The following is a 225,304-nucleotide window of genomic DNA, read 5'->3' on the forward strand; positions in this document are numbered from 1 at the left end:
CCATCCATACGAAGTCAGGGGCCAGCGGTTCGAGTTCGATGCGGCGACACGGGATGGGGACCGCATTACTCTGATCGAAACGAAGGGAAAGATGCTGACGCGGCAGTCGCGCTCCGGCGACATGTTCGCCTTCTTTCGCGATTACGCTGATAGCTTCCTTCGAATGCTCTCCCAGCTCGTGCGCCACGAGATCAATCTGAGGGCTGGCGACACACCGCTGACCAAGCCGGGCGAGCTTGTCGACGACTTCCAGCCGGTGAAGGTCGCCGTATCGCCGCTGAGCTATGGACCCGTGAGTGATAAGGCGCTGTCGAATGCCGTCGTTCGCTCACTGGTTGGCGCGAAGCTGACGGTGGTGGTGCCGGACAAAGAGAATGAACGGATCATCGCCGACTTCAACAGGCGGTCTGCAAAAATCCTGGATGACATTGCCAGCGTAGCGCCGAAGGAGGACGGGCTTGTTAAGCTTTTCCCTTATCTCATCGACGTGTTTTGGTTGGACCTCGGCCAGCTTCTGTATGTTCTCGGCCGAGCCAACACCGTCTGGGACGCGTTCCGGCCGCTGAAGCACATTACGTTCGGCTCTCGAGACTTCTGGACAGAGCTTGCCCATGCCGAACGCGGCGGGCTGACCACCGGCAAATGGCGACCGGTTAGGTGACCCGCATCATCTAGCGAACGCCAGTCGGCCTAGCATGTCAAACGGCGCACAGTATTGCCCCCCGATCGGCGTCCAATCTTGACCCCTTGATGTGTTGAGACGGTGAGGAGGCGGCACGGCGGAGCTGGTTTGGGTTGCGCAGCCGCGCCGGCTCCGGGTCGCCGGCGGCGCGTGGCTCAGAGCCTGTTCTTGAAGCGCCAGCTCTCGTTGCCGGTCTCGACGATGTCACAGTGATGGGTCGGCCGGTCGAGGAGCGCGGTGGTCATCTTGGCATCGCCGAAGACGGAGGGCCACTCGCCGAAGGCGAGGTTGGTGGTGACGATGACGGAGCTCTGTTCGTAGAGCCGGCTGATCAGGTGGAACAGCAACTGGCCGCCGGATTGGGCGAAGGGTAGATAGCCGAGTTCGTCGAGGACGATGAAGTCCATGCGCGAGAGATAGTCGGCCATGCGGCCCTGGCGGCCGGCGCGGGCCTCGGCCTCGAGTTTGTTGACGAGATCGACGACGTTGAAGAAGCGCCCTCGCGCACCGGCACGGATGCAGGCGCGGGCGATCGCGATGGCGCGATGGGCCAGCCATCCGGATATCGGCGCGATCAATGCGACCGCCGAAGGCCAGACCATCCTGCAAAATCCCGCTTGGGTCACGCTGATGTTGGTGCGTGCCTTGTTGCGCGGCCTGTGTTGTTCGCTGGCTCACTCGTCAGCCGGTTGCTCCGGCGGCGGCAGCACCCATCCGTCGGACTGCAGGAAGGTCAGAACGTCCTCATATTTGTCGGTACGGCGCATGCGACGAATGAATTGGTAGAATCGATTCCGTGCGTCATGCGTCGGCCGATCGGCAACGGCCGCGTTGCGGAGCACGCTGAGCAACAGGGTATCGGTCTCTGCTGCATCCCAGTTCTGCCCGTTGTCGATGACGGCATCGAGCAGCTGGTCGAGCTGCCGGCTGCCGAGGCGGCCGGCGAACGGCGTGATGAGGTCGCCGAAGTTCGCTTCGGACCCACGCCAGCTACCAGACCCCTGATACTCTTCAATTGCCCGGGGCCAAAGGTCGGCGAGCGGCTGAGAGGCAATGGCGGCGGCCAAGTGCTCTCGATTGAGGCCGGCTATGAGGGGCAACAGCGGGGCGCGGAATTGCGCGACAGTCACGCCCGCCAGGATGCGATAGTCAGTGAGTGCCGCTGGGTCGGCATTATCAATGGTCTGCTGCAGGGCGGTCCGCGTCGGCTCCTGAAGTCGTGGCCAGAAATCCGGGAAAGCGGCGATGAAGGCGATGGCGCGAGGGCGGTTTGCCGGTTCGAGATTGTCGATCAGCCTGATGATTGCCAGGGAGACATCCGGCCAGGCGTCAGCGGCGCGTTCGCGCAGGGCGACCAGCGAGGGAATGATCTTGCGATGCAGCGGTTCCCATTGCGCCGGCACACCCTTGAGGAGGGATTTTGCGAGCACCGTGCCGAAATTGCGCACGTTCTGGGTACGGACGCGCGCAAGGTAGCGCTGCTCGACGTAGTCGAGGATGCGTTCGTAGGCCGTCGGAAAACCTGTCGATTGCACGTCGACGTCATAGAGGTCGAAGATCGCCTTGCCCTGTAGAGGTTCCTGCGACAGCACGAGATCGACCGCGTTGACGAGGTGAAGCCGCACCAGCTCCGGGGAAGGTTGGAACAGATCGGCCTCGGCGGAGAAGGCCGGATGGGCGCAGAGGTGCCGGTCTTCGCGAAGGCGCTCCAGATGCGTTCGGGCGATACGATTGACGACTTGCGTGTTGGCCGTCGCGTCTTCGAGGATGCCTCCTTCAAGCTGAAGCAGCTTGGCGATGTCGCCTGAGACGGTCGCATTGTCCCACGATTGAAGAAAAGCGGTCGCGGCCGCGTCGCCCATGGCGCTCAGCTCGCGGTACTTGGCGATCAGATCATAGACGAGGGCGACCCATGCTGAGGTAAGCGCGCCACGCAACGCGCCCGCCTTGTAGGCTTTCACCGCGTCCAGAAAGTACACCTTCGACTGGGGATGCCGAATTCGGGTGAGCAGTATGTCGAGATCTACGAATCCAGTGTCCACGGTTCTCTATCCAGGCAGCGCAATGTAAGGATGCAATGTTACCTTGCCTCATATGCTGCGAAAAATCCCGCATCTTCACCTTGGAGGTTGGAACATATCGCGGCGACCATGGGTGGGGAATGCGTTCTGGCGTTCAGCGACGCGTGTAGCGGCTCTGCGGCAGATACGGCCGCGAACCTCAGATCAGGTTGTGAGCGCAACCTCCCCTGGCGCGGCATGTCGGACGAACATGTACGCAGCGGCTTCGACGTGGAAAAAGTACCGCAACCTGACGATCATGAGAGCGGAAAAATCGATGTCACGCTCGCCGTGGACCAGACTCTGCATCGACATGATGTCCTCTTGGCTCGGCCGAACCGGAAAGCTGGGATGGGAATGCCATTCGCCGAGGTAGTTGAAGCGTTTGAAGTCAGACCCGGTCTTTTGGAAGAAGCTTTCGAGAGCTTCTGCGTGATGTTCAGGGCTGCGCACGAAATGCGCTGCCGTCCCCGTCTTGTCATCAACCGAGAAGTCGACGATCCGAAAATGGTCCGGTGCGACCTGCTCACCCATGAGGATGCCGCCGATTTCGCGCCGGCCGGCGCGTCTCAAGCATGTGCGAAGTCGCGCCCGCTGGTTACTTGGAAGACTGATCGTGACCATCAAACGCCGTGGGCATGAGTTCGCGCAGCAGGGCAAGGCTCTCTACGACAGAAGCGGGGTCCTGTTCGACCTTCCAGGGCTCGGAGCCGGCGAGTTCGATCGGCCACGTCTCGAAGGGCTGGGAGAAAATCCAGGCCGTGCGCAGGCCGATGGCATAGGCTGCCACGGGAAAAGTACTGTCCTCTGGGCGCGTGAGCACGTCCGTCGCCAAGCGTGCCAAATGTCCTGCGATGATGGCGACTTCTGCATCGTCGGCCACAAGCGGGCCGCCGCTCTCGGCGGGCGCTGCGTAAGGTGCCGAAAAGCCAGCGAGCGGGGCGTGGACGCCGTGCGCATTGCACCAGGCGTTGATCTGATTGCGGGCCGTCTGAGGCTCCGGCTCATGGCCTGATCGAACGCGCGCCACCAGCCCGCCGATGCCGCCGGCGAAGACCTCGCCCCAGACGAACGGCTTCAGGCTTTCCTTCGCAACCGCGGCGCAGAAGTTGAAGCAATGCGCGTCGGCGGTGGCGTCGATGATGACGTCACAGGCCCGCAACGCCGACATCACCGAGTCCGTCGAATCGGCGCTTTCTTGGCCGCCTAGCGCGACACGTCGCACCGTGACATCGATTGTTCCTGCAATCTCGATGATGCGGCTGCGGACCGCGTCGACCTTGTGAACGCCTGCCGCTGCAGCGCCGAGCTCGTTGCGTACGAGGTTCGCCGCGAACATGACGTCGTCATCGACAAGCGTAAACTTGAGCACGCCGGCGCGCGCCAGCATCGCGGCGACCTTGGAGCCAAGCGAGCCACACCCGACAATACCAACGCTTTTATCGGGAAGGACGGCATACTCGTCCGGGAGCCGGCTGCCGGCAGCGACCTTCAGTATCCGCGAGCGACCGAAGCAGCGCTTCTGACTGCCGTCATAGGCATAGAAATGCGCAATCTCGGTCTCCGACACCAGCACCAGGTCCATCTCGCCGGTAGCGGCGAGCGCCTGTTCGCGGAGGGGCGCGAAGCCGAGATCGCCGAGCAGGTTTGCGATGCTCTCCTGCGCCGCCGCTGGCATCGCCGTTCCCTGCGGCAGTCGGATGGCGTGGCCCCGCTTCGTGGTTTCGCGAATGCCGGCAGGCCATGCACGCGCATTGGCGACGCCATCGATCTCGGCGACCGTCACGGTGAAGGTTTCCGCGTAGTACTTCTCCGCAATACCGATCTCGATGGCCTGACCGGATTCGATCGCCTTCAGGCGCTCTTCGGTCGGCGGCGTCAGCAGGAAGCGGAAGTATGAGCCGCGGACGCTTTGGCCGAGAGAAACAGCGTGCGCCGACGGCAGTTCGGGACCATCGACATCGCGCTCACCGGCGATCAGACGACGCGCGCTTTCGATCATCATCGCCCCAGTGATCGTTGCCTCCCAGTTGTCGGCGCGATATTCGAGGCAAAGATTTCCGCCGGCACCATACTGGTGACTCGAGAGGCGGCTGCCATCTCGGGGGACGACGATGGGTGGGGCGTTGGGATGGAATTCCGCATAGGTCATCGTGAGCGGAATGCTGCCACCGTCGTGTTCGATCTCGAAGTCGGCGGCGAACGCAGCGCCGGCCGAAAGATACCAGCGCACGCCTCGTAGCCAGCTCACGCGCTCCGCGAGATCAGCGACGCTCTGGCGCTCAGATCGCGCTCGTGCCGGGTTCTCGAGCCACCAGATCATTCCGCGCCGCCGAACCCCTGGGGCTTGGTCGGAACACGGCTTCTGTCCGGAAAGGAGAGACCCGCGCTGGGCGGCGCCACCGATGCAGTTTTCAGCAGCGGGGATCGTGCTGGCGGCGGGCGGCGGCGTGCCGCGCGATCGGCAAGCGAACCGCCGACGCCGCGTCCGACCGTCTCGGTGATCACGGTCCTGTCACTCGAACGGGCTGCCTCGGCAAATTCCGTCCTGGCCTTCTGCAGCCATTCGGCAAAGGCGGTCGCTCGCTCGGGATGCTCGGCCCATTTGTCGGCGAAGTTTTCGAGCGGATCGGTGGGATTCGGGATCCAGTATCGGTTGTCATGCCACAGGATATGCCTGTCCATTCCCGCGAGAATGGCCGCCAGCGCTTCGCCGATCGTCTCTTCGCCGTTATAGGCGTGCGCCGCGAGCGTGGTGATGATCACCGAGATCGGTCGGTCTTCCTTGCGATTCTCAAAGGTATGATCCCGGTGGCGCTTCAGGATCATGACCGCGGCCTGAAGAGGCGTGCGTACTTTGTAGTCTGGAATATCCTCGACGCTTGCCTTCACGCTCTCGGCGAGCATGCGCTTGCGCCGTTCGAGAGCGGCCGCCATCCGGCTCTTGAACCACTCACAATACCCCTTCGGGTTCGAGCGCGGCCAGTCGTCCGTAACGGCTGTGTAGGTTGGCCCCTCGTTGTCGGTTATGGCGATGGCGGTTGTGGTCCAGCGGGCGTCAAGGCCGCGGGTTTCCAGGAGGATGCGGGCGCTTTGGCCATTTGGAAGCGCGGGCACCACATCCATGTGAAACTGAGCGCCATCGGCATAGTCCAGAACCCAGCAGCGCCGTCCTTCGCGAAGCGGCTTATTCATGCTCTGCGCCTTGCGATAGGCTTCGATCTCCGCGCCGAGCAGAGTCTTGAGCTGCTGCTGCGTCAGCGAGGTCTTGCCTAGCTTCTGAAGTTCGCAAACCGAATCGACGTCGTACTCCTCGGCAGCGTTCGAAGGTCGGATGGTCGTGCCGAGGCGAAAAGACCCCTGCACGTAGACCTTCGGGCCGTACTGCCTGACGCTCGATGCGTCGCGGTGCAGCCAATCTCCCAGCGACTTGTAGCTCCCCTCGGCCTGCTCGTACCGGCTGATCGGGACGCTCAGTTCTTCGGCAAGATCTTCGAGAAACTCCTCGCTCTCGCGGGTACGCGTCTGCTTGTCCACCATCGGCCCCCCAAGTGAAGCCCAGGCGCCGCATGTGGCTTGTCGATATGCGCGGTTGAGCTTTGAGTATAAAACGTGAACACTATACCGAGCTCTCTCGGAACTTCACCATGGCAAAAACACAAATCCCAAACAAAATTCAGGTCGCTCTTTGGGCGAAGGCCGCCGGGCACTGCGAGTACCGCGGCTGCAACGAGGATCTGATCGGCGACCTCATCGCAGGCCGCGAGGATGGGAAGTTCGGCTTTATTGCCCACATCGTCGCCGACAGCGCCGATGGTCCACGCGGCGATGTGATTCGGTCGCCGTTGCTCGCGAAGGACCTAAGCAATCTTATGCTGCTTTGTGCGAAGCACCATAAGGGCGTGGACGTCGATTATCTCGCGGATCATCCCGAGGCTGTCCTTATTGAGATGAAGGCGGAGCACGAGGACCGTATCGCCATCGTCACGGGTATGGCGCAGGAGCGGGCTGCTCACGTGCTCCGGTTCGCTGCAGACATCGGACAAAGACACGCCCTCGTTTCGACGCGGTCAATTTTCATGGCAATGCCGCCAGACAGGCATCCTGCGGAGGGGCGAACGATCGATATCGAGCTGGTCGGATGTGACTATTTCGATCATGAAACAAATTATTGGACTGTCCAGCAGGACAACCTGAGGCGCGTTTTCGCTCGCAAGGTGAAAGAGCGGATTGAGCAGAAGGAGATCAGACAGCTCAGCGTCTTTGCTTTAGCACCGCAGCCGCTGCTCATCGAGCTCGGGCATCTATTGGGTGATATTGTCCCGGTCACGGTTCATCAGCGATATCGCGAGCCGGCGACGTGGCGTTGGCAAGCTGAACAGCCGGCGATTACGTTTCAGGTCGGAGAGTATTCTGGTCCGCCAGATGCGCCTGTCGCGCTCAAGCTGGCGCTCAGCGCAACGATCACGGACGATCGGATCCGGGCGGTGCTGGGGGACAATGTCGCAATTTGGTCTCTCACAGCCGAAAATCCGCACAACGATATCATGCGGCGCCCCGAAGACCTGGTCGAGTTCAAGCGTCACCTTCGGCGGTTGTTCGATCGGATCAAGGCTGTCCACGGTGAGAAAGCGACGATCAACGTTTTTCCGGCAGTGCCGAACTCGGCGGCCGTGGAGGTGGGAAGAGCGCTGATGCCGAAGGCTGACCTTCCGCTCCTTATTTATGATCAGAACCGCTCTGTAGGCGGCTTCATTCCGACGTTGACGATAATCAACGGCCGAAGGTCCATCAGCAGCAACACGCGCTAGCGATGGGCGACGCTAGACCTTGGCAGTGAGCTGTGATCGGGACATCTCAGAAGTGGGTTCGACGCCCGGCTAGATGGGCGATAACGTCGACAAGCCCGGTCACAGTTTGCAGCTTCTCGATTGGCCGGGCATTGAGGAACTTGTTGGGGCTGGCGAGCCAGCTTGCCGCGAGCTCGTCGTCGCCGCCCACAATTGCATCGAGCGAGCAAAACAAGCGCACGAAAAGAACGGCAAGCTCGAAGGGCTTCGTGCCGGGCTCAAGTCTAAATCCGCCGCGCCTGATGCGCGCGACTGTGGCCTCGTCGAGACCGATGATCGCGGCAAAGGCTCCCGCAGGAATCTTGAGCTGATCAGCAGCCCGAATGGCAGCTTCGGTGATGACCGCGCTCTCGCTGGAGACTGGCAGCATCACGCAAAGTCTCTCGTGGCGGCCTGCAATACTTCTTCGACGCTCCCTTGCTTGAGACGGTCGAGAGGCGTGCCTCCGATGCTCTCCTTAGGCAATACAAGCCAGCGCCAGGCAACCCGTGGATTGCGGACGATCTTCGTCACCTCCGCGATTCCATCGACCGGCCGGCCATCGACGAACTGTGCGAGGGGAAACATGGGCTTTCCAGCGCCATTCCGAATGCTGATGACGGCGCCGCGCTCCTGCCAGTCATCCAGTTTGGAGCGCTCCACGCCGGTCCTTGCTTGCAGTTCAATCGCTTCGGCGACGGCCCCTGCCCAGTCCTCAAGAGGAATGGCAACTGCGTAAGCGTTTAAGCGCCGTTGCCCTTCTTCGAGGGTGAGCGGCTCTCCCAAACCCTCGCCATAGCTGATCTCAACGGGCTTTTGCACGGGCGCCTCCGCTAGAGGGATCTGAGAACGCCAGTCCAACAACGTGCCTAAATCGATCTGCGCGCAGCGTGCCAGGCGGATTCTCGCTAACGGGTTCCATCAGGCCGCCCGCACAGAAGTCAATTCCGAAGCTCATGACGTCGGACATTCCGAGCTTGGGTGAAGAGCTGCAGCAATTCCGCGTTCTGCTTTCGAAGCTGTGCAAGTTCGGCCTCCAACTGGCCGATTTTTGAACTGTCCGGCTGTCCCATCGGTAGATTCTCCAAGCCGATCCACCGTACCAAAAAGTCGACGATGGGATGATAGCCGTAGAGAGTGACCTTAGCTTCCGTTCGATTGGTTCGGCTGTTGCCGCGCTTGAACTTTGGTGACTGACCTTGGGCCGCGCACCAGCCGTCGAAAATTTCCTGCCAACTATCGCGGCTTGCAAGCTCTCCGAACACGTCAACGACAAGGAGAGATTTGACCCGGTCGCTGTCGATTTGCACCCACTCGATTTCAAACCTGAGTTTGGGAAAGCCGCGCGCTGCTGCAGGAAAGCGTTTCATCAAAATTCGCCTACTACCCCAACGCGCTTAAGTTCAATGCGACGGTTCATAACCTCAATGTGCGTTATAACGCAACGCGATATACTGCGTCGCGATAAACAGCTCGCCGCCCATAAATGCGGTGATGGATATTCGACAGGTGATCGCCGTAAATGCGCGAGCCGCGAGGCTTGCCAAGGGTTTCACCCAGGCGCAGGTGGCGCAGCGATTGGGCGTTGACCGGGCACATGTGAGCGCGCTCGAAATGGGACAAAGGAACCCGACCGCGACCAGTCTTTGGCAAATCTCTCAGGCGCTGGACGTCACCGTCCGCGAGCTCGTCGACGAAAGGAACGTCGAAGGAGCTGCGGCGCCATCGACACACCCATCCTGATCAGTCGACCTGGTTGGCGATCGCTCGCAAGTCGCGCGTCGCATCCGCACATCGTAGCATCCGGGCGAGCTGTTCGCGTTGACGGCGGTTGATTTCAATCGCCTTCGTTCGCGCGACAAAGACACTTTCCGCCGTCGCGATGGTTTCGCTCACACGGAGGAGACCCGGACGGCGGCGGCGATTGTCAACCAGCGGTAAAATCAAGGTTCAACCGAAGGCCCTTCTCGACGAGTTCGCTCAACAGCTCCACGACACGCGGCCCAAACTCGTCTCGGTTCTTGATGTCGCGGAAGATCGGCTTCCATGACGCTCGAGGCGAGTTTGCCTCCTGTGATTGCCTCGCCCTCCAGATATTGAGCGCGATCTCCTTTACGCGGCCGACATCGATCGTTTCCCCGAAGATGACCCCGCCCCGAGGACGCCCCTCGGAAACCGCAGTTAAATGGTCGACGCCGACAGCACCGGCGAATGCGCGGATGTAGAGGTTGTCCAAGGTCGCATCGCCATAGTCGCGGACAAGCCTGTAGAGGCGGCGGTTATGCTTCAACGCGAAACGGCTTCCAAGAACCGCGCGGGTCGCCTCAATTCCTACGATGCGAGGGGTGCTCGGATCTTCAGCTATTCCGAGGACCAACAGCGCCGCTGGCTCGTCCTGATGCAAGAGCCGGCCGAACGTTCTCAATGCATTTGCGATGGCGTCGGTAGGCGTGCCTAGGTCTGTCAAAATCTTGTGAAGAAATTCTAGTCGAGCTTCAGGCCCCGTGCTGAACATCACGTATTGTAGGATCGTGTTGCGAACCACTTGATCCGTTGCGTCGAAGTACAACGCCATTGCCAGAGCTTGCCTCTCGACGTGGTTCTTGATGCCCCGATTTAGGGAGTCCATCGCCCACATGGCCTGATCGCTCCAGTACGCGCGCTTGATCCTCGCGTACTCGATCCCAAGCTCCGGCAAGCGCTGGGTGAGGTTCTCTCGCCTCTGCGGTTGTGGCCCGAACACCGACCGATCCAGCTCGGCGGAGGCCAGGATCGTCGTCTCGTCCCAAGCGACGTTGCGGCCCGTCGTGCCGCGAAGATCCGACCCAGTGAAGTCGCAACCGCGCAAGTCGCAATCGGAGAAATCCACGCCGGAGAAGTCGCCGTGCTTTAGATCCGCCTTGCGATCGAGCCCCAGAAGTTCGATCAGCTGGATGAAGTTGTCGCCCTGCGCCTTCTCGACGGCTTCCAATCGCTTGATATCGTCATTGGTCAGCAGGTCGCCAAACGGACCACCCCTATTCATTCGAGATTTCCTGCTCGGAGATGATCAGCTTCTCGCCGGCATCGGTCGATCCCTCGCCGATTTTCTTCGACAGGAAGGCCTTGATTACCTGCGTCTTGTTCCGGTTGAAGGGATCGAGCGTCCGCTTCTCCGCGACGAAATCAAGGTCGCGCTTTAGGACATATCCTCGGATACGGACTGCCGACCTATTGGCACCCTTGCTCCGCTGGAGCTGGCAGAGGACCTCGTTGTCCGTGACATACGTGGCCTCTTCGAGATGCTGATCTTGCTCGATCGAAGCTATCACCCATCGATCCCCGCCGATGGCTTTCACGTATCCCCGCTCTACCTTGGTCTTCACGGTCGTTTGTAGCTTGGCTTTGGCGTCGATACCGGCCGCCGCCTTCGCTCCGATCGATCCGCCGGGGCGTCCGGACGCACTCAACGTAACGCCTGCGCTTGCACCGGCCGAGGCTGAGCTGTTCTTCTCGGTCACCAGTTTCGTGTCTTCAACGTAACCCGCCTTCACCGGCTCACCGAGGCGGTTCCCAGGCCTTATCTCATAGCCGTCGAGTTCGAGTTGGAGATAGACACGCCGCGCGGTGATCATCCCGACGGGGCTATCCAGTTCCGGTCGCCCGATGCGCACCTCGGACCGGACATTAAAGGTTTCCGCGTCATCGGACGTGACACGAGATCTAAGGTCGAGAAGGTCGACCACGGTGTTGACGGGACGCTCGGTCATGATCGTCACATTCTCGCTGCGATGATTACGAGGAGGATCACAACTGCCGGCATCCCCCAGGCCCAGGTTTGCGCCAGTCTCTCGCTGGCACGCGTGCCGGAGAGCATGATACTGGCCAGCGGGCTTTCAGGAGGTGCTGAAGGCGCCGGTTTTTGGGAGGTGTCCGGCTTGTCGTCCTCGGGAATCGAGGTGTCGATCTTATCGAGCGGAGCGTCGCTCCAATGCAGCCCGTCGATCTTGGCGCTGGAGCCAGCCGTCGAACCATATTTGTCGGCGAGCATGTGCCATTCTGTGCTTCCGGAATAGGGAAACGGGTCCCGTCGCGACCAGAGCTCAGTCTTTAGGACGATGCTCATATCGACGATGCGCCCGGCGTCGTATGCCTTAACGAGTTCGTCGGCGACCGACATCGGAACATAGCATTCCAAATACCACTGATCGGCGCTGTTCGTTTCCCAAGATCCTGCGATGAAGCCGACATGAGCCGTCCAAGCGAGATAGTCGTCCTTCACCTCTGGAACGCCGTTTACGCCGCGAACTGAGAAGCTCACACGTCGCGTCGTATCCGGCATCCCGACGATACTGAGGCGATCTTCGGTGATCGCAAGGCCCGCAATCCTACTGTCAGACCGCGCCTTACGGTCGTCGACGCTGTTGTAGGTTCGCTTGCATAAATTTGAAATTTTGAAGCACAGCGACTTAAACTGCCCCTGCTGAAGCTCCAATTCCTTACCGTCGAGGACTATCTTCCCGCCCCTTACCTCGATGTCGACCTTCGGTCGATCGTCGTATTTTCCCATTTCCATCCCCTGCCAATCACAAGCTAGGGCTCCAGACGCCAACTCGCAACTTGACTCATGCCTCGCTAATGTTCCTATTTTGTTCTATCAATGGACGCTAGTCAGATGCACATGTCGCCTGCCGTCCTGGACCGCCGATCTACCTCCCGGTCTACCTGAAGGCGATGCGGGCGGGCTTTCCGTCGCCGGCGGACGACTACTTGGACGCCCCGATCGATTTGTCGCGCGCGCTGATCCAGGATGCCCCGGCGACCTTCATCATGACGGTTGCCGGCGACAGCGCCATCGATGTTAGCATCTTCGATGGCTCCGCGCCCGAGGAAGAGGCCGGAAGCGAGATGCAGCAAATGCTGTGAACATCCGACCGATTCAATCAGCAACTATCCTTGCTTCACGGCAAATTCTCGCCGAGCTTTGTCTTCAGAATGCGGGGGTAGAGATGTCAATGAAATCGCGCGAGGCCCTTCTTACTGTCGATTTTGGAGGGAACGGCGGAACGAGAGTTTTCAGGACGCCGAAGGACATTCGGTCATTCATCGATGAGCAGAATGGGACCGCCTACACGACAGCTCTGCGTTCTACTTTTGGTGGTGCCACGATCCAATACTTCGACGGAGCTCGGGCCGCACTGGATCGATTTGACCGTGGCGAGGTAGATATCGAGTTCGTCAGGGCAGCGTTCATAAGCGCATTCTCAGACTCAACGACTACGCAATTTTTGCCGTTGATGGATTCCCCTGATGGCCACTACCTCCAGGCGGTCCAAGAAAAATATGGTCAGGGAGTGATGCTCGGAGCGGTGGCCCATATGTTTGGCCCGCTCACAGCCGCCGGTGATAGTCCTGACATCCGGATGGGAATACTTTTGGGACAAGCTCGCCAGCTGGGTCTCCACGGAATCGATGTCAGTCAATTCAAGAGGTCATTCGCAACCGTACAGAAGCAAGCCACTCGTGAGCATGGGCATTTTGAGCAGAGCTCGGCAGCACTGTTGGCTGATGCGGAGGACCGAAATTCTAAGCTGAGACTTCGCGCGGCCAAGCTGTTCACTCGGATGGCTAGGAGGCGGCTCAAGGTCGCACGCCAACTAGAAAATGAAAAGAGCGAAGCAATTGCCCAATTGCAGAAAACCGAGCAGACGTATCGAACGCAGCTCGGCTTGCAGGCGCCCGTTGAGTACTGGAAAGAAAAATCGGTCAAGCACGCTACGAATAGCGTAAAGCTCAGGGAGTTGGTCGCAATTTACGCCGCGTGTTCGGTCGCTGTCGCGATCATCGTCTTACTGCTCACAGCGGAGGCCGTACGATCGCAGACGCAGTTTAGCCCGTCCACCATTGCCTACGGCGCGCTTGGCTTGCTTGTAACGACCGTTGCGCTATGGGGCGGGAGGATTTTGGTTAGGCTGTATATGAGCGAACATCACCTCGCGATCGATGCGGAAGAGCGTGCGACGATGGTGCATACATTCCTCGCACTGCAGTTGGGGGGACAGGTCGAGGCCAAGGACCTTCAGCTCATTTTGGGACCCATCTTCCGGCCCTCTGCGGATGGCATTGTGAAAGATGATGGAGCGCCCGACATCGGGGTTGCCTCTCTGCTCTCAAAGGCTGCTTCCAAGTGAGTTTCTGGCGTCGATTGAGCGATAGTCTCAACGCAGCGTGGAAGCGCGCTAAACCTTTGCTGAATCGTACGAAATTCTATGCTCTGTGGCTCCCAGCCATGATTGCATTCAAGGTGCGGGAGCGTCGCGCCTTCAATGAAATTTCGCCCACCATCTGGCTCTCTTCGGCCGAACTCATCCAAAAAGATCTGGAACTATACGATGAAGTAGAAGGTCATAAACTAGACAAATCGTTCCTCGACGATCTCGTGAAAACTAGAACAGATCTCCAGGACAAGATTGCCAAGAGACTCGTATTATCATTTGGCGTGTTTGTTTTTTTGCTATCAAATTTTCTATCGGTAAAAATCGATTTTAAAGTTGGCGGATTTGACTTCAAATATGGCCCTGCAGTTGCGGACGGATTGCTGCTCATGACCAATGTGTTAGCCGTTCATACGCTGATGATGCAGAATAGCCTACATATCATGGATTCCGCGATTAGAACTATAATTCAAAAATCTGTTCCTCCGGAGTTACATCAATTTTATCACGCAAGGATATTTAATAGAGAACATTATCCATCGTACGTGCCTTACAATCTTCCGCACATCACATATAAGCCGGTCAATACGTTCATCGGAAAATACACCGCGATCGCATTTATATTTATGCTGATCGGGAGCAGTTTAATATATTTATTTCTGAATCTATGGATGATATTTGATCTTATCACTAATCCGAAATTGGGATGGATAAGCATATCTATAGGATCGTATATATTAGTAACTGGAATAATCGCGTTGTGTTATATGATAACAACAAGATTTAAGTTGCCGTATACGGATTATACGGTCAATCATGAGCTAGAATTGCTTGAGCAAATTGACCCAGATAAGCGAGATGTTCGCAGGGCGGAGATATACGAGAAGATAATTGCTCTCAGACGCGATATGGTTAAGCGAGGCTATATCAAGGAAATCTGAATGCGCGGATGCCTATATTGAACTGGTCAACTAAATTAGCGCGGGTCACGTGAGTGGGATCCGTTGAAGCCGGTCGGCAAAAGCTAGCATCTGGATAGAGGCGAGCGCGTCGGCGGATGTATTATAAAAATGAGGACGGCAGGAAGAACGGCGACGGCGCATCCCGTCCGAAGAGCGTCTTCTTGCGATGCGTCTCCCAGCGGCCGTACCGGCTCTTCAGGCCGTCGCCAACGGTCTGCCTAAGGCGATCGAATTGCGAACCAGTCGGCGCGTATTGTTCGCGCCAAGCTCCAAACCGTCCATCGACGATCTTTCCGAAGAGAACCTTCGCGCGCCAGAAATCCTCCGCTCCGGTGGACGCGGCGAGCTGCGCAAACCAGTGGCGCGACCATCGATTGCGGTCGTAGGCGTCGCGGGCCGCCCGGCAGGCATCCCCAATCAGGCCGTGCGAGCCCTCGAAACGGGACAGTATCTCCGAGTTGAACGAGTCCAGGTCGGAGAAGCCCGCTACCATGACACCCCTCGCGACGTGGGCCGGTTCGCCGCCTGTTATCCGCCGGTCGACATAGCGCCGAAGCGTGTCCTGCTTGCCGTTCAGCAGCGCGGCGAGAACCTCGGTCGCCAGCTCCTGGTCCGTCCGCGCATGGTCCAGTCGAAGGGAGCGGATGTCGTCCAACTCGATCCCATCATGCGCGGCCCAGATGGCCATGGCGTCAAGGCCGACGCCGGCGCGCCCGAATGCGACCCTGACGATCGGCCGACTGGGCTTGATCTTCGCTAGAAGGACCCGGGTGCTCTCTGGCCGCGTTCCGCTGAGCGCATGGGCGAGCAGCAGGGCCAGATTGTGAACCGCCGGCAGCTGCTTCTCCGGGAGCGACGATAGGAGCTCATACCATCGGTCGGCCATTTCGGGCGCGCTGGCGACGATCGCCGCGAAATCTTTGAGGGCGAGGTGATCGAGCACGATGTGCGCTTGCGCCGTGGTCAGGCTGTCCCTGAAGGCTAGGAATGCGTCGTAGTTTCGCCGGTGACGCTCCTGGAACACCGCGTCGGTTTCGGCAAACCTTCGCATCGACGAGGAGAGATCGTTGCCGGGCGGATCGCGATCGCTGACACTGAAGCGGAGCGGATGGGTCCAGTCGCCGATCGGAGCGTGCAGCTCGATGTCCGGGGCGACGAGCTCACTGTCCAGCCCGGCAGCGCGCTGGATCGAGACGTCGATCCGCCTGGCGATCGCACGAACGACGTCTCCGCCAAGAATCCTGGCGGCGTGCCCGTAGAGTCTGGGCGAGATGCGCTCAACGATGTCCAGCCCGTCGGCGTGCCCAAGCTTTGCGGCCTGGATGAGCGCCGCCGAACCGTACCAGGCCTCAAACCCGTTCTCCGCCTTGGCGCCCGCCGCATTCCAGCCGCTCTCCGCGACGGCGCGCAGCATCCGGCCGTCGTCGCCCTTCGCGATGATGCCGAACGCACGCGTCCGCAGGCGTTCGACCTCCGAGGTGACCAGGGAAATCAGGTAGTCGCGGATGTCCTTCGAAAGGGGCGCATCCGTTTCCTTGGCGATCTCAAGGAGGACGTACTGCCTGTGCACGTCGCCGGTGGCCCGTGCCTCGGCCAGCCTCCGCCGGAAGACGTCCTGATCGACGACCTTCATTGCCTGCAGGTTGTCCAGGAGGATCTCCTGGTCGGGTCCGATTTCGAGTAGGATATCGGCCTGTTCCTCACCTGTCAGGGAAGAGAACGCGAGAAGGAGAAGATATTGGGTCGTGATCCATTCGTCCTGCTTCGAGAGGCCTTCCAGGTCGCCGGCGGCTCGCGCGCCACGCCATTTCGCGATCAGGGCCTCGGCCTGTGTGCGCGACAGCAGCGCGGCGTGATCACGCAACAGCAACACACCCTGTCGGAGGGGAAATCCCTTGCGGCCCAGCACGTGGTCGGCCATTTCGATGTGCTTGGCCGCAGCGGTCGCTGAGCGAAAGCGAGCCATGCCCGGGCGCGCGTCGTTCAGGAACTGGTCTTCCGTCGACAGGCCCATGCTAAGTCGGAGCTTGGCGACATCTATCGCACTATAGTTCCGCGCGGTCGCCTCGATGTTGTCCGGCTCCGTCGAGTCGGGATCACAGGGATCGGTCGCGCAGTAGTCCTCGATCCTCCGCCAGCCGGGGAACCGTTCCTGGTCCCGGGTAAGCGCTTCTACCAAGGCATACGCCTCCTCCGCATCGGCAGGATTGCCGGTCGAACGAAGCGCCGCCACGAGTGCCCATTGCCCGACCCTGGACACCTGGGGGCAGCGCAGGGGCGCCGCAACACTCAAGAGGGCGGCTCTTGCATCACCCCAGTCGACCAGGTTGAGACTGACTAGGTCGATGCACTCCTTGTAGGGCGAGCCATAGTCGGAGTTCAGCGCCTGCCCGAAACACCAGTCCAGGATGGCTTCGGCATGCGGAGCCAGTTGTCTGCCAGCCAGCATGAACATGGCCAGCTTTGACAGGGCGCTCACRCTGTCCTCGACGATGATCAGCCTGCCGAGGATCTGCCGCTCGGCCTCGGAAAGCTCGTCGATCCGACGGTCGATTTCAGCCCGCTTCTTGGCCCGCTCCGGTCCCTGTTCGGCGCCGGCACGCAAGCTCACATCTGGCGTGACCGAATGAACCGAGAGCCAGCTGGCGGCCTCCGCCGCCACGGTCACTCCAGCGCGCTCGCTGCCGGCTGCATCCATCAACGCTCCTTGGACCCAGTCGAAATTCGGCTGATGGCCTCCGGCGAGACAGAGCCGACGCGCGGCAAGAAGGAAGCCGGGCGGGCGCTCCTTCGCAAGCGAGCAGAATGCCGGGAACCTGGACTGGTCGGGGTTCTGAAGGTTGGCGAAGCCCACCACGAGGGAAGCGGCCACCTCCGCGTCGTAATGGTCGTCCAGCCAGGAGACGGCGTTCAGCGCCGCGAATATCACATTCGCTGTGTCATCGAGCGCCGCGACCGGTTCCAGGAGCTCGGCCAGGGTTTCGTCGAGGTCGCGATGGTTCCGCCTTGCCCAGCGGAGCCGATCAACCACGGAAAGGCCGAGGGCGAGCGTAAGCCCGTGTTCCCTCAGCTCGTACTTGTGCGGGTCGCCGTCGACCTCACGGAAGAAGCGACCGTCGACGACCGCGGACAAGTCCGTGTCAAACACGTAGAGGTCGTCCACTTGCAGGGCACGGGCCCGATCCAGGATCGCACGGGCATGCACCTGGAGTTGCCTTGCGAAGTCCAGGGCCGAATAAGGCGCCAGCGCCTCCTGCTCGCTGGTCCGAATGTGTTCGAACAGCAAACGGCTTACGCTGACCTCGGTCAGCGACGAGACCGCTCCCTTGTCCAGAAGCTGGAGCGCGATGCCCAGCAGCCGCGGATTTCGCAGGGTCCCTGCGACCGTCGGATGCAGCGAAGTGGGTTCGATCTTGCGGTCGCGCAGTATCTCGTCGCGTTCCGGACTGGACCACTCGGGCACTTGCACCGTGCTTGTCTGGATCGTGAGCCGGCCACGGACGCGGTCGCGGAAGAACGGCGTGCGTGAGGAAACCAACAGGGAACCGCCGATCTCATCCAGTAGCAATGACATGCTCTCGATGATCCTGCCCCAATCGACGCCAGGCCTTTGATTGATGCCGTCGATCAGGACCACCAGTCGAGGGCGGTTCAATTCAACGTGTCTGGGCCAGCCCGCCAGCCTCCTCGCCCACCGCCTTGTGTTGGGATCGTTCGCCTCGTCGCCGGTCTGCTCGATGAGCTTGGCGATGAGAAGCGGTTTCGCGTCGAACGGCGCCGAACTCTGGGTGAAGGCGTCGGCTGTCATCACCACGAACAACGGCTTGCTGGCGAGACCGCTCCAGGCCTGCGCCACCAGCCAGGATTTGCCGCATCCTTCGTCACCCAGCACGAACGTCGTCTTGCCGTCGGCGGGTTGGCTCAGGCACGGCGCCAGGCTCTCCACGAGCCCGCTGCGAGGCAACAACTTAGGCACGCCGTCTCCTAGGGGCGACAGCGCCTGTCCGAGCCTCAGCCGAGCCCGCCGTCGGTCGGAGAAGACGGCCATGAGCCATTCCGCGTTCGCCTTTCCCGCCATCCTGGCAGCCATCGCGGGGCCATCCAGCGAAGCGCGCAAGCGGGCTGCCTCAAGCGCGAAATCTGTGGCGTCTCGGATGGCCCCCAAGGCCCCGATCGCCTGAACAGCAGCACCGTCTTCGATATGGGCCAGCAGGAACTGTTCGACGCATTCCCCGGACATCGCCAGCGCGAGCGCGAGTTCCGGCAAGCGCGTCTCCGACCAGTCCAGGATGACGACGATCATCCCCTTACTGGCAGCATCGGTGCGTAGATCGTCGGCCAGCTGGGTGGAGACCAGCGTCGTGGCTCCCAGGACCCACACAAGGTCAGGGGCGTCGTTGTTTCTCCCCAGATCCGCAATCTTCGAGAGGACTTCGATTCGTGGAATGCTGTCCGAATAGAGCTTCCCCTCGAACGCGACAACATCACCTTTGCCGGCGGTCTTCCCATCGATGCCGCGTTGGGTGCCGCTCGACGCAAGGCGAAAGGGCACGCCAAGGATATCATGCAGCGCCAAGGCGATGAGGCCCTCGAAACCCGTCTGCCCGGTGGGCTTCAGGGTCAGCAGCGCCGCTCTCAATGCGTTCAGATGGGTCGTCAGTGTCGGGTCCACTCGCCGACCATATCATCGCAACGGCACCATGCATGGACATCGTGGGGGTTGTGCACGGGAGAAGCCGGACAGGCTGAGGGCAGGCTTGTGCACATCCTCCGCGCACAATTGACAGCGGCTCCCCGCTCGTGATGTTCTTTTTTTGTTCACGGCGGGAGGCCGCCATGGCAAGCATCACATATTACGTCGCGCTGCCCATTTTGGCGAGCGAGGACGGCGACCTCTATGCCCGCGAGGGCATCGAGGCACAGAGCGAGCAGGAGGCCCGCAGTCGCGCCTCAGCGCTGGCGCAGGGCCACGCCGGCGCGGTAGCCTTCTCGCGCTCTGGCGATCCGTCCACGGGTGAATTTGATCCCGCCGTCGTTCTGGCCAGCTATGGCGCGCTGCCTGCGGATATCGCCGACATGGTGGGCGGACAATCGTGAGCGCGCAGCAGAAGCCGGAGCCAACGGAAGACGCTCTGGCCGTTGCCGAGGAGGAGATCGACGGGGTGCTTTACGAAGCCAAAGGCGATCCGCGGGAGGCAATCCGCAATCTGCTCCGCGACCTTGCCGTCATGGCGATGGATGCCGACGCAGCCACCTCGCGCGGCTTCCTGCAAGGCCGTTTCTCAGCAGGTCGGCGCCGGCCTCCGTTCATCGAGGACGTGTGACGGACGCCATGGTCTACCGGAAAGGCGAGCTATCGAAAGGCGCGCTCAACGCCAACTGGCCTCACCACGGTCACTCGCGCCACCGAACGGGCAATCCTGGTGGGTTGCAAAGACACCCTGGAAACGGCTGTAGCGGTGGATGGAGCCGCCCGTCGTCGCTTGACTGGCTTACGTCGCTAAAGGCCTTTCTGGACAATCCTTGCGAGCTGCAAGGGACAAATCCATTAAATGACTTTGGACTGACACACACAGTGGACAAATTTTACCGCACAGAACCGTTCTAGGGCCCATTCCGATCAGCTTGCACCGCAAGCCGATCGCTAAAGCCGTCTCTTTCCAAGTGAGAGCGGATTCACCGATCAGGTTGATTCAACCTGATCGGTGAATCCGCTCCAGGTCGGCGCGCGACAGAATTCGAGCGTCCGATGACGCCATTCTCTTGCATATCCCGGAGGCTGGCCGAGAGCCTCCCGCTCAGCGGGGCTGTTCTCGCGTCGAGCGGGCGCTTCGCCGTCGTCAGCGATGGCGCCAATGCGGCGGACGCCTGCGTTGGCGGCGCTGCCGCGGCGGCTGTCCGTGCTGCCGCTGGCGATTGTAGTATAGTTGCGGCCGCTGGCTGAAGGCGACATCGGCCTCATCCAGCGCGCGCGCCATCTCTTCCCCGATGGGCTGATCGTCCCCCGCCGGGGCAGCTGTTGCGCTGGTCGCGGCGCCCATCGCGGCGCATCCGAACCCTCCAAGAATGCAGGAGAGCAATGATCTCCTGCTGATCGTCGAGGCGATGCGCATGAGATTCCCTTAAGGCAGGCGTTTCTGCATTTGGCGCAGTGCAACTCCGCGCCTCCACCGACACGCATCGGGATGATCCGCCGATCGCGCGCGGCGACACGATTTCAACCGCGCCGGCGGAAGGCCGCGCGGCTGAAATCGCTGAACCTGAAGGCCCTATCAGGGGCAGCGCGCTTCGAAGGTGCGTCCGTAGCGGTCTTGGTAGATGCAGTTGTTCGGGGTGGTCGCACGTCCGATCACGGCGCCCGTCACACCGCCGACGGCGGCACCGATCGCCGCGCCGCGACCGCCGCCCGCAATGCCGCCGATCACGGCGCCAGTGCCGGCGCCGATGAGCCCGCCACCCAGCGTCCGCTGATCGGCCGAGTTGGTATTGCAGCCCGCAAGCGCCAAGCCAATGGCAAGTACGGCAAACTTCCAACGCATCGTTTTTCTCCTTCAGAAGCGCCAGATCAACGGCACGATGAAAACTGCGACGATGAAGAACCAGATCAGGAGCGGCAGCCCGAGTTTCCAGTAGTCGCTGAAGACGTAGCCGCCCGGGCCCATCACCATCAGATTGGTCGGAGTGGCGATGGGCGTCAGGAAGGCCCCGGCTGCAGCGACGGCGGTGCTCATCAGCACCGGCCGAGGCGAAATGCCCATGCTTGCCGCGGCGGCGACGCCGATCGGGATCACGATGAGCGCCGTCGCGGTGTTGCTGATGAGCTGGCCCAGGACCGCGGTCAGCACGAACAGCCCCGCGAGCAGCGCTGTCGGCCCGGCATCGCCGACCAGGGCGACCAGATGGTCGGCCATCATCTTCGCTGCGCCCGTCTCGATCATCGCGGTCGAGAGCGGCATCATCGCGCCCACCAGGATCACGGTGGTCCAGCTGATCGCGCGGTAGGACTGTTCGACGGTCATGATACCGCAGAGAACGATGGCGCCGGCTGCGAGCAGGCCCGCCACGGCGGAGGGAACGACGCCCGTCGCGAGCATCAGCACCATTGCGAACAGGATGATGATCGCCTGCTTGGCGCCCGGTCCCATCGGGACGGCCTGGCGCCGCACCAGTTCCGGCGAGCTGACGACGAGGACGTCGGGATCGTCGAGATGCGTATCGAGCGCCTTCCAGGTGCCCTGCAGCAGCATGGTGTCGCCGGCTTGCAGCACGACGCCCGCGGCCTTGGCCGCGCCGCCGCTCGGATCCTCGCCCGCACCACGCTGGACGGCGAGGATGATCAGGTCGCCGCTCTCGGTGACCATGCCCGGAAATACGGTCTGGCCAATCAGGCCGGAGCGTGGCGGGATCACGACCTCGGCCAAGCCCGAGCGGCGGTTGAACAGGGTCTCTTCGCTATCGCTCGCGCGTTCCTCGCGGAAGGCGAGATGCATCTGCGCCGCGAAACTGGCAGCGGCTTCGGCATCGCCGCGCAGCAGCAGATGGTCGCCCTCCGCGATCGTCGTGCGGCGCAGCGGCCCGGCGGTATCGCCGTCCTGGATCGCCACGAGCTGGAGACCCGGCCATTCGTCCAGCGCAACCGCGCTGGACGGCGCCCCGACATAGGGGCAGGTGGTGCGAACGCGCAGCTGGTGGATGCCGCTCGCCAGGCCGTACTGCTCGACCAGCGTCTTGGCGTGACGGCTGAAATCGGCCGGCATCGTCGCGCCGTTGCGCTGGGGCAGCAGGCGCTCGCCGAACAGGATGATGATCGCCATGGTGCCGGCCAGAAGCGGAACGCCGGCCAGCGCGAACTCGAAGAAGCCGAAGCCGCCCACGCCGGCGTCAAGCCCGGCCTCGGAAACCAGCACGTTCACCGGCGTTCCCGTCAGGGCGAGCATGGAGCCGGCATGGCCGGCGAAGACCAGCGGCATCAGGAGCTGCGAGGAGTTGCGCTTGAGCCTGACGGCGATGACGACCACGACCGGCAGCAGCGCTGCGACCGCACCGTTGAGGCTGATCAGCGCGACCAGAAGCGCCACCAGCCCCATCATCAGCAGCAGAAGCCGCGTCCGGCTTTCCTCGCCCGCGCCCTTGATCAGGAGCTGGCCCGCCCAGGCGGTGACGCCCGTGACCTCGAGGCCGGAGCTGACCACGAAGAGCGAGGCGATGAAGATGACGGCCGGGTCGCCGAAGCCGCTGAGCGCCTGCGGCAGGGTCAGCACGCCGGTCGCCCACAGGCCGAGCGCCGTGCCTATCGCGACGAGCACGACAGGCACCTTGTTCGTGATGAACAGGACGACGGCTATCGCGATGATGATGCCGGTATAGGCGATCGGACTCACGCATCAGCTCCTTGTGGGTCCCGCTCGATCGCAGACCCGTTTGAAGGGTCTCAGTCTTCGAGCGTCGCCATCAGGATGCCGAGGCGGCAGCCCTTTTCGTACTCGGCCAGATTCACATATTCCTTGATCGTATGGATCTCGGCCTGGCCGGCCCCGATCGTGATCGTCGGGACGCCGTGCTTGTCGAGCCAGTTCGCATCGAGGCCGCCATTCGAGAACAGGTAGTTCGGCTCGATCCCGAGCATGCCGAGAGCCTTGGCCGCGCGCTTCACCACCGGCGAATCTTTGGCAAGCTCGAAGGGCGGATAGGCCGGCTTGTGGGTGAAGGTCACCTTCGCCGTTTCGCCGCCATCGTCCTTGACCTCGGCCTGCGCCTTGGCGAAAGCGGCCTTGAAGGCCTCTGCGATCTTGGTCGCGAAGGCCGCCTCGGGGCTGCGCGCCTCGCCGCGGATATAGGCGTAGTCGGTGACGACGTTGGTCGCGTCGCCGGCGGCGACCGTGCCGCCCTTGCCGCCGAAGATGCCGACATTGCTGGTGCCGCGGCCGTCCGGCTTGACGATCTTGCCGAACCAGCCTTCGCGGCGGGCCTCAGCAATGGCGATGGAGCCGACGAGAGTCGCCGAGATGCCCTTCTCGGGGGCAACGCCGGCATGGGACGCCTTGCCGGTGATCTCGACTTCCCAGTTCTCCTGGCCGACAGCGCCGATCAGCAGCTCGGAGGCGAGCTGGCCGTCGACGTTGATGCACATCGCGGCGCCGCCGAGATCCTTCGGGTTAAGCTCGCGCGCGCCATGCAGGCCGCTTTCCTCACGCACCGTGAACAGCAGCGTGATCGGCGGGTGGGGCAACTTATTCTTGATCAGCGTCTCCGCGAGCACGACGAGCAGCGCCACGCCGGTGCGGGCATCGCCGCCGAGCGCCGTGGTGCCGTCGGAGACGATGCGGTCCCCCTCGCGCTTCGGCTTGGCGCCGGCGCAGAGCGGCACGGTGTCGAGATGGGTCGAGAACAGCAGCCGCGGGCCGGCCTTGGTGCCGGGCAGGTCGACGATGAGGTTGCCCGTCTCGGTCGGCAGCGGGATGCGCTTGTTGGCATCGTCGAAACGGATGGCCGAGGCAGGGACGCCGACGGCCTTCAGCGCGTCGCTGACGGCGGCGCCGATATTGGCTTCCTTGCCGGTGACGCCCTCGACCGAGAGGAAGCGCATGAGATGCGCGATGGCGGCTTCGACGTCGAGCGGAATGGAGGGTGTCGTCATGATCTGCATCCGAACGGGTTGGATTGGCGACGGGAGGGTCGTGGGAAACTCACAGGCCCCAGGGCAGGCCGAGCATCTTCCAGACGGCGAAGAGCGCGGTCCACAGCACGAACATCCACACGACATAGGGCAGCATCAGCGAGACCACCGTGCCGACGCCGGCATTCCGGTCGTATCTCTGGATGAAGCCGACCACGAGGGCGAAATAGGCGTTGAGCGGGGTGATCGCGTTCATCGGCGAATCACCGATGCGATAGGCCGCGAGCACGGCTTCCGGCTCGACGCCGAGCTTCATCAGCAAGGGCACGAAGACGGGAGCGAAGATCGCCCATTTCGCGATCGCGCCCGTCAGCAGGAGGTCGATGATCGCGACCACCACGATGAAGCCGAGCAACAGCGGCAGGGCGCCGATATTGGCGGCCTGGAGCGCTCCCGAAAGGCTCAGCGCCATGACCGTGCCGATATTGGTGTAGGTGAAGTAGGCGACGAACTGGCTGAGCACGAAGAACAGGAAGATCGTGCCGCCCATGCTTTTGATCGATTTCTCGATCGCGGCGATGACCTCCGACAGCGTCTTCAGCGTGCCGGCACCGATGCCGTAGGTCCAGCCGGTGACCAGGAACATCAGCATGATCAGCGCGATCAGGCCGTTCATAAAGGGCGAGTTGCCGATCAGCTCGCCGGTCGTCGGGTTGCGCAGGGGCGCGCCCGCGGGGAGCGTCAGAAGACAGAACACCGCGATCAGCGCCAGCAGGCCGAACCCGGCGAAGCGCAGGCCGCGCGACTCCGCCTCGGACAGCACGGCGCCTTGTTCGGTGACCGTTCCCTCGGCCGCCAGCTTCGGATCGTAGGTGCCGAGGCGCGGCGAAATCATCTTGTCGGTGATGAACGCGATGATCACGGTCAGGAACAGCACCGAGGCGATCGAGAACCAGAGATTGGAGGCGAGGCCGATCGTGCGGTTGGGGTCGACGAGGCGGGCGGCATCGTTGGTGAACTCGACCAGAACCGCATCGAGCGGCTTGATCAGCATGTTGACGGTGAAGGCGCCGGCGACCGCCGCGAAGCCCAGCGCCAAGCCTGCGACCGGATGGCGCCCGACCGCGAGATAGGCGATGCCGGCAAGCGGGATCAGCACGAGATAGCCCGCATCGGCCGCGATGCTGGCGATGATGCCGACGAAGGCCAGGATATAGGTCAGCGCCCAGTGCGGCGAGACGATCACCAGTTTGCGGATCAGGGCGGTGACGAGCCCGGATTCCTCGGCGACGCCGGCACCGATCATCGCGACGATCATGAGGCCCACCGCGGTGAAGCTCATGAAGTTCGGGATCAGCGACGAATACATGAATCGGATGCCATCGATCGTCAGCAGGCTCTGGATCGCCGTGCTCGCCGTCTCGATCTTGTGCGTGTCGGGATTGATCCGCTCGAAGGTGACGGCGGTGCCGAAGAGTCCGAGCACGGCCGACAGCACGATGACGATGCCGATGAGGATCAGGAAGATGACGACGGGGTGAGGAACCATGTTCCCCACCTTCTCGACAGTGTCGAGGAACCTCTGCATGGTCGTCTTCGGCGCAGCGGCGTCGGTCGTCATCGCTCTTATCCCCCTTGAGCCAAAGTCTTAGGCGCCAGATCTGCGGCAGGCGCGCACGACCTGATGATCCAGGCGCCGACAAGACTCCGAGTCTCGAACGCGAACCATAAATCCGGGTACGGGGAGGGCATCGGCAGAGAATCCCAAACTTTGGGCCTCCTGTCCCAAAGTTGAATCCGTCATAGCTGCGGGACTCGCTTGCGCTTGCCGTCGGCGGAGCGGTTTCCTACGGTCTGCTGCGCATGCGAAGTGCCGCCTACCGGTAACGGACAGAGTCGAAGTGATGCCAGCTCGAGGCAAAGAGAATGGCTGCGCAAGCCGGGCTGGGGCCTGCTTCGCGGCGAACGACAAGCTTCGGTGCGGGCGCTGCTCGCGCATCGGCCGGATCGTTCTGTCCCGCCTTGCGCTTCTGGCATTCGCCGTCGGTCTCGGCGCTTGCGCTTCGACGCCGCAAGGCCTGCTGCAGCCTGTCGCTGCGATTCCCGGAACCGACAAGGTCAACATGCTGGCGGCGACGACGCGCGCGCCTTCGCCCGATCCCGGCATTCTCTTCAGCGGCGAGCGGGGCGAGGGGGTTTCGTTCAGCAACATCGTCGTCTCGATCCCGCGCGAGCGCGAGGTCGGCACGATCCAGCTGCCGCGTTCGGTTCCCGGCAACCCGGCCACGGATTTCGTGGTGACCGCCTCGACGCCGCTGCCGAAAGCCAAGCTCGCCGACTGGTTCCGGTCGACGAGCGGGCGGTCGAAGCGCGTCTTCGTCTTCGTCCACGGGTTCAACACGCCTTTCGACCGTGCGGTCTTCCGCTTCGCGCAGCTGGCGCACGACGCCGATGCCGATGCCGCGCCGGTGCTGTTCTCCTGGCCGTCGCGCGGCTATCTGCTCGACTACAGCCGCGATTTCGACAACGCTTCCTATTCGCGCTCGGATCTGGCGGATCTGCTGGAGGTGGCGGCCGCGGCCCCGTCTGTACGGGAAATCGTGATCCTGGCCCATTCGATGGGGAGCTGGCCGGCAGTCGAAGCGGTCAGGCAGATCGCGCTGAAGGACGGCGGCGTCCCGCGCAAGATCAGCAATCTCATCCTGGCGTCGCCCGACCTCGATGTCGGAGTCTTCCGGCGCCAGATCGAGGACATGGGCTCGAAACGGCCCCAAATCACCCTGTTCACGGCTCAGCATGACCGGGCCCTGCAGCTCTCGCGCTTCATTTCGCGCGGCGCGACCCGGCTCGGCGGCATCGATCCGACGCAGGAAGAGTATCGCAGCCAGTTCGCCGGGTTGTCCGGGATCACCGTGATCGACCTGTCGGCAGTCAATGCCGGGGACAGGATCAACCATGATCTGTTTGCGGCCAGCCCGGATGCCGTTCGCCTGATCGGCGGCAGGCTGCTTCAGGGGCAGGTGATCACCGATTTCGACGTTCCCACCCCCCTGGCTGCGGCGGGGGCGCTCGGTTCCGCGGCAACCCTTCTGGTCACGGCCCCGATCAGGGTGTTCGATGCCGCAGCGGCGCCCTAGGGTTGACGCGCTATGTTCGGGATGTCAATATTTGAATGGTACTTTTAAATTTAAAATTCCGATCAATAAATACTAGTCTTGTCATCATTTATTGATCTCGGTCAATTTCAATGGAACTTGATCGATGGCAGAATTTTAGCCTATTTTTGAAGATCCAGGACGATCGGAGTGTCCGATGCCGGCTTTCTCTCAGGGCGGAGTGAGGACGGACGTCAGCGTATTTGCTGTAGCGCACTTTTGTACGACTGATCTCCAGCCACGAGATCAGTTTGACGCCTGGCGGACTTTGCACTCGAACACCATCGAGCTTTTCCCGACGCGCGAGCCCTCGGCGGGCTTCGCAGCCGAGTTCTCCTCATGGCGCCTGGGCGAACTCGCTCTGACGCGTGTCGTCTACGCGGGAGCGCCGGACAGGCAGTGGCGGCATCGCCCCAGATCCTATCTCGACCATTGGTGCGTGGTGCTGGCGCGAACGCCTGCGGCCGATGGCCGGCTCCATGAGGAGCTGAGCTTCCGCTCCCTTGCTCTGCCCTTCGAGGGGAGGGCTCAGGACAGCGAGGTCATCACCCTCTACCTCCCGCGCGACCAGTCCGCTGCCGACGAGCAGCGCCTGGACTGGGCCCACGACCTGGCCGTCAGCCAGGATTTCGCCCCCCTGCTCATCGGCTATCTCGACAGCCTGGTGCGACAGCTGCCTCACGTCACGCCCGAGCATGCCGCGAGCCTCGAGATGCCGACAAGGGCGCTCGTCGCCGCCTGCATCATCCCGCAATCGGTCTATCACGAGGCCGCAAGGGCGCCTCTGGGCTCGGTCCTCATCGACCGGGCGCGCAGCGTCGTGCGCCAGAACATGGCCTCACCGGAGTTCGGTCCCGACCGGCTGGCCCGCCTGCTCGCAATGTCCCGCTCGAAACTCTACCGGCTCTTTGAGAACAGCGGCGGGGTGGCCCATTTCATCAACAGGGAACGCCTGCGCAAGGCGCATCTCCGCTTGAGCTCGCAGCGCGAAACCCTTTCCGTCCACGCCATCGGAAACGAGGTCGGATTTGTCGATCACTCGACCTTCAGCCGGGCTTTCCGGCGGGAGTTCGGCTACAGCCCGACCGAGGCGCGAGAGCGCGGGATCCTGCGCTCCCTCGCCGATGAAGGGGACGAGCCGGCCCAAGGGTGAACGATGCGGCTTGGATCACGCGCGAGAACGCGGCTTTTCGGCCGGTGGGGCTCTGTTTCCGCTGCTCGGCCGGTGCGCAGGGCGGGCCTGGCGGCAGATGTGCCCACCGGACGGCTTTCGTTCCTCTATGCATTTCTGTTCTTCGAGCTCGGGGTCAATCTCCCGTTCTTCCCGCTTTGGCTGCAGGCGCAGTCTCTCGACGCCGATGCGATCGGCGTCGTTCTGGCGGCGCCGCTGCTGATACGGATCATCGCGAATCCGACGGTCGGGGCTCTCGCCGACCGGAGCGGACGCATCTCGGCGACGCTTGCGATCTGCGCAGTGCTGGTTGCGGCCGGAACCGGGCTTCTGACTGTCGCGCGCGGCTTCTGGCCGATCCTCGCCGTCGTCATCGCCATTGCTCTGGCGCAGGGGCCTTTGATCGCACTGGCCGATGCGATGACACTCGGCCGTCTTGCCGAGACACCGCGGGCGGAGCTGACATATGGGCGCATACGCCTGTGGGGATCGCTCGGCTTCGCTGCCGCCAATCTCGCGGCCGGCTGGTCGCTCGAATGGTTTTCGACCTCCTCGGTCGTCGCATTGCTGCTGCTGTCGTCCATCCTCACCGCCGCCGCGGCGGCAAGCTGCATGGCCCCCGAAACAAGCACCTCTCGGGATGCAGAAGGCGGCGAGGCACCGACGGCACGCCCGCTGCTGCTCGTCGGCGTAATAGCCGGCGCGGCATTGGTGCAGGCGAGCCACGCGGCGTTCTACGGCTTCGGCACGCTGCATTGGCAGGCAACCGGCGTTTCCGGACCGGCGATGGGTGGGCTCTGGGCGCTCGGCGTCCTGTCCGAAGTCGTCTTGTTCTCGTTCCTGGGCTACCGCATGAACGGTGCCTCGAGTGCTGCCGGCCTGCTGGTCGTCGCATCCGTCGCTGCGACCCTGCGCTGGGCAGCGATGTCGCAGGATCCGGGCATTTCCACGCTGATGTTTCTCCAATTGACGCATGGGGTGAGTTTCGGCGCCACGCATCTCGCCAGCATCTTTCTGCTCGCGAGGCTGGCGCCGGGCAGGATGCAGGCGCGCGCGCAGACCTGGCTCGCTGGCGGCTGGGCCGGCGCCATGGCCGTCCTGACGACGCTTTGCGGCCGGCTTTACGAGACGTGGGGAGAGCAGATCTACCTCGTCATGGCCGCGGTTGCCGCGGTTGGGCTGTCCCTGCTCTTGCCGGTCGCCCTCGGCCTGCGTCGTGTAGCGGCGCGGGAACCGTTGGGCTTGACCTAGCGGGAGAGCGACCCGTCCCAACAATGGGATGAGTAGCCCAGAGTTGGGATTCTGAGCTAATCCGCGCCCCCTCGGCTGTTGCTAGCGTCCGAGCACCGTCCCGAAGAGCTTCGCAGGGCGCAAACGCGCGTGCGGACGCGCAATGCGGCAGCCGTCAGAGGAACAGTTCGATGCAGAGGYGAGGCTTACGGCGTCCGGGTGAACCGACACGGAACCGGGAAGCTGCCGCGGAGCGGGCATGAGACGCAGCGAAGCTTCATCACGCCTCGGCTGCGCTTCGGTCGCGGTGGTCATTGCGCTCGTCGTCGCCTCCTGCAATCGGGAGGAGAAGGCGCCGCCGCCGCCAGTGCGCTTAGTCCGGACCGTAACGGTCGAACCGCCGCGTCAGGCGCCCGATCTCACCTTCACCGGACACATCGAGCCGCAGGACCAGGCTGCACTGGCGTTCCGCATCGGCGGACGCCTGGCGGAGCGGCTGGTCGGCGTCGGCGCGAGCGTCAGGGAGGGAGAGACTGTCGCGCGGCTCGACCCTGAGAACGAGCTCAACGATCTGCGCTCGGCCCAGGCCGCGCTGACCGCGGCCCAGGGCGATCTGCGGAAGGCGGACAACCAGTTCCAGCGCCAGAGCCATCTACTCGAACGCCACATCACCACGCAGGCGGATTTCGAGGCCGCCAACCAGGCGCTCACGGCCGCCCGTGCCCAGGTCAATGCCGCTCAGGCACGGGTTCGCTCCGCGGAGGACGTCGTCGGCTTCACAACGCTGACGGCCGATGCGCCCGGTATCGTCACGCGCGTCGGGGCCGAGCCCTCCGAAGTCGTCACAGCCGGTCGGATGATCGTTCAGCTGGCAAGACGCGACGGACGGGACGCCGTCTTCGAGATCCCGGCGGAACGGGTACGGCAGCTCGCGCCCGGCATGCCGGTGCGGGTCGCGCTGACCGGGGAGGGCGGCGCCGAAGCGGCCGGCCGCGTGCGCGAGATCGCGCCGCAGGCGGACCCGGTGACCCGGACCTTCCGGATCAGGGTCGGACTCACCGATCCGTCGCCGGCCTTCCGGCTCGGGGCAGCCGTCTCGGGCTCGGTCCGTGCCGGCGGGGGCGGGGCCATCACCATCCCGGCGACGGCTCTGACGCAACGCGATCAGGGCCTCGGCGTCTGGGTGGTCGATCCCAAGAACCTGACCGTCTCGCTGCGCAAGCTCGACGTGGCGAGCTCCGACCCTGCCGCCGCGAAGATCTCCAAGGGGTTGGATATAGGCGACATCGTCGTCACCGCCGGTGCCGGACTTCTGCGTGAAGGCCAGCGCGTGCGCCTGATCGGAGCGGAGTCGCGATGAGATTCAACCTGTCGGAATGGGCGCTGAAGAGCCGCTCGGTCGTGATCTATCTCATGATCGTGGCGGTCGCTGCCGGCGTCTTCGCCTTCATCCGGCTCGGCCGCAACGAGGACCCCGCCTTCGTCATCAAGACGATGGTCGTCTCCGCGGTCTGGCCGGGCGCCACCATGGAAGACACGCTGAGCCAGGTGACCGAGCGCCTCGAGCGGCAGCTCGAGGAGACGCCGGGCCTCGACAGCGTGCGCAGCTACACCAAGCCCGGTGTGACGACGATCTTCGTCAACCTCAAGGGCGAAGTGCCCGGGCGCCTGGTCCAGGATACCTGGTACAGGGTGCGCAATCTCGTCGCCGACATGCGGCACACGCTGCCGGCCGGCACGCTCGGGCCGTTCTTCAACGACCGCTTCGGCGACACCTTCGGCATCATCTACGGCTTCACCTCGGACGGCTTCACCAGCCGGGACTTGCGCGATCAAGTCGAGACGATCCGGTCGCGGCTGCTGCTGGTGCCCGACGTCTCGAAGATCGAGATCATCGGCGCGCAGGACGAGCGCATCTTCATCGAGTTCTCGGTCAGGGAACTCGCCAATCTCGGCCTCGATCGTTCGGCGCTGCTCGCGGCGCTGCAGGCGCAGAACGTCGTGCGGCCGGCGGGCGAGGTGCAGACGCAGGACGAGAAGTTCTCGGTGCGCGTCTCCGGCGCCTTCCAATCCGAAGCCGATCTGCTGAACATCAACTTCCCGGCGGGCGACCGCATGGTGCGGCTCGCCGACATCGCGACGATCAGGCGCGGGCAGGCCGATCCGCCGACGCCGATGTTCCGCGTCAACGGGCGCGATGCGATCGGGCTCGGCATCGCCATGCGCGATGGCGGCGACATCCTGGCGCTCGGCAACAACGTCAAGAAGGCGATGGCCGAGGTCACCGCCGGCCTGCCGCTCGGCATCGAGCCCTATCTCGTCGCCGACCAGGCCGTGACCGTCTCGCACGCGATCGACGACTTCATGACGTCGCTCTGGCAGGCGGTCGGCATCATCCTCGTCGTCAGCTTCATCAGCCTTGGCGTGCGGCCGGGCCTCGTCGTGGCGCTCGCGATCCCGCTGACGCTCGCCATCGTCTTCGCCTGCATGCTGGTCGCCGGCATCGACATGCAGCGCATCTCGCTCGGCGCCCTGATCATCGCGCTCGCGCTCCTGGTCGACGACGCCATGACCACGACCGACGCCATGGTCACGCGGCTTGCCGCGGGCGAGGAGAAAATGAAGGCGGCGACCTTCGCCTTCGAGAAATACGCCACCGCGATGCTGGCGGGCACGCTGGTGACGATCGCCGGCTTCGTGCCGATCGGCTTCGCCGCGAGCTCGGCCGGCGAATACACCTTCTCGCTCTTCGCGGTGGTGACGATCGCGCTCGTCGTCTCCTGGTTCGTGGCCGTCCTCTTTGCGCCCGTGCTCGGCGTCGCCATGCTGAAGGCACCCGACGCCTCTGCACAGCAGAAGGAGCCGGGGCGTGTCGAGCGCGGCTTCCGAAGCTTTCTCTCAAGCGCGATCAAGCTGCGCTGGGTGACGATCGCGGTGACGCTCGCGCTGTTCGCCGCCGCCATCCTGGCGCTGCCGCTGGTGCCGCGGCAGTTCTTCCCGGCTTCGGACCGGCCGGAGCTGCTCGTCGACCTCACCCTGCCGCAGAACGCCTCGATCTATGCGAGCGAGGACCTCGTGAACCGCTTCGAGGCCTCGCTGAAGGGCGATCCCGACATCGAGCGCTGGAGCACCTATGTCGGCCGCGGCGCGATCCGCTTCTACCTGCCGCTGAATGCGCAATTGCCGAACGACTTCTTCAGCCAGGCGGTGATCGTCGCCAAGGACGTGGCGGCGCGCGAGCGGCTGCAGAAGAAGCTGGAGTCGCTTCTCGCCAAGGACTTCCCCAACGTGGTCGGGCGCGTCTCGCCGCTCGAGCTCGGCCCGCCGGTCGGCTGGCCGGTCCAGTACCGCGTCAGCGGCCCGGACATCGCCGAAGTCCGCAGCATCGCGATGCGGCTCGCCCAGGTCGTCGCGGCGAACCCCAAGGCCCTCCAGATCAATTTCGACTGGGTCGAGCCCGCCCGCGAACTGCGACTGCGCGTCGATCAGGACGAGGCGCGTCGGCTCGGCCTCAGCTCCGCTGCGGTCGCCGCGATCGTCAACACGGTGGTCTCCGGCACGGTCGTCACGCAGGTGCGCGATTCCATTTATCTCGTCGACGTCGTCGTGCGGGCCCAGGACGCCGACCGCGCCTCGTTGGATACGCTGCGCAGCATGCAGGTCGCGCTGCCGAGCGGCCGCTCTGTGCCGGTATCCCAGTTCGTGAGCTTCAGCTACGGGCTCGACTCGCCGCTGATCTGGCGTCGCGACCGGGTGCCGAACCTGACGGTCTCGGCCGATGTGCCGCCCGGCACCTTGCCGGATGCCGTGGTCAGCGCGCTGCAGCCTTCGGTGGACGCACTCCGGAAGGCGCTGCCGGCCGGGTACGACATCACCGTCGGCGGCACGGTCGAGGAGAGCGCCAAGTCGCAGGCCTCCGTCATCGCCGTGATCCCCGTGATGCTGCTGATCATGTTCACGGTACTGATGGCCCAGCTCAGGAGCTTCAGGCTGTTCGCCATCGTGCTCAGCATCGCCCCGCTCGGGCTGATCGGCGTCGTCGCGGCGCTGCTGCTCTCGGGCAAGCCGCTCGGCTTCGTCGCCCTGCTCGGCATCCTCGCCCTGATCGGCATCATCACCAAGAACGCGGTGATCCTGGTCGGGCAGATCGAGGACGAGCGCGCGGCCGGCAAAGGCGTCGTCGAAGCTGCGGTCGATGCCGCCGGCACACGCTTCCGTCCGATCGTGCTGACCGCGATCTCGACGGTGCTCGGCATGATCCCGATCGCGCCGACCGTGTTCTGGGGGCCGATGGCCTTCGCGATCATGGGTGGCCTGCTGGTCGCGACGGTGCTGACCCTCGTCCTTCTCCCCGTCCTCTACGTCACCGTGTTCGGCGCCGCGAGCGCGCGCAACGGCAAGGCGAGACGGACGGCCAGTGCGGGAGCCTCCCGGTCATGAGCGCGATCATCACGAGGCGGATGCCGGCGAGGGATCTGGGACGGGTTGCTGCCGTCACGCTGCTGGGCGCGGTCCTCGCTTCCTGCGGCAGCGAGAAGGCGCCGCAGGCTGAGGGAAGGCCGGTCGGGGTCGTCACCGTCGAGGCCGGGCAGTTCTCCGACGACATCCAGCTCAGCGGCGAGATCCAGGCGAAGAAGGATGTCGGGCTCGCCTTCCGCATCGGCGGGCGCGTTCTCGAGCGCCCAGTCAATGTCGGCGACAAGGTGAAGGCGGGGCAGCTCATCGCCCGGCTGGAGCCCGCACTCGAACAGAATGCGCTGGCCGCAGCCAAGGCGGCACTGGAAGCGGCGCACGGCGAGGTCGACACGGCGCGCAACACCTTCGAGCGCCAGGAGCGCCTGATGGCGCAGGGCTTCACCACGAGGCCGCGCTTCGACCAGGCACAGCGGGCTCAGGAGACCGCGCAGGCACGGCTCGAGAATGCCGAGGCGCAGCTCGAACTGGCCAGGGATCGGCTCGGCTTCACGGAACTGCGCACGGACGTCGACGGCGTCGTGACGGCGCGGCAGATCGAGCCGGGCGAGGTTGTGCAGCCCGGGCAGGTCGTCGTCCAGATCGCCCGCGACGACGACCGCGACGCGGTGTTCAACGTGCCGGCCGCGGTGCTCGACACCCATCTCAGCGATGCCCGGATCCGCGTTGCGCTCGCGGATGCGCCCGCTGTGACGGCCTATGGCTCGGTGCGCGAGGTCGCGCCGCAGGCCGATCCGGTGACGCGGACCTTCGCGATCAGGGTCGGATTGCGGAACCCGCCGGAAGCGATGCGTCTCGGCTCCACGGTCGTCGGCACCATCGAACTCACCACCGCGGCGATCGTTTCGATCCCGGCGAGCGCGCTGACCCAGCAGGGCCGCTCGCCCGCCGTTTGGATCGTCGATCCCGCCAAGTCGACCGTCTCGCTGCGCAGCGTCGATGTGCTGCGTTTCGATCCGGGCACGGTCATCCTGTCCCAGGGACTGGAGCCCGGCGAAACGATCGTCTCGGCCGGTATCCAGGCGCTGCACCCCGGCCAGCGCGTCAGGCCGTTGCCCGGACAGCGGCCTTCGCAGCGGCAGCAAGCCGCTGCGGCGCTGCCGCCGTGACACGGGCGACAAGAGCTCGCGCGGATACCAAGCCCGAGCGTTTCGGGGTCTGGCCGACAGACCTGACGTTTCCCTGGCAGAGGACATCGATGGAGATCATTCCGGCAGTGGGAGAAGCAGAGAAACTCGGGACCGACCTGCTCGTCCTGGGTGTCTTTCGCGATGGCCCGCTGACAGGGTCGGCGCGGGCTGTGAACGATCGCTGCGCGGGCCGGCTCGCCGGCCTCCTCGACCAGGCCGATCTCGGGGAGGCGGTCGGTGCGACGTGCATGATCGGGCGCCTGCCCGGCATCGCCGCAAAGCGTCTGCTCCTGGTCGGTCTCGGGCGGGCGGAAACCTTTTCGGACAAGGCTTATCGCCAGGCACTTTCCGTCGTGGCCAAAGCCCTCAATGACGACCCCGCGGCGGAGGTGGTCGTAACACTGGCGGAGAACGAAGTTCCGCGCCGGACTCTCAGCTGGCGGATGCAGCAGGCCGGGCGGGCTCTCGCCGATGGCCGTTATGATTTTGGCCTTCCCGACGGCTCCGTTCGGGAAGAGCGGCGCAATATCGTGCTGCTCGTGCCGCAGGCCTTGACCTCCGAACTCGTCCGGGCCCTGCAGCAGGGGGTGGCGATCGGGGAGGGGGTCTCCTTCGCCAAGGAACTCGGAAACCTGCCGCCCGATTTATGCACGCCGGCCTTCATCGCGCAGACAGTGGAGGCGATGGCGAGCCAGTTCGGCTTCGGCGTCCAGGTGCTGGGTCGGCACGACTTCGAAGAACATGGATTGGCCGCCTTTCTGGCGGGCGAGGAGGTCGCGGCCGGCGCCTGCAAGCTGATGGTCATCAAAAGCGATCGACGCATGGCAGCGGGCCGCCCCATCGTCCTGATCGGCGACGGCATCGCGGCTTTCGAGGCGCTTCCTGAACATGAGCAGCATCTGCACCGGGCCCCGATCCGCGACATGCGCGGCATCGGCGGTGTTTTGGGTGCGATGCGCGCCGTCGAGCGTCTCGGCCTCGCCTTGAATGTCGTGGGCCTGATCGTGACCAGCCAGGGCGAATTTCCCCAAGGCGCCGGGCGACAGACAGCCATGTCGGCGGCTGGCCTCGGGCATTTCCCACCGGAAGCGTCGCTGTTGGGGGACGTGCTCGGCTATGCCGCGCATTTCTCGCCGAGTTGCGTCATCGACGTCGCCGCTCTGACGCGCGCCTGCGTCCTCGCATTGGGCAGCCACACCAGTGGCCTGTTCGCCAATGATCAGGCGCTGGCGTCGGAATTGGTGAAGTGCGGCGGAAATTCCGGAGACCGCGTCTGGCAGCTCCCCTTGTGGGACGACGATCCGGCGTCCTCTCCGGGCGGCGAGGCAGATCTGGCCGATGGCCCGCCCGATGCGATCGCCGCGGCGTCGAACCTGGCGCGATTCGCCACCGCCTATCCCTGGGCGCATCTGGACATTTCCGGCACGGCCTCGACCGCCGGCCGCACGCGCCGGGCGACCGGGCGCCCGGTCCCGTTGCTGGCCGAATTCCTCATCGGCCGGGCGCGGACGGTCCCGGGCCAGCCGATCTTTACCCCCCGCCCCAAAACGGAGCTGCACTCATGAGCGATCTCGTCTTCATCGCCTTTCCGACCGAACAGAAGGCCGAGGAGGTCCGCCAGAAGGTCCTCTCGCTTCAGCGCGAATACCTGATCGAGCTCGGCGACGCCGTCGTCGTCGTCAAGGACGAAAAAGGCCACGTCAAACTCAACCAGATGATCAACCTGACCGCCACGGGGGCGGCTTCCGGGGCACTCTGGGGCACGCTGATCGGCTTCATCTTCCTGTCGCCGCTGCTCGGCACCGCGATCGGCGCTGCCTCGGGCGCGCTGGGCGGCAAGTTCAGCGACATCGGCATCAACGACCAGTTCATGAAAGATGCCGCCTCGGCTCTGCAGCCGAACACTGCGGGCCTCTTCCTGCTCATCCGCAAGATGACGACGGACAAGGTTCTGGCCGATCTCAAGGGAGCCGGCGGCACGTTGATCAGCACCTCCTTCGACGAGACGAAGGAGGCCCAGCTGCGCGAAGCCCTTTCCGCCGCCGCGGACACGCAAGCGGCGGCGACGTGACCCTGGACTGGAGCCTGGGGGCGGAGGCCGCCGTCTGGGCGGAATCGACCGCGCGGCTCGACAATTTCCGGCCTCTGCTTCGGGCGGAGGAGGAGATCGTCGCCAGGCTCCAGTCCGGCAATTTCGACAGGCTGGGGGACGGCGTTCTGCCCACGGAGCCGGACCCGGCTCGGCTGGTGCGCGCCACCTTCCTGCGTTTCCTGATTCTGGGCGGAGAGGTCGGCTGCCGGCCCCATGAGAAGGGCGTGCTCGTCCGGGGCGCCTGGATCTCGGAGGTGCTCGATCTCGAAGCCTGCCGCGTGTTCCGCGATATCGGCCTGAACGACTGTCATTTCGAGGCGACGCCGATCCTGCGCGCGGCGATCATCAACCGGCTGTTCCTTGACGGCTCGCGGCTGCCGGGGCTTCAGGCGGAGCGGCTCGAAGCGCGCGGGGGGGTCTATCTGCGTGGTGCGGAGGTCGAGGGTGCGGTCAACCTCGACCAGGCCCGCCTCGGCGGGAATCTCCAATGCGATGGCGCAACGATCCGCAACCGTGGAGACTACGCCTTGCTGGGCCGAAGCCTGGAGGCGCGCAACGTGCTCCTGCGCGGCACGACGCTGCGCGGCGGCGTCAACCTGTCCGGCGCCGTCCTGGCCGCCGATCTCGATGCCGCAGGGGCGACCATCCCGGCTTTCGAACGGATGGCGCTCGATGCGAGCGAGATCGCCTGCCATGGCAGCGTCGTCCTGCGGAACACCCGCGTGACCGGCGAGGTGCGGCTGACCGGCTCGGCCATCACCGGCGATCTCGACTGCTCCGGCACCGTCGTCGAAAATGCGGGGCAGACTGCGATCGAGGCGAGCCGTGTCGCGGTCAAGGGCGCCTTCTTCCTGCGGCGCGAAGCGCAGCTGGATGGCACGCTCGCGCTCACCGGCGCCTCGATCGGCACGATCCATGACGAGGCGGCCTGCTGGCCGAAGCCCGGCGACCTGCTCCTCAACCGCTGCCGCTACGGCGCCTTCATCGACGGCCCAGTCGATGCGGAGAGCCGCGTGGACTGGCTGGCGCGCCAGACACCCGAGCGCTGGGGCGAGGATTTCTGGCCGCAGCCCTATGAGCAGCTCGCCTCCGTCTTTCGCGAGATGGGGCATGGCGAGGATGCCAGCTCCGTGCTCGTCATCAAGGAGCGGCTGCAGCGCAGGGCGCGGCGGGCACGGACGGAGAACCCGATATGGCGGGCGGCTCTCTTCGTCGCCGACGGCATTCTCGGGATTACGCTGGGCTATGGCCGCAGGCCGCTTTTCGCCCTCGTCTGGCTCGTCTTCTTCTGGCTCGCGGGCGTCGCGATCTTTGCCTATGCCGAGCGCCAGGGCGCCGTGATGCCCAACAGCGCCGTCGTACTGCGTGCGCCGGAATGGACCTTGTGCGGCATCGAGCAGAGCGAGCAGAGGCCGCTTGTCGCCAGCGGGACGTCGCAAGGGCTGGCGGCGGCTGGCCAGAACCAGCTCGCCTGCTTCCGGCAGCGCTGGGAGGCTTCGAGCTACCCCGCCTTCAGCCCCTGGATGTATTCGCTCGACACGCTGCTGCCCGTGCTGGACATGGGCCAGCGCAGCTTCTGGCGGCCGAATCCGACCAAGCCCGGGGGGCGGGTCGCGATCAACTATTTCTATTTCCAGTCGGTCGTCGGCTGGGCCTTGAGCCTGCTTGCGGTCGCGGGTTTCTCAGGGCTGGTGAAGTCGTCGTGACGCGGCCGGTTCCGCCAACAAGGGTGATGTCGTGAGCAAGGCACCTTCCACTTCCAGCCGCACAGGCGATGAGCGCGAGAGCGCCCCATCGCGCGAGCCGCTCAACATCGATCTCGCCCTGCAGGGCGGCGGCGCGCATGGCGCCTATACCTGGGGCGTGCTGAACCGGATCCTCGAGGAGGACTGGCTGACGATCGAGGCGATCTCGGGCACCTCGGCCGGCGCCATGAACGCGGCGGTCCTCGCCTCCGGCTATGTCAAAGGTGGGCGGGACGGGGCACGCGAGGCGCTGAACGAATTCTGGCGGAAGGTCTCGGAAGCCGCGCGCTTCAGCCCGTTCCAGCGCTCGCCGCTCGACGTGCTGCTTGGCCGCTGGACGCTCGACAGCTCGCCGCTCTTCGTGGCGATGGACATGATGTCCCGCGTCGTCTCGCCCTACAGCCTCAACCCGATGGGCACGAACCCGCTGAGCGACATCCTCGCCGAGGTGATCGACTTCGACGCCATCGCGAAAAGCCCGATCAAGCTGTTCATCAGCGCGACGAACGTCCGGACCGGCCGCAACCGCGTCTTCCGCAATGCCGAGGTCACGCCCGAGGTGCTGCTCGCCTCAGCCTGCCTGCCGACGCTGTTCCAGGCGGTCGAGATCGACGGCGAGAGTTATTGGGACGGCGGCTATTCCGGCAATCCGACCATGACCCCGCTGATCGAGGAGAGCAACGCGAGCGACACGATCCTCGTCCAGATCAACCCGGTCGAGCGGCCGGGCACGCCGCGCACGGCGCGCGACATCCTGAACCGCCTCAACGAGGTCTCCTTCAACGCGGTGCTGCTGAAGGAGCTGCGCATGATGGCGCTCCTGCAGCGCGAGGCGGTGCCTGGCTCGGGTGAGGGCGCCCGCTGGGCGCGCATGCGCATCCACCGCATCGCCAGCGACGCGATGACCGAGCTCGGCTACTCTTCCAAGCTCAATGCCGAATGGGAATTCCTGACGATGCTGCATGACGAGGGCAGGCGCTCGGCCGAGATGTTCTACCGGGCGAATCGCGATGAGATCGGAAAGCGTTCGACGCTCGATCTCGCCGAGTTCACCAAGGGGGTTTGACGGGTGACTTCAAGATCGAGCGTAGCCGGCAAAGCTTCGGATGCAGAATTGGGCGGGCCTATGACGAGTGGCGGTATCTATCAGGCGGCGCAGGTCGTCGTTGCGACGATCCTGGTCGTCGCGGCGCTGTCGATCGCGAGTTCGGTCTTCGCCCCGGTCGCCTTCGCGCTGTTCATCATCGCGTTGGTCTGGCCTCTGCAGAAGACGCTTCAGGGCTTTCTGCCGCGGTTGCTCGCGCTCGCCGTCAGCGTCATCGTGATGACCGTCGCATTCGTTTACATCGGCTCGCTGGTGGTGTCCGCGTTCGGACGCGTCGGGCGCTGGATCGTCAACGACGCCGCCCGCTTCCAGGCCTTCTACGATCAGATCACGCTTTGGCTCGAGGGGCACGGAATCGCGGTGGCGGGAGCATGGTCGGAGGCGTTCAGCGTCGGCTGGATGCTGCGCACCGCGCAGACCGTCACCGGCCGCCTGAACAGCACGATGAGCTTCTGGCTCGTTGTTCTCGTCTACGTCTTTCTCGGGCTGCTGGAGGTCGACGATTTCGGCCGCAAGCTGAAGGGCATGCGCAACCGCGCCGCCGGGGCCTTGCTGCTGCAAGGCAGCATGATGACGGCGGCCAAGATCAGGCGCTACATGCTGGTGCGAACGCTGATGAGCGTGATCACCGGCGTCTTGGTCTGGCTCTTCGCCAGGGCCGTTGGGCTGCAGCTGGCCGAGGAATGGGGCTTCATCGCCTTCTCGCTCAACTACATCCCGTTCCTCGGGCCGCTCGTCGCCACCGTTTTCCCGACCCTGTTCGCGATGACGCAGTTCGGCTCCTGGCAGGCGGTGGTCGCGGTCTTCGCCTGCCTCAACCTGATCCAGTTCGTCGTCGGCAGCTATGTCGAGCCGCGCGTCGCGGGCAGCGCGCTCTCGATCTCGCCGGCGACGGTGCTGTTCTCGGTGTTCTTCTGGAGCTATCTCTGGGGTGTGTTCGGCGCCTTCATCGGCGTGCCCATCACCATCGCCTTCCTCACCTTCTGCGCCCTGCATCCGTCGAGCCTGTGGCTCGCCGAAATCTTCGGCTCGCCGCAGAAGGACGAGAAGGTCCCTGAAGGCTCGCCCGTCACGCCCTGACGGCGGGCTGTGCTGGCTCGATCACGATGCGCTGCGGTTCGAGCAGCGCGATCCCCTCGGGCGCCGCCGCCAGCGTGTGGATGTAGAAGCAGGTCGGCTCCGCATTCGTCGCCTCCATGACCGGAGAAGGCGCGGAGACGATCTTCAGCGCCCCGCAGCGCCCGATCCAGTCGATATGGCGGTGGCCGTGCATCGCGACCATGCGGGCGGCGACGGGCCGCAGCAGCCGCAGGAGGCGGCTGCCGTTGATCAGCGCGGTTCCGATGCGCTCCGAGAAGGCTTTTGCCGGTTTCGGATACTCGATCGGATGGTGATGGAGCGCCAGGATCCAGCGCGCCTGGGGGAACTCACGAGCCACTGCGAGGATCGCCTGCATGTCCTCCTCCGCGACGAGGCCAAGCGCATTGGTGAAGGAGAAATGCGCCTCCGCATTCGAGTTCAGCAGGATGACGCCGAGCCCGTCAGGCTCCGCCGGCGCCAGCACCATCGGGAAGGAATCCGCCCAGATTGCTTCGAGGCCCGCCGATCGGCGCAGGCCGCCCGCATCGGCGAAGGCAGCGATCTTCTCGCGATGCGGCTCGAGGGCAGCGGTGAGGCTCTTGGCGAGCCTGGTCCGGCTCTCGGAGAAGACCTGAACGCGCTCGCCCTGCAGGGCTGCCATAGCCGAGAGGGTCCGCATCTGGCGCAGGTGCTTGCCCGGGCTGCCCGGCAGCTCGAGCCGGGCGGGATTGGCGCGATCGACGATGTTGACGTCGTGATTGCCCGGCAGGATCAGGCAGCGCTCGGCGAGGGCGGGATGGCGCGCGATCGCGTCGAGGAATTCGCCCCACTCGGCGGAGCGCCCGGCATCGGTCATGTCCCCGGTGATGAGCAGCAGGTCGAGCGGCTCGCTCTCGTGGATCTCCGCCAGCCTGGCCAGCACCTGCAGGAAGCGTTCGTTGCCGCGCGGACCGGCGCGTCCGCTTTCGATCCGGAAGCCATAGCGCTCGCCGACGACATGGACGTCGGAAAGATGGGCGACGCGCCATCGGCGCGCTGACGCCGGCACCGTGTCGAAGCCGCCGAGGTCGCGTGGCTGATCCATCAGCCCGTCGGCCATGCCCCAGAGCAGCGACGCCAACGCGAGATAGACCGACATCAGCGCGACGGCATTTGCGAGAGCCGGCACGACGAGCCGCAGCGGGTCGATGAAGTCGGCGAAGCCGCCCGACCAGCGCGTCGCCGGCCAGACCAGGGCGAAGACCGCCCCGGCGACGGCGCAGCCCAGCAAGCCTGCCCCGATCGCGCTGCCTGCCCGCAATCGTGCGCGTTTGTCGGGATCGGTTCCGACGGAACTGAAACTCTCCGCAAGATGCTGCAGTCCTTCGCGGCAGACCGCGTAGCCCGGCTGGACCACCAGAGCGTTCAACGACCAGAAGCTCTTCTCCGCGATGCGGAACAGTGGCCGGAAGCCATACCAGCCGACGATTCCGACAAGTGCGAGCAAAACGAGCGAGCCGATCCCGGCCAGCGCCACCACGCGGCCCGATACCGATGCGAACCACGCCGTCACCACCAGCGGAGCCGCGCCCAGCAGGAGGCTCGGCAGCAAGGCGCCGAGCACCCAGGCGAGCGCGAGCTTGGGCAGGCTGATCTCGCCGAGCAGACTGCCGGCGATCGCGATCAGCGAATGCTTCTTGGTGCTGCTGGCATCATCCTCTGCGTCGCCATTGCGCGGCTCGATGATCATGGACACGACAACCCCGCGGAGCAGAGAGCTGTGATTGGCGAAAACCTTGGCCGATTCATGCGATCCCCGGAGCGCGGCACGGAACGCCATCCTGCTCATATCGGGCCGGCCACGGCCAGCAGCGCCGGCGAGAATGGGACGCGGCGCACAGGAGTGAGACGTCGGGCTGATGTTGCCCGTGGAGGCGGAGGCTACCTTGCCTTGACGGCCCGGCAGGGCACCCACAGAGGCGGGCGGATGGAATGAAGGCGGCGGCCACAGCCGACGACACGCCGCTCTCGGCGCTTTTCACCCGCGGGCTCGGGCTGCTGCTGCTTTGGGTCATCCTGATCGGACCCGCGCCCAAGGATTTGCCCGTCGGGCTCGTCGCCAGCGCAGCGGGGGTCTGGGCCAGTACGGCGCTCTGGCCGGGCGGCGGAAAGCTGTCATGGATGGGCCTCCTCCGTTTCCTGGCCCGTTTCCTGCCGCAATCCGTCTTTGCAGGGCTCGACGTGGCACGGCGCGCCTTTGCCCGTACGCCCGATCTGCAGCCCGGCTTTACGACCTGCCGCTCCACGATCCCGGCCGGCCTGGCGCGAGACTCGGCCTGCGCGGTGATGAGCCTGCAGCCGGGCAAGCTGCCGGTTTTCGCCGAGGCCGACGGAACGCTGCACATCCATTGCCTCGATCTGCGCGAAGCCGTGGCCCGGCAGGTCGCCGACGACGAGGCGGCATTCCGGCGAATCCTCAGGCCGGAGAAGCGCGATGGCTGATTTCCTGACCGCGGCGGCGCTCCTCATCCTGGCGGTGACCGCCGTCGCTCTGTTCCGGGTTCTGCGTTCCGGCATCGTCGCCGAACGCATGATGGCGGTGCAGTTGCTCGGGACAGGCGGAGCGGCGGCCCTCCTGCTGCTGGGGACTGCTTCCGGGTCGGCGGCGACGAGCGATGTCGCGCTGCTGCTCGCGCTGTTTGCGGCCTTCTCCTGCGTCGCCTTCGTGCTTGGCGCGGAGGGGCCGGGCGCCGATCGGGATTCGTCGAAGGAGCGGCCGTGAGCGGCCTCGCCGACATCGTCACCATCATTCTGGTGACTGCGGGAGCGCTGCTTTTTCTGGCCGGCACGCTCGGCCTGCTGCGCTTTCCCGATACGCTCAGCCGCTTGCACGCCATCAGCAAGGCCGACAATCTCGGGCTCGGCTTGATCGTGATCGGCCTGCTGCCGCAAGCGACGAGCGTTTCCGGCGGCGTGAAGCTCATCTGCGTCTGGCTGCTCGCGCAGCTTTCGGCCGCGACGGCGAGCCAGCTGCTCGCCCGTGCCGTCCATCGCGACAGAGCCGAGCCATGACGCTCCTGCTCGATCTCGCGCTCGTCGCCTGGCTCCTGGGGCTCGCGGCCTATGTTGTCGCGCGGCGGGACGAGCGCAGCGCGATCATCGCCTTCCTGGCCTTCGGCCTCCTGCTCGGGCTGGTTTGGGTGCGGCTCGCGGCGCCGGACGTGGCCCTGACCGAGATCGCCATCGGCGGGGGCGGGACGGGCATCCTGCTGCTGCGAGCGGAGGCTGCGCTCCGCGGCCGTGGCAAGCACGAGGAGCCGATGCGGCGCGCCGGAAAGCTCGCCGTGGCTGTGGGCTGCGCCGCCATCTCCACGGGGCTCGCCTTCGCCGTGCTGACCTTGTCCTCTCCCGCTCCGACGCTGGCGCCGGCGGCTTCGGAGGCGCTGGGAACGACGGGGCTGGGCAACCCCGTCACCGCCGTGCTGCTGGCCTATCGCGCGCTCGACACGCTGCTGGAGAAGGTCGTGGTGCTGCTCGCCCTGATCGGGGTCTGGTCGCTGGCGCCGGACGGCGTCTGGGGCGGCGCGCCCGAGGTGAAGCCCGCCGCCGTTCCGGGGCCGCTGGCCTATCTCGCACGCACCCTGCCGCCCTTCGGCGTCGTGATCGGCGTCTACATGTTCTGGGTCGGGGCTGACGCGCCGGGCGGCACCTTCCAGGCCGGGACGGTGCTGGCCGCGATGTGGCTGCTGGTGATGATGGCGGGGCTCTATCCGCCGCCCGATACGGCCCGGCCGCTGCTGCGGCTCGTGCTCACGGGGGGCCCGGCCCTGTTCCTGGCGATCGCGTTTCTCGGTTTCGCCTTTGCAGGCGGCTTCCTCGCTTACCCCGAAGGGCTCGCGAAACCCCTCATCGTGGCGATCGAGGCGGCCCTGACGCTGTCCATCGCAGCCGCGCTCGCCATGCTGGTCGCCGGCCCCGCCCGAAAGGCGCCCGCACGATGACGGCTGCGCTTCAGCCCGGCATTCTGTTCGGCCTATGCGGCGCAGCGCTTGTCGGCATCGGGCTCTTCGCCGTCGTGACTCATCCCGGACTGCTGCGGCGGATCATCGGCTGCAACATTCTGGGGGCGGGCATCTTCCTGGTCTTCGGCGCCGTCGCCCGGCGCGGCGCAGGTGCCGGCCTCGAGGCTGATCCAGTGCCGCAGGCGCTGGTGATCACCGGCATCGTCGTGGCCTTTTCGGCGAGCGCGCTGGCCGTCGCACTGCTGAAGCGGCTCTCCGAACTGAACGTGGGCGAGCGTGCAGGCGCCGAGGCTGCACCCGAGCCACGGAGCGGAACGTGACGCCGCTCGTCCACGCCACCACGCCGGGCGGCTTCCTGCTGGTCCTGGCCGTGATCCTGCCGGTCTGCGCCGTGCTCGCGATCCTCGCCTGCGGGCCCCGCAGCGCGGCGCGGATCGCGATGACGACGTTTGCGGCCGGGCTCGCCGTTGCCATCGCGATCGCCGTCCAGTTGATGTCGAGCGGGGCTGCGCTGTCCTATGTCGTCGGCGCCTGGCAGCCACCGCTTGGCATCGCGCTGCGGGCCGACGGGCTTTCGGGCGCGATGCTCGTGATGACGGCGCTTGTCATCGTCGCCGTAGGGCTTTTCGCGCGAACCCAGCACAAGCTTCATGAGGGCGCGGAAGACGGGCGCGCGCCGACGACCTTCTGGCTGATGCTGCTCGCGCTCTGGAGCGCGTTGAACGCGGTCTTCGTCGGCGAGGACCTGTTCAATCTCTATGTCGCGCTGGAGCTGCTGACTTTCGCGGCGGTGCCGCTCGTCTGCCTCGACGGCCGGGCCGAGACCGTCAAGGCCGCGCTGCGCTACCTGCTGTTCGCGCTGATCGGCTCGTTGCTCTATTTGCTCGGGACCGGGCTGATCTACGGCCAATACGGCACGCTCGACCTGCTCGCGCTGTCGCGCCTCAGCCGACAGGACCCGGCACTTGCGGCGGCGCTGGCGCTGATGATCGTCGGGCTCCTGGCCAAGGCGGCGCTGTTTCCGCTGCATCTGTGGCTGCCCCCCGCTCATGCCGGGGCGCCGGCGCCGGCGAGCGCCGTGCTCTCGGCGCTGGTGATCAAGGCGCCGATCTTCCTGATCCTGCGGCTGGTGCTCGATGTAGCCCCGCCGCAATCGGCCGCTGTTGCGGGCCAATTGCTGGCCGTCCTCGGCGCGGCCTCGATCCTGTTCTGCAGCGTCATGGCGCTCCGGCAGGCGCGGCTCAAGCTGATGATCGCCTACTCGACCGTCGCGCAGATCGGCTATCTCTTCATCGTCTTTCCACTGGCCGCCGGCAGCCCCGAGCTGCCGCCCTGGGGAACGATCGCCTGGACCGGCGGCGCGCTCCAGCTCATCTCGCACGCGCTGGCGAAGGCGGCGATGTTCCTGGCGGCCGGCGCCATTGCCGAGGCCTTCGGCCACGACCGCATCGCCGATCTGCGCGGCTTCGGCCGGGTGCTGCCGTTCAGCGCAGCTGCGTTCGGACTGGCCGGGCTATCGCTGATGGGCATTCCGCCGAGCGGCGGCTTCGTCGCCAAGATCCTGTTGCTGACGGCAGCGGTGACCGAGGGTTATCCATGGCTGGCCGCGACGATTCTGGCCGGCGGCCTTCTCGCCGGCGGCTATGTCTTCCGCGTGATCGACAAGGCACTGGCCGTCCCCGCCGTTCCCATTGCGCCGCTACGCAAGGTGCCGCGACGGCTCGAACTCGCGGCGCTGGCCCTTGCCGTGGCGGCCGTTCTGCTCGGCTTCGTGCCGCTGCGCCCCTTCGGCTTCCTGCAGATCGGCCGTGACGGCCTCGCCGCGGCGTGGGCGCCATGACCGCCACCAGCCTCCTTCTCGCCTCGGCCCTGCTGGTGCCGCTCCTGCTGGCAGCCTGCTGCCTGTCGCCGTGGTTCCGGGCGAGGGCGCTGGCTGCGCTCGCCGTCGCCCCGCTTCCGGCGCTCGCGGCGGCGATCCTCATACCGGAAGGCCGCTTCGCCATTTTCCCCGCGCCGTTCCGGCTGACACTGGTGCTCGACCAGCCGGGCGCGATCCTGCTTGCAGGAGCGGCGCTGCTCTGGAGCGCGGCCGGCGCCTATGCCGCCTCGCAGATGGCCCGCGACCCGGCTGCACCACGCTTCGCCATCTGGTGGCTGCTGACGCTCGGCGGCAGCCTCGGCCTCTTCCTCGTCGGCGATGTCGTGAACTTCTACCTGCTGTTCACGCTGGCGAGCCTCGCGGCCTACGGCCTGATCATCCATGAGCAGAGCGCTCCCGCGCAACGGGCCGGCGTCATCTATGTGGCGCTGGCGCTGCTGGGCGAGGCGTTCCTCCTGATCGCGCTGGTGATGCTGGCGGCTGGCCATCCCGACGCCAACCCGCAGATCCGTGGCGTCGTCGCCGATCTCCAGGCCAATCCGATGCGGGAGGGCATCGTCGCGCTGTTCATCCTCGGTTTCGCGCTGAAGATGGGGCTGGTGCCGCTGCATGTCTGGCTGCCGCTGGCGCATCCGGCGGCGCCGACGCCGGCTTCGGCGGTGCTGAGCGGCGTCGTGGTCAAGGCCGGCGTGATCGGGCTGATCCGCTTCCTGCCCTTCGAGGCGGGAATGCCGCTCCCGGGCACCGTCCTGATCGCGGTCGGCATCGTCACGGCCTATTACGGCGCCATGGTCGGCATCACCCAGCGGCGCGCCAAGACGGTGCTGGCCTATTCCACCGTGAGCCAGATGGGTCTGCTGGCGGTGCTGCTGGGCGTCGGCCTCGACACCGCCGACCCAGCCGCCACCCATCTCACCGCCTATTACGCCGTTCACCACACGCTGGTGAAGGGCGCGCTCTTCCTCGGCATCGGCATCCTGGCGGCAACCGGCGGGCGGCGGCTGAGGCTTGTGCTGCTGCTGACCGCTGTGCTCGCGCTGAGCCTCGGCGGCCTGCCGCTGACCAGCGGCGCGCTGGCCAAGCTCGCGACCAAGCCGATGCTCGGCTATGGCTGGCTCGCCGGCGCGATGACTCTTGCCGCTGCCGGCAGCACCGCACTCATGGTGCATTTCCTGCTGATCGTCCGGCGAGATACGATCGGCAACCCTGCAGGATCACCACCGCTCGGGCAGCTCGTGCCCTGGCTTATCGTTCTCGTCGCCTCGCTCATCGTTCCCTGGTCGCTCTATCCTGCGGTGTCCGGCGAAACCGTCGCCAGCCTGCTCCAGCCGGAAGCACTCTGGAAGGTGACCTGGCCGATGCTGCTCGGCGCGGCGGCGATGCTGTTCGTCGACCGCTTGCCCCGTCGCCTGGGCGCGATTCCCGAGGGAGACATCGTCGTCCTCCTGCAAAAGGGCGGGCCGTTCGTTCGCGGCCTCTCGAACCGCATCGGAGAGATCGATGTCCATCTGAGGCGTTGGCCGGCGGCCGGGCTGGGACTGATCGCTCTTGCCATCCTGCTCGGTGGCGCTTTGATGCTCCGGACCTGACGAAGGCCTGCAGGAGACCGCTGCGTGACACCGATCGAAAGCACTGCCGTCGTCACCGTGGCCGCGATCGTATTGTTCACCTGGAACAGGCTGCCGGTCGTCGTGGTCGCGATCGGGGCGGCGCTGGCACTGTGGGCGACCGGCGTGGTCACGCTCGAGCAGGCCTTCGCCGGCTTCGGGGACCGCGCCGCCCTTTTCGTCGCCAGTCTCTTCATCGTCAGCGCGGCCTTGGAGAAGACCGGCGTCACCGCCTGGGCGGGCCAATATCTGATCGCCAAGGCCGGCAGCGATGGCCAGACGCGCCTACTGATCATCATCATGGTCGCAGCCGGCTGTCTCAGCGCCTTCATCAGTGGCAGCGGAGCGGTCGCAGCCCTCATGCCGGTGGCGGTCATGGCGGCGGTGCGGCTGCGCCAGTCGCCGGCCCAGTTGCTGATGCCGCTCGCCTTCGCCTCCCATGCCGGCTCCAACCTCCTGCTGACCGGGGCGCCCAAGAACATCCTGGTGTCGGAGGCGCTGGAGGATGCCGGCCTGCAGGGCTTCGCCTTTGCCGAATTCGCCTTCGTCGGCCTGCCGCTTCTGGCCGGCACGATCGCGATCATCCTGCTGCTGGGCAAGCGCCTGCTGCCGCAGCAAAGCAGCGCGCGGCTGCCGGCCGATTTCAGCCGGCACGCCCAGACCCTCGTCGAGCATTACGGACTGAGCGACGGCATCTTCCGGCTGCGCGTGCGCTCGACCTCGTCCTACATCGGCGTCGCACCGGGCAATATCGATCTCGGTGCGGATGGGCGGCTCAGCCTGATGGCTGTGCAGGCCGGAGACACGGCAATGCCGCTGCGGGCGCCGGCGGTTTCGGAGGGCGACTACCTCCTCGTGCGCGGCGATGCCGAGGCCGTTGCGACGCTGGCGGCGGACAAGCACCTCGCCCTGCGTGACGATCCTGCTCAAAAAGGACTGTTCAGCCGGCGCTCGGGCCTGGCCGAGGTCGTGATTCCGCCGCGCTCGGCGCTGATCGGCCGCGCTCTCTTTCCGGGCATGGTGACCGACAGCGGCGATCTCGTCGTGCTCGCCGTCCAGCGGGCCGGCGTCGACATTGATCCGGGCGAAACGCTGGCCGCCGGCGACACGCTGCTGCTCGAAGGCAGCTGGGAAGCGCTCGATCTGCATCTCGACGATCCCGACGTGCTCGTCGTCAACTCGCCCGACCTCGTCAGGCGCCAGGCCGTGCCGATGGGGGCTGGCGCCGGCGTCGCGCTGGCGGTGCTGGCCGGCCTCGTCACAATGCTCGCGACGGGCATCCTGCCGCCGGCCGTCGCCGGGCTCCTCGGTGCCGGGGCGCTGATCGGCGCCGGCATCATGAGCGTCGAGCAGGCCTATCGCGCGATCAACTGGACGACGGTGATCCTGATCGCGGCGATGATGCCGCTCTCTACCGCAATGGTGCAGTCGGGTGCGGCCAAGATCGTGGCCGACCATCTCGTGACGCTGACCGGCGGGGCAGGCCCCATCGTCTTTCTCGCCGGCCTCTTCGTGCTGACCGCGAGCCTCGGCCAGGTCATGAGCAACACGGCGACGACGATGCTGGTCATCCCGATCGCCATGGCCGCAGCCGCCGGCATGGGCGTCTCGCCGCGGCCAGTCCTGATGAGCCTGTGCGTCGCCGGCTCCGCCTCGTTCCTGACGCCGATCGCGACCGCGACCAACATGATGGTCATGGGTCCGGGCGGCTACAGCTTCAACAGCTACTGGAAGCTCGGCGCGCCATTGATGCTCTGGTTCTTCGTGATCGCCGTCTTCTACGTCCCGCTGATCTGGCGGTTCTGAAGGGTGGCCTGCGCTCCGGCCTCAGGCCGAGGGCCCTTCAAAGCGCTTCCAACCCCAGAGGCCGACGAGCACGATCAGCGATCCGACGAAGGCAGCGATCACATCCCTGAGCGAAATCGCGATGTTGTCGAGGCCCGGCAGAATCTGGAGCCACCGGAAGAGCAGGCCGCCGACCACGGCGCCCGCCAGACCCACGGCGAGATTCCGCAAGAAGCCGAAGCCGCGCCTGTCCCATCTGATCGCGAGGCCAGCCAAGCCGCCGCCGATCACTCCAATGATGATCCAGACAATCACATGATCGAGCGTCTGCATGTTCCCCCCAAGTCGCGATCGATAGCGGCGGGACGTTCGCTTTGCCCGCCCGCAGAAACAACGCTAGAGCATCTCCGCGTTTATTCGATACGCGGAACTGCTCTTGCTCTTTGTTTTAAAGCATTTTCTTTACGCGAAGCGATACCCGCTGCGCTCGAAAATGCTCTAGAACGAGACCCAGTGGCACCGGCGAATAGGCCGTCCCCATCGATCCCAATGAGTCCGGCAAACCCGCCTGCGGGGGCGATTATGGCGGTGCCAGTGCCGATAGTGATGCCGGCGGTGGACCGGGTGGCCCCTGCGATGCTGGGACCAGTCGATCGGCCTCCCGTCCGGCAGCCTGAGTTCCTGATCCGGCGATGGCGTCGGCTGCCGCGGCGCCGCTTCGGCCTCCCGCGCCGGGAGGGCCAGGGCGGAGCCCGTTGCAAGGGCAAGCAATCCGAACAGAAATGAACGTCGTTCCATGGGATGCGCTCCGGACTGGCTTCGGAAAAAGCAGTCTAGAGGCTGTCATGGGCCATGGGAACGATTTGATGAGGTCGAAGCGGTGGAGATGGGACCGGAAGGTTTGTGTCCTCGCTCCCCTCATTCGCGCAAAATCGCCAGCGTCAAATCACTTCCATGGCCCATAGCAGCCTGTGGAGCGCGCGAAGCCGTGCGGCCAATATCTTCGGTACCTTGCAAGGCGGCTTTCAAACCGTGTCGTTACCGGAACATCTTGGTCAGAATAGCCGCGACATGCTGCAGGGCGACATCCTTCAAGCGTCGCCGGTGCCAGGCGAGATGGAGCGAGAAGCCCGGCACCGGCAGCGGCGGCGGGAACGAAACCAGCCCCTCGAAGGATGACAGCACGCGCGAAGGCAGGAGGACGATCATGTCCGAGCCGTGCAGCAGTGCCTGGACCATCTGGAAATTCGGCACGACGAAGCCGACGCGCCGCGTCAGGCCGCGGCTGGCGAGTTCCGCATCGACGGGAGTGCGCGTATCGCCGCGGCCGGATACGAGAATATGCGGATAGGCCAGCCACGCCGCGAGACCGAACGCGGCTTCGGCCGGGTGACCGCGGCGCATCGCGACGGCATAGTGTTCGACCAGAAGCTCCTCGCGATGGAGGTCATCCTCCGCCGGCGGAAACACGGAAATGGCGATATCGCTGGTGCCCTCGACCAGGGCCGCGCGGGCAGTATCGGCGCCATGCCACGGCTGGATCACGATATCGATCCCCGGTGCCGAACGCTGCAGCTCCTCCTGCAACGGGCCGATCAGGAACACGGCCGGATAGTCGGCCGTGGTGATGCGCAAGGTCAGGCGGATTTCCGCGAGCGGCACCTGCGGCGGCTCGACGAGCTCCGTCACGCCGGCGAGCAGCGATTTCAGCGGGGCGCGCAGTGATTCCGCCTTTGGCGTCAGGAACATCGTTCCCCGGCCACGTTCGAGAAGCTCGTCCCGAAACAGATGGCGGCAACGCTGCAGCGCTGCGGATGTGGCCGGCTGCGACAGCCCGAGCCGATCGGCTGCGCGGCTGACATGCGCCTCGTCCAGAAGCGCGTCGAGAACCACCAGGAGATTGAGATCGAGCGACCTTAAATTCATCGGTTCGATAATGTGATAGATCGATAATCGATTGGAAGAATTTCTTGTTTGACCGCAGGGTCGTCTCGCCACCGCAGGAGACGACCATGACCAAGACGCTCATCCTCCTCTTCCACCGCGACCTCTCCCAGTCCAACGCCAATGCCGCACTGGCTGCGGCAGCCGGCAGGCTGCCCGGCGTCGAGATCGTCGACATGCAGGCGAGCTATCCGGGCGGGATCGAGATCTTCCGCGACGCCGAGCGCGAGGCCGACCGCCTGCTCACGGCCGACCGGATCGTGCTGCAGTTCCCGATCCAGTGGTATTCGACGCCGGCATTGTTGAAGGCCTGGCAGGACGCCGTGCTGACCCGGATGTTCTATCTTGCCTATGAGACGGAAGGGCGGTTGCTCGAAGGAACGCCCCTGATGCTGGCCGCGACCGCAGGCAACGTGCCTGAGGCCTACCGGCCGGGCGGCCGGAACATGTTCCCGATGATCGAGCTGCTCGCCCCGCTGCGCGCCACCGCAAATCGCTGCGGCCTGTTGTGGAGCGAGCCCTTTATCCTCTACCGGGCGGACAAGCTCCCGCAGCACGCGCTTGACGCCGCCGCCATGGACTACGCCATCGCTCTGGAGCGATGGATCGCGGAAACACCCGTGCCCCGCCCGAAAGCCGCCTGAGTCAGGGCCGCGCGACGACGAGGCGCAGCGAGCCTTCGAAATTCGGCTGGCTGCGCAGGAAGCCGTAGCAGGAATCCCAGGCGCCGGATTCGATGTCGCCCCGCAAATGGGCGATCGACGCCGCACTCTCGGCTTCGCTCACGAAGCTCCAGGCGGAGCAGGCCGAGCGTGCACCCGGCTCCAGGAAGAGTTCCGGCCGGCCGTAATACGCCTCGTTGAAGCCATCGCGGCAGGCGAGGGGAATCGGCACCGCGATGATCTCGACATCGCCGCCCAGCACCTTGCCGATATGCCCGAGCGAGGGATAGCGCCGTGCCTCCGTCGCTAGGACGTTGGGGGCGTAGTGGTTGAGCCAGAAGGCTTCCACCAGCTCCGGGTCGCAGGAGAGGATCACGACCGGGCCGCGCGTTACGCGGCGCATCTCGCGCAGGCCCGCATCGAGGTCCTGCCATTGATGCACGGTGAAGGTCGCCATGCTCGCGTCGAAGGATTGGTCGGGGAAGGGCAGTCTCTCGGCCGTCGCATCGATGGCCACGGCAATGCCGGCCGGCCGCTGCGCCCGCATCGAGGCGGAAGGCTCGACCGCCGTGACGTCGCGGTTGCGCGGCTCATAGGAGCCTGCGCCGGCCCCGACATTGAGGATGCGACCGGCCGGGCCGAGCGCGCTCTCGATCAGGGCGGCGATGGCAGGCTCCGGCTGGCGGTAGGCGGCATAGCCCTGGCCGATCCGGCCGTAATCGGCGTCTCCGGCGCTGCCATCGGCGCGGCGCAGGCCGGCCACGGGGTTCAGCTCATTCATCACGCAAGGTCTCCGAAGCGAGGGAACGCCAGAGCGGCAGGATATGGTCTCGAGTCAGCGGGGCGAGCGCGACAGCCGGCGGCTGGCCGGGCTCCAGCCACGCGATCTCCGCAATCTCGGCGGCCGGACGCGGCTTTGCGGGCAAAGCGAGCGTGAAGATCTCCGCCTCGACCGTGAATCCGGGTTCGTTGGCGGCCGGTGCAGTGAAATGACCCTGATAGCGCGGCTCATCGCGGGGAATGGAAAAACCGAGCTCCTCCCGAAGCTCGCGGAGCAACGCGTCCAGCGGCTGCTCGCCGGGCTCGATCTTGCCGCCCGGCTGCATGAAGGCCGTGGTTGCGCGCTTCCTGACAAGAAGCAGGCGCTGGCGTTCGTCGGTCAGCAGAGCGGCCGCGATGCGCAGCCGCCGGATCGTCCCGCTCAAAGGTCGATTCCCTTTCAGATGGCGCGGGGGGAGGATTGCCATGACCCGCCTGCATTCGGAAAGGGCTTTGGCGCCGGCCTGTCGATGGTGGTAGGACAGCCCTCGGACTCAAAGACCTTCAGCGAGACGCAGAGCCATGTTCGAGGCACATCGCATCGACACGACCGACAAGGCCGCATTCTATCGCGAGCTCGCGGCCCAGCTCGAAGCCCTGCTCGCCGGGGAGAGCGACCCGATCGCCAACGCAGCCAACACCTCGGCGCTGCTCTACCAGATGATGCCGGAGTTGAATTGGGCCGGCTTCTATCTGATGCGAGACGGCGAGCTCGTGCTCGGCCCCTTCCAGGGCAAGCCGGCCTGCGTGCGCATACCCGTCGGGAAGGGCGTCTGCGGAACCGCAGTGGTGCGCCGCGCCTCGATGCTGGTCGAGGACGTCCATGCTTTTCCCGGCCATATCGCCTGCGACTCGGCCTCCCGTTCGGAGCTTGTCGTCCCGCTGATCGGCCGTGACGGCGTCATCGGCGTGATCGATCTCGACAGCCCCTCGGTCGCGCGTTTCGACGCCGCCGACCAGGCCGGGATCGAACGCATGGCAGTGATCTATCTCACCGCCTGCGGCGAGGGCGCCGATCTCGCCAAAGCCTCCTGAGCGGCTCCGGTGCCGTCGCTCAGCCTGCGCATCGAGCTCGATCCCGAGGGGCGGATCGGCCCCGGCAAGATCGAATTGCTCGAGCAGATCGCGGCGCAGGGCTCGATCTCGGCCGCGGGCAGGGCGATGGCTATGTCCTACCGGCGGGCCTGGGAGCTGGTCGAGGAGCTGAACACATTGTTCGGCAAGCCGGTGGTCGAGCGCCAGACCGGCGGTCGCAACGGCGGCGGAGCCCGCGTGACCGATCTCGGCCAGGCCTTGATCATGCGCTTCCGGGCTGTCGAGCAGGCCGCCACCGCAGCAGCGAGCGAACACCTCGCCGCGCTTCAGGCCGAGATCGATCGGCCGACGGATTCCTGAAGGGCGAGCCGGCGCACAGCCCTGCATCCATCGAATAACGGCTATGTGGGAATTTCCCGATCGCCTTTGGCGTCGGAAAGGAGACCGCGCACAAGCACAGCTCAAGGCTAGTTAGCCTTGACATGCGGACCCTATTCGAACAGGCGTATCGCATATGCAGAATAGGTGCTGCAAGTCTTTTTTGTAATTTTTCCAATGAGGAAGCAGCGGAGTCTCAGATATTCGGAATGATCTCTTGGGCGCGAGGCCTGTGGCCTTGTGCAAAGAGCGCAAACCGACAGACTCCGAGCCGGCGGCGGCTGGGTAAGCTTACCTCCAGCGAAGACTGGACTTGGTGATGATGCGCGCGTTTCGTCTGGCTCTCGTCGCGGCGGGTCTCTCGGCACTGTCCGGGCTGGCCGTCCAGGCTCAGGGCCAGCCGGCCCAGACTCCGGCCGCGGCCCCGCCTCCCGCCGCTCAAGTTCAGCCGGCCACCCCGACCAACCCGCTGCCTTCGGTTCCGTCACAGTTCGGCATGAACCCGCCGAGCACCGCGCATCCGCCGCTGACGGCGGAGGCTCCATCGGCTCCCGCCGCCGCGCCGGCCGCGACGGCGGTGCTGCCGCACGACCTGTCGCCCTGGGGCATGTTCATGGCGGCGGACATCGTCGTGAAGGCCGTGATGCTCGGCCTCGCCTTCGCCTCGCTGGTGACCTGGACGATCTGGTTCGCCAAGGCGATGGAGCTCGCCGCCGCGAAGGCCGCGGCCGGACGCGCGTTGCGCCGCATCGAGGCGGCGGACAGCCTGAACGCCGCAGCCGGCGCCGCCGCTTCCAAGAACGGCAAGCTGCGCGGCGCCGTCGGCGAGCTTCTCAACGCCGCGCTCTCCGAGACGCGCCGCTCGGCCGATCTCGGTGAGGACGGCATCAAGGAGCGCGTCGCCATCGCGCTTTCCCGGATCGAGGCCCGCGCCGGTCGCTCCATGGCGCGCGGAACGGGGCTGCTCGCGACCATAGGCTCAACGGCCCCCTTCGTCGGCCTGTTCGGCACGGTCTGGGGCATCATGAACTCGTTCATCGGCATCAGCCAGGCGAAGACGACCAACCTCGCGGTCGTGGCGCCGGGCATCGCCGAGGCGCTGCTGGCGACCGCGATCGGCCTCGTCGCGGCGATCCCCGCCGTCATCATCTACAATGTCTTCGCCCGCGCGATCACCGGCTATCGCGCCACCCTGTCGGACGCTTCAGGCGAAATTCTGCGCCATCTCTCGCGCGATCTCGAACGGCGCCAGCGCGCGCTCGCGCCAACCTCGCGCTCGGCCTCCTCGGCATCGGCGGCCGCGTCCGCCTCCGCACCGCTTGTGCCGGCGGAGTGAGCCATGGCCGTTTCCCTCAAGGACCCGCAGGACGGCGATCTCGGCGAAGTCAGCGAGATCAACGTCACGCCCTTCATCGACGTCATCCTGGTGCTGCTGATCATCTTCATGGTGGCCGCGCCGCTCTCCACGGTCGACGTCGCGGTCGATCTGCCGGTGTCGAACGCGCAGCCACAGCCGCGGCCGGATACACCTGTCTTCCTGACCGTGAAGAGCGACCTCTCGCTCGCCCTCGGCAACGACACCGTGCCGCGCGAAACCCTGCAGGCGACGCTCGACCAGCGCACGAACCGGGACCGCGAGCAGCGCGTCTTCCTGCGTGCCGACGGCACCGTCGCCTATCGCGAGCTGATGGATGTGATGAACCTGCTGCGTAACGCCGGTTACCTCAAGATCGCGCTCGTCGGCCTCGAGGACACCGGGCAAGGCGCTGCTGCGGGGACCAAGCCATGAGCCTGGAGCGCCGTTCGCTGTCGCGCTTCGCACCGGCGGCGCTGCGCTGGAGCGTGGCGGCGCTCGTAGTGGCGAGCGCCCATGGCGCGGCCGGCTGGGTCGTGGCCAACTGGCAGCGTGCCGAGGCCGCGATGGGCACGCCGCCCGCCGCCGTCATGATCGAGCTCGCCCCGCTCGCCGTCGCGCCCGAGGCGCCGCAGCGGGATGTCGCGCCGGGGCCGGAGATGGTCGAGGCGCAGCCCGAGCCCGAACCGCCAACACCCGAGCCGGTCGAGCAACCCAAGGAGCCCGAGCCCCCACCGCCGGAGCCTGAACCGGTCGCGATCCCAGAACCCGAGATCAAAATCCCCGAGCTGCCCTCGCTGCCTGACGCCGCCGCCGTGCTGACGCCGCCGCCAAAGGAGCAGCCGAAGCCGCCGGAGGTAAAGCCAAAGCCCAAGCCCAAGCCGAAGGTCGTCGAGCGCCGAAAGCCGCTGGACCCGGACAAGCCGAAGGCCGAGCAGACCACGGCGCCGGTCGCACAGGCGCAGGCCGCTGCGCAAGCAGCCGCTCCTGCCTCGGGCTCCCCGAGCGCTTCGCCGGCCGCCAATGCCAGCTGGCGCGGTTCTCTGATCGCCCATCTCAACCGCTTCAAGCGCTTCCCGAACGGCGCCAGCCCCGGAACCGTCCAGGTCGCCTTCAGCATCGACCGTGGCGGCCGGGTTCTCTCGGCCCGGCTGGTCCGCGGCTCGGGAGACGCCGCACTGGACGACGAGGCGGTCGCGATGATTCGACGGGCGAGCCCGGTGCCGGCACCGCCGGACGGGATTGGCGGCAGCTCGATCGCGCTCGCGGTGCCCGTCCGGTTTTCGCGCTGAGGCAGGTCTGGAACCGGAGGGCCGCATGCGCGTATCACGTGTGCAGCCCGTGCGCAGAGGAGACGCGGCATGAGTATCGGAAAGCTCGTCGCCGGCGCTCTCCTTGCGCTCGCGTGCAGCGGCTGCGTGACGGATGCCGAGCTGCGCGCGGCCGACGAGGCGCGTTGCCACTCTTTCGGTTTCCGGACATCGAGCGAAGGGTTCGCGAACTGCCTGCTGCAGCTCGACCTCAATCGCGCGGCGGATCGGCGCGCTAGTTTCGACCGATACGATGCACCGCCGGGCTGGTACTACGGCGGCCGCTGGTGGTGAGCGCAGGAGCTCTCAGGCAAGAAAAAAGGGCCGCGCCGGAAAGCGCAGCCCAAGTCTAGGGAGGAAACGCCCAAGGAGGGCGACGCAACATCTCTGCTGCGCTGAGCAATAAATAAGTGCGCTACCTCGCTGCCGCAAGAGAAAAAGGGCAGCAGCACTGACTTATTTTTCACCTGTCGTCATGTCTTTGAAATCAAAACATTTTACCGCGATTCAGCGATTGCCGCGCCGCGTTTCTGGGCAGCCCTGCTTCTGCTGCATTGCCGAGAAGCTGTTGACAATCAGTCAGCATGGAATTTCATATGCATTCATATGAATTCCGCTCCTGCCGCGTCTGGCGGCGGGTGGTATCGGCGCGGATCGCGGCCGAAGCGGAGCGAAGGACAGCCTGATGCAGATCGATCGTCGCAGTTTCATCGCCGGCGTCGCCGCCGTCGGAACGCCCGGCCTGGTACGCGCCCAGGGCGCAGGGCCGATCCGCATCGGGGAGATCAACAGCTATACCGCCCAACCGGCCTTCCTGAAACCCTATCGCCAGGCCTGGGAACTGGCGCAGGAGCAGATCAATGCGGCCGGCGGCGTGCTCGGCCGCAAGCTCGAGACGGTCTTCCGCGACGACGCCGGCAAGCCGGAAGACGCAGTGCGCCACGCTGCCGATCTCGCCACCGCCGAGAAGGTCGACATCATCGCCGGCGGCTTCCTCTCCAATGTCGGCCTCGCGCTCGCCGACTATGCCAACCAGAATAAGAGGCTCTATGTCGCCTCCGAGCCGCTGGCCGACGCGCTCGTCTGGTCGAAGGGCAATCGCTACACCTTCCGGCTGCGCCCCTCGACCTACATGCAGGCCGCGATGCTGGTCGAGGAAGCGGCCAAGCTCCCGGCCAAGAAATGGGCGATCGTCGCGCCGAACTACGAATACGGCCAGTCGGCAGTGAAATGGTTCAAGGAATTGCTCCTGAAGGCGCGCCCCGACGTGACCTTCGTCGCCGAGCAGTTCCCCGCGCTCGGCCGCATCGATGCCGGCGCCACCGTCCAGGCGCTGGAAGCCGCCAAGCCCGAGGCGATCTTCAACGTCACCTTCGCGGTCGACCTCGCCAATTTCGTCCGAGCCGGCAATACGCGCGGCCTGTTCGAGGGGCGCGAGGTCGTCTCGATGCTGACCGGCGAGCCGGAATATCTCGACACGCTCGGCGCCGAGACGCCGGAGGGCTGGATCATCACCGGCTATCCGCATGCCGACCTGCAGACGCCGGAGCACGTCAAGTTCCGCGACGCCTACAAGGCGAAGTACAACGACTATCCGCGGCTGGGCTCGGTCGTCGGCTACGAGACGGTGCAGGCCATCGCGGCCGCGCTGGCGAAGGCGGGCTCCACCGACAACGAGAAGCTGGTCGACGCCTTCGAGGGGCTGAAGTTCGGCTCGGCCTTCGGCCCGATCGAATTCCGCAAGATCGACCACCAGTCGACGCTCGGCGCCTATGTCGGCAAGAGCGCGCAAAGGAACGGCAAGGGCGTAATGGTCGACTGGAGCTATCGCGACGGCGCCAAATACCTGCCTGGTGATGACGAGGTCCGCAAGCTGCGCCCGGCCGTCTGAGTTCGGCGGGGCGCCGCGCGTCATGCTCGGGCTTGACCCGAGCATCTCTTGACGCCTGAGGCTCCTGAGCCTCTTTCGGCGGGAGATTCTCGGGTCTACGCTTCGCTTCGCCCGAGAATGACGGAGCGAAGCGCCGGCGCGATTCGGAACTCGCCCCCGTCAAGCCCTCCTCCATCTGAGATCGATCGCCCGCCCGAGACGACATGCTGAATCTCGTCCTTACCCAGACCCTGAACGGCCTGGCCTCGGCGTCGTCGCTGTTCCTGGTCGCGTGCGGGCTGTCGATCATCTTCGGCGTCACGCGCATCGTGAACTTCGCCCATGGCTCGCTCTACATGCTGGGCGGCTATCTGGCCTTCACGCTGGTGACGTATTTCGGCCCGGCCGATGCCTTCGGCTTCTGGGGCGGCGTGGTGTTGGCCATGCTGCTCACAGGCCTCGTCGGCGCGCTGATCGAGGTCACGATACTCAGACGCATCTATCAGGCGCCGGAGCTGTTCCAACTGCTCGCCACCTTCGGTGTCGTGCTGATGCTGCAGGACATCGCGCTGGCGATATGGGGGCCGGAGGACAAGCTCGGTCCGCGCGCGCCCGGCTTCAAAGGTTTCGTCTTCCTGTTCGACGGCCGCTTCCCGAGCTACGATCTGTTCCTGATCGCGGTCGGTCCGGTCGTGCTCGGACTGATCTGGCTCCTGTTCCACCGGACGCGCTGGGGCGTGCTGATCCGGGCCGCGACTGAAGACCGTGAGATGGTCAGCGCGCTCGGCGTCAACCAGCGCCTGCTCTTCACCTCGGTCTTCGCGTTCGGTGCAGCCCTTGCGGGGCTGGGCGGTGCGCTCCAGCTCCCGCGCGAGGCGATCAACCTGCACATGGACCTGTCCATGATCGCGGAGGCTTTCGTCGTGGTCGTGGTCGGCGGGCTGGGCAGCGTGACCGGCGCCTATCTCGCCGCCGTCCTGATCGGGGTGCTCCACGCCTTCGGCATCCTGATCCTGCCCAAGATCACGCTTGTCCTCGTCTTCCTGGTGATGGCGGCGGTTCTCATCGCCCGGCCCCACGGCCTGCTCGGCAGGGCCGCTGCCGAGCCGCGCGGCCATGCCGGCCAGCTCTTCCTGCTGCGCCCGGCCGACGGCGCGGCCAGGGCGTTTGGGGCCGTGGCGCTCGTCCTCCTGGTCCTCGCGCCGCTCCTTGTGCCGGATCATCTCGTCCTGACGCTGACCGATCTGGTGATCTTCGCGGTCTTCGCCGCCTCGCTGCATCTGCTGATGGGGCCCGGCGGCATCATCTCCTTCGGCCATGCCGCCTATTTCGGCCTCGGCGCCTATGGTGCGGCGCTGGCGGTGAAATGGTTGGGCGCATCGATGGAGCCGGCCTTGGTGCTGGCACCGCTGATGGCGGGCGTCGCCGGCGCGATCTTCGGCTGGTTCTGCGTGCGGCTCTCGGGCGTCTACCTGGCCATGCTGACCCTGGCCTTCGCCCAGATCGCCTGGGCCACGGCCTTCCAATGGGTGGATCTGACCGGCGGCGACAACGGCATCCTCGGTGTCTGGCCCTCGGCCTGGGCGGTTTCCAAGACAGCCTTCTATTATCTCGCGCTCGCCATCGCCGTGCTCGTGATCCTGGCGCTCCGCCTCATCATCTTCGCGCCCTTCGGCTATTCCCTGCGCGCCGGCCGCGACAGCCCCTTGCGGGCGGAGGCGATCGGCCTCGATGTCGGGCGCCTGCAATGGGCGGCCTTCGTCATCGCCGCGCTCGCGGCCGGTATCGCAGGGGGGCTTTTCGCCTTCTCGAAAGGCTCGGTCTTCCCGACCTATATGGCGATCCCGCGCTCGGTCGATGCCTTGCTCATGGTACTGCTCGGCGGCGTGCAGACGGTGGCCGGGCCGGTCGTCGGTGCCTTCGCCTATATGGGCTTGAACGAGCAGCTCGCGAAGCTGACGACCTATTGGCGCTTCGCGCTGGGTCTCTCGATCGTGCTCCTGGTCGTGCTGTTCCCGCGCGGCCTCGTCGGCACCTGGCTGTTCTGGCGTGCCCGGCGCGAGAGCGCCGCACCGGAGGCGGCTGCAAGATGAGCGCGCCCGTGCCTGCCGTGCTTGAGGCCCGCGACCTTGCCCGATCCTTCGGCGGCGTGAAGGCGGTCGATGGCGTGTCGTTCTCGGTCGAAGCGGGAAAGCTCGTGGCCCTGATCGGCCCCAACGGCGCCGGCAAGACGACCTGCTTCAACATGTTGAACGGGCAACTCAAGCCCGATCGCGGCGAGATCCTGCTGGAGGGCCGCCCGATTACCGGGCTCGCGCCGCGCAAGGTCTGGCGACTCGGAGTTGGCCGCACCTTCCAGATCACCGCGACCTTCGCCTCGATGACCGTGCGCGAGAACGTCCAGATGGCGCTGATCTCGCATGCCGGCGAGAGCTGGCGCCTTTTCGGCCGCGCCAACCGGCGCCACAGTGAGGCGGCGGACGGGCTGCTCGATCAGGTCGGCATGCGCGAGCAGGCCGAACGCGCCTGCGGCGTGCTGGCCTATGGCGACCTGAAGCGGGTCGAACTCGCCATCGCGCTCGCCAATGCGCCGAAGCTCTTGCTGATGGACGAGCCCACCGCCGGCATGGCGCCGCAGGAGCGGATTGCGCTGATGGCACTGACCGCCGGCATCGCCAGGGAGCGCGGCATCGCTGTGCTGTTCACCGAGCACGACATGGATGTCGTCTTCGCCCATGCCGACCGCGTGCTGGTGCTCGACCGCGGCCGGCTGATCGCGTCCGGGACCAGCGCCGAGGTCCGCAACGACCCGCAGGTCCGTGCCGTCTATCTCGGCTCCGGCGCGACGTCGGGAGGGCACTGATGGCGCCGCTGCTTGAGCTCTCCCGCGTCGAGGCCTGGTATGGCCGCGCCCAGATCCTGCACGGTGTCGGCTTTTCGGTCGGAAGTGGCGAGGTCGTGGCGCTGATGGGCCGCAACGGCGCCGGCAAGTCGACGACGATGAAGACGGTGATGGGGCTGGTGCCGCAGCCGCGCGGCACGATCCGCTTCGAAGGCAAGGAGATCGCCGGCCGCGAGCCCTTCGCCATCGCCCGCCTCGGCGTCGGTTATGTCCCGGAGGATCGTCGCGTCTTCTCGGAGCTGACGGTGATGGAGAACCTCGAAGTCGGGCGCCAGCCGGCGCGAGCGGGCGCTCCGCACTGGACACCCGAGCGGCTGTTCGCGCTCTTCCCCAATCTCGGGCGCATGCGCGACCGGCCGGGCGGCGCGATGTCGGGCGGCGAGCAGCAGATGCTCACCATTGCCCGCACGCTGATGGGCAATCCGCGCCTGCTGCTGCTCGACGAGCCCTCGGAAGGGCTCGCGCCGATCATTGTCGAGGCGATGGCCGAGACGATCCGCGTGTTGAAGGACAAAGGGTTGTCCGTGCTGCTCTCCGAGCAGAACCTGCATTTCGCCGGCAGCGTCGCCGACCGCGCCGTCATCATCGAGAAGGGGCTGATCCGCTTCGACGATACGATGGCGGCGCTCAAGTCCGACGAGGCGGCGCGGAGCCAGTATCTGGCGGTTTGAAGCCGGCGAGCAGGCGCCGCATCAGATCGAGCAAGGGCGCGACTTCCCGATCCTTGATCGGATCGAGGGCGGCGATTGTGATCGCCTTGGCGCGCTCGACATAACCCGGCAATTGCTCGCGCCCGCGTGGACCGAGCTGCACCAGCACGCGCCGCTTGTCGTCGGGATCGTGCAGGCGCTCGACCAGTCCGCGTTCTTCCAGGCGCGTCACCACGCCCCGGATGGTGGCCGGGTCCATCGCGGTCATGCGGCCGAGCTGGTTCTGGGAAATCCGCCCATCGGCGGCAAGCCGGCACAGGACCGCGAATTGCGGCGGCGTCGGCCCGTCCTCGCCCATCATCTGCTGGAACATCGCGACATAGCGCTGCTGCATCTGCCGCAGCAGGAAGCCGAACTGCTCGTCCAGCACATAGCCGGCCAGATCGACGGGTTCGGGAACAGTGGAATCAGCCTGACCGCTGGCCGAGCGGTGATGCCGGCCCAGTCCGCCGTCCGACTCTTCTGCGCGATCCATGGTTGCTCCGGGCGGACGATTCTGCCGGCTGGCAGCAGAGCCCCATTGTCCCGGATCATGTGTGTTCGTTCAATCGGCAAGGCAACGCAGCCACAGCCGTCATGCTCGGGCCTGACCCGAGCATCTCGTGAAGGAAGGGCGCCTCTACCGGCACGAGATTCCCGGGTCGCCGCTGCGCGGCGCCCGAGAATGACGGCGAGGTTCCGTCGCGCTCAGCCCAGCGACATGGTCAGCGGCGGCTTGACCTCGGGCGGCAGCGGCGAGGTGTAGCCCTCCTTGCCGAGGCGGGCCTTGTGGTCGGCCTTGGCGGCTTCCATCAGGGCCGGGTCGCTGAGCACGGCTGCGCCGGTCGCGGCCATCGCCTTGGCGACATGGACCATCGCCTTGTGCGCGGCGGGCGACTTGCCCTGCGCCACCACCTGCCAGGTGTGGAAGGGCGTGCCCATCGCGACGGTCGGCGCATGGGCCTGCACGGTCGGCACCGCCCAGCTGACGTCGCCGATATCGGTCGATCCGATCGCCGGATTGCGCTTGGCATCGCGCGGCACGAGGAAGTCGGCGAGCGGCGTGCCGGTATCCGGCATGCCGATCGTGCGCCAGATCGATGCGATCTCCTGCGGCGAGAGTGTCGCGCGGATCTTCTCGGCATAGGCCTTGTCGGCGTCGTCGAAATGCGGCGCGCCGAGATCTTCCATGACCTTGTGCATGGCTTCCTCAAGCGGCGTATTGGCGACGAGGTCGGAAACGGCGCTGACGATGCGCATCTCCATCTTGGTTTCCGTCATCAGTGCGGCGCCTTCGGCGATCTTCTTCACGCGCTGGACGAGCTCGAGCATGCCGCGCAGGTCTCGGGCGCGGATCGAATAGCGCACGCGGGCATGGGCCTGCACGACGTTCGGCGCGATGCCACCGGTGTCGAGCAGCGCGTAATGCACGCGCGCATCGGACGGCATGTGCTCGCGCATGTAGTTGACGCCGACATTCATCAGCTCGACGGCATCAAGCGCCGAGCGGCCGAGATGCGGCGCGGCGGCGGCATGCGAGGCACGGCCGGTGAAGACGAAATCGGCGCGGGTATTGGCGAGCGCCAGCGCTGGAGCGACCTCCCAGAAGCTCGACGGGTGCCAGCTGATGGCGACATCGGCATCGTCGAAGGCGCCCGCGCGGACCATGAAGGCCTTGGCGGCGCCGCCTTCCTCGGCCGGGCAACCATAGTAGCGCACGCGGCCGGGGATCTTGTTCTCGGCGAGCCACTCCTTCATCGCGACGGCGGCGAGCATCGCGGCCGAGCCGAGCAGGTTATGGCCGCAGCCATGGCCGTGGCCCCCGGTCTCGATTTCCTTGTGCTCGGAAGCCCCGGCTTCCTGCGAGAGGCCGGGCAGGGCGTCGTATTCGCCGAGGAACGCGATGACCGGGCCGCCTTCACCGGCCTCGCCGATCACGGCGGTCGGGATGTCGGCGACGTTCTCGGTGATGCGGAAGCCCTGGTGCTTCAGCTCGGCGACGTGCTCAGCCACCGAGCGCTTCTCGGTGTAGCAAACCTCCGGCATGCCCCAGACCCTGTCGCTCAGCGCGATCAGGCGCTCCTTGTTCGCATCGACATGCCGCCAGAGATCGTTTCGATTGTCCATTGTCGTTCCGCCTAGAGCCCGTTCCGAACGGGGCGCGGGCTCTCTGTCATTTGTTGAGAGACGGATTCACCGGGCAGGTCGCGTTGGCCTGACCGGATCCGGCTCATGTGGGCAGCGGCATATGAGCAATCTCGGCCTGCGGCGTCCAGACCGGAGGCGCATGGCGGAACAGCGTCTCAGGCCTTGGCTTGCACCGGCGAGGCGGCCGCGAAATCGGCCAGGATGGGACAGTCCGGCCGATGGTCGCCATGGCAATGCGTCGCCAGGTGCCGCAGCGTGTCGGCCATCGCCTTGAGCTCGGCCGCCTTTTCCTCGAGCTCGCGCACATGGGCCATGGCGAGGCGCTTCACATCGGCGCTGGCGCGGCTCTTGTCGCGCCAGAGCGTCAGCAGCTCGCGCGTCTCGTCCAGCGAGAAGCCGAGATCGCGGGAGCGGCGCACGAAGCGCAGCGTATGCACGTCCTCATCGGCATAGACCCGGTACTGCGCCGCCGTGCGGGCCGGCGGGGTGATCAGCCCGATGCTCTCGTAGTAGCGGATCATCTTGGCGCTGACGCCGGAGCGGGTTGCGGCTTCGCCGATATTCATCTCAGGCCTCCACCTGAAAGCGCTTCAACCTGAGCGCATTGCTGACGACGCTGACGCTCGACAGGGCCATGGCGAGCCCGGCGAAAACCGGCGAGAGCAGGATGCCGAAGGCCGGGTAGAGTACGCCGGCCGCGACCGGGATCAGCAGGGCATTGTAGCCGAAGGCCCAGGCCAGATTCTGGCGGATATTGGCGATCACGGCCTGCGACAGCGCGATGGCGCGCGGCACGCCCATGACGTCGCCCGACATCAACACGACATCGGCGCTCTCGATGGCGATGTCCGTACCGGTACCGATGGCGATGCCGACATCGGCCTGGGCGAGGGCAGGCGCGTCGTTGATGCCGTCGCCGACGAAGGCGACTTTGGCGCCGCCCTTCTGCAGTGCCTTCACCACCTCGGCCTTGTCGGTCGGCAGCACCTCGGCGCGGACCTCATCGATGCCGAGCTGGCGCGCCACGGCCTCGGCCGTGCGCCGGTCGTCGCCGGTCACCATCGCGACCTTGAGCCCAAGCTTGTGCAGCGCTGCGATGGCGGCGGGCGTGGTCTCCTTCACCGCGTCGGCAACGGCGATGACGGCGGCGATCCGGCCGTCGATCGCGGCATAGAGCGGGGTCTTGCCGCCTTCGGCCAGCGCCTTGGCGCGGGCCGCGAAGGGCGCGGTATCGAGCTTTGCCTCTTCCATCAGCCTGTGGCCGCCGATCGCGACCTTGCGACCTTCGACCGTCGCGGTAACCCCGCGGCCGGGATCGCTGGCGAAATCAGCCGGCTCGGCGAGCGCAAGACCGCGTGCCTTGGCCGCCGCGACGAGCGCCAGCGCCAGTGGATGCTCCGAGCGGTTCTCGGCCGAGCCGACGAGACGCAGCACTTCGTCGGCCGCGAACCCCGAAGCCGGCTCGATATCGGTGAGTTCCGGCTTGCCCTTGGTCAGCGTTCCCGTCTTGTCGAGGGCGACGATCTGGACGTCCTTCAGCGCCTGCAAGGCGTCGCCCTGCCGGAACAGGATGCCGAGCTCGGCGCCCCGGCCGGTGCCGACCATGATCGAGGTCGGGGTGGCCAGACCCATGGCGCAGGGGCAGGCGATGATCAGCAGCGCGACGGCATTGACCAGCGCATGCGACAGGGCCGGGCTCGGCCCGAAGCTCAGCCAGACCAGGAAGGTCGCCAGCGCCAGAGCGATCACGACCGGGACGAACCAGAGGGTGACGCGGTCGACCAGCGCCTGGATCGGCAGCTTGGCGCCCTGAGCGGCCTGCACGGTGCGTACTATCTGGGCCAGCAGCGTGTCGGAACCGACCTTCTGCGCCGTGAAGCGCAGCGCGCCCGAGCCGTTGACGGTGCCGCCGGTGACGGTGCTGCCGGCTTCCTTGCGCACGGGCGCAGGTTCGCCGGTAATCATCGATTCATCGACGAAGGAGGTGCCGTCCGTGACCTCGCCATCGACCGGGACGCGCTCGCCCGGCCTGAGGATGACGACGTCGCCGGGGCGGACGCTCTCGACCGGGATATCGCTCTCGGCGCCGTCGCGCAGCACGCGGGCCGTCTTGGGCTGGAGCGCGATCAGGCTGCGGATGGCTGCGCCGGTGCGGCCCTTGGCGCGGGCCTCGAACCAGCGGCCGAGCAGGATCAGCGTCACGATCACCGCACCGGATTCGAAATAGGTGCCCTCCGTGCCCGCTGGCAGCAGGTTCGGCAGGAAGGTCGCGACCGTCGAATAGAGATAGGCCGCGCCGGTACCGAGCATGACGAGCGAGTTCATGTCGGGCGCAGCCCGCAGCAGCGCCGGAAAGCCCTTGCGCAGGAAGACTAGTCCTGGCCCGAACTGCACGATGGTCGCCAGCACGAAGGAGAAGACGCGGACGTTCCACTCACCGAATGTGCCCGCGAGCCAATGGTGCAGGGCAGGGACCATATGGCCGCCCATCTCGACGACGAGCAACGGGAGGGTCAGCAGGCCGGCCAGGATGACCGAGCGCAGCAGCTTGCCCTGCTCCTCGTCCTTGGCGGCCTGCCGGCGCGTGGCGGCATCGGCATCGGCCGCCGCGACCGGGCTCGCCTCGTAGCCCGCGCCGGCCACGGCCTTCACCAGGGCAGGGACGACGTCGTCGCCGGCGAGCGTCTTCACGCTGGCACGCTCGGTCGCGAGGTTCACGGTCGCCTCGACGACGCCGGGCACGGCGCGCAGGGCCTTCTCGACATGCCCGACGCAGGAGGCGCAGGTCATGCCGGAAACAGACAATTCGATCGTGTTCTCGACCGGCGTGTAGCCGGTCTGCCGGACAGCCGCCTCGATCTGCTTGAGGTCAGTGGCACCCTTGGCGAAGGTGATATGGGCCCGGTCGGTCGCGAGATTGACCGCGACCGCATCGACGCCCGGCACAGCCGCGATGGCGCGCTCGACATGCGCGACGCAACTGGCGCAGGTCATGCCCTCGACGCCCAGATCGAGCGTCTCGAGGTCGTTCCTGTTCCTGTCGATGACCGTCATCGCCGTCTCCTTCATGGTGATGACAAGCCATATGGGGCTTCCCATTATGGGAAGGTCAAGGGGTGATATGATGCCGTTTGAAAGTTCTGAGCGCTGGCTTGGCCGTCATGCTCGGGCTTGACCCGAGCATCTCCTGCAAGAAGAGGCACCAGCGCCTTCTCATCATGAGATTCTCGGGTCTGCGCTTCGCTCCGCCCGAGAATGACGGCGCGGCTCCAGCTGAATTGCGCGTCCGGCTCAGGGCATCTCGACAGAGACGCTCTTGATCACCGCATGGACCGGTTTTCCCTGGACGAGACCGAGCAAGGCGACGGATTTCGCCGTCAGCCGGGCCGCCAGCTTGGCCTCGTCGCAGGCGACGAGCAGATGCACGGTGCTGCCGCCGAAACCGCTCCGCTCGCCGATCTCGGAGACGGCGCCGGGCAGAACATTGAGCGCGCTGACCTCCCCGGGGCGGCCGAGGCTGAGCATGACGTCGCTCGCCAGGATGCGGATCTTGATCCGCTCACCCTGTCGAAGCGTGCCGCGCGCAATCGTCAGCGGCCCGGCCGGTGTCGTGAGCCGCGCCAGCCCGAAGGCTTCCTCGAAGCCGGCGACCTCGGCCGAGAGCAAGGTGCTCGCTTCGGGTGCACCCGGCCGCGCCGCCAGATCGGGCCGGGCGAGGATCTCGGCCGTGGGACCGCAAGCGGCGATGCGCCCGTTCTCGACCATGGCGACTGTCGTGGCAAGGCGCGCGACTTCCGCCAGTGCATGCGAGACATAGACGATGGGGATGCCGCCCTCGTCGCGCAGCCGCTCGATATGCGGCAGGATCTCCGCCTTGCGCGCTTCGTCGAGCGCCGCGAGCGGCTCGTCCATCAGCAGCAGGCGCGGTTGCGCCAGCAAAGCGCGGCCAATGGCGACGCGCTGCTTCTCGCCGCCGGAGAGCGCGCCCGGGCGTCGATGCAGCAGATGGCCGATGCCGAGCAGGTCGAGGACCTTGTCGAGCTCTGCCGGCTTGCGCTGTGCGCGCGGCACGAACCAATGGCCGAACAGCAGGTTCTGCCGGACGGTGAGATGCGGGAAAAGCCGGGCCTCCTGAAAGACGTAGCCGATGCGCCGGCGGTGCTTTGGCAGGAAGATGCCGCGCTCGGTATCGACCAGCGTCTCGCCATCGACACGGACGTGGCCGGCATCCGGGCGGATCAGTCCGCCGATGACATTGACCAGCGAGGTCTTGCCCGAACCCGAACTGCCGAACAGGGCGGTCAGGCGCCCGTCCGAGGTAAAGGCAGCATCGAGTTTGAAGTCGCCGAGCCTATGGCGGACAGCGATGTCGAGAGCGGGCTTCATTCGATGTCGATCCGGCGGCCCACCATGCGCGCCATCAATTCGGACAGGAAGAGCGCCGTGACCGAGATCGCGATCGAGATCAGCGTCAGCCGCATCGCGCCGGCGTCGCCGCCCGGGACCTGGGTGAAGGTGTAGATCGCCGAAGGCAGCGTCTGCGTCTCGCCGGGGATGTTGGAGACGAAGGTGATCGTCGCGCCGAATTCGCCCATCGCCTTGGCGAAGCACAGAATCATGCCGGCGATGATGCCGGGCAGGCAGAGCGGCAGGGTGACGACGAAGAAGACCCAGATCGGGCTGGCGCCAAGCGTGCCGGCGGCGGCTTCCAGCTTGCGGTCGACCGCCTCGATCGAGAGCCGGATGGCCCGGACCATGAGCGGAAAGCCCATCACGCCGCAAGCCAGCGCCGCGCCGGTCCAGCGGAACGAGAGCACGATCCCGAACCAGTCATAGAGGAACTGCCCGATCGGCCCGCGCCGGCCGAAGCCGATGAGCAGCAGATAGCCCGTCACCACCGGCGGCAGGATCAGCGGCATGTGAACGATGGCGTCGAGCAGGGACTTGCCCCAGAAGCGCCCGCGCGCCAGCAGAAGCGCGACGCCAAGCCCGAGCGGCAGGCTCGCGACCATGGCGGTGCTGGCGACGATGAGGCTGAGCCTCACCGCCGTCCATTCTTCCGGGGAGAGCGAAAAAAAGTCGCTCACGAAGAGCTGGCAGCCTTGTTGAGAACCGTGAACCCTTGCTTCTCGAAGACCGGCTTGGCGGCAGGGCTGCGCAGATAGGTCAGGAAGGCCTGCGCGTCGGGATTGGCCGAATCCCTGGTGATGGCGACGGGATAGACGATCGGCGGGTGCGAATCTTCGGGGAAGGTCGCGACGACCTTGACCTGTGGGTCGGCAGCGGCGTCCGTCGCATAGACGATGCCGAGCGGCGCCTCGCCCCGCGAGACCAGCAGCAGCGCGGCACGGACATTGTCGGCCTGCGCGATCTTGTCCTTCACCTTGTCCCAGGCGCCGAGCTTCTCCAGCGCCGCCTTGCCGTATTTGCCGGCCGGGACGGAATCGACATTGCCCATGGCGAGGCGGCCGGCGCCCACGGCACCGGCGACATCGACGCCGGGCTTGAGATCGAGCTTGGCGGTCGAATCCTTGCCGCCGACCAGCACGATGCGGTTGGCGAGCAGGCTGACGCGAGTATCGGGCTTGATCAGGTTCTTGGCTGCCGCATAGTCCATCCAGTCGAGGTCGGCCGAGACGAAAAGATCGGCCGGGGCGCCGTTCTCCAGCTGCTTCGCCAGGGTGTTGCTGGCGGCATAGGAGATCTTCGGAGCGGGCTTTCCGCTCTCCTTGACCCAGTTGGCCGCGGCCTCGTCGAGCGCATTCTTCATGCTGGCGGCGGCGAAGATGACGAGGTCCTTCGTCTGCGCCTGCGCGGCATCGAAGGCGGGGGCAAAGCTCACGGCAAGGGCCAGGCCCATGCCCAGCAGGGTGCGACGCTTCAACATGCTGTTCCTCGCTGTCTTTATCGTTGTATATCGATGGATATAACGATGGTTGCAGCGCGCCCGGAGCCAAGTCAAGGAGCCGCAGCGACCGACTTGCCGCAAGGAGAGGCCCAGCCATGAAGATCAGCGCGCGCAACCAGCTCAAGGGCAAGATCGTCGAGATCACCAAAGGTGCGACGACGGCCCATGTCCGCATCGATATCGGCGGCGCGATCGTGACGTCCTCGATCACCAACGCGGCGGTGGACGATCTCAAGCTGACCGTCGGCAAGGAAGCCTATGCCGTGGTGAAAGCTTCCGACGTGATGATCGCGATCGACTGAGGTTTTTGAACCGCTCGGATCGCGGGAACCGTCATTGCGAGGAGCGGAGCGACGAAGCAATCCAGGGTCCGCAGGGCTGGACGGCTCAACCCAGTCCCCTGGATTGCCTCGCTGCGCCCGCAATGACGGCGAAGCTGATCGAGGGCGGTTCCGGGAGGTCATTTCGGCATGGTCCGCGAGAACGAGATCCGCGAAAAGGAAGTCGCCGTCGCGCCGCCCCAGGCGTCCGATGCCGGCCTCGTCTTCATCGGCACCATCCGCACGCCCTGGACCTCACGGCTGACCTGTCCGCGCCAGGGCAGGGCGGACGGACCGATCTGCCGCATCGAGCTCTTCCCGCCCTGGGACGAAGCTCTTGAGGGCATCGAGCGCTTCGAGCGGCTCGAGGTGCTCTACTGGTTGCATCAGTCGCGCCGCGACCTCATCCGTCAGAGCCCTGCCAACAATGGCGAGACCCACGGCACCTTCGCCCTGCGCACGCCGGTGCGGCCCAACCCGATCGGCACCTCGATCGCGACGCTGGTCGCGCGGGAACGGCGGGTGCTGCTGGTGCGCGGGCTCGACTGCCTCGACGAGACGCCGCTCCTCGACATCAAGCCTGACCGCGCGCTCTTCACCCCGATAGCCCCGCCGCAGCCCGGCGATTTCGAGACCGGTTGAGATGGGACCTGTTCGAGGTGCGGCTGTAACTCCGGGGTTAGGCCAGGCCTGAGCACGGAGCCCATCAATAAGACATTTGCCGTCATGGTCGGGCTTGTCCCGACCATCCACGTCTTTGCTGGCCGAATGTTGCGTTCAAGACGTGGATGCTCGCCACAAGGGCGAGCATGACGATCTGGAACGACGGCCTTTCTACATACCCAGCCAGCGGGTCTACCCGTGCGGGTGCTTGTGGATCGGGTCGACCCAATAGACCTCTTCCGGCCGCTCGACCGGGTCGACGTCGGTGATGTTGACCACCACCGCCTCATTGTCCGAGCGCACCAGCACGCATTGCAGCGGCTCGTCCGGGCTCGCATTGATCTCCTGATGCGGCACGAAGGGCGGGACGTAGATGAAATCGCCCGGCCCCGCCTCGGCGACGAACTCCAGCCGCTCGCCCCAGCGCATCCGCGCCTTGCCGCTCACCACGTAGATCACGCTTTCGAGTTCGCCGTGATGGTGCACGCCCGTCTTGGCATTGGGCTGGATGGCGACGGTGCCGGCCCAGATCTTCTGCGCGCCGACGCGGGCGTGGTTGATCGCGGCCTGCCGGAACATGCCCGGCGTCTGCGCTGTGTTGGGATCGAGCTTGTCGCCGGAGATCACGCGCACGCCGTCATGCTTCCAGCGCGGCTCGTCATGGGAATGGTCGTGTGGATGGTCGTGATCGTGCGGATGGTCATGGCTCATGACGATCTCCCGATAAGAGGATCGCAGCCCTCATCCCGAGGGCTGCGAATGGGATACGCAATCAACCCTTCTTCGCCGGTCCGGTCGCGATCGGCCGGTCGCTGGCGACCCATTCGGCCCAGGAGCCGTCATAGAGCGCGCGCGCCGGCTTGCCGATGGTCTCAAGCGCAGTCGCGAGGATCGCGGCGGTGACGCCCGAGCCGCAGCTCGTGATCAGTGGCTTGTCGAGATCGGCTCCGGCCTCGGCAAAGGCAGCGGCGATCGCGCCGGAATCCTTCAGGCTGCCATCGGCGATCAGCGCGGTTGCGGGCACGTTGAGCGCGCCCGGCATATGGCCGGAGCGGACGCCGGGACGCGGCTCGGGTGCTTCCCCGCGAAAGCGGTCGGCCGGGCGGGCATCGACAACCTGCGTTCCACCGGCAAGCGCCCTGGCGACATCGTCGGCGCTGGCGACGGCGGAATGGTCGAGCCGGGCGGTGAAGCTGCGTGCGGCCCGGGCGCGCGGCGGGCCATGCTCGATCGGCCGGCCTTCGCGCTCCCATTTCGGGAAACCGCCCTCGAGAATGACCACGTCCTTGGCGCCGAAGGTGCGGAAGGTCCAGCGCACGCGCGGGGCCGAGAACAGGCCGAGCCCGTCATAGACGACGATACGCATGCCGTCGCCGATCCCCAAGGCTCCGACGGCCGCCGAGAAGGCCTCCGGCCGCGGCAGCATGTGCGGCAGGTCGGAGTTGATGTCCTTCACCGCGTCGATGTCGAAATGCACGGCGCCTGAAATACGCCGCTCCGCGAATTCGGCATGCGGATCGCGGCCATGCGCCGGCAGATACCAGGAGCCGTCGACCACGATGACGTCGGGCGCGTTCAGGCGCTCGGCGAGCCAGTCGGTCGAAACGAAAACGTCTTCACGGGCCATAGGCGTGTCCTTGGGGATATTCGAGGTTTGCAATCTACTTGAAAAACGCCCGAAGCCCTCATCCTGAGGAGCCGCGAAGCGGTGTCTCGAGGGATGCTCCAGATGGTTCCGGAGCCTCCTGGATCATCCTTCGGGACGCAGCCTCCGGCCGCTCCTCAGGATGAGGGCTGGAATCCACGGACGGCTTCTCAGGCCAGCGCGATGCGCACGCGCCGGTTCTGCTTGCCCTTCTTCTCGATATCGGTGACGGCGACGAGGCCGATCTCCGCCGTGTTGCGGACATGGGTGCCGCCGCAGGGCTGCAAGTCGATATCGCCGATGGCGACAAGCCGGACGCGGCCCGAGCCGCGCGGCGGCTTCACCGACATCGTCTTGACGAGACCCGGGTTGGCGTCGAGCTCCTCGTCGGTGATCCAGCGCTCGGTCACGTCGGCGTTGCGCGCGATGAGCGCGTTGAGCTTCTCGGTCACCTCCGCCTTGTCGAGCCCGCCTTCCGGGATGTCGAAATCGAGTCTCCCGTCGCCATCGCCGATCGAGCCGCCCGTTACGGGGAAGGGCAGCACGACGCTGAGCAGGTGGAGCGCGGTATGTACGCGCATGCGCTTGAAGCGGCGTTCCCAGTCGAGCGCGGCGGTAACGGCCTCGCCCGGCGCCGGCAGAGCCTGGCCTTCGGCGGGAACATGGATGACCCGGCTCTTGTCCTCCGGATCGTAGATCGTGGTGCCGATGGCGATGAGGCCGCCGTCCGCCCGGCGCAGATGTCCGGCGTCGCCCGGCTGGCCTCCGCCGGTCGCATAGAAGATCGTGCGGTCGAGGATGATGCCGCCACGCTCGTTGACGGCTTCCACCGTCGCGGGCGTCTCCTGCAGATAGGCATCCTGGCGGAACAGCAGTTCGGTCGGCATGATCTTGTCGTCTCGCTGGTCGCGCTCGAGGCGCCTTCGCGCCGCAGACTGCACCGATTGCTTCGCCGGTGCCACCTCATTGAAGGGATAGCGGGGATGAATTGGGCCGCGAGGCTTCCGGCGTCGCGATTCGATGCCTAGATGGCGACTCCGATCAACCCGGAGCAGTCATGGTCTTGCCCCGCATGAAACCGCAGGACGGCATCGCCTGGGTCACCGGTGCCAGCTCCGGCATCGGAGCGGCGGTTGCGCTCGAACTGGCGCGGCGCGGCTGGACGGTCGCGGTCACCGCGCGAAGGACGGACGCGCTCGAAGCCGTCGCACGCGAGGCTGAGAGCTTCCCGGGCCGGATCGTCGCCCACGCCGGCGACGTGACCGATGCGCAGGCGATGCAGGGAATCACGGAGGCCATCGAGAGCATTCACGGACCGATCGCACTGGCGTTCCTGAATGCCGGCATCGCATCCGGGCAAGGCGGTCGGATCGATACCGAGACCGTGGAGAAGGTCGTCGCTGTCAATCTGCTGGGCGTCGTGAAAAGCCTCTTTGCCGTGAAGCCGCGCATGGCCGCGCGCGGACGCGGTCAGATTGCGGTCAACGCCTCGCTCGTCGGCTATCGCGGCCTGCCCGGTGCAGCCGCCTACGGGGCCGCCAAGGCGGCCGTGATCTATTTCTGCGAGTCGCTGCACTTCGACTGCAAGGCGGCCGGCATCCGCCTGCAACTGGTCAATCCCGGTTTCGTCGACACGCCGATGACGCGGGGCCGGCGCTTCCCGATGCCGTTCCTGCTGACGGTGGAGGAAGGCGCCCGTCGAATCGTCGACGGCTTCGAGCGCGGCGGCTTCGAAATTACCTTTCCACGCCGCCTCGCCTGGATCCTGAAGGCGGCGCGGCTCTTGCCCTATCCGGCTTATTTCGCGCTGATGGCCCGCTTCGCCGAGCGGAACGACTGAGCCCGGCTTCAGCGGTTGCGGATCCTGGAGAAGGCATCGAGCGCGCGCTGGCGCCCGAAGGCGAGGTCGACGAGCGGGGCAGGGTAGGTCTCGCCGATTCGCACTCCGGCCTCGCGCAGCGCCTTTTCCGAGGCCTTCCACGGCTGGTGGATATCTTTGTCGGAAAGTCCTGCCAGTTCCGGCACCCATTGGCGGACATAGGCACCGCCGCAATCATGGGTTTCGCCCTGCGTGACGGGGTTGAAGATACGGAAGTAGGGCGAGGCGTCGGCGCCCGATCCCGCCACCCATTGCCAGCTCGCAGCATTGCTGGCCGGATCGGCATCGACCAGCGTGTCCCAGAACCAGGCTTCGCCGGCGCGCCAGTCCTGCAGCAGATGCTTGATCAGGAAGGACGCCGTGACCATCCGGATGCGGTTGTGCATCCAGCCGGTTGTCCAGAGTTCGCGCATGCCGGCATCGACCAGCGGGATGCCGGTCTGTCCGCGCTGCCAGCGGCGGAGCGCCTCCTTGTCGGGTTGCCAGGGAAAAGCGTCGAAGCGCTCATCGTAGTTGCGCGTCGCCAGCTGGGGATTGTGGAAGAGCAGGTGGTGGGAAAACTCGCGCCAGCCGATCTCGGAGAGGAACTTCTCCGCATCGCGCTCCGATCCGGCTGCCTCGCCGGTTGCGCGGGCATGATGGAGCGCATGCCAGATCTGGCGCGGCCCGATCTCGCCGAAGCGCAGATGCGGTGAAAGCCGCGAGGTCGATTCGTGGTCTGGCCGGTCGCGACCTTCGGCATAGCCCGCGAGCGCGCCGGCCAGAAAATCGTCGAGTCGCACCGCGGCGCCTTGTTCTCCAGGCGTCCATTCCGCCCGCATGCCCCCGGCCCAGTCGGGCTTGCCGGGCTCAAGCCCGAGATTCGGCAGCGAAACGCTGAGAGCCTCGATCGACTCGGGCAGGGGAAGCGCCTCGATTCGCACCGGCGCCGGAATCGGAGCCGGCGGCCCGCCCTTCTGCCGGGCGGCGCGCCAGTAGGGCGTGAACACCTTCATCGGCTGCCCGGTCGTCGTGGTGACCTGCCATGGCTCGTTCAGGAGATGGCTGTTGAAGCTGCGGACGCTGATTCCGCTCCGCGACAGGTCTTCCTTGAGCTGGCGATCGAGCGTGATCGCCTCCGCTTCGTAGCGGCGATTCCAGGTGACCAGCTCGATTCCGGCCGCTGCCGCGACGCATGGAATCAGCTCGGCCGGATCGCCCTGCATCAGCACGAGCCGGCCGCCCTTCTGCGCCAGAGCTTTGCCGAGCGCGTCGAGCGAACGCGACAGCCACCAGCGCGAAGCGCCGCCGAGCGGCCGGCGAGCGGCGCCGGTGTCGAGAATATAGAGGCATAGGACCGGTCCGGCCTGCGCTGCCGCGGCGAGGGCGTGGTTGTCCGCCAGCCGCAGATCGTTCCTGAACCAGTGCAGGGAGCGCTCAGCCATGATTCCTCATCCGGTCGGGCAGTATCGTGCACGCGCCAACCACGCCCGCACAAACGCGGCGGGAGGCGGATCGGTATCAGGAAGAAGAAGAATTTTTTGGAGGCCTCGCCCGGAATCGAACCGGGGTGCAAGGATTTGCAGTCCTCTGCGTAACCACTCCGCCACGAGGCCTTCCGGCGAAAGCGGCATCGGCCGCCTCAGCGAGAGCGCAATAACCACAAGCCGCAGTCCGCCGCAAGCCGGCATCGCTCCGTCCACAGCGCAGATGACAAATCTGCTTGGTTGGCTCGCAAGGGGCTTGCGCTGCCGGGGGCACCCCGCTATGACCCCGCCACGTTGTTCCCGGATAGCTCAGCGGTAGAGCAATCGACTGTTAATCGATTGGTCGCAGGTTCGAATCCTGCTCCGGGAGCCAGCACCTTCCCCAAAAATCGTTAGCCCGCCCGACAGGCCGCCGCGTTGCTGCGATGCAAGGCGAGCTTGCCTTTTGCGCGCGGGTCGAACACAAAGCAGCCGTGACGGCGCTGAGCCGGCCGGATGGAATCCGCTCTTCGCAGCCGATCCGTTCCGGGCGCCAGCGCAGACGGAGAGTTCAGGGTTATGGAAGGCTTCAGCGGGCTGCGCCGCAACATGGTCGATTGCCAGTTGCGCACCTATGACGTGACCGATCGGGCCGTGCTGGCCGCGGCCGATACGGTTCCGCGCGAGGTGTTCGTCCCGGAGAATTTCGCGCATCTCGCCTATCTCGACCAGTCGATCGCATTGCCGGGCACCGGGCGCGCGCTGATGACGCCGATGGTCATCGCCCGCATGATTCAGCTGCTCGACCTGCAGGCGGGCGAGGATGCGCTCGAATATGGCGGCGGCTCCGGCTACGGGGCGGCGCTGATGGCCCATGTCGGTGCCAAGGTCACGTTGTGGGAGCCCGACTCGGCCGCCCGCACCCTCGCCGAAGGCGCGCTGCGTGCCGCCGGCGCCCAACAGGTCACGATCACCGCCACGCAGCCCGCCAGAGAATCGTTCGACGCGATTCTGGTCAGCGGTGCCTGCGAGACTCAGCCGGAATCGCTTTTCCCCTTGCTGCGAGCCGAGGGACGGCTCGTCGTGGTTGAGGGGGCAGGGCGTTCCGCCCGCGTCAAACTTTATCGAAAATCCTCGGATATCGTCGCCGGCCGCCCGGTCTTCGATGCTGCGGCTCCGGTTCTGTCCGAATTTCGCCGTCCGGAGGCCTTCGTCTTCTAAGCGTTTGCATTTTCGAAAGGAGGGTGTCGCATTTTTGTGGCAGGTTCCGAGGGAAATGCTCCTGGCGGCGCCCATGCGTTGGCTCACGGCGTCGGGCAGGGTATGAAATAGAGAATTATGCCGAGGCTGGGGCGTAGCCTGGGCGCGACTTCAGTGCGCACACGAGGCGTCCAGTGAAAATAAGATACGACAAGATTTCCGGGTTCGGGCTCTCCGCCATCATCGCCTTGGCGATGTCAGGCGGCTGGGCTTTGCCTGCCGCGGCACAGTCCATGGAAGCCGCGCTGGCCCGGGCCTATTCGGGCAATCCGACCCTGAATGCGCAGCGTGCCTCCGTCCGCGCTGTCGACGAGAACGTTCCGCAGGCTCTTTCCGGATATCGTCCCCGCATCCAGGCTTCGGCCGATATCGGCGCGAGCATCCTGGAGACCGACACCCCGGCCGGCAGTACGTCTTCGGGCTTTCATAACCGCACGACGAGCCGGCTCGCGCCGCGCGGCGCCGGCGTTTCGATCACCCAGAACATTTTCGACGCCGGCAAGACCCGCAACTCGGTCGGCCAGTCCGAATCGCAGGTGCTTGGAGCGCGAGCCACCCTCCGCAATACCGAACAGAACGTCCTGCTGGATGGCGCGACGTCCTATATGAACGTGCTGCGCGACACGGCGATTCTCAGCCTGAACCGGAACAACGTCGAGGTTCTCGAGGAGCAGCTGCGCCAGACGCGCGATCGATTTCAGGTCGGCGAGGTGACGCGGACCGACGTTGCCCAGGCCGAGGCGCGGCTGTCGTCCGCCCAGTCGCAGGCGATTCTCGCCGAATCGAACCTCAAGACCTCGGTGGCACGCTTTCGCCAGAATATCGGCATTGAGCCCCGTTCGCTCACGCCCGCCCGCCCGGTCGAGAGCCTCTTGCCGAAGTCACTGCCGCTGGCGCTGACGCACGCTCTCGGCAGCCACCCGGCGATCATCGCGGCGCTGCACGGCGTCGACGCCGCCGAGCTGCAGGTCAAGGTCACGGAAGCGGATCTCTATCCGACCATCGGCGTCACCGGCACGGTCCAGCAGCGCTACGACAGCACGTTCTTCGGCGACAACCGCCTGTCGGCGAGCATCGTCGGCGCGCTGACGATCCCGATCTATGAAGGCGGGCAGGTCTATTCCCGCACCCGGCAGGCCAAGGAAACGGCCGGCCAGCGCCGCATCGAGGTCGACACTCAGCGCGATACGGTTCGCGCGGCGGTCGTCTCCGCCTGGGGCGGGCTGGAAGCGGCCAAGGCCCAGATCATCGCTGCGCAGGCTCAGGTCGAGGCGTCCTCGACTGCGCTTGCCGGCGTTCGCGAAGAGGCCAAGGTCGGCCAGCGAACCACTCTCGACGTCCTGAACGCGCAGCAGGAACTGGTCAGCGCGCGCTCGAGCCTCGTGACGGCGCAGCGTGACCGTGTCGTCGCCTCCTATGCGGTGCTCTCGGCAATCGGCAAGCTGTCCTCCGAGACGCTCAAGCTCAAGGCCCAGTCCTACGAGCCCCGCCAGCACTACGATCAGGTCAAGGGCCTGCTGTGGGGCACACAGACCCCTGACGGCCGCTGAAGCTCTCCGTTGATTGCGGCTGGCCCTGATGCCAGCCGCCAGCTTCGGCGCATTCGCGCAACAGCGCCGATTTCTCCTGTGGGAGAGCCTGTCCTCGCCTTGTCTGCCCTGTAAGTCGTGGAATACTCCGCTCTTGGAGCAGCGTTGATTCCATCGGCGCGCCCGATGTCGAACGGTCAGGCCTTCATGAGCGCGCAAGCCAAGCCCAACGAACCGTCGATGGAGGAAATTCTCGCCTCCATTCGCCGGATCATTTCGGACGATGAGGTGAAACCGGCTGAGTCTGCCGCCGCTCAGGCTCCGGAACCTGAAGCCGCGCCTGCCCCGGCCCCGATAGCGGCTATCGACGATGACGTGCTGGATCTGGGAGCCGAAGCCGCTCTGATCGCGGCTCCGACGCCTGGACCTGCACCCGAACCTGAGCCAGCGCCCCAGAACAGCATCGTCGACGATTCCGACATCGCCTTTGTCGAGGAGCAGCCGGCTGTTGTCGCAGTGGCGCCGCCGCCGCCTCAACCAGAACCCGCTCCGTTCGTCGCCGCGCAGCCCGCTCCCGCCGTCGACATGGCGAGCCTGCTGTCGGATCAGGCCAGCTCGGCCGTGACCAACGCCTTTGGCCAGCTCGCCAGCACGGTGCTCAGCAACAACGCCCGGACGCTGGAAGACCTCGTCAAGGACATGCTGAAGCCGATGCTCAAGAGCTGGCTCGACGACAACCTTCCGACGATGGTCGAGCGTCTGGTCCGGTCCGAGATCGAACGCGTCGCGCGCGGCGGACGGAGCTGACTGCTCCGAGGCCGCCGCGCTATTGAGGCCCGCCGGTGTCGGCGGTTTACGATCAAGCCTTGGTTTGTTGCGAGCTGTCCCGGGCGCCGCGCGCCGGGCGCGCTCCGCGACGCGCGGAGACCGCCGGCCTCGCATGGCGTTGGCGCGGTCGCGCTGGCCGCCCCTCGAATGCGCCGGCTTCCCTGAGGCGTTCGAGCCCGTATCCGGCTACAGCGAGCAGGGTAGCGGGAGCGCCGAGCCGCGACACCAGCATCGTCAGGCCCACTGCGATCGGACGCGGATAGCGCCCGGAAGCGGCCTCGACGGCGAACCATGCCCCGAGGCCATGAACAAAGAGCTTCAGCATCGTTTTTCCTGTTTGGTAGCAGAGCTTTAGAAGGTGACCTTGCGGTGCTCTCCGAGTTCGGGTTTCGAGCCGGTCACAGCCGCCGCGGCCATCTTGACGCTGGTGACGATCTTGCCGGGGCTGTCCCAGAACTCGGCCATGGCGGGCCGCACGCGCAGGATGCGTATGTCGGGATCGTTCTCGTCGTCCCAGAACGCCTTGTTGCTCGGCTCCCACAGGGCACGCACGCGGGCGCGATCGTCGACCACGGTCGCCGTGCCGCTGATCGACAGATAGCGGTGTCCGCTCGTGTCGGAGAAGGCGAGACAGACATTGTCGTTGATCTGGATCTCGTCATCCTTGTGGTGGCGACGATCCGTCAGGAAGTAGATGGTGTCCTCCTCGCGCTTGCCATGGGCGTGCATGGGGCGCGCGCGCAGTTCGTCGCCATTGCCGTCATGGGTCACGAGCATGGCGAATTTGATTGAGTCGATGAGCTCCCAGACGCGATCCTGATCATTGCGGGGCATGCCGGTTTCTCCGTGTTGCAGCTGTCGTGGATGCAACGGATCGCCGCGCGGCAGGTTCCCTCGGTCGTTTAGGTCTTGGCGAGGGAACAATGGCGCCGTCCGCGCGTAGGGAGTGGCGCGACGCGCCGCTAGCGGCGCGTCGCGCTTTCCTTTGTCGTTTTCCGCTTAGGGGGATTTGCTATGGCCAAGCCTGCGACGAAGACCGCGCCGAAAACCTCTGCATCCGCGAAGATCGTCAAATCGAGCAAGATCGATCTGGCCTCGAACACCAAGACGAAGGTCGTCGGCCTGCTCAACGAACGACTCGCCGATGGCATCGACCTGGCGCTGGTCACGAAGCAGGCGCACTGGAATCTGAAGGGGCCGGGCTTCATCGGCGTGCATCTCATGCTGGACGGTTTTCGCGACCAGCTCGACGAGCATGTCGACACGGTCGCGGAGCGGATCGCGCAGCTCGGCGGCATCGCGCTCGGCACCGCGCAGACGACGGCGGCGGCGACGTCGCTCAAGCCCTATCCGACAGAAATCGTGTCGGTTCAGGATCATCTCCACGCACTGATCGAGCGCTATGCCGACACCGGCAACAAGGTTCGCGAAGCGATCGACGCCTGCGCCGAAGCGGGTGACGCCGACTCCGCCGACATCCTGACGGCCTATTCGCGCATGCTCGACAAGTCGCTCTGGTTCCTGCAGTCGAACCTGGGTTGAGCCACTTCGGCGCAAGGCCGGCGGGCGCCTGTCATCGAAAACGTTGACGGGCGCCCCGCGCATGCGCTCTTAAGACGCGAGACCTTTTGGCCTGTGATTTTCCGGCCGGGGCAGGTTCCCCGGCCTTTCTGCGTTCGAGCGAAGCGATGATGGACAAGACTTTCGAGCCGGCAGCCGTCGAGGCCCGGATTAGCAAGGCCTGGGACGAGGCGCAGGCCTTCAAGGCGGGCAGGGGAGCGGCGCCCGGGGCCGAGCCCTACTGCATCGTGATCCCGCCGCCGAACGTCACCGGCTCGCTGCATATGGGCCACGCGCTCAACAACACGCTGCAGGATGTGCTCTGCCGCTTCGAGCGCATGCGCGGCAAGGACGTGCTCTGGCAGCCCGGCACCGACCATGCCGGCATCGCGACGCAGATGGTCGTCGAGCGCAAGCTCGCCGCCGAGAATCGCACCGACCGCCGCACGATGGGCCGCGAGGCCTTCCTCGCCGAGGTCTGGAAGTGGAAGGAGGAGTCCGGCGGGACGATCGTCAATCAGCTCCGCCGTCTCGGCGCGTCCTGTGACTGGTCGCGTGAGCGCTTCACCATGGACGAGGGGCTGTCGGCCGCCGTCCTCAAGGTCTTCGTCGGCCTGCACAAGCAGGGGCTGATCTATCGTGCCAAGCGCCTGGTGAACTGGGACCCCAAGTTCCAGACCGCGATCTCGGATCTCGAGGTCCTGCAGATCGAGAAGACCGGCTCGTTCAAATGGCAGCGCGGCGGCGAAGAGGCCTTCGACGCGGCCAAGCTCGACAAGGTCCTGAGCCGCGATCCGAACGGCCATCTCTACTATTTCAACTACCCGCTCGAAAGCGCGACCTATGACCCGGATGACGCCTCGACCTTCATCACGGTCGCGACGACGCGCCCGGAGACGATGCTGGGCGACACCGGCATTGCCGTTCATCCCGACAACGAGACGATTGGCCATCTAATCGGCCGCAATGCCGTGCTGCCGCTGGTCGGCCGCATCATCCCGATCGTGCCCGACGACTATGCCGACCCGGAGAAGGGCACCGGCGCCGTCAAGATCACCCCGGCGCATGACTTCAACGACTTCGAGGTCGGCAAGCGCCACAAGCTCGACGTCGTCAACATCCTCGATGGCGAGGCGCGCATCCTGCTCGCCGGCAACGAGGATTTCCTGGCTGGCTCCAAGCCGGAAGCCGAGACCCTCGCGCTCGACGGGCTCGACCGTTTCGTCGCGCGCCGCCGCGTCGTCGAAATGATGGCTGAGCGCGGCCTTCTGGCGAAGGTCGAGCCGCATGCCCACACCGTGCCGCATGGCGACCGCTCGGATGTCGTCATCGAGCCCTGGCTGACCGACCAGTGGTATGTCGACGTCAAGCCGCTCGCGCAGCGTTCGATCAAGGCGGTGCAGGACGGACGCACCAAGTTCACACCCGAGAACTGGACCAAGGTCTATTACGACTGGCTGGAGAACATCGAGCCCTGGTGCGTCTCGCGCCAGCTCTGGTGGGGCCATCAGATCCCGGCCTGGTACGGGCCGGACGGGGAGGTCTTCGTCGCCGAGTCGGAAGCCGAGGCGCAGACCCTGGCGATGGCGCATTACGGCGACACCGTCGCACTCACGCGCGACGAGGACGTACTCGACACTTGGTTCTCGTCGGCCCTTTGGCCGTTCTCGACGCTGGGCTGGCCGCAGGAAACGCCGGAGCTCAGGCACTATTACCCGACGGCGACGCTGGTCACCGCCTTCGACATCATCTTCTTCTGGGTCGCCCGGATGATGATGATGGGCCTCAACTTCATGGATGAGGTGCCGTTCAAGGACGTCTACATCCACGCCATCGTTCGCGACGAGAAGGGCGCGAAGATGTCGAAGTCGAAGGGCAACGTCATCGATCCGCTGACGCTCGTCGACAAGTACGGCGCCGACGCGCTGCGCTTCACGCTGTCCGCCATGGCCGCCCAGGGCCGCGACATCAAGCTCGCCACCTCGCGCGTCGAGGGCTATCGCAACTTCGCGACCAAGATCTGGAACGCCGCGCGCTTCGCTGAACTGAACGGCTGCCTGCGCGCTGCCGATTTCGACCCTGCCTCGGTCAAGCAGCCGCTCAACCGGTGGATCCTCAGCGAAGCCGCACAGGCGGCCGAGGAGGTCGCGGCGGGCATACCCAGCTTCAAGTTCAACGAGGCGGCCGGCGCAGCCTACCGCTTCGTCTGGAACCAGTTCTGCGACTGGTATCTGGAGCTTGCCAAGCCGGTGCTGCAGGGCGAGAGCGTCGATGCCGCGGCGAAGGCAGAGACGCAGGCGACGGTCGCTTACGTCATCGACCTGATCTGCCAGCTGCTCCACCCCTTCATGCCGTTCCTGACCGAGGAGCTCTGGGCGCAGAAGGCCGAGGCCGGTGCGCCACGCAAGCTGGCGGCGGGCGACGCCTCGCTGGTCTGCCTCACCCGCTGGCCCGATCTTTCGGCGCTCAAGGATGCGGCGGCGGAGGCCGAGATCGGCTTCGTCGTCGACCTGATCTCGGACATCCGCTCGGTCCGCTCCGAAGTGAACGTCCCGGCCGGCACGCAGGCGCCGCTCGTGCTCGTCAATGCCTCAGTGACGACGCGGGCCACGATCGAAAGCTGGCGGCCGATGATCGAGCGGCTGGCGCGCGTCTCCGACATCGCTTTCGAGGCGGCGGCGCCGGCGCAATCGGCCCAGATCATCGTGCGCGGCGAGGTAGCGGCGCTGCCGCTGGCCGGCCTGATCGATCTCGACGCGGAGCGCACGCGACTGACGAAGGAACTCGCCAAGCTCGATCAGGACATCACGATCGTCGAGAAGAAGCTCGGCAACCCCGATTTCATGGCCCGCGCGCCGGAGGAGATCGTCGAGGAGAACCGCGAACGCAAGGCTGCGGCGGAAGCGCGCAAGCTCAAGATCGCGGAGGCTCTGGCGCGGCTTGCGTGAAGATACGTCATTGCGAGCGCAGCGAAGCAATCCAGGAGACGTAGAGCTCTGCGGCCCCTGGATTGCGTCGTCGCTTCGCTCCTCGCAATGACGCTATGGCCCGCAGCGCGTTCCGGGCATCGCAATCCGGTCACGCCTTTGTCGTCAAATTGACGCTGATCCAAGAGAGGACTGGCATTCTCTCTCGGACCCCGCTTAGATGCGCCCGACGCAAATCCGCCATGCAGAATGCGTGGCGGCAAAAGGACCGGCTGTTCAGAACCCATGCTCAAGCGAGCTTACGACTGGTGCGTTTCATACGCCTCCCATCCTGCTGCCCCCTGGCTACTCTTCGCCATCACCTTCGTTGAGAGCTCGATCAGCCCGCTGCCGCCGCTCCCGCTGCTGATTCCGATGTGCATCGCGCGGCCGGACCGCGCCTGGTTCTACGCCGGCATCTGCTCGCTCGGCGCCGTGCTCGGCGGCTATCTCGGCTACGCCATCGGCGCTCTGCTCTACGAATCGGTCGGCGCCTGGCTGATCGGCATCTACGGCCTGCAGGACAAGGCCGCGCACCTGATCTCTTCTTCGCAGGACTACTGGTTCTGGGTTCTCGTCACCAAGGGCCTGACGCCGATTCCGTTCAAGATCGTCACGATCATGTCGGGCTTCCTGCATTTCGACCTGTGGAAGTTCACCATCGGCATGGTGGTGTCGCGGACCACCTTCTTCCTGATGATCGCCGTGGCCCTGCGCTTCTATGGCGACGACATCCGCATCTTCATCGAGAAGCACCTGCCGATGACGGCGCTCGCGCTCGTCGCCGTCGTCGTGGGCGGCTTCTTCGTCCTTCCCATGGTGCTGTGAGCGGCCGCTGCGTCAGCTGCCGCCCTCGACTTTGTGACATCGACGCAACACACCGATGAGATTGGCGCTCAGCGCCGCCTCGACTGACGCAATCGCCGCGATGCCGCCACAAACGACGCCCAGCAAAACGGGGCGTTAAGTCCCTGAGATATATTCAAATTGGAACTAACGCGCCGGCTCGGGAGCGTTTTCGGGCCAAGAGTGGGTTTCGGGGGTGCCGATTGCTCCCGGCGGGTATGGCGTGGCACATCTTCGCGCCGTGCTGGTCGGGGGACGGGACGAGTGGCGATGGATACGCGTGTGTTCGACAAGTCGAGACTGCCGAGCCGCCATGTGAGCGTTGGCCCGGCCAAGGCCCCGCACCGCTCCTATTATTATGCGATGGGCATGACCGCGAAGCAGATCGCGCAGCCCTTCGTCGGCGTCGCCTCCTGCTGGAACGAGGCGGCCCCCTGCAACATCTCGCTGATGCGTCAGGCCCAGGCCGTGAAGAAGGGCGTGGCTTCCGCCAGCGGCACGCCGCGCGAGTTCTGCACCATCACCGTCACCGACGGCATCGCCATGGGCCACCAGGGCATGAAGTCGTCGCTCGCCTCGCGCGAGGTCATCGCGGACTCGGTCGAGCTGACGATGCGCGGCCATTGCTACGACGCGCTTGTCGGCCTTGCCGGCTGCGACAAGTCTCTGCCCGGCATGATGATGGCGATGGTCCGCCTGAACGTGCCGTCGATCTTCATCTATGGCGGCTCGATCTTGCCCGGCACCTTCAAGGGCCGCCCGGTCACGGTGCAGGACGTCTTCGAGGCCGTCGGCAAGCATTCGGTCGGCGCGATGTCCGACGAGGACCTGCAGGAGCTCGAGGAGGCAGCCTGCCCCTCGGCCGGCTCCTGCGGCGCCCAGTTCACCGCCAACACCATGGCGACCGTCGCCGAGGCGATCGGCCTGGCGCTGCCCTATAGTTGCGGCGCTCCGGCGCCCTACGATGTCCGCGACGCCTTCTGCTACACCGCGGGCGAGATGGTGGTGGAGCTGATCGCGCGGAACATCCGCCCGCGCGACATCGTCACCCGCAAGGCGTTGGAGAACGCCGCGATGGTTGTTGCCGCCACCGGCGGCTCGACCAACGGCGCGCTGCACCTGCCGGCGATCGCGCATGAATGCGGCATCGACTTCGATCTCTTCGAGGTCGCCGAGATCTTCAAGAAGACGCCCTACATCGCCGACCTGAAGCCCGGCGGGAAATACGTCGCCAAGGACATGTTCGAGGTCGGCGGCATCCCGCTGGTGATGAAGAGCCTGCTCGATGCCGGCTATCTCCACGGCGACTGCATGACCGTCACAGGCCGTACCATTGCCGAGAACATGGCCTCGGTGAAGTGGAACGACCAGCAGGACGTCGTTTACCGCGCCGACAAGCCGATCACTGTGACCGGCGGCGTCGTCGGCTTGCAGGGCAACCTCGCTCCCGAAGGCGCCATCGTGAAGATCGCCGGCATGCCTGAGGACAAGCTGGTCTTCACCGGCCCGGCCCGCTGCTTCGACTGCGAGGAGGACGCTTTCAAGGCCGTCACCGAGCGCAGCTACAAGGAAGGCGACGTCCTCGTCATCCGCTACGAGGGGCCGAAGGGCGGCCCTGGCATGCGCGAGATGCTGGCAACAACCGCCGCCCTCTACGGCCAGGGCATGGGCGACAAGGTCGCGCTCATCACCGATGGCCGTTTCTCCGGAGCGACCCGTGGGTTCTGCGTCGGCCATGTCGGCCCGGAGGCCGCCGTCGGTGGCCCGATCGGCCTGATCCGCGATGGCGATATCGTCGAATTGGACGCCATCACAGGAAAGCTCGCAGTCCGCCTTTCTGATGCCGAACTTGAAGAGCGTCGTAAGGGCTGGAAACCGAGGAAAACCGACTACAACTCCGGGGCGCTGTGGAAGTACGCGCAGACGGTTGGCTCCGCCAAAGGCGGCGCAGTCACCCACCCAGGAGGGGCGGCCGAAACCCATTGCTATGCGGATATCTAGCTCGACCATAGCATGCCTGTTCCTGTTCCTGGGTGGCCAGCAGGCCGCCTGGGCTCAGGACTTTGCAGGCGGAAAGCCGGTGCCGCCGCGCTCGATTCCGGGCGCCGCACTGCCGGAGCCGGGCGATTCCGTGTCTGGCGTTCCCGGAGCCGCGGTCGTCGCTCCCGCCCCCGATACGCCGACGGCGCATACGGCGCTGCCGCTCGTGCCCTTCAGCAGCGCGCGCGATGCGTTGCGGGCCTGGATGCGCGATTCCTCGGCCGGCGACAAAGTCGGCGCCGTTCGCGCGCTCGAATACGCCGCCTCCCAGGGGCACCTCACTGCGCAATACAAGCTCGGCCGCATGTATGCCGGAGGCGAGGGCGTTCCGACCAATGACCTCAAGGCCTTCGAGTATTTCTCGAAGATCGCGGACGAGAATGCCGACGCCATTCCGGGCACGGCCGAGGGCCGCATCGTCGGCAGCGCTTTCGTCGCGCTGGGCGGTTATTTCACCGACGGGATCAAGGGCAGCTATGTGAAGCCCAACCCCGACCGGGCCTTCGACATGTTCCACTACGCCGCCTCCTATTTCGGCGACCCGGACGGCCAGTACAACCTTGCCCGTCTCTACATGACCGGGCAGGGCACCGGCCGTGATCCGCGCCAGGCGGCACGCTGGATGAAGCTCGCCGCAGAGAAGGGACATGCGCCGGCGCGTGCCGCTTTCGGCGAGATGCTGCTGCGCGGCGGCGAGGGCGTGCCGCGTCAGCCTGTGCTCGGCCTGATGTGGCTTGCCATGGCCCGCGAGGGTGCCGATCCGGCGCGCGAATCCTGGATCATCGAGCGTCACGCCGCCGCCTTCGCCGCGGCTTCCGCTGCCGATCGCTCGGCAGCGCTGGCCCTCGTCGAGCGCCAGCAAATGGCGAGCTCGCGCAACAGCGGCAACAGCAACAACGGCCAGAACTGAGCGCATCGCCGTCATCCTCGGGCGTAGCGAAGCGCAGACCCGAGAGTCTCACGACGAGAAGCCACTGGTTTCAGAGATGCTCGGGTCAAGCCCGAGCATGGCGGCCTTCTGCTGCCCTCAGTGCAGCTCCACCAACACCGGCACATGGTCCGACGGCTTCTCCCAGCCGCGGACATGCTTGGCGATTCTCACTCCCGCGAGCCTGTCCGCCGCTTGTGGCGAGAGCAGCAGATGGTCGATGCGGATGCCGTTGTTCCGCTGCCAGGCGCCGGCCTGATAATCCCAGAAGGTGTAGAGCCCGCCGGCAGCGGTCGCGCTGCGTACGGCCTCGGTCAGCCCAAGGTTGACGAGGCCCCGGAAGGCCGCGCGCGTCTGCGGCAGGAACAGCGCGTCGCTGACCCAGGCAGCCGGGTCACGGGCATCGCGCGGCTCGGGAATCACATTGTAGTCGCCGGCGAGCACCAGCGGCTCCTCCTGCTCGAGCAGCATCCGGGCATGGGCCGTCAGCCGCTGCATCCAGCCGAGCTTGTAGGGGTACTTCTCGGTGTTGGGCGGGTTGCCGTTCGGCAGGTAGATCGAGGCGACGCGCACCACGCCGTCGCCGAAGGGCAGCACGCCTTCGAGATAGCGCGCCTGCTCGTCGCCATCATCGCCGGGCAGGCCGCGCCGGACATCCTCCAGGCGGGAGCGGCTGAGAATCGCGACGCCGTTGAAGGTCTTCTGGCCGTGTGTCTCGACCCGCCAGCCGGCCGCCTCGATCTCGGCGCGCGGGAAATCGGCATCCACGCATTTGATCTCCTGCAGGCAGAGCGCGTCGGGCTCGGCCTCCTTCAGGAAATCCAGCAGATGGCCGAGACGCTGGCGGACCGAATTGACGTTCCAGGTGGCGATACGCACGAGACGCTCCGAGTTAGGCAGGGCGCAGGATAAGCGGGATCGCCGCCGTCATGGCAAGCCGCTTTCGGCCGCAAACGAAAACTCCCCGCATTGCTGCGGGGAGTGATCATCCGCGACCGGATTGTCGGCCCCTGTCAGGGGCAGGCACGGACCACGCCGCCCTTGGCGATATAGGTGCCGGTTTCCGGGTTGTAGGACCTGAAGCGACGCGAGCAGTAAGCCACGGCATCGACATCCTCGATGCTGTAGCCATAGGCAGGCGCGGGCGCGCCATAGACCGGCGCCGGAGCGGGATAGGCATAAACCGGGGGCGGGGGAGGAGCGGCAAGCGCGCCGGCCGCCAGAGCCCCGCCGATGACGCCAGCCGCGATGCCGGCACCGACCGCCGGGCCTCGGTTGTAGCGGTAATACCCGGGGCCGTAATAGCCGTAGGGGCGCCACTGCACGCTTTGCAGCAGGCCCGCCTCGGCCTTGGCGGATACGACGGCCGCGGTGGCGGGAGCCAGCGGCGCTGCCGAAGCGGGGGCGGCAAGGGCGGCGCAACCGGCGATGGCGGTGGCGACGACAAGCGTCCTGATCATGACGAAACTCCTCTGCTGTCCTGTGCGAGTGGAACTCGGCATGTTCCCCCGGTCGGACTCAACTCTAGCGATCTGTCGATCCGGCGCAAAGACTAGCGTGCAATCTCGGCGCAAATTGGTCGTCACAACATTGTGGCTGTTGGGTGCCAGAGCATCATTTTGCGGGTTGCATCGATGCGTTTTCATCGCCATCTAGCGCCTCACCGCACAAAAAGCTCATCATTCGAAGGATCAGGACCCTACCATGGCCTCTCCCGGCAGCCCGCCTTTCCGACCCGACGCGCCTCGCGCGATGAAGCCGCTGCCGGCGCTCATCTTCAGCTCCCGCTGGCTGCAGCTGCCGCTCTATATCGGCCTCATCGTGGCGCAGTGCGTCTATGTCTTCCTCTTCCTCAAGGAGCTCTGGCATCTCGTCGCCCATGCCTTCGATTTCAGCGAGCAGCAGATCATGCTGGTCGTTCTCGGGCTGATCGACGTGGTGATGATCTCGAATCTGCTGATCATGGTCATCGTCGGCGGCTACGAGACCTTCGTCTCCCGGCTGCGCCTCGAAGGCCATCCCGATCAGCCGGAATGGCTGAGCCACGTGAATGCGAGCATTCTGAAGATCAAGCTGGCGATGGCGATCATCGGCATCTCGTCGATCCATCTGCTCAGGACCTTCATCGAGGCCGGCAACATCGGCATCGCGGGCAGGACCGCGAACTACACCGAGACGGGCGTCCTGCTGCAGACGCTGATCCACGTCGTCTTCATCCTGTCCGCCATCGGCATCGCCTGGGTCGACCGGATGACTGTGGCGAACGGCAAGAGCCATTAGCGACCTGCCGAGAGCAGCGTCGTCATTCTCGGGCGCCGCATGGCGGCGACCCGAGAATCTCAGGACGAGAAGGCGCTGGTTTCCGAGATGCTCGGATCAAGCCCGAGCATGACGCGGCTGCCGAGACCCGCTATTGCCCGCGTCCGGTCCGGGCGGCGAAGCGGATCGCTTCCTCGGCAGCGCGGAACAAGGCCTTCGCCTTGTTGATGCACTCCTCCTGCTCGGAGGCAGGGTTCGAATCGTAGACGATGCCGGCGCCGGCCTGGACATGCATGCGCCCGTCCTTGACGACGGCCGTGCGCAGCACGATGCAGGTGTCCATCTCGCCATTGGCGCCGAAATAGCCGATGCAGCCGCCATAGGCCCCGCGCGCGTCGTGCTCCAGCTCGTCGATGATCTCCATCGCCCGCACCTTCGGCGCGCCGGAGACCGTGCCGGCCGGGAAGCCGGCGATCAGCGCCGAGAGCGCATCGTGACTGGGGTCGATCGTACCCTCGACATTCGAGACGATGTGCATCACCTGGCTGTAGCGCTCGATGAAGAAGGAATCGGTCACCTTGACCGTGCCGATCTGCGCGACGCGGCCGACATCGTTGCGACCGAGATCGAGCAGCATGAGATGCTCGGCACGCTCCTTCGGATCGGCCAGCAATTCCTCGGCCAGTGCCTCGTCCTCGGCTTCCGTGGCGCCGCGGCGGCGCGTGCCGGCGATCGGGCGGATGGTGACGGTGTCGTCGCGCAGCCTGACCAGGATCTCCGGGCTCGAGCAAACGATCTGGAAATCGCTGAAGTCGAGATAGCACAGGAAGGGGGCCGGGTTGATCCGCCGCAACGCGCGATAGAGCGCGAAGGGCGGCAGCGCGAACGGCGCCTCGAAGCGCTGCGACAGCACGACCTGGAAGATGTCGCCGGCGCGGATATACTCCTTCGCCTTGGCGACCATCTCAAAATACTCGGCCTCACTCGTGTTCGAGGTCGTCGCCGGCTCCGGCAGGTTGGCGATGTCGATGTCGGCCTCGACGGGCAGGGCGCCTTCGAGGGCCAGGACAACCGCCTCCAGCCGCTCCTGCGCCCGCTCATAGGCGTGGCGCGCGCCGACGCCCGGCATATGCCGGACCGGAGTCACGACATGGATCTCGTCCCGCACCGAATCGAACACCACCATCAGCGTCGGCCGGGTCAGGATGGCGTCGGGAACGCCCGTGCCCGTATCCTTGGCTTCCGGCAGGCGCTCCATCAGCCGGACCATGTCGTAACCGAGATAGCCGAAGACTCCGGCCGCCATCGGCGGCAGGTCTTCAGCGTCCGGAATGGCGCTCTCATCGAGGAGAGCGCGCAGGCTCTCGAAGGCCGGGCGTGGATCGGTGAGGAAGCTGTCGCCCAGCGCGGTCCGGCAGAGCGAGGCTTCGCCCTTATGGCAGCGCCAGATCAGGTCCGGCTCCAGCCCGATCATCGAATAGCGGCCGCGCACGGCGCCGCCTTCCACCGATTCGAGCAGGAAGGCCGGGCCGGAGGTGGAATGGCGCAGCTTCAGAAAGGCGGCGACCGGTGTTTCGCAGTCGCCGACCAGAACCTGCCGCAGGAGTTGCGGCGCGCCCGTCTCGTAGATCTGCGCGAAGCGCTCGAACTCCAGAAGGGGCTGCATCGTCAATTCTGCGCTCCGCCCGTGGCATTGCGGAAGGCAGCCTCGTTGATGCTGACACCCAGCTCAGCCTGACGCTTGGCGACGTATTGCAGCAGGATGTCCTCGCTGACGCTCGACGAGAGCGCCCGCTCGAAATTGGTAGCTTCCTGCGTGGTGCGGACGTAGGGCGGAACGGTCGCCGAATCGACCTTGAACAGGATGCGCCCGCCATCCGCGCCGGCCGCCGAGCCGCTTTTGCCGGCGGCAGTGCCAAAGATCTGGCTGACGACAGCGGCCGGCAGCTCCGGGCGCTGGTCCTGACGGCCGATATCGGCGGCGGTCTCGATAGTGAGCCCGGCCGAAGCGGCAACCGTGTCGAAGCTCTCGCCCTTGTCGAGCCGCTCGGTCAGCTCACGCGCCTTTGCCGCGAGCTTGGCCGCCGTCTCGTCGGCCCGCCATTGCTTCTCGACCTCGGCCTTGACCTCGTCGAAGCCGCGCTCGCGCGCCGGGTCGATCTTGGTGACGTCGAACCAGACATAGCCCGTTTCGCGCGGCAGGCGGATCGCCTCGTTGTCGACGCCGATATCGGAGCGGAAGATCGCCTGCAGCGTCGCGTCGCCGCCCGGCAATGCCTCCTCCTTCGAGCCGTCGGGCCGGCCGAGCGTGGCGTTCAGCGGGCCGGCGCTGCGCAGCTTCAGGTTGAACTCCTTGGCGATCTCGGCGAGCGGCTTGGCGGCGGCGCGCTGGTCCTCGATCTTGTCGTGCAGCTCGGTGATGTGCCCGGCCGCGCGGCTGGTCGCGATCTCCTGCTTCAGCTCGGCAGCGACCTCCTCGAAGGGGCGCACATGCGCGGTGTCGACCTTCGTCACGCGCAGCAGCACAGTGCCGAAGGCGCTGTTGACCGGCGCGCTGACGCCTTCCTGCTCGAGGGCGAAGGCGGCCTCGCGCACGGCAGCGTCGAAGACCTGATCGCGCGTGAAGGTGCCGAGCGTCAGGTCGTTGAAGGCGACGTTCCGCTCGGTCGCGATCTCGTCGAAGGTCTCGCCGCCGTCGATCTTGGCCTTGGCAGCCTGGGCTTCCTCGACATTCGGGAAAGCGATCTGCTGGATGGTGCGGGTCTCGGCCGTGGTGAAGCGCTGGGCCTTGACCGCCTCGTAGCGCGCCTTGGCCTCCTCATCCGTGACCTTGGCCGGATCGGCGATCGTATCGGCCGAGATCGCGAGGATGTCGGCCGTGCGGTATTCCGGCGCGCGGAAGGCGATCTTGCGGTCGTTGAAGAAGGTCTTGAGCTGGTCCTCGGTCGGCGCTGCGATCTCGCCGGCAGCGCTCGCCGGCATCCGCGCGAAGGTGACGGCGCGCTTCTCGTTGCGCAGGCGGCTGCCAAGCTCCTGCAGGGCAAGCGGGGCGGTGAGGCCACCGGCCAGCATCTCGGAGAGCTGCTGGCGCAGGATGGTCGAGCGCTGAAGCGCAACATAGGTCTGTTCGGTATAGCCGTTCGAGCGCAGCAGCTCGTTGAAGCGCGCCGAAGAGAACTGGCCGGCCGCGTCGCGGAAGACCGGATCGTCGAAGATCAGGTTGCGGATCGTGTCATCCGAGACGGCGAGCCGCATGCTCTGCGCCGTCTGGTCCAGCGTCGCCTCGGTCAGCAGACGGGAGAGCACCTGCCGGTCGAGGCCGAGCGCGCGCGCCATCTCGGGCGAGATCTGGCGGCGCTGCTGGCGGATCAGGTTCTGCAGATCGTTCTGATAGGCCTGGCGCATCTGCTCGAGGCCGATCTCGGTCTTGCCGACCTTCGCCACCTCGTTCCGGCCATAGCCGCGGAAGATGTCGCCGACGCCCCAGATCGCGAAGGCGAGGATAAGGACGCCGAACATGACGCTGACGACGAGCTTGCCGAGAAAACCCTGACTCGCCTTGCGGATGCCCTGCATCATCATGGAAGCTGTCTTTCCCTGTTCCTGTTCGCCGCGCGGGATCGTGGCCGTGCGCGTGTCTGTTTCGGCGCTGCTTATAGGAACCGGCGGCGAAAGCCGCAATCGTCCCGGCTGTTTCCTGTCGCGAGGTCGCATGCGATTGCGGCGGCGGGCGGGCGTTGCTAGAGCGCAGGGACTGAATTTTCGGAGGAAAGACGTGACGCGCAGCATCAGGCCGCTGGTAGCCGGCAACTGGAAGATGAACGGCGTGAAGGCCGATATCGCCATCGCAGCCGAGGTGGCGAAGGGCTACGACACAGCGCTGAAGCAGGCCGTCGATATCGCCATCTGCCCGCCCGCCACCCTGCTGTTCACGACTTCGGCAACCCTGATCGGCGCGCGCATCGCCACCGGCGGGCAGGATTGCAGCACGCAAGGCTCCGGCGCCTTCACGGGTGAGCTTTCGGCCGCAATGCTGGCCGATGCCGGCGCGAGCTTCTGCATCGTCGGCCATTCCGAGCGCCGCACGCTCCATGGCGAGAGCAATGCGACGGTCAAGGCCAAGGCCGAGGCGGCGCAGAAGGCGCTGCTGGTGCCGATCGTCTGCGTCGGCGAGACCAAGGACGAACGCGAGGCCGGCAAGGCGCTCGCCATCGTCAAGAAGCAGCTGCGCGGCTCGATTCCGGAGGGATCGACGGCGGCCACGCTCGTGGTCGCCTATGAGCCGGTCTGGGCCATCGGCACCGGCCTGACGCCGACTGCGGCCGACGTCGCCGAGATGCATGCTGCCATCCGCACCGAGCTTGGCCGCCTCATCGGCAAGGCCGCGGCGGCCGGCGTACGGCTGCTCTATGGCGGCTCGGTCAAGCCTTCCAACGCGGCGGAGCTGATGAACGTCGCCCATGTCGATGGCGCGCTCGTCGGCGGGGCGAGTCTGAAGGCCGAAGAATTCCTGGCGATCGCCCGCGCCTGCAACGGCTGAGCCGGAGCAGGGCGCAGGGCTGATCGGCGGTCACAGAGGGGTGGCGCTGTCGGCGCACGCATGTTATGTGCGCCGCCGAATTCGCCTCGACCTTTCGAGGAGGAGCGGGTGGCCCTTGCCGGCAGCCCGCGCCATATCCATTTCGTGAGACCATGCAGAACGTTCTCATCGTCATCCACCTGATCATCGTCGTCGCGCTCGTCGGCGTCGTGCTGCTGCAGCGCTCGGAGGGTGGCGGCCTCGGCATGGGCAGCGGCGGTGGCGGCGTCGGCGGCTTCATGACCGGCCGCGGCCAGGCCAATGCGCTGACCCGCGCAACGGCGATCCTCGCAGCTCTCTTCTTCCTGACCTCGATCGTGCTGGCCGTGATGGCCAATCGCGGCCGCGTCCAGCGCTCGATCATCGACGGCGCTCCGGCGACGACCGCGCCTGCGACCCCTGGCGCGCCTGCGGCTCCGAGCGCCCCGAATGCCGGCGTGCTCGACCAGCTCCGCCAGATGCAGAACCAAAGCCAGGGCGGCGCACAGCCGCCGACGCCGCCAGCGGCGCCACAACAGTAAGCAGGGCAGGGCCGGGAAACCGGCCCTTCTCTTTTGAGTTGAGAGGGGCCGGGCGACCGGCCTTCTCTTTTGTGGACAAGCGCTCAGGGCAGGTCGGGACTGCACTGAAGGCGCTTAGCGAATCGAACCCGTGGCGATAGAGGTGAACTCCCATGACGCGGTATGTTTTCATCACCGGCGGCGTGGTGTCCTCGCTTGGCAAAGGCCTGGCGGCGGCGGCTCTCGCAGCCCTTCTGCAGGCTCGTGGCTATAAGGTCCGCCTGCGCAAGCTCGACCCCTACCTCAATGTCGATCCGGGCACGATGAGCCCGTATCAGCACGGCGAAGTCTTCGTCACCGACGACGGCGCCGAGACTGATCTCGATCTCGGTCACTACGAGCGTTTCACCGGCCGGCCCTGTAACCGGGGCGACAACATCACCACCGGCCGCATCTACATGGACATCCTGACCAAGGAGCGGCGCGGCGACTATCTCGGTGCGACGATCCAGGTCGTCCCGCATGTCACCAACGCCATCAAGGAATTCGTGCTCACCGGCAACGAGGGCTACGACTTCACGCTGGTCGAGATCGGCGGCACGGTCGGCGACATCGAGAGCCTGCCCTTCCTCGAATCGATCCGTCAGATCAGCCAGCAGCTGCCGCGCGGCCAGTGCATCTTCACGCATCTGACGCTGCTGCCCTACATCCCGACGGCCGGCGAGCTGAAGACCAAGCCGACCCAGCATTCGGTCGCCGAGCTGCGTTCAATCGGCATCCAGCCCGACATCCTGCTCTGCCGCACGGACCGCGAGATTCCGCGCGAGGAGCGCCGCAAGCTCGCCCTGTTCTGCAACGTCCGCGAGACGGCCGTGATCGAGGCTCGCGACGTCGCCTCGATCTACGACGTGCCGCTCTCCTATCACGCGGAGGGGCTCGACAATGAGGTACTCGCCGCCTTCGGCCTCGACGCCTCGACCGAGCCGGACGTCTCGAATTGGAAGCGCATCTCCGAGCGCGTGAAGAACCCCGAGGGCGAGGTCACCATCGCCGTCGTCGGCAAGTACACCGGCATGAAGGACGCCTATAAGTCCCTCATCGAGGCGCTGACGCATGGCGGCATCGCCAACAACGTCAAGGTGAACCTCGACTGGATCGAATCCGAGGTCTTCGAGAAGGAGGACCCCGCGCCCTTCCTCGAGCATGTCCATGGCATCCTCGTGCCGGGCGGCTTCGGCCATCGCGGCGCCGAGGGCAAGATCAAGGCGGCGACCTTCGCCCGGCAGCGCAAGGTGCCGTATTTCGGCATCTGCTTCGGCATGCAGATGGCGGTGATCGAGGCGGCGCGCTCGCTCGCCGGCATCGAAGGCGCCAACTCGACCGAGTTCGGACCGACCACGGAGCCGGTCGTCGGCCTGATGACCGAGTGGATGCGCGGCAACGACCTGGAGCAGCGCGCATCCGGCGGCGATCTCGGCGGCACGATGCGGCTCGGCGCCTACGATTCGAAGCTGGCGGCTGGCTCCAAGATCGCGGATATCTACGGCTCGACCGAGATCTCCGAGCGGCATCGCCACCGCTACGAGGTCAATATGGGCTATCGCGAGCGGCTGGAGGCGAAGGGCATGCGCTTCGCCGGGCTGTCGCCGGACGGTCTGCTGCCCGAGACGGTCGAGTATCCCGACCATCCCTGGTTCATCGGCGTGCAGTACCATCCCGAGCTGAAGTCCCGCCCCTTCGAGCCGCACCCGCTTTTCGCGAGCTTCATAGAGGCGGCGAAGGCCCAGAGCCGGCTGGTCTGATCTGGATCACGCCGCACCTTGATGGAAACCCGGTCATCCCGGCTGGAGCGACGCGCAGAGCCGGGATGGCCGCATTTTCCTGATGGAAATCGCAGGCGCTAGCGATCGAGCTGTACCGCCACCCAAGGGTGACGGTGCTGCTCGAAGACGGCCTTTTGCGGGGCCGGGAATTCGGGATCGGCAAAGGCTCCGACCGCGACCGCGATCATCTCCGGCCTGCGAGACGGTTCCCAGAAGACCGTGCTGCCGCAGACCGGGCAGAAATGATGCAGGACGCGAAAGCCGCTGTCGGCGGGCCGGTCGTAATCGCTATATGTTCCCGAAATGACGATGGCACCCCGTGCAAAAAAGGCCGCGACGCCATAAGGACTGCCTGTTCGCATCTGGCACGCCCGGCAGTGGCAGAGCACGACGATGGCCGGTTCTCCCCGGCACGCGACGCGCAGCTGGCCGCAACTGCAGCGGGCTTTCCTGATCGTCATACGCTTCATCCTCGCCTCGAATGACGTCGACACACTTTTTTGGATATATTTGTGGCGCGCCGCAACCATACATGTATAATAATGCATCAGCACCCGGGGGCGCGGTCAGCATGACGGTCTCGATGGCAGGGCTGCCCGCCTTTCTTCTTTATTTCGTCGTCGGCGCGGCGCTGATTGCCGCCTTCGCCGCGCTCTATCTGCACATGACCCCGCATGATGAGATAGTCTTGATCCGGGATGGCAACCTCTCGGCGGCGGTCGCGCTCGGCGGCAATGTCGTCGGTTTTTCGCTACCGCTGGAGCAGGCGATCGCTCAGGCAAGCAGCATTCCAGACTGCATCCTTTGGGCGGTCGCGGCGATGCTCATCCAGTTCGCAGCCTATGGTGTCGGGCGCCTCTTGATCCCGGAATTGTCTCGGAAGATCGAGCAGGACAGCCTGCCTTCGGCCGTGATGCTTGCAGTGATCGCCGTCGTGTCGGGAACGCTGGCCGCGGCCAGCATGACGGAATGAGGCAGCCATGAAGCGCTCGTCCCAAATCGGACTCGCTGCCGCCGGCGTCCTCCTCGTCGCCACAGTCTGGTCGATGACGGGGGACGAGAGCGAGGAAGACCTCGTCTACAACAGCTTGAGCGACTGCCGGGCCGCCGGACAGCTCAGCGCCGGACAATGCGAGACCGCATTCTCGGAAGCGACTGCCGCACGCCTGAACGACGCGCCGAAGTTCCGCAACCAGAACGAATGCGAGGCGCAATACGGCGCCAATGGCTGCAGCTCGGCCAGCGCAGGCGGAGCGCAGTATTTCATCCCCGCGCTGGCCGGCTTCATGCTCGCGCGTGGCTTCGCCGGTACGCAGGCACAGCCGCTGCTGCCACCCACCACGGCAGCCTGCCCACCCGGCTCGCCCCAGCCGGAATGCCAGCAGGCGCGCAATGGGGGCTCATCATCAGGCTCGTCAGGCGGGACCGGCGGCTCGTCCAGCAGCAGTCGGTCGCGGGCCTATTCGACGACGAACGGGCGCGGCGTCACCGCAGCCTTTGCCGCAGGCGCGCGGGGCGGCAGCGTCGCGACGACGAGCGTCTCGTCGCGGGGCGGCTTCGGCTCGACCGCGCGCTCCTATTCCTCGCATTCCTCGTCCTGAGATGCGCCGCGTCCCCCTCGCACCGCGCCCGGGCTGGACCGAACAGGTCGAGCGGCTGGGCTTCGCCTTCCACACCATCGACGGCGAGACCTATTGGGACGAAACCGCGACCTACGCCTTCACCATCGAGGAGATCGAGCGCGACATCGAGGCCCCGACCGAGGCGATCGAGCAGCTCTGCTTCGCCTTCATCGAGAAGGCGCTGGGGAGCGAAGAAATTCTGACCCGCCTCGCCATTCCGGCCGAGCACTGGGACTATATCCGCAAGAGCTGGCAGCACGGCCAGCGCAACCTCTATGGCCGGCTCGATCTCGCCTATGACGGGCGGGGCCCCGCCAAGCTGCTCGAATACAACGCCGATACGCCGACGGCCCTGTTCGAATCGAGTGTCGTGCAGTGGGACTGGCTAGAGCATGCGATGGCCCGCGGCGCGATCCCGGCTGGCGCCGATCAGTTCAATTCGCTGCATGAACGCCTGATCGCCGCCTTCGCGGCGCTGCGCGAACCTTGGCCCTATCGTCTGCATCTGACCTGTGTTCATGGCAGCGTCGAGGACAAGGGTACGGTCGATTATCTCACCGATTGCGCCGTTCAGGCCGGCCTTGATGTGCGCTTCACCTATATCGAGGAGATCGGCCTGCTCACAGATGGACGCTTCTGCGACGGCGCCAACCAGCCGATCGAGACGCTCTTCAAGCTGTACCCCTGGGAATGGCTGTTCCGGGAGAGCTACGGCGAGGCGCTCGCCGGCTCGCGGTGCCAGTTCATCGAGCCGCCCTGGAAGGCGCTTCTCTCCAACAAGGGGCTGCTCGCCTGCCTCTGGGAGATGGAGCCCGGTCATCCCAACCTGCTGCCGGCCTTCTTCGAGGGCGATCCACGCTGCGCGACCCTGTCGGCCCGCCGCGTGCGCAAGCCGCTCTATTCGCGCGAGGGCGCCAACGTCACGCTGATGGAGCGCGACCAGGTGCTCGACAGCGACGACGGTCCCTATGGTGCGGAGGGGCATATTCTGCAGGATGCGGCGACCAATCTGTTCTCGGCCGACGGCAACTATGCCGTGCTGGGCTCCTGGCTCGTCGCCTCGCAGGCCTGCGGGCTGTGCCTGCGCGAAGACGCCTCGCCGATCACCAAGAACACATCGCGCTTCCTGCCGCACTACATCGAGCCGTAGCCCTCGCCATCATCGCGAGCGCAGCGAAGCAATCCGGGAGGACAGGGTGATAGGCTTCGACCCGGTTCCCATGGATTGCTTCGCTGCGCTCCTCGCAATGACGTTTCAAAACGGGCCGAAAATGCTCTAGCCTTGGGTTCCTGACGCCTGTCGAAAGAGCCTGCCATGCCTGCCACAGCCTCAACGCCCCGCGGCCTCGACCATCTCGTCATCGGCGTGCGCGATCTCGATGCCGCATGGCGCTTCTATGAGAAGCTCGGCTTCCGCGTCGGTACCCGCAACCGCCACCCCTGGGGCACCGAGAACCGAATCGTGCAGTTCCCGGGCTCGTTCCTCGAACTCGTCACCATCGCCGACCAGAACGCGATCCCGCCGCATGGCGAACGCCGCTTCTCCTTCGGCGCCTTCGTTCGCGATGCGCTGGCCGGGCAGGGGGATGGGCTCTCGATGCTGGTGCTGGAAAGCACCAATGCCAAGGCCGACGCGGCCGCGTTCCAGGCTGCCGGAATCGGAGATTTCGAGCCTTTCTTCTTCGAGCGTCAGGGCAAGCGGCCGGACGGCTCCACGGTGCGGGTCGCCTTCGAACTGGCCTTTGCGGCCGATACCCGCGCGCCTGAATGCGGCTTCTTCGTCTGCCAGCAACTCGAGCCGCAGAACTTCTGGAATCCCGAATTCCAGCAGCATCCGAACGGCGCGACAGCGCTGACCTCGGCCGTGATGCTCGCCGTGGAGCCGTCCGTCCACCGCGGCTTCCTGACCACGTTCAGCGGCGGTGCCGAGGTGCTGGAAGGCAACGAGGACTATGTTCTCGCCTTGCCGCGAGGGCGCATCGACGTGCTCGATCCCGAGGCTGCACTGGGCGCCTATCAGGTCGAGCCGGACACGACGCCGGCCCGCTTCCTCGGCTTCTGCGTCGCAGTACCGAGCCTCGATGCCGTGGCCGAGCGCCTGACGGCGGCGGAGATCCCCTTCGTGCAGAACGAGGAACGGCTCTTCGTTCAGGCCGAGGATGCCATGGGCTGCATGATCGCCTTCGAGCAGATCTGAGCATCTGCCGCCAAGCAGCAGCAATCGCTCCGTCATTCCGGGCTTGTCCCGGAATGACGTGACCTCAGCTCTTGGCTTCGACGGGCGGCAGCGACGCCAACAGCCCGATCAGCGCGCGGTCGTGCAGCACGACCATGCGCTCCTTCGGCTTCAGCCAGATCGCCGCATCCTCGACGCTCTCTGCATCGACGAGCTTGGCCTGGGCCACGGCCCGGTCCGGCTCGATCTCGCCGCGCCGGCGCGACTGGCCGTAGGGCAGCATCAGCTCATGGGCGTGGCGCAGCTCGGCATCGGCATGAAGCGCCCTGATGCCATCGGCATCGTCGAAGCCTGCCCTCTCGAACTCGGCCTGCAATTCGTTGGCGCGCAGCGCGATCGTCGGCGGAGCGCCTTCCTCCGGCGTCATCAAAAGCTTGTGCCGCTTGAGCCAGAGGCCGATCGCGAGCTGGCCGGACGCCCAGGACAGCGGAATCGCCAGCACGAGGCCGACGATCGTCGGCGACATCCAGGCGAAGAGCGAGGTCGCGATCATGAAGGCCGACAGGCCGGTCACGATACCCAGCACCGTATGGGTGCGGTGGCGGCGGATGATGTCCTTGAGCGGGATCGAGCCGTCGTCGCGGCGCTGCGGATTCCAGCCGGTGTCGCGTCCGAGCAGAATCTGGAAGACCGAGCCCGACTGGATCAGCATCATGATCGGCGCGAAGAAGGCCGAGAACAGCACTTCGATCAGGGCGGAGACGACCAGGCGGATCGCGCCGCCGCCGGCGCGCCGCAGCTTGTTGTTGAACAGCGTCAGCAGGAGGCCGAACAGCTTCGGCGCCAGCAGGATCGCCATGGTCAGCGCGAACAGGCGCAAGGCGCGTTCGGGGTCGAACCGCGGCCATACCGGGAAGAGCGTGAATTCCTGCGTGAAGTACTCGGGCCTGGCGTAGTTGACCTGCAGCACGATCAGGATACCGACCACCAGTTGCATCAGCCAAAGCGGCGAGGCGAGATAGCCCATGATGCCGGTGGCGAAATGCTGGCGCGTCGGCGTCACGAAGCCCTTCGCGCCCATGATGCGCGAATGCTGGAGATTGCCCTGGCACCAGCGCCGATCGCGCACCGAGATGTCGATCAGCGAGGGCGGGCTCTCTTCGTAGGAGCCCGTCAGGTCCGGCAGCATGTAGACCGACCAGCCGGCGCGGCGGATCAGAGCCGCCTCGACGAAGTCATGGCTCAGCACATGGCCGCCGAAGGGCGGCTTGCCCTTGAGATCGGGCAGGCCGCAATGATCGGCGAAGGCCTTCGTCCGGATGATGGCGTTGTGGCCCCAGTAGTTGCCGTCACGGCCGGACCACATGGCGAGGCCGGTTGCGATGACGGGGCCGTAGACCCGGGCCGCGAACTGCTGCAGCCGCGCGAAGAAGGTGTTGCGGTTGATGATCAGCGGCAGCGACTGGATGATGCCGGCGTCGGGATCGGCCTCCATCGCGGCGGCAAGGCGCACGATGCAGGTGCCGGTCATCAGGCTGTCGGCGTCGAGCACGACCATGTGCTCGTAGAGGCCGCCCCAGCGCGTGACGAAATCAGCGATGTTACCGGCCTTGCGGTGATGGTTCTTCGGGCGGTGGCGATAATAGACGCGCGAATTGGGGCCGAGCCGCTCGCGCAGCGCCAGGAACGCCCGCTCCTCCGCCACCCAGACATCCGGATTGGTCGTGTCCGAGACGATGAAGTAGTCGAAATGGTCGCCGAGCCCGGTCGCATCGACCGACTCGCGGATCGCGGCGACCGCCGCGAAGATGCGTGCCGAAGATTCGTTGTAGATCGGCATCACCACGACGGTGCGATGCTTCAGGCTTTCCGCCCGATCCGCGCGACCGGCGCCAAAGAGCACGCCGAAGAAGCCGAGCAGGGCGCTGGTGAAGGCGAGGGCAATCCACGAGAAGTTGATCGTGAACAGCACCAGCAAGGCGTACTGCAACGAGGTCGTGCGGCTGACCGACACGACATTGTACATTTCCCAGGCGCCATAGGCCGTGAGGGCGAAACCGCCGCCGAAGACGAAGAGGCGCTTGAGCCAGGGCGTCTTCCAGTTGGCCGGTACCGCGGGCTTGCGCCGCTCGGAGGCGTTCCAGCTCCGGAAGGACTGCACCGGCATGATCAGCCTGTCCTCGGGCGGAGTCGCAGGCTCGCGGGCGGGATTGAAGCTGCGCGCCTCGGTCTCCGCGATCTCCTGGCGGGGCGCGGTCACCACGTCCATCGATTCAACCATGTTTCCGAGACGGGCTGGCCGCCGGATTGCAGGACGAGCCTAAGCTCGGAGAGCGCTTCGGTGCCCGGATCGACCTCGAACCCGACACGCATCATCTTGCGCTCCGGATAGGGCCAGAGCCGCACGCCATGCACCGCGCCGGGCTGCGCGGTAACCGTCGCCCGCGTCGAGGCGATCAGCGCCGCATCCCCAAGCTTGTCGCCGGTGAATTCGACGATGAAGCGGCGGCGGCGGCCCTGCGAGCCCTTGCCCTGCCGGGTGCGGGTCGCAATCGCCAGTGGCGGCCGTTCGGGCGGCTGCCAGCACCAGGCCTGTCGATAGCTGATCGAGGTCTCGCTGCCGGCTGCCAGCGGCTGCCGGGGCCGCCAGTACATGATGATGTTCTTGTTCGGCTCGGAGTCGCTGGGGATCTCGATCAGTTGGACCGAGCCGGCGCCCCAGTCGCCCAGAGGCTCGTTCCAGACGCTCGGCCTGAGCTCGAAGCGCTGGTCGTCGTCCTGGAACGCGGCTGGATCGCGCTCGCGCTGCACCAGGCCGAAGCCCTTCGGGTTCTCGTCGACGAAGGAGGAGACCTGCAATGTCGCGGGGTTGTTCACCGGCCGGTAGATCCATTCGCCGCCGCCCGACCACATCTGCACGCCCGAAACCTCACCGATCGACGGCCTGAGGTCATCGAAGGTACGCCGGCTTTGCGGACCGGACAGGAAAGTCGCGCTGATGCAGCCGAAGCCGACATGCTCCAGCGCCTGACGGGCGAACAAAGTCATCTCGACGTCGATGAAGGTCACGTCGCCAGGGCGCAGCGTCATCCGCGCCGCACCGGTCACGCTCTCCGAATCGAGCAGTCCGTGGATCACCAGCGAACCGGTGGCGGGGCTCGGGCGCTCGATCCAGAAGGCGCGGAAGAAGGGCAGTTCCTCGCCGCGCTGCTCGCCCGGACGCAGGATGAGCGCGCGCGACATCGCACCGAAATTCTGCCCGCGAGCCAGCGCACGGAAGAAGGTTGCACCCTGGAAGATCGCGACCTCGAAGGGCCGCTCGAGCCCGGCCGCGATCCGCATGCCGGAGAACTGCAGGTCGGCATTCGCCGGGGGGGGCGTGACGCGGCCATAGTCGAACTTGCCGCGATCGAAGGAAACGCGGCGCACCGTCCCATCCTCGACCGTGAACAGGCTGACCGGATTGGAGAACACAAAACCGCGATGCAGCGGCTCGACCGTGAAGCCACGGTTCTCTCCGGCCCAGATCGTCGCCTCGGGACGCGTGCGAATCCCGGCGAACTGATCCGCCGGCAGCGTCGCATACCCCTCAGGCAGGTCGGACGCCCCAAGGGGGATCAGCGGACGCTGCGCCAATGTGCGAGCAGCGTCGACCACCAGGGCCGGGTCGAAACGCTGCCCATCGGCGAGAGCGGGAATGTTGAAGGCGGCCGCGCCTGTCGGCGTCTGGGCCGCAGCCGGAGCGGCCAGAGACAGCAGGGCCGCGCCGCCGGCCGCACCCTCCAGAAACTGTCTGCGATTCAAGGGATTCGACATCTTTTCCAAACTGCGCGGACGACGCCCTCGCCCTCCGCGCTTCTAGAGCATTTCCAGTTCGGCTGAAAAGCGGTTCCGATCAGGAAATTAGTGGTGATCGAACCCGCTGGAGGGGCATCCCGGAACGACCTATGATGATTGATGAACGGTGGTCATTCTCGGGAGCCCCTTTTTTTCCATTTCGACTTTGGCAAAAGCCGAAAGGATCGGCTATCCACGCCGCCTGCAACGCCAGCATGCGCGAAAGCGACCGTGAGGAGCGGGCAGAAATCTAATCATGCCCGCAGGGGAAACGACAAAGATGACCGAAATGCAGCCGGCTCGCTCCTGCCTTGCGATCGTTCTGGCGGCCGGCGAGGGCACCCGCATGCAGTCGCGGACCCCGAAGGTGCTTCATCCCGTTGCCGGTCTTTCCATGCTGGGCCATGTCCTGTCGTCGGTCTCACAGGCCGGCGCGGACGCCGTTGCGGTCGTGATCTCGTCCGAGCGCCCCGAGGTCGGCGCGGAGACCTTGAAACTCCTTCCGTCGGCACGGATCGCGACGCAGCACGAGCGGCGCGGAACCGCCCATGCGGTGCTGGCGGCAAGGGAAGCCCTGAAAGCCGGCCACGGAGAGATCCTGGTCGCCTTTGCCGACACGCCGCTCGTCCGGCCGGAAACCTTCATGGCCCTGCGCGGGGCACTGGCAGGAGGGGCGGCGGTCGCCGTCCTCGGCTTCGAAGCGCGCGACCCGAACGGCTATGGCCGGCTTGTCGAGCATGACGGGAAGCTCGAGGCCATCATCGAGCACAAGGACGCGACGTCGGCGCAGCGCAAGATCAAGCTTTGCAATGCCGGCCTGATGGCGCTCGCCGGGGAGCATGCGCTGGCGATTCTCGAAGCGATCGACGACGAAAACGGCCAGCGCGAATTCTACCTGACCGACGCGGTGGCTATCGCGCGGTCGCGCGGGCTGGATGCCGTCGTGCTGAAGGCGCCGGAGAGCGAAGTCCAGGGCGTCAACGACCGGGTGCAGTTGGCCGCGGTAGAAGCGGAATTCCAGCGGCACAAGCGCAACGCCGTCATGCTCGGCGGCGCGACTCTGATCGCCCCGGAGACGGTCTTCTTCAGCGTCGATACCGAGATCGGCCGCGACGTCGTGATCGAGCCCAATGTGATTTTCGGACCGGGCGTGCGCGTCGCCGACGGTGCCTTGATCCACGCCTTCTCGCATCTGGAGGGGGCCACCATCGGCGAGGGGGCAAATGTCGGCCCCTTCGCCCGTCTGCGGCCGGGCGCGAAGCTCGCGGACAAGTCCAAGGTCGGCAACTTCGTCGAGGTGAAGGCGGCGGATATCGGCCCCGGGGCCAAGGTCAACCATCTGACCTATATCGGGGACGCGACGATAGGCGCGGCAGCCAACATCGGCGCCGGCACCATCACCTGCAACTATGACGGCTTCACCAAGTCGAAGACGACGATCGGCGCGAACGCCTTCGTCGGCTCGAACTCCTCGCTTGTTGCGCCCGTCACGATCGGCGAAGGTGCCTATATCGGCTCCGGCTCGGTCATCACCAGCGATGTTGCCCCCGATGCGCTCGCCATCGGCCGCGGCCGGCAGTTCGGGAAGGAAGGCTGGGCGAAAACGTTCCGAGCAGAGGCAATGGCTCGGAAAGCCGCCAAGAAGGCGGCCGAATAGCCGGGTTTCTCGGGAAAACCTGCAGGCCGCCGTTCACAGTTCGTCATTTAGATTGATTGGGCATCCGCGCCTTCTCCAGCTAAGCGGTATCGCTAGCAGCAACGGTTCGAGGGGTTCGCCCATGTGCGGCATCGTCGGGATTTTGGGCAAGGAAGCGGTGGCGACGCAGATCGTCGAGGCGCTGCGGCGGCTCGAATATCGCGGCTATGATTCCGCCGGCGTCGCGACGCTGGAAGCCGGCCAGCTCGTCCGCCGGCGCGCCGAAGGCAAGCTCAGGAATCTCGAGGTTCGCCTGTCGAGCGAACCGCTCGACGGGCTGATCGGCATCGGCCACACCCGCTGGGCGACCCACGGCAAGCCCAACGAGACCAACGCGCATCCGCACGCGACCCCAAGGCTCGCCGTCGTGCACAACGGCATCATCGAGAACTTCCGCGAACTGCGCGCCGAGTTGCAGGCCGACGGCTACGTCTTCGAGACCGAGACCGATACCGAGGTCATTGCCCACCTCGTCACGCGCGAGCTCGACGGCGGCAAGACGCCGGTCCAGGCCATCGCGGCAAGCCTGCCGCGGCTACACGGCGCCTTCGCGCTCGCCTTCCTGTTCCGCGGCGAGGAAGATCTCCTGATCGGTGCCCGCAAGGGCTCGCCGCTCGCGGTCGGTGTCGGTGACGGCGAGATGTATCTCGGCTCCGACGCGCTGGCGCTGGCGCCCTTCACCAACCTCATCGCCTATCTGGAGGAGGGCGACTGGGTCGTCCTCAACCGCCGTGGCGCCACCTTCTACGACAAGGCTGGCGCAGAGGTGGTACGCCGCGCCCAGCGCGTCGCCGCGGGTGCCTTCCTGGTCGAGAAGGGCAATCACCGCCACTTCATGGCGAAGGAAATCTACGAGCAGCCGGAGGTCGTCGGCCACACGCTGACACAATATCTCGACATGGCCGCCGGCGCGGTGCGCCTGCCGTTTCAGGATAAGGTCGACTGGAAGAAGCTGTCGCGCCTCTCGATTTCCGCTTGCGGCACCGCCTATTATGCCGGCCTGACGGCGAAATACTGGTTCGAGAAGCTCGCCCGCCTGCCGGTCGAGATCGATGTCGCCTCCGAATTCCGCTACCGCGAGCCGCCGCTGCCGGCCGATGGCCTGGCATTGTTCGTCTCCCAGTCGGGCGAGACGGCCGACACGCTGGCGTGTCTGCGCTACGCGAAGCAGGAGAAGCAGACCGTTCTCTCCGTCGTGAACGTGCCGACCTCGACCATCGCCCGCGAAAGCGATGCGATCGCGCCGACGCTGGCCGGCCCCGAGATCGGCGTCGCCTCGACCAAGGCCTTCACCTGCCAGCTCACTGCGCTTGCCTGCCTTGCTCTCGCAGCGGCGCGCGGCCGCGGGACGCTCTCGGCCGAGGATGAGGCACGCCATGTCCAGAATCTGATCGCGCTGCCCGGCCTGATCGCCAAGGCGCTCGCGCTGGAACCGGAGATCGAGCAGCTCTCGCACAAGCTCTCCAGGGCCAAGGACGTTCTCTACCTGGGCCGCGGCACCAGCTTCCCGCTTGCGCTGGAAGGGGCCCTGAAGCTGAAGGAAATCAGCTATATCCACGCGGAAGGCTATCCGGCGGGTGAGCTGAAACATGGACCGATCGCCCTGATCGACGAGGACATGCCGGTCGTCGTCGTAGCCCCGCACGATGCGCTGTTCGAGAAGACCGCCTCGAACATGCAGGAGGTCGCTGCCCGCGGCGGTCGCATCATCCTGATCACCGACGCAAAGGGCGCCGCCGAATGCGGCATCGAGCCCGAGGCGACGATCATCATGCCGGACATGGATCCGACCTTCGCGCCGATCGTCTACGCCCTGCCGATCCAGATGATCGCCTATCAGACGGCGGTTTTCATGGGCAAGGACGTCGACCAGCCGCGCAATCTGGCGAAGTCCGTCACCGTGGAGTGAGGCCGGCGGCGTTGCCGTCATGCTCGGCGGAGCGAAGCGCAGACCCGAGAATCTCTTTTTCGGAGATGCTCGGGTGAAGCCCGAGCATGACGCGGTTTGTCAGGCTTCCGGCCTGCTCGCCACATAGGTGCCTGCACCGATCAGACAGAGCGCCGTCGTCGCCAGCGCGATCGGTGGCGCGCTCGTCTGCGTCAGCAACGCGAAGCTGAGCACCATCGATCCGCAGGCGAGATATTTCGCCCGCCGGGCGATGGCGCCCGTCTCGCGCCAGCGCAGGACATGCGGGCCGAGCTTCGGATGGCCGAGCAGCCAGGCCTCGAACCGCGGCGAGGACCGCGAGAAGCACCAGGCCGCGAGAATCAGGAAGACCGTGCCCGGCATCACCGGCAGCATCAGCCCGACGATGCCGAGCGCCGTGAAGATCCAGCCAGCCGCGAACAGAAGCGGCCGCGGCCAACGGCTTCGCGGCTGGTCATCGTCGCTCACGGCCTCATCCTTGCTTGCATGAAATGCGGGGCTGGCGGATATCTCCGCCTCGCTTATCTTGTCATATCGCGGCGCGAGACTGCGCCTGCAAGCAGGCGGGACGTCGCGCCGGTGCCTTGGGGAGAGAGATGACCGCCGGCCCGCCCGATCCGCGCTTCGTTCTGCCGACGGAGCTCCTTCGCCCGACATGGGGCGCACGGCTGCGCCGCTATTTCCTGACCGGGCTCGTCATCGCTGCGCCGCTCGCCATCACCGCTTCGGTGACCTGGTGGTTCATCAATTTCATCGACGGGCTGGTGAAGCCGCTCATCCCGAATTCCTATCTGCCCGATGCCTATCTGCCTTATCCGGTGCCAGGCTTCGGCCTCGTCATCGCACTGGTCGGGCTGACGCTGCTCGGCTTCCTCACTGCCAATCTGGTCGGCCGTTCGCTGATCCGCGCGGGCGAGGCGATCCTGGGCCGCATGCCGGTGGTCCGCAGCCTCTACAAAGGGGTGAAGCAGGTTTTCGAGACGATCTTCTCGCAGTCGGGCACCTCCTTCCGCAAGGTGGGGATGGTGCAGTTCCCGCAGCCGGGCATGTGGTCGATCGTCTTCATCGCGCAGGAGGCCGCGCCCGAAATCGCCGGGCGCCTGCCCGATAGCGAAGAGCAAATCGGCGTTTTCCTGCCTTGTACGCCAAACCCCACCACGGGCTTCTTCTTCTACCTGCCGCGTCGCGAGATCGTCGAGCTCTCGATCACGGTCGAGGACGGCGCCAAGCTGATCATGTCGGCCGGGCTGATCCAGCCCGGCGAGCAGAACGGCAAACCGAAGCCGGAGGCGAAGCTCCCGGTCAACGCTTGAGCGGCACCCAGATCTCGACGGTGCCGTTGCCGGTCGCGCCGTCGAAGCGCTCATCCATCCGCTCCAACGTGACGCCCATCTCGGGTTCGCGTCCCGATTTCGGGAACCAGTCCTGCCAGATCGCCTTGTAGGTCTGCTTGATGCCGGTGATATGGCCACTGTGCTCGAAGACGGCGCAGAGCTGTTCCGGCACGCTCAACCGCGCGAACTCGTCGGTCAGGTCGCCGAAGGACGAGACCTCGGCCCCGGCGATGTAGTCGAAGGCGCCATGTTCGTCGCAATTATAGCTCGCACCATAGGCGACATAGCCGCGCTGGCCGGGGATATTGCCGAAATGCGGGGCGATCTTCTGCCAGAGCAGCGGAATCCCTTGCGTCTTGTCCATCGAGAAATGGCCGCTGAACCCGGCAATCAATAATGGCTTGTTGGTGACGATGCGTGGTTCGGCGATGGGGGCGGGGGCGATGTCGTGCATGGATAGGGGCTCCACGAGGGTGAGCGAGGACAAGTCGCGCCGGGCGCGCAGCTCTTCGGGCGTGATGCCGAACTGCTCGCGAAAGGCGCGGGTGAAGGCTTCGTGGGAGCCATAGCCCCAGTCGAGCGCGACCGAGAGGATGTCGGGCGCCCCATCGGCGAGCTGGCGTGCCGCCTCCGACAGCCGGCGCTCGCGCACATAGCGCATCACCGAGCGGCCGGTCGCCACGCCGAAGGCGCGACTGAGATGGAAGCGCGAGACGCCGCTGACCTCCGCGATCTCATCGAGCGAAAGCTCGGAGGCGAAGCGGCTCTCGATGCACCAGATGGCTGTCTTGACCGGGTCCATGCTCTCTCCACGAAGCGCCGGCACCATGGCGCCGGCAAGACGGCCGCGCTTGATCAGGATTGCTGTGGGGCCGGTCGTCATGCTCGGGCTTGACCCGAGCATCTCGGAAACCAGTGTCTTCTCGTCACGAGATTCTCGGGTCTGCGCTTCGCTTCGCCCGAGAATGAGGGCAAGGTTCTCGCTCTCAACCCGCCCGCAGCAGCCGGATCGCGACGTCGCGCTCGAACAGATAGAGCAGCGCCCGCACGGCCTGCCCGCGCGGCGTCTCGAGTTGCGGATCGCGCTCGATCAATAGCCGCGCATCATCGCGGGCAGCGGCCAGCAGATCGCCGTCGATCTCCGGCCGGGCGATGCGCCAGTCCGGCGAGCCGGACTGCTTGGTGCCAAGCACTTCGCCTTCGCCGCGCAGACGCAAATCCTCCTCTGCAATGCGGAAACCGTCCTCGGTCTCGCGCATGATCGTCAATCGCGCCTCGGCGATCGGGCCAAGAGGCCCCTTGTAGAGCAGGAGGCAGGTCGAGGCAGCCGAGCCGCGCCCGATGCGCCCGCGCAACTGGTGCAACTGGGCGAGGCCGAAGCGCTCGGCGTGCTCGATCACCATGACGCTGGCGTTGGGCACGTCCACGCCGACCTCGATCACCGTCGTCGATACGAGGATGCGCGTTTCGCCGGCGACGAAAGCGGCCATCGCAGCGTCCTTCTCGCGTCCGGGCATCTGGCCATGCAGCAGCCCGACCTTGGCACCGAAGATCTCGCGCAGAGCCTCATAGCGCTCCTGCGCCGCGGCAACGTCGAGCGTGTCGGATTCCTGCACGAGCGGGCAGACCCAATAGACCTGCTGGCTGGCTTCGACGGCCCGGCCGATGGCGCCGACGACCTCGTCATAACGCTCGGACGAGATGGCGCGGGTGACGATCGGCTTCCGGCCCGCCGGCTTCTCGGAGAGGATCGAGACATCCATATCGCCGAACCAGGTCAGAGCCAGCGTGCGCGGGATCGGCGTCGCGGTCATCACCAGCACGTCGACCGCTTCGCCTTTGGAGCCGAGCAGCAGGCGCTGATGCACGCCGAAGCGGTGCTGCTCGTCGACCACGGCCAGCGCCAGATCATGGAAGGCGACGTCTTCCTGAAACAGGGCGTGGGTGCCGACGGCGATGTCGATCGAGCCGTTCGCCAAGCCTTCCAGCACCTGCCGGCGACCGGCACCTTTCTCGCGCCCCGTCAGCAAAGCAAGCTTCAGCCCGGCCTTCTCGGCCAGCGGCGCCAGCCTCTCGGCATGCTGGCGGGCGAGGATTTCCGTCGGCGCCATCAACACCGACTGCCGGCCGGCCTCGGCGGCGGCGGCCATCGCCATCAGCGCGACCACCGTCTTGCCCGAGCCGACATCGCCCTGCAGCAGCCGCAGCATCCGTTCGGGCTTGGCCATGTCGGAATGGATGTCGGCGATGGCCTTGCGCTGGCCCTCGGTCAGTTCGAAGGGCAGGGCGGACTGGATGCGCCAGCGCAAGCCCCCATCCCCGCTGGTGGCGCGTCCTGCGATCTTCTTCTGCTGGCGGCGCACCAGGGCGAGGGCGATCTGGCTCGCCAGCAGCTCGTCATAGCCGATCCGGCGGCGCGCGACCGTGTCGCCTTCGGCCGCCTTGCGATCGGCCGGGTGGTGCAGCGCTTCGACCGCCTCCCGAAAGGAGGGGAAGCTGTTCTTGGCCTGGAACCCGCCATCCTGCCATTCGGGCATCTCCGGGCAGCGTTCGGCGGCAGCCTGTGCGATCCGCATCATCACTCGCCCGCCGATGCCTTCGGTCAGCGGATAGACCGGCTCGAAGGCGGGCAGGGTGGCCGCGAGCTTGGGATCGAGGATGCGCTCGGGATGCACCATCTGGCGCATGCCTTCCCAAAGTTCGAGCTTGCCCGAGATGATCCGGTAGGCGCCGATCGGCAGATTCTGTGCCAGATGGCGGGAATCGGCGTGGAAGAAGACGAGTGTGACGTCCCCCGTCTCGTCCTCGACGATCACGCGGTAGGGTGCCTTCTTGCCCGCCGGGGCCGCGCGATGCTCGCTGACGCGGGCGGTGAAAGTCGCGATGTCGCCGATGGGCGCATCGGCGATCGAAGCGCTCGGCCGGCGATCGACTGCGCCGGTCGGCAGGTGGAACATCAGGTCGACCACGCGGGCGGTCTGCGTCTCGTCGCCGAGGAAACGATCCAGAACCTTGCCGAGTTTCGGCCCAACGCCGGAGAGCGTCGTGGCGGGAGCGAACAGCGGATCGAGGATCGAAGGGCGCAAATCGTCTCGCGAATCTGTCAGGAGCGCGAAGATCGCGGCGCCTTGGCCGCTGACTTCGCCGGGTTGCGTCGCTATATAACCTGCTCAGGCAGGCTCCGCGACGGGGCCGGCCCATTTGTCATTGCGCAATTCCCCAGGTTTTCAGGCCTGAAGTTTCGAGCCTGAAGTCTTCTTGCCCGAGGTTCTCATGTCCGGCTCGACCCGCTCCAGCGCCGATCTCGACCCGCGCCGCCGCAAGATCCTGTTCCGCGCCTGGCATCGCGGCATGCGCGAGATGGACCTGATCATGGGCCGCTTCGCCGACGACGCGATCGCCGGTTTCAGCGAGGCCGAGCTCGACGAATTCGAGCGGCTGATCGAGGTTCTGGACCGGGACCTGCTGAGCTGGGTGACCGGAGAGGCTCCCGTTCCGGAAAATTACGACACGGAACTGTACCGGCGGCTGAGGGCGTTTCACCACCACGACAAGCCGATCCATGTGTAGCCGACTATGACTTACGCGGCGTCATCCCGGGCGCAGCGAAGCGAAGACCCGGGATCCATGCCTGAGCATCGCCGTTTAGCGCTCTGGCATGGATCCCGGATCGGCGCGGCTTCGCCGCTTGTCCGGGATGACGGCGCAAGTCTCCCAACGGCGTACTGAAACGATCAAGATACCGATGAGCATTCCTCCTCCCAGCCAGATCGCCAAGCCGCAGCTCGACCGCATCCTCGATGCGCTGAACCGCGGCGACAAGCCGACACTCGCCGGCGTGCCCGATGGTTTCGACGCCGTCGTCCTCGCCGATCTCACCCGCGCCCGCGCCAAGAAGGCCGAGGGGGCGGCGATGCTCGTCTTCGTCGCCCGCGACGGTCAGCGCCTGCAGGTGCTGGAGAACGCGCTGCAGTTCGTGGCGCCCGATCTGGAGGTGATGAGCTTCCCGGCCTGGGACTGCCAGCCCTATGATCGCGTCTCGCCGGCCCCTGCCATCGTCGCGCATCGGATGACGACGCTGTCGCGTCTTGCCAAGACGAAGTCGGGCGACCGGCCGCGCCTGCTGCTGACGACCGTCAACGCCGCGCTCCAGCGCGTGCCCGCTTTCGGCAAGGTCGCCTCCGAAAGCTTCTCGGCCGCGCCCGGCAACATGGTCGACATCGAGGAACTGGCGCGCTGGCTCGACATCAACGGCTATCTGCGCACCTCGACCGTGCGCGAGACCGGCGAGTTCGCTGTGCGCGGCGGCATCGTCGACCTCTTCCCGCCGGGCATGCCGGCACCGATCCGGCTCGACTTCTTCGGCGATACGCTGGAATCGATCCGCACCTTCGATCCTGAGACGCAGCGCACGACCGGGCAGTTGCGCGGGCTCGACCTCGTACCGATGTCCGAAGCGCAGATGACGAGCGAGAGCATCCGCCGCTTCCGCCAATCCTACATCTCGACCTTCGGCACGCCCGGCCGCGACGACACGCTCTACGAGGCAGTGAGCGAAGGCCGCCGCCCTGCCGGGCTGGAGCACTGGCTGCCCCTGCTCGCCGAGAATCTGGATACGCTCTTCACCTATCTGCCGGACGTGCCTGTGGTGCTCGACCATCAGGCCGAGGACGCCGTCGGCGAACGCATCAGCCTGATCAAGGATTATTACGACGCCCGAAAGGCAGCGCTCGAGCAGGGCGGGGCCGGGGGCATTCCCTACAAGCCGCTGCCTCCGAGCGCGCTCTATCTTTCGCCGGCCGACTGGCGCGGCGCGATCGATGTCTCCGGCGTCGCCAGCCTAACCCCGTTCCAGCTGCCCGACAGCGAAGGCAAGCTCGTCCTCGATCTCGGCGGCAAGCAGGGCCGCAGCTTCGCGGCCGAGCGCGCCGGCGATTCCGGCAGCGTCTTCGAAGCCGCCGTCGCCCATGTCCGTGCGCTCGAAGCCGACGGCAAGCGCGTCATCCTTGCCGGATGGTCGGAAGGCTCGCGCGAGCGCCTTGCCCATGTGCTCGAAGACCATGGGCTGAAGAGCGTCCAGATGACCGGCTCGCTGCGGGCCGCCTTCGACCTCAAGCCGGGCACGGTCGCGCTCGCGGTCTGGGGCTTCGAGACTGGCTTCGAGGCCGGGCGCCTTGCCGTCGTCGGCGAACAGGACATTCTCGGCGATCGCCTTGTCCGCCCGCGCCGCAAGACGCGCCGGCCGCAGGACTTCATTGCGGAGCTCTCCTCGCTCGCTCCGGGCGATCTCGTCGTCCATGTCGATCACGGCATCGGCCGCTTTATCGGGCTGAAGTCGATCACGGCCGTCGGCGCGCCGCATGACTGCCTCGAGATCCACTATGCCGGCGATTCCAAGCTCTTCCTGCCGGTCGAGAACATCGAATTGCTGTCGCGCTATGGCTCGGAAGACACCGAGGTCCAGCTCGACCGGCTCGGCGGCGGCGGCTGGCAGGCGCGCAAGGCCAAGCTCAAGCAGCGCATCCGCGAGATGGCCGGCAAGCTCATCCAGATCGCGGCGGCGCGCGCGCTCAAGGAGGCGCCGCGCCTCGTGCCGCCGGCTGGCGTCTACGACGAGTTCATTGCCCGCTTCCCCTATGAGGAGACGGAAGACCAGCAGAACACCATCGACGCCGTGCTCGACGATCTCGCGGCCGGGCGCCCGATGGATCGGCTGGTCTGCGGCGATGTCGGTTTCGGCAAGACGGAGGTGGCGCTGCGTGCCGCCTTTGCCACCGCGCTGAACGGCAAGCAGGTCGCGGTCGTGGTGCCGACGACGCTGCTCGCCCGCCAGCACTACCGCAATTTCGCGGATCGTTTTGCCGGCTTACCTGTCAATGTCGGGCAGGCCTCGCGCTTCGTCGGCAGCGCCGATCTCAAGACAGTCAAGCAGGGCGCGAAGGACGGCACGATGGACATCGTCGTCGGCACGCATGCGCTGCTCGGCAAGGGTGTCGACTTCAAGGATCTCGGCCTCGTCATCGTCGATGAGGAGCAGCATTTCGGCGTCGCCCATAAGGAGAAGCTGAAGGAGCTGCGGGCCGAGGTGCATATGCTGACCCTCTCGGCGACGCCGATCCCGCGCACGCTCCAGCTCGCCATGACCGGCGTGCGCGAGCTCTCGATCATCGCGACGCCGCCGGTCGATCGCCTCGCTGTGCGCACCTTCGTCACGCCCTTCGATCCGCTGATCGTGCGCGAGGCGCTGCTGCGCGAGCGTTACCGGGGAGGGCGGTCGTTCTATGTCGTGCCGCGCATCGAGGACATCGCCGAGGTCAAGGACTTCCTCGACAAGCAGGTGCCCGAGTGCAAGGTCGGCATCGCCCATGGCCAGATGGCGGCCGGCACGCTCGAGGATGTGATGACGGCCTTCTATGAGGGCCAGTACGACATCCTGCTTTCGACCACGATCGTCGAGTCGGGCCTCGACATCCCCACGGCGAATACGCTGATCGTCCACCGCGCCGACATGTTCGGCCTCGCCCAGCTCTACCAGCTCCGGGGCCGTGTCGGCCGCTCGAAGACGCGCGCATACGCGCTTTTCACCGTGCCGGCCAACCGCAAGCTGACGGAGCAGGCCGACAAGCGGCTGAAGGTGCTGCAATCGCTCGATACGCTCGGCGCCGGCTTCCAGCTCGCCAGTCACGACCTCGACATTAGAGGCGCCGGCAATCTGCTCGGCGACGAGCAGTCAGGCCATATCAAGGAGGTCGGCTACGAGCTCTATCAGCAGATGCTGGAGGAGGCAGTGGCTGCTCTCAAGGCTGGCATCGAGTTCGAGACCGAGACGCAATGGTCGCCGGCGATCCAGGTCGGTGCTCCCGTCATGATCCCCGAGCATTATGTCGCGGACCTGACGCTGAGACTGACGCTCTACAAGCGCCTCTCGACCATGGACGACGATGCCGAGCTGCAATCCTTCGGCGCCGAACTGGTCGATCGCTTCGGCCCGCTGCCCGAGGAGGTCAACCAGCTCCTGGAGATCGTCGCGATCAAGGCGCTCTGCAAGCGCGCCAATGTCGAGAAGGTCGAGGCCGGCCCGAAGGGCATCATCGTCGCCTTCCGCAACAACGAATTCGCCAATCCGGAAGGGCTTGTGAGCTACGTCGCCAAGCAGGGCACGCTGGCGAAGGTCCGCCCCGACATGCGCGTCGTCTTCATCGACGATTTCGAGACAGTCGAGCAGCGCCTGAAGGCAACGCGCCGGCTGCTGACCGATCTTGCGCGGATCGCCGAGCGGAAGAAGGCGGCCTGAGAGGGCGCCTCATGAAGTCCGTCATTCTCGGGCGGAGCGAAGCGAAGACCCGAGAATCTCTGGCAGGAATGGGCGCGTTCTCGTCCTGAGATGCTCGGGTCAAGCCCGAGCATGACGGCTGCGTGAACGCCAGCCACTCTGTGCCCGCTCGCCTCTACATATCGAAGAAGACCGTCTCGTTGTCGCCGGCGAGGTTGATGTCGAGCCACCAGGTCCCGTCCGGCTTGCGCTGGGCGATCAGGGTATGGCGGCGCGCCTCCGGCACGAGGGCGAGGATCGGGTCGGTCTCGTTGCCCTCGCCATCGGCGAAATAGAGCCGGGTCGGGAGCCGCTTCAGCAATCCGCGGCCGAAGACCGAGAGCGCGATATGAGGTGCCTGAAGGCTGTTGCCGGGGCCGGGCACGCGGCCGGGCCGGATGGTGCGGAAGCGGAAGATGCCTTCCTTGTCGGTGGAGGCGCGGCCGAAACCGACGAAATGCTGGTCGAGCGCCACGTCCTCGCGGACATCGTCCGGGCTGGCATAGCGGCCGTTGGCATTCGCCTGCCAGATCTCGATCATCGCATCCTCGATCGGCTTGCCGTCGGCGTCGTAGACGCAGCCGGCAAGCGCGATGACCTCGCCATCAGGCGTGCCCGAGACGTTCGAGCCTGAGAGCAGGAAATGCTCCGGCGGCATCAGGTCGGGCCGCGCACCCATCTCGGAGCGCCCAACCAGATCGGCGCCGCCCTTCCAGGGCAGGCCGTAGTGGAAGTACGGCCCGACCGTCTGCCACGGCGTCTGGCCGAAGATCGACGCATCCTGGCTGTCCTGCCGCGGCGCTGCGTTGCGGGTTTCCAGATCCCCGCTCGCCGAATCAGTGGTCGTCGTCATGGTCGTCCTCGAACGGCGTCTGGTCGCGGCCCTTGAGCACGATGTCGAAGACATAGCCCAGCGCCCAGTTCGGCACGGTGGTGCCGATGTCGAAGCGCGAAACCATGCGCTGGCGATAGGGCATCGGCACGGCGTTGGCGATCGGATCGATCTCGATCAGCGGGTCGTCGGGGAAATACATCTGCGTGACCAGCCGAGTCGCGAAGGCCGGCCCCAGCAGCGAGAGGTGGATATGGGCCGGGCGCCAGGCGTTCTTGTGGTTGCCCCAGGGATAGGCGCCGGGCCGGATCGTGACATAGCGGTAGCGGCCCTCGGCGTCGGTGATGACGCGGCCGACGCCGGTGAAATTCGGATCGAGCGGAGCCGGCCAGTCGTCCTTGGCGTGGATGTAGCGGCCGGCGGCGTTGGCCTGCCAGATCTCGACGACGGTGTTCGGCACGGGCCGGCCGTCCTCGTCGAGCACGCGGCCGGTGACGACGATGCGCTGGCCCTGCGGTTCGCCCTTGTGCTGGGCGGTGAGGTCGGACATGGCCGGCCCCATCAGCCGGGACCAGTCGCTCGGGCCGGTCACTTCGGTCAGCGTCTGCGGAATCATGATCGGCTGATGACGCGGGCTGCGCGCGACCGTCGAACGATAGTCCGGATGAAGCGAGCTCGGCTGGCCCTGGTCCGGTGCCGCATAGGGAAGAATCAGACGGCTCATGGCGAGGGGGCTTTCACGGGCATGGCGACGCGTCTCCCTTCAGCCATGGCTCGGCGCGGGAATGGTGATCGGGCGCGCGAGCCTGGATTGTGCGGTCAGGCGGATGCCGGCATTGGCAGCACCATAGCCGGCATAGCCATCGCGCTGGACGATTTCGAAGAACAGACCACCATCCAGCGTCTGCGTATAGGCCTGCCGGAAGCTGCCCGAGGCGTCGCTGTCATGGAGGATGTTCAGCGCCTTCATCGCGTCGATCTCCTCAGCCGTCAGATCGGAGCGAGCCTCAAGGTCGTCATAGTAGTTCTCCGGGATGGGCAGCATGGCGACGCCATTCGCCATCAGCCGCTCGACCGTCCCAGCGATGTCGTCCGTCGCGAAGGCGATGTGCTGCACGCCCGAGCCGAAGAAATCGGTGATGAAGCGGGCCGACAGCGTGCGGTGGCTCTGCGAGCCGTTCAGGATGAGCCGCAGCCCATGACCGTTCCGGCCGTCGAGGCCGCTCTCGATGACCTGGCTCTGGACCACGCCGCCGGGATCGAGCACGGCCTGGCTCGGCGCCTTCTTCGTCTCGAACAGCGAGGAGTAGAACAGCAGCCAGGTCAGCATCTCCTCGTACTGCATGCTCTGGGAGACATGGTCGACGCCGGTCAGCCCGGCATCGCTTCCCGCTTCCCCGGTCGCCTCGAAATCGACTTCCGCCCAGCGCCCGAGCGCCGAGGCGTGGTCGAGGAAATAGACAAGGCTGCCGCCGAGCCCACGCACAGCCGGGATGTCGAGCTCGCCGGGGCCGACCGCGCCGGCATGCGGCACGTCGAGCATCGCCTTGGCGCGGGCGATCGCGGCCTGCGCATCCGGCACGCGCAGGGCTAGCGCGCAGACCGAAGTGCCGTGGGTGATCTGATAGCTATGGGCGAAACCGTCGGCCTCGCTGTTCAGCACGATGCGGATATCGCCCTGTCTCCAGAGATCGACGTCCTTGGAGCGATGCGCGCCGGAACGAGCAAAGCCAAGCGCGCGCAGCAGCCTTTCGAAGCCCGGCCGCTCCGCTTCCGAGACAGCGAACTCGATGAACTCCACCGCCTCGACCGGGGCCGGCGGCGGCATCGGCACCGCGCCGGGCACGGGTTTGCCGATCTGCCGGGCGGTTTCGTCGAGCAGCCAGATCAGCGAGCGGTGCCCGTCGAGCGCGACGGAACGGGCTGATCCGGCGCGGAAGCGGTCGTTGAAGATTTCCAGCGAGAGCACGCCGTCATAGCCGGTCGAGACCAGCGCGCGCATGAACCCGGAAAGGTTCAGGTCGCCCTGTCCCGGCAGGCAGCGCCAGTGGCGGCTCCATGAGAGCGGATCCATCTGCAGCAGCGGCGCATCGGCCATCTGCACCATCGCGATCTTGTCGCGCGGGATGGTGCCGATGGCCAAAAGGTCGAGCCCGCGCGCCAGGATATGGAAGGAATCCAGCACGATCCCGACTTCCGGCCGGTTGGCGCGGCGCACGATCTCCCAGGCGTCGCGATAGTCGAAGACATGCCGGCCCCAGGCCAATGCTTCATAGCCGACGCGCAAGCCTCGCCGGCCGGCCCGCTCGCCGAGTTCAATGAAATCGGCAGCCAGACGATCAATGCCCGACAAGGATTCCGGCGAGACGCTGGAGCAGACGAAGAGCAGGTCTGTCCCCAGTTCCTGCAGCAGATCGAATTTGCGTTCCGCCCGGTCGAAAACGCGCTGGCGGCGGCCCTCCGGCATGCCCTCGAAATCGCGGAAGGGCTGGCAGGTCACGATCGTCAGGCCAAGGTCGCCGCAGATGCGCCGGACTTCAGCCGGGGAGCCGGGGAAGGCGATCAGATCGTTCTCGAAGATCTCGACTGCCGTGAAGCCCGCGGCGGCGATGGCCTCGAGCTTTTCCTGGAGCGTGCCGGAAACGCAGACGGTGGCGATCGATGGAATCATGGATGCCTCCTCTCAAGCCAACCGCGCCACTGCGCGCAGGTCCTCGGCCGTGGTCGTGGGCAGGCCGAAGAATTCCAGATAGGCGGGGATCTGTTCGAACAGCATATCGGTGCCGACCTGCACCGCACAGCCGCGCGCGCGGGCGGCGGCGAGAAACGGCGTGATCTCCTGCGCCATCACGACCTCGCCGACCAGGGCGGAAGCGGGCAGGCGGGCAACGTCGAGCGGCAGCGGATCACCCGGCTTCATGCCGAGCGGGGTCGCATTGACGACGATGTCGAAGCCGGCCGGATCGTTCGAACCGGTCGTGACGCGCAGGGCAGGGTAATGTGCGACGAGCCGCTGCCCCAGTTCCACCGTCGCCGGCCCCTGCGTATCGAACAGGGCGAGCTCGCCGACACCGGCCTTCGCCAGAGAGGCGGCGATCGCCGAGCCGACACCACCGGCGCCGACCACGAGCGCCCGGGCGCCCGCGAGCTTGCGTCCCTTACGCAGGATTCCGCGTACGAAGCCTTCACCGTCGAACATGTCGCCGGCGAGCCGGCCATCCGGCTCGAGACGCACCGCATTGCAGGCGCCTGCAATGGCGGCGGTCGGGGAGAGCGTGTCGACGAGGCCGGTCGTGGTGACCTTGTGCGGCATCGTCACCAGCGCGCCGTGAGCATTGGACAGCCGGAAGAACAGCTTCAGGAAATCGGGATAATCCTCGCTGCGGCAGCCCATAGGCACGACGACGGCGTCGATCCCATCCCGCTCGAAATAGGGGTTGTAGATCATCGGCGCCTTGAAGCTCTCGGTCGGAAAGCCGAGATGGCCGATCAGCCGTGTCGTGCCCCTGATCATGCTGATGCCCTCGCCGGAACAGGCTCGGTGGTGACCTCGACAGATCCGCCCGTGCGTGCCGCCTGCTTGACCGCCTCGATGACGGCCAGCGTCGCCAGCCCCTCGCGCCCGGAGACGAGCGGCTCATCCTCGCCGCGGATCACCGCACAGAAATGCCGGATCTGGGCCTGGAGCGGGTCTTCGGGCACGAAGGGGATGCGCTCGCGCTTCAGCGGCTCCCACCAGCCGCGCTTGTCCGTGTGGCTCCAGAGCTCGAGCGCGGGGATCGTCAGCGACCCCTGCGTCCCGCCGATCTGGTAGCAGGACTGATCCTGGCGCGGATAGGCCGGGTTCTCGCCGGTCGTCAGCTCCCAGCTCCAGGGCGAGACCACGGTGTCGGAAGCGCTGACCGTGCCGAGTGCGCCGTTTGCGAAGCGCAGGAGGGCGACGGCGGTTTCCTCGGCCGGGTTGCCGCGCACGGCGTTCGAGCTCTGCGCCTGCACCCCGACGATTTCGCCGCAGAGATAGCGGAAGAGGTCGATATCGTGGATCAGGTTGATCAGTATCGGCCCGGCACTCGCCTGCCGACGCCATTCGACGTCGAAATACGCGTCCGGCTTCACCAGCCAGAACTGGCCGGTCAGGGTCAGGATGCGGCCAAGCCGGCCGGCGTCGATCGCCTCGCGCGCCCCACGGATCATCGGATTATGGCGGCGGTGATGGCCGACAAGCAGCGGTACACCCGCCGCCTCGGCGGCCAGGACCAGCTTGCGTGCGCCATCCACGCTGTCCGCGATCGGCTTCTCGACCAGCATCGGGATGCCGGCCGCAGCCAGTTCCAGCCCGTTTGCGACATGGAGCTGGTTCGGCGTCGCGACGATGACGCCATCCGGCCTCTCGCGGACGGGGAGGGCATCGAAGGCGGGGTACCAGGCGACGCCGATCTCCTCGGCGAAGGCGCGCCCGGTCGGCGCCGGATCGATGATCGCTGAGAGGACCGCCCCGGACTGCGCCCTGACATGTTCGGCGTGGCGCTTGCCTATCAGGCCCGCACCCATCACAGCGATTTTGACCGGAGCCATCGGATCGATCCTCACGCGGCCTGGTCTTCGATCAGCTTGGCGATGCGCCGCAGCCCGAGCTGGTAGCCTTGCGTGCCGAAGCCGGCGATGACGCCGTCGGAACGCAGCGAGACATAGGAATGGTGCCGGAAGCTCTCGCGCTTATGCACCTGCGAGATATGGCACTCGATCACCGGCCCCTCGAAGGTGTTGAGCGCGTCGAGCAGCGCGACCGAGGTATGGGTGAAGGCAGCGGGGTTGATGACGATGCCGGCGCCGTCCTCGCGCGCCTCGTGGATCCAGTCGATGAGCTCGTATTCGCGGTTCGACTGGTGGAAGCGCAACGTCAGCCCGAGTTCCTCGGCGAGCCCGCGGCAGTCGCGCTCGACATCCGCCAGGGTCTCGTGCCCGTAGATGTGCGGCTGGCGCTTGCCGAGCAGGTTCAGGTTCGGGCCGTTCAGGACATAGACGAGGCGGGACATCGATCGCGTTCCGTTTCAGATGCCCAGGGGCTAGGCCCCGGGCTGTCGTTTTCAGTGTTTGTGCAGGATTTCGCCGAGGAACTTCCGGGTCCGCTCATGGCGCGGGTTGTGGAAGAACTCTTCCGGCGGCGCTTCCTCGACGATGGCGCCATTGGCCATGAAGATGACGCGGTTCGCCACCTGCCGCGCGAAGCCCATTTCGTGGGTGACGCAGATCATGGTCATGCCCTCTTCCGCGAGGGCGATCATGGTGTCGAGCACTTCCTTGACCATCTCGGGATCGAGGGCCGATGTCGGCTCGTCGAACAGCATCACCTTCGGCTTCATGCAAAGCGCGCGCGCGATCGCGACGCGCTGCTGCTGGCCGCCCGAGAGCTGGGCGGGATACTTGTCCGCCTGTTCCAGAATCTTGACCCGGCCGAGCAGCTTGCGGGCGGTGGCCTCGGCCTCCGCCTTGCTGGCACCGAGCGAGCGCATCGGCGCGAGCATGCAGTTCTGCAGCACGGTCATATGCGGGAACAGGTTGAAGTGCTGGAAGACCATGCCGACCTCGCGACGCACCGCGTCGATCGTCCTGGCATCGCCTCCCAGCCTTGTGCCGCCGACCCGAATCTCGCCCTTCTGGTACGCCTCCAGATGGTTGATGCAGCGGATCAGCGTCGATTTGCCGGAGCCCGACGGCCCGCAGAGCACGATACGCTCGCCTTTGCGGACCTCAAGGTTGACGTCGGTCAGGGCCTGGAAGTCGCCATACCATTTCTCGACATGGGTCATGGCGATCATGGCATCCGCCGAAACGGCGTTTTGGACGGCTGGCTGGTTCATGGCCCTGGTTCCGGTTGCTAGCATCGGGCCGAAAAGTGGAATGCACTTCTCGGGGAAATCCGATGCTGAAACAATGAGCTGGATCGCCACTTCGCGCCCGGCAGGACGCAGGGCGATCCAGCGCGCTCAGCTCGCGGTGAAGGTGATGCCTTCGAGGCTGTCCGGGAACTTGTGCACCGGCACCTTCATCCACTTGTCGTAGACCTTCTGCAGCTCGCCATTGGCCTTGATCTTGTCGATGAAGGTGTTGAGCGCGGCGTTGATCTCCTTCTCGCCGAGACGGGTGCAGGCGCCGTTGTAGAGGTTCTGGAACTCGAGCTTGTTCTCGAACTCGCCGGGGCGGCCCTGCTCGACGCGCTGCATGTAGAAGATGTTGCCGCCGAGCGCCTGAACCTGGCCGGAGACCAGCGCCTGGATCGAGGGCGCGTCGCCGTCATAGCGGCGGATCACGGTGTTGGCCGGCGCGTTCTTGGTCACCTGCGTGTCCTGCGCCGCACCCTTGGCGACGCCGATCGTGTAGCGCGCCATGTCCTCGTTGGTGGTGATCTTGTCCTTCTTCGGCCCGATCAGCACGATGGTGTTGGCGACATAGGGCTTCGAGAACTGCACGGCCTTGGCGCGCTCCGGCAGCATCGCCATCGTGGCGAAGAGCACGTCGACACGGCCCGTGGTCAGCGCCGGGATCCGGTTGTTGACCTCGAGCGGCACGAACTCGACCTGTACGCCGAGCTCCTTGGCGAAGAGCGTGGCGATGTCGGCGTCGAGGCCGTCCTGCTTGCCCGCGCTGGTCACGAAACCCCACGGCGGATTGTCGCCCTGGATGCCGACCACGATCTTGCCCTTGGCCTTGATCTCGGCGGGGGTGATCGCCTGGGCGGGACTGCCGACCAGGGCAGGCAGCGCAAGCGCGGCCGCGCCGGCGATCAGCAGGCTGCGGCGGGTGGATTTCATCTTCGTCATGTTTCTCTCCCTTTTTCTTTGGTGGTTGGACTAGGCGGTGAAGCTTGGTCTGCTCAGCGCGCAGCGATGGCCATGCGCCGCTCCAGATGCGAGCCGTAGAGCGACAGCGGCCAGCACAGCAGGAAGTAGAGGATGCCGACGATCCCGAAGACGAGCAGCGGCTGGAAAATCTGGTTGGAGACGATGTTGCCGGCCCGCGTCAGCTCGGTGAAGCCGACGATGGCGGCAAGCGAAGTGCCCTTGATCAGCTGGACCAGGAAACCGACCGTCGCCGGCAGCGAGATGCGGATCGCCTGCGGCAGGACCACGTCCCGCATCCGCGAGGCATAGTGCAGGCTCAGCGCCTTGGCGGCCTCGGTCTGGCCCTTCGGAACGGCTTCGATCGAGCCGCGCCAGATTTCGCCGAGATAGGCGCTGGCATGCAGGGTGAAGCCGATCGCGACCGCGACCCAGGCATCGAGCCTGAGCCCGATCAGCGCGAGGCCGTAATAGACGACGAAAAGCTGCATCAGGAGCGGCGTCCCCTGGAACAGGGCGATGTAGCTGGCCGTGATCCGTTCAAGCAGCGAATGGCCGGAGGTGCGCATCAGCGCGATGCCGAGCCCGGAGACGGAGCCGAAGACGAAGCCGATCGCCGACAGCGCCACGGTCCATTTCAGGCCGGTGAGGAGGAAGAGGAATTCGTTCCAGCCCATGGCGCCCTCACTTCACCGGATAGCTGAAGTAACGGGCCGAGATCGCCGCGAAGAAGCGCATCATCACCCAGGAGATCACGAGGTAGAACAGCGTGATCGTGCCGTAGACCTCGAAGGAGCGGAAACTGTCGGACTCGATCCGCTGCGCCACAGACGTCAGCTCATAGGCCGAGATCGCCGAGGCGACCGAGGTGGTCAGCGTCAGCAGCACGAACTGGCTGGTGAGCGACGGGAAGATCGCGCGCAGCGCAGGCTTCAACACGATCAGCCGGAAGACCTGCGCCTTGTGCAAGCCGAGCGCCAGCCCGGCCTCGATCTGGCCCTTGCTGATCGACTGCACGCCGCCGCGGATGATCTCGATGGCGTAGGCGCCGCCATTGATGCCGAGCGCGATGATCGCCGTCGGCGTCGGGTCGAGCCTCAGGCCCGTCAGCGGCAGCGCGAAGTAGATGAAGAAGATCTGCACCAGGAAGGGCGTGTTGCGGATCACCTCGACGAACGCCTTCACCAGAAAGCGGATCGGAGAGAAGCGGGAATCCCGCAGGATGACCCCGCCAATACCGATGACGATCGCCAAAGCCATGCCGGCGAGCGCCAGCAGGAAGGTGCCGAGGCAGCCCATCAGCAGGTCGGGCATGCCCTCGATCACAGGTGCGAAATCGAGCTTGTAGTTCATGGCGCTTCCCAAAACGGCCGACCTTCTGAAGGGGTCGATCCGGGTCCCGTCTGTCGTCGCGGCCCTTCTGGCGAGGGCCTTGTCGTCCGCACGCGCAGCTTGCGCGGAGCCGATGGTGTGTTAATTGTACCAGTTAGTTCATTTGGTCAAGCAAAATTAACCGAGCTGTCCATTTGAGTGCCGCCGAACGCCGGCGGAACGGCAAGGCACCGCGTAGAACATGAGCAAAGCAGCGACCAAACCGCAGGGAGCCAGCCGGAAATCGGCCTCCTGGACGCAGGACCCGGAGGGCGTGCGCCGCAGCATTCTCGAGGCCGCGCGTCTCGAATTCGTCGAGAACGGCCTGAGCGGCGCGCGCGTCGACGAGATCGCGGCCCGAACCGCGACCAGCAAGCGGATGATCTACTACTACTTCGGAGACAAGGAGGGGCTCTACCGCGCCGTCCTCGAAGAGATGTACGAGCGGATCCGCAGCTTCGAGCGCGGACTCGATCTCGCCAGCCTGGAGCCGGAGGAGGCGATCGCGCTGCTGACCGGCTTCACCTTCGACTACCATGCCGAGAACCCGGATTTCGTGCGGATGGTGATGATCGAGAACATCCATCACGGCCGGCACCTTGCGACCTCCGACCGGATCTCCACGCTCAACCTCTCGGTGATCGACATGATCCGCGAGGCCTACGAGCGTGGCATCTCGGCCGGCATTTTCCGGGCCGGAATCGAGCCGATCGACATCCACCTGACGATCAGCGCGCTCGCCTTCTACAACGTCTCGAACCGCGCCAGCATCCGCCAGGTCTTCGGCCACGACATGGGGGCACCCGAGGCGCTGGCGCGCCGCAGGGCCGCTGCCATCGACACCGTGCTGCGCATGATGCGCCGCTGAAGGCTGCCGCTCCTTACCGACGATCCGGCTTGCGGCGGCGGAGGCCATCGTCAGGCTTCCACCAGCCCAGCCATGGCCTGGATGGCGAGTTCATAGCCGGCGGCGCCGAGCCCGATGATGATCCCTGTCGCCGTCCGCGACACCAGGGAGTTGTGGTAGATGCTCTCACGCGCATGCACATTCGAGATGTGCAGCTCGATCTTGGGACGCTCGAACATCTTCAACGCGTCGAGCAGCGCGACTGAGGTGAAGCTGTAGCCGGCCGGGTTGATGATGATGCCGCAGGCTTCCTGGCGCGCCTGCTGAACGCTTTCGACCAACTCGCCCTCGAAATTGGTCTGGCGAAAATCGACGGCGAAGCCGAGCGACCTGGCCTTCGCCTCGCAGCGCTCGCCGATCTCGGCCAGCGTCGTGGATCCGTAGATCGCCGGCTCGCGCTGCCCCAGCAGATTCAGGTTGGGGCCGTTCAGGATGTAGATGCAGCCGCGCCCGGCCGCCGGCTTCTCGCCTGCCGACATGATGTCCTCCCGAGATCGTTCGCTGCGGAGACCATCGCTCCGTCGACTTCTTATGCTGGCGATCTTATCCGGGGTCGGCCTCAAATCAACTGATAATTGTCAGATCATCTGCTAATTATCCGACAAGCTGCTTTTTGGTTGGCGTCGCCGACCCCGCGGCTTAGTCTGAATCGAGCAGGTGAGGGGATGCCATGATGGATGCGGCACCGGATATCGGCGGCGACGGGATCGCCGCGCTGTCGACGGGCGAGCATGCCTATGAGCGGATCCGGCAGGATATCGTGTTCGGGCGCCTGCAGCCGGGCCAGAAGCTGACGCTGGACAGGCTGCGCGCGGTCTACGGCGTCGGCATCAGCACCTTGCGCGAGATCTTCAACCGCCTCGCGCCGGAGGGCTTTGTCGTCGCCGAGGGGCAGCGCGGCTTCCAGGTCGCGCCCTGCACGGCCAGCGAGCTCCAGGAACTCGCCGATCTCAGGCTGCTGATCGAATGTCACGCGCTCGCGCAATCCTTCGCGGCCGGCGATATGGAATGGGAAGGGCGCGTCGTCGCCGCCCATCACAAGCTCGCCCGCATGGAGGAGCGCCTGCTCGCCGACGACGATTCCGGCACGCAGCAGTGGAAGCGCTACGATTTCGAGTTTCATCAGGCGCTGGTGTCGGCTTGCGGCTCCAGGGCGCTGCTCGACCTTCATGCCGGCATCTACGAGCGCTATCTGCGCTACCAGATGGTGTTCTTCATCTTTTGGGGGCCGACCTCGATCGGCGAGCATCGCGCCTTGCTCGATTGTGCGCTGCGCCGCGACGCAGGCGAGGGGCAGCGGCTCCTGCGCGGCCATATCCTCGGCTGCGTCGACGTAGCGCTCGAGCGGGGCTTGTTGGACTAGCGGACCGGCCCCCGAAGGGGCCGGTCCTGTTGGATTGGCGGTGCGCTCAGGTCCGATACCAGGCCGCCAGATTCCAGGTCGTGACCTCCCAGCCCGAGATGTCGGCCTCCAGGTTGTTGGCGGAAGCGCCGACGACCGTGCGTGAGAGGATCGGCAGCAGGATATTGGCCTCGCAGAAGATCTCGTTGACCCTGATCAGCAGCGCGGCGCGCTTGGCCGGATCGAACTCCTTCTGGGCGGCCTTGTAGGCCTTGTCGGCCTCGGGGTCCGAGTAGCGCGAGACGTTGCGGCCCAGCCACTTGTTCTCCTTGTTGGCGATCTCCCAGGAGACGAGCTGGTTGAGGAAGCGCTCCGGATCGGGCTGCGGCTGCGTCGTGGTGTACATCTCCATGTCGCAGTACAGCTTGGTGTAGGTATCCGGGTTGGCAACGTCCGAAGAGAAATAGACCGAGGCCGTGACCGACTTGAGCTCGAGGTCGATGCCGACGCGCTGGCAGGCCTGCTTGATGATGGCCTGGGTCTTCTGGCGCGGGGCGTTGATCGAGGTCTGGAAGACGTATTTGAGCTTCTTGCCGTCCTTCTCGCGGATGCCGTCGGCGCCCTTCTTCCAGCCGGCGTCGTCGAGGATCTTGTTGGCCTTGTCGATATTGAACTCGTATTTGAGCTTGGGCGACTTGAACTGCTTGGGCTCGTTGACGAAGCTCGCCGTCGCGGTGCCGCCGCGGCCATAGATGAACTTCTGGATCGAGTCGCGGTCGATCAGCAGGTTGAGCGCCTCGCGTACTTTCGGGTCGGACAGCGTCGGATGTTTGGTCTTGACGCTCGAGCGCTCGCCATCGACCTCGGTCCACGGATCGGTCGTGTTCAGGATGATGAACTCGATGTCGCCGCCGGGAACCGCCACCACCTTGCCGCGACCGCCGGTCTCCATGCGCTTGAGGATCTCATCCTCGACCTGCATGTTCCAGGCATAGTCGTATTCGCCGGTCTGGAGCACGGCACGCGCCGCCGAAACCGCGTCACCACCGCCCTTGGCTTCAAGCGTGTCGAAATGCGGTTGGTTCTTGACGTGGTAGTCCTCGTTGCGGGTGCCCGTCAGGATGTCGCCTGGCTTGAAGTCGACGAACTTGTAGGGGCCGGTGCCGACCGGCTTCAGGTTGCCCGGAGCCTCGCGCGACTTGGCGCCCTTGTAGTCGCCGAAATGGTGCTTCGGGATGATCATGCCGGCGACGCCGACGAAGGGATCGGCCCAGAACGGCGTCGGGTCCTTGAAGATCACCTTGACGGTGAGGTCGTCGATCTTCTCGACCTTGATGTTGGTGTAGGAACCGGTCGTATACGCAGCGGTCGCGGGATCGGCGGCATACTCCCAGGTGAAGACGACGTCGTCGGCGGTGAACGGCTTGCCGTCATGCCACTTCACGCCCGGCTTCAGCTTCCAGATGACGGTCGTGCCATCGGCCGAGAGGCCACCATTGGCCTTGCTCGGAATCTCGGCGGCGAGCTGGGGGAAGAGGTTGCCCTCCTTGTCCCAGCCGGCGAGCGGCTCGAAGAAGATGCGCGAGGCGATCTGGTCCTTGGTGCCGGAGGCGAAATGCGGGTTGAGCAGGGTCGGAGCCTGCCAGAGCAGGATCTTCAGTGCCCCGCCGCCGCCGGCCTTGGTCGGCTTGTATTGTAGCGCGGCGTTTGCCATCGCGACATCGTTCCAAGCCAGGATCTGGCTCGCGATCGGGGCGGTGATACCCACCGCCGCCATCTTCTGGATGAAGGATCGTCGCGACAGCGTGCCGCCCTTCACATCCGCGACGAGGCCGCGGATTTCCCGTTCGTCCATTCTATCTCTCCCAATATCAGTTGGAATCCCCCGGCGTTGAATCGCCGTTCGTTGTTATGGGCGCCCCCAGAATGCATGGGAGGGGGAGGGCGTCCAGCAGTTCCGATGCTGCGATGCCGCAAGAAAACGCCCGGTTTCGTCTGTCGGAGGGCTGGCGGCGCTTGAGATGGTGACGATTTCATCGAACGAGTTGACCCGGGCGGCATGGCTCCGTATGTCAGCGCCTCGGTGAGGGCGGGTAGCTCAGTGGTAGAGCACGTGACTTTTAATCATGTGGTCGTGGGTTCGATCCCCACCCCGCTCACCAGAACAGCAAAATTCCCAGGCCGCGCCCTCCGTTAACTCGCCGGAAACCAAGTTTTCCTAGCGTGGCGCCATGGTTATCCGCCGCGGTCTCCGCTCGATCTTCGTGACATTGGCGCTCTATCTCGTTTCGGGAGCAGCGGTGGCCTATTTCATGTTCCATGCGCAGCATGGCGCGCGCGGCCTCGAGGCGCGCGGCGCCGTCCGTGAATCGCTGCGGGATATGGAGGCGGAACTCGCCGGGCTTGTCGCCGAGCGCAAATCCTGGGAACATCGCCTCTCGCTGGTCAGAGACGAGGCGGTCGATCGCGACCTCCTGGAAGAGAACGCGCGCGCCATCCTCGGCCGCACGCACAAGAACGACGTCGTGATCATGGGACGCTGAGTTCTGACGATACGGCACATAGTCCCAGACGTATCGATTAACTGAAAATCGGTTAAGGTGATAGATCGCTGATTTTCCAGCGACTTAAGCCATGCTGCATTGCGAGATAGCGTGCTCGCCAAGGTTTTTGTGATCCTCTAAAACAAAGATCAGATGACCTTGGAGGGCCGCCTGATGGCTGTTGCTGCGCGTAAGTCGAAAGCTCCCGCTCAACCGAAAGCCGCCGCGAAGGCGCGGAGTGCCAAGGAGGGGGCGGGCAAGGCCTCCGCCGCGCTCAGCAACACGCCGAGCTTCACCAAGGACGAAGACCTCCACGCCTATCACGAGATGCTGCTGATCCGCCGCTTCGAGGAGAAGGCCGGCCAGATGTACGGCATGGGCCTGATCGGCGGCTTCTGCCACCTCTATATCGGCCAGGAAGCCGTCGTCATCGGCATGCAGATGGCTTCCAAGGATGGCGATCAGGTCATCACGGGCTATCGCGACCACGGTCACATGCTGGCCTGCGGCATGGAATCGCGCGGTGTGATGGCTGAGCTGACCGGCCGGCGCGGCGGCTATTCGCGCGGCAAGGGCGGCTCCATGCACATGTTCAGCCGCGAGAAGAATTTCTACGGCGGCCACGGCATCGTCGGCGCGCAGGTCTCGCTCGGCACCGGCTTGGCCTTCGCCGACTGGTATCGCGGCGACAATACCGTATCGCTGACCTATTTCGGCGACGGCGCGGCCAATCAGGGCCAGGTCTACGAGAGCTTCAACATGGCCGAGCTCTGGAAGCTGCCGGTCGTGTTCATCATCGAGAACAACCGCTACGCCATGGGCACCGCGGTCACCCGTGCCTCGGCCCAGACCGATTTCTCGCGCCGGGGCATCTCCTTCAACATTCCCGGCGAGCAGGTCGACGGCATGGATGTCCGCGCCGTGCGCGAGGCCGGCCTGCGTGCGATCGAGCACGCCCGCTCGGGCAAGGGGCCGTACATCCTGGAGATGCAGACCTACCGCTATCGCGGCCACTCGATGTCCGACCCGGCGAAGTACCGCTCCAAGGACGAAGTCCAGCGCATGCGCGAGGAGCACGACCCGATCGAGCAGGTCCGCGCCCGCCTGATCCGCGACTTCAAGATCGGCGAGGACGAGCTCAAGGCGATCGACGCGAAGGTGCGCGAGGTCGTCAACGACGCGGCCGAGTTCGCCACGCATGACCCCGAGCCCGATCCGTCCGAGCTCTACACCGACATTCTGCTGGAGCCGGCGCAGGGCTGAAAGCCCCGCGCCTCTGGCCCGCTCACCGTCTTTCCCGCGTTTTAGAATCCGGGTGCGTTCATGCCGATCGACATTCTCATGCCTGCCCTTTCTCCCACCATGGAGGAAGGAAAACTGGCCAAGTGGCTGAAAAAAGAGGGCGATCAGGTTAAGCCCGGCGACATTATCGCCGAGATCGAGACCGACAAGGCGACCATGGAAGTCGAGGCGGTCGATGAGGGCATCCTCGCCAAGATCCTCGTCGCGGATGGCACCGACAATGTCGCGGTCAACACGCGGATCGGCGTGATCGCCGCCGACGGCGAGGACGTCAGCGCCGCGGCAAGCGGCGGGGCCAAGGCGGCGGCGCCCGAGCCCAAGGCCGAGGCCGCTCCGGCGGCGAAGGCCGAGGAGGCGCCTGCCGCCAGTGCGCCGCAGAGCGTCCCGGCCCAGGCCAAGGCCTACGACGCCTCGTCCGAATTCCCGGCGGGCGCCGAGATCGTCAGCCAGACGGTCCGCGAGGCGCTGCGCGACGCCATGGCCGAGGAGATGCGCCGCGACGGCGATGTCTTCGTGATGGGCGAGGAGGTCGCGGAATACCAGGGCGCCTACAAGGTCACGCAGGGTCTGCTGCAGGAGTTCGGGCCGAAGCGCGTCATCGACACGCCGATCACCGAGCACGGCTTCGCCGGCATCGGCGTCGGCGCGGCGCTCTCGGGCCTCAGGCCGATCGTCGAGTTCATGACCTTCAACTTCGCCATGCAGGCGATCGACCACATCATCAACTCCGCCGCCAAGACGCTCTACATGTCCGGCGGCCAGATGGGCGCACCGATCGTGTTCCGTGGCCCGAACGGTGCAGCGGCCCGCGTCGGCGCCCAGCACAGCCACGACTATGCCGCCTGGTACTCGAACGTGCCCGGCCTCAAGGTTGTCGTGCCCTACAGCGCCTCCGACGCGAAGGGCCTGCTGAAGAGCGCGATCCGCGACCCGAACCCGGTGATCTTCCTCGAAAACGAGATCATGTACGGCAAGTCCTTCGACGTGCCGAAGGGCGACGACTTCCTGATTCCGATCGGCAAGGCCAAGGTCGTGCGCCCGGGCACGGACGTGACGATCGTCTCCTTCGGCATCGGCATGACCTATGCGCTCGGCGCCGCCGAGGCCCTGGCCAAGGAAAGCATCGAGGCCGAGGTCATCGACCTCAGGACGATCCGCCCGATGGATATCGAGACCGTCATCGCCTCGGTGCAGAAGACCAATCGCTGCGTCGCGGTCGAGGAGGGCTTCCCGCAGTCCGGCGTCACCGCCGAGATCGGCATGAAGATCATGGAAGCGGCCTTCGATTATCTCGACGCCCCGGTCGCCCGCGTCACCGGCAAGGACGTGCCGATGCCTTATGCGGCGAATCTCGAGAAGCTCGCTTTGCCGAACATCGGCGAGGTCATCGCGGCGGCCAAGGCCGTCTGCTATCGCTGAGAAGGGGGCTGACCGATGCCAACCAACATCCTGATGCCCGCGCTCTCTCCGACGATGGAGAAGGGCAATCTCGCCAAATGGCTGAAGAAGGAAGGCGACACGATCAAGTCCGGCGACATCATCGCCGAGATCGAGACCGACAAGGCGACCATGGAGGTCGAGGCGGTCGACGAGGGTATCCTCGCCAGGATCGTGGTGCCGGAAGGCACGGCGGATGTCGCCGTCAACGAGGTGATCGGCGTGATCGCCGGCGAGGGCGAGGATGCCAAGAGCGTCTCCGCCCCCGCGGCTGCCGGCACTGCGCCCGCGAAGGCTGAGGCTCCGAAGGCTGAAGCGCCGAAGGCGGAGGCTCCGGCTCCCGCGGCGGCGCCTTCTGCCCCGGCTGCGTCCGCTCCCGCCGCCGCCAAGGCCAACGGCAGCCGGCCCTTCGCCTCGCCCTTGGCGCGCCGCATCGCCAAGGACGCCGGGCTCGATCTTGCCGCCATCAACGGCACTGGTCCGCATGGTCGCATCGTCGAGAAGGATGTCGAGGCAGCCAGGAAGGGCGGCGGAGCCAAGGCCGCCCCGGCGGCTGCGCCTTCTGCCGCTCCGGCTGCGCCCAAGCCCGCCGCCGCGCCGCTTGCTGCCGGCCCCTCCGACGAACAGATCAAGAAGCTGTTCGAGCCGGGCTCCTATGAGGAGGTCCCGCATGACGGCATGCGCAAGACGATCGCGCGCCGCCTGACCGAGGCCAAGCAGACCGTCCCGCATTTCTACGTGACGGTCGACTGCGAGCTCGACGCGCTGCTCAAGCTACGCGCGGAGCTCAATGCTGCAGCGCCGGAAACGGACGGCAAGCCGGCCTACAAGCTCTCGGTCAACGACATGGTGATCAAGGCGTTGGCGCTGGCGCTCAAGGCCGTTCCGGATGCGAACGTGTCCTGGACCGAGAACACGATGCTCAAGCACAAGCATGCCGATGTCGGCGTCGCCGTCTCGATTCCGGGCGGTCTGATCACGCCGATCATCCGCGATGCCTGCCACAAGASSCTGTCGCAGATCTCCAACGAGATGAAGGACATGGCGGCCCGCGCCAAGGCCCGCAAGCTGAAGCCCGAGGAGTATCAGGGCGGCACGACGGCAGTCTCGAACCTCGGCATGTTCGGGGTCAAGGACTTCGCGGCCATCGTCAATCCGCCGCATGCGACGATCCTGGCCGTCGGCGCCGGCGAGCAGCGCGTCATCGTGAAGGGCGGCCAGCCGGCCGTCGCGACGGTGATGTCGGTGACGCTCTCGACCGACCACCGCGCCGTCGACGGCGCGCTCGGCGCCGAGCTGCTGCAGGCGTTCAAGGGCTATATCGAGAAGCCCATGGCGATGCTGGTGTGAGGTCGGAGAACGATCATGGCTGACTACGACATCATCGTCATCGGCTCCGGCCCCGGCGGCTACATCGCCGCCATCCGGGCCGCGCAGCTCGGCTTCAGGACCGCGATCGTCGAGCGCGAGCATCTCGCCGGCATCTGCTCGAACTGGGGCTGCATCCCGACCAAGGCGCTGCTGCGCTCGGCCGAGATCCTGCACTATGGCGAGCAYGCCAAGGATTACGGGCTGGTCCTGGAAGGCTCGTTCAAGGCSGATCTGGAGGCGATCGTGAAGCGCTCGCGCGGCATCGCCGTGCGGATGAACAACGGCGTCCAGTTCCTGATGAAGAAGAACAAGGTCGACGTGATCTGGGGCGAGGCCAAGCTGRCCAAGCCCGGCACGATCGCGGTCGCGCCGACCAAGAAGCCGGCGATGCAGCCGCARGGGCCGGTGCCGAAGAACGCCAAGGGCGAGGGCACCTATACCGCCGACCACATCATCGTCGCGACCGGCGCCCGGCCGCGCGCGCTGCCTGGCCTCGAGCCGGACGGCAAGCTGATCTGGACCTATTTCGAGTCGATGGTCCCGGCCAAGATGCCGAAATCGCTGCTGGTGATGGGCTCCGGCGCCATCGGCATCGAATTCGCCTCCTTCTACCGGACGATGGGCGTCGAGGTGACGGTSGTCGAGGTGCTGCCGCAGGTCGTTCCCGTCGAGGATGCCGAGATCGGCGCCTTCGCGCGAAAAGCCTTCGAGAAGCAGGGCATGAAGATCCTGACATCGGCCAAGGTGACCAAGGTCGAGAAATCGGCCGACTCCGTCACCGCCCATATCGAGGACGAGAAGGGCGGCAAGCAGACGATCACCGCCGACCGCATGATCTCGGCCGTCGGCGTCGTCGGCAATATCGAGAACATCGGGCTCGAGGCGCTCGGCGTGAAGACCGATCGCGGCTGCATCGTCATCGACGATTTCTGCCGGACCAACGTCAAGGGCATCTACGCCATCGGCGACGTCGCCGGCCCGCCGATGCTGGCCCACAAGGCCGAGCATGAGGCGGTGATCTGCGTCGAGGCGATCAAGGGGCTGCATCCGCATCCGATGGACAAGCTGATGATCCCGGGCTGCACCTATTGCCACCCGCAGATCGCCAGTGTCGGCCTGACCGAGGCGAAGGCCAAGGCCGCCGGCCATGAGATCAAGGTCGGCCGCTTCAACTTCGTCGCCAACGGCAAGGCGGTCGCGCTCGGCGAGGACAGCGGCCTCGCCAAGACGATCTTCGACGCCAAGACCGGCAAGCTGCTCGGCGCCCATCTGGTCGGCCCGGAAGTAGCCTCATCCTGCAAGAGATTCTCGGGTCGTCGCTTTGCGCCGCCCGAGAATGACGCTTCGACTTGGCGCCGGCCTGCCTGCGCTCCATATTGGCGCCATGCCGCCTCGCACCCGCAAACCGCCCAAACCCGACCGCGTCGTTCGCGACGAAGAGGTTGAGGTTCTGCCGCCGCGCCGGACGCTGCCGCTCGACTGGAGCGTCGTGTTGCCGACCGTGGCGTTCGGAACCGTCACGGGCTTCGTCGCCAGCCTCGTGGTTGGTGGTGGCGGGTTGATCCGTCATGCCGTCGTCGGCGTGCTCGGCATGCTGGTCGGGCAGGGCATCGTGCGGCTGACCGGCTGGCGGCTGAATACCGGCTACGGCTTTCTCGACGATGCCGGCATGGCTGTGCTGGGCGCGATCCTCGTCATCCTGCTGGCGCGCTTCATTGCCTGACCGGAACCGCCGGCCGCCGTCATCGTTATCCGGCGCATTCGCGCATGGCTAGGGGGACTTCTTCGATGGAAAGCTTTGCCGCCACCATGGCCCAGCCGGGCTACGGTTTCTTCATGACGCTGCTGATCGGCGTGCTCGCCGGCTGGATCGCCGAGCGCCTGACCTCGTCCGATCACGGCCTCTTCACCAACATGCTGGTCGGCGTCGCCGGATCCTTCGTGGGAACGAGGGTGGCAGAACTCCTGCAGATTCCGGTCTTCGGCTTCTGGCGCACGCTGATCGCAGCCATTGCCGGCGCGGTCATCATCATCGCGATCTGGAATGCGGCCCGCAGCCGCAGTTGAGGCCGTCCAGTGCGGCCCGGCAGTTGCGGGAGCGAGCTTTGGGGATTAGCTAGGGAGGAGCCGGCAGTGCCGGCTCCTGCTTTTGAAGCCCGGACCCCGACATGGCGCTTGTTCTCGACCTGCTGAACCGCGATCCGCGGCCCAACGCCGGCAATCCGAAGGCGCAGCCGGCCCCAGTTGCGGGCGAGGTGCGCCATCCGGAGAAGCAGAAGCGCCCGGAAAACCCCGTCCTGCGCAAGCCGGACTGGATCCGCGTCAAGGCGCCGGGCTCGCCCAAATGGGCCGAGACCAAGGCGATCGTGAAAGCCGAGAAGCTGGTCACGGTCTGCGAGGAGGCCGGCTGCCCGAATATCGGCGAGTGCTGGGAAAAGAAGCACGCCACCTTCATGATCATGGGCGACACCTGCACGCGGGCCTGCGCCTTCTGCAACGTGAAGACCGGCGTGCCGCAGGCTCTCGACCTCGAGGAGCCACGGAAGGTCGCGGAAGCCGTCGCCAAGCTCGGGCTCGAACATGTCGTCATCACCTCGGTCGACCGCGACGACCTCAAGGACGGCGGCGCCCAGCATTTCGCCGAGGTCATCCACGCGATCCGCAAGGCCTCGCCCGGCACCACGATCGAGATCCTGACGCCCGACTTCCTGCGCAAGCCCGGCGCGCTCGAGGTCGTCGTGGCGGCCAGGCCCGACGTCTTCAACCACAACCTCGAAACCGTTCCGGGCAAGTACCTCAAGGTGCGGCCGGGTGCGCGCTATTTCCATTCGCTCAGGCTGCTGCAGCGGGTGAAGGAGCTCGATCCGACGATCTTCACCAAGTCCGGCATCATGGTCGGCCTTGGCGAGGAGCGGAACGAGGTGCTGCAGTTGATGGACGACCTGCGCTCGGCCGAGGTCGATTTCATGACCATCGGCCAGTATCTCGCGCCCTCGCGCAAGCACCACGCCGTGATCCGTTTCGTCACGCCCGACGAGTTCAAGAGCTTCGAGACCATCGCCTATGCCAAGGGCTTCCTGATGGTGTCCTCGACGCCGCTGACCCGCTCCTCGCACCATGCCGGCGAGGATTTCGCGCGGCTGCGCGCGAACCGGGCGGCGCGGCTGGGCCAGTAACGGCAGCGCTGCCATGCCGATGTTCAACAGCACCCGCCGGGTGAAGCATTCGCCCGAGCAGATGTTTGCGCTTGTGGCGGATGTCGAGAAGTACCCGCTGTTCCTGCCGCTCTGCGAGGGGCTGGCGGTGCGTCGGCGCACGTCGCGCGAAGGCGGCGGCGAGGTGCTACTGGCCGACATGACCGTCGGCTACAAGGCCATCCACGAGACCTTCACCAGCCGCGTCACGCTCGATCCGGCGAACCTCAAGATCCTCGTCGAGTATGTCGACGGTCCGTTTCGCCATCTGGAGAACCGCTGGACCTTCAAGCCGCTCGAGACGGGCTGCGAGGTCGGCTTCTTCATCACCTACGAGTTCGCCAGCCGCATGCTCGGCATGCTGATGGGCGCGATGTTCGACAAGGCCTTCCACAAGTTTTCGGAGGCCTTCGCGCGCCGGGCCGATCTGGTCTATGGCGGAGCCGCGTCAAAGGCAGTGACGGGTACCTGATCTCGACGCGCAGCCGACGCTCGGCCAGCGGTTGATGCCTCCCGGCGATCTGGCACCGCCTTCCCCGCTGAGGCAGTTCAGCGCGCAGCGTCCCGCAGCAGCTCGAGCGCGACGATCACGGAGAGCCGCCGGATCTCGTCGCGCGACAAATTCCCGAAGCGCATTTCGCGGTGCACGGTCCCGGCGGACGTCGCACAGGCAAAATGCACGAGGCCGACCGGCTTGCGCTCCGTTCCTCCGCCCGGACCTGCGACCCCGGTGATCGCGACGGCCAGATCGGCGGACAACCGGGCGCGGCCGCCTTCGGCCATGGCGCGCGCCACCGGCTCGCTGACGGCACCATGCGCTTCGAGCAGTTCAGCCGCCACATCGGCGAGTGCCGTCTTGGCTGCGTTCGAATAAGTCACCAGACCGCCGTTCACGACATCGGAGGAGCCGGCAATCGCCGTAAGCGCTCCCGCGACGAGGCCGCCTGTGCAGGATTCGACGGTGGCGACCCTGAGACCGGCTTCACGGCACATTGCCAATACGGTCTCGGACAGCGTCGTGACTTCGGCATCGAACATCGCGCTACTCCGCTTCGGGCAACCGGATCGTCGCCGTTCCCAGTGCGACGAGGCCCTCGCGCCGGCCCGTGAAGCCCATGCGCTCGGAGGTCGTCGCCTTGATTGCGACCTTCTCGACCGGAATGCCGGCGGCCGCTGCAATCGCAGCGCGGATGGCCTCGCGATGCGGCCCTACCTTCGGTGCCTCGCAGACGATCGTCAGATCGAGATGGTCGATGCGCCCGCCGCGCAGGCGCACCCGTTCGGCGGCAAAAGCCAGGAACTGCGCTGAGGCAGCACCGCGCCATTGCGGGTCGCTCGGCGGGAAATGCGTGCCGATATCGCCATCGGCCAGCGCACCGAGCAGGGCATCCGTCAGGGCATGGAGCGCCACGTCGCCATCCGAATGGGCGACGACGCCGTGGTCATGGGCGATCCCGACGCCACCGAGCCAGACATGGTCGCCCGGACCGAAGGCGTGGACGTCATAGCCGGTGCCGACCCGCGTCACGAGCGTCTGGCCGGGGCGCGCATCCGTGCGGCGGAAATCCGCGGCATGGGTCAGCTTGATGTTGGCGAGTTCGCCCTTGAAGGTCGCGACCAGGTGGCCGGCCCACTCCATCAAGGCCGCATCATCGGTGAAGCCGTGCAGCGAAGCCGTTTCGGCTGCCTCATGCGCCGCCAGGAGGGGCCTGAAGCGGAAAGCCTGCGGAGTCTGGACGGTGACGAGCTGGTCGCGCGACGGGGTCTCTGCGACATGGCCGCCGGCGTCGATGCGCTTGACCGTGTCCGTGACCGGCAGCGCGGGGATGGCCGCCAAACCGGTTTCGCCGAGCGCGCGGATCGCCGCGCCGATCAGCGCCTGCGAGACGAAGGGGCGGGCGGCGTCGTGGACCAAAACGATACCGTCGAAACCCTCGCGTGCAAGCGCGAGCAATCCGCGTCGCACCGAATCCTGCCGGGTCGCACCGCCCAGCGTCGGAGCCGCAAGCCGGTCGTCGTCGACCCCGGCGACAGCATTGGCGTAGCGGATTTCGTCGTCCTCACCGATGACGACCACCACGCGGCCGATCGCGCGTTCGGCCAGAAACGGGGTGAGCGCGCGCGCGAGGACCGGAACACCGTCGACGAGCCGATACTGCTTCGGCTCGCCTGTGCCCGCGCGCAGCCCGCGCCCGGCAGCGACGAGCAGGGCCGCCACCGGAATGCGGCTATCGGCGCGGCCGGAAGCGGGGATGGATTCTGCAGGATGGCTGTTCATGCGGCAGCCATAGCCAATTCCGTCCGCACAGGGCAGGGGGTCTGTTGTCGCTGCAGTGCAACATAAATCTGTACACCCTTGCGCTCCTGCAGCATTGTCCAATAAATATGCATGCTGAAAGTTGCCTCAAAAGCAGGCTGGGCCGTTTGAACATCGCAGGAATATCAATCGAATCCCGCGCCTTTCTGGCGCCGATGTCCGGCGTGACCGATATCGTCATGCGCCGGCTGGCAGCACGCCGCCATGCCGGGATCGTCGTTTCGGAAATGGTGGCATCGGACGAATTTGTCCGAGGCAGCGAGGAAGCGCGCATCCGCGCCGAGGGCGAGGGTGTCTCGCCCCATGTCGTCCAGCTCGCCGGATGCGACCCTTATTGGATGGGCGAGGCTGCAAGGCTGGCCGAGGCCAACGGTGCGGCGATCGTCGACATCAATATGGGCTGCCCGGCAAAGAAGGTGACCGGTGGCTGGGCAGGCTCTGCGCTGATGCGGGATCTCGATCACGCCGTGGCGCTGGTCGAGGCGGCTGTCGCCGCCACCACGGTGCCCGTGACGGTCAAGATGCGGCTGGGCTGGGACGACGCCTCCCGCAACGCCCCCGAGCTCGCGCGCCGCGCCGTCGCCGCAGGGGCGCGGATGATCACCGTCCACGGCCGCACCCGCCAGCAATTCTACAAGGGCAAGGCCGACTGGCGCGCCATCGCCGCCGTGCGGGCGGCCGGTGATTTTCCGCTGGTGGCGAACGGCGACATTCACGATGTCGCCGATGCCGAAGCCTGTCTCGCCGAGTCGGGAGCCGACTTCGTCATGGTTGGACGGGCGGCACTCGGGCGCCCCTGGCTGGTCGGCGAGATCGGGGCCGCACTCGACGGCCGCAAGCTGGCGCCCCTGACCTTGGCCGACAAGCTCGGCGTCGCGCAGGAACACTATGAAGGGCTGCTGACCTTGATGGGAACGGCGCATGGCGTGCGCCACGCCCGCAAGCACCTCGCCGCCTATGCCGACGAGGCCGTGGCGGAGGGCTGTGAGCCGAATCCCGAGCTGCGGCGGACGCTGCTCACTTCGGAAGATCCTCGCCAGGTCCTCGCGGCGCTTGCGGGGCTGTTTTCGACGGAACGAAGCCGCGAAGCGGCATGAGACGGAAAGGAAGGGCCGATGACGGCGATGTTTGCCGACAAGGGGCTCGCGAGCGGGCGGACCTATTTGCTCGACGCTATCGAGGTTCAGACGTTGAATGTCCTGCCGATGCCGGTCCTGGTCATCGGCGAAGGGCACGTGGTCATCTACGCGAACACAGCGGCTGAGGATTTTTTCCAGTCGAGCGCCGCCGTGCTCAAGCGCCAGCGCATCGACGATCTCGTCGCCTTCGGCTCGCCGATCCTGGGATTGATCGAGGAGGTGCAGCGCCGTGGCGCGAGCGTCAGCGAATACCGTCTCGACTTTGGCTCGCCGCGCCTCGGCAGTGATCGTACCGTCGATGTTTTTGCCTCTCCGTTGCCCAGCCAGGGCGACGCCGTCGTCCTGATGCTGCAAGAACGGACAATTGCTGAAAAAATGGACAGGCAATTGACGCATAGAGGGGCAGCTCGTTCAATCACCGCACTCGGCGCCATGCTCGCCCATGAGATCAAGAACCCGCTTTCGGGCATCCGCGGAGCGGCGCAATTGCTCGAAGGCTCGATCTCGGATGCGGATCGAATGCTGACCCAGCTCATCTGCGACGAGACCGATCGCATCGTGAAGCTGGTCGAGCGTGTCGAGCTCTTCGGCGACGAGCGGCCGAGCGAACGCGACCCGGTCAATGTCCATGACGTGCTCGATCATGTGAAGCGCCTGGCGCAGTCGGGTTTCGCCCGCCACATTCGCTTCTCCGAAGTCTACGATCCCTCCCTGCCGCCTGTGTCCGGCAATCGCGATCAGCTCGTCCAGGTCCTGCTGAATCTGGTCAAGAACGCCGCCGAAGCCATTGGCGGACATGCGATCGACGGCGAGGTCACGCTGTCGACGGCCTATCGCCCGGGCATCCGCATGCAGGTTCCCGGATCGTCCGAAAGGATCGCGCTGCCGCTCGAAATCGTCATCCGCGACAACGGCCCGGGCGTGCCGCACGACCTCGTCCAGCACCTGTTCGATCCCTTCGTCACCACCAAGGCACAGGGAAGTGGCCTTGGACTTGCACTCGTCGCCAAGGTGATCGGCGACCATGGCGGAATCGTCGAATGCGAGTCCGTCCCCCGCCGCACGCAATTCAGGATCCTTCTGCCGCTGCACCAGCTTGGTCAGGGCAGTCAACGCAAGGCCTAATCGAACACATGCCGACCGGTCATATCCTCGTTGCCGACGACGACGCCGCGATCCGCACCGTCCTCAATCAGGCGCTCGCCAGGGCCGGCTATGAAGTCCGCACCACCGGCCAGGCCGCGACATTGTGGACCTGGGCCGCTCAGGGCCTCGGCGATCTGATCATCACCGACGTCGTGATGCCGGACGGGAACGCCTTCGACCTGCTGCCGCGCATCAAGCGCGTGCGGCCCGAACTGCCGATCATCGTGATGAGCGCGCAGAACACCTTCATGACGGCAATCAAGGCGTCCGAGCGCGGCGCCTATGAATATCTGCCGAAGCCCTTCGACCTGAAGGAACTCGTCGCCATCGTCGGCCGCGCCATGTCGCGGCCCCGCGGCGAGACCGCACGCAGCCACGCCGCCGAGCCCGAGGACATCCCGCTGATCGGCCGCTCGCCCGCGATGCAGGACGTCTACCGCGCGCTCGCCCGCCTGATGCCGATCGACCTGACCGTGATGATCAACGGCGAGTCGGGCACCGGCAAGGAGCTGGTGGCGCGGGCGCTGCACGACTACGGCAAGCGCAAGAACGGTCCTTTCGTCGCGATCAATATGGCGGCGATCCCGAAGGACCTGATCGAATCCGAATTGTTCGGTCACGAGAAGGGCGCCTTCACCGGGGCGCTGACGCGCTCCTCCGGCCGCTTCGAGCAGGCGGAAGGCGGCACGCTCTTCCTTGACGAGATCGGCGACATGCCGATGGAGGCACAGACCCGCCTCCTGCGCGTGCTCCAGCAAGGCGAGTACACGACCGTCGGCGGGCGCACGCCGATCAAGACCAATGTCCGCATCATCGCGGCGACCAACAAGGATCTGCGGATCTCGATCGCGCAGGGGCTGTTCCGCGAGGACCTGTTCTTCCGGCTGAACGTCGTGCCGATCCGGCTGCCGCCTCTGCGCGAACGCGTCGAGGACATCCCGGATCTCGTCCGCCATTTCTTCTCGCTGGTCGAGAAGGAGGGACTGCCGCGCAAGCAGGTCGATTCGGAAGCGATGGACGTGATGCGTCGCTACCGCTGGCCCGGCAACGTCCGCGAGCTGGAGAATCTGGTCCGCCGCCTGGCTGCGCTTTATCCACAGGAGACGATCACCGCCCCGATCGTCGAGGCCGAACTGCAGCCGGCAGCGGCCGGGGCGGGATATTCGAGCAGCCCGGCCGCCCCGGAACGCGCCGAGACCCTGTCCGGCTCTGTCGAACGCCATCTCAGCCAGTATTTCGGCGGTTTCGGCGAGAACATCCCCCCGCCGGGCCTCTATCACCGCATCCTGCGCGAGATCGAGCCGCCGCTGATTGCCGCGGCGCTGGCCGCGACGCGCGGCAACCAGATCCGGGCTGCCGAGCTGCTCGGCCTCAACCGCAACACCCTGCGCAAGAAGATCCGCGAGCTCGATATGCAGGTTGTCCGCTCGCCGCGGTGAGCGGCCGGAACGCCCGCCTTGTCCATGTCATATTTTGACAACACCGTTGCGGCGGCGCATCAGTCGCGCCCGTAGGTGCCGCCATGCTTCGGCGGCGCCGCATCGGAGTTGTCAGAACACGTGTCCGCTTCCGCAACTGAAGCCAGAATGATGCCGCGCGGCGAGGAGAAATCCCGCCGCGTTTCCGGCTGGATCGGCGGGATCATCGTCTTCCTGGCGCTGGTCTCGGCGCTGCTCACCTTCCTCGTCCTGTCGGGCGCGACGCCGATCGCCCCGGTGCATGAGGTCGTGATCGGCGTCTTCGTCCTCAACGGACTTCTGATTCTGGCCCTCCTGGTCGTCGTCGCGATCGAGGCAGCCGTGCTGATCCGGGCCCGCAAGGCGGGCGCCGCAGCCGCCGGGCTGCATGTGCGGATCGTCGGCCTTTTCAGCATCGTGGCAGCCTTGCCGGCCGTGCTCGTCGCGATCATCGCAACCGTCACCATCGAACGTGGCCTGGAGCCCTGGTTCTCGGACCGGATGCGGGATGCGATCTTCAAGTCGGTCGAGGTCGCGGATGCCTATGCCGCCAGCCAATGCCGCTCGCTGGGCCGCGAAATCCGTGTGCTCGCCGATGATTTGACGCGCGCCAAGCCCGCCTATGACGCCGACCGCAAATGGTTCGAGAATTTTCTGACCTCGCGCGCAACGGCGCTCGGCGTCCCGGTCGCTGCGATCATGCAACCGCCGGACAAGGTCCTGGTGCGCGCCAACATCGACGTGCTCAAGGACGCCCCCAAGCCCGATCAGGCCGCTTTCGACGACGCCCAGTCGGCGCCCGAGCCGATCTGCGTCATTCCGCGCACCGGCAGGGTCTTCGGCGCGGTGATGAAATTGCCCGCCTATGACAACAGCTTCCTGCATATCGCGCGGGAGGTCGATCCGCTGGCGGTCGAGTTCCCGGCGGTCGCTCGCGGCGCGGCTGTCGAATACCTGTCGATCGACGCCCGCCGCAAAGGGGTCCAGGTCGCCTTCGCTTCGATGTACGGGCTGATCGCGCTGATCCTGCTGCTCTCGGCAATCTGGCTTGGCCTCAGCTTCGCCAACGGGCTCGTCGCTCCGATCAGGCGGATGATTCACGCGACCGACCAGGTCTCCAGCGGCAATTTCTACGTCCAGGTGCCGATCCGAAGATCGGAGGGCGATCTTGCCCATCTCGGTGAGACCTTCAACAAGATGACGGCGGAGCTGCGCCGCCAGCGCGACAGCCTGGTGACGGCGAGCGAGGTCATCGACAGGCGCCGGCGCTTCACCGAGACCGTGCTCTCCGGCGTCTCTTCCGGCGTGCTGAGCCTCGACGGCGATGGCCATATCACGACGATCAATCGCTCGGCCGAAGCGCTCCTCGGTACGGGTGGTCGCCTGCTGGGCAAGCCGATCGCCGAGATCGCCCCCGAGGTCGCGGCCCTTGTCGCCGAGGCCCTGCAGGGCAGGCAGCGGCAGATTTCGGGGCAGGCGACGCTGACGCGCGCCGGACAGGAGCGAATGGTCAACATCCGCGCCGTACGCGAAGGCGAGGGGCTCAGCGCCGGTCTCGTGGTGACGCTCGACGACATCACCGACCTCGTCTCCGCCCAGCGCACGGCCGCCTGGGCGGACGTCGCGCGACGCATCGCGCATGAGATCAAGAATCCGCTGACGCCGATCCAGCTTTCGGCCGAGCGGATCAAGCGCCGTTTCGGCCGCGTCATCATCGAAGGCAAGGATGTCTTCGACCAATGCACCGACACGATCGTGCGGCAGGTCGAGGATATCCGGCGCATGGTCGACGAGTTCTCCTCCTTCGCCCGCATGCCGAAGCCGTCGCTGGCGCGCGAGGACATCGTCGAGACGGTTCGTCAGATCGTCTTCCTCTGGCGGGTCGGCAATCCGGAGACGACGATGGAGGAGAGCCTGCCGGCGGAAGCCGTCTTGGCCCGTTTCGACCGCCGCCTGATTTCCCAGGCCCTCACCAATGTCATCAAGAACGCGACGGAAGCGATTGAGGCGGTCCCGGCCGACGAGCGCGGCCGGGGTCGCATCGATGTCCGCGTGGAACGGCGTGACGACGGGCGCGTCGTCATCGAGATCATCGACAACGGCAAGGGGCTGCCGGCCGACCAGCGCCAAAAGCTGCTGGAGCCCTATATGACGACGCGCGAAGGCGGGACCGGTCTCGGCCTCGCCATCGTCGGCAAGATACTGGAGGACCATGGCGGCGGCATCGAACTGCTCGACCGCCCGGACGCCTCCAGCGGGGCGAGGGGCGCCCGTATCCGCCTCTGGTTCCCCGAAGCCGGCCCGTCCGAGGCCGATGGCGGCGATGATGCCGCCCAACCGGGCACCGGCCCGGTCAATCACGTTTCGCAGAATGGGATAGGTTGATGAGCGCTGACATCCTGGTGGTGGACGACGAAGTCGATATCCGCGATCTGGTCGCCGGCCTTCTCGAGGACGAAGGCTACCGGACCCGCAAGGCGGGCTCGGCCGACGAGGCGCTGGCCGCGATCGCGGCGCGGCGGCCGAACCTCGTCTTCCTCGACATCTGGCTTCAGGGCAGCCGCCTCGACGGCCTGCAGGTGCTCGAGCTGATCAAGGAGAGCCACCCGGATCTTGCCGTGGTGATGATCTCCGGCCACGGCAATATCGAGACGGCCGTTTCCGCGATCAAAAGCGGGGCCTACGACTTCATCGAGAAGCCGTTCAAGGCGGACAGGCTCGTCCTTGTCGCGGAACGGGCGCTGGAAGCGTCGCGGCTGCGCCGCGAGGTGCGGGAGCTCAAGACCCGCTCGGTCCAGGCCAACCGCATCGTCGGCCGCACGACCGTCGTCAACCAGCTCCGCCAGACCATCGAGCGGGTCGCGCCGACCAATGCGCGCGTCCTCATCACGGGCGAGCCGGGCTGCGGCAAGGAACTGGCGGCGCGAACGCTCCACGAGGCGTCGACGCGCTCGCACAGCCCCTTCGTCGTCATCAATGCTGCGACGATCACGCCAGAGACGATGGAGGAGGAGCTCTTCGGCGTCGAAAACGGCGACGGTCGCTCGCGCCGGATCGGCGCGCTTGAGGAGGCGCATGGCGGCTCGCTCTATATCGACGAGATCGGCGACATGCCGCGCGAGACGCAGAACCGCATCCTGCGCGTGCTGGTCGACCAGAATTTCCAGCGCGTCGGCGGCGCGACACGGGTCCATGTCGACGTCCGCATCATCTCCTCGTCGAGCCGCGATCTTGCGCAGCTGATCGCCGAGGGGCACTTCCGCGAGGATCTCTATCACCGCCTCAGCGTCGTGCCGATCCGCGTGCCCGCGCTCTCCGAGCGGCGCGAGGACGTGCCGGAGCTGATCGAGTTCTTCATGGACCAGATCTCGGTGGCGAGCGGCCTGCCCAAACGGCGGATCGGCTCCGATGCGATGGCCGTTCTGCAGTCGCATGAATGGCCGGGCAATGTCCGCGAGCTGCGCAACAACGTCGAGCGGCTGATGATCCTGACCAAGGGCGACCCGACTGCAGAGGTTACGATCGAGATGCTGCCGGCCGAGGTCGGAGCGATGGTGCCGACGACGCCGTCGGGCTCCGGCGGCGAGCGGCTGATGAGCCTGGCGCTGCGCGATGCGCGCGAGATCTTCGAACGCGAGTATCTGATCGCCCAGATCGCGCGCTTCTCGGGCAACATCTCGCGCACCGCCGAATTCATCGGCATGGAACGCTCCGCATTGCACCGGAAGCTCAAATCGCTCGGCGTCGGCTAGGCCTTTATTCGCGGGCATGTGTGCGCGCAACGCAAGCGCACATGCGAAAAAACGCGGTATTGCTGCACTTGCGTTGAAAGCAAACTCGACGATCTAATGGCTCGTCGGTGTTCCGAGGCTGGCGGAATGCGCCGCCGGCCTGAACGGAACGAACTGGATCGCGGGCGTAAACCGATCGACGATCCCAACAACAGGGACTTCCTATGGCCGCAGAGCGGGCACAGAACCTTCAGGACACCTTCCTCAATCATGTTCGCAAGCAGAAGATTCCGCTGACTATTTTCCTGGTCAACGGCGTGAAGCTGCAGGGCGTCGTCACCTGGTTCGACAATTTCTGCGTGCTGCTGCGCCGTGACGGTCACTCGCAGCTCGTCTACAAACATGCGATCTCGACCATCATGCCCGGTCATCCGGTGCAGCTGTTCGAGCCCGAGGACACGGACAAGAACTGACTTGGCGGCAAGCCGCGACAGCGACAAGGAGCGGGCGGCCGTGAAGCCGCTCGACGAGATCGAACGCGACATCGCGGCGAATACGCGCGCCTTTGTCGTGGGGCCCTATCTGCAGAAGCGCGGCGTCGCAGCCGACGCCAACCAGCGCTCCTTCGCAGCGCGCCTCGACGAGGCCGTAGGCCTTGCGGCCGCGATCGACCTGACGGTCGTGGAGCCGGTCCAGGTGCTGCTCACAGCGTTGCGCCCCGCGACCTATCTAGGCAAGGGCAAGGTTGACGAGCTCGCCGAGCGCATCAAGATCGAGGAAATCGGCCTCGTCGTGATGGACTGCGCGCTGTCGCCGGTTCAGCAGCGCAACCTCGAAAAGGCCTTCGGCTGCAAGGTCATCGACCGCACGGGCCTGATCCTCGAGATCTTCGGCCGGCGGGCGCGGACCAAGGAGGGCGCGCTCCAGGTCGAGCTTGCGCATCTCAACTACCAGAAGAGCCGATTGGTGCGGTCCTGGACCCACCTCGAACGCCAGCGCGGCGGATTCGGCTTCCTCGGCGGCCCCGGCGAAACCCAGATCGAGGCCGACCGGCGCATCATCCAGGAGCGCATGACCAAGATCGAGCGCGATCTGGAGAGCGTGAAGCGGACCCGTTCTCTGCACCGCGCAAGCCGGAAACGCGTGCCGTATCCGATCGTTGCGCTCGTCGGCTACACCAACGCCGGAAAATCGACGCTGTTCAACCGGCTGACGTCGGCCGAGGTGCTGGCGCAGGACATGCTCTTCGCCACGCTCGATCCGACGGCTCGGGCGATCAAGCTGCCGCATGGCGCACGAATCATGCTCTCCGACACCGTCGGCTTCATCTCCGACCTGCCGACGCAGCTCATCGCCGCGTTCCGCGCCACGCTGGAGGATGCGATCGAGGCCGATGTGCTGCTGCATGTCCGCGACGTCTCGCACGAGGACACGCAGGCGCAGGCCGCAGATGTGCAGGCGATCCTGCGCGACCTCGGCATCAACCCGGATGACGGCCAGCGCGTCATCGAGGTCTGGAACAAGGCAGATCTGCTCGATCCCGCCGAGCGCGAGCGGCAGCTCGGCGTTGCCTCGCTGCGGCCGGCCGAGACGCGCCCGGTCCTCGTTTCGGCGCTGACCGGCGAGGGAATCGATCGCCTGACCCGCGCCATCGAGACCCGGATCGCCTTGAGCCGCCCGGTCTACGCGCTCGAGCTCGCGCCTGGCGATGGCAAGTCGCTGGCCTGGCTGCACGCCAACGGCGAAATCCTGGAGCGTGAAGACGCCGAGGATGGCGGGCTGAAGCTCATCGTCCGGTTGCCGCCGGAGCGGGAAGGAGCCTTCACCGCTCGCTTTCCCGAGGCCGTTCGGCAGTAAGGCCGACAGGCTTCGTTCTCGGGCGGAGCGAAACGCAGACCCGAGAAACTCATGACGAGAGGCGCTGGTTTCCGAGATGGTCGGATCGAGCCCGACAATGACGGCTGTTCCGGCTAGCCGCCTGCCTTCTCATCCTGCTTCACACGCTGCCAGAGGGCTTCCAGCTCGTCGAGCGTCACATCCTTGGCGCTGCGCCCCTGGGTTTCGAGCTGCTCCTCGATGCCCTTGAAGCGGCGTTCGAACTTCGCATTGGCAGCGTTGAGGCAACCTTCGGGGTCGGCGTTGACATGGCGGGCGAGATTGGCGACGACGAAGAGCAGATCGCCGATCTCCTCCTGGATCGCCGCCTTGTCGCCGCTGGCCAGCGCTTCGTCGATTTCCTGGGTCTCCTCGCGGATCTTGTCGAGCACGAGCCGGGCATTGTTCCAGTCGAAGCCGACGGTCGAGGCGCGGGCCTGCAGCTTCCAGGCGCGGGTGAGGGCGGGCAGGGTGTGCGGCACGCCGGCGAGGACACTTCTGTCCTCCTGCAGCGGCGGCAGGCCGGCTGCTTCGCGCGCCGCCGCCTTGGCGGTCTTCTCCTCCGCCTTGATCCGGTGCCAGAGCACCTTCACCTCCGCCGGCGAGAGATCGCGCACATCGCCGAAGACATGCGGATGCCGGCGGATCAGCTTGCTGGTGATCGCTTGCACCACATCGGGGAAGGCGAAGGACCCTTCCTCCTCGGCCATACGGGCATGAAAGGCCACCTGCAGGAGCAGGTCGCCCAGCTCATCCTTGAGGTCGAGCTTGTCGCCGCGCGCGATCGCATCGGCAACCTCATAGGCCTCCTCGACGGTGTAGGGAGCGATCGACGCGAAGTCCTGCTCCAGGTCCCAGGGGCAGCCGGTCCCCGGCGTGCGCAGCGCGGCCATGATCGCGATCAGGCCGTCGATCTCACGAGAAGGCTTCAACGCTGCATGTCTCCGTGGATTCGGGCAGGGCATTGCGCGACAATGGCAAACCGGCTTTTCGCTGAGGCAATGCGCAAAACTTTGATAATCCTCCTCCCATGATTCAAGCCACCCCGTCCATCGCGATCGACGAGAGCGAGATCGAGGAAAGCTTTGTGCGTGCGTCGGGCCCGGGCGGCCAGCACGTCAACAAGGTCTCGAGCGCGGTTCAGATCCGCTTTGATGCGCGCCATTCACCATCACTGCCGAATGATGTCGCGATCCGGCTGATGAAGCTCGCCGGCAGCAAGCTGACGCAGGACGGCGTCATCGTCATCGTCGCGCAGACGCATCGCAGCCAGAAGCGCAACCGCGAGGAGGCGGTGGAGCGTCTGCTTGAATTGATCCGCGCCGCCGCCGTGCGCCCTCAGATCAGGCGTGCGACGAAGCCGACCAAGGCATCGAAGGAACGCAGGCTTGCTTCCAAGGAGAAGCGCTCGGGCGTCAAGGCCGGACGGCAGAAGCCGGGATCCGACTAGCATGGCAGAGCAGGACGAGGGGCGAGGGCAGGGCGCGCGCCCCGCCCGGGCACCACGGCGAATTACGTCGGATTATCTCCAGCGCGCGGCGATGCACTATCTCGAACGTTATTCCGCGCCGGCCGCGCAGTTGCGCCGGGTGCTGGCGCGCAAGATCGTTCTGAGCTGCCGCCATCATGGTGAGGACCCGGCGCTTCACGGCGCCGCGCTCGATGATGTCGTCTCGCGCTGTATTGCCTCCGGGCTGGTAGACGACCAGCGTTTCGCCGAAGCGAGGGCTGCAACGCTCCGTCGCAGGGGCCGTTCGGCGCGCGCCGTCGCCGCCACGCTCGCCGCGAAGGGTGTGGCCCGCGAGCTCGTGGAACGGGTCAGCAGCGTCGACGACGACGAGGAGTTGGCCGCCGCCCGGAAAGCCGCGCGGCGCAAAAGGCTCGGTCCGTGGTCGCGCGGTGACCGGGCCGCGAGCCGTCAGAAGGACCTCGCAGCGATGGCGCGAGCTGGCTTCGCGATCACGGTTGCCCGTGTCGTCATCGACGGTTCAGGAGACGAGGATGCGAACTGCGGCACGCCGATCTGATGGACCGCCAAGCGCATCCAATCAGGTCGGAATGCAACGTTGCTTGGTCGCATCCCACACCCCATCCTGACAGGGCACGGTCGCGAAATCGGTAAAGAGACCTACCGCCAGTAGCGCGGCAAAAGCGGCCAACGCGATCGCCAAGCCAATGACGGCCAGTCTCATCATGCTCCATTCCTCTCCATCGGGCCCATCGTTCAGGCCGACGTGACAAGGAAGGGTGGCAGCAAGCTGCCGGCCTCACTCCAGCTTGACCTGCGCCTCCTTGACGACCTTGCCCCAACGCTCGACCTCGGCCGTGACGAAGCGACCGAAGGCTTCGCCGCTAAGGCTCGGGATCGGCGAGCCGTTCTTCTTCCAGGCCGCATCGATGGCCGGCGACTTCAGCGCTTTCTCGACCTCCGTCCGCATCCGCGCGACGATCTCAGGCGGCGTTCCCCTGGGAGCCCAGAGCGCATACCAGGTCGAGACCTCATAGCCGTCGAGCCCGGCCTCTCTGGCAGTCGGAACATCTGGCACGGCCTCCGAACGCCTGGGCGCGGCGACGGCCAGCGCCCGCAAGGCGCCGCTCTGAATCTGGGCTGCCGAAGAACCGAGCCCGTCGAACAGGATATCGACCTGCCCGGCGACGGTATCCTGCAAGGCCGGCCCTGCGCCGCGATAGGGCACATGGGTCAGCTTTGTTCCCGTCGACAGCTGGAACAGTTCGCCGGCGAGATGATGCGTCGTGCCGTTTCCGGCCGAGGCGTAGTTCAGCTTTTCCGGGTTCTTCTTCGCGAAGTCGATCAGCTCGGCCACGGTCTTGGCCTGAACCTTGTCAGGATGGACGACGATGACCTGTGGCGGCTGGGCGATGACCGCGATCGGCATGAAATCGGCCTCGATGCTGTAGTCGAGCTTCGGATAGAGCGCTGGCGCGATGGCGTGATGCGCCGCCCCGACGAAGAAGCTGTATCCGTCGGGCTTTGCCTTTGATGCAGCGGAGGCCCCGACCGTCCCGCCAGCGCCACCGCGATTCTCGATGATGATGCGCTGGCCCAGTTGCTGGTCGAGTTGCGCTGCAAGCGGCCGTGCAAAAGCGTCGGTACCGCCGCCGGCAGGGAAAGGCACGATGAAGGTGATCGGCCGTACGGGCCAGGCTTCCGCCCATGCAGGAGCATGCAAGGCCAGAACGGATGCGGCAGCGGTCGCCGCGATGAAATATCGCTTCGTGATCATCAGCTCTCTCCCTGGGCAAGGCTCTTGCTGGCCTTCGCTGCGTATCCGACGATGCGGACTGTCCTGGGGATTAGGCCATCGGGCCAATCCGTTTGGCAAGCGCGGGGCCAAGGGGGTACCGGTCGCGCGATCTCGACTTTGGGCATTGGCAGGCGAGGCACCATGAGCCGGCTCGACAGTTTCATTCGCCGCCTGGAGGCTCAGCGCAGTGTGCTGAACTGGGCAGCTGATTTCGTCGCGGACAAGGACGGCTTGATCCTGGAGCTGGGCCTCGGCAATGGCCGAACATACGACCATTTGCGCGAGAGGTTGCCGGGTCGCGCGATCCATGTATTCGAGCGCTCGCCCAGCCCCAATCCGCGATCGATGCCGCCGCAGCACCTCCTCATCGTCGGCGAGATGGAACAGACGCTGCCGGCCTTCGCGGCCCGGCATGGCGCCGCGGCGAGTTTGATCCATGTCGATGTCACGACGGGTGTGCCCACGCGCGACCGGGTGGCCTTTGCATGGCTGCCGGAACAAGTGGCGGCGCTCGCGCGGCCCGGCGCGCTGATCGTCAGCGGCTGGCCGCTCGACGATCCGGCGTTCGAGGCGGTGCCGCTTCCCATCGACATACCCGAAGAGCGCTACTTCGCGTATAGGCGCCACGGCACCGGCTAAGTCGACGGCGGAAGGGGTGTCGAAGACGTCAGCCGGCAGATCTGCGGAGCAATCGCGGCTTTCGGCCCGACAGCCGCCGATGGCTCATGCGACCTGCCGGTAAGTCCAGCTCTATTGAAGATAGATCTCGAAACTGCGTTCGAGAACCACATTTTTATCGTTGAACACCGTATATTTGGTGCGATAAATCCCTCTATCCCATCCGGCTACGGGCTTCCGGAGACCGGCAAAGATCAAGGTTTGCGCCTGATTTCGCTCAAGCGGCTGGGCTTCGTGCTTGGCAAGCACCTGACCAGACGGACTGCTCACGACGATGGCCTGGACATCGCCGAGCTTGAGGCCGATCCCACGGGCATAGGCGACGAGCGCAGGGGACGCGATGCCCGGCGGCTGTTCGGCGTCTCCCGCCTCCAGCATCGCCATTGTCACGGAGGCGGCGGCAAAGCCCGCATTCAAGACCCACCGCGGCCTGTAGGCGAGCAGGGGAACCAATACGGGGTCCCAAAGCATGCGACCGCCTCCGCATGAGTTCGGCGATGCCTCGTGAGCGAAAGGATCTGCGATCTCGCCGCGATGACGGACGATGAAATGAAGATGCGGATATTCGGTCAGACCGGACAGGCCGACCCGTCCGATCGCCTGACGCGCTTCGACCCGGTCGCCGACCTCGACGCGCAGGCTGCCGCGAGCCATGTGGCAATACTGCGTCTGCCAGCCGGCGGAATGCTCGATCACGACGGCGTTGCCGCATTCGGACCCCTTCACCGACGCTGCGCCGTTGCCGCGGACGGACACGTCGGCCATGCCGTCGCGCCGGCGGACGACCCGGCCGGCGGCAGCAGCCAGCACGTCGACCCCGGCTCGCTGCGCGGCCATGGTCGGCAGGCGGAAATCCGTCCCGTTATGGCCGTCATAGGAGAGGGTGCCGCATTGATAGTCGCGGGCTGAGGGTGTGGGATCGGTGTCGACGTAGTTCTGAATGAAGCAGCTGCGTCCGAGCTCGCAGGCGACCGGCAAGGCGAAAACCGGCACCTCCTCGGCAAGAACGACTGTCGGGAAAACGAGAAGGACGACGGCATTGGCTACGCGAAGGCAACAGCCGCCGATCATGAAATCAAGCCTCCTCGTGCCGAAACCGGTCCGGTTTAATGCATGAATTGGGAAGATGTATTTCGTCCGCGAACAGTTGATCCCGGCACCCTTCGGCGAAGGGCGACAATGTCAGAATATAGAGCAGGAAAAACTCGATCTGCCGATTGATTCCGAGCTTGAGCATGATGCGTTTGATATAGGTCCTGACTGTCGCTTCGGTCAGCTCCAGGGTCTGGCCGATCTTCCATGGCGGCTCGCCACCCAGGATGCGCATCACGATTCTTTCCTCGGCCCAGGGCAGGCCGAAGGCCGTCGCTATCCGCTTGGCGCCCGCCGCCGGGTCGATCTGCGGGATGACGACGAGCAGCCGGTCCATATGCCGCTCGGTGGGGGCAGCGCCGATCCATGCGAACGCAAAGGCGCGGTGGTCGGTCGACAGGGGAATGATCGTGTTCGTCCAGCCCCGCCCTGAGCGGGATGCCATCGTATCGCGCAGCGCGTGGCGCAAGAGGTTGTTGACGAGCGAGTTCGGGCCGGCGAGGGCGCCATGATCGAGGCGAACCGGGTTCTTCGCCAGAAGCATCTGCCGGCCGGCATCGTTGGTTTCGAGGACGCGCAGTTGATGGTCCACGGCGAATGCCGGAAAGGCCAATTCCTGCAGGAGGGTGTCCAGGCTCAGGTTTTCGTGTCGCCGCTGCGTGAAGCCCTGGGTCGTCGCCCAGATCACGCTTGCCGCGCGGGATACGCAGACCATCTCCGTGGCCGAGAGAGAATGCGGCCGCCAGCCCGCCAGGAAAATCAGATCATTCCCGTCGCTGGCGGGCAGGCACCCTGCCACCGCGTGCTCGGCCTCGTCCGGCTCCTTGCCGAGCAGTTCCGCGACCAGCGCATCGGTCGAATCGACGGCGAACAGACCGCTGCCCTGCCAATCCGGCCTGCACACCAGGCGCGTAATCACATCTGCCGATGGCTGCACATCGCCGTCAAAGCCGACACGAACCGCCGCGACGGCGAAGCCGCTCGGCCGGGAAAGCGTCAGGACAAAGCATCGCTTGCATTCGAGCAGTCCGAGCATCGCCCGTCCGAAAGCTTCCAGAGCGAGAAGCGTCGCGGCTCTGCCCGGCTGCGCCGGCGTGGTGGAATCGTCCCGCAACATCGAGGCCTCCTCAGTCGCATTGATCCCCCGCCGTGTTGGTCAACTCTCCTTGAAGGCGCGCTGCATGCGCAGCATCAACGGCTGCAGCAGGTATTCCGCGAATGTCCGCCGACCGGTCTCTATGAAGATCTCGACCGGCATGCCCGGCTGAAGCGAAGCGAAATAGGGAGTGAGCTCCGGCGTTTGCCGGAGGTCAACCTCGGCCTTGTAGAACGACTTGCCTGATCTCGGTTCGATGAGCGCATCAGCCGTAACCATCGTGACGGCGCCGGTCAGCATGGGCGTGCGTCTGGAGTTGAAGGCGAGAATCCGCACGCGAGCCGGCTGTCCGACCCTTACCTCGTTCCGATCGCTCGGCTTTACCTCGCCCTCGACGATCAGACGATCCTGCATCGGCACGATGTCGAGCAGGGTTTCACGCGGATTGAGGACCGCGTTCAGGCTGCGCGTGTTGAGGCCGACGACCGTGCCCGCCTCAGGGGCGCGGATCTCGCTCCGACTGAGCATGTCCCGCGCCGCCTCTATTCGGTGCCGCGCGTCGGCGATCCGTTCACGAGCGGCGTGGCTCTGCTTGGCGACATCCTCGAGCCAGGTGTTGACGGTTTGTCGACGCCTATCCTCCAGCTCGGCGATCTTGCCTCTTGATTGGGCCACCGACGATGCATTCGTCGCCATCTGGGCTTCGACATCGGCTTCCGCTCGCTTGAGAGCGAGAACTTTCGGTCTTCGCGCCAGCCCCTTCGCCAAGAGAAAGTCTGAATCCTTGATTTCCTCCTGGAGGTAGGCGAGCTGTCGCCCCAAGCCTCCAGAACCGCTCTGGAGTCCCCGGATCGCCTCTTCGAGCTGCAATATCTGCTGATCGATGAGCTTGCGCTCCCCTTGGAGCGAAGTGGCCCTTGCGGCGAATTCGGAAAGCTGGGTCGCCATTGCAGACCGCGCCTCCCTGCTTGTCGTATTGGTTTGCAGCTCGTCGGGGAAGGAAACCTCGGCAGCGCCAGCCTGTTCCGCCTCCAGGCGGGCCACCGTCGCAAGATCGGAGAAGAGCTTCGCTTCGAGGACGCCGAGATTGGCTTCGATCTGCGTCGTGTCGAGCTGGGCAAGGAGCTGACCACGCTCGGCCTGCTCGCCTTCATGGACAAGAATGGCCTTGACGATCCCTCCTTCGAGGTGCTGCACCGCACGATGCTGGGACAATACCTTGACCACGCCGGGCGCGATGACCGCGCTCGCAAGCGGCACGGTTGCAGCCCAGATGCCGAAGATGCCGAAGAGAAGGATCACCAGCGCGGCCCCCCAGCGGACGAGGGAGGCGGTGTCTGACCGGGGAAGCTCCGGTACCCGGTCCAGGTCGGTGCTTGCGGCCCGGATCAGCGCGGCGGGCCGGCCGTCCTGCGCGACGCTCAGCCCACGCGACAGGGACGGAAGGTCGACGGCAGGCATCAGCGCCTCCTGTCAACAATGTCGGACCTGACCTTCTCACTCGGGACAGGATGTGAATGCCGCATCGGCGTGGCGCCGGCCATGGTCTGCGGGAGCACCTGGCAGGGAGGCCCGAAGGCAACCTGGGCGCCGTCTCGCAAGAACAGAATCAGGTCCGCCACTGTGAAGAGCCGCGGGCGATGCGTGACGATGACGAGCGTCGCTCCCCGCGCTTTCGCCTCGCGGATCGCTGCGCACAACGCCTCCTCGCCATCCGGGTCCAGATTGGAATTGGGCTCGTCCAGCAGGATCAGCTTGCGCTTGCCGAAGAGCGCGCGCGCCAGTCCGATGCGCTGGCGTTGCCCGCCTGAAAGCTTGTTGCCATCCCGGCCGATGTCGGTCTCATAGCCGTTCGGGAGAGACAGGATCATCTGATGAGCGTTGGCTTGCCTGGCGGCACTGATCACGTCCACATCGGTTGCCGTTTCATCGAAGCCGGCGATAGCCTCCGCGACCGTGCCACCCAATAATTCGACATCCTGCGGCAGGTACCCGACGTAGCGTCCGAGTTGATCCGGATCCCAATGCTCCAGGGAGGCGCCGTCCAGACGAATCGTGCCCGTCGTCGGCTTCTCGAGGGCGGCAATCATCCGCAGGAGTGTCGACTTGCCCGCACCGGTCGGGCCGATGACGACGATGACGCTGGCCGGGAGGCAGCGGAAACTGATGCCGGCCAGGATAGATCGCCTCGCATTCGGGTTGCGAAAGGTGACGGCATTGATGTCGAGCGCGCCCAGCGGAGGCGGCAGGAGCGTTCGGCCCTGGCTTACAAGGGCGGAAGCGGCGGCGCTGCTGACATGCCCCCAGGCATCGCGCGCCGAAGTCAGCGTGCGCAAGCCGGCGACGAGTTGCTCCATTGGCGCCAGCGTGCGGCTGATGAGGATGGAGCTTGCCATCATGCTTCCGCTGAGCACCTCGTTCTGCAGCACGAGCCAGGCACCGGTCCCGATAGCGGCGACCTGAAGCACGATCCGAATCGCGCGCGCGACGGAGGCGATCAGGGCCACGCGCTCATTCGCCTTGACCACGGGCACCAGCGCGGCGTCGTTGAGCCGGAGGAATTCGCGGATCGCCCCATGCGTCCACCCCATCGCACGGACGAGATTGGCATGAGCGACGATGCCGTCCAGCGCACGCTGCGCGCGCAGGGCGGTGCCCGAAGCCTGCACCAGCTCGGCGCGCGCCACGCGCCCGCTCACAAACGCCAGGAGGAGCAGGAGTAGGGAGCCGATCAGCGCAATCGTGCCGTACCAAGGGTGAATCAGGAAGAGCACGGCGACAAAGGCCGGCAGGAAGGGCGCGTCGATCAGGGTCGAGGCGGTGCCGCTCGACAGGACGTTTCTGAGTTCGCGCACCCGCACCATGTCGTGAGTGCCGCCCTCGTTCCGCTTAGCCGAGTCCGCAATCGCGGCCTTGAGCACGAGGGGCGCGAGCAATCTCTCGAAGCCGACCGCAAAGCGACCGAGCAGGCGGTTGCGCAGGATATCGAAGCAGGCGCTGAAGCCGAGCGCCGCGACGGCAAGGCCCGTCAGCCCGACGAGCGTCTCGATATTGCCGCTCGTGATCACCCGGTCGAAGACCTGGATCGAATAGAAGGGCAGGATCAGCAGCAGCAGGTTGATCGCGACGCTGAAGACGACGACCCACAGCAATGAACGCCACCCCGGAATCGCCATGAGAAGCCTGCGACCTCTCAATATGGCGGTGTCGGCGGTGACCCTGGTGCGAAACCCGGAAGTCGTGCGGCCTGCAGACGCGTCGGACATGTGTCCTCGGACTGAAAGAAGCGTTTGCGCGATATGGCAGGAGGATGACGCCGACTCGGACAAGCCGATTCACGGACGCGATCATGCTCCGGCGCAATGGAGCGAGGCGGGAGGCAGCCTTCAGATCGCGCCGTATCGCGATTTCACCTGAAGCTGTCGGCCTCTGGCCGGGGGCGGCGAGCCCCTGTTGCACAGTCGTGTTGCTATCGAGAAGTTCTTCAGCGCCCACGCCACCGCAGCCATGATCTCGCCTCCCTTGATCCAGCACGCCCCCGTCGTGGATTGCCGCAAACACCGGGCTCGGCCGGGCGCCGCTTTGCTGCCACGGAAGGCGGCCCGAGAGCGGACAAGCGACGCTAGGGAAGCTTATCCTCCGGCATAATCCCCATTTGGTGACAGAAACGGTTTGAGGCGATGAACGCCTGCAAGTCTCGCGATCTGAGCATCCTGGACACCCGGGGCATCCGTGCCTTTGCGTCGATCGCCACGCGGAATCCATTCGACGGCGATTTGTTTTGATCGCTGCGCAAGTTGCAGCGTCTAACGCTCGGATTCTCGAAGATAAAACCAATTAGACTTGCGAAATGACGACAGAATAGCGTCGGCGTCGCCGGCTTTTGTCTCCAAATGGGGATTGCGTCGCCCCCCTGTATCTCCCTAGCTTCCGCCACCTTCGCAAATCTCTCGATCCGTAACGATCGATACCCGGCGCACGACAGCGCATGGGCGGTCGCTTGCCTATGCGAGGGCCATCTGCAGCAGGGAGAACTGCCATGGCGATTATCAATGGTACACCCGGCGACGATATCATCCCCCCTCCCGATACCAGCGGTGACGACATCATCCATGGCTTCGCCGGCAATGACACGATCGACGCCGACGGCGGCAATGATTTCGTCAGCGGCGGAGCCGGCGACGACAATATTCTCGGCGGCGTCGGAGACGACACGCTGGATGGCAATGCCGGCAACGATACGATCAGCGGTGGCGACGGCGACGACGTCGTCAACGGCGATGCCGGCAACGACATCCTGTCCGGCGACGCCGGCAACGACACCATCAGCGGCGGCGCCGGAGACGACAATATTCTCGGCGGCGTCGGCAACGACACCCTGTCCGGCGATGCCGGAAACGACACGATCGGCGGCGGTGACGGCGACGACGTCATCAACGGCAACGCCGGCGACGACACCCTGTCCGGCGATGCCGGCAACGACACCCTCAACGGCGGCGCCGGCAACGACACCATCGATGGCGGCGATGGCGACGATGTCCTGAACGGGGCGGCAGGTGCCGACACGCTGAACGGAGGGGCGGGGGTCGACACGATGGACGGCGGCGCCGGCAACGACACGCTGAATGGCGATGCCGGCGACGACGTCATGAGCGGCGGCATCGGCAATGACACGCTGAACGGCGGCGACGGCAATGACGTCATGAATGGCAACGCCGGCAACGATACGATGAGCGGCGATGCCGGCAACGATACCATGGAGGGCAATGCCGGTGCCGACGTGATGGATGGCGGTGATGGCGACGACAACCTGAGCGGCGGCGACGGCGACGACACCCTGGACGGTGGGGCAGGGCTGGATACGCTCAGTGGCGGCGACGGCGATGACACGCTGAGCGGCGGAGCGGGAGCGGATACGCTGAATGGCGACGCCGGCAACGACGAGCTGGCTGGCGGCGACGGCAACGACACGGGCAATGGTGGCGACGGCGACGACGCCCTGGCCGGAGGGGCCGGAAACGACACCCTCTCGGGCGACGCCGGGGACGACGAGATCAGAGGTGACGCCGGCAGCGACGAACTCCATGGCGGCGACGGCAACGACGAGATCGACGGCGGCAACGGAGCCGACAACCTGTACGGGGATGCTGGCGACGATCTGCTGACGGGCGGTGCCGGCACCGACACCTTCCATTTCGGTGATGGCGCAGACACTCCGTTCGGCGACGACGAAGTCACCGACCTCAATGCAACGGACGAGGACACCATCCAAATCGACGTTGCCGACCCGACGACGGTCTCGGTGACGGTGGATGATTCCGGCTCGAGCGTCGTTCTGGATTTCGGCTTCGGCACGATCCAGATCGACGGCGTTTCCGGCGGCGGCACGTTCACATCGATCGACGACATCAACAACGCGTTGGGATACGACGCCATCACGCTCGTGTGACGTCGCCTTGCCAAGGGTGGCGGCGAACCGCGGCGCCACCCGCCGCGAATCTCGGCCTCGCGTCCCGCGGAAGCCCATTGGCGTCACGGTGCGGTGTTTGCCACATCATGACGCCGGCACGGCCGGGATTTCCGTGCGCGGGCAGCCGTTGCCGACCCCATGCAGGTCCGGACGGAGCGCCGAGTCGTTTGCGGGTTTCTTCCATCTCGGCGTCGCAACGGACGCTCTCGAATCGCGCTCGCGGCCTCGCCTCGGGAAGGCCCTTTGCCTTGAGCGATTTCCCACGGTCCCCAGACTTGAACACGTGCTGCAAGCCGGCCGGATGTTTGGCTCGAAGGAGCAGGTTCCGTCTCGCGCATGGAGGCGGTCAGACATCTCGTCTCAGCCCCCGGCGCAGCGTCCCGGTATGGCAGTTGCAGGAATTTTGCTTGAGACGCCACGGGCTTAGAAGGAAACCAGCGACTTGGAGATGCGCTGGCGGAAGGGGTGGCGGCATGGTGTTCATCCGGTAACGTCCGGTCACGTCTGAAATGGCCAGCAAACATAAGCACTCTCGGTTCAGATTAGTACTTGAGTCGTCCGGCAACGTCCGACAAAAACCGAGGGTGCTTTATGGGTCAGACCGGGGGACAACATGGCTAAGACAATCAATCGACTGTCAGTGACGAAGATAACCAAGGCGCTTGAGCCGGGCATGTATCACGACGGTTCGGGACTATACCTACAGGTAGGTCCGACAGGCGCCAAGTCATGGTCACTCAAGTACCAGCTTAACGGCCGGGCGCGTCAGATGGGGCTTGGCCGGTTCATCGACTTCGGGCTGGCCGAAGCACGCGAGCGCGCCCGGCTGGCGCGTCAGAAGGTTGCAGACGGAATTGACCCGATTGACGAGAGGGCGATCACGCGCAGCCTAGCTGTAGCGAACGTCATCAAGGCGACGACGTTCAAGCAGGCGACGGAGAAGTACATCTCCGCACATTCGGCGGGCTGGAAATCCGTGAAGCACGGGGCGCAGTGGTTGGCGACGCTGACCACTTACGCGTTTCCGGTGATCGGTTCGCTTGACGTGGCGCATATCGAAACGTCGCACGTCCTGAAGATTCTCGAACCGATTTGGACGACGAAATCTGAGACCGCAGGACGCGTCAGGGGTCGGATTGAATCGGTGCTCGATTGGGCGAAGGCCCGGCATCTTCGCACGGGCGAGAACCCTGCGAGGCTGAAGGGTCATCTTGACCACATCCTACCGAGCCGCGCGAAGATCGCGAAGGTGAAGCACCATGAAGCGATGGCGGTCGACGACCTGCCGGCGTTTATCGCCAAGCTGCGAGAGCTGACCAGCGTCTCGGCGCGGGCGCTTGAATTCTGCATCCTGACAGGCGCTCGCACGGGCGAAGTCATCGGCGCGACGGAAAGCGAGATCGACAGGAATGCGAGCGTCTGGGTGATACCTGCGAACCGTATGAAGGCGGGCAGGGAACACCGAGTGCCGCTCTGCCACCGGGCGCTCGAAATCCGGGCAACGGTCCCGAGGGAGGCCGGCAATGCGCATCTCTTCTGCGGTGCGAAGCCTACGAGGGGTCTGAGCAACATGGCCCTGCTTGAGCTTCTGAAGGGCATGGCGCCGGGTCTCACCGTGCACGGGTTCCGATCGACCTTCCGCGACTGGGCCGGTGACCGGACTTCGTTCCCGCGCGAAGTGATCGAAGCTGCCTTGGCACACGGGCTGAAGGACAAGACTGAAGCAGCCTACAGACGCTCAGACGCTCTCGAAAAGCGGCGCAGGCTGATGCAGTCGTGGGAAGATTTCCTTAGCGCCCCGACGGCCGACACTGCTGCCCCCGGTGGCAACGTAGTAGCGATCCGGGCTTGAACGGGGTCTCGGATGATGACCATACGGAAGACGTATCGGCGCTAATCAGCCGGGAAGACATAGGGGCAGCATTCACACGGGTCGTCCTATCGGGCGGCCCGTCTGCGTTTAGGCGTATCGCTTCGATCCTGCATCGTGATGCGTATCGATCGGGCTTCCGTGAAGTAGTATTAGGCACGATATTTCAGCAAAGAGACGTATCTCTGCAAAGTGCAGAAATAGTATTAGGCATCGCGTTGCTTCCATAGCGCCGGTACTCTGCTTGACTTCCCGAGCATTATCGGACCATTTATGGCTTCAACACAACGGAGCCACGTCATGTCGCAACAGAACACCTTTATTCGCCTACCCGAAGTGCTTCGTCGCACAGCGCTAACTCGCACCACGCTGTACGAACTGATGCAGCGGAAGGAATTCCCGGCGCAGGTAGTTTTGTCGCCGCGTCGGGTCGGCTGGATTGAGCATGAAGTTGACGCGTGGTCAGCGGCCAGAGCCGAGAAGCAGCGCGGGGCTTGCGCGGCTTATCGACCGGACCTGATCAAAGACACCGTCAAGGCTGCGCTCGCCGCGCCTGTCGTCCCGCCTGCGCTTATCGCTGCCGCGCGCGCCCTGATCGCTCAGGTCGACGGGGCCGAACCCTGATCATGAGCCAGGATGATCTGAACGCGGCTGCGCTGGCGATGGTGGCCGAGGCCGAGAAGGAAGCGGTCAAGGCGTCAGCGCGCGCTACGCAGTGGGACAACATCCCGCCGTACCTTCGCACGCTCGACCAGTGGTGCTTCTACACGACGAAGAAGCTGCCACGCTCGCTGTTCGCTGCACAGAACAATTGGCGACCATGGCATGAGCCGGATGACCGCAACGCCGCTCGGACCAATGACCGGTCGTCGTGGTGTTCATGGACAGCGCTGCGTGCTGCTCCGGCAAATGAATTCCTAGTCGGACCCGGATTCTACATTACGGCCGAGGATGACGTTATATGTCTCGACCTCGACGACCCGGCCCGCACCCTGACTAAAACGTGGTGGTGGGAGACGGTCACGCCTGCGGTGCGGGCTGAGCGGCTTGCGACAGCGTACTGGTTCATGAACCGCATTTATCGCTGGGCATGCGCTGTCGGCGCGTGGATGGAAACCAGCATGTCCGGCAACGGCGTGCACATATTCGTCCGTGGCCGCATGCCATTTCCGCGTTACGAACTGGCCTTTGGCGGCTCGGTATACGGCGCCCGGCAATACGTCGCTTTGACGGGGCGCAAGCTGCCGGGTTCGGGCGCTGACCTGCCGCTCGCTGAAGCCGCGCTGGTCGCACTTCTGACTGACTTGGACTGGCGCGGCGTGCTGAAGAGCGTCGCCGTTGAAGAGGGCGGGCCGAGCACGCTTGAGCGGACGACCGAGCTAGGGCGCCGGCTCAACCTGTCAGACGCCGAAGTGATCGCAATCTTGCTGAAGATCAACAAGCACTCGCACCGGTTCCTGCACGGCGGGCCGGGTAGGAAGGGCGATTGGTCCGAGGACTATCGCGACCTGCTCGGCGACCTCGACAAGATCAGCGGAGACCCGGAACAGGTCAAACGCATCCTCTTCGGCTCGCCGTGCCTCCTGAACGCGGGGTTCAGCGAGCGCCAGGATCAAGACGGACGCGTGACGCGGGGCAGGGACCGTATGTCGGCACGCCTGCGCCTGTTTGACGAGCAATTGGCGAGCTGCCGGACCGGAAATCGATCGAAACTGGAGGAACGCCAATACTTGCGGGAGCTGACGCAAGAGTTACGCCGACAGAACGGACTAGCCTGAACGTATTTCCACCGGGACGCCATGACCCCTAACTTAGACGGGAGTACCATGACCACGATCACCGAGACCAAGACCACGACCAACATTGACAATTCGTTCTTCTGGGCACTGGCCGTGACGCCATTGTTTGGCATTGTGCAGGACAAGGTGATTTACCGCGCAATGGTCGGGATGCGGGCTGATCAAATCTTCCTTGTGCAGTTCTTCGGCTACTCACTTCTGGCGTTGCTGTTCTGCTACCTCGACACGGTGAACTGTCGGGTTGCCGGTTACGCGCCGAAGTGGGGAGCCGGGCTGCTTCTCGCGCCACTGTACATGTTTCACCGCATCAAGGTGACGGGTTCATCGCACCTACCGATGCTCGTGTGGTTCGCATCGTTCGTGACGGCTCTCGCCTTCGCGCCCTGATCGCCCCCGGGGGCAGCTCGACCAGCCCTCTCGCCAGCCCTGACCCGGCTGGCGAACTCATGTTTTTCCCTAGCAGAACTAGGCGAACTTGACCGGAGAGCGCCGAAGGGACAGTTTTCGTGAGCGCCGTAAACAGCATCGAGAAGGTTAGTTACAATGAAACGCGGTATCGCACACCCTGCTACAGAAGTAATTCGCAAAGCCTTGAATGACGACGCACGTTCTGCGGGCGCGATAGCAACTTTGTGTGGTCTTGACATCCGTTCGCTGCAATACTTTGCGAACGGTAAGCAGGAAGGTCTGTATGCTGGTGCATACGAGAAACTAGTTCCGGTAATCATGCCGGGATACGGGTTCGGGTTGTTCAAGCTCCCCGACCAACAGACCGATGACCAGAAACGAGAAGAGCGCCCCGCTTGCGACAGCGGGACGCTCTGAGTTGTACCAACAGGAAGTGCCACCACCAAAGGCGACCCCAAGCAGGTCAAGCTTTTGGGCACTTCCGGCGATATCTCAAACGGAAAGTTGCCTGCCATGACCGCCGTGTCCCCCGAAGCCATCGCCGCCAGCCTGACACCCGAGCAGTTAGCGCAGGCGCAGGCGCTCGCCGTCAGCATGATGCAGCAGGCAGTCGGGGTCGAAACGCGGGTTGAGCAACCGGCGCCGATCACGACTCTACCAGCACCAGCGGAGCAGGCGGAGGGAGGAGAAGTGGTGCGGTCCGAACCGTGGACCTACGAGGCTTCCCGCGCAAATATTCTTCCGACCGTGGTTCGGCAGACGCGATATGAAGCGACCGTCATGGGCGATGAATTTCGCTACGGTGACCCCACCGATCTCTGGGATATGTTCGATCCGCCGGAAATCCCGCGAGGGCTGCTTCCGGCCGTGATTGACGACTTCGCTGCGACCAACGCGCGAATTCAGGGGTCGTGCGTCACGTCGATGACCATGGCGGCTTTCACCGTCGCGGCCAACGTCCTGCATAAGGACTTCCGCGTGAAGGTGAAGGTGCACGACAAATGGTCTGAGCGCATCTGCATTTGGACCGGGCTGGTAGGTCCGCCATCAGCGAAGAAGTCGCCAATCATTTCGGCATGCCGCGCGCCTGTTACCTCAATTGAGAGGCAAGAGGCCGAGCGCTTCAACCCGCTGTGGAGCGCCTATGAAGACGCATATGAGGCTTGGCGCAAGAGCAAAGGCAGCGCTGACTCAGAACCAGCCAAACCGCTCAGGCGCCGGCTTCTCGTTGAAGACACCACGACGGAGGCGTTGCAGCAGGTTCAGCTCGATACAGGCTCGCGTCTGTTCTGCATCCGAGACGAGCTGAGCGGCCATTTCGCCGCGATGGATCGCTATAACGAGCGCAACGGCGGCTCGCCCGACCGTGCCTACTGGCTGGAGACGTTCAACGGCGGCGGCTTCATGTCGGACCGCATCAAGCGCGGCATGGGCCGATACATCGAATGCAACATGGTCGGCCTGCTCGGCGGCATCCAGCCCGACAAAATCCGATCGGTGATCCAGACGGCCGAGGATGACGGCATGATCCAGCGGATGATTCCGATCATCATGCAGCCATCGACACTCGACATTGACGAGCCGGATTACGGCGCATCAGACCGGTTCCGAGAACTGGTAGCTAGGTTGCACGAACTCAGTCCGACTTGTCTGGTCGTGGGTTCCGGGGAAATGCGCTTCGACCATGGCGCGCAGGCAGTTCGCAATGACTTCACTGCGTGGCTCCACGGCATGAAATATATCGAGGCTGAAGACCCCAAGCTCGCGTCCCATATCGCGAAGTACGGCGGCATCTTCGCGAGGATGTGCGGCGCCTTTCATTTGATCGAACGGCATGCGGCTGCTCCTGGCCTGCTGCCACCGGGGGCCATTCCTAACTTGATCAGCCAGGATATCGCGAGCCGGGTATACATCCTCATTCGCGATTACCTGCTTCCGCATGCGCTGACCTTCTACCGAAGCATTGCGACCAAATCGACCCGACAGGCGAACTTAGAGACGATAGCAGAACTCATCCTTCACCGAGGGTTGACGAGGCTGGTACCAAGAGATTTCCGAGGAACGAACCTGCCGTCTGAAGAAGTCCATGCGATTTGTAAGCAACTTGAAGTCAAGGGATGGCTTCATAATATCGAAGGACCACGCAAGGATAGCACGGCCTATCTGGTGAACTTGGTCTGTCATGAGAAGTTCACGAAGCGGAAGGAAGAAGCCTCCATCCGGATAGCTAAGGCTCGTGATGCGATTGCCGAGGCCAAGGCTGGGATGCGCTCGAAATGAGAGGCGCGCCGGGATGCTTGTCGTCAACTTCGCATCATACTCGCCTGCATTTGCGGTCGACATCATACGCTTTCCGCAAAATGGCCGGACCGAGCGTCCTGACTGTCCTTCGCGCAGGCGATGTAGAGAGACGACTTGCTCTCCCTCCCTGTTTTCGGCCGGTTTCCCCTCGCGCCCGCGAAAGGCCGTTCAGGACGCTTATAATGTCTGACCGCCGAGCATGCAGAAAAGATGCGGATTGCGGCCGAAAAGCCGGCTGTTGGCGAGACCACTGACACCCCGGTGGTCAGTTCACCAAAACAACCATGTCCCGGCAAAGCTGGGCAACCGAAGAACAGCGCGCGGCGCGAAGGAGAGAAGAGATGGCACATAAAATCGAAGACGTGATCGAAGATGCCGCATTGGCCGGCGATACAACAGCGATGCTGGCCTTCGCAGTCATGGATGCCGGGAAGCGCATCGCCAGAGAAATCGACCGCCTTGGTCTCAACAATGCTGTCGCCGATGGTCCTCCCGGCCCGCTGGAGATGATGTGTATTCAACAACGCGATATGCAAACGACGATGGACAGCATCGCCGGTTGTTTCGAGCAATTGGTCGCGACGAAGACAAAGACGTAGCTCTTCACCGGCAGCCCCGATCTGTCCACTTGGCCGAGCGCGGGACCGGGAGAAAAATGCTCCACCAGCTTCCGAACGGCAGACCAGCGTTACTATCACAATCGCGAAACGGCTCGCCGCAGCCCATGAATGGACCCAGACATGACCAATCAGGTCACACGAATTGACAATGTGCGTAATGGTCCGACGCCAGACCATGACCGTCGTCTCGCTGAAGAGGCGCGGCAGGCATATTACGAAACACGCATGGCCGAGTACGAAATCTTCCGGCTGATCATGCGCCAGTTGGGGCAGGCGGTAACCATCGAGGACGGTCTGAACGCTCTGACGGATGACGAGCAGATCAAGCTCATCGTCATTGGCCGGAAGGTGAAAAATGGCGAAGCACTAGACCCGTTCGAGCGCATGTTGCTCGACAAGGCCGGGCGACACGCCGAACAACTTAGTAAGCGCCTAAGCAGCAAGAGTATTCGTATGACTGGCGCCAGCCTGACTCAGCTGCTGATCATCAAGGCGAGTAGCCCGGCCTATGATTTCGACAGGCAGATCAAGGCGCAGAAGATACTCGCAGATATGCGGCGCGCTGATCCGAACCTGACCAAAGCGACTGCGGAAGAACTCCTGTCGCTGCCTTTGACCGATGCTTACGCCCGCGTCGCCGAACTTACGTTCACGGGGGCGCTGACCCGCGAACAGGCTGACTACGCCCTGAAGGCGCTCGACTACCGCACAGCAGCCGTCAACGTCGATCTGGCGAGCAAGTATCTCGGTACCGTTACCGGGAAGCCTGCCGAGACGGCGAAAGACCCTTACGAGGCTGACGGGTATGAAGACTAAACTGAACCCGACCGCACAGAAGTCGCTACGCGCCAGCCTAGCATCAGAGCATGCCCGCCTTAATGCACGCGGTATCGGTATCATGCGCTTCAGCGAGGACGGTACGCCGCACCCGGCTAATGACGATCCCGAGAAGGTGCAGCACGTTCTCATGGTCTCGGCCGTACCGTCAGGCCGGTTCCTGTTCCTGCCGCTATCGCCTGTCACCCGTTCAGAGCCGCTCGGCCGGCCCCGGCGCCCGAAGCTAGTCGACGCCCCGCCAAGTCCGGTGCCCGAACGCTCGGCGCCGACAGCGGTCACCCAGGAGGCGCCCCGATGGCAGCCCCCGGAAGACCCAGACGCCGCCTTTCTTGCCAAATACGGGATGTGACCATGTTCAGATTATTCGGCGCCAAGCGCCCGGCCGGCGAACCTACCGAGTTAGACGAGCGTAATCGTCAACGAGGGGGCGCTGATCGTGGACTGCCAGCAGATACCGGCGCCCGCTAAGGATTACGCGAGGCAGATATGATTGGTCACACCCTGATGCCGCCTGAAGCCTCATGCTCCGACCGATGGTCCAGCGCCAGCGCGGTGCCGCGCATCTGGAAGGCGCACGGGCTGCAGTCGCATCGCTGTCGGCAGTTCAAGCTGGCCAAAGATCCGAATTTTGTGCGGAAGCTGCGCGACGTGGTCGGCCTCTACGTTGAGCCGCAAGCCCATGCCATCGTGATGTCCGTCTATGAGAAGAGCCAGATCCATGCGCTCGACCTCACGGAGCCGGGCCTACCTCTGAAGAAGGGCCGGCCCGGCACCATGACCCACGAATACAAACGCCATGGCACCGCGACCTGTTCGCCGCGTTAAACGTCCTCGACGGCACCGTCGACCGCAACATGCAGCGCCATCGGCACCAGGAGTACATCCGCTTCCTCAACGCCATCGAGGCTGAGGGGCCGGCCGGCAATATCGTCCCCGTGATCCTCGACGACCACGCCGCCCATTAGAGTCCGAAGGTCCGCCGATGGCTCGGTCGGCACGACGCCGTGTGTCCGAGAGGGCTAGAACTTGTAGAGCAGCCGCCCGACAACCTGATTGGTGCTCAGTTGCTGCTTGAAGCCGATGATCCCGAGTCCGCCAACGCCGACCGGATAGGTGTAGGTATCCTCCTCGAACTGCGAGTACCGATACTCCAGACCGGCGATCCAATTGTTCGTGATGGCATATTCGGCGCCTGCACCAAGCGTCCAGCCAACACGGGCGCCGTCACCCGCGCCATAGGAATAACCTGTCCCCGTCACCGTCGACTTGGCCTCGGCCAATGCCAGGCCGCCAGTTGCGTAGATCATGAAGCGATCAAAGGCATAACCGACTCGCAGCCTGGCCGAGCCTACCCAATTGGTATGCGCGGTGATGAAATCGCCGGTTAGCGCGGTGAAGCGCTGCTTGCCGGTGATGAGGGCTGCGCCGTCGATCTCGCCGCCGAGGACCAACTGACCGATCTGGTAGTTGTAGCCCGCCAGCAGGCCGACCGCAGCGCCGTCCCGGTTCAGACTCGGCAATGAAGCAACGGCAGCCCGCCCGGCGATCACGGCGCCCGGCGTCAGTTCGGTTCTGGTCTGCGCCCAGCCGGCCTGGGCACCGACATAGAAACCGGTCCAGGTGAAGGCGGGCGGCAAAGGAGCAACAGGTACGATCCGCCGAGACGGCAGGTCGGCGGCCTGCGCGGTGATCGAGCATGCTGCGAAGGCAATTCCGGCAAAGATTTTTATAGTGCGGAGTGGCATATCGAATGAATCCTTTGAGATGGTGGAGAGACTGGGGCTATGCAATATTGATATGCACGCGAGGTTTCTCTGGCTCGCGCTCGTTCTTTTTCAGCACGGCCCGGTCCCGACCTCAGTCGCCTGTCGGAGCGCCAAGCGCGTAATCCTTTTGCAACTGCCGGCTCGTCGACGGATAAAGCGACTGACATTCTGCCCAGTAGAAGGTATTGGGCTGCCGGTTGGCCGGATCAGCACAAATCGCGGCAAGCTGCTCTTGCCTTGATTGCGAAGTTTGGCAGCCTGCAAGGATCAGTCCGAGTGATAGCGCAATCCCGACTGAGATATATGGGCTCATGACGTTCTATCCTGGCTGAGATTGGAGCTACCCGAAATGATTGCCGATGCTTCAAATATTTACTTCAGGTGAATTCCGAGCTTGGCGCGCTCATCCTTGAACACGACCGCAAGCGCCTCGATTATCTTCTTATCGGGATTGGCTTTGCAGTAGACGATGAGCTCGTGCTCGACGACCTTGCCCTTCTTCAGGTCAAGGAAATGCTTCTTGGCGAGGCCGTTATACCAACCGCTATACCAGGCAGAAAGTGCGTCGGCGTCCTCCTGGAAGGTCGCGGCGAGTTGCGCGCAGGTCAGGGCTTGAACATCGATGAAGCCTTTGGCGTCGACATAGCTCGTGAGCGGAACCTGGGCCGTCGCCGAAGACGAGGCTGCGCAGACGAGCGAAAGCGCCACGGCAGCGAAAGTTTTGGACATAATGATCTCCTGTTTGAAAAGGTAAGAGCCGCAGGTATTGAGCGAAAATGGCAAGCCGATCATATTAGGCGACCCAGTTTCGGGTCGCCTTGGCGATAATTCCGATTGAATATTATGCCGAAATTTGTAGACGGCACGGTAGACAACCGCGTTATCGCAATGACCTTGCGACTAGGGAGCGTGCACCAAGTCTTTCGTCTACTATCAGACCCGCTTCACACCCGGTGGCTGCCATGTTCCTGTGCCCGCCGGCAGGATCGAAGGCGGTGCAGGCTTCGGCCAATAGAGGCGCATCACGAGATAGATTTTATCATCCGGCGCCGGAAGCCAGTTTGCCTCCTTGTCGGCGCCAGGGCTGTCCTTCTGGAGGTACAGCGTCAGCGAACCATCCGCGTCCTTTTTCATCGCGGACAACATCGGAGAGTTTATCAGGTAGCGATCGATCGGATTCTTCACCAGAAACTGGCTCTTTCCATCATACATCGTAACCGACCAGAACGCATTCACTGGCGGCAACTGGCCAGGCGCGAAGGTGATGGTGTATTTGTGCTTGCCGCCGTCGAGCGGCTCACCGGTCGCGTCCGTTCGCGTGTAGGGGTACATGGCTTCCACGGCATCGTTGCCGAGGAGGCCGCCCTTTGCAGAGCCGGCTCGCATCACCCAATCGCCGTTATAGAAGACCTCGTCGCCGAAGAACGAGCCGATGTTCCAGCCGTTGATGTTCTTGTTTCCACCGGCCAGCCATTTGTCGACTTTGCCATTGCCTTGCTTCATGGCCACCAGGATTTCGGCCTTGTGCTCGAACGACAAATCCTTGAACGCAAAGGTCTTGGCGGGGCCGATGCCTATTTTCGCAAGCTTCGCGCGAACCGCCTTGTCCCTTGCCGTCTCGGGGACGAATTGCAGGGCGGCGTCGAGATACTCGAAGAAGTTATGCCTGATCCCGGCGGTGCTGGCGGGAACGAAGGTGAGCTTGGGCGCGGCGGGCGGGGCGGGCTGCTTGAGGAAGGCGGAAAGCGGTTGCCCCTTGTAGCCGGCCTGGACCTTCTCAACGTTCGGCATGTCGCCGGGATTGAAAAGCTGGGTGCGGAAAATCGCGAGCGGGAACGGCGTCGTCGATGAGAAGACCTTCTTGATCCCAGCGGGCGTTCCACCTTTCCAGTCCGGCCCGACGACCAGATAGTCGCCCGGCTCGGTCCCCGTGGCGCGCGTGCCGATATAGCCGAAGTTGTAAGTGTTGCCGTCGATGAGCTGGACCGAGTAATAGCGCTCCTTTTCGATCGCCGGCACCGAGATCACCATCGGTTCAGCCCGCAAATCCATCCAGATGAACGAATAAGGGGTGTCGCTGTTCGGCGTGATGATTGCCGTGTCCGCCGGGGTGGCGACATGGTTCAGGTTTTTGATTTCGTTGAATGGGGCCTTGAACTGTCCCGAGTTCCTGTCGACGGCGAACTCCTGCATCACCGCATAATACATCACCAGCGGCAGGCCGTAGATGAAGCCTTCTTCGGCGATGTCCTTGGCCTCGAACAGGCTGGGCCACTCGGAATTGTTCTGCTCAATGACCGGGGGGGAGACGATGTCGGCCTTCGCCATCGTGGCCGTGAGCGCCGCCAGCGCAGCAGAGCCAAGCAGATCGCGTTTCGTGATCATTTGAACACTTCCTTATGGTTCGCAGTGTTGTGGCTGAGCGCGCATAGGTAGCAAGATGAAGTTACGCGACGTCGGCGATGATTGACAATGCAGGAACGGCCAATTCAGAGCCGCCTGTATGTCGGCGTTTGGCGCGACCACGACATCCGAGAGGCGCCCCATGAGCGGCTTGTTCGCCCATCATTTCGGGAACAGGAACTGGAGCTGGGCCCTCAGCTGCCAATCGGCGGCGCCGCTGGGCTTTGCGACATTGTAGTAGGCTGCGAGCTGCGCATTGACGGGCTGATGGCCAATCTTGAATACGCGCCCAAAACCGCCTCCGATGGGCACCGTCCAACGATCGCCGTGGTCAGCCTCCCAGTTGGCGGTGATGACGGGGGACGATGTCAGGTACCAGCCGCCGTGGAAGTTGTAGTTCACAAAGGGCTGCAGCGTCATTGCGTTGACCGTGCTGCGGTTGTTCTTGCCCGCGAAGGACCAGACATTGTTGACGAGGACGCCGACAACCCAGGGTCCCTCGATTGCCAAGGCTACGAAGGCCGGCCCCGCCGAGTACTTGCCGGACGTGAGGGTCTTGTCGGTGCCGGTGGGGAGTACGACGGTCGGCCCGATGCCCCAGATGATGCCGTGAGTTGGCTGCTTCGGCGAGAAGAAGAAGCTGGGATTGATGTCGCCGAGGCCGAACTCGCGATCGCCATTCACCGTCAGGGCCGGCTGCGAGATCACAGGCGTGATCCAGCGCGTGATCAGGTTCCAGTCCTTGCTGAGCGTGATCGGGATCACGGGCTGGATGTTGAGGACATTCTGCAGCTGCTTGTGCGGACCGACATTGAAGTTGAAGTTGTTCTGGAACGGCACGCTGATCATGTCGGCAACGGGATTCTGCGCTGCTTTAGCCAGATCGCCAGGGCTGCCCGTTGAATCTTCCGCCAGCACCACTCCTGAGCACGACAAGGTCGCGAAGAGTGTCAGTATGGCTAGCCTGATCAACGTCCTCGCGCTCACGGCCCGAAATTCCCCCAACTATAATAAAATTGACGACGACGAAGGCCGGTTTTCCCGTTTGCCGGCGCCACTTATACTGTGCGACAAAGCAGCAATCGGGTTTCGGGACCACTCATTTTGCGCCAACCTTGCAGTATGCCGGAGCGTCCAGCTCGTGGCTGAGATCCCAGTCATCTCGAGCCACATCCTGCACGGACTGCCGGCATTCCTGCGTCATGAAATCGGGGAAAGCGCGCTTCTACGGGCAAACCGCGCGGCGGGTTTCGATCTTGAGCTGACCGAAGGCCGCAATTGCTTCATCCCCCATGCCGCAGTCCTCGGCTTCGTAAATGCCGCCGCGAGGGCAGCTGGTGAGCCCAATCTCGGGCTCCTGATCGCGCCGATGATGAGCGCAGGCAATTACGGCAGCTTCGGGCGCTACGTTCTGGGGGCCGATACCCTCGGCCAATCCATCCAGCGGGCCATTGCGGCGCTGCCTTATCACAGCACCCATGACAGGATGTCCGTCGCCGTCGTCGGGGACGAGGCGCGCTATAGCTACGTCTTTGCCTTGGCTGGCCACACGGGCTACGACATGATCGCCGGAGCGGCTGCCGGCGTTCTGCTCAGCGTCCTCAGGGCTTATTTGCCTTTTGACTGGCGGCCACTGCGCGTCGAGCTCAATATCAACCGGCCGCGCCAGATCGGGCTGTTCGAAGATCTCTTCCAGTGCCCCGTCCTGTTCAACGCGCCCGCCGTGACGATCGTCATGGAACGCCACCTCTTGTCGGCTGCTCCCAACCGTGGGGCATGGCCCATCGTCACCATCGAGGACGTGGCCCGAGACCGGCCCGGCGGCGCTCCACGCGATCTGCTCGACGTCGTCATGGAGCAGGTCCGGGCTCAGGTCCTCACCGGCAGCGTATCGATCGATCGCGTGGCGCGACCGATGGCTACCAGCGTCCGAACGCTGCAACGTGAGCTAAGTCAGGCTGGCACCGACTTTCGCAGCCTGGCGAATGCGGCAAGGGTGCAGCGGGCCACCGAGTTGCTCAGGCACACGAATGGCTCGATCACCCGTGTGTCGGCAGAGATGGGATATTCCTCTCCAGCCAATTTCGCGCGCGCCTTCCAAAAGGCGACCGGCCGAACACCCCGGGCGTTTCGCTCGAAAATCTAGCATAAAGAGTTCCGGGCATGTCCAAGCCTGCCGGCATTGCCGAAACTCGGCGATTGGTATGCGACCTACGCGCTTGGGCCATCTGCAACGATTTGCGCCTCAAGCGCCACAGTACCGAAGTGAACGAGGCAACCGGCATTCGCCTCCGGCGCAGACACCCTTGACCTCATCAGGAGGCAAGTGTGTAGGCGCTCCTGACGGGCGCGAACAATTGACCCGGGCTCAGACCATGCCACGAGCGCCGCGCGCTCACCACAAATGCAGCGCTGGCAGCCGCCCCTGAATGACCTCCCGCTGTCGGAACTGGAGTGGCTGATCTCGCTCGCCCGCAAAACTGCGTGATCCTCCGACTGAACGGCTATCCCCGGTAGGCGATTTGGCGACTACCGCCCGGATGGCCCACGAAAAAGACCCCCGTTCAGCGCCGCAGGAGCATGAAATGCACATGAACACCAACCAAATTGAATTGCTCGCTACCGTCATGGCTGAAGAAGCGGTGCGAGTGCAGCAGGCTCGCGCGCTGAAAGCATACTGTGCCGCGTTGCTGATCGTTGAAGAGCGCACGGGCGATGACCGCGCTGACCGCTCTGTGTCGCTCGGTACTCTGATTGATATCGTCGGCTCCGGGTATGTTCACACATTATACTTCGCTGACAGGCTCGGCATCCTGCCTCGGAGCGGCGATCGGTTTTATGTCCGACCGCTGAAGGAGATGAGCCTACAGATGTTCGGCGCCCCGGCCACACTCGGCGCGTCACATGCCCCCGGTGGCATCTCCCTTAAGCACTAAGGAGACAGCACCGTGAACGAGATTGAGAGCGCCGAACTGAACCGCCACCCCCGTGATACCGACGCAGTGCTGGCCTACGCCTCCAAGCATAAGAGTGGTGCTGTCGCGATGGATTACGTCCGCCACGCTATCCCTTGGACGAACAGCGGTCTGACCGAGGAACGTCAGCGAGCCTACGTCCTGGCTGTCTGTGAACATCTGGTCAGCGAGGGCCGGATGATTCGCCGCGACAATGGGCAAGAGGACCGCTGGCTTCGAATCAAGTACGGCGTGCCGGGCATCGTCATGGATTTCCCGACCGCAGAGCAAAGCCGGGCGAACCGCAGACGTCAGGCAGCGAAAACTGCCTGAACGCGTTACCGACGAGCTGCTTACAAGCGGAGGTTCCAGCCTCTGTTGTTTCCATCCACAACAACTTTGGGCGCCAGCTTGACTCCGTCCGGGACGGTTCCCTCTGCTATACTTTGCGGCAGGGGAACGACAATGCCAACCAAGCTCAAGATCAAAATGGGTCACATCGAGTTTGAGTACGAAGGCGACGCAGTCTACGACAATGAGGCTGTAAAGGACCTCTTCAGCCATATCGAGTCGTTGGCCGGCGCGGCCCCTCCCGGCACGTTCGACGGCCTGGCTCCGCTAAATGATTCGGACAATGGAGAGGAAGGCGCGGACGACACTGCCGATATTGCTAACCTCTCGGTGCAGACCGTTGCAGCCCGCCTCAGCGCCAAGTCTGCGCGAGAAGTTGCACTTGCTGCTGCGGCCCATCTGCAAGTTTGTCAGGGTCGAAAGAGCTTCAATCGCAAAGAATTGCTTGCCGATATGCAGCAAGCCCACGGGTACTACCATCAAACTATGAGCTCAAATCTCAGCAAGACGCTGCAGGCGCTCGTGGTTGGGAAGGTACTCATGACGATGACTGGTGATCAGATGTCTCTGTCTGCGAGCGAGCTGGCGAGCTTGAAGGCCCGAATTGCTCAGTCCTGACGAACTTAAACTCGCCCTCCAGCGCGACGGACTTTCACGGGCCGATAAGGTCCTTCTCGTCATCGCGAGCCTCAACCAGCCGGTAAAAAGCCCTGCCATCATGGCGCGGGCGGTGGAATCCGGCTGCAATATGAAGACGTGGAACATCGCCGTCATTCTGACGAGGGCGAAGGGCACAACCCTCAAAATGCCCGTGGGCTACGAGGTATCGGAGAAGGGTCACGCGCGGCTCGAAGAACTCGGTGTAAGCAAGCTCCCGCCCGCCGCCGCGAAGATCGCCCAGGACCTGCGTAAGCACTTGGCCTCCATCAAAGACGATACGACGCGCGCCTTCGTAGCTGAGGCTATCCAGTGCCACGAGGCGGGTCTCTATCGGTCCGCCATCGTAATGTCGTGGCTCGCTGCGGTCGGCGTCCTACAGAACGAGGTTGCTACTAACCATCTGGCAGCCTTCAACGCCGAGGCGAAGAAGGTCGATTCGAAGTGGAAGGTAGCGGCGACCACGGACGACCTCGGACGCATGAAAGAGTCCGACTTTCTTGACCGGATCGCAGCCATCGGGATGGTGGGCAAAAATGTGAAAATGCAGCTCGCGACTGGCTTGACCCTGCGAAACGGCTGTGGACACCCCAACAGTTTGAAGGTCGGGCCTAACACGGTCGCCGCCCACATTGAAATGCTGCTCCTCAACGTGTTCGATAAATTCGGCTCCTGAAGTTCCCGCTCTCGGCTAACTGCGCATCCCCGCAATGCCACCATGTTCGGAAGAATCAGGCACCAAACGCCCGATTGCATCCGGGGGTGAATTGGGGGTTCGTGGGTCAGATACCCAGACAATCCTAGGAAATATGGAGTTCTGGCGGAAGGGGTGGGATTCGAACCCACGGTGGGCTTGCACCCACGGCGGTTTTCAAGACCGCTGCCTTAAACCACTCGGCCACCCTTCCGGCCATGGTTCAATGCAATCGGGGCTGCCGATTTGCAAGGGGCCCGTGAGGCGTAAAGCGCAACTTCCCGATAAAACGAACATACATCCCGATCGCAATCCAAGCGCCGGGCCTTCGTCGTCGATAGTGGCGATAAGGTCACTGCCGGTGGAAAAAGTGGCGAAGTTCTGTCGGGCCGGTTGACACCCGTCACCGTTCGAACACCTTTGTGCCCGCTCAAAGGCAGGGACGTCCTGTTCAGCGAATCCTCAACGCAGGTATTTCGCTGTTTAACGATCCCTTAAAGGAATTGACCGAAAACTCGGTCAAGCCGTGCATGCGGCCTGGGCGAAGCCGTGGTTTTTGGCGCAGAAAGCGGAAGAGCAGAATGATGCGAGACGCTAGCCTTTCGGCCAAGGAGCTCCCCTCCAGCGTGACCGGATCGCCTCCAGCGTCTTCTTCCGTCTCGTCCATTGCGCGTCTGGGCTGCGTCGTGCTGGCCGGGCTGTTCGTCGCCAACTGCGCAGGCAATCAGACTGCGGGCCGCCGCTCCAAGGAGATCGGTGCCTTCCCGCAGTGGAAATACGGCCCCGCCAGCCCGCGCGTCGTCGCGGATGGCGAGGAGGTGCCAAAGGGGGGCGGTCGCCAGCTCGTCGGCAAGGCCTATTCGGTCGCCGGCAAGCGCTACGTGCCCTACGAAAAGCCGCTTGGCTATTCCGCGGTCGGCATGGCCTCCTGGTATGGCGAGGCCTTCCACGGCCGGCGCACGGCCAATGGCGAGGTCTATGACCGCAACAGCATCTCCGCCGCGCATCCCACCATGCCCCTGCCGGCCTATGCGCGTGTCACCAACCTTTTGAACAATCGCTCGATCATCGTACGCGTCAACGACCGCGGCCCCTACCACGGCAATCGCCTGATGGACGTGTCGCAGAAAACCGCCGACGCGCTAGCCTTCCGCCATCTCGGCACCGCGCGCATCAAGATGGAATATCTCGGCCAGGCTTCGCTCGCCGGCTCCGACGATAATCTCCTGCTCGCCACGCTCCGCACCGACGGCAGCCAGGCGCCGATCCCGGGCACCAGCGCACGGACGATGGTCGCCAGCACGGAAGGGGTCGCCACCACGCGCACGCGCAGCGCCGATATCGACGCCCCGGCCCCAGCCCCGGTGGTCGAGCTCGAACCTGCTCCGGCGCCCGCGATCAGCCAGCCTGTCGCCCAGGCCTATGCACCGCAGGCGACGCGGACGATCTCGCCCTCGTCGCCGGTCATGGCGACATTGGCCTCGGCCGGTCCCGCGGCTGCTGAAGCCACGCCGGTCCGTGCCGCCCCGCTGCCGCCGAGCCGGCCTTTCGATCTCGATACCATCGCCAACGCCGGAAAGCCGGTTGCGGTTCCGACGGCACTACGCTCCACGCTGCCGCCGCCGCGCGCGAGCATGGCCCGCCTCTTCACGGCGCCCGAGAAGGCTCCGGCAGAGCGCCTCGCCAAAGGCCATCCGCTCAACCAGGTGGCTCCCCAGACTCTTCAGTCGCTAGCGCGCAACTGACGCCAATCGCCTTGACCTGATACCGGGCGCTCTGCTTCACATTGAGGCATGAGCGCCTTTTGTCGTCCCAACCCGTATGCCGCGGCCACGCCGCCGGTTCGGTGGCTGGTCGCTCGCCTGCTTGTCCTCTTCATCGCGCTGGGGTTTGCCGCTGCGGTCCAGGCGCAGAGCTTTCAGTCGCAGGCGCCTTTCGCTGTCCTGCTCGATTCGGATACCGGCGCCGTCCTCTACGAGAAATCGGCCGACGAACTGATGGTCCCGGCCAGCATGGCTAAGCTGGCAACGGTGCTGGTCGCCTTTCAGGATATCAACGCCGGCCGCTTGTCTCTCGACAGTGAGATCGGCATCTCCGAAAATGCCTGGCGCAAGGGCGGCGCGCCCTCGGGCGGCTCGGCGATGTTCGCCATCGTCAACAGCCGCATCAAGCTGTCCGACATTCTGCAAGGCATCATCGTTCAGTCCGGCAACGATGCTTCGATCGCTCTCGCCGAAGCCATCGCGGGGGATGAAGCGACGTTCGGCCGAATCATGACCGAGCGGGTCCGGGGGCTCGGCTTGACGAAATCCGTGTTTCGGAATGCGACCGGCATGGCCGACCCGCAACAGCGGGTGACGGCGCGCGAGCTCGCCTTGCTCGCCGACCACGTCATCAAGACCTATCCGGAACTCTACAAGATCTTCGGCCAGCGCGAGTTCACATGGAACAAGATCAGGCAGCAGAACCGCAACCCGCTGCTGACGATGGATATCGGCGCCGACGGGCTGAAGACGGGGAACATCGACGAGTCGGGCTTTGGCCTCGTCGGCTCGGCCGTCCAGAACGGTCAGCGCCTGATCGTCGTCGTCAACGGCCTCAAGACGGCGCGGGACCGGGCAAGCGAGGCCCGCAAGCTGCTGGAATGGGGCTTTCGCGCCTTTGAACGTCGACAGCTCTTCGCCAATGGCGAGATCGTCGGAGAGGCGAGCGTCTATGGCGGGGAAAAGGGGCGCGTCGGGCTGCGCAGCAAGGGCGCCATCAGCCTGCTCCTGCCGCGGGGCAGCACTGAGCGCCTGGCTGCGCGCATCGTCTATCGCGGCCCCCTAGCGGTTCCAGTCCAGGAAGGGGCGGAAGTTGGCCGCCTCATCGTGACGCGCGGCGATATCAAGACCTTGGACGTGCCCCTCTACGCGGCCGAAACCGTGCAGGCCGGCACGCTGCAGAGCCGCGCACTCGATGCGCTGTTCGAGGCCACGACCGGCTGGGTCCGCAAGGCGCTGGGCCGGAGCTGAACGGATCGACATGGACAAGGGACGTTTCATCACCCTCGAAGGCGGGGAGGGCGCCGGCAAATCGACGCTGGCGCGCGCGCTGGCTGCGCGGCTCGGAGACGCCGGCTTCCCGACGCGGACGACGCGTGAGCCCGGCGGCTCGCCCAAGGCCGAGGCCATTCGCGAGATGATCCTGGCCGGGCAAGCCAAGGACTACGGCGCCTTTGCGGAGGCCCTGATGTTCTCGGCCGCGCGGATCGACCATATCGACAGCCTGATCCGCCCTGCGCTGGAAGGCGGCGAATGGGTGATCTGCGATCGCTTCATCGATTCCACGCGGGTCTATCAGGGCGTGCTGGGCAAGATCGATCCGATTCTGCTGGCCGAACTCGAATCCGTGACCATCGCCGGGCTGATGCCGGATCTCACCCTGATCCTCGATCTCGATCCCGAAATCGGCCTTGCCCGCGCCGCAAAACGTCGTCGTCCGGGGGAGGCGGTCGATCGCTTCGAGGGCGAGACGCTGGCCTTCCATCGCAATCTGCGCCAAGCCTATCGCGACATTGCCGCCCGCGAGCCGCAGCGCTGCGTCGTGCTCGATGCGACGCTGCCGCCCGAGGCGCTCGCCGAAGCGGCATGGAAGGCGGTGGGCGAGCGCCTTCAGATCAGACCGGAAGCGTGATGCGAGAGACCAGCGACGAACCCGACCGGCTGCCGACCGCGCCGCATCCGCGCGAGACGTTGAGCCTGATCGGCCACGAGGCGCAGGAGCGAGCCTTCCTCGACGCCGTCACGTCCGGCAGGATGCATCACGCCTGGCTGCTMGGCGGGCCGGAAGGCATCGGCAAGGCGAGCTTCGCCTATCGCGCGGCGCGCTTCATGCTCGCCGCTGGCGATCCGAGGACGCGGGCGGCGCAGAAAACCGATCTCGCCATGCCCGAAGGCGACCCCGCCTCGCGGCGCATCATGGCGCAGTCGCATCCCGATCTGCATCTGCTGCGGCGGCTGCCGAAGCCGGACGGCAAGAGCTACACCAGCAACATTCCCGTCGATGCGGTGCGGCGCGTGATCGATCGCTTCGGTGCGAGCGCCGCCGAAGGTGGCTGGCGCGTCTGCATCGTCGATTCCGCCGAGGATATGGAGCGCTCCGCCGCCAATGCACTGCTGAAGTTGCTGGAGGAGCCGCCGCCGCGGGCGCTGTTCCTGATCGTCGCCCATGCGCCGGGGAGGATGCTGCCGACGATCCGCTCTCGCTGTCGCCTTTTGACCTTCGCCCCGCTCGATGAGGCCGGTGTGATCGAGGCCGGAAGCCTGGCGCTCGCGCGCATGGAGGCGCCGTTCGACGCCTCCGCATTGCGCCGCGCCGCGGGCCTCGCCGAAGGCTCTGTGCGGCGGGCGCTGACCTATGTCGATCCGGAGACGCTCGCTCTGGTCGAAGCGGTGAGGGCGCGTCTCGACGCGTTGCCGCATGTCGATACCCCGGCGTTGCTGGCCCTGGCCGAGGATGTCGCCGGCAAGGCCGGCGAGCGCGATTTCGCGGTGATGATCGAGACGGTGCAGGGCTGGATCTCCGATCATCTCCACGCGCATGCTGCAGCGCAACCGGCGCGCCTTGCACCACTTGCCGAGGTATGGGAAAAGCTGGGACAGCAGGCGCGAGAGGTCGAGACCTACAATCTCGACCGTCGACCGCTGGTGATGACGATGTTTCATGATCTGTCGGCTGCGGTTTCCCGCTCGCGCGCAGCGTGAAGCGAAGCTCTCGGACAGACGATGGCAACCGCCCCGAAATTCTACCTGACGACCGCGATCCATTACACCAACGGGCCGCCGCATATCGGCCACGCCTATGAGATGGTGGCGGCGGACGCGATCGCGCGCTTCAAGCGGCTCGACGGCTTCGACGTCTTCGCCATGACCGGCACGGACGAGCACGGCCAGAAGGTTCAGCGTACGGCGGCCCAGAACGGCCTGTCGGCGAAGGAGTTCGTCGACAAGATCGCGGCGCGCTTCCAAGAGATGGAGCAGCGCCTCGGCTGTTCCTTCGACCGCTTCATCCGCACCACCGACCCCGACCACGAGGTCTCGACCGACGAGCTCTGGCGGCGGATGGAAGCCCATGGCGACATCTATCTCGCCAAGTATTCCGGCTGGTATTCCGTGCGCGACGAGGCCTTCTACGGCGAGGAGGAGACCACCCTCCAGCCCGACGGCACGCGGCTGGGAGGGCAGGGCACTCCGGTCGAATGGGTCGAGGAGGAGAGTTATTTCTTCCGACTCGCCAAGTACCAGGACGCGCTGCTCAAGCTCTACGAGGATGTGCCGGACTTCGTCTCGCCCGAGACACGGCGCAATGAGGTCGTCTCCTTCGTCAAGGGCGGGCTCGAGGACCTGTCGATCAGCCGCACGACCTTCGACTGGGGCCTGCCGGTTCCGGGCGACCCGAAGCACGTCATGTATGTCTGGGTCGACGCGCTCAACAACTACCTGACCGGAACGGGCTTTCCCGATCCGGCGAGCCCGCGCGCGCATTACTGGCCGGCCGATGTCCACATCATCGGCAAGGACATCGTGCGCTTCCACACGGTCTACTGGCCTGCCTTTCTAATGTCGGCGGGGCTGCCGCTGCCGAAGCGTGTCTTCGGTCACGGATTCCTGCTGAACAAGGGCACGAAGATGTCGAAGTCGCTCGGCAACGTCGTCGACCCCTTCGACCTCGCCGCGACCTATGGCGTCGACCAGCTGCGCTATTTCTTCCTGCGCGAGGTCTCCTTCGGCCAGGACGGCAATTACAGCCACGATGCCATCGTCGGGCGGATCAATGCCGATCTCGCCAATGATCTCGGCAATCTGGCGCAGCGCTCGCTGTCGATGATCGCCAAGAACTGCGAGGGCAGGGTGCCGCCTTGCGGGGCGCTGACCGAGGCGGACGAGGCGATGCTCGCCATGGCCGACGGCGCGCTCGCCAAGGCGCGGACCGCGATGCTCGATTATGCCCTGCATAACCTGCTGGCCGATCTCTGGGCTGTTGTCGCAGAGGCGAACCGCTACTTCGCCGCCAACGAGCCCTGGCGCCTGACCAAGACCGATCCGGCGCGCCGCGACACCGTGCTCTACGTCACGATCGAGGTGATCCGGCAGGTCGCAATACTGGTGCAGCCGGTAATGCCGGAGGCGGCGGGCAAGCTGCTCGATCTGCTCGGCGTGCCCGCCGATGCGCGCAATTTCGCTGTGCTCGGCGAGGCCGGCCGTCTGGTCAGCGGCACGCCGCTGCCGGCGCCGAGCGCCGTGTTTCCGCGCTACGTCGAGCCCGAGGACGGTCAGGCCGCGTGATGGTCATCGACACACACTGTCATCTCGATTTCCCGGACTTCGCCGCGGAACTGCCGGCCTATGTCGCGCGGGCCGAAGCCGCAGGCGTCAGCCGGATGGTCACGATCTCGACCCGCGTCGCGCGTTTCGCGGATTATGCCGCGATCGCGGAACGCTTCCCGTCGGTCTGGTTCTCGGTCGGGACGCATCCGCACAATGCGCATGAGGAGCTCGACGTCACGGCCGAGCGGCTGGCGGAGCTGTCGCGCCATCCGCGCTGCGTCGCCATCGGCGAGGCGGGGCTCGACTATCACTACGATTCCAGCCCGCGTGATGCGCAGGCGCAAGGACTGCGAACCCATATCGCCGCCGCCCGGCTGACGCAGCTTCCGCTCGTCATCCACGCCCGCGAGGCGGATGACGACATGATCGCGATCCTGCGGGAGGAAACCGGGAAGGGCGCCTTCCCGGCCATCCTGCATTGCTTCACGGCCGGCGAGGCGCTCGCCATGGCCGGCGTCGAACTGGGCTTCTATGTGTCTTTCTCCGGCATCCTGACCTTCAAGACCTCGGAAAACCTCCGCCGTATCGCTCGGATGGTGCCGCGCGAGCGCCTGCTGGTCGAGACGGACGCCCCGTATCTGGCCCCCGTTCCGTTCAGGGGCAAGCGCAACGAGCCGGCCTATGTCGTTGAAACGGCGAAGGTTCTGGCGGATGCGATCGGTGTGTCCTTCGACGAGGCCGCACGGATCACCAGCGAGAACGCCCGGCACTGCTACTGGAAGATGGACCACGCCGCGCCGGTCGCGCAGGTCGCCTGATCCGCGCCATGACGCTGACGGCTACGATCCTCGGCTGCGGTTCCTCGGGCGGCGTGCCAAGGCCGGGGTCCGGCTGGGGCGCATGCGACCCGAGCAATCCAAAGAACCGCCGGCGGCGCTGCTCGATCCTGCTGACGCGCTCGGGGCCGGACGGCACCACACGCGTTCTGGTCGATACCTCTCCGGATCTGCGCGAACAGCTGCTGTCCGCCGAGGTGGAGGCGCTCGACGGCGTGCTGATGACGCATGACCATGCCGACCACCTCCATGGCATCGACGATCTGCGCGCGCTCGTCCTGCATATGCGCCAGCGCATCCGCATCTATGCCGACACGACGACGCAGGCCTCGCTGCGCTCACGCTTCGGCTATCTCTTTGAGACCCCAGCAGGCAGCTATTACCCGCCGATCCTGGATGTCGATCAGATCACGGCTGGCCGCAGCCAGACCATCGATGGCGCCGGCGGGCCGATCGAGGCGCTGCCATTCCGGGTCGAGCACGGGCCGAACTACGAGGCGCTCGGCTTCCGTTTCGGCTCCCTGGCATATCTGCCGGATGTCAGCCTGATCCCGCCAGCGGCGATGGAGACCATGGCCGGCCTCGATGTCCTCATCCTGGACTGCCTGCGCGAGACGCCGCATCCGAGCCATTTCCATCTGGCGCAGTCGCTCGCCGCGATCGCCGAACTGAAGCCGCGGCGCGCAATCCTGACCAATCTCCATGTCGATCTGGATTATGCCGGACTTACCAGTCGCTTGGCGGACAATATCGCAGTGGCGTTTGATGGAATGACGCTGACGATTGCCGGGTAAGGCACCAGTTTCGACACCCAAGACTGTTCCATAATATGTCTTATGCGAATCGCTTATGTGGAAAGCAGGTTCCATTTCCAGGTGCCGCTTGTGAGAGAAATCCGCGAGTTACGCCGGGAGTGCTTTTGGACGGCCGTCGCCTACCGGCATTTCGATCCGCACGAACGCCGCCGGATCTACCCTCCGCATGCCAAGAAGCTGTCGGTTGACGCGATCGCATGTGAGCTCGGTCCAGTCGACGCCGTGATGGAGCAGATCATCGAGGCGCCGGAGCCGCTTCCGGCAGGAGCACGGCTAGCAATCCAGCCACTGCAGCGACTTCGTGGAGAGCCGCAGCGAGACGTCGGTGCCGACCCCGAAAACCGTACGGCCCGACTGAAAGGGCATATCGACCGAGACTTCCGTAGCACCGACGAGGACGCCGTAGCGCATGCTGGAGCCCAGAAACTCGCAGCGGGCGATCCTGGCCGGCAGGGACAGCGCGTCGCCCGCGCCCGTCCCCGGAAGCTCCAGCGCGGCATGTTGCGGGCGGAACAGCAGCTTGGCATGGTCCGGCACCGATGCCTCGCCGGCCATCGGAACTGCGATCCCACCTTCGAGCTCGAAGCGCTGCGCGTCACCGCTGCCGACGATCTTGCCGGCGAGGATGTTCGCTGTGCCGAGGAAGTTCGCGACGAACAGATTTGCCGGGCGCTCATAGAGCTCCATCGGGGTGCCGACCTGCTGGACGACACCGTCGTTCATCACGGCGATACGGTCGCAGATGGTATTGGCCTCCTCCTGGTCATGGGTGACGAAGATCGTCGTCAACCCGAGCCGTTGCTGCAGGTCGCGCAACTCGCGGCGCACCTGCACGCGCATCTTCGCGTCGAGATTGGAGAGCGGCTCATCGAGGAGCAGCACCTTCGGCTCCACGGCGATGGTGCGCGCCACGGCGACGCGCTGCTGCTGCCCTCCCGACAACTGCGAAGGCCTCCGACCGGCCAGGTGCGAGAGCCCCACCAAGCTGAGCGCAGCCTCGACCCGCCGCTCGATCTCGGCCTTGGGAACGCCCCTTTCCTCCAGTCCGAAGGCGACATTGGCGCGCACCGTCATATGCGGCCAGAGCGCATAGGACTGAAAGACCATGCCGACATCGCGCTTCCAGGGCGGAAGCGATGAAATATCCCTCCCGCCGATGACGATGCGACCGGTATCGGCCTGGTTGAAGCCGGCGATCAACCTGAGCAGCGTGGTCTTGCCGCAGCCTGACGGCCCGAGGAAGGCGAAGAATTCACCCGGCCGGATCGCCAGGCTCACATCCTTCAGCACATGGTTGTCGCCATAGGAGAGGTTGACGCTCTCGATATCGACGGAGACGGCGGGCGTGGCGATCGCGGATGCGGTCATGGTCAATGGCCCTGCCCTCTGGCCTTCTGGCTGCGTTCGATGATGAGATGCGACAGGAAGGTGCAGAGCGCCACGAGCAGGACGGCCACCACGCCGAGCGCCGCACCGGGCCCCCTGCCCGCCGCCGACTGCATGAAGACGTAGAGCCCATAGGCCAGCGGAGCGTCGGAGTTGGATTGCACCAGCATCAGGGTCGCCGAAAGCTCGACCGCCGCGGTCGAGAAGCTCGTGACGAAGCCCGCCAGGATGCCCCCCGTCATCAGGGGCACGACGATCCGGCGGACCGTTCGCGCCTTGGTCGCCCCGAGATTCTCCGCCGCTTCCTCGAGCGAGGCCGAGATTTGCTGCAGCGCCGCGTAGCAGGCGCGCAGGGCATAGGGCAGCCTCCGTATCGCCAACGCGAGCACGATGGTGACCCAGAGCGCCGCGAGCGGCGTACCGTCCGGCAAGGTGATGCCGTAGAATGTCCGCAGATAGCCGATGCCGAGCACGACGCCGGGAATGGCGAGCGCCGCGGAGGCAGCCCAGTCAAGCCATTCGCGGCCGATCAGCTTGGTCCGCAGCACGAGATAGGCGATGGCGACGCCGATCACCACGTCGATCGCGCCGGCGAGCGTCGCATAGATCAGGGTGTTCTTGATGTAGAGGGAGCTTTCGCCGAAGACGCGGGCATAATGGGCGGTCGTGAAGCCATCGGGCAGCGGCGAGAATGACCACACCGTCGCGAACGACAGAACCAGCAGGCCGAGATGCGGGGCCAGCACCAGCCCCAGGATCAGGATGACGATGCCATAGCCGAGCACGGCTTCGCCGCGCGTCATCCTGCGCTTCGTCAGGCCGCCGCCGCCGCGCTGCGTGGTTGCGTAGTCGCGCCCTTTCAGCGCCAGCGCCGACAGCCACATCGCGATCACCGATGCGACGATCAGCACGACGGAGATCACGTAACCCATCGGATCGGCGATACCGATCGAGGTGACGCGCAGATAGGCCTGCGGCGCCAGCATTTCCTTGACGTTGAGCAGCAGCGGCGTGGCAAGATCGTCGAAGACCTTGACGAAGACCAGCGAGGCGCCGGCGAGATAGCCCGGCAGCGCCAGCGGGAAGACGATGCGGCGGAACAGCCGAAAACCCGAACATCCAAGGTTCTGCGCCGCCTCCTCCATGGCCCGATCGATATTGCGCAGCGCCGCGGAGAGATTGATCAGGATGAAGGGAAAATAATGGACGGACTGGACGAAGATGACGCCGTTCAGCCCCTCCATGAACCCGATCTTGAAGCCGAACCAATCGTCCAGCAGCAGGTTGATCGAGCCGTTCCGCCCGAAGAAGAGCTGCATCGCCACCGCTCCGACGAAGGGTGGCATGATCAGCGGAAGGAAGCCGAGCGTCTGGATCAGAACTGCGCCACGAAAGACGAAGCGCGTGGTCAGATAGGCGAGCGGCAGCGCAAAGACCGAGGCCCATGCCACCGACATGGCCGAGACATAGAACGAGTTCCACAGCGAGCGAATGAACAGCTCCGTGCGGACGAAATCGTAGAAGTTGATGAGCGTGAACCCGCCGGAGCCCTTTTCGGTGAAGGCGACGTAGAGCACCGTCGCCACCGGCAGGACGAGGAACAGCAGCAGGAAGATCGCGATGGCGAGCGCCAGCGCGATCTGCCCGGGCGTGGCCGATAGCCTGCTTGCGCGGAGGGAGGCAGCGACTGGGACGGCGGTCATGCGCTCTCGATCGATCGTCGGTGCACCATGTCATCCCGGACCGGCCGCAGCCTTCCGGGATGACGGCATCGGCCGTTACTTCGCCGCCTTGAGCGCTTCTTCGGCCTTGGCCTTGGCCTTGGCATAGTTGTCTCGCGCGAAGCTCGCCCACTGGCTTTCGAGCTGGGCCTGACGGGCGCCCTTCTCCTTGCCGCCGGTGAAGGCGCCCTTGATCTCCGCGCTCGACGCCTGTGCCTCCGTCACCGGCATGGCGGCGATCAGATTGCGGGCCTCGTCGGCCAATGCACGGGCCTGGGCGTTGGGCTTCTTCGCCAGCGCGGCATCCACCTCGTGCAGCACCTTGGTCACGCCCTTCAGATTATCGAGCTGGAAAGAGATCAACTGGTCGAACAGCGTATCGACGCTGGCGGTGCGGGCTTCCGACTTGTCGACATCGAAGCCGATCATCTTCTGGAAGCGTGGATCGGTGAAGGGATTGGGGTAGTCGGCGCCTGCCTTGGCATAAACAGCCGGATTGATCGGAAGGCGCCGAATGCCCGGCTCGAGCAGGACCTCCTGCCCCGTCGACGAGAGCAGGAACTCGACGAAGGCTTCGGCGGCCGCCTTGTTCGGCGCGTTGGCCACGATGCCGACATTAGCCGGCACCACCGTCGTCACGGTGGGGTAGACGAACTTGACGGGAAAGCCGGAGGCCTGGGCCGAGAAGGCAAAGAAATCGATGACGATGCCGACTCCGACCTGGCCCGAATTCACCGCCTCCGGCACGCCGAACGAACGCTCGGTGATCGCATTGAAGTTGCCGGCCATCTCCTTGATGGTGCGCCAGCCCTTGTCCCAGCCTTCACCTTGGAGGATCGTCTCGATCGTCAGATGCGTCGTGCCGGAACGGGCCGGGGAAGCGATCGAGACATGATCGTAGAAGGCCGGTTTCGCGAGGTCCTGCCAATCCTTCGGCTCGGGCAGCTTGTTGGCCTTGGCGTAGCGCTCGTTCCACATGATGCCATAGCCGGACGCCGCGAAGCCGAAGTAATACCCCTGCGGATCGTTGACGGGATAGGAGCCGATCTTGTCGGGTATGCCCGCCGCCTTCGGCTTGTACTGCATCAGCAACTGCTTGCCCTTCAGCACCTCGAAGGCATCGGGCGCTGACGCCCAGAACAGGTCGACCTGGTTGTTGGCCTTGGTCTCTTCAAGATATTTGACGCCGGCATTGGTGTTGCGGTTCTGGACCTCCAGCGCGACGCCGGGAACGGCTTTCTCGAAGGCCTTCTTGATCGGATCCGTGACGTCCTTGGAAAAGGAGGTCACCACCGTGACCTTGCCGGAAGGCGCTTGCGCCGACGCTGCTGAGGCGGCCGCGACGCCGAACGCGACAGCAAGAGCGACCCTGCGGGTAAACATGCCGATTTCCTCCCTCTATGCGCTTCGCGAAGCTCATGCTCGCGAAACACCCCTGCCGCTGTTGTCGCGGCCTTTTGTCATGAGGCTGTCACAAAACCGCGTCGGCTGTCACCCTCGCAATTGGAAGAAATCGACCATCATCAATCGTCACGCGTCCGGATAAGCTTGGGTGGGGCTGCCCGCCTCCGCAGGTCGACGGGCTTTTAGAACGGGCGTCCACGTGCAAGCCTGCGACTTCCGGCCCCCCTTGAAGCCCGTGCATCCATGAGTGCCTCCGCCCCGCCCTCCTCCGACCTCACGCCCCGGCAGCGTGAGATCCTGACGCTTGTCCAGGAGCTCGGCTTTACAACGATTGAGACCTTGGCGGATCGTTTCGGCGTATCGGCGCAGACCGTCCGGCGCGAGATCATCCGGCTCCAGGCCGGCAATTTTCTGCAGCGTTTCCATGGCGGCGCGGGGCTGGCTTCCGGCGGGATCCGTTCCGCCTATGCCCAGAAACTGACAATCGCCCCGGAGGGTAAGCAGCGGATCGGCAAGGCGGTTGCGGACCTCGTGCCGCCCGGCGCTTCGGTCTTCCTCGATGTCGGCACCACCGTGGAGGCAACAGCTCGCGCGCTGCTGAGGAAGCCCGGGCTGCGGGTGGTGACAGCGAGCGTTTCCGTCGCCCAGATCTTTTGCAGCGGCGGCGTCTTCGATGTCGTCGTCACCGGCGGCACCACCCGTGGGGCCAATGGCTCCCTCGTCGGGCATGCGGCGATCACAAGCATCATGGGCTTCCGCTTCGACTATGCCATTCTCGGATTGGGCGGCTTCGACGATGACGGCGCGCCGATGGATTTCGACCTGGAGAAGATCGCTGTCCGCCAGGCGGCAATCAGCCGTGCGCGGCGGACGATCGCCGTGGCCGACCACACCAAGTTCGAGCAGGTCGGCACGGCGCGGGTCGCGGCCGCCGAAGCCTTCAGCCTCGTCGTCGTCGATGCCGAGCCCCCCCTCCCCTTGCGGGAAGCCTGGGAGCACGCCGGAACGAACTGGCTCGTCGCCTGACGGGCTTGCCGCGCCCCGCTATTGCTTAGCCGGCGCTTGCCTCGCTGGTCGATTTTGATCAGGATGGAAGAAATCTTACACGAGCGCCGTTTCAAGAGCGCCGGTTCCAGGGAGGTTGCCATGCTCAGCGCCAAGATCGCGTCCATTTGCCTGTTCGCTCTCGGCTTCGGGCTCGCGGGCCCGGCTCAGGCGCAGGAATGCCCGAATCGGGGCACGCTCGATGCCCGCTACTGCGACGCGAACCGGGACCTCCTCGCCGACACGCCCACCGACGCAGCGAAGCAGAAGGACCCGGACACGCTGATCTTCTCCTATACGCCGGTCGAGGATCCGTCGGTCTACGAGAACGTCTTCGCCGATTTCCTCGCCCATCTGAGCAAGATCACCGGCAAGAAGATCAAATGGTTCGGCGCGGAATCCTACGCCGCGCAGGTCGAGGCCATGCGCTCCGGGCGGCTGCACATCGCGGGCGTCGCCAGCGGGCCGACACCGTTCGCGGTCAATCTCGCCGGCTTCGTCCCGATCGTCGCAATGGCCAAGAAGGACGATTCGATCGGCTACACGCTGCAGCTCATCGTGCCGAAGGACTCGCCGATCAAAAGCATCGCCGACCTGAAGGGCAAGCGCGTCGCCCATGTCGCCCCGTCCTCAAACTCCGGCGATACCGCGCCGCGCATCCTGTTCAAGGAAAAGGGCATCGTGCCGGGCAAGGACTACGAGGTCCTCTATTCCGGCAAGCACGACAATTCGATCATGGGCGTGGTCAACAAGGACTATGACGCCGCCCCGGTCGCCTCCAGCGTGGTCGAGCGCATGGCCGACCGTGGCATGTTCAAGCGCGACGACATCCGCATCGTCTATGAATCCAGCCCGTTCCCGCGCACGGCCTTCGGCGTCGCGCACGATCTCAAGCCCGAGCTGCAGGCCAAGATCAAGCAGGCCTTCCTGAGCTTCGACTTCCTGAATTCCGCCCTCGCCAAGGAGTTCAAGGACACCAAGGGCTTCAAGGAGCTGAGCTACAAGGACGCCTGGAGCGACATCATCCTGATCCAGAGCAACAGCGGCATCACCTATACCCAGGACGGCCTCTCGAAGCTGAAGGGCGATTGATGTCGACGGTCTCAGGGGCTTCGGCCGGCGGCGCTCCGCTGCTGGCCGTCGCGGGGCTCGCCAAGGTCTATCCGACCGGCAAGAAGGCTCTGGGCGGCGTCGACGTCGTCATCAACCGACCGCAGCTTGTCGCGGTCATCGGCTCTTCCGGCGCGGGGAAGAGCACCTTCATCCGCTGCATCAACCGGTTGGTCGAGCCGACCGCCGGCAGCGTCCGGCTCAACGGCGAGGACATCGTCGCGCTCGACCGCAAGGGCCTGCGTGCCGCGCGCCGCCGCATCGGCATGATCTTCCAGGAATACAATCTGGTCGAGCGGCTCAGCGTCATGCAGAACGTGCTGTCCGGGCGGCTCGGCTATACCGGGCTCCTCGCCTCGCTGCGCTATCGCTTCCCGCCGGCGGACATCCAGGCCGCCTTCGCGCTGCTCGACCGTGTCGGGCTCGACGGCTACCACAACCAGCGCGCCGACGCGCTTTCCGGCGGCCAGCGCCAGCGCGTCGGCATTGCCCGCGCGCTGATGCAACGGCCGGACCTGCTGCTGCTCGACGAGCCGACCGCGAGCCTCGACCCCAAGACCTCGCGGCAGATCATGCGGCTCGTGCGCGAACTGGTCGCCGAACGGCAGACACCGGCGATCATCAACATTCACGATGTCGCGCTCGCCCGCGCCTATGCCGACCGCATCATCGGCATGAAGGACGGGCTGATCGTCTTCGATGCCGAAGCCGCCGCACTGACCGATGCCGCCTTGACCCGAATCTATGGCGAGGAGGACTGGTCGAGCCCGCAGGAGGAGGATGAGGAGGCGACCCCCGCCGCTGCCGCCCCGGCCTCGCTGGGCGCGCTGCCATGACGACGGCGCCCGCCGCCTACCCGAGCAATTGGCGCGCGCCCAGCATCTTCGGCAGCCCCGGACGCCGCCTGGCGTTCTGGGCGCTGGTCGCTGCCTATCTCGTCTGGTCGCTCTCGACGCTCAACATCGACACCGCCCGCATTCTGGCCGGGCTGCCGCGAGCCTGGAATATCCTGGCGCGGATGGTGCCGCCGGATTTCGGGCGTTGGCAGCTTCTGCTCACCGGCATGGTCGAGAGCGTGCAGATCGCCATCGCCGCGACCATCATCGGCGCCCTGCTCTCGATCCCGCTTGGCATCGCTGCGGCAGCCAATCTCTCCCCTCGCCCGTTGTATCTCGCTGCGCGCGGTTTCATCGTGGTCGGCCGCACCTTCCACGAGGTCATCATCGCGATCTTCTTCGTGAAGCTCTTCGGCTTCGGTCCAGTGGCGGGCCTGCTGACGCTCGCTTTCTCCTCGGCGATCTTCCTCGGAAAGATGCTGGCGGAGGACATCGAGAACATGAAGCCCGGTCCGGTCGAGGCGATCCGCGCCACGGGGGCGAGCTTCGGACAGACCTTCTTCTACGCCGTCGTGCCGCAGGTGCTGATCAAGACGCTCGGCGTGCTGATCTACCGCCTCGATTCCAACCTGCGCCATTCGACCGTGATCGGCATCGTCGGCGCCGGCGGCATCGGCCAGACGCTCTCCGCCTCGTTCTCGCGCTATGATTTCGACTTCGCCAGCGCGATCCTGCTGACGATCGCAGCCATGGTGGCCTTCGGCGAATGGTTCAGCGACTGGGCCAGGCGGAGACTGAGATGACGGCGCATCAGCAGCCTCCGCGCGGCGGCGCGCCCATGCGCGGCTATCCCGACCGTTGGGAGCGCTATTCGCCGCGCGAGCGCATCGTGCACTGGCTCTGGCTGGCCGGCATCGCCATCGCGGCCGCCTGGTCGGTCTCGGCTCTCGACATCGAATGGGCCTTCTTCGCCGACGCTCACGAGCAGGCGGCAGATCTGATCGCGCGGATGTGGCCGCCGCGCTGGTCCTATCTGCCGCGCATCGTCCAGCCGCTGATCGAGACGCTGCACATCGCCACGCTCGGCACGATGATCGCGATCGTATTCGCCCTGCCGGTCGCTTTCCTCGCCGCCCGCAACACCACCTGGAACCAGGGAACCTGGCTGATCGGCCGCGGCATGCTCGTGCTGTCGCGCTCGATCAATACGGTGATCTGGGGGCTGGTTTTCGTCGCGATCTTCGGGCCGGGGCCGGTCGCCGGCATCTGCGCGGTCGCGGCGCGTTCGGTCGGCTTCATCGCCAAGCTGGTCGCCGAGGCGATCGAGGAGGTCGATGCCGGCCAGATCGAGGCGGTGGAATCGACTGGCGCCAGCACGCTGCAGGTCTATGGCGTCGCCATCCTGCCGCAGATCCTGCCCGTGCTGATCGGCACCTCGATCTATCGCTGGGACATCAATGTCCGTGAATCGAGTGTGCTCGGCTTCGTTGGGGCGGGTGGCATCGGGCTGCTGCTCTACGCCTCGATCAACCAGTTCGCCTGGTCGCAGGCGATCGTCATCCTCATCGCGATCCTCGGCATCGTGATCATCAGCGAGGCGCTCTCGGCCCATGTCCGCTCCCGCATTGTCTGAGCCGCAGGCGCAGACCGTCCTTCTCGCCGGGCTGGCGGAGGTCGCGGAGCGCTACGACGGTTTCCTGCTCGATCAGTGGGGCGTGCTGCATGACGGCAGCAAGCCGTATCCACACGCCGTCGCCTGCCTCGAACATCTGCGGGCTGCCGGAAAAGCCGTCGTCATCCTGTCCAATTCGGGCCGCAGCGGCAGCGAGAACGAGGCCGTTCTCGCGAGCATGGGATTTGCGCGCCGGCTCTACGATCACGTCGCCTCTGCCGGAGACGATGCCCGCGACGCCCTGGCCTCGCGCAGCGAGCCCGCCTATCGCAATCTCGGCTCACGCTGCCTCCTGCTCGCCCGGCCCGGCGAGGAGCATTTGGCGAACGGGCTTGGCCTGACGCTGGTGGAGTCACCGGAGGAGGCTGATTTCCTCTTCGCGATGACCATGGATGCCGAGCGGCAATCCGTGTCCGGCTGGAAGCCGTTGCTCGTGCGGGCGTTGCAGCGTGGCTTGCCGATGATCTGCAGCAATCCCGATCGCCACCGGGTCCATGCCGATGGCAGCCTGCGCGAGGCGCCGGGACTGGTCGCACTTGCCTATGAGACCATGGGCGGCACCGTGCACTATCACGGCAAGCCACACCCGAGAATCTATGCAAGCTGCCTGAGGTCGACGGCTTTGCCGGCGAGCCGGCTTCTCGCGATCGGGGACTCGCTCGAGCACGACGTCGCGGGGGCGGCAAATGCCGGTATCGATGCCTGCTTCATCGCGGGGGGCATCCACAAGGATGATCTGAGCTGGTCGAAAGAGACGGAACTGGAGGCCGATAGTTGCGAAGCGCTCTTCGCCCAGGCGGCGTTCCGGCCGCGATATTGCCTCGCCGGCTTCGCCTGGTAGCGTCGCAGCTCATCGACCCCGGCCAGCCGGTCAGGCGGCCGGGGATTTCACAGAACGGAGCTACTTCGCGGCGCTGGCGTAGGACTGCCAGCGCTTGAGAAACTCGTCGCGCTTGGCCGCGGCTTCATCCTCGTCGATGGCGAAGACCTTGACGCTGTCGATGGCGGGCAGCTCGACATGCTTGGAGACGTCGATGTCGCTGCGGCTCGGCCGGCGGAAGGCGTTCTCCAGCAGTGCGATCTGGGCTTCCTTCGACAGCATCAGATCATAGGCCGCCTTGGCGGCGGCACCGGCAGGCGCGCCCTTGACCAGAACCTGGAATTCAGGCGTCGAGAAGGTTCCCTCGGCGGGATAGAGCAGCGAGATCTCGCGCTGTCCGCCGGCAACATACGCATAGGCGTTCGACTCGAAGGTGAGGCCGATCGCGTATTCGCCCTGGCCGACGGCGCGCAGCACCGTCGAGGCGGCGCTGGAGACCGTCAGGTTGGCCGCGAGCGCCTTCAGGCCGTCCGATCCCAGAAGTTTGTCGACGCCCCAGAGGATCGTGTAGGCGGTCGAGCTGTTGGCCGGATCGGCGATGATGATCTTGCCCTTGAAGGCTGGGTCGAGCAGGTCCTTCCAGGTCTTCGGCGCCGGCTTGCCGCCGAGCTGGTTCTTGTTGACCATGGCCACGACGAGATGGACGTTCGAGGCGGTCCAGAGATTTTCGGGCTGGCGCAGCGCCGCCGGAATCGCCTTGGCTTCGGGCGAGGCATAGGGCTCGAAGAGCTGCTTGAAGGCGCCGAGCGTATTTGCGCTGGAGCTCCAGAACAGATCGGCCTGCGGCTTGGCCGCTTCCGCCTCGATGCGTCGCAGGAGCTGGCCCGAACCGCCGGTGATCGTGCTGATCTTGAGGTTGGGCTGCTTCTCCTTGGAGACGCCGAGCACGGCGTCGACCGCCTGGGCATTGTTGGAGGTGTAGAGCACCACGGTGCCCGACGCGCTCTGGGCAAGTGCCGGGGCGGCGGCCATGCCGGCAAGGCCGGCGATCACGGTGCGGCGGTCGATCAGATGGGTCATGGTCGTTCCTTTCTCTCCGCCTTCCCCTCTGGACGCGGGCGGCAGGCGGCGCCGGCCCGGCCTTGTCGTTCGGTGGCTCTGCTCAGCTCTTCGACGAGAACAGGTCGATCTTGAAGACGCGGGTCGCGACGATGATCGGGATCAGGATCACCGCGACCAGCACGAGGCCATAGGCCGAGGCCGGCGCCATCAGGTTGGAGTCGATCAGCTTGTAGATCTGGATCGGCATGGTCTCGCGCCCGCCGGAATAGACGATGATCGAGGCCGAGAGCTCGGCGACGGTGGTCGTCCAGGTCAGCACCGCGGCGGCGGCGACGGCGGGCAGCATCAGCGGCAGCACGACCTTGAAGAAGGTCGCGACCGGCGGCACGCCGAGGCTGATCGAGGCTTCCTCGATCGAGTTCGGGATGTTGTAGAGCGTCGAGGAGGAGTTGCGGATGCCGAAGGGCAGCCGCCGCACGATATAGGCGAGCACGATGATGCTGGCCGTGCCGGTCAGCGGCAGGAAGCCGATGTTGAAGGACATGATCAGGCCGATGCCGATAATCGTCCCCGACAGGGCCAGCGGCAGCGCCGTCAGATAGTCGAGGGCCGGCGTCAGGATGTTCCGCTTCTTGACGATGAGGTAGCTGACGAGCGCGCTGAAGGTGATGCCGATGGCGGTGGCGGCAGCCGAGTAGAGCAGCGTGTTGATCACCGGGTCGGGCGCGATCCTGACCAGTCGCTCGACATGGGCCGTGGTCCATTCGCCCCAGCGCATCACCGGGCCGCGCGAGACGGTGAAGGCGCCGGCGACGATCGAGCCGAGCGGCAGCAGCGAGACCACGACCAAGAGGCCGGCGAGCGTGCCGATGACGAGGCCCGGCACGCCTCGCAAGCGCTCGGATCGGGCGCCGCGGCCCTGTACCACTTCGTGGCGGCCGCGCGCGACGATCCAGCGCTGGACGAAAAGCACGATCATGACGAGAGCGATCGAGACCGTCGCCAGCGTCGACTGCATCACCGGGTCGGAGCCGCCTTCGGCGACTGCCGCCTGATAGGTGAGCACCGAGAGCAGCTGCACGCGGCTGCCGAGAATGGTGGCGGTGGCGAAATTGCCGACGACCAGCGTGAAGACCAGCAGCGCGCTTGCCAGCACGGAGGGCAGCACCACCGGCAGCATGACCTTGAAGCGCGACTGCGCAGGCGAGGTGCCGAGGCTCTGCGCGGCCTCTTCGAGCTGGACGTCGAAGCCGCGGATCGCCGCGAGCGTGCCGATATAGGTGTAGGTGTAGTAGGTGAAGGTCAGCACGGTGATCAGGCCGGGCCAGCCGTAGAAGCTCGGCATGTCGATGCCGCGCGCGCCCAGCCAGCGGGTGATGAAGCCGTTGTTGCCGAGCATCATCAGCCAGGTCTGCGCGGCGATGACCTCAGGGATCACCAGCGTGATCAAGGGCAGCACCGCGACGATCGGCTTGCCGGGAAAATCGAAGCGCGCCGTGAAATAGGCGAGCGGCACGCCGATCAGCGTTGTCGTGAGCGTCACGGCGACGCCCAGCACGATCGTGTTGGCGATGGCCGCAAAGTATTTCGGGTCGCTGGCGAGCGTTGCCCAACCGTTGCGGCCGCCGCTCCCGAGGCTACCGGTGAGCACGTTCAGGAGCGGATAGAGCAGGAAGACGGCCAGGATCGCCAGCGCCAGTGCCGAGAACCAGAACCAGACAGAGCGAAGCTGGTGGCTCATGACGCAAGCACCAGCGTGCGGGCGGGGTCGAAGCCGAGGCCGACGCTCGCGCCGGGCTCGAAACGGTCATGTGCACCGCTCTGAAGATCCACCGCCAGGACGCGGCCACTGTCGAGCGCGACCTTGTAGCTGGTCTTGCCTCCCAGATATTGCCGGTGTGCGATCCTGGCGGGCAAGGTGCCGGCGCTCCCGGGCTCCGCGAGCAGGATGTCCTCCGGCCGTGCCACGAGCGTCGCGCGGCCGGCCGCCACCGCCGCCGGCGCGCGCGCCGCGATGGCGGTGCCGTCGAGCGTAACGGGGCCGGTCTCACCCGCCAGCCGCGCCGGTGTCTCGATCTCGACCAGATTGGCTCCGCCGACGAAATCCGCCACATAGCCGGTCCGCGGCTCGCGATAGATCTGGGCGGGCGTGCCGACCTGTTCGAGCCGGCCCTTGTTCATCACGCCGATGCGGTCGGACATGGCGAGCGCTTCTTCCCGGTCATGAGTCACGAAGACCGTGGTGATCTTCGCCTCGCGCTGGAGCTCGACGATGGTCTCGCGCACCTGCAGGCGCAGCTTGGCGTCGAGATTGGAGAGCGGCTCGTCCATCAGCAGCACCTGCGGCTGGATGACGAGGGCGCGCGCCAGCGCCACGCGCTGGCGCTGGCCGCCGGAGAGCGCGGCCGGATGGCGGCCACCGAGATGGCCGAGGCCGACGCGTTCCAGAGCCGCCTGGACCTTGGTCTTGATCGAGGCTTCCGGCTGCCTGCGGGCGCGCAGGCCGTAGGCGACGTTGTCGAAGACCGTCTTGTCTGGAAACAACGCATAATCCTGGAAGACCATACCGATGTCGCGCTTGTGCGGCGGCAGATGCGTGACCTCCGTGCCGCCGAAGCGCAGGTGCCCGCGCTCGGCCGGAACGAAACCCGCAATGGTGCGCAGCAGCGTGGTCTTGCCGCATCCGCTCGGGCCTAGCAGGGTGAAGAACGAGCCCGGCTCGATCGTCAGCCCGAGCCCGTCGATGACGCGCTGGCCGCCATAGGCGACGGCCAAGCCCTCGATTGCGATACCCATGTCTCCCCTCTCGAATGGAGGCTCCGGCGGATCGGCGCCGTCTCGGAGCGGTTCAGGCTAGTTCTGCATCGCTCTCCCGACGAGATTCAGCATCTCGCGATGGCGCTCGGGATCTCCCGCGGCCAGGATGCGTTGCCCCGTCTCGCGCGTGATCGGCCGGCCTTCCCAGTCGGTGATGACGCCGCCGGCACCTTCGATGATCGGGCGGCAGGGTGCGAAGTCCCAGAGCTTCAGGCCGGCATCGAAGGACATGTCGGTGCGGCCGCTCGCAAGCAGCCCGAAGCTCATGCATGCGCCGCCCCAGATCCTCCATGCCGTCGCCGCCCGCATGGCATCGAGCGCCGGGCGCTCCTCGTCGTTGAACAGATCGGGGTTGCTGGCGGACAGGATCGCCTCTTGCATGGAGCCACAGCGGCGCGTGCGACAGGGCCTGCCGTTGAACAGCGTCGGGCTTCCCCTCACCCCGACCCAGCGATCGCCGGTCGCCGGGTGGTCGATGATGCCGATGATGGGTTCGCCGGCCTGCATCAATGCGATCAGCGTGCCGTAAACCGGCAGGCCTGCGATGAAAGCCGCGGTGCCGTCGATCGGATCGAGCACCCAGACATGCTCGGCGTCAGGGTTGGCCGGACCCTCCTCTTCGCCGAGGACGCCATGCGCGGGAAATCCGTCGGCCAGCATTTCGCGCAGCCTGCGCTCGATGCGGGCGTCGAGCGCCGTGACGAAGCTCTTGTCGGGCTTGACCTCGACGTCCGGGCGAACGGCGGCCGCCTCCCGGAGGATAGCCCCGCTTTCGGCTGCCATGCGGAGGGCAAAGGCCAGCCATTCCGCCTGATTGTTCTCGATCCGCATCCGCGTGCCCCCAAGCGCCTTTGAAGTCGGCTTAGCATTCGTGCGTATTTGTGGCAATGTGGGATTGTGAGGTTTTTTCAGGCGGCTGTTGCGCTGCTTTCACGAGCGGTGCAATTAACCGGTTCGGGGAGATGCATGGCATGTGGCAAGGGGAGAGAAAGCAGCGAATCCGCGCTCTGCTCGAAACGTTTGGCAGCGTTTCGGTCGAGCGGCTGGCCCACGAGTTCGGCGTCTCGCATGAATCGATCCGCCGCGATCTGGTGGCGATGGAGCAGGAGGGCAGTCTGCGGCGGGTCCATGGTGGGGCGATCAGCGTGACCACCGAACAGGATCCGTCCTACGGGGCTCGGTCCTCTGTCCGCCTGAAAGAAAAGCGCGCCATTGCTCTCGCCGCGATGGCCTTGATCAAGAGCGGGCAGACACTGTTCCTGGACGGGGGCACGACCACCGCGGCGCTGGCCGAGGAACTCAAGACCGTACCCGAGCTGAACATCCTGACGAATTCCCTGCAGGTCGCGACGACGATGGCATCGACCCAGCAAAGGACCGGCAGCCGAGTCTTTCTGCTCGGCGGTTCGATCGTGCATGAGCTGCCAGAGACCGGCGGCGCATCGACGATCAATGACATCTATCGGTTCAAGGCAGACCTGGCTCTCCTGTCGCCCTTCGGCGTCGACATCAATGGAGCTGCGACGAATTTCTTCGAGCACACCGGCGAGATCGCCCGGGCCATGGCGATCAATTCGGGAGGCGTGGTTCTGATCGCCGATCATTCGAAGATCGGCGTGATCAGCCGCGTCCGCTTCTGTGAGCTCGATCGCGTTTCCGCGCTGGTCACGGACAAGAAGGCCAGGGCATTGCCGGCATTGGCGGCCCTTTCGGGTGCAGTCGGGCGCGTTATCGTTGCTGACAGTTAGCGACGCACCGCTTCCCGTTCGCCATCCGTTGTGTCTGCCCCATCGGCGATGGGCTCCGCCCCCGTGATCCAAATGAGCCGGGTCAGCGGGAATCCTGCGCGTTGTGACGGTGGATAGCCCCATCCGCCGCTGAGGTATTGTCCTCAGGGACAATAGCGCCTGCCTCCCTTTCGGGCGCCATCTGACACTCCCCGATCAGCTGGCGCAGATCTGCCAGACCGGCAGACTTCCTTCGCCAGAGATTGCCTCTGCAAAAACTCGGTCGACGGAGGGCAAAATGAAGCTCCCAATCCTGTTGGCGGCGATTACGGCCGCGATGACTGCCGCAAGCACCGGAGAGGTCCGAGCGGCTGTCTATTGTCAGTACGTCGGCTACCCGGCGGGCTGCATCGCAAGGCCCGGTGTCGTGCTGCGTCCCAGGCCGGTTGCGCGCGCCGCAGTGGCAACCCCCGGTGTCGGTGCGCCGGGCGTCGGAGTGCGGCCCGGAACTCCCATGAATCGCGGTGGTCCAGTGAATCGAGCAGGTCGGCGCTGAGCATCCTCGCAACAGGGGGCCGTCCTCATGTGGGTCCTGATGTACGTCTTCTCCTACTCAGTGAGCCCGATCGCCACGAGCGACCGGGCAGAATGGCGGCTTCTGCCCACCGTGGTCTTTCAGGAATTCACCAGCGAGGAGCGGTGCAAGTCAGCGAAGTCAAAACTGGAGGACAGCCTGAAGGAGGCCGGAACCAGGCTAAAAAGCGCTCTCGATGAACTTCAGCTCGTTGGCAAGGTCGGGCCGAAGGAGATCATCGTCGCCTACAATGTGGAGTGCCTTCCCAAATAGGGCTGGCGGCGGCCTTGCCGGCCTCGTCACAGCCGGGAGAGGATGATGCTGCAGATCGACCTTCTCCAAGACGAGGGAATCGTGACCCTGGCGCCTCACGGGCCCCTTGAGAAGGCAGACTTCGAACGGCTGTCCGAGGTTGTCGATCCTTACATCGCCGCCAAAGGGTCGCTCAAAGGACTGATGGTTGATGCCGCTTCATTTCCTGGCTGGGAAAGCATCGGCGCCCTCCTCTCCCATCTGGAGTTTGTGATCGGCCACCATCGCAAGGTCGAACGCGTTGCGATCGTTTCAGACAGCGAGCTTTTGAAATTCGCTCCCCACGTCGCGAGGCACATTGTGGCGGCCGAGATCCAACAGTTTCCAGCAAAAGAGAACGCACGCGCGCTGGCTTGGCTGAAGGGCAACGCGGCCCAGGATCGTTAGCGAACGATCGCAGAAAGCGGTCGCTTCGATGATCGCCAGGCGCGCGTTGCGCTGCGCCGCGTGACTGAAGATCGACTTGCCTGGAGCGGACCATGCTACATGGGCGCATGGTCGCGCGCTTTACCCTTGTTGAGCTCACAACTGCCCAGCAGGAGATCAAGAAAAGCCGCTTCATTGCGGCTGCCGGTCCTGTTGCCGACGAGGCGACGGCGAAGGACTTCGTCGCAGCACACTCCGACCCCGCAGCCAACCACAATTGCTGGGCATGGCGCTTCGGGCAGAGCTATCGCTTCAACGATAACGGAGAACCGAGCGGCACTGCGGGCAAGCCGATCCTCGCGGCGATCGATGGGCAAGGTCTCGACGGCGTCGCTGTCGTCGTCACGCGCTGGTTTGGCGGTGTCCTGCTGGGCAGCGGCGGATTGATGCGTGCCTATGGCGGTACGGCCGCCCTGAGCTTGCGCGCAGCCGAAAAGGTGGCGCTGGTCGAGTCCATCTCGGCGACGATCGCATGCGGGTTCGGCGACCTGACGCTCGTCCAGGCGCGGCTTGGTGCGTTTCCGGGCGTGCAGGTGCGCGACCAGGCTTTCACGGATACTGGCGCCGTATTGTCAGTGTCGGCTCCAAAAGCCGAGGCGGATGGCGTGGCTCGACTGGTGACGGATCTGACCAGCGGACGCGCGATCATCAGGTGGGACGAATAGCGGCAAAGCTCGCTGGACCACCGCTTCATCGACGGATTTCCGGAGAGATCGAGCGGCCAAAATTCAGGCTTTCGTCCATACGCTGCGCCGGCAGGTCATTCCGCACGGCCTGCGCGTCGGGGCGATCCCGCCCGGCCCCGTCGTGACGGCCCTGATCGCCGACTGGCCCCAGGATAAGCTCGATGCCGAGCGCGCTCGCGGCGGCCTGATCTAAGCGGAAGAGGTGGCTGAAGCCGTGCATTTCATGCTGACGAGGCCCCGCAACGTCACGATCCGCGACCTCGTCATTCTTCCCCAGAGCACCGACCTCCAAGGGAACGCTTTGCCCGTTCCGCCACCGAATTGGAGGGCGGTGTGGAGCGCAGGACGGTGGAGGCCGGCAATCCGCCGGCATCGAGCTCACTGAGACTGGACGACCTCGCGCGCCGCAGCCCTGACCGCATCCAAGGTTCGGTCAACGATCTCGCCGTCGTGCTCCGACGACACGAACCAGGCGCCGCGTTCCAGCACGCGCACGCCGCGCTTGAGGAGCGCATGAGCGAAGCGGCTATAGGCGGCCTTGTCCGCGCGCGCGACGTCACGGTAATTCCGCGCCCGGCCGTCCAGTCCGAAAGCGACGTGGAACATCAGCGGGAAACCGGCGACCTGCGCCTTGATGCCCTCTTCCGCCAGGATCGTGCGGATGCCGTCCTGCAGGCGCTGGCCATGGGCGGAGCCGCGCTCGTAATGCTCCGGCGTGAGCGCCTTCTGCGTCGCGACAAGAGCCGCCATCGCGATCGGCTGCGCGTTGAAGGTGCCGCCATGGAGCACACCATCGGCGAACAGATCGAGCAGATCGGCGCGCCCGGCCACCGCCGCGACGGGAAAGCCGTTGGCGATCGCCTTCGCCATGATCGTCAGGTCCGGCGTCACGCCGAAACGTTCCTGCGCCCCACCCCGGCCGAGCCGGAAGCCGGTGATCACCTCGTCGAAGATCAGCAGCGCGCCATGCTTGCGGCAGGCGGCGAGGGCGCCCTCCAGATAGCCCGGCGCGGGAGCGATGGCGCCCTGGTTGCACATCGCCGGCTCCATCAGAACGGCGGCGACATCGCCCTTTGCGAGCCGCTTCTCCAGCGCAGCAAGGTCGTTCCAGCCGAGGATCGAGAGCCCCTCGCCTGCCTCTGGGTCCTGGCCCTTGCTGCCGATCACCGGCGTCGGCGCCTCTTCCGGGCCGGCGGCGTTCAGCCCCGGTGCGGTCGACCACAGGATGTTGTCGAACCAGCCGTGATAATGCCCCTCGAACTTCACGATGGTGCGCTTGCCTGTGGCGGCGCGTGCCAGCCGGATCGCTGCCTGCGCCACTTCCGAGCCTGACGAGCCGAAACGCAGCCGCTCGGCCGAGGGGATGCGCTCGCAGATCAGCTTCGCGGCCTCGTATTCGATCGGCGCTTGGCCGGCGAAGAGGATGCCCTTTTCCGCCTGCCGCTGCACGGCCTCGATCACCGTTTTCGGCGAATGGCCGAGCACGGTCGCGCCCATGCCGCAGTAGTAGTCGATGATCCGATTGCCATCGACGTCGATCAGATAGGCGCCCTCGCCGCGCTCGAAGATCAAGGGCCCAGGGGCCATGCCGAGCCGGAAGTTGCTGTTCACGCCGCCGGCGACGAAGCGCGCATTCTCCGCGATCTGCCGGGCTGATTCCTCGAAGCGCAGTGTCCCCGCCTGCTGGGTGCCGTTACCTGCCACGTGCGTTGCCTCCGCTGTTGTTGGCTCGACCTCACCAGACCGACCTCACCGTGTAAAGGAACGTCGGTTTCGTGTTGCGGAATTCATTCGCGCCCGCTATGCGGCCTTGTCCCCTCGCAAGGAACGCAGCCGCCATGACCAAGAAAGCCGACAACCCTTACGTCGTGCAGCCGGTGATGAAGGCGCTGAAGGTGCTGGAACTGGTTGCCCGCCACGGCCATGAGATCGCGCTCACTGCCGTCAGCAAGGAGCTGCGGATTCCGAAGACGACGACCTTCCGCTATCTGCAGACGCTGACGGCAGCCGGCTTCCTCGACCACAACCGCACGAGCGACCGCTACAATCTCGGCCCGCAGCTGCGCGCCATCGCCCGCGCCGATGCCAGCGTCAGCAAGGTCCGCGAGCTCGCCCGGCCGGCCATGATCGAGCTGATGCACGAGTTCAACGAGACGGTGAACCTTGCCGTGAAGGGCAACGGCACAATCGTCTATATCGACCTTGTCGAAGCCAACCGTTCGCTCAGAATGCAGGCGCGCATCGGCGACAGCCATCCGATGCATTCCACCGCCCTCGGCAAGGCGATCCTCGCCTTCCTTCCCGACGCGGAGCGTCAGCGCCAGCTCGACCTGCCGCTGACGGAACGCACCGGCCGCACCCTGCTCGAGCGCGAGGAGATCGAGCGCCAGCTTCGGCAGGTCAAGCGCAGCGGCTATGCCACGGAAATGGGYGAGAACGAGGACGGAGCGATGTGCGTCGGCGCGCCGATCCTTGACGAGGACGGTTATCCGGTCGCGGCACTGTCCATCTCGGCGCCCTTGATGCGCATGCCGCATTCGCTGGCGGCCAAGGCCGGCATGCGCCTGCGCGAAGTCGCAGCCGGCATCTGCGCCCAGCTCGGCTCGCATCCCACCGCCCCGCCGCGCTGAGACCGCGCTCATCGGTATTCGATCCGCGGGTCGATCCAGGCATAGAGCATGTCGACCAGAAGGTTGATCAGCATATAGGCGACCAGGATCACCAGGATGCAGCCCTGGATCAGCGGATAGTCGCGTGTGCTGATCGCCTGGATGAGGAGCCGGCCAAGGCCGGGATAGGTGAAGACCGCCTCCGTCACCACGGCACCGCCGATGAAGTTGGCCATCATCAGTCCGACGATGGTCACGAAGGGCAGCATCGCATTGCGCATGATGTGCAGGCCAACGATGCGGTTCTCAGGCACGCCCTTGGCACGGGCGGTGCGGACATAATCGGCCCGCGCCTCCCCGATCAGCGAAGCCCGCAGGAACCGCGCCAGGATGCCGGAAACATAGGTGCCGAGGGTGAGCGCCGGCAGCGCCAGACTGCGCAGCGCATCGAGCGGTGACTGCCAGAGCGGCACATGGCGCGAGGCCGAGGGCAGCCACCTGAGCTCGACGGCGAAGAGCAGGATCAGCAGGATGCCGAGCCAGAAGGTCGGCACGCCCAGCGCCAGCGCACTCCAGCCGCTGAGCAGCCGGTCGAGCCAGGAGTTCGGCTTCACTGCGCTGGCAATCGCAACCGGGATGCCGATGGCGAGCGCCACCACGATCGCCGTCAGCGCGAGCTGCAGCGTCGCCGGCAGCCGCTCCCCGATCAGTTGCAGCACCGGCTGGCGGCTGTGCAGCGACAGGCCGAAATCGCCCGTGGCTGCCCGGCTGAGCCAATCGAGATACTGGACGACCATCGGCCGATCGAGCCCGTAGCGCTGGATCGCCGCCGCGATCTCCTCCTGCGAGGCGTTCTCGCCGACGATGACCGCAACCGGCCCGCCGGGCACCGCATAGATCATCGCGAAGATCGCGAAGGAAGCGAGCAGCAGCACCGGCAGCATCTGGGCGAGACGGCGCAGGACGTAAGCCGTCATCGCCGCCCCCCGATCGTCACGCCGGACGCATCCGTCTCGTCGCGGTCGAGGAGCGCGGTCAACGCCCGGCCTATCGTGTCGAAGGACAGGATCGTCAGGGTCAGCACAAGGCCGGGCAGCACAGCGTAGGTCGGCGCCTCGTAGAGATAGGATTTGCCGGTACGCAGCATCTCGCCCCAGCTCGGCGTCGGCGGCGGCACGCCGACGCCAAGGAAGGCGAGCGCAGCCTCGAGCAGGATCGCGATCGAGGCCAGGACGACCACCTGAACCACCAGCGGACTCAAGGCATTGGGCAGGATCGTTCGAAACATGATGTAGCCCGGCCGCCCACCAAATCCGCGCACCGCCGTGACGAAATCGAGCTGGCGCAGCGCCATCACCTGCGCCCTGGCGATGCGGGCGAAGCCCGGAATGCCGGCGACGCCGACCGCGATCAGCGCCGCCCCCTGGCTGCGCCCGAGCACCGCGATCAGCGCCATCGCGAAGAGGATATTCGGCAAGGCGAGCAGCACGTCGATGCAGCGCATCAGCAGCGAGTCGCGCCAGTCGCCGTAGAACCCAGCGACGAGCCCGATGGGCACGCCGATCAGCGCCGCGATGAAGACCGCCCCGAAGGCCGTGACCAGCGAGGTGCGTGCGCCGTAGATGACGCGGGCGAGGATGTCGCGGCCGAGTTCATCCGTCCCGAACCAGTTCTCGGGCGAAGGTGGCTTCAGCGAATCCGCGATGCTCTGCGTGAGCGGGTCGAGCGGCAGGAAATCGACGAAGAGCGCCGCAAGCGCGACCAGCACGAGGAAGGTCACGCTCACTGCGGCGCCGCGCCGCGCGAGCAGCCGGCGCAGCAGCCGACCCAGGGATGCGAAGGCCTCATTCATGCAGCGACGCCGCGCTCCCGCACGACGTCCCTCACGCCTGTCCGGCTCATTTGAAGCCGATGGTGCGCGCGACGAAGAGGTTGTCGATGTCGAGCGTCACCCCGCCGACCTTCTCCGAAGCGACGATCAGGCCGACATCGTAGGAGTTGGTCGGAACCCCGAAGGCCTCATCCACCAGCACGCGGTTGAGGTTGTCATAGGCCGCCTTGACCTCGGCCTCGCTGCCGGCCGCGCCATCCACCTTCGCGATCGCCGTAACATAGTCCGGGTGCGGATGCGGGTCCTTGAGGATCGGATTGCCCGAGGTGCGGTAGATCGAGTTGGTCGTGACGCGCGACGGAAATTTCTGGACATTGCCGACCGCGCCGAAGGTCGCCGCGAAATCGCCACCGAGCAGCGCGGTGACGTATTCGGCGCCCTGGCGCATGTCGAGTTCGATCGGGATTCCGACCTTCTGCAGCGAACCCTGCACGATCTGGCTGATGGCGACGGAGGATTCGTCGCTGCCGTTCACCAGCAGCTTCCAGCCCTTCATCTCGTCGGCGGAAAGGCCGGAAGCGGCGATCAGCTTCTTCGCCTTGTCGAGATCGTAGGCATAGGTCTTGGTATAGCTGTCGTCGAAGGCCGGGCTCGCCGGCGCCCAGGGCAGCGCCACCACCTTGCCCATCCCAGCATAGCCGACGCGCAGGATGCTCGCCCGGTCCATCAGATGGTTGAAGGCCTGCCGGAACGCCTTGTTGCGGAAGGGGCCGCGCGTCGAGTTGATGCGGAAGACCTGCACCAGCGGTCCCGGCCCAGCGAAGACCTGGAAACCGGCATTCTTGAGCCTGACCGCGCTGCGCGACGAGCCGTTATAGACGATATCGACCGCGCCCGATTCCAGCGCCGCGCTCGCCGCGGCGTCCTCGCTGAACACGGTGAAGACGAGGTCCTGCGCGATCGGCTGCTTCTCGCGCCAGTAGTTCGGATTGGCCTTGAGCGTCAGGCTTTGGCCGACGGCGCGGTTGACCAGCGTGTAGGGCCCGGTGCCGGCCGGCACGGTCTCGACCGTCTCGATGCCCTTGGGGTCGATCGGCAGCAGGAATTGCAGGAGGTCGAGGATCTGGCGTTCGGGCACAGGCGCCTTGAAATTGATCGTCACGGTGGAATCGTCCGGCGCCGACCAGTCCTTCACGATCGACATGGTCGCGAAGACGTTCTTGCCGCGCTTGGGATCGGCGCCCTTCTGCAGGGTTGCGACCACGGAGTCGGCCTTGAACGGCGTGCCGCTGTGGAAGCTGACGCCATCCCGCAGCTTCAGCGTCACCGATTGCTTGTCCGGGGCGATGATCCACTCCGTCGCCAGGCTCGGCTCCGGCTTTCCCTCCGGCGTGTACTCGATCAGGCTGTCATAGAGGTTCTTGATGACGTGGAAATTGACCGTCGAGAGCTGCTGCGGATCGTAGTTCGCCAGCTCGCTCAGCACGGCCACGCGCAGCGCCCCGCCCTTGAGTTGCTGGGCGGCGGCGGGCAGAGCTCCCGCCAGAGGGGCCGCCGCCGCGAGGGCAAGGCCGGTCATGCAGAATTGACGTCGCGACAGCTTTGTCATCGCTTTCCCCTCTCGTTTTGGTTTTCAGTCGCCGTTCAAGCCGTCCCCGCTCCCGGCTGGGACGAATGCGCCCGCCAGTCGCTTATTCTCTCCAAAGGATAGACCGGGCGCGGAATCCGCTGCCACGGCAAGGTGAACACGTCGGACTGCCCCGGCCCGCGCGTATCGGCACGGACCAGCCCGAAGGCGACACGATCGAAATACTGGAAGTTCGAAGCTGTCTTGAGCACGGCCATCTTGTAGTCGGAGAGGTCGATGCCGAAGGCCTCGTAGACATCCGGCACATTGCCCGCGACGCCGCGCAGTTCCGAGATCAACAGCGTCACCGGCCCGACATCGAAGACGGCGACCCGCCCCATGTCGACTTCGGTCTGATGGTTGAATTTGAGCGGGATCGCCCCGCTTCCGAGTTTCCGGACCCGTCCCGTCACCGTGAGCGGCTTGAAGAAGGCCGTGGCAGCATCGCCCCCGAGCGGCAGGGTGACCTGCGCACCCTCGCCCGCAGCGGTCAGCACCGCGACCGCCTCGGGCGAGATCAGCGGGATCAACGCCTTGTTCTTGATGCCGAGCCGCAGCATCGCTTCCAGCAGCAGGTTGCTGTCGCCGGCCGCCCCGCCGAAGACGGTGTCGCCGGTGTCGCTGAGCACAATCATGCCGCGCTCCGCCGCATCGGCCTTCCGCACGGCATCGTCCACCGAGACGGCCTCGCGGATCTGGAAATCGTCGCGCATCGACCAGGCGAGATCGGCAAGTTCGTCGGCCAGCTTCTCGGCCAGCGCCTGGTCGCCATCGGTGACGACGATGGTCGACCAACCGCCTTCGGCGACGTCGAGCCAGGGCTGCATCGGATAGTTCGAGGCCTGCAGCACGCGTCGGTCGGCCTCGAGCGCCCGCGCGCGGTCGAACCAGAGCTTCATCGGCCCCTTCGAGGTCAGGAACTGTTCCTGATGCGAGAGCAGCGGGATCTTGCGCCAGGCCATCACCGGCTTGGCCTTTTCCCGCAGGATGCGCAGCAGCACCTCGGTGCCGACCTTGCCGGTGTCGAACACGTCGTGCGGCTGGGTGCGGTGCCCGACGATGGCCGTGCAATTGGCCATGATCTTCTGCGTGACATTGGCGTGGTGATCGAGCCCGAGCAGGATCGGCACGTCAGGCCCGAGGATTTTCCGGCAGAGCTCCGCCTGCTCGCCCTCGACGTCGTCGATGCCCTCGGCTGCGCAGGCGCCGTGCAGCTGCAGGACGAGGCCGTCGATCGGCCCGAGGGTTTCGAGTCCAGCCCGGATCTTCGCCTGGAAGTAGTCGAAGGCTTCGCGCGAGATGCGGCCGCCCGCCACCGCCCAGGCCCGAATGATCGGGACCGTCTCGATGGAGAGACCGGACTCCTTCACTGCTGCGTAGTGACCGCCGATCTGGCCGATCTCGCTGAAATGCCGGACGATCTCCTCGCCCTCATAGATGCCGAAGGCCTCGAAATCGGCCAGCGTGGTCAGCACCGGATTGAAGTCGTTCGTCTCCTGAACGATGTGGATCAGAGCCAGACGCAAGGCGACCTCCCGGATTACGGCTCTGCCATGCCGGCCGATGCCGGGCGAAGCGGTTTTTCACTTCAGGGCAACGTTCCGGGCTACTTTTCAGTCGATCCGCAGCCCGGCCTCATCCCTCAAAAGCGTAATGGCGCCAAACATTTCGCGTCAAGGATTGGATGTTCCATCTGAAGGAACATTCTCTATCGAGCCCGAACGAATCCTCGTCATCCCGGGCGACCGAAGGGAGACCCGGGATCCATGCCGGAACCTCCATCGGAAGCCCTCCGGAATGGATCCCGGATCTCCGCTTCGCTGCGTCCGGGATGACACGGACGGTAGGTTAAGAGCTTGCCTTTCCGGCGAAAGCTCACGCAGCCGCATGCAGCGGCTTCGGCCAGTAGCGGCAGGAGACACCATGCCCCGGCGCGACCTCGTGCCATTCCGGCGTCCCCTCCCGCACGTGGTCTACGCCATGGACGCAAGCGCCGCCATCGCCGTCGAGGAAGCGCAAATCCGGCGGCGGGCGCCTCAGCCGCTCGCGCTGAAGTATGGGATCGGGCACCGGCACCGCATCGAGCAGGAACTGCGTGTAGGGATGGGCCGGGCTGTCATAGACCTGTGCCGCGCTGCCCATTTCGACGATGCGGCCGCGGAACATCACGGCGACGCGATGCGCCATCTCGCGGACGATGGCGAGGTCATGCGCGATGAAGAGATAGGACAGTCCAAGCCTCTCCTGCAGCGATTGCAGCAGCGTAACGATCTGTGCCTGCGTGCGGACATCGAGTGCCGAGACCGGTTCGTCGCAGACGACGAAGTCCGGATTGACGGCCAGCGCCCGGGCGATGACGACGCGCTGGCGCTGCCCGCCCGAGAATTCATGCGGGTAGCGCCGCATCATCGCCGGGTCGAGATTGACCAGCTCCAGCAACTCCGCGACGCGCGCTAGGATATGGCTCGCCGGCACGCTGCGATGAACCTGCAGCGGCTCGCTCAGGATCTGCCCGATGGTCATGCGCGGATGCAGGCTGGAATAGGGGTTCTGCAGCACGAACTGCATGTGCCGGCGCATCCGGCGCAGTTCGCCTGCGCGCATCGTCGTCAGCTCCTGCCCGAGCAAGCGGACCGAGCCCTCATGCGCCTTCTGGAGCTGGAGGATGGCGCGCCCGGCCGTGGTCTTGCCCGAACCTGACTGGCCGACGAGCCCGAGCGTCTGCCCCGGCGCGATGTCGAAGGACAAGCGCTCGACGGCCTTGACCGGCGCGGCTCCGCGCCTGGCCGGAAACAGCACCGAGAGATCGCGAACCTGCAGCAGCGGCGCGGCCGTCATCGGACCGCTCCCGCCCCGTGCAGGCGCGGAACCGCATCGAGCAGCGCCCGCGTATAGGCGTGCTGCGGCTCGGCGAAGACATCGTCCACGGGCCCGCTCTCGACGATCTCGCCGCGATACATCACGTTGACCCGGTCGACCATGCCGGCGACGACGCCGAAGTCATGGGTGATCAGCATCAGCGCCATGCCGCGCTCTTCCCGCAGCCGCAGCAGCAGGCGCAGGATCTGCGCCTGCACGGTGACGTCGAGCGCCGTCGTCGGCTCGTCGGCGATCAGCAGGTCGGGCTCGCAGGAGATCGCGATGGCGATCAGGATGCGCTGGCGCTGGCCGCCCGAGAACTGATGCGGGAAATCGTCGATGCGATCAGCCGGATCGGGAATGCCGACGAGAGCGAGCAGCTCGATGCTGCGCTCGCGCGCATCCCTGACGGAGAAGCCAAGATGACGGCGCAGCATGTCGCCCATCTGCGCACCGATGCTCATCACCGGGTTGAGCGAGGTCATCGGGTCCTGGAAGACCATGGCGATGCGCCGGCCGCGCAGGTCGCGCATCTCGTCCTCGCCGAGCCCGAGCAGGTCCTGCCCCCAGAAGGCGACGGAGCCGCCGAGCCCGATCGAGGCCCCTTCCGGCGCCAGTCGCATCAGCGCCTTGGCGGTGACGCTCTTGCCGCAGCCGGATTCGCCGACGAAGCCGACCGCCTCGTCGGCATTGATGTCGAAGGAGATGCCGCGCACCGCCTGGATCACCTCGCGCCGCGTCGTAACGGTCGCGGTGAGGTCGCTCACCCTAAGCAGCGGGCCAATCATCGCACGCTCCCCACGTCGAGAACCTCGCGCAAGCCGTTGGCAATGATGATGAAAGTCAACGTCGCGAAAACGATCGCAGCGGCCGGGCCGATCACCGTCAGCGGCGCCAGCTCCATGAACTGCCGCGCTTCGGAGAGCATGCCGCCCCAGTTCGGATCGGGCGGCGGCGGACCGAGGCCCAGGAAGGACAGCGCCGTTACCGTGAAGATCGTTTGGGACAGGGTCAGGCTCGTGGCGACGAGGATCGGCGAAACCAGGATCGGCAGGATATGTCGCAGCACCAGCCGCATCTCGCTCATGCCGACGCTGCGGGCTGCCTCGACATGGTCCCATTGCTTCACGCTCAGCACCGGCGCGCGCACCACCCGCGCCATGGCCGGCGTGTAGACGATAGCGATGGTGAGGATGAGGTTCGGCACGGTCGGACCGAGCGCCGCCACGACCGCTATCGCTAGCAGCAGCACCGGGAAGGCGAAGACGACATCGAGCACGCGCATGATGATCTCGTCGACGAATCCACCGAGATAGCCGGCCGCCAGCCCGAGGATCAGCCCCGTGACCAGCGCGATGAACACCGCCGTCACCGTGATCAGCAGCGTCGTGCGCCCGCCGACGATCAGGCGGCTCAGCACGTCCCGCCCGATCGAATCCGTGCCGAGCCAATGCGCGGCGCTGGCCGGCGCCAGCGAATCCGGCGAGGTCGCCGAGGGGTCATAGGGCGCAACCAGCGGCGCGAAGATCGTCAGCACCAGCATCGCCGCCAGCATGGCCAGTCCCAGGCCGAGCAGCAGCCAACCTTGGCTGATCCCCGCCCCCCTGCGCTCGCCGCGCCGCGCCGCCGCAACCGGGGCGCGCTCCTGCACGGCGCCGCTCACATCTGCACCCGCGCATCGATCCGCGCATAGGCGATGTCGATGGCCGTGTTGACCAGCACGACGATGCCGGCGGCGACAAGCACGATCGCCTGGATCACCGGATAGTCGCGGCTGTTGATTGAATCGAACAGGTATTGCCCCATGCCGGGAATGGCGAAGATGGTCTCGACCAGGATGCTGCCGCCGAGCAGCGCCGCGATCTTCAGGCCCGCTGCGGTGACGACTGGCGTCAATGCGTTGCGCATCAGGTAGTCGCGCAGGATCGCGGCCGGCGTCAGGCCCTTGGCGCGGGCGACCATGACGAAATCCTGGTTGGCGACCTCAAGCACGGCGGCGCGCGTGTTCTCCGCGATGGTGACGGAGACCGCGAGCGCCAGCGCGAAGGCCGGCAACAGCAGACCTGCGAGATTGGCGAGCGGGTTCTCAAGGAAGGGCGTGTAGCCCAGCACCGTGATCTCCGGGAAATACAGTCCGAAGAGCAGCACGATCAGCGTCGCGACGACATAGTTCGGCACCGCCAGCATCAGCCCGTTCCAGAGCCGGGCCAGCCAATCGGTCGCGCCGCGCAGCCGCGCTGCGGCGAGCCCGGTCGCGACACCCATCACGGCAGCAATGATCGCAGCGAGCAGGGTGAGCTGGACGGTGACGGCGAGCCGGTTCAGCAACTCTCTCAGCACCGGCTGGCGGGTGACGAAGGAGGTGCCGAGATCGCCCGTCAGCGCATGGCCGAGCCACGCGAAGTATTGCGTCATCAGAGGCTGGTCGAGGCCGAGATCACGGCGGATCGTCGCCAGAACCTCCGGCGCCACGCTCTGCGAGCCCGCCGCCGCAATGGCGAAATCGCCGGGAATGGCCCGCATCAGCATGAAGGCGACGAAGGAGACGCCGAGCAGGATCGCGGCCATCCAGGCAAGACGCCCGAGGACGAAGCGCGTCATCGCACGCCCCACCTTGGAGCCAACACGAAAACTCCGCGAGCCCTCATCCTGAGGAGCCATTCCCTCGGGAATGGCGTCTCGAAGGAGGCTTCAGGAGGCTCCGGAGATCGCTGGACCATCCTTCGAGACGCCGCTTTGCGGCTCCTCAGGATGAGGGCTCGCATGTTCAGAATTCTTATTTCTTCAGCCATGTCGTACGCACGAAGGAGCGGATATTCGCAGCGAGCGGCACATAGCCCTGCACATGGTTCCACCAGATCTCCCAGCGCAGTGGGTACTGATAGATCTGGATGACATAGGCGTTGTCGGCGATGCGCTTCTGGATCGCCTGGTTCTTCGCCGCGCGCTTGGGCACGTCGAGCTCGGCCCGCGCCTCCGCGATCATCTTGTCGAGCTCGGGGTCGTTCGAGCCCATCGCCTTGCCGTAGCCGCTGGTCGAGGTGATGTACTGGAACACTCCGTCGGGATCGGGCGTCCAGGACAAAGCGACAGAGAGCAGCGTCGGCCAGTCGCCGCTCGCCCATTTGGCGAGAAGCGGCGCGGTCTCCATCGGCACCAGCTTCACGGTGATGCCCGCCGTCTGCCATTGCTGCTGCAGGATTTGCGCGCAGGCGACGTCGAGCGGGTTGGCCGCGACGACGATATAGTCGCCGAGATCGATGCCGTCGGGATAGCCGGCCTCGGCGAGCAGCGCCTTCGCCGCCGCCGGATCGTGCTTGTAATAGGGCAGCTCACTGGTGCCGTCATAGCCGCCGACCTGGCTTTCCGGGATCATCGCGCCGACCTTGCCCGAGCCGCCGAGCACGGTGTCGAGGGAGGCCTTGCGGTCGGTCGCGAGGCTGAGCGCGCGACGCACCTTCACGTCGTTAAGCGGCTTCGCCTTCATGTTCAGCCAGATCGGGAAGGTGCGCGAGGTCTGGCCCGGCGCCGAGACGAAGTTCGATGAAGCGCGCGAGATGGCGGTCGCCACCTTCGGGTCCTTCACCCAGGTCATGTCGATCGCGCGTGAGCGCAGAGCCGAGGTCAGCGTCGCCTGGTCCTTGTAGAACTTGAAGATTACCTTCGCGAGATAGGGCTCGCCCTTCTCGTAATAGGCGTCGAAGCGCGTCAGCGAGAATTGCTGGTTGGGCTGATAGGCCTCGAAAGAGAAGGGCCCGGTGCCCACCGGCTGGGTGGCGAGGTTCTCGACGCCTGCGGGAACGATCGCGCCGTTGGGGTTGCTCGCGAGATTGCTGAGGAAGGCCGCATCGGTCGCGTTGAGCTGGAACTTCACCGTGAAGGGATCGACCACCGTCACCGACTCGACGCTGGAATAGAGCGCCTTGAGCCGGCTGCCCGTCGCCGGGTTCATGATCCGGGCGAAGGTGTGCTTCACGTCCTCGGCGCTGAAGTCCTTGCCGTTGTGGAACTTCACGCCCTGCCTGAGCTTGAAGACGTAAGTCTTTGGATCCGGCTGTTCATAACCCGTCGCCAGATCGGGCTCGACCTTCATCTGCGCGTTCCAGCGCAGCAGGCCGGAATAGAGCAGGCTGGTGAAGTCATAGGAGGAGAAGGCGTTGACCGTGACCGGGTCGAGCCCGATCGGATCGGCATCCGCGCCGATCGTCAGCATCCCGCCCGCGACTGGCGCCTGGGCCGAAGCCAACGTGCTCCAGAGACCTGGAGTCGCCAGCGCCGCGCCGCCCGCTGTCAGCAGTTGCAGCAGGCTGCGTCGCCGCAGGCCCTGCGCCGCCGCATCGGGCTCGTCAGCCATCGGGAATGACGGTGTCTTCACGAACGATCCTCCCAGCATCCTGCTTGCCGGCCGAACCCGGCCGATCCGCGCGAGACAGGAGCCGGCCTGCGCCGAGCTTCCAATCATCGCCGCCCGGCCCGTCTCGTCCGCGTCGCGGATGGCAGGCCTTCCCTCTGTGGACGCAGGCTAGAAACGGCCGAAATTCGCGTCAAGGATCGCCGGTTTCACTGGAAGAAACAGCGCGCAATGCCTGCCCTCCGCGGCCCGGCTCAAACATCCACAAGCCCTCATCCTGAGGAGCAACCGAAGGCTGCGTCTCGAAGGATGCTCTAGGAGGCTCCGGAGACATCTGGAGCATCCTTCGAGACGGCCCTGCGGGCTTCCTCAGGATGAGGGCTGCCGTGAAACAGGCCGTCAGAAGAAGGTCTTGATCGCGCCCGTGACGCGATAGTCGTCATCGACCAGCATCAGCACCGCCCATTTGTCGAAGGTGGTGCAGGGGTGGCCGATGCCGAAGGCGACCATGTCGCCGACCTGCAGCGGGCTGTCGTCCGGCGTTCCGAGATGGCAGTGCTGGTCGTTGAGCGCCAGCACCGCATGTCCCGGCGGCATCGTCTCCGGCCGCGCCATCGTTCCGCCTGGACGGAACCAACGCAGCGGCACCGGCATTCCGGAATCGAAGCTAATGTCGCGCTTGCCGACGGTGAGCAGGCTGCGCCCGCGCTCCGGCCGCGACTGGACATAAGCCCAGACCTCGAGCGCCGGCTCCAGCCCGCCCGGCGGCAGCTTCAGGCTGGTCTCCAGCGTGATCCGCCGGAACGCCGCCGAATAGACCGTGGAATCATGGGTCAGGTAGCAGCCCGAGCGCAGCACCTTGATCACCGGCCGAGAGAAGGCGGCCGCGTTGAAGGCTTCGCCGACCCGGTCGAACAGCGAGGTCCCGCCAGCAGAGAGCACCATTGGCTCCGGGCCGAGCAGCCCCTCGCCCTCCGCCGCCGCCGCGACCGCGACGACCTCGCCGAGCAAACGGTCGGCACCGGCCGTGTCGCTATGCAGCCCCTCGAAGCACTCGAAGCCGGCGAGCCGCAGGCCCGGCGCGCCTGCGACGGCGCGTGCCACGGCCAGCGCCTCCTCGCGAGTCCGCGCGCCGGTGCGTCCGCCCATGAAGCCGATCTCGACGAAAATGCGCAGCGGATTGGCGCCAGTATGCCCCTTCGCGGCTTCCGCCAGCAGAGCGACGCCGGCGACGCTGTCGGCAAGGCAATAGAGCTCGAAACCGGGCTCCCGCAGCGCCTCGAAACAGGCGGCCACTTCCAGCCGCCCCACCGGCTGGTTGGCGAGGATCACTCGCTTGACGCCGAAATGCCGGGCGACGGCCAGCTGCTGCATCGTCGCGACGGTGATCGCCCAGGCGCCGTCGGCGATCTGCAGGTCGAAGAGCTGCGGCGCCATCGTCGTCTTGCCATGCGGCGCTATCAGCAGGCCGTTGGCGGCGCTGAAGGCGCTCATCCAGGCACTGTTGGCCTTGAGCACGCTTTCGCGGATCACGGCGAGTGGCATCGGCATGTCGCCGGCGAGCACATTCCAGCCCTGCTTGCCGACATCGCCGAGGCGAAGGGATGCGCCCGGCGGCAGGCCTTTCACGAGCATATCGAGGTGCTGATCCTCGATCTCGCCCAGCGACAGGCGCGGAAGAACGGCGGCGGAAGCAGTCACAGCCATGGGTTTGGATCCAGCGGAGAGAAGGGGCGCCTGACCTTGGTATAGGGGATCTTGCTCGCATCGGGCGGATAAGGCCCGCCGCTGTCGAGATAGAGCACGGCCGCCGCGATCGGCGCGAAGGCGGCGTGGAAATGATTGGAGGATTTCACCACCACGACCGTCTTGGCGCCGAGGTCGATGCCGAGATCGGTGAAGACCGGCGGGCTGAAGGTCTGCGCCCGCGTCGAGGCCAGCACGATGTCGAGCTTGCCGATCCGGATCGCGGCGGCCGGGCCGAGCGAAACCCAGCTCTGCTCGAACGGGATCAGCAAATCCCCGATCGTCCCGATGATCTGGACCGTCGCATCAATCGGCCTGCCTGAGGAGGGCGCGGCCTTGCCGATGAAGCGCAAAGGGATTTCTGCGCCGACGCCAGCGGCCCGGCAAAGGCTGACCGCGACGGGGTCCCACAGCGCCCCGATCGCCGCCGGCACGTCCGGATGCCGCAGCAGCGCCTCGACCATCACCGAGGAATCGCCGGCGACGCCGCCGCCCGGATTGTCCCAGCGATCGGCGAGCACGACCGGCTTGCCGGGCTCAGCCAGTTCGAGCGCCGCCGCGATGGCCTCCTCCGGCTTGTAGTGCCTCGGCGAAGCGCCCTGCCCCCAGCGCAGGATTTCGAGGCCGAGTTCCTTCGCCAGCGCCGCCGCCTTGGCACTGTCGCCATCGGCAATGACCAGCACCTTCGTCCCGACATCGGCGACATCCGCGGCCTGGAAGCCGTGCGCGACCGAGATCGAGAGGATTCCGTCCCGTCCCTCCATCGCCATGAGCCGGTAGACGAAGCTGCGGCCGGGCTCGCGGCTGGTCATGAAGGCGGCGAGCCCTCGGCAATCGAACACGCCGCTGACCGGCTTCACCTGCCTGCGGGCAGCCTTCAGGCAGAGCTCCAGCAAATCCTCGGCCCGCGCTAGGAAATCCGTGTGCGGAAACTCCTTGAAAGCGACGATGATGTCGGCACCCGCGACCATCTCGGCCGTCAGGTGGCAATGCATGTCGAGCTCGGCTCCGATGACACAATCTGGGCCGGCCAGCGACCTCACCCGCGCGATCAGGTCGCCCTCGCAGTCGTCATAGCCGCGCGCCACCATCGCGCCGTGCAGGCCGAGCAGCACGATATCGACGGGCAGCGCCGCCTTGAGCTGGCCGAGGATTTCATCGCGCAGGCTTTCATAACCCTCCTGCGAGACCAGCCCCGCTGGCTCGGCCCAGGTCGCCGTGCCCTCGATGAGTTCGTAGCCCTCGCGGGCGGCGCGGCGCCGGGCTGCGACGATCGGCGCGGAGCACAGGGTCGGCGTCTCCGGATGGGTGCCGGGCGGGCAGTAGAAGCCGCTCTCGAAGGCGCTGCGATCGACGAAGAGCGGCGCGAAAGTGTTGGTTTCCGTCGCCAGCGACGCAGTGAAGACGCGCATCCGCATGCATTCCCGACCAGCAGCAGCACGTCCCCTCCGACGCGCCCGACCAGCGCCATGAAACGGGAGGTTGGCGCAACCTGTCAAAGCACCCGCGTTCCTTCGAGCGGAACAATGCCGGCTTGATTCGGAACAGCGCAGCGGCCGAGATGAGGAGGCTTCAGGGAGCCTTGCCGATCATGCCGCAGCCTCGCCGGATCCTGCTGGGGTCCCTCTTTCACGAGACGCACAGCTTCGTCGACGAGGTCACGCGGCTGGCCGATTTCACCATCCGCACCGGCGACGAGCTATTGCGCCGGCGTGGCGACGGCTCGACCATCGACGGCTTCCTCGAAGTGGCCGAAGCCGAGGGCTGGCAGGTCGTGCCAACGGTCGATTACACGGCGCTGCCGGCCGGAACCGTCGATCACGCCGTCTTCGCGCGCTTCCTGTCGGAATTCGATGCCGGGCTGAGGTCCGCGCTCGCCGATGGCGGTCTCGACGGTATCTGGCTTGCCCTGCACGGCGCCATGGTCACGGCCGATTGTCCCGATCCGGAAGGCGCGCTGCTCGCTCATATCCGTTCCGTGCCCGGCTGCGAGACCCTGCCGGTTTTCGGCGTCTTCGACCTGCACGCCAATTTCACCGCGGCGATGGCTGAGCATGCCAACGCCCTCGTCGCCTATCGCGAGAATCCGCACACGGATGCCCGCGCATCCGCCCTGCGCGCGGCCGGTCTGCTGGCGCGGGCGCTCAGGGAAGGCGTTCTGCCGCGGATGCTCTCGACCAACGCACCCGTGGTCTGGCCGCCGACCGGCACCGGCACGGCCGACCGGCCGATGCGAGACCTCGAAGCGCTGGCGCGCCGGATCGAGCAGGAGAACCCGGCGATCTGGGTCGCGAATGTCGTCGGCGGATACTCCTTCTCCGATGTGCCCGAGGCGGGCGCCGCCTTCGCGGTCGCCTTCACCGGGCCGGAAGCCGAGGCGCATGATGCCCTCGCCCGCCTGACCGGGACGGCCGTCGAACTGCAAGAGCTGGGCCTGCCGACGGAATGGGATATCGACGAAGCCATCACGGAAATCCAGCGTTTGCCGGGCGGCCCCTATCTCGTCGTGGAGCCCGCCGACAATATCGGCGGCGGCGCGCCGGGAGACGGCACCTCGGTGCTGCGGGCCTTCCTGCGTCACGGTGTCGAAAATTGCGCCGTCGCCATCGCCGATCCCGCGGCCGTCGCGGCCATGGCAGGGGCGCAGCCAGGCGAGATCCGCAAGCTCTCGATCGGCGGCAAGGGCAGCGCCATCGCCGAAGGCCCTGTGGAGGTCGAGGCGCGCTTCGTCAGTGCCAGCGACGGGCAGTTTTCGTTGGAAGACCTCAACAGCCACCTCGCCGCCTCGCAGGGCTCGCGCTTCAGCATGGGGCCGAGCGTCGTGGCCGAGGCCGGCGGCGTCACCATCCTGTTGACCAGCCGCAAGACCCCGCCTTTCGATCTCGGTCAGTTCCGCTCGCAGGGCATCCACCCCGAGACGCTGAAGGCGATCGGCGTCAAGGCGGCGGTGGCGCATCGGCGCGCCTATGACAAGATCGCCAAGGGCAGCTTCACGGTCTCGACACCCGGCCCCTGCACCAGCAAGATCGCGGGGTTGCCCTATACGCGTTTGCGCAAGCCGGTCTTTCCGATCCACGCTGGCGCGTCGCATCGATAGTGCGACGTTGCCTGCGCCACGCAGAAGCGCAGCGGCGAATGGCCTGTTCCCTCTCGCGAAACAGGCGCATCTTGCTTGAGGTGGGTGGCGCGTCGTCTGCTGCTGCCGCGCTGGCCATCGAACGGTTTTCAGCAACAGGCGGAGGGGAAGCCATGTTTCACAATCTGATCAAGATCGCCGCTGGGCTTGGCGTGGTCGCCTGCGCCCTGCTGCCCGCCACCGGGGCTTCGGCCCAGGGCAAGCTCAAGGAAGTGCTGAGCCGCGGCAAGCTCATCGTCGGCACCGGCAGCACCAATCCGCCCTGGCATTTCCGTAACGAAAAGGGCGAACTCGTCGGCTTCGACATCGAGATCTCCAAGATCATCGCGCAGGGACTGTTCGACGATCCCAACAAGATCGAGTTCGTCAACCAGGCCTCGGATGCCCGCATCCCGAATATCGTCACCGGCAAGGTCGACATCGCCTGCCAGTTCGTGACCGTGACGGCGGCGCGCGCGCAGCAGGTCGCCTTCACCGTGCCTTATTACCGCGAAGGCGTCAGCCTGATGCTCGTCGCGGGCGGCCCCTTGGCCGATTTTGCGGCGTTGAAGGCGGCCGGCAGCAAGGTCACGGTTTCGGTGCTGCAGAACGTCTTCGCCGAGAAGATGGTCAAGGACGCGCTGCCTGAAGCGAAGGTCGATCAATTCGAGAGCGTGGACCTGATGTATCAGGCGCTGAACTCGGGCCGCGCCCAGGCCGCCGCGACCGACTCCTCGTCGCTGCGCTTCTACATGAAGCAAAACCCCGGTCGCTATGTGGATTCCGGCTATAGCTGGAACCCCCAGACCTATTCCTGCATCGTCAAGCAGGGCGATCCGGACTGGCTCAACTTCGTCAACGTGGCGCTGCGCGAGTCGATGACCGGCACGACCTTTCCGATCTACAAGGCGGCCTATGAGCGCTGGTTCGGCGAGACGCCGCCGGAGCCCAAGATCGGCTTCCCGCAGGAGTTCCGCTGAGCCTTAGGCTAGCTGCCCGTGGACTACTCGCTGCATTTCGGCGCCGTCTGGGCGAGCTTCGACAGGCTTCTGTTGGGGCTCGCCATCGGGCTGGGGCTTGCCGTCGTCGCCGTGGCGATCGGCACCGTGCTCGGCCTTCTGTCCGCTTTCGCCAGCGTCGCGCCCTATCGGGCGCTGCGCAGCCTTTCCGCCCTCTATGTCGCGCTGATCCGCAACCTGCCGCTGCTGGTGCTGGTGCTGCTCGCCTATTTCGCCCTGCCCCAGGCCGGCATCACGCTCGACAAATACCAGAGCTTCGCCGGCGCGCTCGCGCTCTATTCCGGTGCCTATCTCACCGAGGTGTTCCGCGCCGGACTGATCTCCGTGCCAAAGGGTGTGATCGAGGCGGCCCGCTCGATCGGGCTGACGCGGCTGCAGACCAATACCTCCGTCGTCGCGCCGATCATGCTGCGCAACGCCCTGCCCTCGCTCGGCAACACCTTCATCGGCATGTTCAAGGACAGCTCCATCGCCGCCGCCATCGCGGTGCCGGAACTCACCTTCGAGGCCCGCAAGATCAACGTCGACACCTTCCGCGTCATCGAGACCTGGACGGTGGCGAGCGGGCTCTACATCGCTGCCTGTGTCGTCATCGCCATGCTGCTGCGCGGCCTCGAACGCCGTTTCCCGAAGTTCTGAGCCGACGATGCAAGCTTTCCTCGATCAGCTCTGGATCGCCCGCTTCGCGCTCTGGGACGGCTTCGTCCTCACCGTCGAGATCGCCGCCGCCTCGATCC

The 225,304-nt window shown here is 65.5% G+C and carries 211 protein-coding genes, 4 tRNA genes and 3 pseudogenes (2 of these 218 cut by a window edge); 125 read left to right on the forward strand and 93 right to left on the reverse strand.

What is annotated here, in order from left to right; genetic code table 11:
- On the forward strand, positions 1-661 hold the end of the coding sequence (locus AC1DNE_RS05640; protein ID WP_476840950.1) for a hypothetical protein. It extends 1,298 nt beyond the left edge of the window; 661 of the gene's 1,959 nt are visible here — the last part of the coding sequence; the start codon falls outside the window, past its left edge; the stop codon is at positions 659-661.
- A 176-nt stretch (positions 662-837) separates the two neighbouring features.
- Here the strand turns inward: AC1DNE_RS05640 and AC1DNE_RS05645 are convergent.
- The 5 genes and pseudogenes from AC1DNE_RS05645 to AC1DNE_RS05665 all read right to left on the reverse strand — a co-directional run.
- A pseudogene (locus AC1DNE_RS05645) lies at positions 838-1,230 on the reverse strand (ATP-binding protein); the annotation flags it as partial.
- A 126-nt stretch (positions 1,231-1,356) separates the two neighbouring features.
- Complete coding sequence (locus AC1DNE_RS05650; protein ID WP_476840951.1) at positions 1,357-2,724, reverse strand: hypothetical protein; 1,368 nt, start codon at positions 2,722-2,724, stop codon at positions 1,357-1,359.
- 183 nt (positions 2,725-2,907) lie between these two features.
- Positions 2,908-3,366, reverse strand: a complete 459-nt coding sequence (locus AC1DNE_RS05655; protein ID WP_476840952.1) for a M67 family metallopeptidase — start codon at positions 3,364-3,366, stop codon at positions 2,908-2,910.
- Entirely contained in the window at positions 3,341-5,065 is a 1,725-nt protein-coding gene (locus AC1DNE_RS05660) for a ThiF family adenylyltransferase (RefSeq protein ID WP_476840953.1), read from the reverse strand. Before AC1DNE_RS05660 ends, AC1DNE_RS05655 begins: the two co-directional genes overlap by 26 nt.
- The gene (locus AC1DNE_RS05665; protein WP_476840954.1) at positions 5,062-6,282 is read right to left on the reverse strand and encodes a nucleotidyltransferase domain-containing protein; all 1,221 of its coding nucleotides are present in this window, start codon (positions 6,280-6,282) and stop codon (positions 5,062-5,064) included. The genes AC1DNE_RS05660 and AC1DNE_RS05665 overlap by 4 nt, the downstream gene beginning before the upstream one ends.
- Before the next feature lie 107 nt (positions 6,283-6,389).
- On the opposite strand from AC1DNE_RS05665, the gene AC1DNE_RS05670 reads away from it, so the two are divergent.
- Positions 6,390-7,553, forward strand: coding sequence for an SAVED domain-containing protein (locus AC1DNE_RS05670; protein ID WP_476840955.1), 1,164 nt, complete (start codon positions 6,390-6,392; stop codon positions 7,551-7,553).
- Positions 7,554-7,599: 46 nt separating this feature from the next.
- Here AC1DNE_RS05670 and AC1DNE_RS05675 read toward each other — a convergent pair whose 3' ends face one another.
- From AC1DNE_RS05675 to AC1DNE_RS05685, 3 genes are all read right to left on the reverse strand, one after another.
- Positions 7,600-7,962 carry an antitoxin Xre/MbcA/ParS toxin-binding domain-containing protein gene (locus AC1DNE_RS05675; RefSeq protein WP_476840956.1) on the reverse strand — a complete coding sequence of 121 codons (363 nt, stop codon included), beginning with the start codon at positions 7,960-7,962 and terminating at the stop codon, positions 7,600-7,602.
- Positions 7,962-8,393 (reverse strand): antitoxin Xre/MbcA/ParS-like domain-containing protein, encoded by a 432-nt coding sequence (locus tag AC1DNE_RS05680; RefSeq protein ID WP_476840957.1) that lies wholly within the window; start codon positions 8,391-8,393, stop codon positions 7,962-7,964. The genes AC1DNE_RS05675 and AC1DNE_RS05680 overlap by 1 nt, the downstream gene beginning before the upstream one ends.
- A 119-nt stretch (positions 8,394-8,512) precedes the next feature.
- On the reverse strand, positions 8,513-8,941 hold the full coding sequence (locus tag AC1DNE_RS05685) for a hypothetical protein (RefSeq protein ID WP_476840958.1): 429 nt from the start codon (positions 8,939-8,941) through the stop codon (positions 8,513-8,515).
- Positions 8,942-9,065: 124 nt separating this feature from the next.
- Between AC1DNE_RS05685 and AC1DNE_RS05690 the strand changes: the two genes are divergently transcribed.
- Positions 9,066-9,314: a helix-turn-helix domain-containing protein gene (locus AC1DNE_RS05690; RefSeq protein ID WP_476840959.1), complete on the forward strand. Its 249-nt coding sequence runs from the start codon at positions 9,066-9,068 to the stop codon at positions 9,312-9,314.
- On the opposite strand, the gene AC1DNE_RS05695 is transcribed toward AC1DNE_RS05690, so the two are convergent.
- The 4 genes from AC1DNE_RS05695 to AC1DNE_RS05710 are packed head-to-tail and all read right to left on the reverse strand — an operon-like array spanning position 9,315 to position 12,120.
- Positions 9,315-9,467 (reverse strand): hypothetical protein, encoded by a 153-nt coding sequence (locus AC1DNE_RS05695; protein ID WP_476840960.1) that lies wholly within the window; start codon positions 9,465-9,467, stop codon positions 9,315-9,317.
- A 31-nt stretch (positions 9,468-9,498) separates the two neighbouring features.
- Positions 9,499-10,596 carry a pentapeptide repeat-containing protein gene (locus AC1DNE_RS05700; RefSeq protein WP_476840961.1) on the reverse strand — a complete coding sequence of 366 codons (1,098 nt, stop codon included), beginning with the start codon at positions 10,594-10,596 and terminating at the stop codon, positions 9,499-9,501.
- Entirely contained in the window at positions 10,589-11,320 is a 732-nt protein-coding gene (locus AC1DNE_RS05705) for a hypothetical protein (protein WP_476840962.1), read from the reverse strand. The genes AC1DNE_RS05700 and AC1DNE_RS05705 overlap by 8 nt, the downstream gene beginning before the upstream one ends.
- A 5-nt stretch (positions 11,321-11,325) precedes the next feature.
- A complete protein-coding gene (locus AC1DNE_RS05710; RefSeq protein ID WP_476840963.1) occupies positions 11,326-12,120 on the reverse strand; it encodes a hypothetical protein in 795 nt (264 codons plus the stop codon).
- Positions 12,121-12,284: 164 nt separating this feature from the next.
- Here AC1DNE_RS05710 and AC1DNE_RS05715 point away from each other — a divergent pair, with 164 nt between their 5' ends.
- The 3 genes from AC1DNE_RS05715 (at position 12,285) to AC1DNE_RS05725 (ending at position 14,706) form a co-directional block, all read left to right on the forward strand.
- Positions 12,285-12,476 (forward strand): LexA family protein, encoded by a 192-nt coding sequence (locus AC1DNE_RS05715; protein WP_476840964.1) that lies wholly within the window; start codon positions 12,285-12,287, stop codon positions 12,474-12,476.
- An 89-nt stretch (positions 12,477-12,565) separates the two neighbouring features.
- On the forward strand, positions 12,566-13,741 hold the full coding sequence (locus tag AC1DNE_RS05720; protein WP_476840965.1) for a DUF6161 domain-containing protein: 1,176 nt from the start codon (positions 12,566-12,568) through the stop codon (positions 13,739-13,741).
- Positions 13,738-14,706: a hypothetical protein gene (locus AC1DNE_RS05725; RefSeq protein ID WP_476840966.1), complete on the forward strand. Its 969-nt coding sequence runs from the start codon at positions 13,738-13,740 to the stop codon at positions 14,704-14,706. The genes AC1DNE_RS05720 and AC1DNE_RS05725 overlap by 4 nt, the downstream gene beginning before the upstream one ends.
- Positions 14,707-14,827: 121 nt before the next feature.
- Here the strand turns inward: AC1DNE_RS05725 and AC1DNE_RS05730 are convergent, their stop codons facing one another.
- Positions 14,828-19,399, reverse strand: a complete 4,572-nt coding sequence (locus AC1DNE_RS05730) for a hypothetical protein (RefSeq protein ID WP_476840967.1) — start codon at positions 19,397-19,399, stop codon at positions 14,828-14,830.
- A 164-nt stretch (positions 19,400-19,563) separates the two neighbouring features.
- On the opposite strand from AC1DNE_RS05730, the gene AC1DNE_RS05735 reads away from it, so the two are divergent.
- Positions 19,564-19,824 carry a hypothetical protein gene (locus tag AC1DNE_RS05735; RefSeq protein ID WP_476840968.1) on the forward strand — a complete coding sequence of 87 codons (261 nt, stop codon included), beginning with the start codon at positions 19,564-19,566 and terminating at the stop codon, positions 19,822-19,824.
- Complete coding sequence (locus AC1DNE_RS05740) at positions 19,821-20,051, forward strand: hypothetical protein (protein ID WP_476840969.1); 231 nt, start codon at positions 19,821-19,823, stop codon at positions 20,049-20,051. The genes AC1DNE_RS05735 and AC1DNE_RS05740 overlap by 4 nt, the downstream gene beginning before the upstream one ends.
- Before the next feature lie 516 nt (positions 20,052-20,567).
- Here AC1DNE_RS05740 and AC1DNE_RS05745 read toward each other — a convergent pair.
- The 5 genes from AC1DNE_RS05745 to AC1DNE_RS05765 form a co-directional block, all read right to left on the reverse strand.
- Positions 20,568-20,840 (reverse strand): hypothetical protein, encoded by a 273-nt coding sequence (locus tag AC1DNE_RS05745; protein ID WP_441470980.1) that lies wholly within the window; start codon positions 20,838-20,840, stop codon positions 20,568-20,570.
- A 159-nt stretch (positions 20,841-20,999) separates the two neighbouring features.
- On the reverse strand, positions 21,000-21,266 hold the full coding sequence (locus AC1DNE_RS05750) for a YMGG-like glycine zipper-containing protein (protein WP_441470981.1): 267 nt from the start codon (positions 21,264-21,266) through the stop codon (positions 21,000-21,002).
- 12 nt (positions 21,267-21,278) lie between these two features.
- Positions 21,279-23,108: an SLC13 family permease gene (locus tag AC1DNE_RS05755; RefSeq protein WP_441470982.1), complete on the reverse strand. Its 1,830-nt coding sequence runs from the start codon at positions 23,106-23,108 to the stop codon at positions 21,279-21,281.
- Between the two features lie 50 nt (positions 23,109-23,158).
- Positions 23,159-24,364 carry a M20/M25/M40 family metallo-hydrolase gene (locus AC1DNE_RS05760; protein ID WP_441470983.1) on the reverse strand — a complete coding sequence of 402 codons (1,206 nt, stop codon included), beginning with the start codon at positions 24,362-24,364 and terminating at the stop codon, positions 23,159-23,161.
- 49 nt (positions 24,365-24,413) lie between these two features.
- Positions 24,414-25,964, reverse strand: coding sequence for an AbgT family transporter (locus tag AC1DNE_RS05765; protein WP_441470984.1), 1,551 nt, complete (start codon positions 25,962-25,964; stop codon positions 24,414-24,416).
- Between the two features lie 283 nt (positions 25,965-26,247).
- Between AC1DNE_RS05765 and AC1DNE_RS05770 the strand changes: the two genes are divergently transcribed.
- From AC1DNE_RS05770 to AC1DNE_RS05820, 11 genes are all read left to right on the forward strand, one after another.
- Positions 26,248-27,480, forward strand: a complete 1,233-nt coding sequence (locus AC1DNE_RS05770) for an alpha/beta hydrolase (RefSeq protein WP_476765334.1) — start codon at positions 26,248-26,250, stop codon at positions 27,478-27,480.
- A gap of 286 nt (positions 27,481-27,766) precedes the next feature.
- Positions 27,767-28,651, forward strand: a complete 885-nt coding sequence (locus tag AC1DNE_RS05775; RefSeq protein ID WP_441470986.1) for a helix-turn-helix transcriptional regulator — start codon at positions 27,767-27,769, stop codon at positions 28,649-28,651.
- Between the two features lie 99 nt (positions 28,652-28,750).
- The gene (locus tag AC1DNE_RS05780; RefSeq protein ID WP_476765335.1) at positions 28,751-29,920 is read left to right on the forward strand and encodes an MFS transporter; all 1,170 of its coding nucleotides are present in this window, start codon (positions 28,751-28,753) and stop codon (positions 29,918-29,920) included.
- A gap of 238 nt (positions 29,921-30,158) precedes the next feature.
- Entirely contained in the window at positions 30,159-31,259 is a 1,101-nt protein-coding gene (locus AC1DNE_RS05785) for an efflux RND transporter periplasmic adaptor subunit (protein ID WP_476765336.1), read from the forward strand.
- Entirely contained in the window at positions 31,256-34,339 is a 3,084-nt protein-coding gene (locus AC1DNE_RS05790; RefSeq protein ID WP_441470989.1) for an efflux RND transporter permease subunit, read from the forward strand. The genes AC1DNE_RS05785 and AC1DNE_RS05790 overlap by 4 nt, the downstream gene beginning before the upstream one ends.
- Positions 34,336-35,481, forward strand: a complete 1,146-nt coding sequence (locus tag AC1DNE_RS05795; protein ID WP_441470990.1) for an efflux RND transporter periplasmic adaptor subunit — start codon at positions 34,336-34,338, stop codon at positions 35,479-35,481. The genes AC1DNE_RS05790 and AC1DNE_RS05795 overlap by 4 nt, the downstream gene beginning before the upstream one ends.
- A gap of 89 nt (positions 35,482-35,570) precedes the next feature.
- Positions 35,571-37,067, forward strand: coding sequence for a M17 family peptidase N-terminal domain-containing protein (locus AC1DNE_RS05800; protein ID WP_441470991.1), 1,497 nt, complete (start codon positions 35,571-35,573; stop codon positions 37,065-37,067).
- Positions 37,064-37,573, forward strand: coding sequence for a DUF1269 domain-containing protein (locus AC1DNE_RS05805; protein WP_441470992.1), 510 nt, complete (start codon positions 37,064-37,066; stop codon positions 37,571-37,573). The genes AC1DNE_RS05800 and AC1DNE_RS05805 overlap by 4 nt, the downstream gene beginning before the upstream one ends.
- The gene (locus AC1DNE_RS05810) at positions 37,570-39,300 is read left to right on the forward strand and encodes a hypothetical protein (protein WP_476765337.1); all 1,731 of its coding nucleotides are present in this window, start codon (positions 37,570-37,572) and stop codon (positions 39,298-39,300) included. The genes AC1DNE_RS05805 and AC1DNE_RS05810 overlap by 4 nt, the downstream gene beginning before the upstream one ends.
- A gap of 31 nt (positions 39,301-39,331) precedes the next feature.
- The gene (locus AC1DNE_RS05815; protein ID WP_476765338.1) at positions 39,332-40,405 is read left to right on the forward strand and encodes a patatin-like phospholipase family protein; all 1,074 of its coding nucleotides are present in this window, start codon (positions 39,332-39,334) and stop codon (positions 40,403-40,405) included.
- Positions 40,406-40,465: 60 nt separating this feature from the next.
- Positions 40,466-41,524, forward strand: coding sequence for an AI-2E family transporter (locus tag AC1DNE_RS05820; RefSeq protein WP_476765339.1), 1,059 nt, complete (start codon positions 40,466-40,468; stop codon positions 41,522-41,524).
- Here the strand turns inward: AC1DNE_RS05820 and AC1DNE_RS05825 are convergent.
- Positions 41,514-43,253, reverse strand: a complete 1,740-nt coding sequence (locus AC1DNE_RS05825) for a metallophosphoesterase family protein (protein WP_476765349.1) — start codon at positions 43,251-43,253, stop codon at positions 41,514-41,516. The genes AC1DNE_RS05820 and AC1DNE_RS05825 overlap by 11 nt on opposite strands.
- A gap of 242 nt (positions 43,254-43,495) precedes the next feature.
- On the opposite strand from AC1DNE_RS05825, the gene AC1DNE_RS05830 reads away from it, so the two are divergent.
- From AC1DNE_RS05830 to AC1DNE_RS05865, 8 genes are read left to right on the forward strand one after another with little or no spacing between them, the layout of a single operon-like run.
- The gene (locus AC1DNE_RS05830; RefSeq protein WP_476765340.1) at positions 43,496-44,005 is read left to right on the forward strand and encodes a Na+/H+ antiporter subunit E; all 510 of its coding nucleotides are present in this window, start codon (positions 43,496-43,498) and stop codon (positions 44,003-44,005) included.
- Entirely contained in the window at positions 43,998-44,285 is a 288-nt protein-coding gene (locus AC1DNE_RS05835) for a monovalent cation/H+ antiporter complex subunit F (protein WP_476765341.1), read from the forward strand. The genes AC1DNE_RS05830 and AC1DNE_RS05835 overlap by 8 nt, the downstream gene beginning before the upstream one ends.
- Positions 44,282-44,575: a cation:proton antiporter gene (locus AC1DNE_RS05840; protein WP_476765342.1), complete on the forward strand. Its 294-nt coding sequence runs from the start codon at positions 44,282-44,284 to the stop codon at positions 44,573-44,575. Before AC1DNE_RS05835 ends, AC1DNE_RS05840 begins: the two co-directional genes overlap by 4 nt.
- Positions 44,572-45,504 carry a hydrogenase subunit MbhD domain-containing protein gene (locus tag AC1DNE_RS05845; protein ID WP_441470999.1) on the forward strand — a complete coding sequence of 311 codons (933 nt, stop codon included), beginning with the start codon at positions 44,572-44,574 and terminating at the stop codon, positions 45,502-45,504. Before AC1DNE_RS05840 ends, AC1DNE_RS05845 begins: the two co-directional genes overlap by 4 nt.
- Complete coding sequence (locus AC1DNE_RS05850; protein WP_441471000.1) at positions 45,501-45,845, forward strand: NADH-quinone oxidoreductase subunit K; 345 nt, start codon at positions 45,501-45,503, stop codon at positions 45,843-45,845. The genes AC1DNE_RS05845 and AC1DNE_RS05850 overlap by 4 nt, the downstream gene beginning before the upstream one ends.
- A complete protein-coding gene (locus AC1DNE_RS05855) occupies positions 45,842-47,365 on the forward strand; it encodes a complex I subunit 5 family protein (protein WP_441471001.1) in 1,524 nt (507 codons plus the stop codon). Before AC1DNE_RS05850 ends, AC1DNE_RS05855 begins: the two co-directional genes overlap by 4 nt.
- Complete coding sequence (locus AC1DNE_RS05860) at positions 47,362-48,993, forward strand: complex I subunit 5 family protein (RefSeq protein ID WP_441471002.1); 1,632 nt, start codon at positions 47,362-47,364, stop codon at positions 48,991-48,993. Before AC1DNE_RS05855 ends, AC1DNE_RS05860 begins: the two co-directional genes overlap by 4 nt.
- A 24-nt stretch (positions 48,994-49,017) precedes the next feature.
- A complete protein-coding gene (locus tag AC1DNE_RS05865) occupies positions 49,018-50,817 on the forward strand; it encodes an SLC13 family permease (protein ID WP_441471003.1) in 1,800 nt (599 codons plus the stop codon).
- Positions 50,818-50,838: 21 nt separating this feature from the next.
- On the opposite strand, the gene AC1DNE_RS05870 is transcribed toward AC1DNE_RS05865, so the two are convergent.
- Together AC1DNE_RS05870 and AC1DNE_RS05875 are read right to left on the reverse strand one after the other, a co-directional pair.
- A complete protein-coding gene (locus AC1DNE_RS05870; RefSeq protein ID WP_441471004.1) occupies positions 50,839-51,129 on the reverse strand; it encodes a GlsB/YeaQ/YmgE family stress response membrane protein in 291 nt (96 codons plus the stop codon).
- A gap of 705 nt (positions 51,130-51,834) precedes the next feature.
- A complete protein-coding gene (locus tag AC1DNE_RS05875) occupies positions 51,835-52,722 on the reverse strand; it encodes a LysR family transcriptional regulator (protein ID WP_441471005.1) in 888 nt (295 codons plus the stop codon).
- A gap of 86 nt (positions 52,723-52,808) precedes the next feature.
- Here AC1DNE_RS05875 and AC1DNE_RS05880 point away from each other — a divergent pair, with 86 nt between their 5' ends.
- Entirely contained in the window at positions 52,809-53,384 is a 576-nt protein-coding gene (locus AC1DNE_RS05880) for an NAD(P)H-dependent oxidoreductase (protein ID WP_441471006.1), read from the forward strand.
- A gap of 1 nt (position 53,385) precedes the next feature.
- Here AC1DNE_RS05880 and AC1DNE_RS05885 read toward each other — a convergent pair whose 3' ends face one another.
- Entirely contained in the window at positions 53,386-54,183 is a 798-nt protein-coding gene (locus tag AC1DNE_RS05885) for a class I SAM-dependent methyltransferase (RefSeq protein ID WP_441471007.1), read from the reverse strand.
- Complete coding sequence (locus AC1DNE_RS05890) at positions 54,176-54,607, reverse strand: NUDIX hydrolase (RefSeq protein WP_476765343.1); 432 nt, start codon at positions 54,605-54,607, stop codon at positions 54,176-54,178. Before AC1DNE_RS05890 ends, AC1DNE_RS05885 begins: the two co-directional genes overlap by 8 nt.
- Before the next feature lie 136 nt (positions 54,608-54,743).
- Between AC1DNE_RS05890 and AC1DNE_RS05895 the strand changes: the two genes are divergently transcribed.
- The 10 genes from AC1DNE_RS05895 (at position 54,744) to AC1DNE_RS05940 (ending at position 63,741) form a co-directional block, all read left to right on the forward strand.
- The gene (locus tag AC1DNE_RS05895) at positions 54,744-55,256 is read left to right on the forward strand and encodes a GAF domain-containing protein (protein WP_441471009.1); all 513 of its coding nucleotides are present in this window, start codon (positions 54,744-54,746) and stop codon (positions 55,254-55,256) included.
- 9 nt (positions 55,257-55,265) lie between these two features.
- A complete protein-coding gene (locus tag AC1DNE_RS05900; RefSeq protein ID WP_441471010.1) occupies positions 55,266-55,616 on the forward strand; it encodes a winged helix-turn-helix domain-containing protein in 351 nt (116 codons plus the stop codon).
- Between the two features lie 337 nt (positions 55,617-55,953).
- Complete coding sequence (gene exbB / locus AC1DNE_RS05905) at positions 55,954-56,970, forward strand: tonB-system energizer ExbB (protein WP_441471011.1); 1,017 nt, start codon at positions 55,954-55,956, stop codon at positions 56,968-56,970.
- A 3-nt stretch (positions 56,971-56,973) separates the two neighbouring features.
- Complete coding sequence (gene exbD, locus AC1DNE_RS05910) at positions 56,974-57,423, forward strand: TonB system transport protein ExbD (protein WP_441471012.1); 450 nt, start codon at positions 56,974-56,976, stop codon at positions 57,421-57,423.
- Positions 57,420-58,280: an energy transducer TonB family protein gene (locus AC1DNE_RS05915; protein ID WP_441471013.1), complete on the forward strand. Its 861-nt coding sequence runs from the start codon at positions 57,420-57,422 to the stop codon at positions 58,278-58,280. Before exbD ends, AC1DNE_RS05915 begins: the two co-directional genes overlap by 4 nt.
- A 69-nt stretch (positions 58,281-58,349) precedes the next feature.
- Positions 58,350-58,592: a hypothetical protein gene (locus AC1DNE_RS05920; protein ID WP_441471014.1), complete on the forward strand. Its 243-nt coding sequence runs from the start codon at positions 58,350-58,352 to the stop codon at positions 58,590-58,592.
- A 391-nt stretch (positions 58,593-58,983) separates the two neighbouring features.
- A complete protein-coding gene (locus AC1DNE_RS05925; RefSeq protein WP_441471015.1) occupies positions 58,984-60,189 on the forward strand; it encodes an ABC transporter substrate-binding protein in 1,206 nt (401 codons plus the stop codon).
- A 206-nt stretch (positions 60,190-60,395) separates the two neighbouring features.
- The gene (locus AC1DNE_RS05930) at positions 60,396-62,261 is read left to right on the forward strand and encodes an ABC transporter permease (protein ID WP_441471090.1); all 1,866 of its coding nucleotides are present in this window, start codon (positions 60,396-60,398) and stop codon (positions 62,259-62,261) included.
- Positions 62,258-63,031, forward strand: coding sequence for an ABC transporter ATP-binding protein (locus tag AC1DNE_RS05935; RefSeq protein WP_441471016.1), 774 nt, complete (start codon positions 62,258-62,260; stop codon positions 63,029-63,031). Before AC1DNE_RS05930 ends, AC1DNE_RS05935 begins: the two co-directional genes overlap by 4 nt.
- Positions 63,031-63,741, forward strand: a complete 711-nt coding sequence (locus tag AC1DNE_RS05940) for an ABC transporter ATP-binding protein (RefSeq protein ID WP_441471017.1) — start codon at positions 63,031-63,033, stop codon at positions 63,739-63,741. The genes AC1DNE_RS05935 and AC1DNE_RS05940 overlap by 1 nt, the downstream gene beginning before the upstream one ends.
- Here the strand turns inward: AC1DNE_RS05940 and AC1DNE_RS05945 are convergent.
- From AC1DNE_RS05945 to modA, 7 genes are all read right to left on the reverse strand, one after another.
- Positions 63,698-64,255 carry a MarR family winged helix-turn-helix transcriptional regulator gene (locus tag AC1DNE_RS05945; RefSeq protein WP_441471018.1) on the reverse strand — a complete coding sequence of 186 codons (558 nt, stop codon included), beginning with the start codon at positions 64,253-64,255 and terminating at the stop codon, positions 63,698-63,700. The genes AC1DNE_RS05940 and AC1DNE_RS05945 overlap by 44 nt on opposite strands.
- A 212-nt stretch (positions 64,256-64,467) precedes the next feature.
- Positions 64,468-65,886 carry a M20 family metallopeptidase gene (locus AC1DNE_RS05950; protein ID WP_441471019.1) on the reverse strand — a complete coding sequence of 473 codons (1,419 nt, stop codon included), beginning with the start codon at positions 65,884-65,886 and terminating at the stop codon, positions 64,468-64,470.
- 176 nt (positions 65,887-66,062) lie between these two features.
- Positions 66,063-66,473: a Cu(I)-responsive transcriptional regulator gene (cueR, locus tag AC1DNE_RS05955; protein WP_441471020.1), complete on the reverse strand. Its 411-nt coding sequence runs from the start codon at positions 66,471-66,473 to the stop codon at positions 66,063-66,065.
- Between the two features lies 1 nt (position 66,474).
- Positions 66,475-68,961 (reverse strand): heavy metal translocating P-type ATPase, encoded by a 2,487-nt coding sequence (locus tag AC1DNE_RS05960; RefSeq protein ID WP_441471021.1) that lies wholly within the window; start codon positions 68,959-68,961, stop codon positions 66,475-66,477.
- A gap of 237 nt (positions 68,962-69,198) precedes the next feature.
- Positions 69,199-70,293, reverse strand: coding sequence for a molybdenum ABC transporter ATP-binding protein (gene modC, locus AC1DNE_RS05965; protein WP_441471022.1), 1,095 nt, complete (start codon positions 70,291-70,293; stop codon positions 69,199-69,201).
- The gene (modB, locus tag AC1DNE_RS05970) at positions 70,290-70,994 is read right to left on the reverse strand and encodes a molybdate ABC transporter permease subunit (RefSeq protein ID WP_476765344.1); all 705 of its coding nucleotides are present in this window, start codon (positions 70,992-70,994) and stop codon (positions 70,290-70,292) included. The genes modC and modB overlap by 4 nt, the downstream gene beginning before the upstream one ends.
- Positions 70,991-71,794 (reverse strand): molybdate ABC transporter substrate-binding protein, encoded by an 804-nt coding sequence (gene modA, locus AC1DNE_RS05975; RefSeq protein ID WP_441471024.1) that lies wholly within the window; start codon positions 71,792-71,794, stop codon positions 70,991-70,993. Before modA ends, modB begins: the two co-directional genes overlap by 4 nt.
- A 116-nt stretch (positions 71,795-71,910) precedes the next feature.
- On the opposite strand from modA, the gene AC1DNE_RS05980 reads away from it, so the two are divergent.
- Both AC1DNE_RS05980 and tsaA read left to right on the forward strand, forming a co-directional pair.
- Complete coding sequence (locus AC1DNE_RS05980; protein ID WP_441471025.1) at positions 71,911-72,117, forward strand: TOBE domain-containing protein; 207 nt, start codon at positions 71,911-71,913, stop codon at positions 72,115-72,117.
- A 168-nt stretch (positions 72,118-72,285) separates the two neighbouring features.
- A complete protein-coding gene (tsaA, locus tag AC1DNE_RS05985; RefSeq protein WP_441471026.1) occupies positions 72,286-72,777 on the forward strand; it encodes a tRNA (N6-threonylcarbamoyladenosine(37)-N6)-methyltransferase TrmO in 492 nt (163 codons plus the stop codon).
- Between the two features lie 213 nt (positions 72,778-72,990).
- Here tsaA and AC1DNE_RS05990 read toward each other — a convergent pair whose 3' ends face one another.
- The 3 genes from AC1DNE_RS05990 to AC1DNE_RS06000 form a co-directional block, all read right to left on the reverse strand.
- Positions 72,991-73,509 (reverse strand): cupin domain-containing protein, encoded by a 519-nt coding sequence (locus tag AC1DNE_RS05990; protein WP_441471027.1) that lies wholly within the window; start codon positions 73,507-73,509, stop codon positions 72,991-72,993.
- Between the two features lie 61 nt (positions 73,510-73,570).
- Positions 73,571-74,425, reverse strand: a complete 855-nt coding sequence (sseA, locus tag AC1DNE_RS05995; protein WP_476840970.1) for a 3-mercaptopyruvate sulfurtransferase — start codon at positions 74,423-74,425, stop codon at positions 73,571-73,573.
- Between the two features lie 188 nt (positions 74,426-74,613).
- Entirely contained in the window at positions 74,614-75,330 is a 717-nt protein-coding gene (locus AC1DNE_RS06000; RefSeq protein WP_441471029.1) for an alanyl-tRNA editing protein, read from the reverse strand.
- Between the two features lie 170 nt (positions 75,331-75,500).
- On the opposite strand from AC1DNE_RS06000, the gene AC1DNE_RS06005 reads away from it, so the two are divergent.
- A complete protein-coding gene (locus AC1DNE_RS06005; RefSeq protein ID WP_441471030.1) occupies positions 75,501-76,283 on the forward strand; it encodes an SDR family NAD(P)-dependent oxidoreductase in 783 nt (260 codons plus the stop codon).
- Positions 76,284-76,291: 8 nt separating this feature from the next.
- On the opposite strand, the gene AC1DNE_RS06010 is transcribed toward AC1DNE_RS06005, so the two are convergent.
- The gene (locus AC1DNE_RS06010; RefSeq protein WP_441471031.1) at positions 76,292-77,746 is read right to left on the reverse strand and encodes a cryptochrome/photolyase family protein; all 1,455 of its coding nucleotides are present in this window, start codon (positions 77,744-77,746) and stop codon (positions 76,292-76,294) included.
- Between the two features lie 97 nt (positions 77,747-77,843).
- Positions 77,844-77,917 (reverse strand) — tRNA-Cys (locus AC1DNE_RS06015).
- Positions 77,918-78,086: 169 nt separating this feature from the next.
- On the opposite strand from AC1DNE_RS06015, the gene AC1DNE_RS06020 reads away from it, so the two are divergent.
- From AC1DNE_RS06020 to AC1DNE_RS06035, 4 genes are all read left to right on the forward strand, one after another.
- Positions 78,087-78,161 (forward strand) — tRNA-Asn (locus tag AC1DNE_RS06020).
- 185 nt (positions 78,162-78,346) lie between these two features.
- A complete protein-coding gene (locus tag AC1DNE_RS06025; protein ID WP_441471032.1) occupies positions 78,347-78,988 on the forward strand; it encodes a protein-L-isoaspartate O-methyltransferase family protein in 642 nt (213 codons plus the stop codon).
- Between the two features lie 173 nt (positions 78,989-79,161).
- Positions 79,162-80,577 carry a TolC family outer membrane protein gene (locus AC1DNE_RS06030; RefSeq protein ID WP_476765345.1) on the forward strand — a complete coding sequence of 472 codons (1,416 nt, stop codon included), beginning with the start codon at positions 79,162-79,164 and terminating at the stop codon, positions 80,575-80,577.
- 186 nt (positions 80,578-80,763) lie between these two features.
- Positions 80,764-81,363 (forward strand): PopZ family protein, encoded by a 600-nt coding sequence (locus tag AC1DNE_RS06035; protein WP_441471092.1) that lies wholly within the window; start codon positions 80,764-80,766, stop codon positions 81,361-81,363.
- Between the two features lie 52 nt (positions 81,364-81,415).
- Here AC1DNE_RS06035 and AC1DNE_RS06040 read toward each other — a convergent pair whose 3' ends face one another.
- Together AC1DNE_RS06040 and AC1DNE_RS06045 are read right to left on the reverse strand one after the other, a co-directional pair.
- Complete coding sequence (locus AC1DNE_RS06040) at positions 81,416-81,709, reverse strand: hypothetical protein (protein WP_441471033.1); 294 nt, start codon at positions 81,707-81,709, stop codon at positions 81,416-81,418.
- A gap of 26 nt (positions 81,710-81,735) precedes the next feature.
- Positions 81,736-82,218, reverse strand: a complete 483-nt coding sequence (locus tag AC1DNE_RS06045) for a pyridoxamine 5'-phosphate oxidase family protein (RefSeq protein ID WP_441471034.1) — start codon at positions 82,216-82,218, stop codon at positions 81,736-81,738.
- 180 nt (positions 82,219-82,398) lie between these two features.
- On the opposite strand from AC1DNE_RS06045, the gene dps reads away from it, so the two are divergent.
- The 5 genes from dps (at position 82,399) to AC1DNE_RS06070 (ending at position 89,706) form a co-directional block, all read left to right on the forward strand.
- Positions 82,399-82,926, forward strand: coding sequence for a DNA starvation/stationary phase protection protein Dps (gene dps / locus AC1DNE_RS06050; protein WP_441471035.1), 528 nt, complete (start codon positions 82,399-82,401; stop codon positions 82,924-82,926).
- Between the two features lie 146 nt (positions 82,927-83,072).
- Entirely contained in the window at positions 83,073-85,892 is a 2,820-nt protein-coding gene (locus tag AC1DNE_RS06055; RefSeq protein WP_441471036.1) for a valine--tRNA ligase, read from the forward strand.
- A gap of 264 nt (positions 85,893-86,156) precedes the next feature.
- On the forward strand, positions 86,157-86,738 hold the full coding sequence (locus AC1DNE_RS06060) for a YqaA family protein (RefSeq protein WP_441471037.1): 582 nt from the start codon (positions 86,157-86,159) through the stop codon (positions 86,736-86,738).
- 288 nt (positions 86,739-87,026) lie between these two features.
- Complete coding sequence (gene ilvD / locus AC1DNE_RS06065) at positions 87,027-88,757, forward strand: dihydroxy-acid dehydratase (RefSeq protein ID WP_441471038.1); 1,731 nt, start codon at positions 87,027-87,029, stop codon at positions 88,755-88,757.
- Entirely contained in the window at positions 88,744-89,706 is a 963-nt protein-coding gene (locus AC1DNE_RS06070) for a tetratricopeptide repeat protein (RefSeq protein WP_441471039.1), read from the forward strand. Before ilvD ends, AC1DNE_RS06070 begins: the two co-directional genes overlap by 14 nt.
- 117 nt (positions 89,707-89,823) lie before the next feature.
- On the opposite strand, the gene xth is transcribed toward AC1DNE_RS06070, so the two are convergent.
- Positions 89,824-90,603, reverse strand: coding sequence for an exodeoxyribonuclease III (gene xth, locus AC1DNE_RS06075; protein ID WP_476840971.1), 780 nt, complete (start codon positions 90,601-90,603; stop codon positions 89,824-89,826).
- Positions 90,604-90,737: 134 nt separating this feature from the next.
- The gene (locus tag AC1DNE_RS06080) at positions 90,738-91,184 is read right to left on the reverse strand and encodes a BA14K family protein (protein ID WP_441471041.1); all 447 of its coding nucleotides are present in this window, start codon (positions 91,182-91,184) and stop codon (positions 90,738-90,740) included.
- 244 nt (positions 91,185-91,428) lie between these two features.
- Here AC1DNE_RS06080 and AC1DNE_RS06085 point away from each other — a divergent pair, with 244 nt between their 5' ends.
- The gene (locus tag AC1DNE_RS06085; RefSeq protein ID WP_476767045.1) at positions 91,429-92,004 is read left to right on the forward strand and encodes a TIGR00645 family protein; all 576 of its coding nucleotides are present in this window, start codon (positions 91,429-91,431) and stop codon (positions 92,002-92,004) included.
- A gap of 130 nt (positions 92,005-92,134) precedes the next feature.
- Here AC1DNE_RS06085 and trpE read toward each other — a convergent pair whose 3' ends face one another.
- Entirely contained in the window at positions 92,135-93,649 is a 1,515-nt protein-coding gene (trpE, locus tag AC1DNE_RS06090; RefSeq protein WP_441471093.1) for an anthranilate synthase component I, read from the reverse strand.
- Positions 93,650-93,651: 2 nt separating this feature from the next.
- Entirely contained in the window at positions 93,652-95,565 is a 1,914-nt protein-coding gene (locus AC1DNE_RS06095; protein WP_476767046.1) for a peptidylprolyl isomerase, read from the reverse strand.
- Between the two features lie 193 nt (positions 95,566-95,758).
- Here AC1DNE_RS06095 and tpiA point away from each other — a divergent pair, with 193 nt between their 5' ends.
- The 3 genes from tpiA (at position 95,759) to AC1DNE_RS06110 (ending at position 98,864) form a co-directional block, all read left to right on the forward strand.
- Complete coding sequence (gene tpiA / locus AC1DNE_RS06100) at positions 95,759-96,523, forward strand: triose-phosphate isomerase (protein ID WP_441471044.1); 765 nt, start codon at positions 95,759-95,761, stop codon at positions 96,521-96,523.
- Between the two features lie 152 nt (positions 96,524-96,675).
- A complete protein-coding gene (gene secG / locus AC1DNE_RS06105) occupies positions 96,676-97,083 on the forward strand; it encodes a preprotein translocase subunit SecG (RefSeq protein WP_441471045.1) in 408 nt (135 codons plus the stop codon).
- 152 nt (positions 97,084-97,235) lie between these two features.
- Positions 97,236-98,864, forward strand: coding sequence for a CTP synthase (locus AC1DNE_RS06110; protein ID WP_476767047.1), 1,629 nt, complete (start codon positions 97,236-97,238; stop codon positions 98,862-98,864).
- Positions 98,865-98,962: 98 nt separating this feature from the next.
- Here the strand turns inward: AC1DNE_RS06110 and AC1DNE_RS06115 are convergent, their stop codons facing one another.
- Entirely contained in the window at positions 98,963-99,346 is a 384-nt protein-coding gene (locus tag AC1DNE_RS06115; protein ID WP_476767048.1) for a GFA family protein, read from the reverse strand.
- 20 nt (positions 99,347-99,366) lie between these two features.
- On the opposite strand from AC1DNE_RS06115, the gene AC1DNE_RS06120 reads away from it, so the two are divergent.
- From AC1DNE_RS06120 to AC1DNE_RS06135, 4 genes are all read left to right on the forward strand, one after another.
- Positions 99,367-99,858, forward strand: a complete 492-nt coding sequence (locus tag AC1DNE_RS06120) for a DUF350 domain-containing protein (protein WP_476767049.1) — start codon at positions 99,367-99,369, stop codon at positions 99,856-99,858.
- 7 nt (positions 99,859-99,865) lie between these two features.
- Complete coding sequence (locus AC1DNE_RS06125) at positions 99,866-100,486, forward strand: DUF1190 domain-containing protein (RefSeq protein WP_441471049.1); 621 nt, start codon at positions 99,866-99,868, stop codon at positions 100,484-100,486.
- A gap of 1 nt (position 100,487) precedes the next feature.
- Positions 100,488-101,657 carry a glutathionylspermidine synthase family protein gene (locus tag AC1DNE_RS06130; RefSeq protein WP_441471050.1) on the forward strand — a complete coding sequence of 390 codons (1,170 nt, stop codon included), beginning with the start codon at positions 100,488-100,490 and terminating at the stop codon, positions 101,655-101,657.
- 165 nt (positions 101,658-101,822) lie between these two features.
- Positions 101,823-102,704 (forward strand): VOC family protein, encoded by an 882-nt coding sequence (locus tag AC1DNE_RS06135; protein ID WP_441471051.1) that lies wholly within the window; start codon positions 101,823-101,825, stop codon positions 102,702-102,704.
- A 64-nt stretch (positions 102,705-102,768) separates the two neighbouring features.
- Here AC1DNE_RS06135 and mdoH read toward each other — a convergent pair whose 3' ends face one another.
- Together mdoH and AC1DNE_RS06145 are read right to left on the reverse strand one after the other, a co-directional pair.
- The gene (gene mdoH / locus AC1DNE_RS06140; protein ID WP_476840972.1) at positions 102,769-104,952 is read right to left on the reverse strand and encodes a glucans biosynthesis glucosyltransferase MdoH; all 2,184 of its coding nucleotides are present in this window, start codon (positions 104,950-104,952) and stop codon (positions 102,769-102,771) included.
- Complete coding sequence (locus tag AC1DNE_RS06145) at positions 104,940-106,487, reverse strand: OpgD/OpgG family glucan biosynthesis protein (RefSeq protein ID WP_441471053.1); 1,548 nt, start codon at positions 106,485-106,487, stop codon at positions 104,940-104,942. The genes mdoH and AC1DNE_RS06145 overlap by 13 nt, the downstream gene beginning before the upstream one ends.
- 322 nt (positions 106,488-106,809) lie before the next feature.
- Here AC1DNE_RS06145 and glmU point away from each other — a divergent pair, with 322 nt between their 5' ends.
- Both glmU and glmS read left to right on the forward strand, forming a co-directional pair.
- On the forward strand, positions 106,810-108,177 hold the full coding sequence (glmU, locus tag AC1DNE_RS06150; protein ID WP_441471094.1) for a bifunctional UDP-N-acetylglucosamine diphosphorylase/glucosamine-1-phosphate N-acetyltransferase GlmU: 1,368 nt from the start codon (positions 106,810-106,812) through the stop codon (positions 108,175-108,177).
- A 121-nt stretch (positions 108,178-108,298) separates the two neighbouring features.
- Positions 108,299-110,125 carry a glutamine--fructose-6-phosphate transaminase (isomerizing) gene (gene glmS / locus AC1DNE_RS06155; protein WP_441471054.1) on the forward strand — a complete coding sequence of 609 codons (1,827 nt, stop codon included), beginning with the start codon at positions 108,299-108,301 and terminating at the stop codon, positions 110,123-110,125.
- 99 nt (positions 110,126-110,224) lie between these two features.
- Here glmS and AC1DNE_RS06160 read toward each other — a convergent pair whose 3' ends face one another.
- A complete protein-coding gene (locus tag AC1DNE_RS06160) occupies positions 110,225-110,611 on the reverse strand; it encodes a YbaN family protein (RefSeq protein ID WP_441471055.1) in 387 nt (128 codons plus the stop codon).
- Positions 110,612-110,739: 128 nt separating this feature from the next.
- Here AC1DNE_RS06160 and AC1DNE_RS06165 point away from each other — a divergent pair, with 128 nt between their 5' ends.
- Positions 110,740-111,456, forward strand: coding sequence for a DUF502 domain-containing protein (locus AC1DNE_RS06165; RefSeq protein ID WP_441471056.1), 717 nt, complete (start codon positions 110,740-110,742; stop codon positions 111,454-111,456).
- On the opposite strand, the gene AC1DNE_RS06170 is transcribed toward AC1DNE_RS06165, so the two are convergent.
- Positions 111,446-112,360, reverse strand: coding sequence for an AraC family transcriptional regulator (locus tag AC1DNE_RS06170; RefSeq protein WP_441471057.1), 915 nt, complete (start codon positions 112,358-112,360; stop codon positions 111,446-111,448). The two genes, AC1DNE_RS06165 and AC1DNE_RS06170, sit on opposite strands and share 11 nt — an antisense overlap.
- Positions 112,361-112,463: 103 nt before the next feature.
- Positions 112,464-114,563, reverse strand: coding sequence for an ATP-dependent DNA helicase RecG (gene recG / locus AC1DNE_RS06175; RefSeq protein ID WP_441471058.1), 2,100 nt, complete (start codon positions 114,561-114,563; stop codon positions 112,464-112,466).
- 187 nt (positions 114,564-114,750) lie between these two features.
- On the opposite strand from recG, the gene AC1DNE_RS06180 reads away from it, so the two are divergent.
- Positions 114,751-115,047 carry an FAD assembly factor SdhE gene (locus AC1DNE_RS06180; protein ID WP_441471059.1) on the forward strand — a complete coding sequence of 99 codons (297 nt, stop codon included), beginning with the start codon at positions 114,751-114,753 and terminating at the stop codon, positions 115,045-115,047.
- 175 nt (positions 115,048-115,222) lie between these two features.
- A complete protein-coding gene (gene mfd, locus AC1DNE_RS06185) occupies positions 115,223-118,771 on the forward strand; it encodes a transcription-repair coupling factor (protein WP_441471060.1) in 3,549 nt (1,182 codons plus the stop codon).
- A 154-nt stretch (positions 118,772-118,925) separates the two neighbouring features.
- Here mfd and pcaG read toward each other — a convergent pair whose 3' ends face one another.
- The 10 genes from pcaG to AC1DNE_RS06235 all read right to left on the reverse strand — a co-directional run bounded on the left by pcaG (position 118,926) and on the right by AC1DNE_RS06235 (position 127,813).
- Complete coding sequence (gene pcaG, locus AC1DNE_RS06190) at positions 118,926-119,642, reverse strand: protocatechuate 3,4-dioxygenase subunit alpha (RefSeq protein WP_476767053.1); 717 nt, start codon at positions 119,640-119,642, stop codon at positions 118,926-118,928.
- Positions 119,626-120,345, reverse strand: a complete 720-nt coding sequence (gene pcaH, locus AC1DNE_RS06195; RefSeq protein WP_476767054.1) for a protocatechuate 3,4-dioxygenase subunit beta — start codon at positions 120,343-120,345, stop codon at positions 119,626-119,628. The genes pcaG and pcaH overlap by 17 nt, the downstream gene beginning before the upstream one ends.
- Before the next feature lie 39 nt (positions 120,346-120,384).
- Positions 120,385-122,292 (reverse strand): bifunctional sugar phosphate isomerase/epimerase/4-hydroxyphenylpyruvate dioxygenase family protein, encoded by a 1,908-nt coding sequence (locus tag AC1DNE_RS06200; RefSeq protein WP_476840973.1) that lies wholly within the window; start codon positions 122,290-122,292, stop codon positions 120,385-120,387.
- 12 nt (positions 122,293-122,304) lie between these two features.
- Complete coding sequence (locus AC1DNE_RS06205; protein WP_476767056.1) at positions 122,305-123,135, reverse strand: shikimate dehydrogenase family protein; 831 nt, start codon at positions 123,133-123,135, stop codon at positions 122,305-122,307.
- Entirely contained in the window at positions 123,132-124,196 is a 1,065-nt protein-coding gene (locus tag AC1DNE_RS06210; RefSeq protein WP_476767057.1) for a Gfo/Idh/MocA family protein, read from the reverse strand. Before AC1DNE_RS06210 ends, AC1DNE_RS06205 begins: the two co-directional genes overlap by 4 nt.
- A gap of 11 nt (positions 124,197-124,207) precedes the next feature.
- Positions 124,208-124,657, reverse strand: a complete 450-nt coding sequence (aroQ, locus tag AC1DNE_RS06215; RefSeq protein ID WP_441471066.1) for a type II 3-dehydroquinate dehydratase — start codon at positions 124,655-124,657, stop codon at positions 124,208-124,210.
- Between the two features lie 51 nt (positions 124,658-124,708).
- Positions 124,709-125,440: an amino acid ABC transporter ATP-binding protein gene (locus AC1DNE_RS06220; RefSeq protein ID WP_441471095.1), complete on the reverse strand. Its 732-nt coding sequence runs from the start codon at positions 125,438-125,440 to the stop codon at positions 124,709-124,711.
- 168 nt (positions 125,441-125,608) lie between these two features.
- Positions 125,609-126,442, reverse strand: a complete 834-nt coding sequence (locus tag AC1DNE_RS06225; RefSeq protein WP_441471067.1) for a transporter substrate-binding domain-containing protein — start codon at positions 126,440-126,442, stop codon at positions 125,609-125,611.
- 53 nt (positions 126,443-126,495) lie between these two features.
- Positions 126,496-127,137, reverse strand: coding sequence for an amino acid ABC transporter permease (locus tag AC1DNE_RS06230; RefSeq protein WP_441471068.1), 642 nt, complete (start codon positions 127,135-127,137; stop codon positions 126,496-126,498).
- Positions 127,138-127,144: 7 nt separating this feature from the next.
- On the reverse strand, positions 127,145-127,813 hold the full coding sequence (locus AC1DNE_RS06235; RefSeq protein ID WP_441471069.1) for an amino acid ABC transporter permease: 669 nt from the start codon (positions 127,811-127,813) through the stop codon (positions 127,145-127,147).
- A gap of 220 nt (positions 127,814-128,033) precedes the next feature.
- On the opposite strand from AC1DNE_RS06235, the gene AC1DNE_RS06240 reads away from it, so the two are divergent.
- Entirely contained in the window at positions 128,034-128,699 is a 666-nt protein-coding gene (locus AC1DNE_RS06240; protein ID WP_441471070.1) for a TetR/AcrR family transcriptional regulator, read from the forward strand.
- 50 nt (positions 128,700-128,749) lie between these two features.
- Here the strand turns inward: AC1DNE_RS06240 and aroQ (AC1DNE_RS06245) are convergent, their stop codons facing one another.
- Positions 128,750-129,217, reverse strand: a complete 468-nt coding sequence (aroQ, locus tag AC1DNE_RS06245; protein WP_441471071.1) for a type II 3-dehydroquinate dehydratase — start codon at positions 129,215-129,217, stop codon at positions 128,750-128,752.
- A gap of 191 nt (positions 129,218-129,408) precedes the next feature.
- Here aroQ (AC1DNE_RS06245) and AC1DNE_RS06250 point away from each other — a divergent pair, with 191 nt between their 5' ends.
- Positions 129,409-130,101 (forward strand): GntR family transcriptional regulator, encoded by a 693-nt coding sequence (locus AC1DNE_RS06250; protein ID WP_441471072.1) that lies wholly within the window; start codon positions 129,409-129,411, stop codon positions 130,099-130,101.
- A gap of 46 nt (positions 130,102-130,147) precedes the next feature.
- Here the strand turns inward: AC1DNE_RS06250 and AC1DNE_RS06255 are convergent, their stop codons facing one another.
- Positions 130,148-131,935 carry a peptide ABC transporter substrate-binding protein gene (locus tag AC1DNE_RS06255; RefSeq protein WP_441471073.1) on the reverse strand — a complete coding sequence of 596 codons (1,788 nt, stop codon included), beginning with the start codon at positions 131,933-131,935 and terminating at the stop codon, positions 130,148-130,150.
- Between the two features lie 232 nt (positions 131,936-132,167).
- Between AC1DNE_RS06255 and AC1DNE_RS06260 the strand changes: the two genes are divergently transcribed.
- The 10 genes from AC1DNE_RS06260 (at position 132,168) to AC1DNE_RS06305 (ending at position 140,399) form a co-directional block, all read left to right on the forward strand.
- A tRNA-Lys gene (locus tag AC1DNE_RS06260) sits at positions 132,168-132,242 on the forward strand.
- A 69-nt stretch (positions 132,243-132,311) separates the two neighbouring features.
- Positions 132,312-132,623 (forward strand): FtsB family cell division protein, encoded by a 312-nt coding sequence (locus AC1DNE_RS06265; protein ID WP_441471074.1) that lies wholly within the window; start codon positions 132,312-132,314, stop codon positions 132,621-132,623.
- A 174-nt stretch (positions 132,624-132,797) separates the two neighbouring features.
- On the forward strand, positions 132,798-133,886 hold the full coding sequence (gene pdhA, locus AC1DNE_RS06270; protein ID WP_441471075.1) for a pyruvate dehydrogenase (acetyl-transferring) E1 component subunit alpha: 1,089 nt from the start codon (positions 132,798-132,800) through the stop codon (positions 133,884-133,886).
- A gap of 60 nt (positions 133,887-133,946) precedes the next feature.
- Positions 133,947-135,344 (forward strand): pyruvate dehydrogenase complex E1 component subunit beta, encoded by a 1,398-nt coding sequence (locus tag AC1DNE_RS06275; protein ID WP_441471076.1) that lies wholly within the window; start codon positions 133,947-133,949, stop codon positions 135,342-135,344.
- 15 nt (positions 135,345-135,359) lie between these two features.
- Positions 135,360-136,712 carry a pyruvate dehydrogenase complex dihydrolipoamide acetyltransferase gene (locus AC1DNE_RS06280; protein ID WP_441471077.1) on the forward strand — a complete coding sequence of 451 codons (1,353 nt, stop codon included), beginning with the start codon at positions 135,360-135,362 and terminating at the stop codon, positions 136,710-136,712.
- A gap of 15 nt (positions 136,713-136,727) precedes the next feature.
- The gene (lpdA, locus tag AC1DNE_RS06285; RefSeq protein WP_476840974.1) at positions 136,728-138,179 is read left to right on the forward strand and encodes a dihydrolipoyl dehydrogenase; all 1,452 of its coding nucleotides are present in this window, start codon (positions 136,728-136,730) and stop codon (positions 138,177-138,179) included.
- 46 nt (positions 138,180-138,225) lie between these two features.
- Complete coding sequence (locus AC1DNE_RS06290; protein ID WP_476840975.1) at positions 138,226-138,456, forward strand: GlsB/YeaQ/YmgE family stress response membrane protein; 231 nt, start codon at positions 138,226-138,228, stop codon at positions 138,454-138,456.
- A gap of 65 nt (positions 138,457-138,521) precedes the next feature.
- A complete protein-coding gene (locus tag AC1DNE_RS06295; RefSeq protein WP_441470418.1) occupies positions 138,522-138,800 on the forward strand; it encodes a GlsB/YeaQ/YmgE family stress response membrane protein in 279 nt (92 codons plus the stop codon).
- A 101-nt stretch (positions 138,801-138,901) separates the two neighbouring features.
- On the forward strand, positions 138,902-139,909 hold the full coding sequence (gene lipA, locus AC1DNE_RS06300) for a lipoyl synthase (RefSeq protein WP_441470419.1): 1,008 nt from the start codon (positions 138,902-138,904) through the stop codon (positions 139,907-139,909).
- A gap of 13 nt (positions 139,910-139,922) precedes the next feature.
- Positions 139,923-140,399, forward strand: coding sequence for a type II toxin-antitoxin system RatA family toxin (locus AC1DNE_RS06305; protein WP_441470420.1), 477 nt, complete (start codon positions 139,923-139,925; stop codon positions 140,397-140,399).
- Between the two features lie 77 nt (positions 140,400-140,476).
- Here AC1DNE_RS06305 and AC1DNE_RS06310 read toward each other — a convergent pair whose 3' ends face one another.
- Positions 140,477-140,965, reverse strand: a complete 489-nt coding sequence (locus tag AC1DNE_RS06310; RefSeq protein WP_441470421.1) for a CinA family protein — start codon at positions 140,963-140,965, stop codon at positions 140,477-140,479.
- Positions 140,966-140,969: 4 nt separating this feature from the next.
- Positions 140,970-142,205, reverse strand: coding sequence for a bifunctional 2-C-methyl-D-erythritol 4-phosphate cytidylyltransferase/2-C-methyl-D-erythritol 2,4-cyclodiphosphate synthase (locus tag AC1DNE_RS06315; RefSeq protein WP_441470422.1), 1,236 nt, complete (start codon positions 142,203-142,205; stop codon positions 140,970-140,972).
- A gap of 107 nt (positions 142,206-142,312) precedes the next feature.
- Here AC1DNE_RS06315 and dusB point away from each other — a divergent pair, with 107 nt between their 5' ends.
- The 7 genes from dusB to hflX all read left to right on the forward strand — a co-directional run bounded on the left by dusB (position 142,313) and on the right by hflX (position 151,574).
- Positions 142,313-143,341 (forward strand): tRNA dihydrouridine synthase DusB, encoded by a 1,029-nt coding sequence (dusB, locus tag AC1DNE_RS06320; protein WP_441470423.1) that lies wholly within the window; start codon positions 142,313-142,315, stop codon positions 143,339-143,341.
- 27 nt (positions 143,342-143,368) lie between these two features.
- Positions 143,369-144,508, forward strand: a complete 1,140-nt coding sequence (locus tag AC1DNE_RS06325; RefSeq protein ID WP_441470743.1) for a two-component system sensor histidine kinase NtrB — start codon at positions 143,369-143,371, stop codon at positions 144,506-144,508.
- An 8-nt stretch (positions 144,509-144,516) separates the two neighbouring features.
- On the forward strand, positions 144,517-145,968 hold the full coding sequence (gene ntrC, locus AC1DNE_RS06330; RefSeq protein ID WP_441470424.1) for a nitrogen regulation protein NR(I): 1,452 nt from the start codon (positions 144,517-144,519) through the stop codon (positions 145,966-145,968).
- 120 nt (positions 145,969-146,088) lie between these two features.
- On the forward strand, positions 146,089-148,371 hold the full coding sequence (locus AC1DNE_RS06335; protein WP_441470425.1) for a sensor histidine kinase NtrY-like: 2,283 nt from the start codon (positions 146,089-146,091) through the stop codon (positions 148,369-148,371).
- Positions 148,371-149,738, forward strand: a complete 1,368-nt coding sequence (gene ntrX, locus AC1DNE_RS06340; RefSeq protein WP_441470426.1) for a nitrogen assimilation response regulator NtrX — start codon at positions 148,371-148,373, stop codon at positions 149,736-149,738. The genes AC1DNE_RS06335 and ntrX overlap by 1 nt, the downstream gene beginning before the upstream one ends.
- Before the next feature lie 203 nt (positions 149,739-149,941).
- Complete coding sequence (gene hfq, locus AC1DNE_RS06345) at positions 149,942-150,190, forward strand: RNA chaperone Hfq (protein WP_055726983.1); 249 nt, start codon at positions 149,942-149,944, stop codon at positions 150,188-150,190.
- A gap of 1 nt (position 150,191) precedes the next feature.
- The gene (hflX, locus tag AC1DNE_RS06350; RefSeq protein WP_441470427.1) at positions 150,192-151,574 is read left to right on the forward strand and encodes a GTPase HflX; all 1,383 of its coding nucleotides are present in this window, start codon (positions 150,192-150,194) and stop codon (positions 151,572-151,574) included.
- Positions 151,575-151,687: 113 nt separating this feature from the next.
- Here the strand turns inward: hflX and mazG are convergent, their stop codons facing one another.
- The gene (gene mazG, locus AC1DNE_RS06355) at positions 151,688-152,524 is read right to left on the reverse strand and encodes a nucleoside triphosphate pyrophosphohydrolase (protein ID WP_476765205.1); all 837 of its coding nucleotides are present in this window, start codon (positions 152,522-152,524) and stop codon (positions 151,688-151,690) included.
- A gap of 98 nt (positions 152,525-152,622) precedes the next feature.
- On the opposite strand from mazG, the gene arfB reads away from it, so the two are divergent.
- Together arfB and AC1DNE_RS06365 are read left to right on the forward strand one after the other, a co-directional pair.
- Positions 152,623-153,042: an alternative ribosome rescue aminoacyl-tRNA hydrolase ArfB gene (arfB, locus tag AC1DNE_RS06360; RefSeq protein WP_441470429.1), complete on the forward strand. Its 420-nt coding sequence runs from the start codon at positions 152,623-152,625 to the stop codon at positions 153,040-153,042.
- Position 153,043: 1 nt separating this feature from the next.
- Positions 153,044-153,619, forward strand: coding sequence for a regulatory protein RecX (locus tag AC1DNE_RS06365; protein WP_441470430.1), 576 nt, complete (start codon positions 153,044-153,046; stop codon positions 153,617-153,619).
- 21 nt (positions 153,620-153,640) lie between these two features.
- Here the strand turns inward: AC1DNE_RS06365 and AC1DNE_RS06370 are convergent, their stop codons facing one another.
- Positions 153,641-153,787, reverse strand: coding sequence for a hypothetical protein (locus tag AC1DNE_RS06370; RefSeq protein WP_441470431.1), 147 nt, complete (start codon positions 153,785-153,787; stop codon positions 153,641-153,643).
- 72 nt (positions 153,788-153,859) lie between these two features.
- Positions 153,860-154,837, reverse strand: coding sequence for a Bug family tripartite tricarboxylate transporter substrate binding protein (locus tag AC1DNE_RS06375; RefSeq protein WP_441470432.1), 978 nt, complete (start codon positions 154,835-154,837; stop codon positions 153,860-153,862).
- Positions 154,838-154,999: 162 nt separating this feature from the next.
- Here AC1DNE_RS06375 and AC1DNE_RS06380 point away from each other — a divergent pair, with 162 nt between their 5' ends.
- Positions 155,000-155,497 carry a class I SAM-dependent methyltransferase gene (locus AC1DNE_RS06380; protein ID WP_476765203.1) on the forward strand — a complete coding sequence of 166 codons (498 nt, stop codon included), beginning with the start codon at positions 155,000-155,002 and terminating at the stop codon, positions 155,495-155,497.
- A 111-nt stretch (positions 155,498-155,608) separates the two neighbouring features.
- On the opposite strand, the gene AC1DNE_RS06385 is transcribed toward AC1DNE_RS06380, so the two are convergent.
- The 4 genes from AC1DNE_RS06385 to AC1DNE_RS06400 form a co-directional block, all read right to left on the reverse strand.
- Positions 155,609-156,529 carry a M23 family metallopeptidase gene (locus tag AC1DNE_RS06385; protein WP_476840976.1) on the reverse strand — a complete coding sequence of 307 codons (921 nt, stop codon included), beginning with the start codon at positions 156,527-156,529 and terminating at the stop codon, positions 155,609-155,611.
- 82 nt (positions 156,530-156,611) lie between these two features.
- Complete coding sequence (locus AC1DNE_RS06390) at positions 156,612-157,745, reverse strand: helix-turn-helix transcriptional regulator (RefSeq protein WP_476765201.1); 1,134 nt, start codon at positions 157,743-157,745, stop codon at positions 156,612-156,614.
- A gap of 39 nt (positions 157,746-157,784) precedes the next feature.
- On the reverse strand, positions 157,785-159,185 hold the full coding sequence (locus tag AC1DNE_RS06395) for an HlyD family type I secretion periplasmic adaptor subunit (RefSeq protein WP_476765200.1): 1,401 nt from the start codon (positions 159,183-159,185) through the stop codon (positions 157,785-157,787).
- Positions 159,185-160,900: a type I secretion system permease/ATPase gene (locus tag AC1DNE_RS06400; protein ID WP_476765199.1), complete on the reverse strand. Its 1,716-nt coding sequence runs from the start codon at positions 160,898-160,900 to the stop codon at positions 159,185-159,187. Before AC1DNE_RS06400 ends, AC1DNE_RS06395 begins: the two co-directional genes overlap by 1 nt.
- An 863-nt stretch (positions 160,901-161,763) precedes the next feature.
- Here AC1DNE_RS06400 and AC1DNE_RS06405 point away from each other — a divergent pair.
- The 11 genes and pseudogenes from AC1DNE_RS06405 to AC1DNE_RS06455 form a co-directional block, all read left to right on the forward strand.
- A complete protein-coding gene (locus tag AC1DNE_RS06405; RefSeq protein ID WP_441470438.1) occupies positions 161,764-163,173 on the forward strand; it encodes a calcium-binding protein in 1,410 nt (469 codons plus the stop codon).
- Between the two features lie 634 nt (positions 163,174-163,807).
- Complete coding sequence (locus AC1DNE_RS06410; protein ID WP_476840977.1) at positions 163,808-165,046, forward strand: tyrosine-type recombinase/integrase; 1,239 nt, start codon at positions 163,808-163,810, stop codon at positions 165,044-165,046.
- Between the two features lie 318 nt (positions 165,047-165,364).
- Positions 165,365-165,688 carry a helix-turn-helix transcriptional regulator gene (locus AC1DNE_RS06415; RefSeq protein ID WP_476840978.1) on the forward strand — a complete coding sequence of 108 codons (324 nt, stop codon included), beginning with the start codon at positions 165,365-165,367 and terminating at the stop codon, positions 165,686-165,688.
- A gap of 2 nt (positions 165,689-165,690) precedes the next feature.
- Positions 165,691-166,842, forward strand: coding sequence for a hypothetical protein (locus tag AC1DNE_RS06420; RefSeq protein WP_476840979.1), 1,152 nt, complete (start codon positions 165,691-165,693; stop codon positions 166,840-166,842).
- 48 nt (positions 166,843-166,890) lie between these two features.
- Positions 166,891-167,250, forward strand: coding sequence for a hypothetical protein (locus AC1DNE_RS06425; protein ID WP_476840980.1), 360 nt, complete (start codon positions 166,891-166,893; stop codon positions 167,248-167,250).
- Positions 167,251-167,406: 156 nt separating this feature from the next.
- Entirely contained in the window at positions 167,407-167,688 is a 282-nt protein-coding gene (locus AC1DNE_RS06430) for a hypothetical protein (protein ID WP_476840981.1), read from the forward strand.
- 96 nt (positions 167,689-167,784) lie between these two features.
- Positions 167,785-169,551: a DUF3987 domain-containing protein gene (locus AC1DNE_RS06435; protein ID WP_476840982.1), complete on the forward strand. Its 1,767-nt coding sequence runs from the start codon at positions 167,785-167,787 to the stop codon at positions 169,549-169,551.
- Between the two features lie 362 nt (positions 169,552-169,913).
- A complete protein-coding gene (locus AC1DNE_RS06440; protein WP_476840983.1) occupies positions 169,914-170,171 on the forward strand; it encodes a hypothetical protein in 258 nt (85 codons plus the stop codon).
- 141 nt (positions 170,172-170,312) lie between these two features.
- Positions 170,313-171,008: a hypothetical protein gene (locus AC1DNE_RS06445; RefSeq protein WP_476840984.1), complete on the forward strand. Its 696-nt coding sequence runs from the start codon at positions 170,313-170,315 to the stop codon at positions 171,006-171,008.
- The gene (locus AC1DNE_RS06450) at positions 170,998-171,378 is read left to right on the forward strand and encodes a hypothetical protein (RefSeq protein WP_476840985.1); all 381 of its coding nucleotides are present in this window, start codon (positions 170,998-171,000) and stop codon (positions 171,376-171,378) included. Before AC1DNE_RS06445 ends, AC1DNE_RS06450 begins: the two co-directional genes overlap by 11 nt.
- Before the next feature lie 209 nt (positions 171,379-171,587).
- A pseudogene (locus tag AC1DNE_RS06455) lies at positions 171,588-171,991 on the forward strand (transposase); the annotation flags it as partial.
- 57 nt (positions 171,992-172,048) lie between these two features.
- Here the strand turns inward: AC1DNE_RS06455 and AC1DNE_RS06460 are convergent.
- The 5 genes from AC1DNE_RS06460 to AC1DNE_RS06480 all read right to left on the reverse strand — a co-directional run bounded on the left by AC1DNE_RS06460 (position 172,049) and on the right by AC1DNE_RS06480 (position 176,047).
- Positions 172,049-172,774, reverse strand: coding sequence for an outer membrane protein (locus tag AC1DNE_RS06460; protein WP_476765191.1), 726 nt, complete (start codon positions 172,772-172,774; stop codon positions 172,049-172,051).
- A gap of 112 nt (positions 172,775-172,886) precedes the next feature.
- Complete coding sequence (locus AC1DNE_RS06465) at positions 172,887-173,108, reverse strand: hypothetical protein (protein ID WP_476765190.1); 222 nt, start codon at positions 173,106-173,108, stop codon at positions 172,887-172,889.
- 59 nt (positions 173,109-173,167) lie between these two features.
- Positions 173,168-173,524, reverse strand: a complete 357-nt coding sequence (locus AC1DNE_RS06470; protein ID WP_476765189.1) for an HdeA/HdeB family chaperone — start codon at positions 173,522-173,524, stop codon at positions 173,168-173,170.
- A 204-nt stretch (positions 173,525-173,728) separates the two neighbouring features.
- Positions 173,729-175,180 (reverse strand): DUF1254 domain-containing protein, encoded by a 1,452-nt coding sequence (locus AC1DNE_RS06475; RefSeq protein ID WP_476840986.1) that lies wholly within the window; start codon positions 175,178-175,180, stop codon positions 173,729-173,731.
- A 180-nt stretch (positions 175,181-175,360) separates the two neighbouring features.
- A complete protein-coding gene (locus tag AC1DNE_RS06480) occupies positions 175,361-176,047 on the reverse strand; it encodes a hypothetical protein (protein ID WP_476840987.1) in 687 nt (228 codons plus the stop codon).
- Between the two features lie 106 nt (positions 176,048-176,153).
- Between AC1DNE_RS06480 and AC1DNE_RS06485 the strand changes: the two genes are divergently transcribed.
- From AC1DNE_RS06485 to AC1DNE_RS06505, 5 genes are all read left to right on the forward strand, one after another.
- Entirely contained in the window at positions 176,154-177,344 is a 1,191-nt protein-coding gene (locus tag AC1DNE_RS06485; RefSeq protein WP_476840988.1) for an AraC family transcriptional regulator, read from the forward strand.
- Positions 177,345-177,783: 439 nt separating this feature from the next.
- Complete coding sequence (locus tag AC1DNE_RS06490) at positions 177,784-178,134, forward strand: hypothetical protein (RefSeq protein ID WP_476840989.1); 351 nt, start codon at positions 177,784-177,786, stop codon at positions 178,132-178,134.
- A 12-nt stretch (positions 178,135-178,146) separates the two neighbouring features.
- Entirely contained in the window at positions 178,147-178,485 is a 339-nt protein-coding gene (locus tag AC1DNE_RS06495; protein WP_476840990.1) for a hypothetical protein, read from the forward strand.
- Between the two features lie 132 nt (positions 178,486-178,617).
- A complete protein-coding gene (locus AC1DNE_RS06500) occupies positions 178,618-179,121 on the forward strand; it encodes a hypothetical protein (protein WP_476810086.1) in 504 nt (167 codons plus the stop codon).
- Entirely contained in the window at positions 179,108-179,836 is a 729-nt protein-coding gene (locus AC1DNE_RS06505) for a hypothetical protein (protein WP_476840991.1), read from the forward strand. Before AC1DNE_RS06500 ends, AC1DNE_RS06505 begins: the two co-directional genes overlap by 14 nt.
- 142 nt (positions 179,837-179,978) lie before the next feature.
- Here the strand turns inward: AC1DNE_RS06505 and AC1DNE_RS06510 are convergent.
- A tRNA-Ser gene (locus AC1DNE_RS06510) sits at positions 179,979-180,068 on the reverse strand.
- Positions 180,069-180,480: 412 nt separating this feature from the next.
- On the opposite strand from AC1DNE_RS06510, the gene AC1DNE_RS06515 reads away from it, so the two are divergent.
- Genes AC1DNE_RS06515 through AC1DNE_RS06545 form a run of 7 tightly spaced genes read left to right on the forward strand, consistent with a single transcriptional unit; the run spans position 180,481 to position 187,792 of the window.
- Positions 180,481-181,599, forward strand: a complete 1,119-nt coding sequence (locus AC1DNE_RS06515) for a septal ring lytic transglycosylase RlpA family protein (RefSeq protein ID WP_476803816.1) — start codon at positions 180,481-180,483, stop codon at positions 181,597-181,599.
- A 48-nt stretch (positions 181,600-181,647) separates the two neighbouring features.
- Entirely contained in the window at positions 181,648-182,868 is a 1,221-nt protein-coding gene (locus AC1DNE_RS06520) for a D-alanyl-D-alanine carboxypeptidase family protein (protein WP_441470440.1), read from the forward strand.
- Between the two features lie 10 nt (positions 182,869-182,878).
- Positions 182,879-183,529, forward strand: a complete 651-nt coding sequence (tmk, locus tag AC1DNE_RS06525; RefSeq protein WP_476765182.1) for a dTMP kinase — start codon at positions 182,879-182,881, stop codon at positions 183,527-183,529.
- Complete coding sequence (locus tag AC1DNE_RS06530) at positions 183,529-184,599, forward strand: DNA polymerase III subunit delta' (protein ID WP_441470450.1); 1,071 nt, start codon at positions 183,529-183,531, stop codon at positions 184,597-184,599. Before tmk ends, AC1DNE_RS06530 begins: the two co-directional genes overlap by 1 nt.
- A 21-nt stretch (positions 184,600-184,620) precedes the next feature.
- The gene (metG, locus tag AC1DNE_RS06535; protein ID WP_476765181.1) at positions 184,621-186,180 is read left to right on the forward strand and encodes a methionine--tRNA ligase; all 1,560 of its coding nucleotides are present in this window, start codon (positions 184,621-184,623) and stop codon (positions 186,178-186,180) included.
- Positions 186,180-186,980, forward strand: a complete 801-nt coding sequence (locus tag AC1DNE_RS06540) for a TatD family hydrolase (protein WP_476765209.1) — start codon at positions 186,180-186,182, stop codon at positions 186,978-186,980. The genes metG and AC1DNE_RS06540 overlap by 1 nt, the downstream gene beginning before the upstream one ends.
- A gap of 8 nt (positions 186,981-186,988) precedes the next feature.
- On the forward strand, positions 186,989-187,792 hold the full coding sequence (locus AC1DNE_RS06545; protein ID WP_476765180.1) for an MBL fold metallo-hydrolase: 804 nt from the start codon (positions 186,989-186,991) through the stop codon (positions 187,790-187,792).
- Between the two features lie 294 nt (positions 187,793-188,086).
- On the opposite strand, the gene AC1DNE_RS06550 is transcribed toward AC1DNE_RS06545, so the two are convergent.
- The 3 genes from AC1DNE_RS06550 to AC1DNE_RS06560 all read right to left on the reverse strand — a co-directional run bounded on the left by AC1DNE_RS06550 (position 188,087) and on the right by AC1DNE_RS06560 (position 192,303).
- A complete protein-coding gene (locus AC1DNE_RS06550; protein ID WP_476765179.1) occupies positions 188,087-189,181 on the reverse strand; it encodes an ABC transporter ATP-binding protein in 1,095 nt (364 codons plus the stop codon).
- A 2-nt stretch (positions 189,182-189,183) separates the two neighbouring features.
- Positions 189,184-190,902: an ABC transporter permease gene (locus tag AC1DNE_RS06555; RefSeq protein WP_476765178.1), complete on the reverse strand. Its 1,719-nt coding sequence runs from the start codon at positions 190,900-190,902 to the stop codon at positions 189,184-189,186.
- 75 nt (positions 190,903-190,977) lie between these two features.
- The gene (locus AC1DNE_RS06560; RefSeq protein ID WP_476765177.1) at positions 190,978-192,303 is read right to left on the reverse strand and encodes an ABC transporter substrate-binding protein; all 1,326 of its coding nucleotides are present in this window, start codon (positions 192,301-192,303) and stop codon (positions 190,978-190,980) included.
- A gap of 264 nt (positions 192,304-192,567) precedes the next feature.
- Here AC1DNE_RS06560 and AC1DNE_RS06565 point away from each other — a divergent pair, with 264 nt between their 5' ends.
- The 6 genes from AC1DNE_RS06565 (at position 192,568) to AC1DNE_RS06590 (ending at position 197,827) form a co-directional block, all read left to right on the forward strand.
- A complete protein-coding gene (locus AC1DNE_RS06565; RefSeq protein ID WP_441470457.1) occupies positions 192,568-193,350 on the forward strand; it encodes a DeoR/GlpR family DNA-binding transcription regulator in 783 nt (260 codons plus the stop codon).
- A 120-nt stretch (positions 193,351-193,470) separates the two neighbouring features.
- On the forward strand, positions 193,471-194,460 hold the full coding sequence (gene phnD / locus AC1DNE_RS06570; RefSeq protein ID WP_441470458.1) for a phosphate/phosphite/phosphonate ABC transporter substrate-binding protein: 990 nt from the start codon (positions 193,471-193,473) through the stop codon (positions 194,458-194,460).
- Positions 194,461-194,498: 38 nt separating this feature from the next.
- The gene (phnC, locus tag AC1DNE_RS06575) at positions 194,499-195,314 is read left to right on the forward strand and encodes a phosphonate ABC transporter ATP-binding protein (RefSeq protein ID WP_441470744.1); all 816 of its coding nucleotides are present in this window, start codon (positions 194,499-194,501) and stop codon (positions 195,312-195,314) included.
- Positions 195,311-196,117: a phosphonate ABC transporter, permease protein PhnE gene (gene phnE / locus AC1DNE_RS06580; protein ID WP_441470459.1), complete on the forward strand. Its 807-nt coding sequence runs from the start codon at positions 195,311-195,313 to the stop codon at positions 196,115-196,117. Before phnC ends, phnE (AC1DNE_RS06580) begins: the two co-directional genes overlap by 4 nt.
- Positions 196,114-196,947, forward strand: a complete 834-nt coding sequence (phnE, locus tag AC1DNE_RS06585) for a phosphonate ABC transporter, permease protein PhnE (protein ID WP_441470460.1) — start codon at positions 196,114-196,116, stop codon at positions 196,945-196,947. The genes phnE (AC1DNE_RS06580) and phnE (AC1DNE_RS06585) overlap by 4 nt, the downstream gene beginning before the upstream one ends.
- Positions 196,925-197,827: a TIGR01459 family HAD-type hydrolase gene (locus AC1DNE_RS06590; RefSeq protein ID WP_441470461.1), complete on the forward strand. Its 903-nt coding sequence runs from the start codon at positions 196,925-196,927 to the stop codon at positions 197,825-197,827. The genes phnE (AC1DNE_RS06585) and AC1DNE_RS06590 overlap by 23 nt, the downstream gene beginning before the upstream one ends.
- A gap of 60 nt (positions 197,828-197,887) precedes the next feature.
- Here the strand turns inward: AC1DNE_RS06590 and AC1DNE_RS06595 are convergent, their stop codons facing one another.
- The 4 genes from AC1DNE_RS06595 to AC1DNE_RS06610 form a co-directional block, all read right to left on the reverse strand.
- Entirely contained in the window at positions 197,888-198,886 is a 999-nt protein-coding gene (locus AC1DNE_RS06595) for an extracellular solute-binding protein (RefSeq protein WP_441470462.1), read from the reverse strand.
- 82 nt (positions 198,887-198,968) lie between these two features.
- Positions 198,969-200,609, reverse strand: a complete 1,641-nt coding sequence (locus AC1DNE_RS06600; RefSeq protein WP_441470463.1) for an ABC transporter permease — start codon at positions 200,607-200,609, stop codon at positions 198,969-198,971.
- Positions 200,606-201,664, reverse strand: coding sequence for an ABC transporter ATP-binding protein (locus AC1DNE_RS06605; RefSeq protein ID WP_441470464.1), 1,059 nt, complete (start codon positions 201,662-201,664; stop codon positions 200,606-200,608). Before AC1DNE_RS06605 ends, AC1DNE_RS06600 begins: the two co-directional genes overlap by 4 nt.
- 57 nt (positions 201,665-201,721) lie before the next feature.
- Positions 201,722-202,516, reverse strand: coding sequence for an inositol monophosphatase family protein (locus tag AC1DNE_RS06610; protein WP_441470465.1), 795 nt, complete (start codon positions 202,514-202,516; stop codon positions 201,722-201,724).
- Between the two features lie 56 nt (positions 202,517-202,572).
- Between AC1DNE_RS06610 and AC1DNE_RS06615 the strand changes: the two genes are divergently transcribed.
- From AC1DNE_RS06615 to AC1DNE_RS06640, 6 genes and pseudogenes are all read left to right on the forward strand, one after another.
- Complete coding sequence (locus AC1DNE_RS06615; RefSeq protein WP_441470745.1) at positions 202,573-203,433, forward strand: DeoR/GlpR family DNA-binding transcription regulator; 861 nt, start codon at positions 202,573-202,575, stop codon at positions 203,431-203,433.
- Positions 203,434-203,710: 277 nt separating this feature from the next.
- Positions 203,711-203,968 carry a hypothetical protein gene (locus AC1DNE_RS06620; RefSeq protein ID WP_441470466.1) on the forward strand — a complete coding sequence of 86 codons (258 nt, stop codon included), beginning with the start codon at positions 203,711-203,713 and terminating at the stop codon, positions 203,966-203,968.
- 39 nt (positions 203,969-204,007) lie between these two features.
- Positions 204,008-204,259, forward strand: coding sequence for a hypothetical protein (locus AC1DNE_RS06625; RefSeq protein ID WP_476765175.1), 252 nt, complete (start codon positions 204,008-204,010; stop codon positions 204,257-204,259).
- Between the two features lie 45 nt (positions 204,260-204,304).
- Positions 204,305-204,685, forward strand: coding sequence for a SpoIIAA family protein (locus AC1DNE_RS06630; protein WP_441470468.1), 381 nt, complete (start codon positions 204,305-204,307; stop codon positions 204,683-204,685).
- A gap of 107 nt (positions 204,686-204,792) precedes the next feature.
- Entirely contained in the window at positions 204,793-205,389 is a 597-nt protein-coding gene (locus AC1DNE_RS06635; RefSeq protein WP_476765174.1) for an IMPACT family protein, read from the forward strand.
- Positions 205,390-205,450: 61 nt separating this feature from the next.
- A pseudogene (locus AC1DNE_RS06640) lies at positions 205,451-205,699 on the forward strand (glucose dehydrogenase); the annotation flags it as partial.
- Between the two features lie 89 nt (positions 205,700-205,788).
- On the opposite strand, the gene AC1DNE_RS06645 reads toward AC1DNE_RS06640, so the two are convergent.
- On the reverse strand, positions 205,789-207,114 hold the full coding sequence (locus AC1DNE_RS06645; protein ID WP_476765173.1) for an aspartate aminotransferase family protein: 1,326 nt from the start codon (positions 207,112-207,114) through the stop codon (positions 205,789-205,791).
- Between the two features lie 134 nt (positions 207,115-207,248).
- On the opposite strand from AC1DNE_RS06645, the gene AC1DNE_RS06650 reads away from it, so the two are divergent.
- Entirely contained in the window at positions 207,249-208,040 is a 792-nt protein-coding gene (locus AC1DNE_RS06650; protein WP_441470471.1) for an IclR family transcriptional regulator, read from the forward strand.
- An 8-nt stretch (positions 208,041-208,048) separates the two neighbouring features.
- Here the strand turns inward: AC1DNE_RS06650 and AC1DNE_RS06655 are convergent, their stop codons facing one another.
- The 11 genes from AC1DNE_RS06655 to AC1DNE_RS06705 all read right to left on the reverse strand — a co-directional run bounded on the left by AC1DNE_RS06655 (position 208,049) and on the right by AC1DNE_RS06705 (position 221,845).
- Positions 208,049-208,996, reverse strand: a complete 948-nt coding sequence (locus tag AC1DNE_RS06655; protein WP_476765172.1) for an ABC transporter permease — start codon at positions 208,994-208,996, stop codon at positions 208,049-208,051.
- Positions 208,993-209,871, reverse strand: a complete 879-nt coding sequence (locus tag AC1DNE_RS06660) for an ABC transporter permease (protein ID WP_476765171.1) — start codon at positions 209,869-209,871, stop codon at positions 208,993-208,995. The genes AC1DNE_RS06655 and AC1DNE_RS06660 overlap by 4 nt, the downstream gene beginning before the upstream one ends.
- Before the next feature lie 46 nt (positions 209,872-209,917).
- Entirely contained in the window at positions 209,918-211,459 is a 1,542-nt protein-coding gene (locus AC1DNE_RS06665; protein WP_476765170.1) for an ABC transporter substrate-binding protein, read from the reverse strand.
- 35 nt (positions 211,460-211,494) lie between these two features.
- Positions 211,495-213,003, reverse strand: a complete 1,509-nt coding sequence (locus tag AC1DNE_RS06670; protein WP_476765169.1) for a M81 family metallopeptidase — start codon at positions 213,001-213,003, stop codon at positions 211,495-211,497.
- A gap of 349 nt (positions 213,004-213,352) precedes the next feature.
- Positions 213,353-214,315, reverse strand: coding sequence for an ABC transporter ATP-binding protein (locus AC1DNE_RS06675; RefSeq protein WP_441470476.1), 963 nt, complete (start codon positions 214,313-214,315; stop codon positions 213,353-213,355).
- The gene (locus AC1DNE_RS06680) at positions 214,312-215,124 is read right to left on the reverse strand and encodes an ABC transporter ATP-binding protein (RefSeq protein WP_441470477.1); all 813 of its coding nucleotides are present in this window, start codon (positions 215,122-215,124) and stop codon (positions 214,312-214,314) included. The genes AC1DNE_RS06675 and AC1DNE_RS06680 overlap by 4 nt, the downstream gene beginning before the upstream one ends.
- Positions 215,121-215,999 (reverse strand): ABC transporter permease, encoded by an 879-nt coding sequence (locus tag AC1DNE_RS06685; protein ID WP_441470478.1) that lies wholly within the window; start codon positions 215,997-215,999, stop codon positions 215,121-215,123. The genes AC1DNE_RS06680 and AC1DNE_RS06685 overlap by 4 nt, the downstream gene beginning before the upstream one ends.
- The gene (locus AC1DNE_RS06690) at positions 215,996-216,937 is read right to left on the reverse strand and encodes an ABC transporter permease (RefSeq protein ID WP_441470479.1); all 942 of its coding nucleotides are present in this window, start codon (positions 216,935-216,937) and stop codon (positions 215,996-215,998) included. Before AC1DNE_RS06690 ends, AC1DNE_RS06685 begins: the two co-directional genes overlap by 4 nt.
- 175 nt (positions 216,938-217,112) lie before the next feature.
- Entirely contained in the window at positions 217,113-218,711 is a 1,599-nt protein-coding gene (locus AC1DNE_RS06695) for an ABC transporter substrate-binding protein (RefSeq protein ID WP_441470480.1), read from the reverse strand.
- 375 nt (positions 218,712-219,086) lie between these two features.
- The gene (locus AC1DNE_RS06700) at positions 219,087-220,394 is read right to left on the reverse strand and encodes an alanine racemase (protein ID WP_441470481.1); all 1,308 of its coding nucleotides are present in this window, start codon (positions 220,392-220,394) and stop codon (positions 219,087-219,089) included.
- On the reverse strand, positions 220,385-221,845 hold the full coding sequence (locus AC1DNE_RS06705; protein WP_441470482.1) for a M81 family metallopeptidase: 1,461 nt from the start codon (positions 221,843-221,845) through the stop codon (positions 220,385-220,387). Before AC1DNE_RS06705 ends, AC1DNE_RS06700 begins: the two co-directional genes overlap by 10 nt.
- A gap of 179 nt (positions 221,846-222,024) precedes the next feature.
- On the opposite strand from AC1DNE_RS06705, the gene AC1DNE_RS06710 reads away from it, so the two are divergent.
- The 4 genes from AC1DNE_RS06710 to AC1DNE_RS06725 all read left to right on the forward strand — a co-directional run.
- Positions 222,025-223,530 carry a M81 family metallopeptidase gene (locus AC1DNE_RS06710; RefSeq protein ID WP_441470483.1) on the forward strand — a complete coding sequence of 502 codons (1,506 nt, stop codon included), beginning with the start codon at positions 222,025-222,027 and terminating at the stop codon, positions 223,528-223,530.
- 152 nt (positions 223,531-223,682) lie between these two features.
- Entirely contained in the window at positions 223,683-224,528 is an 846-nt protein-coding gene (locus AC1DNE_RS06715; protein ID WP_441470484.1) for a transporter substrate-binding domain-containing protein, read from the forward strand.
- Between the two features lie 18 nt (positions 224,529-224,546).
- Positions 224,547-225,206 carry an amino acid ABC transporter permease gene (locus tag AC1DNE_RS06720; protein ID WP_441470485.1) on the forward strand — a complete coding sequence of 220 codons (660 nt, stop codon included), beginning with the start codon at positions 224,547-224,549 and terminating at the stop codon, positions 225,204-225,206.
- 7 nt (positions 225,207-225,213) lie between these two features.
- On the forward strand, positions 225,214-225,304 hold the 5' portion of the coding sequence (locus AC1DNE_RS06725; protein ID WP_476765166.1) for an amino acid ABC transporter permease. The gene runs 563 nt beyond the window's last position; only the first 91 of its 654 coding nucleotides appear in the window; the start codon lies at positions 225,214-225,216; the stop codon falls past the right edge of the window.

The organism is Allobosea sp. 05L423 (genome assembly GCF_056397745.1).

What these genes read in the sequence shown, in the direction of transcription:
- AC1DNE_RS05660 (WP_476840953.1), bottom strand. Translation starts at nt 5,065, where the DNA reads ATGATCTGGTGGCTCGAGAACCCGGCACGAGCGCGATCTGAGCGCCAG.
- AC1DNE_RS06490 (WP_476840989.1), top strand. Translation starts at nt 177,784, where the DNA reads ATGCACATGAACACCAACCAAATTGAATTGCTCGCTACCGTCATGGCT.
- AC1DNE_RS06040 (WP_441471033.1), bottom strand. Translation starts at nt 81,709, where the DNA reads ATGCTGAAGCTCTTTGTTCATGGCCTCGGGGCATGGTTCGCCGTCGAG.
- AC1DNE_RS06435 (WP_476840982.1), top strand. Translation starts at nt 167,785, where the DNA reads ATGACCGCCGTGTCCCCCGAAGCCATCGCCGCCAGCCTGACACCCGAG.
- modA (WP_441471024.1), bottom strand. Translation starts at nt 71,794, where the DNA reads ATGTTGAAGCGTCGCACCCTGCTGGGCATGGGCCTGGCCCTTGCCGTG.
- AC1DNE_RS06325 (WP_441470743.1), top strand. Translation starts at nt 143,369, where the DNA reads ATGTTTGCCGACAAGGGGCTCGCGAGCGGGCGGACCTATTTGCTCGAC.
- phnE (WP_441470459.1), top strand. Translation starts at nt 195,311, where the DNA reads ATGACGACGGCGCCCGCCGCCTACCCGAGCAATTGGCGCGCGCCCAGC.
- phnE (WP_441470460.1), top strand. Translation starts at nt 196,114, where the DNA reads ATGACGGCGCATCAGCAGCCTCCGCGCGGCGGCGCGCCCATGCGCGGC.
- mfd (WP_441471060.1), top strand. Translation starts at nt 115,223, where the DNA reads ATGAGCATTCCTCCTCCCAGCCAGATCGCCAAGCCGCAGCTCGACCGC.
- glmU (WP_441471094.1), top strand. Translation starts at nt 106,810, where the DNA reads ATGCAGCCGGCTCGCTCCTGCCTTGCGATCGTTCTGGCGGCCGGCGAG.
- aroQ (WP_441471066.1), bottom strand. Translation starts at nt 124,657, where the DNA reads ATGTCCCGCCTCGTCTATGTCCTGAACGGCCCGAACCTGAACCTGCTC.
- AC1DNE_RS06590 (WP_441470461.1), top strand. Translation starts at nt 196,925, where the DNA reads ATGTCCGCTCCCGCATTGTCTGAGCCGCAGGCGCAGACCGTCCTTCTC.
- AC1DNE_RS05790 (WP_441470989.1), top strand. Translation starts at nt 31,256, where the DNA reads ATGAGATTCAACCTGTCGGAATGGGCGCTGAAGAGCCGCTCGGTCGTG.
- AC1DNE_RS06010 (WP_441471031.1), bottom strand. Translation starts at nt 77,746, where the DNA reads ATGGCTGAGCGCTCCCTGCACTGGTTCAGGAACGATCTGCGGCTGGCG.
- tsaA (WP_441471026.1), top strand. Translation starts at nt 72,286, where the DNA reads ATGGTCCGCGAGAACGAGATCCGCGAAAAGGAAGTCGCCGTCGCGCCG.
- AC1DNE_RS06085 (WP_476767045.1), top strand. Translation starts at nt 91,429, where the DNA reads ATGGCCTCTCCCGGCAGCCCGCCTTTCCGACCCGACGCGCCTCGCGCG.
- AC1DNE_RS05710 (WP_476840963.1), bottom strand. Translation starts at nt 12,120, where the DNA reads ATGGGAAAATACGACGATCGACCGAAGGTCGACATCGAGGTAAGGGGC.
- AC1DNE_RS06405 (WP_441470438.1), top strand. Translation starts at nt 161,764, where the DNA reads ATGGCGATTATCAATGGTACACCCGGCGACGATATCATCCCCCCTCCC.
- AC1DNE_RS05750 (WP_441470981.1), bottom strand. Translation starts at nt 21,266, where the DNA reads ATGCGTTGGAAGTTTGCCGTACTTGCCATTGGCTTGGCGCTTGCGGGC.
- AC1DNE_RS06470 (WP_476765189.1), bottom strand. Translation starts at nt 173,524, where the DNA reads ATGTCCAAAACTTTCGCTGCCGTGGCGCTTTCGCTCGTCTGCGCAGCC.
- AC1DNE_RS05845 (WP_441470999.1), top strand. Translation starts at nt 44,572, where the DNA reads ATGACGCTCCTGCTCGATCTCGCGCTCGTCGCCTGGCTCCTGGGGCTC.
- AC1DNE_RS06225 (WP_441471067.1), bottom strand. Translation starts at nt 126,442, where the DNA reads ATGACGAAGATGAAATCCACCCGCCGCAGCCTGCTGATCGCCGGCGCG.
- AC1DNE_RS06200 (WP_476840973.1), bottom strand. Translation starts at nt 122,292, where the DNA reads ATGATTCCATCGATCGCCACCGTCTGCGTTTCCGGCACGCTCCAGGAA.
- AC1DNE_RS06430 (WP_476840981.1), top strand. Translation starts at nt 167,407, where the DNA reads ATGAAACGCGGTATCGCACACCCTGCTACAGAAGTAATTCGCAAAGCC.
- AC1DNE_RS06615 (WP_441470745.1), top strand. Translation starts at nt 202,573, where the DNA reads ATGTGGGATTGTGAGGTTTTTTCAGGCGGCTGTTGCGCTGCTTTCACG.
- AC1DNE_RS06560 (WP_476765177.1), bottom strand. Translation starts at nt 192,303, where the DNA reads ATGTTTACCCGCAGGGTCGCTCTTGCTGTCGCGTTCGGCGTCGCGGCC.
- dusB (WP_441470423.1), top strand. Translation starts at nt 142,313, where the DNA reads ATGCATGCTGAAAGTTGCCTCAAAAGCAGGCTGGGCCGTTTGAACATC.
- AC1DNE_RS05805 (WP_441470992.1), top strand. Translation starts at nt 37,064, where the DNA reads ATGAGCGATCTCGTCTTCATCGCCTTTCCGACCGAACAGAAGGCCGAG.
- metG (WP_476765181.1), top strand. Translation starts at nt 184,621, where the DNA reads ATGGCAACCGCCCCGAAATTCTACCTGACGACCGCGATCCATTACACC.
- secG (WP_441471045.1), top strand. Translation starts at nt 96,676, where the DNA reads ATGCAGAACGTTCTCATCGTCATCCACCTGATCATCGTCGTCGCGCTC.
- AC1DNE_RS06130 (WP_441471050.1), top strand. Translation starts at nt 100,488, where the DNA reads ATGCGCCGCGTCCCCCTCGCACCGCGCCCGGGCTGGACCGAACAGGTC.
- AC1DNE_RS06165 (WP_441471056.1), top strand. Translation starts at nt 110,740, where the DNA reads ATGACCGCCGGCCCGCCCGATCCGCGCTTCGTTCTGCCGACGGAGCTC.
- AC1DNE_RS06220 (WP_441471095.1), bottom strand. Translation starts at nt 125,440, where the DNA reads ATGATCGCCATGACCCATGTCGAGAAATGGTATGGCGACTTCCAGGCC.
- cueR (WP_441471020.1), bottom strand. Translation starts at nt 66,473, where the DNA reads ATGAATATCGGCGAAGCCGCAACCCGCTCCGGCGTCAGCGCCAAGATG.
- AC1DNE_RS05880 (WP_441471006.1), top strand. Translation starts at nt 52,809, where the DNA reads ATGACCAAGACGCTCATCCTCCTCTTCCACCGCGACCTCTCCCAGTCC.
- AC1DNE_RS05745 (WP_441470980.1), bottom strand. Translation starts at nt 20,840, where the DNA reads ATGCGCATCGCCTCGACGATCAGCAGGAGATCATTGCTCTCCTGCATT.
- AC1DNE_RS05690 (WP_476840959.1), top strand. Translation starts at nt 9,066, where the DNA reads ATGGATATTCGACAGGTGATCGCCGTAAATGCGCGAGCCGCGAGGCTT.
- AC1DNE_RS05870 (WP_441471004.1), bottom strand. Translation starts at nt 51,129, where the DNA reads ATGCAGACGCTCGATCATGTGATTGTCTGGATCATCATTGGAGTGATC.
- AC1DNE_RS06625 (WP_476765175.1), top strand. Translation starts at nt 204,008, where the DNA reads ATGTACGTCTTCTCCTACTCAGTGAGCCCGATCGCCACGAGCGACCGG.
- AC1DNE_RS06460 (WP_476765191.1), bottom strand. Translation starts at nt 172,774, where the DNA reads ATGCCACTCCGCACTATAAAAATCTTTGCCGGAATTGCCTTCGCAGCA.
- aroQ (WP_441471071.1), bottom strand. Translation starts at nt 129,217, where the DNA reads ATGTCGGCAGGCGAGAAGCCGGCGGCCGGGCGCGGCTGCATCTACATC.
- AC1DNE_RS05940 (WP_441471017.1), top strand. Translation starts at nt 63,031, where the DNA reads ATGGCGCCGCTGCTTGAGCTCTCCCGCGTCGAGGCCTGGTATGGCCGC.
- AC1DNE_RS06080 (WP_441471041.1), bottom strand. Translation starts at nt 91,184, where the DNA reads ATGATCAGGACGCTTGTCGTCGCCACCGCCATCGCCGGTTGCGCCGCC.
- AC1DNE_RS06045 (WP_441471034.1), bottom strand. Translation starts at nt 82,218, where the DNA reads ATGCCCCGCAATGATCAGGATCGCGTCTGGGAGCTCATCGACTCAATC.
- AC1DNE_RS06565 (WP_441470457.1), top strand. Translation starts at nt 192,568, where the DNA reads ATGAGTGCCTCCGCCCCGCCCTCCTCCGACCTCACGCCCCGGCAGCGT.
- AC1DNE_RS06095 (WP_476767046.1), bottom strand. Translation starts at nt 95,565, where the DNA reads ATGATGATGCAGGGCATCCGCAAGGCGAGTCAGGGTTTTCTCGGCAAG.
- AC1DNE_RS06420 (WP_476840979.1), top strand. Translation starts at nt 165,691, where the DNA reads ATGAGCCAGGATGATCTGAACGCGGCTGCGCTGGCGATGGTGGCCGAG.
- AC1DNE_RS06240 (WP_441471070.1), top strand. Translation starts at nt 128,034, where the DNA reads ATGAGCAAAGCAGCGACCAAACCGCAGGGAGCCAGCCGGAAATCGGCC.
- AC1DNE_RS06545 (WP_476765180.1), top strand. Translation starts at nt 186,989, where the DNA reads ATGACGCTGACGGCTACGATCCTCGGCTGCGGTTCCTCGGGCGGCGTG.
- AC1DNE_RS06135 (WP_441471051.1), top strand. Translation starts at nt 101,823, where the DNA reads ATGCCTGCCACAGCCTCAACGCCCCGCGGCCTCGACCATCTCGTCATC.
- AC1DNE_RS05675 (WP_476840956.1), bottom strand. Translation starts at nt 7,962, where the DNA reads ATGCTGCCAGTCTCCAGCGAGAGCGCGGTCATCACCGAAGCTGCCATT.
- tmk (WP_476765182.1), top strand. Translation starts at nt 182,879, where the DNA reads ATGGACAAGGGACGTTTCATCACCCTCGAAGGCGGGGAGGGCGCCGGC.
- AC1DNE_RS05830 (WP_476765340.1), top strand. Translation starts at nt 43,496, where the DNA reads ATGAAGGCGGCGGCCACAGCCGACGACACGCCGCTCTCGGCGCTTTTC.
- AC1DNE_RS05945 (WP_441471018.1), bottom strand. Translation starts at nt 64,255, where the DNA reads ATGGATCGCGCAGAAGAGTCGGACGGCGGACTGGGCCGGCATCACCGC.
- AC1DNE_RS06660 (WP_476765171.1), bottom strand. Translation starts at nt 209,871, where the DNA reads ATGAATGAGGCCTTCGCATCCCTGGGTCGGCTGCTGCGCCGGCTGCTC.
- AC1DNE_RS06250 (WP_441471072.1), top strand. Translation starts at nt 129,409, where the DNA reads ATGATGGATGCGGCACCGGATATCGGCGGCGACGGGATCGCCGCGCTG.
- AC1DNE_RS06375 (WP_441470432.1), bottom strand. Translation starts at nt 154,837, where the DNA reads ATGATCACGAAGCGATATTTCATCGCGGCGACCGCTGCCGCATCCGTT.
- AC1DNE_RS06275 (WP_441471076.1), top strand. Translation starts at nt 133,947, where the DNA reads ATGCCGATCGACATTCTCATGCCTGCCCTTTCTCCCACCATGGAGGAA.
- AC1DNE_RS06520 (WP_441470440.1), top strand. Translation starts at nt 181,648, where the DNA reads ATGAGCGCCTTTTGTCGTCCCAACCCGTATGCCGCGGCCACGCCGCCG.
- pdhA (WP_441471075.1), top strand. Translation starts at nt 132,798, where the DNA reads ATGGCTGTTGCTGCGCGTAAGTCGAAAGCTCCCGCTCAACCGAAAGCC.
- dps (WP_441471035.1), top strand. Translation starts at nt 82,399, where the DNA reads ATGGCCAAGCCTGCGACGAAGACCGCGCCGAAAACCTCTGCATCCGCG.
- AC1DNE_RS06425 (WP_476840980.1), top strand. Translation starts at nt 166,891, where the DNA reads ATGACCACGATCACCGAGACCAAGACCACGACCAACATTGACAATTCG.
- AC1DNE_RS05825 (WP_476765349.1), bottom strand. Translation starts at nt 43,253, where the DNA reads ATGATCATCGAGCCGCGCAATGGCGACGCAGAGGATGATGCCAGCAGC.
- AC1DNE_RS06465 (WP_476765190.1), bottom strand. Translation starts at nt 173,108, where the DNA reads ATGAGCCCATATATCTCAGTCGGGATTGCGCTATCACTCGGACTGATC.
- AC1DNE_RS05760 (WP_441470983.1), bottom strand. Translation starts at nt 24,364, where the DNA reads ATGACGACACCCTCCATTCCGCTCGACGTCGAAGCCGCCATCGCGCAT.
- AC1DNE_RS05685 (WP_476840958.1), bottom strand. Translation starts at nt 8,941, where the DNA reads ATGAAACGCTTTCCTGCAGCAGCGCGCGGCTTTCCCAAACTCAGGTTT.
- ntrX (WP_441470426.1), top strand. Translation starts at nt 148,371, where the DNA reads ATGAGCGCTGACATCCTGGTGGTGGACGACGAAGTCGATATCCGCGAT.
- AC1DNE_RS06305 (WP_441470420.1), top strand. Translation starts at nt 139,923, where the DNA reads ATGCCGATGTTCAACAGCACCCGCCGGGTGAAGCATTCGCCCGAGCAG.
- ilvD (WP_441471038.1), top strand. Translation starts at nt 87,027, where the DNA reads ATGGATACGCGTGTGTTCGACAAGTCGAGACTGCCGAGCCGCCATGTG.
- AC1DNE_RS05920 (WP_441471014.1), top strand. Translation starts at nt 58,350, where the DNA reads ATGAGTATCGGAAAGCTCGTCGCCGGCGCTCTCCTTGCGCTCGCGTGC.
- AC1DNE_RS06235 (WP_441471069.1), bottom strand. Translation starts at nt 127,813, where the DNA reads ATGAACTACAAGCTCGATTTCGCACCTGTGATCGAGGGCATGCCCGAC.
- AC1DNE_RS06445 (WP_476840984.1), top strand. Translation starts at nt 170,313, where the DNA reads ATGACCAATCAGGTCACACGAATTGACAATGTGCGTAATGGTCCGACG.
- AC1DNE_RS06295 (WP_441470418.1), top strand. Translation starts at nt 138,522, where the DNA reads ATGGAAAGCTTTGCCGCCACCATGGCCCAGCCGGGCTACGGTTTCTTC.
- exbD (WP_441471012.1), top strand. Translation starts at nt 56,974, where the DNA reads ATGGCCGTTTCCCTCAAGGACCCGCAGGACGGCGATCTCGGCGAAGTC.
- AC1DNE_RS06715 (WP_441470484.1), top strand. Translation starts at nt 223,683, where the DNA reads ATGTTTCACAATCTGATCAAGATCGCCGCTGGGCTTGGCGTGGTCGCC.
- AC1DNE_RS05720 (WP_476840965.1), top strand. Translation starts at nt 12,566, where the DNA reads ATGAAATCGCGCGAGGCCCTTCTTACTGTCGATTTTGGAGGGAACGGC.
- AC1DNE_RS06555 (WP_476765178.1), bottom strand. Translation starts at nt 190,902, where the DNA reads ATGACCGCCGTCCCAGTCGCTGCCTCCCTCCGCGCAAGCAGGCTATCG.
- AC1DNE_RS05960 (WP_441471021.1), bottom strand. Translation starts at nt 68,961, where the DNA reads ATGACGGTCATCGACAGGAACAGGAACGACCTCGAGACGCTCGATCTG.
- AC1DNE_RS05935 (WP_441471016.1), top strand. Translation starts at nt 62,258, where the DNA reads ATGAGCGCGCCCGTGCCTGCCGTGCTTGAGGCCCGCGACCTTGCCCGA.
- AC1DNE_RS06315 (WP_441470422.1), bottom strand. Translation starts at nt 142,205, where the DNA reads ATGAACAGCCATCCTGCAGAATCCATCCCCGCTTCCGGCCGCGCCGAT.
- AC1DNE_RS05850 (WP_441471000.1), top strand. Translation starts at nt 45,501, where the DNA reads ATGACGGCTGCGCTTCAGCCCGGCATTCTGTTCGGCCTATGCGGCGCA.
- AC1DNE_RS06395 (WP_476765200.1), bottom strand. Translation starts at nt 159,185, where the DNA reads ATGCCTGCCGTCGACCTTCCGTCCCTGTCGCGTGGGCTGAGCGTCGCG.
- AC1DNE_RS06230 (WP_441471068.1), bottom strand. Translation starts at nt 127,137, where the DNA reads ATGGGCTGGAACGAATTCCTCTTCCTCCTCACCGGCCTGAAATGGACC.
- AC1DNE_RS05770 (WP_476765334.1), top strand. Translation starts at nt 26,248, where the DNA reads ATGCCAGCTCGAGGCAAAGAGAATGGCTGCGCAAGCCGGGCTGGGGCC.
- AC1DNE_RS05925 (WP_441471015.1), top strand. Translation starts at nt 58,984, where the DNA reads ATGCAGATCGATCGTCGCAGTTTCATCGCCGGCGTCGCCGCCGTCGGA.
- AC1DNE_RS06265 (WP_441471074.1), top strand. Translation starts at nt 132,312, where the DNA reads ATGGTTATCCGCCGCGGTCTCCGCTCGATCTTCGTGACATTGGCGCTC.
- AC1DNE_RS06690 (WP_441470479.1), bottom strand. Translation starts at nt 216,937, where the DNA reads ATGACGCGCTTCGTCCTCGGGCGTCTTGCCTGGATGGCCGCGATCCTG.
- AC1DNE_RS05670 (WP_476840955.1), top strand. Translation starts at nt 6,390, where the DNA reads ATGGCAAAAACACAAATCCCAAACAAAATTCAGGTCGCTCTTTGGGCG.
- AC1DNE_RS06180 (WP_441471059.1), top strand. Translation starts at nt 114,751, where the DNA reads ATGTCCGGCTCGACCCGCTCCAGCGCCGATCTCGACCCGCGCCGCCGC.
- phnD (WP_441470458.1), top strand. Translation starts at nt 193,471, where the DNA reads ATGCTCAGCGCCAAGATCGCGTCCATTTGCCTGTTCGCTCTCGGCTTC.
- AC1DNE_RS05735 (WP_476840968.1), top strand. Translation starts at nt 19,564, where the DNA reads ATGGCAAGCATCACATATTACGTCGCGCTGCCCATTTTGGCGAGCGAG.
- AC1DNE_RS06595 (WP_441470462.1), bottom strand. Translation starts at nt 198,886, where the DNA reads ATGACCCATCTGATCGACCGCCGCACCGTGATCGCCGGCCTTGCCGGC.
- sseA (WP_476840970.1), bottom strand. Translation starts at nt 74,425, where the DNA reads ATGGCCCGTGAAGACGTTTTCGTTTCGACCGACTGGCTCGCCGAGCGC.
- AC1DNE_RS06550 (WP_476765179.1), bottom strand. Translation starts at nt 189,181, where the DNA reads ATGACCGCATCCGCGATCGCCACGCCCGCCGTCTCCGTCGATATCGAG.
- lipA (WP_441470419.1), top strand. Translation starts at nt 138,902, where the DNA reads ATGGCGCTTGTTCTCGACCTGCTGAACCGCGATCCGCGGCCCAACGCC.
- AC1DNE_RS06600 (WP_441470463.1), bottom strand. Translation starts at nt 200,609, where the DNA reads ATGAGCCACCAGCTTCGCTCTGTCTGGTTCTGGTTCTCGGCACTGGCG.
- AC1DNE_RS06680 (WP_441470477.1), bottom strand. Translation starts at nt 215,124, where the DNA reads ATGATTGGCCCGCTGCTTAGGGTGAGCGACCTCACCGCGACCGTTACG.
- AC1DNE_RS06390 (WP_476765201.1), bottom strand. Translation starts at nt 157,745, where the DNA reads ATGTTGCGGGACGATTCCACCACGCCGGCGCAGCCGGGCAGAGCCGCG.
- AC1DNE_RS06450 (WP_476840985.1), top strand. Translation starts at nt 170,998, where the DNA reads ATGAAGACTAAACTGAACCCGACCGCACAGAAGTCGCTACGCGCCAGC.
- AC1DNE_RS06115 (WP_476767048.1), bottom strand. Translation starts at nt 99,346, where the DNA reads ATGACGATCAGGAAAGCCCGCTGCAGTTGCGGCCAGCTGCGCGTCGCG.
- AC1DNE_RS06365 (WP_441470430.1), top strand. Translation starts at nt 153,044, where the DNA reads ATGGCAGAGCAGGACGAGGGGCGAGGGCAGGGCGCGCGCCCCGCCCGG.
- exbB (WP_441471011.1), top strand. Translation starts at nt 55,954, where the DNA reads ATGATGCGCGCGTTTCGTCTGGCTCTCGTCGCGGCGGGTCTCTCGGCA.
- pcaG (WP_476767053.1), bottom strand. Translation starts at nt 119,642, where the DNA reads ATGACGACGACCACTGATTCGGCGAGCGGGGATCTGGAAACCCGCAAC.
- AC1DNE_RS06700 (WP_441470481.1), bottom strand. Translation starts at nt 220,394, where the DNA reads ATGGCTGTGACTGCTTCCGCCGCCGTTCTTCCGCGCCTGTCGCTGGGC.
- AC1DNE_RS06620 (WP_441470466.1), top strand. Translation starts at nt 203,711, where the DNA reads ATGAAGCTCCCAATCCTGTTGGCGGCGATTACGGCCGCGATGACTGCC.
- AC1DNE_RS06635 (WP_476765174.1), top strand. Translation starts at nt 204,793, where the DNA reads ATGGTCGCGCGCTTTACCCTTGTTGAGCTCACAACTGCCCAGCAGGAG.
- AC1DNE_RS05800 (WP_441470991.1), top strand. Translation starts at nt 35,571, where the DNA reads ATGGAGATCATTCCGGCAGTGGGAGAAGCAGAGAAACTCGGGACCGAC.
- AC1DNE_RS06710 (WP_441470483.1), top strand. Translation starts at nt 222,025, where the DNA reads ATGCCGCAGCCTCGCCGGATCCTGCTGGGGTCCCTCTTTCACGAGACG.
- AC1DNE_RS05665 (WP_476840954.1), bottom strand. Translation starts at nt 6,282, where the DNA reads ATGGTGGACAAGCAGACGCGTACCCGCGAGAGCGAGGAGTTTCTCGAA.
- AC1DNE_RS06630 (WP_441470468.1), top strand. Translation starts at nt 204,305, where the DNA reads ATGCTGCAGATCGACCTTCTCCAAGACGAGGGAATCGTGACCCTGGCG.
- modC (WP_441471022.1), bottom strand. Translation starts at nt 70,293, where the DNA reads ATGAAGCCCGCTCTCGACATCGCTGTCCGCCATAGGCTCGGCGACTTC.
- AC1DNE_RS06005 (WP_441471030.1), top strand. Translation starts at nt 75,501, where the DNA reads ATGGTCTTGCCCCGCATGAAACCGCAGGACGGCATCGCCTGGGTCACC.
- AC1DNE_RS06665 (WP_476765170.1), bottom strand. Translation starts at nt 211,459, where the DNA reads ATGACAAAGCTGTCGCGACGTCAATTCTGCATGACCGGCCTTGCCCTC.
- AC1DNE_RS06110 (WP_476767047.1), top strand. Translation starts at nt 97,236, where the DNA reads ATGACGCGGTATGTTTTCATCACCGGCGGCGTGGTGTCCTCGCTTGGC.
- AC1DNE_RS06410 (WP_476840977.1), top strand. Translation starts at nt 163,808, where the DNA reads ATGGCTAAGACAATCAATCGACTGTCAGTGACGAAGATAACCAAGGCG.
- AC1DNE_RS05795 (WP_441470990.1), top strand. Translation starts at nt 34,336, where the DNA reads ATGAGCGCGATCATCACGAGGCGGATGCCGGCGAGGGATCTGGGACGG.
- AC1DNE_RS06310 (WP_441470421.1), bottom strand. Translation starts at nt 140,965, where the DNA reads ATGTTCGATGCCGAAGTCACGACGCTGTCCGAGACCGTATTGGCAATG.
- AC1DNE_RS06605 (WP_441470464.1), bottom strand. Translation starts at nt 201,664, where the DNA reads ATGGGTATCGCAATCGAGGGCTTGGCCGTCGCCTATGGCGGCCAGCGC.
- AC1DNE_RS06485 (WP_476840988.1), top strand. Translation starts at nt 176,154, where the DNA reads ATGGCTAGCCTGATCAACGTCCTCGCGCTCACGGCCCGAAATTCCCCC.
- AC1DNE_RS05785 (WP_476765336.1), top strand. Translation starts at nt 30,159, where the DNA reads ATGAGACGCAGCGAAGCTTCATCACGCCTCGGCTGCGCTTCGGTCGCG.
- mdoH (WP_476840972.1), bottom strand. Translation starts at nt 104,952, where the DNA reads ATGGACGTGGTGACCGCGCCCCGCCAGGAGATCGCGGAGACCGAGGCG.
- AC1DNE_RS06655 (WP_476765172.1), bottom strand. Translation starts at nt 208,996, where the DNA reads ATGACGGCTTACGTCCTGCGCCGTCTCGCCCAGATGCTGCCGGTGCTG.
- AC1DNE_RS06400 (WP_476765199.1), bottom strand. Translation starts at nt 160,900, where the DNA reads ATGGCGATTCCGGGGTGGCGTTCATTGCTGTGGGTCGTCGTCTTCAGC.
- AC1DNE_RS05875 (WP_441471005.1), bottom strand. Translation starts at nt 52,722, where the DNA reads ATGAATTTAAGGTCGCTCGATCTCAATCTCCTGGTGGTTCTCGACGCG.
- AC1DNE_RS06440 (WP_476840983.1), top strand. Translation starts at nt 169,914, where the DNA reads ATGGCACATAAAATCGAAGACGTGATCGAAGATGCCGCATTGGCCGGC.
- AC1DNE_RS05715 (WP_476840964.1), top strand. Translation starts at nt 12,285, where the DNA reads ATGCGGGCGGGCTTTCCGTCGCCGGCGGACGACTACTTGGACGCCCCG.
- glmS (WP_441471054.1), top strand. Translation starts at nt 108,299, where the DNA reads ATGTGCGGCATCGTCGGGATTTTGGGCAAGGAAGCGGTGGCGACGCAG.
- AC1DNE_RS06025 (WP_441471032.1), top strand. Translation starts at nt 78,347, where the DNA reads ATGGAAGGCTTCAGCGGGCTGCGCCGCAACATGGTCGATTGCCAGTTG.
- AC1DNE_RS06000 (WP_441471029.1), bottom strand. Translation starts at nt 75,330, where the DNA reads ATGCCGACCGAACTGCTGTTCCGCCAGGATGCCTATCTGCAGGAGACG.
- AC1DNE_RS05655 (WP_476840952.1), bottom strand. Translation starts at nt 3,366, where the DNA reads ATGGTCACGATCAGTCTTCCAAGTAACCAGCGGGCGCGACTTCGCACA.
- AC1DNE_RS06480 (WP_476840987.1), bottom strand. Translation starts at nt 176,047, where the DNA reads ATGATCAGCGTGCCGTTCCAGAACAACTTCAACTTCAATGTCGGTCCG.
- AC1DNE_RS05860 (WP_441471002.1), top strand. Translation starts at nt 47,362, where the DNA reads ATGACCGCCACCAGCCTCCTTCTCGCCTCGGCCCTGCTGGTGCCGCTC.
- AC1DNE_RS06415 (WP_476840978.1), top strand. Translation starts at nt 165,365, where the DNA reads ATGTCGCAACAGAACACCTTTATTCGCCTACCCGAAGTGCTTCGTCGC.
- AC1DNE_RS05915 (WP_441471013.1), top strand. Translation starts at nt 57,420, where the DNA reads ATGAGCCTGGAGCGCCGTTCGCTGTCGCGCTTCGCACCGGCGGCGCTG.
- AC1DNE_RS06255 (WP_441471073.1), bottom strand. Translation starts at nt 131,935, where the DNA reads ATGGACGAACGGGAAATCCGCGGCCTCGTCGCGGATGTGAAGGGCGGC.
- AC1DNE_RS05765 (WP_441470984.1), bottom strand. Translation starts at nt 25,964, where the DNA reads ATGACGACCGACGCCGCTGCGCCGAAGACGACCATGCAGAGGTTCCTC.
- AC1DNE_RS06035 (WP_441471092.1), top strand. Translation starts at nt 80,764, where the DNA reads ATGAGCGCGCAAGCCAAGCCCAACGAACCGTCGATGGAGGAAATTCTC.
- AC1DNE_RS06540 (WP_476765209.1), top strand. Translation starts at nt 186,180, where the DNA reads ATGGTCATCGACACACACTGTCATCTCGATTTCCCGGACTTCGCCGCG.
- AC1DNE_RS06380 (WP_476765203.1), top strand. Translation starts at nt 155,000, where the DNA reads ATGAGCCGGCTCGACAGTTTCATTCGCCGCCTGGAGGCTCAGCGCAGT.
- AC1DNE_RS05705 (WP_476840962.1), bottom strand. Translation starts at nt 11,320, where the DNA reads ATGACCGAGCGTCCCGTCAACACCGTGGTCGACCTTCTCGACCTTAGA.
- AC1DNE_RS05950 (WP_441471019.1), bottom strand. Translation starts at nt 65,886, where the DNA reads ATGGACAATCGAAACGATCTCTGGCGGCATGTCGATGCGAACAAGGAG.
- AC1DNE_RS06055 (WP_441471036.1), top strand. Translation starts at nt 83,073, where the DNA reads ATGATGGACAAGACTTTCGAGCCGGCAGCCGTCGAGGCCCGGATTAGC.
- AC1DNE_RS06370 (WP_441470431.1), bottom strand. Translation starts at nt 153,787, where the DNA reads ATGATGAGACTGGCCGTCATTGGCTTGGCGATCGCGTTGGCCGCTTTT.
- AC1DNE_RS05980 (WP_441471025.1), top strand. Translation starts at nt 71,911, where the DNA reads ATGAAGATCAGCGCGCGCAACCAGCTCAAGGGCAAGATCGTCGAGATC.
- AC1DNE_RS06610 (WP_441470465.1), bottom strand. Translation starts at nt 202,516, where the DNA reads ATGCGGATCGAGAACAATCAGGCGGAATGGCTGGCCTTTGCCCTCCGC.
- AC1DNE_RS06500 (WP_476810086.1), top strand. Translation starts at nt 178,618, where the DNA reads ATGCCAACCAAGCTCAAGATCAAAATGGGTCACATCGAGTTTGAGTAC.
- AC1DNE_RS06060 (WP_441471037.1), top strand. Translation starts at nt 86,157, where the DNA reads ATGCTCAAGCGAGCTTACGACTGGTGCGTTTCATACGCCTCCCATCCT.
- AC1DNE_RS05990 (WP_441471027.1), bottom strand. Translation starts at nt 73,509, where the DNA reads ATGAGCCATGACCATCCGCACGATCACGACCATCCACACGACCATTCC.
- ntrC (WP_441470424.1), top strand. Translation starts at nt 144,517, where the DNA reads ATGCCGACCGGTCATATCCTCGTTGCCGACGACGACGCCGCGATCCGC.
- AC1DNE_RS05700 (WP_476840961.1), bottom strand. Translation starts at nt 10,596, where the DNA reads ATGAATAGGGGTGGTCCGTTTGGCGACCTGCTGACCAATGACGATATC.
- AC1DNE_RS06125 (WP_441471049.1), top strand. Translation starts at nt 99,866, where the DNA reads ATGAAGCGCTCGTCCCAAATCGGACTCGCTGCCGCCGGCGTCCTCCTC.
- AC1DNE_RS06705 (WP_441470482.1), bottom strand. Translation starts at nt 221,845, where the DNA reads ATGCGCGTCTTCACTGCGTCGCTGGCGACGGAAACCAACACTTTCGCG.
- arfB (WP_441470429.1), top strand. Translation starts at nt 152,623, where the DNA reads ATGATTCAAGCCACCCCGTCCATCGCGATCGACGAGAGCGAGATCGAG.
- hfq (WP_055726983.1), top strand. Translation starts at nt 149,942, where the DNA reads ATGGCCGCAGAGCGGGCACAGAACCTTCAGGACACCTTCCTCAATCAT.
- pcaH (WP_476767054.1), bottom strand. Translation starts at nt 120,345, where the DNA reads ATGAGCCGTCTGATTCTTCCCTATGCGGCACCGGACCAGGGCCAGCCG.
- AC1DNE_RS06210 (WP_476767057.1), bottom strand. Translation starts at nt 124,196, where the DNA reads ATGGCTCCGGTCAAAATCGCTGTGATGGGTGCGGGCCTGATAGGCAAG.
- AC1DNE_RS06070 (WP_441471039.1), top strand. Translation starts at nt 88,744, where the DNA reads ATGCGGATATCTAGCTCGACCATAGCATGCCTGTTCCTGTTCCTGGGT.
- AC1DNE_RS05820 (WP_476765339.1), top strand. Translation starts at nt 40,466, where the DNA reads ATGACGAGTGGCGGTATCTATCAGGCGGCGCAGGTCGTCGTTGCGACG.
- trpE (WP_441471093.1), bottom strand. Translation starts at nt 93,649, where the DNA reads ATGCAGCCCCTTCTGGAGTTCGAGCGCTTCGCGCAGATCTACGAGACG.
- AC1DNE_RS05835 (WP_476765341.1), top strand. Translation starts at nt 43,998, where the DNA reads ATGGCTGATTTCCTGACCGCGGCGGCGCTCCTCATCCTGGCGGTGACC.
- AC1DNE_RS06120 (WP_476767049.1), top strand. Translation starts at nt 99,367, where the DNA reads ATGACGTCGACACACTTTTTTGGATATATTTGTGGCGCGCCGCAACCA.
- AC1DNE_RS06170 (WP_441471057.1), bottom strand. Translation starts at nt 112,360, where the DNA reads ATGACGACCGGCCCCACAGCAATCCTGATCAAGCGCGGCCGTCTTGCC.
- AC1DNE_RS06475 (WP_476840986.1), bottom strand. Translation starts at nt 175,180, where the DNA reads ATGATCACGAAACGCGATCTGCTTGGCTCTGCTGCGCTGGCGGCGCTC.
- AC1DNE_RS06205 (WP_476767056.1), bottom strand. Translation starts at nt 123,135, where the DNA reads ATGATCAGGGGCACGACACGGCTGATCGGCCATCTCGGCTTTCCGACC.
- AC1DNE_RS05895 (WP_441471009.1), top strand. Translation starts at nt 54,744, where the DNA reads ATGTTCGAGGCACATCGCATCGACACGACCGACAAGGCCGCATTCTAT.
- AC1DNE_RS06675 (WP_441470476.1), bottom strand. Translation starts at nt 214,315, where the DNA reads ATGACGGCCGCGCCGCTGCTGCAGGTTCGCGATCTCTCGGTGCTGTTT.
- AC1DNE_RS05885 (WP_441471007.1), bottom strand. Translation starts at nt 54,183, where the DNA reads ATGAATGAGCTGAACCCCGTGGCCGGCCTGCGCCGCGCCGATGGCAGC.